The following is a 230,686-nucleotide window of genomic DNA, read 5'->3' on the forward strand; positions in this document are numbered from 1 at the left end:
TGCACGCGTTCGCGGTGAAGGCGACCCCGCTCGTGCCGGTGCTGCGGCTGCTGCGCCGGGAGGGCATCGGCGCGGAGGTCGCGAGCCCGGGCGAGCTGGCCCTCGCCCGCGCGGCCGGGGTCCCGCCGTCCCGTACGGTCCTCGACTCGCCCGCCAAGACCCCGGCAGAGCTGCGGGAGGCGCTCGCCCTGGGCATCGCGGTCAACGCGGACAACCCGCAGGAGCTGTACCGCCTCGACGCCCTCGTGCAGTCGGCCTCGACCCGCTCCCCCATCGGGATCCGGGTGAATCCGCAGGTCGGCGGGGGTTCGATCGGCGCGCTGTCGACGGCGACGGCGACCTCGAAGTTCGGGGTGGCGCTGCGGGACGAGGGGGCCCGCGAGTGGGTCGTACGGGCGTATCTGGACCGGCCGTGGCTGACGCGGCTGCACGCGCACTCCGGTTCGCAGGGGATGCCGCTGGAGCTGATGGCACGGGCGGTCGCGGAGACGTACGGGCTCGCGGAGGAGATCAACGAGCGGGCCGGGCGGCGGCAGATCGACACCCTCGACATCGGCGGCGGACTGCCGGTGAACTTCGGGTCGGACACGCACACGCCCACGTACGAGGAGTACGCGCGGCTGCTCGCGGCGACCGTGCCGGGGCTGTTCGACGGGCGGTACGGGCTGGTCACGGAGTTCGGGCGGTCGCTGCTCGCCAAGCACGGGGTGGTGCTGGCGCGGGTCGAGTACGCGAAGTCGGCCGGCGGACGGGCGATCGCGGTGACGCACGCGGGGGTGCAGGTGGCGGCCCGCACGGTGTACGCGCCGCGGTCCTGGCCGCTGCGGGTGGCCGCGTACGACACGAAGGGGCGGCCCAAGGCGGGGCCCGACGTGGTGCAGGACGTGGCGGGTCCCGCGTGCTTCGCGGGCGACCTGCTGGCGGAGGAGCGGTCGATGCCGCTGCTCGAACAGGGCGACTACGCGGCCGCGTTGGACACGGGGGCGTACTACTTCGCGCACCACTACGCGTACAACTCCCTCGCGCGGCCCGGGATCTACGGCTTCGGTCCCGACAAGGCGGGCGGGGTGCGGTTCGCCGTGGTGCGGACGCCGCAGACGCTGGACGAGATCGTGGCGGAGTCGGGAGGGGCGCACGCGGAGTCGCTGACCGGCACGTTCTGAGGCGCCCACGCCGGGGCGGAGCTCTGATGAACCTCTGAGCCGGTGCCCGAGCGGCATCCCGCGCGCGCCCCAGGGAACACGTCCCCGGACGGATCACCGATCGGGGGAGGTTCTCTTGTCCACCGCAGAATCCACCGCGGGCACACCGGCGCCCGCCGAGGAGCCGGGTCTCAAGCGCGTCCTCGGCCCCAAGCTGCTGATCCTCTTCGTGATCGGCGACATCCTCGGGACCGGCATCTACGCCACCACCGGCAAGGTCGCCGGGAAGGTCGGCGGGGCGCTGTGGCTGCCGTTCGCCATCGGCTTCGTCGTGGCGATCCTGACGGCCGCGTCGTACGTGGAACTCGTCGGCAAGTATCCGAAGGCGGCCGGGGCGGCGCTCTACACACAGAAGGCGTTCAAGGTCCCCTTCCTGACCTTCATCGTCGCGTTCATGGTGATGTGCTCGGGCCTGTCGTCGGCGAGCGCGGCGGCCCGCGCCTTCAGCGGTGACTACCTGTCGGAGCTGACGGGCGACGCGCTGCCGCCGACACTCATCGCGATCTGCTTCATCCTGCTGCTGGCCGCCCTGAACCTGCGGGGCGTGTCGGAGTCCGTGAAGACGAACGTGGTCCTGACGCTGGTGGAGCTGACGGGCCTGGTGATCATCCTCGCGATCGGCGCGTGGGCCGTGCTGAACGGCGACGGGGAGCCGTCCCGGCTGGGCGAGTTCGAGGCGAGCGGCACCGGATATGCCCTGATGACAGGGGTGTTGGGCGCGACGGCGCTGGGCTTCTTCGCGTTCGTCGGGTTCGAGGACTCGGTGAACATGGCCGAGGAGACGAAGGATCCCGTGCGCACCTTCCCGCGGGCGATCTTCATCGGTGTGGCGGTCACGGGCACGATCTACGTCCTGGTGGCGCTGGTCTCGTCGCTGCTGGTCGACTACAAGGTGCTGGAGGGTTCGAGCGGCCCTCTGCTGGAGGTCGTGAAGGCCGGCGGCGTCGACTTCCCGCACAAACTCTTCGCGCTCATCGCCCTGTTCGCCGTCACCAACTCCGCGCTGATCAACATCATGATGGCCTCGCGCCTGTGCTACGGCATGGCCAACGAACGCATCCTGCCGCGCGGGATGGCCCGCGTCCTGCCCACGCGTCGCACACCCGTGGTGGGCATCGCCTTCGTGACGCTGCTCGCGATCGCGCTGGTGTCCACGGGCGAGATCGAGGGCCTGGGCGACACGACGTCGTTCCTGCTCCTGTGCGTGTTCGCGGTGGTCAACATCGCGGTTCTCGTACTGCGCCGCGACCCCGTCGACCACCAGCACTTCCGTACGCCGACCGTGCTTCCGGTGCTCGGCGCGATCACCGCCCTGATCCTCGCCGGTCCGCTGGCCGACCGTCCCGCGGACGTCTACATCCGCGCCGGGGTGCTGCTGGCTGTGGGGGTGGGCCTGTGGGCACTGAACAAGGTGGTGCTGCGTGTAAGGAACGAGGACTGAAAGGGAAAATCCACACACTCTAGCCAGCGGCTGGCATGTTCCTCAGGAAAATGCCAGAACCATCACTCCTCGCGCACACGTTGCGTAGTTTCGGCGTCACTCAGCCGAACCACAACGGGCGGGAGGGAAGCACCGTGCCCGGAATCGACGAGTGCCTGCTGGAGGCCATGAGACTGCCCGGAGCCCGGGGAGCCTCGGTGGTCGACTGGACCAGCGGACTGGCTCTTGGCACGGTCGGGGACTCACCCAACGGAGACCACGAGGCCACCGCGGCCGAGGCGGCGGAACTCGCCCGCCTGGCCGCGGAGCACAAGGCCTTCGCCCCCGAGGAAGGAGCCGACTGGTCCGGCGGACAGCCGCCGGTCGAAGATCTCATCATCTGCAACAAGGACAGCTACCACGTCCTGCGTTTCGTCCGTACGACGTTCGACAGCAGTGTGTTCCTGCATCTGTGGCTGGGTCGTTCGGACGGCAATCTCGCCCTGGCCCGCATACGCCTGGGCGAGATGGCGGAGCGGCTGGTGGTGGGGTGACCACGGTGGAGGCACGCCCCCTGCCCGGCCGCGACAGAGCCGACGACGACAGAGCCGGCGGCGACACGGCGGATCCCGTCAGGACGGACCACGTCCCGGCGGACCGCACCACCCCGGACCGCGGCTCCCCGAACCGCGCGGAACCACGGTCCGGCATCCCGCCCACCCTCAGCCCGATGCTCAGCCGTCTCGCCGAGGAACGCGCCACCGGCGTCCTGACGCGGGAGCGCGGTGTGCTGTATCTGGTCGAGGGCCAGGTGGTGCACGCGGAGAGCCCCGCGACACCCGGGCTCGACGTGCTGCTCACCACCCGCGGCGCGCTGGGCTCGGAGGGCTGGTGGGAGGCGGTCTCGGAGGCGGGGGCCGAGCGGCGGGTCGGACGGTTCCTGGTGGACAGCGGGCGACTGACGGCGGGCGCCCTCGAGCTGTGCCATCTGGGCGCGCTGTACGACGCGGCGTTCTTCACGCTCGGCCCGAGCAGCGGTCCGGCGCGGTTCCGGTACGGGGTCGCGCACTGGATCGGTCCCGTGCGGCCGGTCTCCGTGGACGCGGTGGAGCGGGAGACGCTGCGGCGTCGCGATCTGCTGCACCGCATCTGGCCGGAGCCGGGCACGGACACCGAGCCGCTCGTACGGACCGGCCGTGCCGTCGACTCGATCCTTCCCCCGCGTCAGCGCACGGTCCTCGACCAGGTGGACGGTGAGCGCACGGCGTCGGACATCTCGCTGGTGCTCGGCCGTCCGGGATTCCACACCCTGGTCGACCTCCGGCGGCTCGCGGCCGCCGGAATCGTGACGCCGCGATCGCCGACGATCGCGTCAGGGCCACTCCCGTCCGGTTCCCTCGCGTCCGGACCGGACGAATCCGGGCCCGCCGAATCCGGGCCGGTCCCGTCCGGACCGGACCGAGCCCGGACGCCGGAAGCACCCGCAACCCCCCTGTCCCCCGTCTCCACGGTGGTCGCGCAGGCCGCGGAGGCGGCGCAGGCGTCGGCCGATCCCGACGTCGCCCTGCTGCGCCGTCTCAGAGACGCCTTGGAGGCCTTGTGATCCGCGCGCTCCGACAGCGTGCCGAGAGGAGACAACTGATGGCGGCCGAGGCCGAAGTCCTCGACGAACTACACCGGTTGCGGGCGCGAGTGCCCCAACTGACGGGTGCCCTCGCGGCCAGCGTCGACGGCCTCGTGCTGGCCCAGGACACCCCGGGCGTGGAGCCGGAGGGGCTCGCCGCGCTCACCGCCGCCGCGCTGGGAGTCGCCCTGCGCATGGCGGACGCGACCGGACGGGGCGATTTCCGCGAACTGCTGCTGCACGGCGAGCACGGCTATCTGGCGACCTACGCGGCGGGACCCTCCGCCGTGCTGACGCTGCTGGCCGGTGACCGGGCGAACGTCGGCCGGCTGCACCTCGAAGGGCGCCGCTCCGGCACCCGGATCGGGGAGCTCGTCGAGGCCGCGGTCGAGAGCCGGCCCGCCCCGGCCGCGCGGGCCCCGGCGAAGCCCTCCGCGCCCCGCACCCGAACCGCGCGCGTCGCGCGCACCACCACCACCGAGCCGACCGGCAAGAGCCGTTGAGCACGGATCCACCGGACCGAACTCGCCGGTCCGAACTCACCGAACCGAAAGGACAGTCACGACCATGGCGAACACCGAAACCTCTCTGAAAGAGGCCCTGGCCTCCATCGAGGGCGCGACCGGAGCCGCTCTCGTCGACTACACCAGCGGTATGGCGCTGGGCACGATCGGCGGCAGCAAGGGCTTCGACCTCACGGTCGCGGCGGCCGGCAACACCGACGTCGTACGCGCCAAGATCCGCACCATGGAGCACCTGGGTCTCAAGGGCGAGATCGAGGACATCCTGATCACGCTGTCCGACCAGTACCACCTGATCCGCCTGATGAAGGGCCGCGGCGGCAACGGTCTCTTCCTGTACCTGGTGCTCGACGCCAAGCGTTCCAACCTCGCGATGGCCAGGCACCAGTTGAAGAGGATCGAGGCCGATCTGGAGGTCTGACCCCGCCCCGGGGCTCAGACGAGCACGCCACCCCGACGCCGCGCCCCACCGGGCGCGGCGTCGCCCGCGGCGATCCCCGTGGCGCGATAGCCCTTGACCCGCTTGCCCGCCGGAACGCCGGCCCCGCGCCCGAGCCAGTCGACACGGACCCAGACGAGCGACTCGGCCGCCCGTTCGAGCCGTCCGATCCGGGCCGCCTTGAGGCGAAGGCCCGTTCCGGCCCCGGCGAGCAGCATGCCTCCGGCCGCGGGGACGGCGAACGCCGAGCCCAGTGCTCCCACGAGGGCGAGCAGCAGCCACCACCGGTGCCCGCGCCGCCAGTTCCGTACCGTCACGGCCCGGTCCTGGAGCACATCGTGCTTCCCGGCCCGGGCGGCCCCGCCGACCAGCGCCACGTACCGCTTGTGCCGTACCAGGGCCACCACGGCCGCGGTGATCAGGAAGAGCGCGGCTCCCGCCATCACCCCGATCCGGCGCCCGGTGATGCCGGGCACCAGTACACCCACACCCGCCGAGATCACTCCGAGCCACCACAACGGTGCCGCCCCGGCCCGTACGACGACGGCCACCCGCGCCAGTCCCTGCCCTCCGCGCGTCACGATCCGCTCCTCACCGACTCATCGACGCCTCTTTTGGGCACGCAGGCTAGCGAGCGAAAGTGAGACACGTCTGAGAGCGGACCCAAAAAAGGCGACTCCGTACCCGACGCGGTACCGCTACTCGACGAACAGGCCCCGTGCGGCGGCCCGCGCGTCGAACTCCTCCAGGCGTGCCTGTGCCTGGGGCAGCCCGTCGCACATCGCCTCAAGGAGCACCCGCCCGAGCAGCATCGGCGCGCACGCCGTGTCGAAGGCGAGCCCGGTCCCGACGGCGGCGGGCAGCAGCAGGTCGGACACCTTGGCGACCGGTGCGAACGCCGAGTCCGCCACGGTGACGACGGTCAGCCCGGCCTCCTTCGCGTAGGCCAGCGTGTCCACGACCTCCCGCGGGTGCCGGGGCAGCGCGAAGCACAGCAGGGTCGTGGCCCCGGCCCGTACGGCCGAGTCGATCCGGTCGTGGACCATCGTGCCGCCCTCGTGCAGCAGCCGTACGTCCGGATGGACCTTGGCGGCGAAGTACGCGAAGCCGTAGGCCTGGGAGGCGGCGGCCCGCAGTCCGAGCACGGGCAGCGGCCGTGAGGCGGCGAGCAGCCGTCCGGCCCGCTCCACGGGACGCGGGTCCGCGAGCACGGAGGCGAGATGGCGCAGGTTCTCGATCTCGGCCTCGACGGCCTGCTGGTACTCGTTGTACGAGCCCGTGTCCGCCGCGGGTTCGGCGGGCGTGACCTCGCGCAGGTGCTTGCGGAGCGCCGGATAGCCGTCGAAGCCGAGGGCCACGGCGAAACGGGTGACGGACGGCTGGCTGACCCCGGCCAGCTCCGCGAGCTCCACGCTCGACAGGAACGGCACGTCGGCGGCCCGCCGCACCATGCTGTGGGCGATGCGTCGCTGCGTGGGGGTGAGCCGGTGGCCCTCGAAGAGCGTCTGCAGACGCCCGGCAGGACTGTCCGTCACACCCGCGCTCCCGTCGGCCGCGCCCGACTCGCCGACCGGGCCCGTCTCCATGCTCGTGTCCATGTCACTGTCCATGCCCATATTCACGCTCATGTTCCCGTCCACGCTCATGCCGTGCTCCCCCTCCAGATGTCCGTGAACCGGTCGAGCAGCGCGGCCGCCGCCGTCACGTCGTCCGTGAGCGGCCGGTCGGTCGGGTCCGCGTCGAGCACCGACTCGGCGAGTTCCAGCGCCCGCGCCACCGGCAGCTCCGGGTCGGGCCGCAGCTCGCGCTGGCGCAACGCCCGTACGGCGGCGACGAGTTCGCAGCCCACGACGAGCCGGTACGCATCGCACGCGCGCAGCGTCTGACGGGCTGCGAGCGAGGCGAAGCTGGCCTGCTCCTCGACGCCCCGGGAGAGTACAGCGTGGCCGAGCGAGGCGGGCGCGGAGAAGGCCCGCAGATCACCGAGGGCGGCCCCGGCGGCGTACTCCAGGATCATCACGCCGGAGGAGGCGGGCTCGTGGTCGGCGAGGAAGGGGCGCAGCCGGGTGTAGGCGGGTTCGTTGAGGGTCGAGAGGCGGGAGGTCGAAAGGCGGGCCACCTGGGTGAGGGAGAGCCTGAAGTGGTCGAGGGCGAGGGCGAGTTGGGCCTGGTAGAAGCCGCCGTGGTGGTAGGCGGCCATGTCCTCGGCGCAGATCAGCGGGTTCTCGGCGGCCGCGTTGATCTCGACGGCGAGGACCTCCTCCAGGGCGTCGGCCGCGTCGTGCGCGGGCCCGTGGATCTGCGGCAGACACCGGAATCCGTACGGGTCCTGGATCCGGCCGAGCGGCGGCGTCGGGTGGTCGGCGGCGCCGATCAACTGCCGCATGCGCCGGGCCACTTCACTCGAACCGCGGTGCGGACGCGCGGCGTGCACGGGCGCCGCGTACGCCTCGTACGAGCCGTCCACCGCGACCAGTGACAGTGCGGCGACGACCTGCGTGGCCCCGATGAGCCCGCGCAGTTCGTGCAGCGCGAGGGCCGCCTGTCCGAGGGTGAGGGCGTTGCTGCTGATCAGCGCGAGGGCGTCGTTGTTGTCGAGCGGCTGGGGCTCGGGCGCGCCCACGGTCTCCGGCGTACCGGTGAGCGCACCCGTGGCCGCTCCCGCGATCGCCCCGCCGAGCACGCCGCCGCCCACGCTTCCCGAGGCACCGGCGCCCACGACCGCGCGCACTCCGGTCGACGCGTCCGCGCCCCGCCAGGGGTGCTCCCCGGCCAGCGCCAGCCCGAGCTGCGCGAGGGCCGCGATGTCCCCGGTCCCCACCGAGCCGAACTCGTTCACGACGGGGTACGCCCCGGCCTCCAGCGCCTCGCACAGCGCGGTGACGACGGTGGGCCGCAGACCCGCGCCGCCCGCCAGGAGCTGGTTCGCGCGGACGGCGAGCATCGCCCTGACCTGCCGGGCGGGCAGTTCCTCGCCGATGGCGCCCGCGTGGCTGCGCAGCAGGCGCAGACCGTGCTCGGCGGCCGCCTCGGTCGGCACGTCCTCGTTCCGGTTGGCGCCGACTCCGGTGGAGCGGCCGTACACGCGCCCGGTAGCGGCGATCCGCCGGGCGGCGTCCCAGGATTCCTCGACGCGTTTCATCGCCTCGGTGCCCGGAACCGGCCGTGCGGTCCCGTCGGCGAGCCGTACGACGTCGGCCACTCCGGTGCTGCAACCGTCCAGCACCACGAGGCCGGTGGTCACCGCACCCGGTGTGTCCACATCCCGAGACGACATAGAGCGTGAACTCCCCTCAATCCGGACGTTGGATCTTGCCTGACGGCCATAAGTAACCGGTGATTAACACCGAACCGTTGACAACCTATTCAGATACAGAGAACTCTGCATGACGATATGCAGCCGGGCAAGGGACACCTCATGATCCAGTTCGACGCGGTCCACAAGCGCTTCCCGAACGGCACCACAGCGGTCCACGACCTCTCCCTGGAGATGCCAGAAGGCGGCGTGACCGTCCTCGTGGGATCTTCCGGTTGCGGCAAGACGACCACCCTGCGAATGATCAACCGAATGGTCGACCCGACCTCCGGGACCATCCGGGTCGGCGGCCGTGACGTGCTGGACCAGGACGCCGCCGACCTGCGCCGCTCCATCGGTTACGTCATCCAGCAGTCGGGCCTCTTCCCGCACCGCACGGTCCTCGACAACATCGCGACCGTGCCGCTGCTCCTCGGCCACGGCCGCCGCAAGGCACGGGCCAGGGCCGCCGAGCTCCTGGAGACGGTCGGCCTGACCGCCGAGTCCGGGAAGCGCTACCCGCACCAGCTCTCCGGCGGCCAGCAGCAGCGCGTGGGTGTGGCCCGCGCGCTCGCCGCCGACCCGCCGGTGCTCCTGATGGACGAGCCCTTCGGTGCGGTCGACCCGGTCGTGCGCACCCAGCTCCAGGACGAACTGCTGCGGCTCCAGAAGGAGTTGAGCAAGACGATCGTCTTCGTCACGCACGACATCGACGAGGCGGTACGGCTCGGCGACCAGATCGCGATCTTCCGCACCGGCGGCCATCTCGTCCAGTGCGCGACCCCCTCCGAGCTGCTGGCCCGCCCGGCCGACGACTTCGTCGCGGACTTCCTGGGCGCCGAACGCGGCCTGAAGCTCCTGTCCCTGACGCCCCTCAAGGGCATACCGCAGGCGCCGGCCCCCGAGGGCGGCACCTGGGAGCTGACCCTCGACGAGGCCCGCAGGCCCCTGCACTGGCGCACCAAGGACACCGGGGACACCGAACTCCCCGTACGGCCGCTGCGCGACACCGACTCCCTGCTGGCCGCCCTCAACGAGTCCATCGCCTCCCCGACCGGACTCGTGGCCCGCGTCGACGCCGACGGCGCCCTCACCGGCGTGACCTCGCGCGACGAGATCCACCAGCACGCGGGCCAGGCCCACGCGGAAGCCCGGGTGGCCTCGTGACCGTCGACTGGTCGTGGATAGGCGACCACACCGACGACCTCACCACCCTGACCTTCTCGCACCTCCAGGCGGCCCTGTCCGCGGTCTTCTTCGGCCTGCTGATCTCCCTGCCGCTGGCCGTGGTCGCCCACCGGATCCGCCCCCTGCGCGGCGTGCTGCTGGGCCTCTCGAACGTCCTCTTCACGATTCCGTCGATCGCGGTCTTCGTGCTGCTCCTCCCGGTCTCCGGCCTGACCCGCACCACCACGGTCATCGGCCTGACGATCTACACCCTCGTCGTCCTCCTGCGGAACACGGTCGAAGGCCTCGACTCGGTCCCCGCGAAGACGAAGGAGGCCGCGAAGGCCATGGGCACGCGCCCCCTGCGCGCCCTCCTCACGGTCGAGCTCCCCCTCGCGCTCCCCGTGATCATGGCGGGCGTCCGTATCGCCACGGTCATGTCGATCTCGCTGGTCTCCGTGGCCACGTACATCGGCGACGGCGGCCTCGGCCAGCTCTTCACGGACGGTTTCCAGCGCAACTTCCCGACCCCGGTCATCGTCGGCGTCGTCCTGACGCTCCTGCTGGCCCTGGTCGCGGACGCGCTGCTGGTCGCCGTCCAGTACGTACTCACCCCGTGGACGAGGCGGCGAGCCTGACATGTACGAACTCTTCAAGGACCTCGGCGACTGGCTGGTCAGCGGCGAGCAGTGGACCGGCCCCGACGGCATCGGCCACCGCCTCGCCGAACACCTCCAGTACTCCCTCCTCGCCACCCTCGTGGCCGCCGCGATCGCCCTCCCCCTGGGCCTGCTGATCGGTCACACGGGCAAGGGCGCGTTCCTCGCGATCAACCTCGCGTCCTTCGGTCGCGCGCTGCCCACCGTCGGCCTGGTCGTCCTCGTCTTCCTGGCGAGCGGCCTGTCGATGTGGCCGGTGTACGTGGCGCTGGTCGCCCTCGCGGTCCCGTCGATCGTGACGAACACGTACGCGGGCATGACCGCCGTCGACCCGGACGTGAAGGACGCGGCGCGCGGCCAGGGCATGCGCTGGCACCAGGTCCTCTTCCAGGTCGAACTGCCCCTCGCGCTCCCGCTGATCATGACGGGCCTGCGGCTGGCACTGATCCAGGTGGTGGCCACGGCCACGATCGCGGCGTACGTCTCCTTCGGCGGGCTGGGTCGGTACGTGTTCGACGGACTCGCCCAGCGGGACCTCGTGCAGGTGCTGGGCGGGGCGGTGCTGGTGGCGCTGGTCGCCGTTGTGCTCGACCTGGGCCTGAGCGGGCTGCAGCGGGTGCTGTTCCGTCATCGCCCCGCGTAGACGCTGCCGCTGGCCGCAGTTCTGAATCTGCGGGCCGGCCGTGGCTGGTCGCGCAGTTCCCCGCGCCCCTTACGGGGCGCCCCTGATCTCAGCAACTCCCCTCAGGAGCTTCCTCCCATGAATCGACGTACTCTCCTCGGCGGGCTCTTCGCCGCCGCGTCCGTTCCCGCTCTCGCCGCGTGCAGCAGCGGGATCACCTCGCTCGACGGCGGGGGCAGTGCCGGTGGCGGGGCCGGGTCCAGCAAGGACGGTGTCACCATCGGCACCGCCAACTTCACCGAGAACCAGGTGCTCGGCTTCCTCTACGCGGCCGTCCTGGAGGCCGCCGGTGTGAAGACGAAGGTCCGCCCGAACCTCGGCACCCGCGAGATCCTCATCCCCGCCCTCAAGGGCGGCGACATCGACCTGCTCCCCGAGTACCAGGGCGCCCTCCTGCACTACCTCTCTCCCAAGGCGGAGGCGACGGAGGAGGGCGAGATGCAGAACGCCCTCGCGATGGCCCTGCCCGCCGGGCTCCAGGTGCTGCCGTACGGCATGGCCGAGGACTCGGACGCGTTCGTCGTCACCCAGGAGACGGCCGACAAGTACGGACTGGTCTCCCTCGCCGACCTGAAGAAGGAGAACGGCAAGCTCGTCATCGGCGCCGCGCCCGAGGTGAAGAAACGCGAGGTCGGCTCGGTGGGCCTGAAGGACGTGTACGGGGTGGAGTTCAAGGAGTTCAAGTCCCTCGACTCCTCCGGGCCACTGGTGAAGGGCGCCCTGAAGAAGGGCGACGTGGACGTGGCGAACCTCTTCACCACGGACACCGACATCGTGGCCAACAAGTGGGTCGTCCTCACCGACCCCAAGAACCTCATCCCCGGCCAGCACATCGTCCCCCTCATAGCCGACCGCAAGGCCGACTCGACGGTCCGCAAGGCCCTCGCCGAACTGGGCAACGTGCTCACCACCGCGGATCTGACCGAGCTGAACCGCCAGGTCGACAAGGACAAGAAGGACCCGGAGGACGTGGCGAACGCGTACGCGAAGGAGAAGGGCCTGACCGAGCAGGCCTGACGAAGCAGGGCCCCACCTGGTGGGGAACAGCCCAGCGAGGACAGGGGGGCTAACCCCCGTGCCAACCGGGCTCCGGCTCTCTACCGTTGGATTATGACCGGTATGGAAGCCCGCGACGCCGAACTCAAGAAGGAACTCGACGCCACCTTGCACGCACGCAAGGAACTGGGCGAAGAGTACGAGTCCGCGCTGGTCGACTCGTTCCTGGAAAAGGTCGAGCAGCGCCTGGACGGCGCGGTCGACCGCCGGGTGCGTCGTCAGCTCGCGGAACAGCAGATGGTGGTGGCCCGGGGCTCGCGCTCCCCGCAGGGATCCTCGGATTCCTTCGGCGAGCGATTCGGCTTCGGCATCGTCTCGCTGGTCCTCGCGATCCCCCTGTCCGCGATCGGCGGCGGGGTCGCGGACCTGCCCGGCCTCCTCGTCGCCTGGGCGGGCATCGTGGGGGTCAACGTGGTCCAGGCCGCACGCAACTCACCGAACTTCTTCACCCGCCGCCGCAAGTCCTCCCAGAACAGCGATTGGGAAGAGTGAGCCACCACGCCCCGTAAGGGGCGCGGGGAACTGCGCGACAAGCCCCCACCGGCCCGCAGCACGGCAAACGACCCGCACGCGGAACACCCACACGCAAAAAGGGCCCGGTACCGCAAGGTACCGGGCCCTTCGCGGGCTTGCGCGGGGACCGCCGCACCCCCGTTGCCGGGGGGCGGGACGACGGCGGTCCCCGCGAGGGACGCGGGCCGGGTCAGGGCCAGGCTTACGCGTCCGTGGCGTCCATGGAGGTCCGGGAGCCGCTCCGGAGGTCCTTGGCGCCGTTTCGGTGCCGGCCGGGGCGGGGAGCCGCTCCCGCCCTTGCCGACATCCACCAATGTGCCGGACGCGTGTTAAGCGTGTGCTGCGCGGACGTGACGCGCTCGTACCACTTCCACGAAGTTCCGCCGTGATCGCTCACACCGGAAGTTCCCCTCCGGGGCACGCAGTTCACCGGACGTTCCTACTGGCGTCCACCCTTGGCCAGGAAGGACAACAGGTCCTGCCGGCTGACGACACCGGTGGGCTTGCCCTCGACCAGGACGATCGCCGCGTCGGCGCCACCGAGCACGGTCATCAGGTCGCCGACCGGCTCACCGGAGCCGACCTGGGGCAGCGGCGCCGACATGTGCTTCTCCAGCGGGTCGGAGAGGGAAGCCCGCTGGGTGAACAGCGCGTCGAGCAGTTCCCGTTCGACCACGGACCCCACGACCTCGGCCGCCATCACGTCCGGGTGACCCGCGCCCGGCTTCACGATCGGCATCTGCGAGACGCCGTACTCCCGCAGCACCTCGATGGCCTCGCCGACCGTCTCGTCCGGGTGCATGTGGACGAGGGACGGGATGGCCCCGTGCACCTTGTCGCTCAGGACATCGGCGACGCGGGCGCTGGGCCCCTCGTCCTCCAGGAACCCGTAGTCGGCCATCCACTCGTCGTTGAAGATCTTGCTGAGGTATCCGCGCCCGCTGTCGGGCAGCAGCACGACCACGACGTCGTCGGGGCCCAGCCGCTCGGCGACGCGCAGCGCGGCCACGACGGCCATGCCGCAGGAGCCGCCGACGAGCAGCCCCTCCTCCTTGGCGAGCCGCCGGGTCATCTGGAAGGAGTCCTTGTCGGACACGGCGACGATCTCGTCGGCGACGGTCCGGTCGTACGCGGTCGGCCAGAAGTCCTCGCCGACGCCCTCGACGAGGTACGGGCGCCCGGAGCCGCCGGAGTACACGGACCCCTCGGGGTCGGCGCCGACGACCTGGACCTTCCCGTCGCTGGCGTCCTTGAGGTACCGCCCGGTCCCGGAGATGGTGCCGCCGGTGCCCACGCCCGTCACGAAGTGGGTGATGCGCCCCTCCGTCTGCTCCCACAGCTCGGGGCCGGTGGAGTGATAGTGGGAGAGGGGATTGTCGGGGTTGGAGTACTGGTCGGGCTTCCAGGCTCCCGGGGTCTCCCGCACGAGCCGGTCCGAGACGTTGTAGTACGAGTCGGGGTGCTCGGGGTCAACGGCGGTGGGGCAGACGACGACGTCGGCGCCGTACGCCCGCAGAACGTTGATCTTGTCGGTGCTCACCTTGTCGGGGCACACGAAGATGCACTTGTAGCCCTTCTGCTGAGCCACGATGGCAAGGCCCACACCTGTGTTTCCACTGGTCGGCTCGACGATCGTGCCGCCCGGCTGCAGTGCGCCGCTCTTCTCGGCTGCCTCGATCATGCGCAGGGCGATGCGGTCCTTCACGGAACCGCCGGGGTTGAAGTACTCGACCTTCGCGAGGACGGTCGCCTGAATGCCGGCGGTCACGCTGTTGAGCCTCACCAGCGGGGTGTTGCCGACGAGACTGATCATCGAGTCGTGGAATTGCACCGTTGTCTCCGGAGCTGAAAAAGAAGTGATTGGGGTGGTGTCGTCAGCCTAAGCCCCCTCCTGGGCGTTCACGTCTCGTTGAGATTGGCCGACGGTCTGTACGGGGCAAGCAGTGGGTGTACGGCAAAGAGGAGGTGGCGGCTACGCATGACGAGCTTGTCGAGAGCGAGGGTGGCACGCCGGATCGCCGCGGGCGCAGCGTACGGCGGCGGTGGGATCGGTCTGCTGGGCGCGGCGACGGTCGGAGTGGTACTGGCCGAGGTCCAGCTGGCGAAGCGCCAGGTGGGGAACGGCCACAGCCCCCATCCGCCGAGCGCGGACGGGCTGTACGGGTATGTGTACGCCGGCTCGGAGGAACCGCTGCGCCTGACGATGCTGGGTGACTCCACGGCGGCGGGGCAGGGCGTGCACCGGGCCCGCCAGACACCGGGGGCGCTGCTCGCGTCCGGGCTCGCGGCGGTGGCGGAGCGGCCGGTGCGGCTGCGGAACGTGGCGCTGCCCGGAGCCCAGTCCGACGACCTGGACCGCCAGGTCGCGGTGGTTCTCGGGGAGCCGGACGGGATCCCCGACGTATGCGTGATCATGGTCGGCGCGAACGACGTGACGCATCGGATGCCGGCGACCCGCTCGGTCCGTCACCTCTCGGCGGCGGTACGGCGGCTGCGTACGGCGGGTGCCGAGGTGGTCGTGGGCACGTGCCCCGACCTGGGCACCATCGAGCCGGTCCAGCAGCCGCTGCGGTGGCTGGCACGGCGGGCCTCGCGGCAGCTCGCGGCCGCCCAGACCATCGGGACGGTGGAGCAGGGCGGGCGGACGGTGTCGCTGGGCGACCTGCTGGGCCCGGAGTTCGCGGCGAATCCGCGGGAGCTCTTCGGGCCCGACAACTACCACCCCTCCGCCGAGGGCTACGCGACGGCGGCGATGGCGATGCTGCCCACGCTGTGCGCCGCGCTGGGCCTGTGGCCGGCGGAGGAGGAGCGGCCGGACGTCTCCCGCCGGGAGGGGTTCCTGCCGGTGGCCCGGGCCGCCGCGGAGGCCGCGTCCGAGGCGGGTACGGAGGTCACGGCGGCCATGCCGACCGGGCCGCGTGCCCCCTGGGCCCTCCTCAAGCGCCGCCGCCGCCACCGCGTCCCGGCCACGGACCCGTCCCCGACGACGACGACCCGGGAGCCGTCCGCCTGACTCGGGGGCGCTGCCCCCGAACCCCCGCTCCTCAAACGCCGGAGAGGCTGAAGATTTCGCAGCCCGGGCCGACACCTTCAGCCCGTCCGGCGTTTGAGGACGAGGCCGTTCAGGCCGAAAGGGGGGTCTGGGGGCGCAGCCCCCAGGGACGGGACGGGAAGGGGCGGCGGGGGCGAGGAAAGCAAGCGCTTAGACAAATGCGGCCCGAGTCACACACCCACACCCGTGACCTCGCCCATACGTACGGGTAACTTCCCAACCAGGTCCGCCTACACCCTCGTAGCCAATGGAGCCGTAGATGCCCGAAGCCGTGATCGTCTCGACCGCCCGCTCCCCCATCGGCCGCGCTTTCAAGGGCTCCCTCAAGGACCTGCGCCCCGACGACATCACCGCCACGATCATCCAGGCGGCCCTGGCCAAGGTCCCGGAGCTCGACCCCAGGGACATCGAGGACCTGATGCTCGGCTGCGGCCTCCCCGGCGGCGAGCAGGGCAGCAACCTCGGCCGCATCGTCGCCGTACAGATGGGCATGGACCACCTCCCGGGCACCACCATCACCCGCTACTGTTCCTCCTCGCTCCAGACGACCCGCATGGCCCTGCACGCCATCAAGGCGGGCGAGGGCGACGTCTTCATCTCGGCGGGCGTCGAGATGGTCTCCCGGTTCGTGAAGGGCAACTCCGACAGCCTCCCGGACACGCACAACCCCCTCTTCGCGGACGCGGAGGCCCGCACCGCCGAGGTCGCCGCCAGCGAGGGCGCGAGCTGGCACGACCCGCGCGAGGACGGCATCGTGCCCGACCCGTACATCGCGATGGGCCAGACCGCGGAGAACCTCGCCCGCATCAAGGGCGTCACCCGCCAGGACATGGACGAGTTCGGCGTCCGTTCGCAGAACCTCGCCGAGGAAGCCATCAAGAACGGCTTCTGGGAGCGCGAGATCACCCCGGTCACGACCCCGGACGGCACGGTCGTCTCCAAGGACGACGGCCCCCGCGCCGGCGTCACCCTCGAAGGCGTCCAGGGCCTCAAGCCGGTCTTCCGCCCGGACGGACTCGTCACGGCGGGCAACTGCTGCCCGCTGAACGACGGCGCCGCCGCCGTGGTGATCATGTCCGACACGAAGGCCCGCGAGCTCGGCCTGACCCCTCTCGCCCGGGTCGTCTCGACCGGCGTCACCGGCCTCTCCCCCGAGATCATGGGCCTCGGCCCGGTCGAGGCGTCGAAGCAGGCCCTGGGCCGCGCCGGCCTGACCGTCGACGACATCGACCTGTTCGAGATCAACGAGGCGTTCGCCGCCCAGGTGATCCCCTCCTACCGCGACCTGAACATCCCGCTGGAGAAGCTGAACGTGAACGGCGGCGCGATCGCGGTCGGCCACCCCTTCGGCATGACCGGCGCCCGCATCACCGGCACGCTCATCAACTCCCTCCAGTTCCACGACAAGCAGTTCGGCCTGGAGACGATGTGCGTCGGCGGCGGCCAGGGCATGGCGATGGTCATCGAGCGCCTGAGCTAGTACCGGGAGCCACCACGGCAGCCACCACAGGAGCCGGCGCGGAACCGAAGCCCCGCACCTGTAACCGCAGTTGAACTCAGCGTGACCGAATCGGCCCGGAATCCCGCAACCACCGGGGCTACGGGCCGATTTGTGATCCAATCTCCCCCAGGATGTGACCTATCTCCCTCCGGAGAGGGATTTACGCAGGTCAGAGCCGTTACGCAACCAAACATCAGGGCTAAAGTCCTGTCCCTTTCGTGACGTTACGCACTGACAGCTGGTTAGTCCGCCCTTCAAGCTGATGTAGGAAGTCGGGGGTCGACTTTGAACCGGGAGTACGTCAGTGAGCACCACGTCTCTTGCTCTGCTGCTCGCCACAGCCACCACCACGGCTGTGGGCGTCGCCGTTCTGCGCACCCTGCTGGCGCTGCGCCGACAAGTGGCGGCACTGCACACACAGCTCGCCGAGAGCCGCGCCACCGCCGTCCGCGGTCTGGTTCCGTCCGCGCGCTCGACCACGGACACGGACGAGATACGCGCCGCAGTGGCCGAGGCGCTCGCCGAGGAGCGGGAGCGGGAGCTCGCCGAGGCCCGGGCGTTCTGGGCCGCCCAGGAGGCGCGTGACGCCTCGGACGCGCCCACCCTGCTCGGCCTGCCGGACAGCGATCTGTTCCTGCCGCGCCAGTCGGACTTCGCGGGCCTCGAACACCTGGAGCCGGTGACCGAGCCCGCCGCCGACGCCGACGAGTTCGCCGGGGACTCCCCCGAACTGGCCGCGGCCCGCCGCCGTCACCCCTCGCACCCGGACTTCGTACCGGTCCAGTCACCGGTCGTGAACGACCATGAGCGCACGGTGTCCTGTCTTGAGGAACTGGCCGAGTCCCGCACGGAACTCACCGACATCCGCCCCGGCCCTCTCGGCACCCTCGACGTCTACGTCTTCGCCGACGGCACCACCCTCTGCATGACCCCGGGCCACCGCGAAACCGCCGAACGCCTCGCGGACTCCCTCCGCACCGGCCACCCCCCGGTCCTCCTGGGCGGCTCCGGCGTCTCGGGCGCCTACGCCCTGACCTTCGAATGCGCAGACGAAAACGTCTACGTCCTGGCGGACAGGGTCATAGCTTCCCTGTAAAGCACGCTCCAGCGGTGGCGCCCCTCCAGGGGCGCGGGGAACTGCGCGACAAGCCACATACAGCCGGCAGCCGCCAACGAACACTCAAACCCCCGCCCTCTTCTGCGCCTCCTCAACAACCCGCACCGCTTCCGCGACCCCATCCTCGGAAGTCAGCACAACAGCCAAGTCATTCCCAGCCAGAGTGATCTGATCCGCCGCGGCGAACATCCCCGCGTCCGGCATCTCCAGAGGCTCCCGCGAGGGATCCTCCAACCGCTGGGCACGCAGTGCCAACTCCCTGGCCAGCCCCAGCGCTTCCGCGGCGGCCCCCCGTTGCAACCGACTCTGCGGAGCGGCCCGCAAACGGTCGGCGAAATGTTCCACGGCCCGCGTCAAAGGCGTCGTATCAAGCACGCGCCGACCCTACGCGCCTCATCTGGACTGTTGCCAACAGGCCAACGCTCAGGCACGGTGACTTGAAGGACCGGCTTACATCCCATGCGTCCGGAGGCGCCGATGTCCCAAGTCTTCTCCGAGGAGACCCATCGCAATCTGCTCGCCCGCATCCCCCATTGCACCGGTCGTGAGATCTCCGACTGGCTGCGCACCGTCGACGAAGGCCCCGCCCTCTTCCGCTTCGAGGAGAAGGTCAGCTGGCTCCGCGCCGAGCACGACCTCGCGTACGGCCACGCCAAAGCCATCATTCACGAGTACGACCTGAGGAGGGCCGCGCGCAAACTGCGCTGAGCGGTTTCGCTCTGCTCCTGCACCCGACAAAAAATGGAAGGGCCCGCGAACCGTGGTTCGCGGGCCCTTCCGACTGCGGTCCCGCTAATCGTTGCCGCTGAAGATCGCGACCAGGCGCAGCATCTCCAGGTAGATCCAGACGAGGCTCATGGTGAGGCCGAAGGCGGCCAGCCAGGACTCGTCGCGCGGGGCGCCGTAGGCGATGCCGTCCTCGATCTGCTTGAAGTCGAGCGTCAGGAAGAACGCACCGAGGACGATCGCGAGAATGCCGACGATCGCGCCCAGCGGGCCCATGCTCCGCAGCCCGCCGTCATCGGCGACACCGAAGACGACCAGCAGCAGGTTGACCGCCATGACGAGCACGAAGGCGATGGCGATGGCCATGCCGATGCGCGCGTACCGGGCGGTGACGCGGATCCAGCCCGCCTTGTAGATCAGCAGGGTGGCGCCGGACACCGCCATGGTGCCGAGCACGGCCTGGAAGGGCGCGCCGCTCCACCGGCTGTTGAACATCTCGCTGATCACGCCGAGGAAAACGCCCTCGAAGGCGGCGTACGCCAGGATCAGCGGGGGTGAGGCCTTGCGCTTGAAGGCCTGGACCAGCGCGAAGACCATCGCGATGAGCGCGGAGCCGATGGCCAGGCCGAAGCTGCTCGACGTGACCGGCAGCAGGGCCCATGCGAGCACGGCACCGACGGTGACCGTGCCGAGCGTCATGGCCGTACGCGTGACGACGTCGTCCATCGTCATACGGCCGGCGGCGGGCGGGGCCTGCGGCGGCGCGCCGTGCTGGAGGTCCTGCGGGGCGTAAGGATTCTGCGCGTACGGGTTGCCGCCCTGCGGGGCGTGCGGGGTGCCCGCGTACGGGTTCCCCTGCGTTCCGACAGCGGGGCCCCCGGCCTGCGGCGCGGTGTTGAAGCCCGCGTAGCCGTTGTCGCGGCTGAACCCCCGTCGCGAGAAGACCGGGTTGCTGCTCCTCATTTCACTCCTCCATGGCCACCCTGCGTGGCCTTGGCTCAAGAGTAATGGGTAGGCAAAAGAAAGCCTCTAGTGCCTGGGGAGGATCTTTCCCCTCTTGTGACCGGGAACACCGGGTCGGGACCCGTCATTCCCCGCACCGTTACAACGCCGGTACGCACTGTTCCGGTTCCCTCTTCCGGGGCATCTCACTCCAGCGGGAAGCCGGTGTATCCCTCGGCGAGGTCCTGCTCGGCGGCCCGTGAGGCGGCGATCCGCGCCAGCCGGGCGAGCTGGATCCGGTCCTCGAACGGCGTCGCGTCGGCCGTGCGGTGCAGCAGGGTCGTCATCTCGTACGAGAACCGCTCGGCCTGCCAGACCCGCCGCAGACAGGTCTCGGAGTACGCGTCGAGCCGCTCGGCCGACCCGGTCTCCTTCTCGTACGCCAGAGCCCGCGCGAAGGTGACGACGTCACCGACCGCGAGGTTCAGCCCCTTGGCACCGGTGGGCGGCACGATGTGAGCGGCGTCACCGGCCAGGAAGAGCCGTCCGTACCGCATCGGCTCGTGCACATGGCTGCGCATGGGTGTGACGGACTTCTGCGTGATGGGCCCCCGCTCCAGCCGCCACCCGTCCCCGGTCTCGAACCGCCGCTCCAGCTCGTCCCAGATCTCGTCATCCCCCCAGTCCGCCGCATCCGCGCCCTCGGGCACCTGGAGGTAGAGCCGAGAGACGACGGGCGACCGCATGGACAGCAGGGCGAAGCCACGGTCGTGCCGGGCGTAGACGAGCTCGTCGTGCGAGGGCGGCACATCGGCGAGGATCCCGAGCCACCCGAACGGGTACGTCCGCTCGAAGACCCGGGTGAGCTCGGCGGGAATGGCCTTGCGGGCGACCCCCCAGAACCCGTCGCACCCGACCACGTACGAGCACTCCAACACCTCCTCACGCCCTTCATGCCGAAACCGCACCCGCGGAGCGTCGCTGTCCGCCCCCTCCACGGCGAGGGCCTCGGCCTCGAAGAGCAGCGGCCCGCCCTCCTTGAGCTGAAGCGCGATGAGGTCCTTGCACACCTCGGTCTGGGCGTAGACCATCACGGACCGCCCACCGGTCAGCGCGGGAAAGTCGACGCGGTGCCGCCGCCGGTCGAACCGCAGCTCGATGCCGTCGTGCCGCAGCCCCTCACGGTCCATGCGCTCGCCGGCGCCCGCGGCCCGCAGCACGTCCACGGTGCCCTGCTCCAGGATCCCGGCCCGCTGCCGATGCTCCACATAGGCCCGGTCCCGGCTCTCCAGCACGACGGAGTCGATCCCCGCGTTGTGCAGCAGCCGCGCCAGCAGCAGCCCGGCCGGTCCGGCCCCGATGATCCCCACGGTGGTACGCATCGACTCACTCCGTTCGCCCAGTGAAATTTAATTCACCAAATCACTACACTGAGTTTCCGACGGACAGAACCCACTGTCAACGGTTGCGAGGTGAAGTCTTCAATGAAGGGTGCACCCTTCATTGGGATACGCTGGAAAAAGCGGAAGTGTCGGAGGTGCCCGGAACCGGACTTGAACCGGTACGCCCGCGAGGGGCAGCGAGGTTTAAGCTCGCCGTGTCTGCATTCCACCATCCGGGCAGGCCATGGGCTCCGCGTCGAGTGTTCCGAGCCTATCGGGACAGATCCCCCGAACAGCGGAAGGGCAGCCCGATGTTGTCTTATTTTATTGACGTCTGAGGGTGCATCAGCCCACGGTACGCGCCATCCGCACATGCCAAATGCCCTTCGACCGAAGCTTGACGGCGTATGGGGAATGACGTGATTTCACCGCCCGAACGAGCGGAACCTGACGAACCGTCGCCGATTCCCTCTCAGGGACGGACGTCATCCCCAGGTATGACACGGGCCCGCCGGGTGCGACCCAAGGCTGTCTTCGGAACCAGAACAGCGGGTGACTACACGGCGCCGATCGGCACAGACGATGGAACGGTCGTCCTCACTCGTCGTCGTACCGACAAGGAGCACCCTCCCGTGACCACCATGCCCCTCGCCGACCGTGCCACCACGGTGGCAGCCCGCGCCTCGGAACTGTCCAAGGTCTACGGACAGGGGGAGACCCAGGTGGTCGCCCTGGACCGGGTCTCCGTCGACTTCCGTCAGGCCGAGTTCACCGCGATCATGGGCCCCTCCGGCTCCGGCAAGTCCACGCTGATGCACTGCGTGGCCGGCCTGGACAGCTTCTCCTCCGGATCGGTCCGCATCGGCGACACCGAACTCGGCTCCCTCAAGGACAAGCAGCTCACCAAGTTGCGCCGGGACAAGATCGGTTTCATCTTCCAGGCGTTCAACCTCCTTCCGACCCTCACGGCCCTGGAGAACATCACTCTTCCGATGGACATCGCGGGCCGCAAGCCGGACAAGGCGTGGCTCGACAACGTGATCCGGATGGTGGGCCTGGCCGACCGCCTCTCGCACCGCCCCTCCGAGCTCTCCGGCGGCCAGCAGCAGCGCGTCGCCGTGGCCCGCGCGCTGGCCTCCCGCCCGGACATCATCTTCGGCGACGAGCCGACCGGAAACCTCGACTCCCGCTCGGGCGCCGAAGTCCTCGGCTTCCTGCGCAACTCCGTACGCGAACTGGGCCAGACCGTCGTCATGGTGACCCACGACCCGGTCGCCGCCGCGTACGCCGACCGCGTCATCTTCCTGGCCGACGGCCGCGTGGTCGACGAGGTGCACGCCCCCACGGCGGACGCGGTCCTGGACCGCATGAAGCAGTTCGACGCCAAGGGTCGCACCAGCTAGGCGCGCTCTCCCCTTCTTGCGTTCCGTCCGCGGGCCGTCAGTGGCTGATCGCGCAGTTCCCCGCGCCCCCAAGGGGGCACGACCCGCAGTGGTGACGCGATGGGCCACCGGCCCGCAGCCGCCGGCGCACGGGAGGGGACGGTCCGGGGGTGTCCGCCCGCAGCGGATGGCGTGTCGACCCGGGCGCCCTCTCAAGGCGACCGATTCCACGCCGGACCGAGGACGGATACCCCCGGACCGGCCCCGCCCCCGCACCACCGGCAGGCGCACCACCCACCGGCGCACAGACACCCGGACCCGCACCCCCGACGTGCCCCTGGGCGCCCCACCAAACCTCGTACACCTCGTACACCTGGACTGAGAAGACATGTTCCGAACCGCCCTGCGCAACGTGCTGGCGCACAAGGCCAGGCTGCTGATGACCGTGCTCGCCGTGATGCTGGGCGTGGCGTTCGTCTCCGGCACCCTGGTCTTCACCAACACCATCTCCGACGCGTACCAGAAGAGCTCGGCGAAAGGCTTCGACCAGGTCGACGTCGCCGTCCAGCCGGAATCCACGAAGGCCGAGGGCGACAAGCTCGGCAAGGACCCGGAGCTCACCCAGGCGCTGCTGGACAAGGCCGCCAAGGCCCCCGGCGCCGAGTCGGCCATAGGCGTCGTCACCGGCTTCACCGCGATCGCCGACAAGGACGGCAAGCTGATCGGCGGCGGCTTCCAGTCGCAGGGCGGCAACTACTGGGGAGACAAGGACCCCCGCTACCCGCTCGACAGCGGCAAGGCCCCGACCGGCAGGAACGAGGTCGCGATCGACGCCGAAACGGCCGAGCGCGCCGGCTACAAGGTCGGCGACACCATCCGGATCTCGATCGACGGCCCGGTCCTCACCCCCACCATCACCGCCGTCTTCACCACGGACGACGGCAACGTCGCCGCCGGCGGCAGCCTCGCCCTCTTCGACACCGCCACCGCGCAACAGCTGTTCCACAAGACCGGCACGTACGACGAGATCGACGTGAAGGCCGCCCCGGGCACCAGCCAGACCGCCCTCCGGACGAGCCTCGACAAGGTCCTCCCGAAGGACACCGTCGACACCACGACGGGCCGGCAGCTCGCCGATGACCAGGCCGCCATGATCGAGTCGTCGATGAGCGGCCTCAAGACCGGCCTCCTGGTCTTCGCCGGCATCGCCCTGTTCGTCGGCACGTTCATCATCGCCAACACCTTCACCATGCTGGTCGCCCAGCGCACCAAGGAACTCGCGCTCCTGCGAGCGGTCGGCGCCTCGCGCAAGCAGGTCACACGCTCCGTACTCCTCGAAGCGTTCGTGGTCGGCACGGTCGCGGCCGTCACGGGACTGATCGCCGGCATCGGCATCGGCGCGGGCCTGCGCAGCCTGATGGGCATGCTGGAGGCGACCGTCCCGGCGGGCCCGCTGGTCATCACCCCGGGCACGATCGTCACGGCGTTCGCCGTCGGCATCCTCATCACGATGCTCGCCGCCTGGCTCCCGGGCCGCCGCGCCGCGAAGATCCCCCCGGTCGCGGCGATGAGCAGCGTGCACGCGACGGCGACGACCAAGTCGCTCGTCCTGCGCAACACCCTCGGCGCCCTGTTCTCCGCGGCGGGCATCGCGGTGGTCCTCTTCGCGACGACGATGAGCGGCTCGGACGGTCAGGCCCCGATGGGCCTGGGCGCGGTTGTGCTGATCATCGGCGTCTTCATCCTCACGCCCCTCCTCTCCCGCCCGCTGATCGCCGCCGCGGCCCCGGTCCTGCGCATCTTCGGCGTCTCGGGCAAGCTGGCCCGCCAGAACTCCGTACGCAACCCGCGCCGCACGGCCGCCACCGCCTCCGCGCTGATGATCGGCCTCACGCTCATCACGGGCATGACGGTGATGGCGGGCAGCCTGCAGACGTCGATCGACAAGATGGCCACCGCCGCGCTGAAGGCGGACTACGTGGTCTCGATGGCGAACATGAGCTCCCTCTCCCCCGACGTCGAGAAGAAGCTCGACAAGGTGGAGGGCGTCACCGCCACCAGCCCCCTGCGCAACGCGCCGGCCCGCATCGACGACCGGACCGAGTACCTGACGGGTGTGAAGGGCTCCACGATCGGCGAGCTGACCGACCTGAGGGTCGACAACGGCTCGTTCAAGGTCGGCGGCACGCAGGTCGTCGTGGACGACGAGACGGCCAAGGACCACGGCTGGAAGGCCGGTTCGACGTTCACGGCCTCGTTCGAGGACGACAAGAAGCAGCAGCTGACGATCTCCGGGATCTACGAGGGCAACGAACTCATCCGGGGCATCATGATCGACACCGCGACGCTCGCCCCGCACCAGGCGGACCAGGCGGACCCGGCCGACATGCAGGTCATGGTGAAGACGTCCGGCGGCGCGTCCGACGCGACCAAGGACGGTCTGGAGAAGGCGCTCGGCAGCAACCCGGCCATCAAGGTCCAGGACAAGCAGGACGTCTCCAACGAGATCGCGCAGATGTTCACGCTGATCCTGAACATGCTGTACGGCCTGCTGGCGATGGCGGTCATCGTCGCCGTCCTCGGCGTCATCAACACGCTCGCGATGTCGGTCTTCGAGCGCTCGCAGGAGATCGGCATGCTCCGCGCGATCGGCCTCGACCGCAAGGGCATCAAGCGGATGGTCCGTCTGGAGTCCCTGGTCATCTCGCTCTTCGGCGGCGTGCTCGGCGTGGGGCTGGGCGTGTTCTTCGGCTGGGCGGCCGGTGAGCTCCTGGCCGGCAAGATGCCGACGTACGAACTGGTCCTGCCCTGGGCCCGGATGGCCGTCTTCCTGCTCCTGGCGGCGACGGTCGGCATCCTGGCCGCCCTGTGGCCGGCCCGCCGCGCGGCGCGCCTGAACATGCTGACGGCGATCAAGTCGGAGTAGCGGCAGCCACCGCCAAGCACCAGGTCGGGGCCCGTTCCACAAGGAACGGGCCCCGACTCCGTGCGGCTACAAAACGCAGCCCGACTCCCTTACTCCTACGTCTGCTCCCGATTCCAGGTACGAGCCCGAAGAGGCATCCCAGACGCCCCCGACTCGGGAGTCCGCACCGCCAGCACCTGGTTCACCCCGATCCGGTTCCGCTCGAAGGCAAGGGCGGAGGCGGCCATGTAGAGCCGCCAGACCCGGGCCCGGCCGGGGCTGGTGAGCCGGACCGCGTCCGGCCAGTGCGCCTCCAGGTTGGTGACCCAGCGGCGCAGCGTGAGCCCGTAGTGCTCGCGGATCGACTCGACGTCACGGACCTCGAACCCGGCCGCCTCCAACTGGCCCACGGTCCCGCCGATCGGAGCGAGCTCGCCGTCCGGGAAGACGTACGCGTCGATGAACTCGTCGATCTCGTACCCCGATTCGTCGCGCCACGGCCGACGGCCGATCTGGTGGTTGAGGAGCCGCCCGCCCGGTTTCAGAAGGGCGAACAGATCCCGCGCGTACTCCAGATAGCGGTCGCTGCCGACATGCTCGGCCATGCCGATCGAGGAGATCGCGTCGTACGGACCGTCGGTGACGTCGCGGTAGTCCTGGACGCGGATCTCGATCCGGTCGGTGAGCCCCTCTTCCGCGACGCGCTTACGGGCGTACGCGGCCTGTTCCTGGGACAGGGTGACGCCGACGACGCTCACGCCGTACTCGCGGGCGGCGTGGATGGCCATCGAACCCCAGCCGCAGCCGACGTCGAGCAGGCGCATGCCCGGCTTCAGGCCGAGCTTGCGGGCGACGAGTCCGAGCTTGTCGCGCTGGGCGTCCTCCAGGGTGCCGTCCGGGGAGTCCCAGTAGGCGCACGAGTAGACCATGGACGGTCCGAGGACGATCTCGTAGAAGTCGTTGCCGACGTCGTAGTGGTGGCTGATCGCCCGTCTGTCGGTGCGCTTGGTGTGCAGGTGGGAGCGCCTGCGTACCTCCTCGCGGGGCGGGGCGGGGGGCAGTGGCGGCCCCGCCATCCGCACGAGCCCCCACACGGCGGCCCGCACCTCGGGATCCCGCAGGGCCTCGCGCAGGGTCCGGGCGTCCTCGCCGCGCTCCCACACCAGCCCGGCCATGACGTCCAGGACGGCGTACAGATCGCCGTCCACGGTCAGGTCTCCGGCCACCCAGGCGCGGGCCATGCCCAGTTCGCCAGGCTTCCAGAGCAGTCGGCGCAGGGCCCGGCGGTTCCGTACGACGAGTACGGGGCTCTCGGGCGGGCCCGCCTCCGAGCCGTCCCAGGCGCGAATGCGCACCGGGAGCGGGGCTCCCAGCAACTGCTCCATCAGCGCCTTCAGCCGCAGCGCCGCGTCCTGCATGACGCACACCTCCGTGACGACGGATCCCACAGACTCCAACACCACGTAAACACCAACGGGCCCGATGCGCAGTCCCGCCAAAGCGTTACATCTGAGCAAAATGCATGCAGCCAACACGCACTCTGCGGCCGTGACCGCCCCTACTCAGGGGCTCCGCCCCCGAACCCCCGCTCCTCAAACGCCGGAGAGGCTGACGGTCGGGCGGGCTGCTTGCCTGACATCGAGTGCGGGTCGCGTGTGGCTGATCGCGCAGTTCCCCGCGCCCCTAAAAGCTCCCGGCCCGCCCACCTCTCAGCCCGTCCGGCGTTTGAGGACGAGGCCGTTCAGGCCAATCCCCCAACCCGCCCGTCTCTCAGCCCGTCCGGCGTTTGAGGACGAGCGCGGTGGCGCGATACGGGGGTTCGGGGGCGGAGCCCCTGAGTCAGGGACGGGAATGGGTAGGGGCGGCGGGGGCGAGGAAGAGACGCCGAAGGGGGCCGCCCGCACCACGGATGGCGGGAGGCCCCCTTCGGGGTAAGCAGGTGACCGGAGGTCAGGAGGCCTTGGCCTTCTCCTCGGTCTTGGCGGCGGACGGCGCGGACGCCGGCTCGGCCTTCGCGGCAGCAGCCGCAGGCGCCGGCTTCGCAGCCTCGTAGAACTCCTCACGAGGAGTCTCCATGGCCCCGAGCGACACAACCTCACGCTTCAGGAACATCGCAAGAGTCCAGTCCGCGAAGACCCGGATCTTCCGGTTCCACGTCGGCATGGCCAGCCCGTGGTACCCCCGGTGCATGTACCAGGCAAGACGACCCTTGAGCTTGATCTTCATCTTGCCCATGACGATCATCGCGACGCCCTTGTGCAGACCGAGCCCGGCGACCGCACCCTTGTTGGCGTGGCTGTACTCCTTCTGCGGGAAGCCCCGCATACCGGAGATCACGTTGTCACCGAGGACCCGGGCCTGCCGCAGCGCGTGCTGCGCGTTCGGCGGGCACCAGGCGTTCTCGTTGCCGGCCTTGCGGCCGACGAGGTCCGGCACCTGGGCGTTGTCGCCGGCGGCCCAGATGTAGTCCGTGCCCTGCACCTGGAGCGTGGTCTGCGTGTCCACGTGACCACGGGGACCCAGCGGCAGACCGAAGCGGGAGAGCACCGGGTTGGGCTTGACGCCGGCCGTCCACACGATGGTGTTGGAGTCGACCTCGAGGCCGTTCTTCAGCACCACGTGGCCGTCGACGCAGGAGTCCATGGAGGTGGAGAGGTAGACCTCGACCCCACGTCCTTCGAGGTGCTCCTTGCCGTACTGGCCGAGCTTCGGACCGACCTCGGGAAGGATCTTGTCCGCGGCGTCGACGAGGATGAACCGCATGTCCTCGCGCGACACGTTGTTGTAGTACTTGGCCGCGTCCCGGGCCATGTCCTCGACCTCACCGATGGTCTCGGCACCGGCGAAGCCACCACCGACGAAGACGAAGGTGAGCGCCTTGCGCCGCACGTCCTCATCCGTCGTGGAGTCGGCCTTGTCCAGCTGCTCGAGCACGTGGTTGCGCAGGCCGATGGCCTCCTCGATGCCCTTCATACCGATGCCCTGCTCGGCGAGGCCGGGGATCGGGAAGGTGCGCGAGACCGCGCCCATCGCGATGACGAGGTAGTCGAAAGGCAGCTCGTACGCCTCGCCCACGAGGGGGGCGATCGTGGCGACCTTGCGGTCCTGGTCGATGGTCGTGACCCGGCCGGTCAGAACTTCCGCCTTGGGCAGCACGCGTCGCAGCGGGACGACGACGTGCCGAGGCGAAATGCTGCCGGCGGCGGCTTCGGGGAGGAAGGGCTGGTAGGTCATGTACGACCGGGGGTCGACGACCGTGACGGTCGCCTCGCCATAGCGCATCTTCTTGAGAATGCGCCGAGCTGCGTACAGGCCTACGTACCCACCGCCTACTACGAGGATCCTGGGACGCTCCGTGGTGCTCATGCCATCGAGTATCCACCTGCCCCAGGGGGGTCGCTCGTGCGCCCCTTCACAAGCTTCTTCACACCCTCTGCTACACTGCGCGGCCCACGTGAGCGAGGTCATGGTCCGGCAGGGGAACCAGCGCCTGGTGCGGCCCGTTGTCAATGCCGCGTGAGCTGCCGCTCCGGCCGTTCGACCCCTCCGAACCGGCCCCCTTTTTCATACGATCGCAGCACTCGCGGAACACCCTGTTGATCATGCTCCGGAGCCGCTCGGGGGCCCCGGGGGACCCGTAGGGACGAAAACCTCGCTCAACAGGGCCGATTCTCTTGTGAAGAACTTCACGAAGTTTTCCGACGAGGTGTTCCCAGGGCCGTTTCCAAGACCGTTCAGAGGCCCTCCAGGGCGCTCAAACGTTCTCCGACCTGCTCAGTCGAGGGAGGCTCCAGGCCGGCTCTAGGCAACGGACCACGCGATCCCGTCGAGGATGTCGTGCTCGCTCACGACCACCTCGTCCGCCCCGATCCGCTCCATGATCGAGAGCAGTACGAGGGCGCCGGCGCCGATGACGTCGACCCGGCCCGGGTGCATCGAGGGGATCGCGGCACGCTCGGCGTGGGTGGCGGACAGCAGCCGCTCGGTGATCTCGCGGACCCGGCCGTAGGAGACCCGGGAGTGGTGGATGGCCTCGGAGTCGTACTCCGGGAGGTCCTGGGCGATCGCCGAGATCGTGGTCACCGATCCGGCGAGCCCGACGAGCGTACGGGCCTCGCGCAGCGGCACGGACTCCTCGGCGAGGTCGAGGGCCGCCTCGATGTCGGCGCGGATCGCCTCGACCTGCTCCGAGGTCGGCGGGTCACTGACGACGCCGTCGTGCACGAGGTGCCGTTCCGTCATCCGTACGCAGCCGATGTCGACCGAGCGGGCGGCGCGGACGTGGTCCTCGCCCACCACGAACTCCGTGGAGCCGCCGCCGATGTCCACCACCAGGTAGGGCTTGGCCAGATCGTCGCGACCTGTCAGCTCCTTGGTGGCGCCCGTGAACGAGAACTCCGCCTCCTGGTCGCCTGAGATGACCTCGGGCTCGACGCCCAGGATGTCCAGGACTCCTCGTACGAACTCGTCGCGGTTCTCCGCGTCGCGGGAGGCGGAGGTTGCCACGAAGCGGAGGCGTTCCGCGCCGTGTTCCTTGACGATCGCGGCGTATTCGCGGCAGGCCGCGAAGGTTCGGTCCAGGGCGTCCGGGGCGAGGCGGCCCGTTCGGTCGACGCCCTGGCCCAGCCGGACGATCGTCATCCGTCGGTCCAGGTCCACGAGTTCGCCCGTCCGGGGATCCGCGTCCGCGACGAGCAGGCGGATCGAGTTGGTACCGCAGTCGATGGCGGCGACGCGAGTCATTGGTGGTGGTCTCCTGTTGCGATCGTGGCTCCGGGGGCGCCCGAGCATTCTCTCGCCCCCGCCGCCCCTACCCATTCCCGTCCCCTGGGGCTCCGCCCCAGACCCCGTGGGGTTCGTTTTTGGCTGCGGGCCGTCGTGGGTTGCTCGCGCAGTTCCCCGCGCCCCTAGGTACCTAGGGGCGCGGGGAACTGCGCAGTCTTTTGGGGGTTCGGGGGCGGAGCCCCTGAGTAAGGGACGGGAATGGGTAGGGGCGGCGGGGGCGAAATCACACCTCGGTGGGCACCACGCACGCCCCCTTGCGCCACCACTCCGGCAGCATCGCGAGGGCCTCGTCGCCCAGGGGGTTCACCCCCGGCCCGGCGGCCAGGGAGTGGGCGACCAGGACGTGGAGGCACTTCACCCGGTCCGGCATACCGCCCGCGCTCGGAAAGCCCGCGAGCACCTCGATGGAGTCCCGCCGAGCGATGTAGTCCTCGTGCGCCGCCCGGTACGCGGCCGCCAACTCCGGATCCGTGGCGAGCCGGTCCGTCATCTCCTTCATGACGCCGTTCGCCTCCAGCGTCCCGATGGCGGAGGCCGCCCGGGGACACGTCAGGTAGTACGTCGTCGGGAAGGGAGTCCCGTCGGGAAGACGAGGAGCCGTCTCGACCACGTCCGGCTGCCCGCACGGACAGCGGTGCGCGATCGCGCGCAACCCGCGCGGCGGCCGCCCGAGCTGCTGCTTGAAGGCCTCGACGTCCGCGTCGGTGGGCTCGGTGCGGGGGGTGGGCGGCGGGGGCGTTTCCATGCCTGTGGGTAAGTCTCTCTAGTCAGTTCTCTGAGTGGATCACCGGCGAATCACCGGCTGGATCACCTGTCGGGTGACCGATCGGGTCACCTGTCGGCGGCGTCTGCCTTGTCGACGCCGTCCCAGACGTTGGCGTACCAGGCCCGGTCGGCCGCCGTCTGATCCGTACGCGTCTTCTTCGCCGCGTCGGGGTCGATCACGATGTAGCCGGTCTCGCCCGGCATCACGTAGTGGAGCCGCTCCCGGATGCGCTGCTCGGCGTACGCGTCGTCCTGCCACCGCGCCTTGAGGTCGCGCAGCTGCTCGACCCTCAGGCGGGCCTCCTCCCGCTCGCGCTGGAGGTCGGCGACCTCGGCGCGCTGGGAGACGTACTGCCTTATGGGATAGGCGAGGGCCACCACGAGCGTGCACAGGACGAGGGCGAGGAGTGCCGCCCGGCCGGTCAGCCGTGAGCGGCGGGCCTGCCGCTTGGTCTGCGAGCGGTAGACACGGGCGGCGGTCTGCTCACCGAGCAGCCGCAGCCTGGTCGAGGTGGAGAACCGGTCGCGGTCCTTCACGGCCATCTGTCCCGCCTCCCCGGTACAAACCCGTCGAGTACACCGAGCCCGTCGGGCCCTTCACGTGCGTACGTCCCCGCACACGGTACGGGACCGAGTACGGGGACGTACGTACGACGGGGCTGTCACCCCGGCCGAAGGGCCGTGCTCAGCCCTTGAAGCGCGGGAAGGCCGAACGGCCCGCGTACACCGCCGCGTCGTCGAGGATCTCCTCGATGCGCAGCAGCTGGTTGTACTTGGCGACGCGGTCCGAGCGGGCCGGGGCGCCGGTCTTGATCTGACCGCAGTTCACCGCGACGGCGAGGTCGGCGATCGTGACGTCCTCGGTCTCGCCGGAGCGGTGGGACATCATGCACTTGAAGCCGTTGCGCTGGGCCATCTCGACGGCGTCCAGGGTCTCGGTCAGCGAGCCGATCTGGTTGACCTTGACGAGCAGGGCGTTGGCGGAGCCCTCCTCGATGCCGCGGGCGAGGCGCTCCGGGTTGGTGACGAAGAGGTCGTCGCCGACGATCTGGACCTTGTCGCCCAGCTTCTCGGTGATGACGTTCCAGCCGGCCCAGTCGTCCTCGTACAGCGGGTCCTCGATGGAGACGAGCGGGTAGGCCGCGACGAGCTCCTCGTAGTACTCCGTCATCTCGGCGGCGGAGCGCTCCTTGCCCTCGAAGAGGTACTTGCCGTCCTTGTAGAACTCGGAGGCGGCGACGTCGAGCGCGAGGGCGACCTGCTGGCCGGGGATGTAACCGGCCTCCTTGATCGCGTCGAGGATCAGGTCCAGGGCCTCGCGGTTGGAGCCGAGGTTCGGGGCGAAGCCGCCCTCGTCGCCGAGGCCGGTGGACAGGCCGCGGCTCTTCAGGACCTTCTTGAGGGTGTGGTAGACCTCGGCGCCCCAGCGCACGGCCTCGGAGAAGGACTCCGCGCCGATCGGGGCGATCATGAACTCCTGGATGTCGACGTTGGAGTCGGCGTGCGACCCACCGTTGAGGATGTTCATCATCGGGACCGGCAGCAGGTGCGCGTTCGGTCCGCCCAGGTAGCGGAAGAGGGGGAGGTCGGACGCCTCGGACGCGGCGTGGGCGACGGCGAGGGAGACGCCGAGGATGGCGTTGGCGCCGAGCGAGCCCTTGTTGTCGGTGGCGTCCAGGTCGATCATGGCCTGGTCGATGAGGCGCTGCTCGGTGGCGTCGTAGCCGACGAGCTCCGGGCCGAGCTGCTCGATGACGGCGAGGACGGCCTTCTCGACACCCTTGCCGAGGTAGCGGTTGGGGTCTCCGTCACGGAGCTCAACAGCCTCGAAGGCACCTGTGGAGGCGCCGGACGGAACGGCGGCACGACCCGTGCTGCCGTCGTCGAGGCCGACCTCGACCTCGACCGTGGGGTTGCCTCGGGAGTCCAGGATTTCCCGGGCTACGACGACGTCGATGGACGGCACGAGCATCTCCTTCTGGGATGTGACGCAAGCTGTTCCGGGCCGGAGGCCCGGTTGGGTGCGGACCTGTGGTGGCCCCGCGGCATGAGCCTAACCGGCTGCCGGGGTTCGGCCAGCCCTCGACCGCCTCCTGGACAGAACCGAGAGTAAATTGTTTCCGAACGGAACAAAGCGAGAGGGAAGCGCGGGAACGCCGAAGAGGCGAGCGCGGGAACGAAAAAGCCCCGCCCCGGTGCGTACGGGGGAACACGCACCGGAGCGGGGAGCCCGTGGGGGACGGGGGTGGCCCTCACGAGGCCTCCACTATGGGGGACACGGATGTGAGGGCGCTGTGGTTCAGCCGCGATTCGAATATGGACCGGAGATCCGGCCGAGGCTGAGCGGCCAGGGCCTCGGCCGTCACATGAGATGACATGACGTCCGGACGATCGAAGTGGGGGTCGCGGCCGACGGGTGTCAGCTGAGGTGCAGCTGCTGGCCCGGGAAGATGAAGTCGGCGTCGTCGACGATGTCGTCGTTCAGCTTGTACAGCTTCTCCCAGCCGCCCTTGACGTTCTTCTTCTCGGCGATCTCGCTGAGGGTGTCACCCTTGACGACCTTGTACTCGCCGTCACCCTTCTCGACCTTCTTGCCGGTCGGGGTCTCGACGGTCTTCTTCGCGGTCGAGCGCTCCTGGGAACGCGAGGCGCGCTCCTCGGAGGACTTGGTGCTCTGCTGCGGCTGCGACTGCGAGGTGCCCTGGCCGGAGTTGCCCGAGTTCGAGGGAGCCGGGGCGCCACCGGTCGAGGCGCCGGACAGGCCCACGCCACAGCTCGGCCAGGCACCCTTGCCCTGGCCCGCGAGAACCTTCTCGGCGACGGCTATCTGCTCGGACTTGGAGGCCTGGTTGGCGGTGGAGGCGTACGCCGAGCCGCCGTACGCGGCCCAGGTGGAGGCCGAGAACTGCAGGCCGCCGTAGTAGCCGTTGCCGGTGTTGATCGACCAGTTGCCGCCGGACTCGCACTGGGCGACGGCGTCCCACTCGGAAGCGGTGGCGGCGGAGGCTCCCGTGGCGCCCATCAGCGGGACAGCGACGGCGGCGGTGGTGACGCCGGCCAGCGTGGCGATACGGCTGGCCTTGGACGGGCGGCGGTGCTTGCCCTTGCTCGAAAGCAGCATGAAGTGATCCCCTCACCGACGCCTGCGAGGTGAGCTGTCGGGTTCGGGCCGAGTGAGTTGCCCGGCCGCGCGACACTGCTGTCACGCGGCTTAACCCCAAGCCGTACCTGGCCTCAACGACCGGGTCCGGCACTTACCTTGGGTCCCCCGCTCCTGCCTACGGCGCTTGACGCGACGACTGTTCCCGTACGGCCGCTGGCAGGATTCGGCGTTGCGACCGTCGGGGCTCACCAGTGGCGAGCGGTCACGACCGTAGACACGCGATCCGCCGAATTTCAAAGACGATCAGGGTCTTGAGATCCATGTCTCACTTTCACCAAATCGGACATTCGGCGCGAACTACCGCTGTTTTTCGCCCGATTCGACGCCTTGATGACCACATGGCACACCGCGCGGACCGCTACTTGTCGGCCGTCTGCAGGCCCTCCACGTCGAGGCTCTGACCGGGGATGATGAAGTCCGGGTCGTCGCCGACGGCTTCCTTGTTCTCGGCGTAGAGCGCCCGCCATCCGCCCTCGACACCAAGGGAGTCGGCGATCCCCGAGAGGTTGTCCCCGGAACGCACGGTGTACGAGCCCTCGGCGGCGACGCGCGACTCGCTGTCGCTGCGCGAGGCGTGCCGGCCGGCGGAGTCGTCCGCGCGGGAGTCGGTGGCACCTTCGTCGGCACTGCCGCCGCGGTGACGGCCCGAGCCGGTGTCTTCCGTTCCCGAACCCTCGGCCGAAGCCTCCCCGTTCTGGGACGACTTGTCCGGGTCGTCACTCTTTGCGGTGGCGTCCGTGGACGAGCTGTCGGAATCCTGTGAATCGGCACTGTCGCCGCTGCCGCTGGACGAGTCGGACGAACTGGATGAACCAGACGTGTCGGACTTCGTCCCACTGCTGTCACCCATACCCAAGCCGGACAGCGGGGTGGAGGATTCCTCCGCGACCCCCGTGTCGACGTCGGCCGAGTCGGAGTTCTGCGTCAGACCCGCGACGAGACCGCAGGTCGCCCAGGCACTCGTGCCCTTGGCCGCGAGGATCTTCTCGGCGACGGCTATCTGCTGCGAACGACTGGCCTGGTCGGCGCTCGGCGCGTAGTCGAGGCCGCCGTTGTCCTCCCAGGTCTCCTGGGTCATCTGGAGGCCGCCGTAGTACCCGTTGCCGGAGTTCGCGCTCCAGGAGCCGCCGCTCTCGCACTCCGCGACCGCGTCCCAGGTGGTACCGCTCGCGGCGCTCGCGCCGGTCGCGCCGAGCAGAGGGATCGCGATGGCCGACCCGGTCACGCCCGCCGCGACGAGGAGAGCCGGAGCCTGACGGGGGCGACGGTGACGACCGTTCCCGGAGAGCATGCGGTTGCCTTTCGCGTGACAGCAAGGACTGCGCACAGCGCACAGCCCGACGACTGCGCTTGTGACTACTGCGGCAGGTGGGACCGGCCGCATTGATGGGTGAACGTATAGGCAGTCGAACTCTTGTCACAAGTCGATGCAGCGCAGATAACGTGAAGATCACAAACTTGACGGAGTCTCATGTTCCGTCGACCCGTCTGCTAGTCCGTACGGACCTTCCCCGAAGGGGCGAACTCCACCGGAAGCGTGCGCAATCCCCGCATGATGAGCCCTCCACGCCATCGCAAATCGGCGGAATCTCCCGCGAGTTGCAGATCCGGGAGGCGGGTGAGGAGCGTGGCCAGCGCGGTCTGGCCCTCCAGCCGGGCGAGGGGTGCGCCGAGGCAGTAGTGGATGCCGTGGCCGTAACCGAGGTGCTGGTTGTCACGGCGGGACAAGTCAAGGGTGTCAGGCTCGGCGAACCGGGCGGGGTCGCGGTCGGCGGCGGCGAGCACGACGAGTACGGGATCGCCGGCGGCGATGTCCTGCCCGCCGACGCTCAGCGGTTCGGTGGCGAACCGCCAGGTGGCCAGTTCCACGGGCCCGTCGTAGCGGAGCAGTTCCTCGACACCGGTCGCGAGAAGGTCCGTACGGCCGGCCGCGAGGGAGTCCTGGAGCTGCTTCCGCTGCTCGGGGTGGGTGAGGAGCGCGTACGTGCCGTTGCCGATCAGGTTCACCGTCGTCTCGAACCCGGCGAACAGGAGGATGAAGGCCATCGCGGCGGCCTCGTTCTCGGTGAGGTGCTCGCCGTGGTCGGAGGCCCGGATGAGACCGGAGAGGAGGTCTTCGCCCGGGGCGGGCACCTCTGTCAGCTCCTCGCGCTTGCGGTGGATGAGCTCGGCGAGATAGCCGCGCATCTTCTTCACGGACCGCGCCACGCCCCCGCGCGGCCCTCCCCCGTGCCGGATCATCATCCCGGCCCAGTCCCGGAAGTCGTCCTGGTCCTCGCTCGGTACGCCCAGCAGATCGCAGATGGCGTAGATGGGGAGCGGAAACGCGAACTCGTGAATGAGGTCGGCCTCCCCCTTCTCCACGAACCCGTCGATGAGCCGGTCGGTCAACTCCTGCACCCGGGGAGCGAATTCGGCCACTCGCCGAGGTGTGAACGCCTTGCTGACGAGCCGCCGGAGCCTGGTGTGGTCCGGCGGGTCGATGTTGAGGAGGTGCGTCATCAGCTCGGCCTTGCGCTCGCCGGGGATACCGGTCTTCCCCTTCGCGTGCGCGGGCTCGTCGTGATGGGCGGGATTCTTGCTGAGCCGGCCGTCGGCCAGGGCCTGCTTGGCATCCGCGTACCGGGTGACCAGCCAGGCCTCCACTCCGCTGGGGAGTTTCGTCCGGTGCACGGGGGCGTGCTCCCTGAGCCAGGCGTACGCCGGGTAGGGGTCGGTCGCGAACTCCCAGGTGAAGAGTTCCGGGGCAGGTTCCCCGGCGGGGGGCTTGGCAGGTGTTTCCGTCACACCTCGACCGTATCGGGAGGGGTGGGGGGAGGCGGTTCGGTGGGCGGCGAGGGCCGGGCATGGCCCGACTCGGCCACTCTCCGAATCGGGCTCCGCTCCGCAGCTTGCACTGTTTGTTGCAGAACGTCCCTGAATCACCTGCTCCTTGACCCCATGAGCCGGAAACTCCATACATTCGCGCCCGTGGACCCCGATCTCCTCCGGACCAGTTTCGCGGTCGTCGAAAGGCGAGCCGAATTCGCGGCCAAGTACTTCTACTCGCACCTCTTCTGGCACCACCCCGATGTCCGCGCCCTGTTCCCGCTGGATTTCCCGGAGGACATGGAACGTCAGCGGGACCGTCTGTTCGCCGCGTTGACGCTGGTCGTGGGGCGCCTGGGGGAACCGGGGATGCACGAGTACCTGTGGGAGCTGGGGCGGGACCACCGGAAGTATCTGGCGCGGCCGGAGCACTACGCGGCGGTGGGCACGAGCCTGATCGCCGCGTTCGCCGCCGTGTCGGGAACGGCGTGGAACACCGAGGTGGAGAAGGCCTGGGACGAGGCGTACGCCGTGATCGCGGACGCCATGATGGACGGCGCGTGGGAGGCGGAGAGCCGGGGGGAGCCGCCCTGGTGGGACGCCGAGGTGCTCGACCGCACCAGGCACGGGGACGACCTCGCCGTGCTGAAGCTGCGCCCCCACCGCCCCCTCCCCCATCTGCCCGGCCAGTACGTCAGCGTCAACAGCCCTCGCGTCCCGGGCGTCTGGCGCCCCTACTCCCTCGCCAACGCACCCCGTCCCGACGACACCCTCGACCTGCACGTCAGCCTCGTCGAGGACGGTGTCCTGTCCACCGAGCTCATCCGCCGCACCCGCGCGGGCGACGTCCTGCGGCTCGGCGCGCCCGGTGGCCGGCTGACCCTGCGTACGCCGGTGGAGCGGCCCGTCACCTTCATTGCCGCCGGTACCGGGTGGGCCCCGGTGAAGGCGCTGCTGGAGCAACTGGCGTGGGAGCCGGGCTCGTACGACGAGGCCCGGCTCTTCGTGGTCGCCCGGGACACCGCCTACTTGTACGACCGGGCCGCGCTCGGGGAGTTATGCACGCGGCTGCCGCATCTCGATGTCACCGTAATAACGCCCGCGCCCGGCCGGCCGAAGGCCCAGGCCACCGGCCGGCTGCTGACAGCACTGGGCAATCGGGCCAACTGGGCCCGCCATGACGTCTATCTGGCCGGTCCGCCCAGGCTGGTCGACGAGACCGCCGAGGTCCTCCCCGTACTCGGCGCCGACCCCGAGCGCGTCTTCTGCGACGACCTGCCGCCCACCGACCGGGGACAGGCCCGCCCGCTGGGCCCGGGCGAATGGCTCCTCCACCGCCCCCGCCCGCACTGGCACAACCCGTCGGCGCGCGCCCCGGACTGAGCCCGCCATGAGCGCCCCAAAAGGGCGCGGGGAACTGCGCGACCAGCCACAGTCGGCCCGCACTTCTCAGACAGCACTCAGCGGAGCGTCTCGCGTACTCGTATCGCATCCCGGTAGGCCCGCGCCGCCACCCTGAGCGCCGCCTCCGGGTCCACCCCGTCCGTCTCGGCGCGCACCGCCAGTGCCAGTAGTTCGTAGCCGACGCCCTCGCCCTGGGGCAGCGGCACTTCCAGGCCCGCCGTGCGCGCGCGGGATGCCAGCTTGGCGGCGAGTGCGAGGCCGGGCTGGCCGAGGGGGACGCCCTCGGTCACGGATGTCCGCTGCTTCTCGACGGCCTTGGTGCGCAGCCAGTGCTCCTTTACCTCCTCGGGGGTCGAGGCGGTCTCGTCGCCGAAGACATGCGGGTGGCGGTGGATGAGCTTGGTGACGATGCCGCCCGCCACGTCGTCGATGGAGAAGGGCTCCTCCCCGTCCTCCGGGCGGCCCTCCTCGGCGATCCGGGCGTGGAAGACGACCTGGAGCAGAACGTCGCCGAGTTCCTCGCGCAGTTCGTCGCGGTCGCCCTCCTCGATGGCCTCGACGAGTTCGTACGCCTCCTCGATGCCGTATTTCGCCAGGCCCTTGTGGGTCTGCTGGGACGACCAGGGGCACTCGACGCGGATGCGGTCCATGACCTGGACGAGGTCGAGGAGGCGGGCGCCCGGGAGGTCGTACGACGCGGGGAGCAGTTCGAGGTCGGGCATCTGGACGCGCCCGGAGCCCGCCAGCCGGGCCAGGCCGTCGGTCAGGCGTGGCTCGCCCTCGCCGGTGGCCACGACGACGACCGTGTGCCCGCCTGCGCAGGTGTCGACCAGGTCCTCGGCGGTCGGCGCGGACTCGTCGACCCGGATGCCCGCCTCGCGCAGGTACGGCAACTGGGGGTGTGTGCCGTCCGCGCACAGGACGCGGTCGGCACCGTGCAGCGCCTGCCAGGCGGGCCAGGACAGGAGTCCGGGCGCGACTCGGTGGCTGGTGGTGAGCAGGACGATGCGCCCCGGGCTGGATGCGTTCACACACCGAACGTAACCCACGCCACCGACATCAAGGTCACGTGTCGTGAACAGGGCAGGGTCACGACATGACCGGACCGGTTACGCCGTTTCCTTGCTTCCCGACGAGGTGACCTCGCGCAGCCAGGGCAGCTTGGCGTCGACGCGGCTGCTCTTCTCCACGTCCCAGTCGCCGTAGCGCGGGTTGAGGTCGACGTCCATCTTCTTGGACGCCTCGGACAGTGCCTTCCAGAAGGCGGGCTGGCTGGTGTCCGTGCCGAGTGCGGCGGCGAGCTTCTGGGCCTCGATCTGGACGCGGAGGTTGTCGTCGAGCCGCTCGGGCGCGACCCCGTACTGCTGGAGCCAGGCCACTTCCAGTGCCTTCGCGTCGCCCGCCTGCTTCTCCAGGTCGCCGCGGAAGCTCTGGACCTCCTTGCGGGTGACGGTCACGCCGGCGTCCTGTGCGGCCTGGTGCAGGACGCGGTCGAGGACCATGCCGTGCAGGGTGTCGCGGGTGAGGCCGCCGGACTTGGCGATGGCCTGTTCGTACTGCGCTTCGCCCGTGGTGGCCGCCCGCTGCGCGGACCGTACCTCGTTCACCCGGTTCTCCAGCTGGGAGACGGTGATGCGGTCGCCGCCGACGACGGCCGCGGCACCGGGATGCGCGTCGTTGCCGCAGGCGGAGAGGAGGGGGGCCGCGGTGACGAGCGCGGCGGAGAGGAGGAACGCGGTGCGACGGCGGCGGTGCAAGGAGACCTCCTGTAGGAGCTTGTGCGACGGTGCACAAAGTCTTGCGGTGATCGATGGTAGGCAGGGGACCGGCTCTCGGCCACCCATTCGACCCAACGATTCGCCAGGACTTCGGGCACCGTCCCCGGGCCGTCTCCATCCTCACGCCGCACAGCGGTCTCAGCCGGTGATCGCCACCGGCGCGTCCCAGGCATCGCGGACCCGTCAGGTCCGGGCGCCGCGGAACCGTCGCGCGCGGCCGGCGGGGTCCCGTCGGACGGGTGCGGTCAGCCGCGGACCTGTCCCAGCCATTGCAGGGTCCGGCTGATCTCGGCGACCAGCGGATGGCCGGGGCCCCGCAGCCGTTCGACGTCGTACTGGAGGCGGGCCAGTGTGTCGTGGGCGGCGGCGCGGTCTCCTAGGGCGAGCAGCAGGTGGCCGATACGGCGGCGGACTTCGAAGGACAGCTCGGCGTCCTGGGCGACGTACTGGTTCTCGTAGTACGGGAGCAGCGCGCGGTATTCGGCGAGCGCGGCGGCCGGTTCGCCGAGCTGTTCCAGGCACTGGGCGGCCTCGTAGCGGAAGCGCAGGGACTGCGGGTCGGCCTGGCCGGCCTCGGCGGCGCGTTCGTCGGCGAGGTGGCGCAGTTCGGGCAGGGCGCGGCGGTACTGGCCGTCGTCCATGAGCGTGGCCGCGTACTGCTTGCGCAGGGTGCGGACGACGGGTGAGTGCTCGCCGTGCTGGGCGGCGGCGGCCGGGAGGATGCCGCCGAGGATGTCGACGGCCTGGGTGATGCGGCCCTCGCCGAGGAGGCGCTTGACCTCGTCGACGGCTCCCGCGACATCGGGCTTCTCGGCGGCCGGGGTGGCCTGCGGCTGGGCCGCGGGGGTCCTTGCGCGGTCCGGCCAGGGGGCGTGCGGGCGCAGGAAGGGTCGGGTGGGGTCGAGCGGGCCGCCGGACGGGATCCCGCGCGCGGGAAGCAGGGGCAGCAGTTGCTCGTACGTCTCCTGTGCGGAGTCCGGGCGGTGCTGCGGGTCCTTGGAGAGCAGCCGCAGCACGAGCGCTTCGAGCGCCTCCGGGACCTCGGGGCGCAGTCGGCGGACCGGGAGGGGCGGTTCGTAGAGATGGCGGTGGAGGACGCCGAGGGCGGTGGAGCCCGAGAACGGCACGTCTCCGCTGAGGAGTTCGTGCATCAGCACCCCGAGCGCGTACAGATCCGTGTACGGCCCGACGGCGCCGCCCATCGCCTGCTCGGGGGCCATGTAGGCGGGCGAGCCGATGGGTGAGCCGGTGTGGGTGAGGCGGGTGGTGTCCGTGTCCATGACCGACGCGACGCCGAGGTCGAGGACGGTGACCGTGCCGTCCTGCTTGACCATCACGTTCCGCGGCTTGAGGTCGCGGTGGACGATCGGCACGGCGTGCACCGCGGACAGTACGGCGCACAGCTGGGCGGCGACCGAGACGGCCCACTGCCAGGGGTACGGGTCGTGTTCGGCGAGGTGGTCGGAGAGGTCCGCGCCGTCGACGTACTGCATGACGAGGAACAGCTCCTCGCCCTCGCTGCCCGCGTCATGGACGGTGACCAGGCCGGGGTGGTCGACCTGGGCGGTGACACGGCACTCGCGCACGAAGCGGCGGCGCAGTTCGTCGGCCTCGGCACCCGCGACCTTGTCCGGGCGCAGCAGCTTCACGGCGACGCGCCGGTCGAGGCGTTGGTCGTACGCCGTCCACACCTGGCCCATGCCGCCCTGTCCGATGAGCGTGGACAGTTCGTAGCGGCCGGTGATCACACGTCCCGACGCCACGGTCACCTGCCGTCCTCGTGCTTGCGGAGATAGTCACTCAGCTCGTCGAGCTCGGCGCGCACCTGGTCGATCCGGGCGGGCGCGGGGCGCTGCGGCGGCGGGGTCGGGGTGGGCGTGCCGGGCTGGGGCGTGGCGGGCTGCGGTGTCGGCGCCATCGGGGGCACCGGGGTGTGCGGGCCTGTGGAGGCGGTGTACGGCGACTGCTGCTGCGGGTAGCCGTACACGGGCGACGGGGGCTGCTGGTGCTGCGCGTAGCCCGCCGTCGCGTAGTTGAGCTGGTGGAAGTGGCGGATGTCCGCCGCCAGGTAGTACGAGATCACGACCACGAGCGAGCCGAAGAGCAGGGCGAGGCCTAGCCAGCCGCCGACGGTGTGGACCTCGTCGCCGGGCTCGGTGCCGAGCAGGACGAGGCCGAGGATCTCGGCCGCGAGGGTGGCCACGAACAGGCCCCAGTCGAGGGACTTCCGGGTCACGAGTGCCAGGCGCAGCATCATCGTCCAGCCGAGCAGGCCGAAGCTGCACACCGAGATCACCACGAAGAACACGCGCAGGAAGACCAGCAACCCGGTCGAGGGTGGCGGCTTCACCGGCTGCGCCTGGCCGTGGCCTTGCATGGTTGCTCCTGGAGGCCTGATGAGGACGGACGAAGGTCGGACGGAGGACGAACCTACGAGTTGGAAGTCCGAGCGTATAGGCCGACAAGGACAACTGTTCCCGGGTTGTACCGAACCGTTGTCGTGCTGATCACTCCGTCCGCCCCAAGCGTCTCAGGCGGGCTCGACCGTGCCGTCCGTCAGGCCGTCGTACATGCCCCGCACCAGCTGTTCGCCGAGGCGGCCGGCCAGTCGTAGCGCCTCCTCGAACTCGGCGAGCGCCCGGAACCGTTCGCCGTACGTGCGCTGCTGGTCCAGTGGCAGCCGGGGCACCTGGAGGCGGCGGACGTCGAGGCGGGTCGCGGTGGACGCGTAGCTGCTGGCCTGGCGGTTGTTGGCGGTGCCGCGCAGGAAGCCGGCGAGGAACCACGGGTCGATGGCGACCGGGTCGGGCCGCAGCAGCGCGAGGTTGCGGCCGAGGGCGGCGCCCGCGGTCGCCTCGTCGACCACGCGCGCGATGGCGCCGCCGCCGAGCACGGGGACGACGACGTCCCCGGGTTCGGTGAGGACCGGTTCCTCGTCGCTCTCGGGCAGCGTTCCGGAGGGCGCTGTTCCGGCGAGGACGTCGTGGTCGGTGAGAACGGGCACGCGCGCGTGGCCGCCGTTTCCGCCCGTACGCAGCTGGAGTGCTCCTCCGCGCGCGAGTTCGCCGATCGTGGTGAGCGGCCAGCGGGTGGGCGGGCGCGGGTCGGCGGCGGGCGGGGTGAGTTCGCCGGTGAGCCGGAGGGTCTCGCCGAGACGGTCGCGTACGTCGGCGAGCCGCTCGGTGCCGCCGCCCGCCGCGGGGGGCGGCAGATGGCGGGCCGGGGCCAGGTCCACGTCGTCGTCGAGGAGTTCGATGACCGGCAGCGAACGGCTGAGTCCCGGCTGTTCGGGCGCGGTGCCGGTGCGGTCGAAGGGACGCCAGGCGTCGAGGACCGCGGTGCGCACGGACTGCCAGTCGAGGCCGCCGCGACTGTCGGCCGTGAACACACCGGTGTCGGCGAGCAGCACCTCGGGCTGCGCGGGATGCGCCGTGAGGGCGGGCCTGCGCAGCACCCACAGATGCAGCGGGAGGTTGTACGGGGGCGCCGCGCCCGGCGGCAGGGCGATCACCGCGCGCAGGGCGCCGCGGCGCAGCAGGTCGGCGCGGATACGGCGGCCGGAGCGGCGGGAGGCGGCGGCCGGGGGCATCAGGAGGACGGCGATACCGCCTTCCTTGAGGCGGGCCAACGCGTGCTGGACCCAGGCCAGTTCGGACTCGGTGCGGGCCGGGAAGCCGTACTCCCAGCGGGGGTCGTAGGCGAGCTCGTCGTGGCCCCAGTTGCGCTCGTTGAACGGCGGATGGCACAGGACCGCGTCGGCCCTGAGGGTGCCGTACGTGTCGTCGCGGAGGCTGTCGGCGGCGGCGGTGCGCACGGTCGTCACGGTGGCCTCCGCGTGGAGGGCGAGGCGCAGTGCGGTGAGGGCGGCCAGTTCGGGGGCGCTGTCCTGGCCGTACAGGTGCTGGTCCTCGATGCCCGACGCTCCCTGCGCTGCGGCCACCGCGCGCAGCAGGGCGCCGGTGCCGCACGCCGGGTCGAGGACGGTACGGGCGGTGCCCGCGAGGTCGGTCATCAGGGCGGCGAGGCCGGTCGGTGTGAGCGTGTACTGGCGCGGGTTGGCGTCGAGGTGCCGTCCGAGCAGGAACTCGTACGCCTTCCGGGTGCCCAGCTCGGCCGCGAGGTCGGCGGCGCCGCGCAACAGGGGGGCGGACGGGAGCAGTTGGGCGGCGGTCGGCGTGTCGACGGCCCGTTTGCGGACCAGGCCGAAGCGTGGGGTGAGTACCTGGTCGAGGGGCGCGGGCAGCAGTTCGGCGAGGCGCGCGTCGGAGCCGGCGCTCAGCTCCAGCCAGACCGTGGGGCGGTCGTTGACGAGCAGGAGCGCGCAGCCGACATGGACGAGGGCGGTGACCGGGCCCTCCGGGTGACCGGCGAGCTGCTGCCATACGCGCTCGCGCAGGGGCACCTCGGCGAGCTTGCCCTGGGTGCGCAGCCAGGTCTCGACCTCGGTGAGCGCGAAGGAGGGGCTGGTCTCGGTGCCGCCGACGGGTTTGGGGAAGTCTGCGTGGCGGCGGCGCCAGTTGCTGACGGCGGCCCGGCCGACTCCGGCGAGCCTGGCGATGCCCGCCGCGGTGACCTCTGTCGCGTTGTCCTGCACCCGCACGGCTCCCCTCGTCCTGGTGTGTGGCGTCGAGCATACCGACGCACGTGACAACAACCCATTCACGGCCGTGTACTCACTCATCCTTGTGAACCGTGTTGACTCGGTTCACAAGCTCTGCTGTGATTGACCCATCGGATGAACGGCGGCCGAAAACGGCGGCCGTCACCTCTGGGGGAGGGGACTGTCATGGGCGCCAAGGGCAAGATCGCGCTGGGGGTCGTCGTGAGTGTCGTCGTCATCGGCGCGGTGTCGGCGAACGCGGGGGACGACGGGGACAGCGGTTCCGGCGGCAACGGCAAGGACTCCGCGGCCTCCGCGGAGCGCGAGTCCGGCACGAAGTCGGACACCAAGGCGGACACGGGAACGAAGAAGGACGCCAAGGCGGGCAAGGCCGGGACGAAGGTGGCGTTCCAGGGCGACGGCGACTTCGAGGTCGGCACCGACGTCAAGCCCGGCACCTACCGCACCACGGGCAACGCGGGAGGCCTCTGCTACTGGGAGCGCGCCAAGGACGCCTCGGGCGAGATGGACTCGATCCTCGCCAACGACAACGTCAGCGGCACCAGCTACGTGACGATCCCGGCGGGCGACAAGCTCTTCAAGTCGAGCGGCTGCAAGGACTGGGAGGCCGTCGACGCGAAGGCCACCGGCACACCGGCCGCGCTGGTCAAGGGCGACGGCGGGATGCACAGAGTCGGCGTCGACATCGCTCCCGGCACCTACAAGTCCACCGGCAACACCGACGACCTCTGCTATTGGGAGCGCACCAAGGACGCCTCGCACGCCATGGAGTCGATCCTCGCGAACAACAACGTGTCCGGCACGGCCGTCGTGACCGTCGCCGCGGGCGACGCGTACTTCAAGACCACGGGCTGCAAGGACTGGAAGAAGACCGGCTGACACCGCCGCACACCGCCGTCCCCGCAGAGCGGCCGACACCCGCCGCGTCCGCGCCCGCGCGCCTTCTCTCCACCGCTCCGCGCGCCCTCGCGCCTCGCGCCTTCGCGCCGTCTCCTCTTCCCCTCTCTTCTTTCTCTTCTTCTCTTCACCTCGACACTTCAAGGAACTGTCATGCGTCGCACCGCACTTGCCGCTCTCTGCCTCGCCGCCACGGCCGCCGCCTCGCTCACCGGCTGCCTGCCCGGGGAGGAGAAGGCGGACAGCAAGCCGAAGGGCCCGTTCGCCGGGCAGACCGGCGGCGAGATAGCCGACCAGGCCGTGAAGGCCACCTCGAACGCCTCGTCGCTGCGCATGAAGGGCGACATCAAGGACGACGACGGCAGCCGCGTCGGCCTGGACATGGCCCTCGACAGAAAGGGCGAGTGCGCGGGCACGATGAGCGCGAACGGCCAGGGCAAGGCCGACCTCGTCAAGACCGGCGACACCCTCTACATGAAGTACGACGAGAAGTTCCTGCGCGCCCAGAGCGACGGCGCGTCCAAGGAGGAGACCGACGGAGTCGTGGCCATGCTGGCCGGCAAGTGGACCAAGATGTCCGCGACCGGTTCGGACGCCAAGGACATCGCGAGCTTCTGCGATCTCGACACCGTGCTCGCGGACTTCAAGGACGTCAACTCCGACGCCACCCGCGGGAAGACGACCACGGTCGACGGCACCCCGGCGATCGTCCTGCACGAGAAGGACGGCAAGGACACCTACACGCTCTACGTCGCCACCGAGGGCAAGCCCTACCTGCTGAGGGTCGTCAGCAAGTCCGCCGAGGACCCGGGCACGGTCACCTTCGGCGACTTCGACACCCCGGTCCCGGCCGAGAAGCCCGCGGGCAAGGTCATGGACCTGGACGCGATGGGCGGCTGACGGAAGCCGCCGCCCGGTCCGACCGAATCCGATGGGCGCGCCTTCAGGGGCGCGCCCACGAGGCGTGCCCCCTCTGAAGGCACACGCCTCAAAGCGCGTGCCGCACCCACACGTTGGGCTCGACGTACACCGCGTACCCGCGGCGCGGTTCGCAGTGGACCGGCACCAGTGCGCCGGGCACCTCGACCTGGCCCTCCTCGTCGAAGGGCAGCCCCGTCCACGCCCGCCACTCGTCGAGCGACGCCGCCACGGTCATCGACGCCGGTGCCACCGCCTCGATGCGCGCGCCCGCCCGGACGTGGACCCGCAGCCACGGGTCGTGCGGCAACCCGTCACCGCGCGTCCGGAACGCGTACTCCGCCATCTCCGTACGCGGCTCCAGATGCTTCGCGCTCGGCCGCACCGGGGCGACGACCTCGTCGAAGCCCTGGGCCCGGGCGTTGTCACGCATCGCGGAGAGCATGCGGGCCGACAGGCCGCTGCCCTGGGCGTGCGGGGCGACGACGATCGAGATCGCACTCACCGTGTCCGGGGCGACGCCGTGGCGCCGGTCGGAGAACGCCCACACCAGCACCTCGTCCCAGCCCCGCGCCGGCAACTCGCCCCGGTCCTCGTCCGCGAGGGCGAACGGCACGCTGTAGGCGTGCGCGACCACCTCTCCGCGCTCGTCCTCGGCGAACAGCACGTACTCCGGCAGCTCGGTGGCGATGCGGCCGTAGTGCGCGTTGCCGACGGGGTCGTTGCGCAGGAACTCGGGCCAGGTGTCCGCCATTCCCGTCACCCGGCCGTGCATCTCGGGCCGCTCGGCGAGGCTCGATACCTTCAGCTCCATGCGGGACACGGTAGGCGCCGACTCGGCCGGTGCGGAACGGATTTATCTCCGCGGATCCGGCCCAACCACGCGCGCCGGCCCACTCGGCCGCTCACCCGGCTCGGCCCACTCACCCGGCTCGGCCCACTCAGCCGCTCACCCCAGTCGGCCCACTGCCCCCGCTCGGCCCCTCAGCCCGCGTGGAACCGCTTCGGTGCCTGTGTCGAGGTCCCGCCGGAAGGAAGTTTCTGTCCCGGGCAGCCGGACAGCACCCGCTTCATGGCGTCCCTCTCGGCGCCGGTGACCCACAGCTCGTACTTCTTCTTCACGGCCACCTGTCGGGCCACATACGTGCAGCGGTACGCCTTGTGGGGCGGGAGCCAGGTCGCCGTGTCCCCGTCGCCCTTGCTGCGGTTGCGGCCGGCGTCGACGGCGAGGAGGTTCAGCGGGTCGTTGGCCAGCGCTATCCGCTTGCTCGGGTCCCACTTCTGGGCACCCTTCTGCCAGGCGTCCGACAGTGCGACGAGGTGGTCTATGTCGACCTCGCTGCGGCCCCCTCGTACGAAGGTGACGTCCTTGTCGGTGTACGGGTCGGGGTCGAGCTTCCCTGAACTCACCTCGCAGTCGCCGTCGCTGAACTTCACCTCCTTCAGGTCCCGTTTGAGGATGTCGTCGCGGGTGTCGCAGCCGTTCGTGTCCGTGTCGGCCCAGGGGCTGCCGAACTTGTCCCGGTCGTATCCCGTCATGGGCGCCCGCCCCTTGACGGTCAGTCCGTCGACGGCGGTGAGGGCGGCTCCACCGGCGCCCGTGCCCGCGCTCGCGCCCGCCGCCGAGTCCTCGGGGCCGGCGGAACCCGGTGTCTCCACGGTGCAGCCGGTCGCGGCGAGCAGCAGTACCGCGGCTCCGGCGACCCTGGTCCAGAGCGTCACGGCGCTCCCTCCCCTTGCTTGCCCCGGTCCGCCCCGAGCGGGCGGTCCCTGAGCCTCACCGTACTGGCGGAAAGGGTGGCGCAATAACAGGCAGCGAACGGGCTTCTTCGGACTTCAACGGGCAAGTGGTGTACGACCGGCGTGACAGCGGTGGTGACCGGTGGTCGGAACGTGCGCCGGGCCCCCTCAGCCCTCCGCACACGGCCACAGCGCCGACCCCGCCGCCGAGCCCCACCCACCTTCCCGCCCCACCCACCTTCTCGATCCTCACACCTTCCCGATCCCCAACGTCGTCTCCGAAGGCAGCAGCCCCGACCCGAGGACCGCGACCCAGAACTCCCCCAGCAGATCGGCGAGTCGACCGGTGTCGTCCGGGCCCAGCGCCCGCCAGGGTGCGGCGGCCAGTTCGTCGGTGTGCCGCTCCACCTCCTGGCGGAGGGCACGGCCGGCGTCCGTCGCGGTGCCGTCGGCGGCCAACAGTCCGCGCGCGACCAGCCGTTCACTCGCCGCAGCCCACTCCCCCGCGTTCCACCCCCGGCTCACGAACCGCTCCACGGACGCGGCACCTATCGCCGCGAACGAGACGAGCGACTCGACGGGGTCGAGGCCCGCGACGAGCAGCGCGGCCAGATGTCCGTCACCGCGGTGCTCGCGCAGGATCGTCGCCGCGTGCCACAACTGCTGATGAGGGGCCTCCGGCCAGGACAACTCGGCGTTGGCTGCGGCCAAGGGCCGGCCGGCCGTGTTCACCGACTCGGCCGCGCGGCGGGCGAGCGCGGCGGCTTCCGCAAGCTCGGGACTGTCGACCCGGTCGCCGAATATCGCTCGATACGCCCGATCGATGCCCCGCCCCCTGGCGCCCAGCACCTTCCCGGGTTCGGCCGTCCGCCACGCACGATCCATGTGCTCGGCGACCATGCGAGGGCTGAAGCTGTAGAAGGCGGAGGCCACACGCTCGCTCCCGACGGCGCCCAACGGGGCTGCACGCAACGGAAAGTAGCTCGGCCAGCGGTCCCCGACGTCGAAGCCGAGCGCGGCCGCCTCCTCGAAGACCTCCGGCGCGTAGTAGAGCACGGCATGCAGAGGCTCGATCAGATGCCACATCTGCCGCACCCTGCCGAGCCCGACCCCACCGCCGCCCAGCACCGCCTCGCCCGCGTTCACAGACATGACGTACCCCCTTCGCCCGTTTCGGTCGTCCCCCGACCGTCCGACAACTTGACACTGTCCAGATTGCCCGACCTCACCAAACTTGTCAATGCCTAGATTGGGCGTACGCTGCTGACCATGACGAAGAGCCCCCGCACGCCGTCCACCGGGCGCACCAGCCCCTCCGGACCGGCCGAGCCCTCCGAACCGTCCGGACCCGCCGAGCCGTCAGCCACCAAGCCCGGCGGACGCCACGCCTACCACCACGGCGACCTGCGTCGCGCGATCGTGACGGCCGCGCTCGACGTCATCTCCGCCGAGGGCCCCTCCGCGCTGAGCCTGCGGGACCTGGCCCGCCGCGCCGGCGTCTCGCACGCGGCGCCGGCCCACCACTTCAAGGACCGCACGGGTCTGCTGACGGCGATCGCGGCGGAGGGCTACGGACTGCTGGCGGCCACGCTCGCGGAGGCCGCGGATCTGAAGGACGCGGGCGTGCGCTACGTCCGCTTCGCCCGCGAGCACCCGGCCCACTTTCAGGTGATGTTCACGCCGGAGCTGCTCCGCGGCAACGACCTTGAGTTGACGACGGCCCGCGCCCTCGCGGGCGAGCGCCTGCGCGACGCCGTATCCGAAGTCTCCACCGCGTCCGAAGTCTCCACCGCGTCCGCCGCCTCCGCCGTCCCGCCCGAGGGCCGCGGCGCCGACGCCCGCCTCGCCGGTGTGGCCGCATGGTCCCTGGCCCACGGCTTCGCCACACTCCTGCTCAGCCACAACCTGGACGGACCGGTGGGCGACCAGGACCCGGAGGACGTCTTCCGCACGCTCAGCGGAATGCTCTTCCGGGCCACCTGACCTTCCGGCCGCACCCTTCCGCCGACGTAGTCCGGCGGGTCTCGTCAAGACCCCAGAATCGAAGCCAGGAACTCCCCGGTCCACCCCAGCAACTCCCGCCCGACCAGCGGCTTGCCGCCCACCTTCGCCGTCTTCGGGCGGGGCACCAGCAGCTGATGTGCGGCCGGCTTGATGACGGTCCCCGGATACAGCCGCTTGAGGCGCAGCTCCTGCGACTCCCTCAACTCCGCCGGTGCGAAACGGATGTTGTTGCCCTGGAGGACGATCTCGCCGACACCGCACGCACGCGCGAGCATCCGCAGACCCGCCACCAGCAGCAGGTTCTCCACCGGCTCGGGCAACTTGCCGTAGCGGTCGACAAGTTCCTCGCGTACCGCCTTGACGTCCTCCTCGGAGTTGACCGAGGCGATCGAGCGGTATGCCTGGAGGCGCAGCCGCTCGCCGGGGGCGTAGTCGTGCGGGACGTGCGCGTCGACCGGAAGCTCGATCTTGACCTCCAGCGCCGGCTCCTCCACGACGCCGCCCTCCAGAGAGGCGCGGTAGTCCGCGACCGCCTCGCCGACCATGCGTACGTACAGGTCGAAGCCGACGCCGGCGATGTGGCCCGACTGCTCGCCGCCCAGCAGGTTTCCGGCGCCGCGGATCTCCAGGTCCTTCATCGCCACGTACATGCCCGCGCCCATCTCGGTGTGCTGGGCGATGGTGGCGAGACGCTCGTGGGCGGTCTCCGTGAGGGGCTTCTCCGGCGGGTAGAGGAAGTACGCGTACCCGCGCTCGCGGCCACGGCCCACCCGGCCGCGCAGCTGGTGCAGTTGGGAGAGGCCGAAGTTGTCGCCACGCTCCACGATCAGGGTGTTCGCGTTCGAGATGTCGATGCCCGATTCGACGATCGTCGTGGAGACGAGGACGTCGAACTTCTTCTCCCAGAAGTCGACGACGACCTGTTCCAGGGACTGCTCGGACATCTGGCCGTGGGCGGTCGCGATGCGCGCCTCCGGGATGATCTCGCGCAGTCGCGCCGCCGCCCGGTCGATGGACTCGACGCGGTTGTGGATGTAGAAGACCTGGCCCTCGCGGAGCAGTTCACGGCGGACGGCCGCGCCGATCTGCTTCTCCTCGTACGGGCCGACGAAGGTCAGGACCGGGTGACGCTCCTCCGGGGGTGTCGTGATCGTCGACATCTCCCTGATGCCCGTCACCGCCATCTCCAGGGTGCGCGGGATCGGGGTCGCGGACATCGTCAGTACGTCCACGTTGGCGCGCAGCTTCTTCAGCTGCTCCTTGTGCTCGACGCCGAACCGCTGCTCCTCGTCGACGATGACGAGCCCGAGGTCCTTGAACCTGGTCTCGGAGGAGAAGAGGCGATGCGTGCCGATCACGACGTCGACGGAGCCCTCGCGCAGGCCCTCCAGGGTCGCCTTCGCCTCGGTGTCCGTCTGGAAGCGGCTCAACGCCCTTACGTTCACGGGGAATTGGGAGTAGCGCTCGGAGAACGTGCCGAAGTGCTGCTGCACCAGCAGGGTGGTGGGGACGAGGACGGCGACCTGCTTGCCGTCCTGCACCGCCTTGAAGGCCGCGCGGACCGCGATCTCCGTCTTGCCGTAGCCGACGTCGCCACAGACCAGGCGGTCCATCGGGACCGTCTTCTCCATGTCCTCCTTGACCTCGGCGATGGTGGTGAGCTGGTCGGGCGTCTCGACGTACGGGAACGCGTCCTCCAGCTCGCGCTGCCAGGGCGTGTCGCCGCCGAAGGCGTGCCCGGGGGCGGCCATCCGGGCGGAGTACAGCTTGATGAGGTCGGCGGCGATCTCCTTGACCGCCTTCTTCGCGCGCGCCTTGGTCTTCGTCCAGTCGGCGCCGCCGAGGCGGTGGAGGGTCGGGGCCTCGCCGCCCACGTACTTGGTGATCTGTTCCAACTGGTCGGTGGGGATGTAGAGGCGGTCGCCGGGCTGGCCGCGCTTGGCCGGCGCGTACTCGACCACCAGGTACTCGCGGGTCGCGCCCTGGACCGTCCGCTGCACCATCTCGATGTAGCGGCCGACGCCGTGCTGCTCGTGGACGATGTAGTCGCCGGCTTCGAGCGTGAGCGGGTCGATCGTCTTGCGGCGGCGGGCCGGCATCCGGGCGCCGTCCTTGCCGGCCGCCTTCTGGCCGGAGATGTCGGTCTCCGTGAGCACGGCGAGCTTCAGCGCCGGGTCGACGAATCCGTAGTCGATGGAGCCGCAGGCCACCTGGACGATGGAGGGGGCGAGCGCGGCGAGGTCCGACTCCAGGCGGGCCGCGATGCCCTCGCCGCCGAGCACCTCGGCCGTACGGGCCGCCGGGCCGTGGGCCTCGGTGACGAACACCGTGCGCCAGCCGTCCGCGAGCCAGCCCTTGGTGTCGGCGAGGGCCTTCGCGGTGTCGCCGCGGTATGTCTCGGGCGCGTGCATGCCGAGCTTCAGCGTGTCCGCGTCCCCCGCCGCGCCACCGGCATCCGTGAACGTCTCGTCGGCGGCGAACGGCGACACCGACCACCACATCATGTCCAGCTCGCGGGCCCGGTCCCGTACGTCCGCGATGCCCCACAGGGACGCCGCGTCCACGTCGATCGGGGCCTCGCCGCCGCCCGCGGTGGCCGCCCAGGACGCCTGGAGGAACTCCTGCGAGGTCGCCACCAGGTCCGAGGCGCGTGTACGCACCCGCTCCGGGTCGCAGACGACGGCCATGGAGCCCTTGGGCAGGACGTCGATGAGCAGTTCCATGTCGTCGACGAGGACGGGCGCGAGGGACTCCATGCCCTCGACCGCGATGCCCTCGGCGATCTTGCCCAGCAGTTCGCCCAGCTCGGGGTGGGCCTCGGCCAGCCGGGCCGCTCTCTCCCGTACGTCGTCCGTGAGCAGCAGCTCGCGGCAGGGCGGCGCCCACAGTCCGTGCGCGGCGACCTCCAGGGACCGCTGGTCGGCGACCTTGAAGTAACGGATCTCCTCGACGTCGTCGCCCCAGAACTCCACGCGCAGCGGGTGCTCCTCGGTGGGCGGGAAGACGTCCAGGATCCCGCCGCGTACGGCGAACTCGCCGCGCTTCTCGACCAGCTCGACCCGTGCGTACGCCGCTGCCGCGAGGGCCGCCACGATGTCACCGAGGTCGGCGGTCTGGCCGGTCCGCAGGGCCACGGGCTCCAGGTCGCCCAGGCCCTTGACCTGCGGCTGGAGGACCGATCTGACGGGAGCGACCACGACGGAGACCGGACCGGTCTCCGGGTCGTCGGGGCGCGGGTGCGCGAGCCGGCGGAGGACGGCGAGCCTGCGTCCCACGGTGTCACTGCGCGGGGACAGGCGCTCGTGGGGCAGCGTCTCCCAGGACGGGTACTCCACGACTCCGTCGGCCGGCAGCAGCGACCGCAGTGCCGCCGCCAGGTCCTCGGCCTCGCGGCCCGTGGCCGTCACGGCCAGCACCGTGCGGCCCGCCTCGCGGGCCAGCGCCGCCACGGCGAACGGGCGGGCCGCGGGCGGGCCCACCAGATCGACGTGCATACGGTTGCCGTCGCCGGCGGCCTTCACCGCTTCGGTGAGTGCGGCGTCCTTGACGACGGCGTCGAGCAGACCGTGCAGGCTCATGAAGAGGTTTCCATCCGAGGATCCGAGGGAGCAACGCGAACCGCCCGACACGTCTGACGGGCCGGGGGTGTCCAGGGTACGACGCCGGGGTGCGCCCCGCCCGCGCCTGTGGACACCACGGGATTCTTCGCCCCCGCCGCCCCTACCCATTCCCGTCCCTGACTCAGGGGCTCCGCCCCCGAACCCCCGCATCGCGCCACCGCGCTCGTCCTCAAACGCCGGACGGGCTGAGATGTGGGCGGGGGCTGATGGGGGTGGGTGGGTCGACCGTGGGTGGGTGGGTGATCGGCCTGAACGGCCTCGTCCTCAAACGCCGGACGGGCTGAAGGCAGGGGCGCGGGGAACTGCGCGACCAGCCCCCACCGGACCCGCACCCGACACATCGCGGCAAGCAGCCCACGGCCCCGGAAAGGCCCGGTGCCGGCCAGTCCGAAGACTGGCCGGCACCGGGCTCCCCGCCCACCAAGACCCCCGTCCGTGGTGGGCCGCTCAGCCTGCGGAGCTAGTCCGTGGCGATCGCGTTCAGGACGTTCATCCGGCCCGCCCGGAACGCCGGGACCAGCGCGGCGAACAGGCCCACGAAGGCCGAGCCGATGAAGACGCCGATGATCGTCGGCCACGGGATCTCCAGGACCTTCAGGCCCTCCAGGGCGAGGAGCTTCTGGGCGGTGGCGCCCCAGCCCATGCCCAGGCCGAGGCCCAGCAGCGCTCCGAAGAGGGCGATGACGACCGACTCCAGGCGGATCATGCGGCGGAGCTGGCGGCGGGAGAGGCCGATGGCTCGCATCAGGCCGATCTCACGGGTCCGCTCCACCACCGACAGCGCCAGGGTGTTCACGACACCCAGGACCGCCACGATGATCGCGAGGGCCAGCAGGCCGTAGACCATGTTCAGGAGCTGGCCGATCTGGTCCTTGAGCTCCTGCTTGTAGTCGGTCTGGTCACGGACCTGGTACTGCGGGTACGGGTCCAGGGACTTCTTCAGGGCCGCGTACGCCGTCTTCTCCTGGCCGTCCTTGGCCTTGGCGAACATCATGTCGTTCGGCGGGATCTTGTCGGCCGGGACGTACTTCTCCACCGTGGAGATGTTCGTGTAGCGCGCGCCCTTGTCGATGGCCACGTCGTCGTTCGTGATCGCCGCGACCTTCAGCTCGGCGGTCCGGCCGTCCTTGAAGGCGACGGTCATCGTGTCGCCGACCTTCACACCGTGGTCCTTCGCGTAGCCGGAGCCGACCGACATCGCGTCCTTGCCGTACGCCGCCGACAGGTCACCGGCGGTCGTCTCGCGGCGCAGGTCGCTCGCGTACGTCGGGTCCGCGGCGGTCACGTCGCTGTCCTCGGTCTTGCCGTCGGGCGAGGTCAGCTTGGCCTCGACCTCCTTGTAGCTGGTGACGTGCTCCATGCCCGGCGTCGACTCGATGGCCTTCTGGGCCTGCGGCACGATCCGCTGGTTGCCCTGGACGATGAAGTCCGTGCCGACCGACTTGTCGAGCTCCTCGGTCGCGGAGGCCACCATCGAGGAACCGACCACGGAGAGGCAGGCGACCAGCGCGAGGCCGATCATCAGGGCCGCGCCGGTGGCGCCGGTGCGGCGCGGGTTGCGCAGCGCGTTCCGCTCCGCCAGCCGTCCCACGGGGCCGAAGCCACGCAGCAGGACCGCGCTGAGGGCCCGGACCACGCCGCCCGCGAGGAGCGGGCCGATGATGACGAACCCGATCAGCGAGAGCACCACACCGGCGCCGAGCATCATCGAGCCGTCGCTCGCCTTGTCCGCGCCTGCCGCCGTGAAGAGCGCGGCGCCGCCGGCTCCCGTGAGGAGGAGGCCGATGATCCCCCGGATCCAGCCGGCCTTGCCGTCGGCCGGCGTACCGGCGTCGCGCAGCGCGGCCATCGGGGAGACCTTGCCCGCGCGCCGGGCGGGCAGATAGGCGGCGAGCACCGTGACGACGACACCGAGGATCAGGCCGATGACCGGGGTCGTGGTCTTCACCGTCAGGTCGGCGGTGGAGAGGTTCATGCCGGCCATGGACATGAGCTTCATCAGGCCGATCGCGATACCGACACCCGCGGCGACACCCAGGATCGAGCCGATCACACCGAGGAACAGCGCCTCGATCAGCACGGACCGGTTGACCTGCTTGCGGGAGGAGCCGATCGCCCTCATCAGGCCGATCTCACGGGTGCGCTGGGCGACCAGCATCGAGAAGGTGTTGATGATCAGGAAGATGCCGACCAGGAAGGCGATTCCGGCGAAGCCGAGCATGGCGTACTTGATGACGTTCATGAACTCGCCGACGCCCTCGCGGTTCTCGTCCGAGAACTCCTTCTGCGTCTGGATCTTGTACGCCCCCGTGGCCTTCTCGGCACCGGCGAGCGCCGTGGTGACGTTCTGCTTGAGCTGCGTGTCGGTGACGCCCTGCGCCGCCGAGACGTTGATCTGCGTGAACCGGCCGGTGGAGCCGAGCAGTTCGCGCTGTGCGGTGGCGGTGTCGAAGTAGACGACGGCGGCACCGGGGTTGGTCACCTTGAAGGTGGCTATGCCGACGATCTTCGCCTTGAAGTCACCGGTGACGGCGATGGTGCGCAGCTCGTCACCCATCTTGAGGTCGTGCTTGTCCGCGGTGTCGGCGTCGACCATCACCTCGGTGGGCCCGCGCGGGGCGTGTCCGGAGGTGATCTCCATCGAACGCAGGTCGTTCTTCGTCCAGTTGCCCGCGATCGTCGGGGCGCCGGTGCTGGACCCCATGTTCTTGTTCTTGCTGTTGACGACGGTCACGTTCATCGAACTGACCGCGCCCTCGGCCGACTTGACGCCCTGCGCCTTCTGCGCCCGGGTGACGGTCGCCGCGGGCAGCGACTCCGGCTTGCCGTTCTGCGGGGTGTCGTCGGCCTTGGCCGCCTTGGGGGAGACCGTGACGTCGGCGGAGGTCGTCGCGAAGAGTTTGTCGAAGGTCGTGTTCATCGTGTCGGTGAAGACGAGCGTGCCGCACACGAAGGCCACCGAGAGCAGGACGGCGACGGCCGAGAGGGCCATCCGCCCCTTGTGCGCGAAGAAGTTGCGCATCGAGGTCTTGAAGACGGTCATGACGTGCGCCCCCGGGCGTCGAAGTCCTTCATGCGGTCCAGGACGGCGTCCGCGGTGGGCCGGTACATCTCGTCGACGATCCGGCCGTCGGCGAGATACAGCACACGGTCCGCGTACGAGGCGGCCACCGGGTCGTGCGTGACCATCACGATGGTCTGGCCGAGCTCGTCGACCGAGCGGCGCAGGAAGCCCAGCACCTCGGCGCCGGCGCGGGAGTCGAGGTTTCCGGTCGGCTCGTCACCGAAGATGATCTCGGGCCGGGCGGCCAGCGCCCGGGCCACGGCGACGCGCTGCTGCTGACCGCCGGAGAGCTGGTTGGGCCGGTGCTTGAGCCGGTCCTTGAGCCCGACGGTCTCCACGACCTGGGCCAGCCAGCCCTTGTCCGGCTTGCGGCCGGCGATGTCCATCGGCAGCGTGATGTTCTCCAGCGCGCTCAGCGTCGGCAGCAGGTTGAACGCCTGGAAGATGAAGCCGATGCGGTCCCGGCGGAGCTGTGTGAGCTTCTTGTCCTTGAGGCCGGTGATCTCGGTCTCGTCCAGGTAGATCTGCCCGGAGGAGACGGTGTCGAGTCCGGCGAGGCAGTGCATCAGCGTGGACTTGCCGGAGCCCGAGGGGCCCATGATCGCGGTGAACTGACCGCGTGCGATGTCCACGTCGACCTGGTCGAGGGCGACGACGCGGGTCTCACCGGACCCGTACGCCTTCACGACCTGCCGCGCCCGTGCCGCGACGGCCGTACGTCCTCCAGTGCTGCCGTGCCTGGGAATGGTTACAGCCGATGTCACGGTATGTCTCCTAAGTCGGACGCCCTTGAGGACGACGGGATCTGCGGTTGTCGTGTATGCCGTGCGGTCGTGTCGTGCGAAGTTCGTTCGCACCGCGCGGTGACGGTGTTCGTTCACGCCGTGCGGTTACAGCGATAAGTCTGGTGGCGGCAGGCGGTCCACCGCGCTGGTGCCCAGCGCAGTCTTCTGCTGGGGAAAACCCCACCCCGGCAGGTGCGGTACGCCGCCCCCCAGCGGCATAAAGCCAGGTTAAGGAGCGCTTTCGCCCCTCTCCTCCTCCGGCAGTACGAACCCTCCCCGGGCCGTAGTACGGAGGGCCCCCTAGGGGATCTCCACCCTTCGGTGGACCACCTCTCAGGGGCGCCTCCACCCACCGGCCAAGTCAGCGTCCACCCTCCCGTGGCGTGAGGATCAAGTGGGAGAGTGACTTCCGGCAGATAGATGCAGGGGGAAGGAATCCAGTGGGCCAGGGGGAAGACACCGATATAACCGCCGCGAAGGAGGAGGAGCCCGCCGCCGTGCGGGCCGGGGCCCGCGGCCGCCGAGCCGTCGTCGCCTCCCTCATGCTCTGCATGGGCCTGGCCGCGCTCGACTCCACGATCGTGTCGACGGCCGTCCCGCAGATCGTCGGCGACCTGGGCGGCTTCTCCGTCTTCTCGTGGCTGTTCTCCGGCTATCTGCTCGCCGTGACGGTCACCCTGCCCGTCTACGGCAAGCTCTCCGACACCTTCGGCCGCAAGCCGGTGCTGATCGCCGGCTCGATCCTCTTCCTCCTCGGTTCCCTGCTCTGCGCGCTGGCCTGGAACATGGCAGCGCTGATCGCGTTCCGGATCGTCCAGGGCCTCGGCGGCGGCGCCCTCCAGGGCACGGTCCAGACCCTCGCCGCGGACCTCTACCCGCTCGAACAGCGCCCCAAGATCCAGGCCAGGCTGTCCACGGTCTGGGCCACTTCAGCAGTCGCGGGCCCGGCGCTGGGCGGGGTGCTCGCCGCCTACGCGGACTGGCGCTGGATCTTCCTCATCAACCTGCCGCTCGGCGCGGTCGCCCTCTGGCTGCTGATCCGCCACCTCCACGAGCCCCAGCGCGCACGGAAGACCGCCGAGCGCCCCCGCATCGACTGGGCCGGCGCGCTCACGGTCTTCGCCTGCGGCGGCGTACTCCTGACGGCGCTGGTGCAGGGCGGGGTGGCCTGGCCGTGGCTCTCGCCGCCCTCAATGGCCCTGTTCGGTACGGGACTTGCCCTGATCGCCGCTCTGGTCCTCATCGAACGCCGGGCCGCCGAACCGATCATCCCCGGCTGGGTCTGGCGCCGCCGCACCATCGCCGCCGTGAACCTGGCACTCGGCGCGCTGGGCCTCCTGATGGTCGCCCCGACGGTCTTCCTCCCGACGTACGCGCAGTCGGTGCTCGGCCTCGCCCCGATCACCGCCGGATTCGTGCTCTCCGTATGGACGTTGAGCTGGCCGGTCTCGGCTGCCCTCAGCCAGCACGTCTACCGTCGTATCGGCTTCCGCAACACGGCGATGCTCGGCATCGGCACGGCCACGCTGATCCTGTTCGCGTTCCCCTTCCTCCCGTACCCGGGCGAGGCCTGGCAGCCCACGCTCCTGATGCTCCTGCTCGGCGCGGCGCTCGGTCTCTTCCAGCTCCCGCTGCTCGTCGGCGTCCAGTCGACCGTCGGCTGGTCCGAGCGCGGCACGGCCACCGCGTCCGTACTCTTCTGCCGCCAGACGGGCCAGACGATCGGCGCCGCCCTCTTCGGCGCGGTCGCCAACGGGGTACTGGCCGCCCGGCTCGGCGGCGCGGGCGACCTGGACTCGGTGACGAAGTCCCTGGACTCGGGCACCCCCGACGAGCACGTACGCCGAGCGGTCGCGGAGGCCGTCCACTCCGTCTACTTCGGCGCGGCCTGCGCGGCCGGACTCGCCTTCCTGGTCCTGCTGCTGGTGGCACCGCGCCGCTTCCCGGTGCTCAAGAACCCCGGCGACTGACCCCGAAGGGACATCCCCGACACCACGTCCGGGGTACGCCCCTCCTCACGCAGGACGCCCGGTATCGGCCCGCCCGGGTCTGCTGGACGGATGGGACTCAACAGGCGCACGGCGATGAAGGCCGGCCTCCTGACGACCGCGGCGTCGGCACTGGGGCTGAACTCGGCGCACTCACAAGGGACTTCGGCCCCGCCGCCCATCACCGTCCAGGGCGAGGCGGCGGTCCGGACGAACATCCCGGTCGTACGGGACCGCCGCGCGTCCGGGGGCAGTTACCTCGCCCTGAACACCAAGAAGAGGCCCCCGAAGGAGGGTTGGTACGCGACCTACACGGTCCGGGCCCCCGAGGCGGGTGTGTACGCGCTGACCGCGGTCGCCACGGCCCCGGTCGAGACACCTCACACCGAGGCGACGGCGTCGTACCTCCAACTCGCGCTGAACAACAGCGAGTTCGCGGAGGTCGCTCGCTCCCAGCCGTACTGGTACGAGTCGAAGCCGGCCTGGGGCGGACTCTCGGTCCTCGACCTCGGCGAGCTCGAACTGCGGCGCGGCGAGAACACGTTGACGTTCCGGGTGACGGAACCGACGGTCCTGGAGACCGGGACGGCGTACGCGCTCGCGCTGGACCGCTTCACGCTGCGACGGCGGGAGGGGGTGGAGCTGCGCGAGGTCCACGCGGGCGGCGACGGCACGCTGGGCACATACCGGTTCGGGCAGCCCGCGAGCCTGACCCTCGGCCTCGACGGCCGCCCCGACCGCCCGCACCGCCTGCGCTACACCGTCGTCGACCACTTCGGCGAACGGGTCGCGGAGGGGTACGCGACGATCGCGGCCGGCGAGACGACGGTGAGGGTCCCGCTCCCCCAACTCCCGCCCGGAAACTACCGAGTCGCCGCATCCGGCGCCGACGCCAGTACGCACGCCAGTACCCAGGCCGGTGATGCCGACGCCGTGGTGGGCCACTTCGCGTGTCTGCCCGCGCTCCCCGCCACGTCCGGCGACGCCAACCGCTTCGGGGTCAACGTCTGGGCCACCTCCCTCGTACCCCCCTCCCGCCTGGACGCCTTCGCCGCCGCGATGCGGGACATGGGTGCGGGCTGGATACGGGACGGCCAGGCCTGGCCCGCGGCCGAGCCGACACCGGGCGCGTACGACACGGAACACCACGACCGGGTCACGCGGACGATGCGCCGCCACGGCCTGTCTCCTTTGGAGGTCGTCTCGCCGGCTCCCGAGTGGGCCATGACGGCCGCCTCGCTCCCCCTCCCCGCGGACCTGCGCCACGCGTACCGCTACGCCCGCCGCCTGGCCTCCGGCCACGCCTCCGCCGTCCAGCTCTCCAACGAGCCCGACGTGGACGTCACCAGCAGCACCGGCGACGCCCACGCGGCCTTCGTGAAGGCGGCCGCCCTGGGCGTCGCGGACACCCCCGACCCGCCTCTCGTCGTCCTGCCGGGCATCGCGCAGGCGGGCCACTTCCAGGACCTGCTGCTGGCGAACGACGTCGTGCGGTACGCGGACGTGTGGGCGTTCCACGGCTACCCGGACCCGGCCGAGCAGGACGAACCGGCCTTCCCCGGGGCGGCGGACGAGCAGCGCGAGCTGGCCGAGCGGCTCGGTGCGGATGACGTACCGCGGTGGATGACGGAGTGCGGCGCGTTCTTCGGAGTACGGCCGGGCATCGACCTCACACAGGCACAACAGGCCGTCCAGGCCCGCTACTTGGTCCGCTCGATGGTGGAGGGGCTGGCGGCGGGGAACGTGAGGCAGTTCTGGTTCGCCGGTCCACCGCTCCACGACGACGGTGTGTACTTCGGGCTGCTGAGCCGGGAGTTCCAGCCGCTGCCCGCGTACAGCGCGTGCGCGGCGCTGACGTCGTTGCTGGGCGAGGCCCACTTCGTCGGTCCGGTGAGCGGGTTGCCCGACGGGGCCGTCGGCCTCGAATTCGACTCGGGCCGGGGCGAGTCGGTGAGGGTTCTCTGGTCGTCGAAGCCGGTAGGGATTCCGGTGCCGGGAGAAGCGACCGTGCACGACATCATGGGCAGGCGGACGGCAACGGCCACCGCCGAAGTGACCGTGTCCCGAGACCCCGTGTACGTGGTCACGACGACCGCCAACCCCCCGGGGGCCCACCCCGCCCCGCGCCGCCGAACCCCCCTCTCCCCCGCCGAACACATCGTCCTCAGCCAGCGTTACCCCGCCCGGAACGCCGCCCCCAACAAGGACAACGGCGACGCCGAACCCCCGCTGGGCTACCGCCTCTCCCGCCGCACCCGGATGTCCCTGGACGTCTACAACTTCACCTCCACCTCACGGACAGTGACCGTGAACGCCCGTCCCACCGGGGGCTGGTCGGCACGGGCCGAGGGTCCGACCCGGGTCGAGGTCCCGCCCCAGGGCCGTAGGACGGTCGACTTCACCGTCACGGCGGCCGGTGGGGTGAAGCGCCGGACCGACCACCGCCTCGCGTTCACGGCGACCCTCGACGGCGACGAGGTGCCGCCGTCGGTGTCACTGGTCCAACTCAAATGAACGGGCCGCACCTGGGGCATCGGCACAGCGGGTAGCGCGTCGGCGACTCGATGAGCGGGGCCTCACGCGCGGGCTCGTACGTCACGCGCGGGCCCCAGGTCCGTCCGCCGTCCCGGGAGACCCGGAGGGTGATGTACGGGCCGGGGGCCTTCTCATCCGTCGCTGCCACTGCTGCCGCCTTTCACTGTCAGTGTCGATCAGGACACAGAGTGGCGTCACCGTGAGTACGCTCGACAGATAGCGGAGCGTGACAAGCAAACCTGCACGTACGGGAGTTGCACACATGGCGATCGAGGACAATCCGCAGTCTCGGGTGAAGTACGGCGAGGAGTTGCGACGGCTCCGGGAAGCGGCGGGCCTCACGCAGGAGGAGCTCAGTCAACGGGCCGTGATGTCGCGGACGCACATCGCCCACATCGAGGCGGGGCGGCGCCGACCGGACGTGGATGACGCACGGCGACTGGATCAAGTGCTGGGCACGGGTGGGTTCTTCGTACGGTTCCTGCCGACGCTGGATGGCAGAAAGGTGGCGGAACACTTCGCGGAAGCAGCAGAGTTGGAACTGCAGGCCACCGTCATCAGGCAGTACGCGGGCACGTTGGTGCCGGGGTTTCTGCAGACGGAGGCTTACGCCCGCGAGGTTCTCGGTTCTGGGCACCCGGCCAAGGGGATCGAGGAACGTGACAGGCTCCTTGTCACACGTCTTGAACGAGCCCGCATCCTTGACGACTTCGAGTCACCGCAGGTGTGGATTCTGCTAGGCGAGGCGGTGCTGCGCCAGATGATCGGCGGTCCGGCCGTCATGTGCGAGCAGCTTCGTCACATCGTGGAGCTGGGCGAGAGCCGCCGCATCCGCGTGCATGTGCTCCCCTTCCGGGTCGGAGCCCACGCCGCCCTGGAAGGACCGGTCAAGCTCATGTGGTTCCAGGACCTCCCGCCCGTGGCATACGTGGAAGGCCTGAAGTCGGGCCGGGTCTGGGAACTCCCGTCCGTGGTGCGGCAATGCGAAGAGGTCTACAACCACGCGCTTGGCGATGCGCTGTCGCACCGTAAGTCCCTGGCGTTGATCAGGTCCGTCGCGGAGGATTACGAGCATGAAGCGCAGTGAGCACATGGTCCCGGACGCCTCAGTACTACCCGCGTGGCGAAGGTCCAGCTACAGCGGCGAGAGTGGCGGCGACTGCCTAGAGGTCACCGACTCCACCGCGTACGCAGCCTGGCGCAAGTCCACCTACAGCGGCGGCAGCAGCGACTCCTGCCTGGAAGTGAACGACTCCGCCCTCCCCGCCCGCATCCCCGTCCGCGACAGCAAGAACCCCTGCGGCCCCGCCATCACCTTCTCCGCCCCCGCCTGGACGGCCTTCGTCACCGCCCTCCGGTGAACCACGTGCTGAAGCCTCGCGGGCGGCATACCAACTGGTCATACTGGTTGGGGAGTTGCCCGTAGGGCGACAGTCGACCGGGGGTGTGATGACAGCGAGTACGGGCACCACACGCGGCGGCACCCTCTTCGGCGCGGCCGCCGCACTCGCGGTCGTGGCGGGCGGCGCGGTCGCCGCACTCGCCCCCGTGCACGACACCGTCTGGCCGGACGGGCCGGTGCTGCTCATCGAGTGGGTACTGCTCGCAGCGGTCGCCGTGTGGTGCACCGAACTGGCCGTCGCCCGCGCCGCGCAGACCCGTACGTACACCGATACCGACGGACCCCGCGCGCTACGGCTCGGCGCCACCGGCATCCTGGCGACAGCCCTGACCGCGGAACTGATCCTGATCACCGCCAGATGCGCCGAGGACCAGGCCTACGGGATGGCCTGGGCGTCCGGTGGCGTACTCCTCGCCCTGTTCGCGGGCGCCACGTGGCGCAGCTCCGTCCTCAGCAGCGAAAACGGCTCGGGCTACACCCCGTCCGACACGTTCCTGGTCGGTGCCGCCTTCGTACTGGCCGAGGCGTGCGGCGCCTGGCTGACCGCGCGCTTCGCCGTGGAGGGGCCACTGTGGGCGGCCTGGGCCCTGGGGTGCGCGATGGTGGCGCTGGCCGCGGGCTTCTGGCTGTCCGACTCGCCGTCCTGGGAGGCCGAGTCGACGTACCAGAAGGTGTTCGGGTCCGTCGCGGTCCTGGGCGTGGCGGGTGTCGTGGCACGGTCCGCCGTGCGCGGGGAGACTGTGGCCGCGTGGTGGGTGGGCGGCGTCGTGGTGGGGGTTCCGCTGATCGGCTTCGGGGCGGTGTTCCTCTGGGCCTTCCTCGCGGCGCTGCTGGACGCGGGCGGGCGCGGCAGGGCGGTCTCACTGGAGGCGCAGCTGGCCGGAGTCCTCGTACCCGTGGCCAGTGTGGGGTGGGCGAAGCCAGGCACGGAATTGTGGGGTGGGCAGGGATCCGGCGCCGAGCGGCTCCTGGGCGCGAGCTATCTCGCGGGCACGATCGCGGTCATGCTGGTGGCACAGAGCACCGTGCTCGCCTGGACGGGCACCGCCCCACCACGGCGATGGGTGGTCGGACTGGTTGGGGGCGTACGCAGGTTCGCACCTCCTGATGCCGAGCGGTCGACGTCTCCGAACTACCCCTACGGATCGAACCCCGCGCGCAACCTGCACTACGAGCGAGGGCGGCGGGAGAGAGAGGAGCGCCTGCGCAACCACCTCGCGGACTTCCACGACCCGATGTCCACCGCGTGGCTCCGCCTCACGCATCCCCTGCAGTCCGCGGCCGTGCTGGAAATCCACCATCGCACCGCCGCCGCGACCGGACTCGCCATCGACGAGGTCTGGTCCCGGCTCGCCCTGATAGTCCCCGATCAGGCTGGTTCGCAGGCGCAGCGCCGGGAACGCAATGTGCTCGCCTGGCGGCTCGTCGTCGCGAGTGCCCTGTGCACGGCAGGCGTGTGGCTGGTCATCGCGCTCACCGGCGTCGGAGGCTTCGACCTGGAGGGCGGCTCGCCCGCACTGCTCGTCGCGGGACCCCTGCTCGTGGCGGCGGTGGCTCTGCGACAGGCGCGCAGCGCGGTGATCGACATGTACGCGGCCAAAGCGGAGGCCGTCCGGCTCTACCGATACGACCTGGCGAGGTCCCTGCGCCTCCCCGTTCCGGATGACGACACGGGCATGATCCGTCTGGCCTCCGAGCTGAGCGGCAGCGACGACGACCCGTACCTGAACCCGTACCCGTACCCGGAACACCGTCCGTCACCGCCGGGTGCGGCGGACCCGTCGCGGCTCGCCGCCGACGTGGCCGCCCTGGTCCGCGGCGACATCCGCGCCGACGTACGCCAAGCGGTCCGCGACGAGTACGCCTCCCTGGTCCGGCAGAATCCTGCCCGCGCCGAACTCGCCGCCCCCGACCTCGCCCAGCTCGCGCGGGACATCGCCGAGAGCGCGGCCGAGCCCGTGAGTGCCCATCTCAAGAGCCATCTGACGGATCTGCAGCAGAAGTTCCACCAGGACGTCCGGGCCACGATCCGCTCCTCGCTGGAGGAGTCCGTGTCGGGTGCCCCCCTGACGAACTTCGTCGGCTATCTCGCGATCGAGCTGGACCGGAGCGCACAGGAGGGCGGCGAGCAGTCACCCGTACGGGCCGAGGGCGGGACGATCAAGGCACCCGCGGGCCGCCGCGTGGACCTGGTGGTCTCCGTCGTGCGCGACCCCCGCGCACAGACCCTCGCCTCGGTCGTCGCGAGCCGCCCGGGTACGGACTTCTTCGTCTTCGAGCCGGTACGGGTCGAGGGCGGCCGGGACGCCGAGACCGTGTCGTTCGACGCGATGGCCGACAGCTCGACGCTCACGCCGCTGCCCCAGCGCAAGAATCTGCTCGTCACCGACGAGCGGCAGACGGCCTTCGGGTTCCGGCTGCCGGCGGAGGCGGGCAGCCACGAGGTGTGGGTCCAGCTCTACCAGGCGGCCCACCTCGTCCAGGTCGTCGCCCTGAAGATCGAGGCGGAAGCCGCTCCGCCGGACGAGGCGACGGACGAGGCGCCGAGCGCGAGTGAGGCCACGGACGAGGCGACGGTCGACGAATGAACGAAGCACGGCCGCCGGATGTCTCCGTGCGTGTTCTGGCCACCGGTGAAGCGACCCGGCTGGAGTTCACCGCCCGCCGCCGGGGCGTCCCGCCGGTACGCGCCACCCTCGTCGGCAGCGACGCGCTGCTCAGGGTCCGGCAGGAACTGGACGCGGGACTGACCCGGCTCAAGGACGAACTCACCGCGTTCTCCGTCGAGGACAAGGACCTCAACCGGGTCTTCCAGAGCCTGCACGGCCTCGGCCGCACCCTGCTCTTCATCCTGTTCGGCTCACAGCAGGCCGTCCTGAAGGAACTGCAGAGGTTCTGGAACGAGGCTCTGCCCTTCGGCATGAACCCGGAACTGCCGCCCCCGCTCGTCGAATGCGTCGGCGGCAGGGAAGGCTTCCTGCCCCTGGAGTTCCTGCCGCTGTTCCGGATGTTCCCCGGGCCGACCGTCGAGACGCCGGGCGACTTCGCCACGGCCTGCCACTCACTCGTCGGCTTCTCGTGCGTGGTGCGCCGCGCCATGCTGCCCGCCCCGGTCCACGGCGGGACGACACTGGACACCGGACCCCGGGGTCGCGTCCCCGCCCGCTATCTCTACTACGAGCACCTCGAAGGAGCCGTCGAGGAACTGGCCTGGTTCGCCGAGGCCGGAGTCTCGCACATCGACCTCGAAGGCCCGTACCCCGACGGCGCGGACCACGGGCCGGGCCTCGCCGAGCAGATCTTCGACCCCCGGCTCCTCCTCGACGGCACACAGCGTGAACTGCCGGACCAGGTCCAGCACTTCGCCTGCCACTGCTACACCCGCTCCGACGACACGCTGGCCGCCGAGATCGAACTCAGCGGCGCCGGCAGGCACTCCCGCACCACGCTCGGTGCCCTCGGCGCGGACCTCGTCGCCCTGGGCGCGAGCCAGGAGCTGCGCGCCTTCGATCTGCCGCTGGTGATGATGAACGCGTGCGGCTCGGGCCGGATGCGCGCCCCGGGGGCGCCGTCGTTCCCGTACCTCTTCCTCATGAACGGCAACCGCGGCTTCATCGGCACCGAGACGGAGATCCCGGACGACATCGCCGCCGCGTTCTCCAAAGCGCTGTACGACCGTTTCCTCGTCCGCAGGATCCCGCTGGGCCGCGCACTCCTCGAATCCCGGCGGCACCTCCTGCACACGCTGCGCAATCCGCTCGGCCTCACCTACGCCGCGTACGCCGATCCCGGCCTGCACGTCCGTCCGACCCCCGAGGAGAACCCGCATGTCGCAGCCCCAGCCCTCCCCTGACACCTCGGACACCCCGGACACCCCGGACACCATCAGCGTTCTGGGTCTGGAGGACACCGATCAGGGACGCACCGACCGGCTGGCCTTCCGGCGGCTGGAGGAATGGCGGGCCGCCCGTACGGAGATTCCCGCCGAGGAACTCCAGTCCCGCCTCGGCGACTTCGTGGCCACCATGCGCGGTGTGATCGCCTCCCTGCCCCAGAAGGCGGGCGAGTTCCAGCTGAACGAGGTCACGTTCAGCGCCGAGGTGAGCGCCAAGGGCACGGTGTCGCTGCTCGGCTCCGGCGGCGAACTGGCCGGGCAGGCGGGGATCACCTTCACGTTCACCCGGGCCGAAACTCCGGGCTGAGTCCGGGCCGAGTCCGAGCCAGCCCGGAGGTGAGTCCGAATCACCCCGAGCCGACTCCGAACTACCCCTGTCCGAACCCGAGTTGACGACGGACAAATCAGGAACAGAAGCACTACCCACGTAAACGTGGTTAACGGCGGTAACACCCGAGGTCAGCGAAGTAAGCGCATACCGACCAGACAGTTTGGCGAAACCCTCGCGCAGGCCTGCTACCTGCGAGTAGCGTGCGTCCTCGCTCACCCCCCGCTCCCTGCGGTCCGCACCGGGCCCGAGCCACGCAAGGAGAACCGGGATGTCTTACGACACGTCCCCGTCGTACCCCGTTCCACCGCACCATCCGCCCCACAACTCATCACCGTCCTACTCGACATACCCGTCACAACCGACCTATCCCTGGGCTCCACAACCGCCCGAGCACGAACCCGCCAGACAGCCGAACCGGCATCGCCACACCGCTCTGGGGCACCACAGCGACCTGCGGGTGCTGCGCACCGCGTACCGCTGGCAGCGGCGCGTGGCGACGCTGACCGCACTCGGTTACTTCACGCTGTTCCTCGTCCTGTCCGCGTCGGCGCCGTCGTTCATGACGAGGGAGGTGGCCGAGGGGCTGCCCCTCGGCCTGCTGCTTGGGCTGTTCCAGATGCCCGTCACCTGCGTGGCGATCGCGCTGTACGAGTACACGGCCCGCCGGGGCGTGGACCCGATCGCCGAGCGGATACGGAAGCAGGCGGAACTGGACACCAAGCGGGCGGAGTCCGGCCGATGACGGGTTTCAGCAGTTCCGCCCAGGCGATGTCGCTCGTGGCGTTCACGGTCGTGGCGACCATCACGCTGTTGCTGTGCGTGATGACGGGCCCGGACCGGGACGACCTCGACGAGTTCTACACGGGGTACGGCTCCCTCTCCCCCATGCGCAACGGCCTGGCCATCGCGGGTGACTACATCTCCGCGGCCACCGTGCTCGGCACGGGCGGCGTGATCGCGTTCTTCGGGTACGACGGTGTCGTACTCGCCCTCAGTACCGCCCTCTCCCTCATGCTGCTGATGTTCCTGCTGGCCGAACCCCTGCGGAATGCGGGCCGGTTCACCATGGGCGACGCGCTGGCACGACGGATGCCGGGACGGGCGGTACGGATCACGGCGTGCGCGGCGACGCTGGCCGCGCTGCTCCCGCTGATGCTGGTCCAGCTAGCCGGAACCGGCGATCTGCTGGCGTTCATCCTCGGCTTCTCCAGCGAGGGGCTGAAGACGGGCTGCATCATCGGGCTCGGCGCGCTGATGATCAGCTACGCGGCGATCGGCGGCATGAAGGGCACCGCCCTCATCCAGATCCTGAAGATCGTGATGCTGCTCGGCTCGGGCGCCGTCATCGCCGTACTCATCCTGAACAAGTTCGACTGGAACCTCGGCGGCCTGTTCAACCAGGCGGCGCGGAGCAGCGGGGCCGGATCCTCGTTCCTGAGCTCGGGGCTGCAGTTCGCGGGCGGACCCAATCCCCGCCTGGACATGATCAGTTCGGAGCTGACGGTGGTCCTTGGCGGGGCCTGTCTGCCGCACATCACGATGCGTATGTACACGGCGGGCAGCGCGCGTCAGATACGCCGCTCGATGTCCTGGGCGGTGCCGGCCGTGGCGCTGTTCGTGCTGATCATCACGGTCGTCGGGTTCGGAGCGACGGCGCTGATCGGGCGGGAGGCGATCGCGGCGGAGGACCCGCAGGGCAACACTGCGTATCTGCTGGGCGCGCGAGCCGCGTTCGGGGCGGACGTCTCGACGGCCGAGACCTTGCTGTTCACCACCGTCACTGCGGCGATCTTCCTGACCGTGCTCGCCTCTGTCGCCGGGATGATCCTCGCCTGCGCCAACTCCCTTGCGCATGACGTCTTCGCGCACGGCAAGAAGCAGTTGTCGCCGCGACGGGAGATGACGCTGGCGCGGGCGTCCGCGGCGGCGGTCGGCATCCCGGCGATCCTGCTGGCCACGCTGGTCCAGCACCACAGCCTGCAGCCGCTGGTGACGCTGTCGTTCTGCCTCGGCGCGTCCGCCATCGCGCCGGCGCTCGTCTACAGCCTGTTCTGGCGGCGGTACACGCGGGCCGGGCTGATGTGCACGCTCATCGGCGGCTCGGTGAGCACGCTCGTTCTGATGACCGGTACGAATCTGGTGTCCGGGTCGCCCATATCGGCCTTCCCCGGCCACGACTTCACCTGGTTCCCCTTCACCACGACCGGGATCGTCTCCATTCCGCTGGGCTTCCTCTTCGGCTGGCTCGGCACGGTGGCCTCCGGCCGGGGCGCGGCCGAGGAACAGCGGAAGCAGTACGAGGCTGTGGAGGGGTGGATTCTCGCGGGGGCTGTTCGGAGGGGCGACTGAGGGGGCGGGGCCGAGGGTGGTGTGTCGGCTGCCGGCCGGTGGGGGCTGGCCGCGCAGTTCCCCGCGCCCCTAAAGGGCGCTTTTCAGGGGCGCGGGGAACTGCGCGCCCAGCCACGGCCGACCCGCACCCGACACACAGACCTCAGCCCCGTCCTTCCAGGGGCGCGGGGAACTGCGCGGCCAGCCCCCACCGGGCCGCAGCCGAAAAGAACCCGCTACTCCGCCGTCGCTCGGCCCGTCAGGGCTGTGAGGCTGTTGCGGACGTGGGTCATGTGGGCACTGACGTCGTCCCACTCGTCACCGTGTTCGCGCAGGACACGTTCCGTCTCGCGCGAGATGCGGTCCTCGTGGAGCCGCGCCTCGGCGAGGAGTTCGGCGGCCCGGGCCTCGGCGTCCTCCTGGAGGTGCCGGGTGGACTCGTGCGCCTCGGCGAGGGCCCGCTCGGCCTCGGCCAGCTCCGCCACCGCGCGCGAGGCCCGCTCGTCGTGGCGCGCGTCGAGCGCCGCCTCCCGTTCGGCCGCCTCGCGCGCAACCCGCTCCCAGCGCTCGGCGTGCTCCTTCTCCTGCTCGGCGAGAAGCGCCTCGCTGCGCCGCCTCGTCTCGCGCAGCGCGGCCAGCGCCTCACCGCGGTTCTCCTTCACATCGCGCCGCGCGGCGATCCGCATCTCGTCGGCCTCGGCCTGCGCACCGAGCAGCCGGTGCCGGACCCGCTCCTCGGCCTCACCGCGCACCGCGTCGGCGTACGCGCCCGCGGCCGCGCGCAGTTGACCGCCCGTCGTCTCGGCCTCCTCCACGACCAGCCGGGCCTCCCGCCGCGCGCCCTCGCTCACGGCCGCGGCCTCCTCCTCGCCCAGTTCGAAGAGCCGCCTGGCACGGTCGCCGAGCGTCTCGTACGTCTGGGGAGCCAGCCCCGCGACGACCTCGTGCAGCCGGTCCGCCTCGGTCTCCATCTCCCTGGCCAGTACGGTCAGCCGGGCGGCCCGTTCCCAGGCGGCGTCACGCCCCCGGGAGAGCGCCGCGGCGTACGCGTCGACCTGGTCGGGACGGTAACCGCGCCCCCGTACGGCCTCGAAGCCATGAGGCGACACCGATGCGTTGCTCATCCTCGAATCCCCTCTCCGGCATGCGACGTACGACATGATTTGCCGCACATCTTGGTGGATCAGACGGAAGTGTTCATAACGCGACACTCCGGACAAGGGTCGGACAGAGATGTGACGCAAAAGGGCCGGGCCCGGTCAACCGACCGGGCCCGGCCCCCTCAGGACGTGCGGAGAGCTCAGCGACTCGACGTCACAGCAGGCCGTCCCACATCTGTTCCAGCAGCACCGACCACCAGCTCTCCGGCGAACCGAGCGCCGCCGGGTCGAGCGCGGCCAACTGCGCCTGGAAGTCGACGGTCCAGCGCCCGGCCTGCTCCTGGTTGAGCCCGAAGCGAAGACGCCACATACGGCCCAGCAGAGCGAGGCTGCGCGCGAACTCGGGCAGCCCCGTGTTCACGAACTGCGGCGGTACGGAAGCGCCGCCGGGACCCGCCTCCACGGGCACGGCCACGATGTGCGCCGTCCCGTACTGGACACAGATGGCCTTGCCGAAGTCGCTGCCCATGACGAGGTACGAGCCCGCGTCCGCGGACGGCTGGACGCCCCGCTCCTGCGCCAGTTCGGCGAGCGTCGGCACCGGGCGGCCCGGCTGGGCCTGCGCCCAGAAGAACGGGTTCATGTCGACGGGCAGTCCGGCCACCACCAGCGTGTGCGCCACGATCGGCGGCACACCCTGCCGGGACACGGCCGCCTGGTCGAACCGGAACAGTCCCGGTCCGAACGCCGCCGCCAGCTCCTGCCCGATCGCCTCCGGCGGGATCGGCGGCGCGGGCTGCACCGGCGGCAGCGGCGCCCGGATCGGTCCGGGCCTGGCCGGACCGTCCGCGACCTGGTGCAACTCGCCCTGGTGCGCGAGCAGTTGGGCCATGCCCTGCTGACGGCTCGCGTGGTCCGTGCCGTACGAGGCGATGCTGGTGATCCGTGCCTGCGGCCAGCTCTCCCGGATCATCCGGGCGCAGTACGCACCCGGCAGCTCACAGGACTCCAGCTCCGTGTGGAGCTCCAGCACCTGCTGCGGCGGCACGTTCATCGCGCGCAGCTCGTGCAGGATCTGCCACTCCGGGTGCGGGGTGCCCGGCGCGGAACGCCGGATGAGCTGCTGCTCGCTCCCGTCCTGGGCGCGGTAGCGGAGAACCGCCTGGTAGCCGGGGCCGACGGTCGGCTGCCCCTGCTGGGGGTAGCCGTAGGCCGGCGGCTGCTGGCCCGGCATCGGCTGCCCGGGGAAGGGCTGCTGACCGGGCGGCGGCATGCCGGGGGCGCCCGGCATGCCGGGAGGCGCCTGGGGCGGCGGAGCCATGCCCGGGCCACCGCTCGGAGGACCGGACAGCATGGTTTCGGCATGGTGGACGCCACCGGGGGCACCCGGCCCGCCAGGACCTCCAGGTCCACCCGGAGCGCCGGGAGCACCGGGAGGCTGTGGCGCGCCGGGGCCGCCCACCGACGGACCGGCGAGCATGGTCGCGGCATGGTGGACGCCACCGGCGGGCGTACCGCCGGGGTTGTTGGGCGCACCCGGAGCGCCGGGAGGCTGCGGGGCACCCGGAGTACCGGGCGCGCCAGGAGGCTTGGGCGCGCCGGGCTGGTTCGGGTCGGCGAGCATGGTCGCCGCGTGGTGGACACCGCCCGGAGGCGTACCGCCCGGGGTACCCGGAGCGCCGGGGGCACCCGGGGCTCCAGGAGGCTGCGGGGTCCCGGGCCCGCCCGGCCCGTCGGGGCCGAGCTGCGAGACGAGCTGCGTCGGTACGTACCCACCGGCCGACGCCCCCGGCGCACCGGGACCGGACGCGGGAGCCGCACCACCCGGACGCGCGCCGGGCGTTCCGGGCGCACCCGGAGGCGGCGGCGTACCGGCCGCACCCGAACCACGGGCACCGCGCGGCGGAGCCTGCGCCTTGCTGGTGGCGGCGTCGGCGATGTCACCGGCATTGGCGGGCAACGGCCGCCCGGACGCACCCGAACCGGGAGGCGGCTGCGGCGGATTGGGCCCGGCGGGCGCCTGCGGAGCACCCTGCGGGAAGCCGTACGAGGGACCACCCGGAGCACCCGGAGGCGGCGTCCCGGGCGAACCGGGAGGCGGTGTGCCCGCACCGGCCCCCTGCGGATAGCCGTACGAAGAGGGCGCACCCGGCGGAGGCGTACCAGGCGCACCGGGCGCACCCGGAGACGGCGTCCCGGCACCAGAACCCTGCGGATAGCCGTACGACGAAGGCGCCCCGGGCGGCTGCGTACCTGGTGCACCAGGCCCTCCCGGCGCACCCGGCGGGGGTGTGCCCGGCGCGCCGGGACCCTGCGGATAGCCGTACGAGGACGGCGCCCCGGGCGGCGGGGTGCCCTGCGCACCAGGACCGCCGGGACCACCGGGTCCGCCAGGGCCGGCCGGAGCCCCCTGGCCTCCCGGGCCCTGCGGGAACGAGGGCGCGTTCGGGCCGCCCACCGCGGGGGCGACGGCCGTGCTCGGGAGCTGGCTGCCGCCCGAGATCAGCTTGGTCTTGGCCTCGGGTGGCGCGTCGGGCTCCGACGGCCTGCCACCGGCGCCCACGTCACCGACGTCCCTTATCTGCGGCGCGTACACGGTCGCGGGGAGCGGTACCGAACGGTCGTCGCCCGTCTCGGCGTTGGTGTCGGTCCCGGCCCACGGCGTCGCGTCGGCGGGAACCCCGGAACCGCCCGAGGCCTCCCCGCCGGCGGCGGGCCACGACGTACCGCCACCGGGGGCGGAGGATGCCCGAGGGCCACCCACGGGCCCGGGCAACGTCTCGGGAATCGCCCCTCCGGCCCCGGCCCCTCCATGGGCGGGACCGGCAGGACCGCCGGGCGGAACCGCGTCACTGGCGGCGGCAGCGGCGGCGGGCCGGGACCCGGCCCCGTCCGACGCCCTGTCCGGGGTCCTGTCGGACGGCCGGGGCGACCCGATGCCCGAGGAACCGCCGGAGGACCCGCCGGACGTCCGGTCCCGTCGGTCGGGAATGCCCATCCGGTCCGCCGCCTCCTGGAGCCACTCCGGAGGAGTCAGCAGGAAGGACGTCTGGTTGAGGTCGACGCGCGCGGGAGGCGCGGGCGCCGGATCGGGCGCCGCGTCCGGCAGCCCGTACTCCTCCTCGTACCGGCGGATCACCTCACCCACCGGCAGCGAGGGCCACAGCGTGGCCTCGCCGCTGTCACGGGCGATGACGAGCCGCTGGGCACCGCCGTCGGACCGCGGCCCCTCGGCCCGGTCCTCGGCCCACACCACGAATCCGAGTTCGAACTCCCGGACCCGCACCTCGCGGTGCTGGTAGCCGGGCACATCCCCGTTGATCCACTCTTCGGCGCGCTCCTGCGCCTGCGCGAAGGTCACCATCGGACGCTCACTCCCCCACCGAAGACACCGCGGACACCGACACAGCCCGCGCGAAGCCACCGTCCACCATCAGGTTCGCCACGGTCTCCAGCTCCGGCGGATTGCCCGCGAGCCGGGCCAGGAACTGGTCGAAGTCGTCCCCACAGGGCAGCAGCAGCCGCTGCACACGCTCCGGGGGCGCCCACAGGTCCTGGTCACGGGCGTCGTCGTACGCGCAGAACCACACCGACCCGACCTTCTCGCCCTTGACCTTCACGGCGAGCAGGCCGCCCTGGACGAAGCCGACGCCCAGGTAGTCCTTGGTGAGGTGGTCCCGCAGGCATTTGTTGACGTACACGAGGTCGTTGACGGCGGCCTCGTCGCGCACGGTGAAGAACGGCTGGTCGACCAGCAGGCCCAGCTCGGCGTCGAGCGCGGCCCCCATCGGGGCGCACCCGCCGGCGGCCTTAAGGAACGACCGGTACGCGCCGGGCAGCCGGTAACCGAGGTCCTCCTCGACGCCCAGCACCTGCTGCTCGGTCACCGCGACGACGGCCTTGGGCAGCCCGAAGTGCGCGGGCCTGGTCTCCTGGAGGGGCCGGGTGCCGCGCTTGTTCTGGTCGACGGCGGCGGTGGCCAGTCCACCGTGGTGCCGCAGCAGCGCCTTCACCTCGACCGGCACGAGCTCCAGCCGCCGGGTTCCCGGCACGTGGTGCCAGGTCCAGCCGTGCGGAGTGGCGACGGGCGGGATGGTGTCCCACAGGTCGTGGCCGTCCGCGGCCAGGGCGGCGTTCGCGGACACGTAGTCCGTCAGCCGGAGTTCGTCGACCCCGAAGCCCTCGGGCGGCTCGGCGATCTCCGCGGCGGCACGCGCATAGAACGAGAAGTCGGGATAGCCGCGCTCGTCGACACGTACACCTCTCGGGTGACGCGCCGCCCGGACCGGGTCCGGGAAGTGCACGACCTGCCCGGCGTAGGCCGCGTTCGGCGGCGCGGCTTGCTGCCCGAGCCGACCTGTCGTCATGGCGGTTGCCCCCTGCGGCGTTCTGAAGGATCGCGGATATCGACAGCCTATGCGGTTGAACGACACCGGTCACCGGGCCTCCGGTTCCGTACCGGCCAGCGCGGCTCCGGTTCCGTGACCTGCCGTCATCGCGCCGTGACGGTGCGGCGAAGACCGCGCGTGTCGCGACGCCCCAGCTTCCGCACCAGCCACGGAGTTTGGCACTCTGTCGGAGCACCGGGGGATGCGGTAAGGGGAGGAAACAGGACGATGAACTCAACGCAGACAGGCAGATCTGGTGATCCCAGGGTGGGCTGGAGCAACACCGAGGCGCCGGTCACTCCCACCCTCCTCCACCGCCGTGACGGCATACTTCCGACCATCGCCGCCGCGCTGTCCGTACGGGGCGCGACGCTCACCGGTACGGCGGGCCGGGGCGACCAGCCGCCACCGCTCCATCCGCTGGTCCGGGACTTCCTCGACACGCTGACGAGCGGACAGCGCGACCGTTTCACGGGCCGCTGTGCCGAAGTGATCCTCATCTCCCGGCACATCACGGCGGTGGACGCGGACCGTTCCAAACGGGCCGCGCGAAAACCCATGACCAACGGAGAGGCCCGCAAGTCCCTCAAGCAGGCCAAGCTCACCGCCCGCCGCATCCGCGAGGACGGCGACCCGCTGCACGGCAGTTTCGCGCCGCCCTGCCGCTCCTGCACGGCGCTCAGCGCCCACTTCGGCGTACGCATCGTCGATCCGACGGCACCGGGGGACTGACAAACCCCTCTTCCCCCACACAGGGCGTCACCGGCGCCCCTTGCCGAAGCCGCCGAACCACAACAGCCGCGGCAGCTCAGACGAACGCGAAGGGCCGATGCACACCGACCGCACCTCTCCCTCCCCCACACCGACCTCGACCCGGTTCTCCGCCGTGGTCGACGCCGCGCTGCGCTCCGCGGGGTGGCAGCCGGGCCGCTGGGACATAAAGCAGGCCGAGATCTGGGCCGACGCCCTGCGCAGCCACGAGTCGCCGGCCGGTCACCGTCACTCCGTGTTCCCGGCGGCGGTCGAGGCCTGGGCGGAGTTCGGCGGTCTCCACATCCCCGCCACCGCCACCGGCCGACAGATCGCCCCGACCCCGCTGCACCTGGACCCCCTGCACGGCCTCCACATGGCCCGTACGCTCGTGGACCTGGGCCGGGCCCTGGACAGCGAAGTGGCCCCGCTGGGCGAGGAGTCCGACACCAGAGCCCTGCTCGCCATCGACGCGGAGGGCCGCACCTACACCCTCGACCACACGGGCGACTGGTACCTGGGCGCCACCATCGACCAGGCCCTGACCACCCTCGTCTCAGGCCTGGAACCAGAACGCCTGACGGCCGTCTGAACCGCCCCGGGCTCGCCACGACCCGCTGACCGGACCGGCTCACGCCGTCCCGGTGGCGGTCACGCCTCCGCCGGAATCACCGCCGAGACTCGGAAGCCGCCCGCGTCGGTGGGGCCGGAGACGAAGACTCCTCCGAGGCCCAGGACGCGCTCCTTCATGCCCACCAGGCCGTTCCCCCCGCTGGGCAGCCGGGCGTCGGAGGCGGCGCCGGGCTCGGGGGGCGGGCCGTTCTCCACCTGCATGGCGATCTCGGCGCCGCGATGCGCGACCCGCACCCGGGTCTTCGCCCCCGCCGCATGCTTGTGGACGTTGGTCAGCGCCTCCTGCACCACGCGATAGGCGGTCTGCTCCACCGCCGCCGCATAGCCCCGGGCGTCCCCCTCCACGGACAGGTCGACGACCATTCCCGCGGCGGCGGACTGCCCCACCAGCTCCTGGAGATCGTCGAGGCAGGGTCCGTCCCCCGTCTCCTCGTCCACGGCCCGGGACGCCGCGGCGGCGGCCGCGACCCCCACCGCCGCGAGCGGCACGGTCTGCAGCCGCACGGAGGAACCCCCGTAACCCCCTTCGCCCGTACGCAGAACCCCCAGCATCTCCCGCAGTTCGGTCAGCGCCTGCCGTCCCATGTCGCCCACGAGCGAGGCGTTCTTGACGGCCTTCTCGGGGTCCTTGCGCGCGACGGCCTGCAGCGCCGCCGCGTGCACGACCATCAGACTCACCCGGTGCGCGACGACGTCGTGCATCTCGCGGGCGATCCGGGTCCGCTCCTCGTTGCGCGCCCACTCCGCCCGCTCCTCGGCCCGCTCGGCCAGCAGCTGCAACTCCCGCTCAAGGGAGTCGGCCCGCTCCCGCAGGCTCTCCATCAGCCGCCGCCTGGCCCCCACGTACAACCCGAGCAGAATCGGCGGCGCGGTCATCCCGAGCGAGGTCGTGATGGACACGAACGGCACGAACCAGTCGCCCACCATCTGCAGGTCGCCCCGCACCATCCCCTGGTGCGCGCGCACGTACGTGACGATGAGCATGCCCACCATCGACATACCGGCCAGCGCCCCGATGATCCGCCGGGGCATCTCGGACGCGGCGAGCGTGTAGAGCCCGACGAGCCCCATCAGGAACCCCATCTGGGCCGGTGTGATGGCGATCGACACCAGCACAACGGCGATGGGCCACCGCCTCCGGAACAACAGCACGGACCCGGCGACGGCCCCGAACACCATCCCGGCGGGCACCGGCAGGCCCGCCGCGTCCGCGAACGGATACCCCTCGATCGCACATTCCACGGCGGACACCAGCGCGAGGCTCCCGTCGAGCACCGCACTGCGCCACCTCGCCCACCACCACGGCCCGGTCAGGGTCGCGGTGTGGTCTTCCCCCGTCGTGGTCATGCCTCCAGCCTACGGTCGCCCCCCGCCGCTTTTCCGGTGAGTTTCGCGTACTGGCCTACACCACTCGCCGTAATCGAACAGACACGAAACCGGCCGCAATCCGCCGAAAACCCAGAACCACCCCAAGCCGCCCCCGAGTCGCTCCACACCCGCCCCGCACCACCCGGCACGACCCGGCGGCGTCGAAGTACCGTCGCACCGAAGGCACCCGGTACGGCATAGTGTTGGATGTCGACTCGGCAGTCCGACCGGATCTCCGGTCCCGTCGAGTTCCATCCCCCGTGGTGTAATTGGCAGCACTGTGGCTTTTGGTGCCATCTGTCCGGGTTCGAGTCCTGGCGGGGGAGCCCTACACGAACCGGGCCCCGACCGCACTGTCAGGGCCCGCTCCCATTTCTCCCTCACAACGCCCCGGTATCCTGCGGATGTCCACTCCCCAAAGGCACCCCAGCCATCCGAAGCCGAAGGGCATCCCCGTGAGCGCCAACCGCCCGGCAGCCGTCGTCGTTCTTGCAGCGGGTGAGGGCACCCGTATGAAGTCGGCCACACCCAAGGTCCTGCACGACATCTGTGGCCGTTCTCTCGTCGGCCATGTACTCGCCGCCGCACGCGAGTTGGAGCCCGAGCACCTGGTGGTCGTCGTGGGCCACGCCCGCGAGAAGGTCACCGCGCACCTCACCGACACCGCTCCGGGTGTACGGACCGCCGTGCAGGCCGAGCAGAACGGCACGGGTCACGCCGTGCGGATGGCCCTGGAAGAGCTCGGCGGCGGTATCGACGGAACCGTCGTGGTCGTCTGCGGGGACACGCCCCTGCTCACCGGCGAGACCCTGCGCGACCTCGCCTCCAACCACACCACCGACGGCAACGCGGTCACCGTGCTCACCGCCGAGGTCCCGGACGCCACCGGCTACGGCCGCATCGTGCGCGACGGCGTCTCCGGTGCCGTCACCGCGATCGTCGAGCACAAGGACGCCTCGGAGTCCCAGCGCGCGATCCGTGAGATCAACTCCGGTGTCTTCGCCTTCGACGGACAGCTCCTCGCGGACGCGCTCGGCAAGGTCCGCACCGACAACAGCCAGGGCGAGGAGTACCTCACCGACGTCCTCGGCATCCTCCGCGAGGCCGGACACCGCGTCGGCGCCTCCGTGGCGGGCGACCACCGCGAGATCGCCGGCATCAACAACCGCGTCCAGCTCTCCGAGGCCCGCCGCATCCTCAACGACCGGCTGCTGGAGCGGGCGATGCTCGCCGGCGTCACGGTCGTCGACCCGGCCTCCACCTGGATCGACGTCACCGTCACCTTCGAGCAGGACGCGATCGTGCACCCCGGCACCCAGCTCCAGGGCGCCACGCACCTCGCCGAGGGCGCCGAGGTCGGCCCCAACTCCCGCCTGAAGGACACCAGGGTGGGCGCGGGCGCCCGGATCGACAACACGGTCTCCAACGGCGCCGAGATCGGCCCCCGGGCGAGCGTGGGTCCGTACGCGTATCTCCGCCCCGGCACCCGCCTCGGACTGAAGGCCAAGGTGGGTACGTACGTGGAGACGAAGAACTCCACGATCGGCGAGGGCACGAAGGTCCCGCACCTCTCGTACGTGGGCGACGCGACGATCGGCGACTACACGAACATCGGCGCCGCGAGCGTCTTCGTGAACTACGACGGCGAGGCCAAGCACCACACCACCGTCGGCTCGCACTGCAAGACGGGTTCGGACAACATGTTTGTGGCGCCTGTCACGGTCGGGGACGGTTCCTACACCGCCGCGGGCTCCGTCATCACCAAGGATGTGCCGCCCGGTTCACTGGCCGTGGCCCGGGGCCAGCAGCGGAATATCGAGGGCTGGGTGGCCCGTAAGCGTCCGGGAAGCGCGGCCGCGAAGGCGGCGGAGGCGGCTGCCCGGGAGTCGGCCGACGAAAGCTGACCGGAAAGCGGTGGGTCGGACTCGGCGTACCGTGATAGATGCACACCCGCACACCCAGCTGGGACCGCATCTGAGAACACATCTCAACATCCAGCTGAGACACCTCTGAGGAGACAGTGCTGTGACCGGGATCAAGACGACCGGCGAGAAGAAGATGATGTTCTTCTCCGGCCGCGCCCACCCCGAGCTTGCCGAGGAGGTCGCCCACCAGCTGGGTGTCGGGGTCGTCCCGACGAAGGCCTTCGACTTCGCCAACGGCGAGATCTACGTCCGCTACGAGGAGTCGGCCCGCGGCGCCGACTGCTTCCTCATCCAGAGCCACACCGCTCCGATCAACAAATGGATCATGGAGCAGCTGATCATGATCGATGCTCTGAAGCGGGCCTCCGCCCGGAGCATCACCGTGATCATGCCGTTCTACGGTTACGCCCGGCAGGACAAGAAGCACCGCGGACGTGAACCGATCTCGGCCCGTCTGATCGCCGACATGATGAAGACGGCGGGCGCCGACCGCCTCCTGACGGTCGATCTGCACACCGACCAGATCCAGGGCTTCTTCGACGGCCCGGTGGATCATCTGTTCTCGCTGCCGCTGCTCGCGGACTACGTGGGCCACAAGGTGGACCGCACCAAGCTCACGGTCGTCTCGCCGGACGCCGGCCGTGTGCGCGTGGCCGACCGCTGGTGCGACCGCCTGGGCGCGCCCCTGGCGATCGTGCACAAGCGCCGCGACAAGGACGTCGCGAACCAGGTCACGGTCCACGAGGTCGTCGGTGACGTCGAGGGCCGGGTCTGTGTCCTGGTCGACGACATGATCGACACCGGTGGCACGATCTGCGCCGCCGCGGACGCGCTGTTCGCGCACGGCGCGGAGGACGTCATCGTGACGGCCACGCACGGTGTGCTCTCCGGTCCGGCCGCCGACCGGCTGAAGAACTCCAAGGTCAGCGAGTTCATCTTCACGGACACGCTGCCCACCCCGGGCGAGCTGGAACTCGACAAGATCACCGTGCTGTCGATCGCGCCGACGATCGCCAACGCGGTGCGCGAGGTCTTCGAGGACGGCTCGGTGACCAGCCTGTTCGACGAGTAGACAGGAAGCAGGTCCACCGGTCCCGCCGGGCCGCGTAGATCGATTTCTTGTACGGCCTCCCCGCCCCGTAAGCTGTCACAGTTGCTCGGCGAGGGAGGCCGCACTCTTTGGTGCGGCGGTCCGTTATCGACGCGCTCTTCGTAGCAGGCCGATGTTTTGGCCGGGTGACCAACTTCCCCAGATCTACGAGGAGTGAACATGGCCGACGTCAAGATCGCCGCCGAGACCCGCACCGAGTTCGGCAAGGGCGCCGCCCGCCGCATCCGCCGTGAGAACAAGGTTCCCGCGGTCGTCTACGGCCACGGCGCCGACCCCGTCCACATCACGCTCCCGGGCCACGAGCTCCAGCTCGCCCTGCGTACCCCGAACGTCCTGCTCACCCTGGACATCGAGGGCAAGACCGAGCTGGCGATCCCGAAGGCCGTCCAGCGCGACGCCATCAAGGGCTTCCTGGAGCACGTCGACCTGCTCACCGTGAAGCGCGGCGAGAAGGTCACCGTCGAGGTCTACGTCCACACCGAGGGCGAGCTGGCCCCGGGCGCGTTCCTGCTCGAGCACGTGCTGAGCACGCTGACGGTCGAGGCCGAGGCCACGCACATCCCCGAGTCGGTCACCGTGTCCATCGCGGGCCTGGAGGCCGGTGCCTCCATCCTCGCCAAGGACATCCCGCTCCCCGACGGCACCACGCTGGTCATCGACGAGGACGCCGTCGTGCTCCAGGTCCTGGCCGCCCAGGCGGAGGAGCCCACCGAGGACGCCGCGGGCGACGAGGCCGCCGAGGCCTGATCCCGCACCGGATCACCGTGTGCCGGCCGCCGCTCCCGAGGGGGCGGCGGCCGGCGCGTATCCCTGATCCGGACAGCCCGCCGATCGAGGACCCATGGGAGACACGGACGTGACCACGGAACCAGGCGCCCCCTGGCTGATCGTGGGGCTCGGCAACCCCGGCCCCGAGTACGCCAGGAACCGCCACAACGTGGGCTTCATGGTGGCCGACCTCCTCGCCGAGCGGATCGGCGGGAAGTTCAAGCGGGCCGGCAAGGCGCAGGCCCAGGTGATCGAGGGCCGCATCGGTCCGCCGGGACCGGCGAACCGCCGGGTGATCCTGGCCAAGCCGATGTCGTACATGAACCTGTCGGGCGGACCGGTCACGGCCCTGCGCGACTTCTACAAGGTGCCGACGGCGAACATCGTCGCCGTCCACGACGAACTCGACATCGACTACGGCGTGCTGCGGTTGAAGCTCGGCGGTGGCGACAACGGCCACAACGGTCTGAAGTCGATGACGAAGGCGATGGGCCCGGACTACCACCGCGTGCGCTTCGGCATCGGCCGCCCGCCGGGCCGGATGCAGGTCGCCGACTTCGTCCTGAAGGACTTCTCCGCGACGGAGCGCAAGGAACTGGACTACTTCGTGGACCGTGCCACGGACGCGGTGGAGTGTCTGGTGATCGAGGGCCTGGAGCGGGCTCAGTCGACGTACAACTCGTGAGCGGCCCGGCGGGACCGCCGGAAGGTACGTACAAAAGGTCCGTACAACACGGGACTTGTCCCCCGATGGAGCCCCATCGGAGCCCCACCGGAGTTGACCGAGCGCAGGGCCATGGCCAAGGATCGCCGCCATGCCTGCCCTCGCCTCCCGTCAGAACGCGGTCGTGGCGCTCCGGTTCGGGCAGCTCGCGGCGATGGGTACGGTCGCGGCGCTGATCCTGATCGCGGGCGTCTGGGCCTCCTGGGGCACCGCCCAGCACGTGATGCTCACCAAGGGCCGTGAGCGCGGCACGATGACGGTCACGAGATGCGTCGACGACCGCTGCACCGGTCCCTACCGACCGCTGTCGGACGGTTCCACCGCCCGCGACCGCGTCGTCCTCGACAGCGAGGTCGCGGTGGACAAGGGCCGCACCTACACGGTCGCCGTGAAGCCCGGCAGCGACGAGGTCGTACGCACGGGCACCGGCGGCCTCCTCTACGCCTGGGCCCCGCTCGGCGGCGCACTGCTGCTCGCCTCGATGGTGGTAGCGGGCGGCCTACGCCTGCCCCGCCTCGCCTGGGCCCTGGGCGGCGCGGGATTCACGCTGCTCACGGCGGCGTTCGTAACCCTCTGAAGCCCCGCGCCCCAAGAGGCGCCCCGAAGGGGCGCGGGGAACTGCGCGACCAGCCCCCACGCCCCCGCAGGCGACGCACGACTTCAGCCGGTGTTGCGCAGCCCGGCCGCCACCCCGTTGACCGTGAGGAGCAGGGCCCGCGACAGCAGCGGGTCGGCCTCCTCGCCGGCGGCCGCCGCATCACGCTGCCGCTTCAGCAGAGCGACCTGAAGGTACGAGATCGGGTCAAGATAGGCATCCCGGACGGTGAAGGTCTGCTTCAGCACCGGGTGGGCATCGAGAAGCCCCGGCTCACCGGTGATGCGCAGCACCTCGCGCACGGTCAGCTCGTGCTCGGCCCGGATGGTCTCGAAGACGTGCTTCAGCTCGTCCGGAACGAGTGTGTCGACGTAGTGCCCGGCGATCCGCAGGTCCGTCTTCGCCAGCGTCATCTCGACGTTGGAGAGGAAGTTGCGGAAGAAGTGCCACTGCTCGTGCATCTCCTCCAGCACGCTGTCGAGACCGGCCTCGCGCAGCGCCTTCAGACCGGATCCGACACCGAACCAGCCCGGCACGATCTGCCGCGACTGCGTCCAGCCGAACACCCACGGGATGGCGCGCAGACCGTCGAGCGAGACGCCCGAGCCGGGGCGGCGGGAGGGCCGCGAGCCCAGGTGCAGGTCGGCGAGCTGGTCCACCGGCGTGGAGGCGAGGAAGTACGTCGGAAGGTCCGGGTCCTCGACCAGCCTGCGGTAGGCCGCGTGGGCGGCGTCGCTGACCACGTCCATGGCCGCGTCCCAGCGGGCGAGCGCCTCGTCGGACTGGCGGGGCGAGGTGTGCAGGGCGGAGGCCTGGAGGGTGGCCGCGACCGTCAGTTCCAGGTTCTCGCGTGCCAGCGACGGCACGAGGTACTTGTCGGAGATGACCTCGCCCTGCTCGGTCACCTTGATCTCGCCCTCCAGCGTGCCCCAGGGCTGGGCGAGGATCGCGTCGTGCGAGGGACCGCCGCCACGCCCCACCGTGCCTCCGCGGCCGTGGAAGAGCCGCAGCCGCACGCCGTACCGGTGGGCGACGTCGCGCAGCCGCCGCTGCGCCCGGTGGATCTCCCACTGCGAGGTCGTGATGCCGCCGAACTTCGACGAGTCGGAGTACCCGAGCATGACCTCCTGGACGTCACCGCGCAGCGCCACGAGCCGCCGGTAGGACGGATCGGACAGCATGTCCTCCAGAATCGTGTCCGCGGCCTTGAGCTCGTCCGTCGTCTCCAGCAGCGGCACGATGCCGATCTTCGCCCAGCCGGCGTGCAGATCGATGAGCCCGGCCTCGCGGGCCAGCACCGCCGCGGCGAACACGTCGTCCGCGCCCTGGCACATCGAGATGATGTACGACTCGATCACCTCGGGTCCGAACACCCCGAGGGCCCGCTTCACGGTCTCGAAGACACCGAGGGTCTTCTCCCCGGCCGCGTCCAGCGGTGCCGGGGTGGGCCCGAGCGGCCGCCGGGACCGCAGCTCCTTGGCGAGCAGCTTGTGCCGGTACTCGCGCGGCATGTCCTCGTACCGCCACGACTCCTCGCCGAGCCGGTCGAAGAGCTGCCCGAGCGCCTGGTGGTGGGCGTCCGCGTGTTCCCGTACGTCCATGGTGGCGAGCTGGAGGCCGAAGGCGGCGAGCGTACGGATCGTACGGTTCATGCGGCCGTCGGCGAACAGCGCGCCCCGGTGCTCGCGCAGCGAGGTCTGGACGAGGGTCAGGTCCTGGAGCAGCTCGGCGGTGCCGAGGTAGTCGCGGCCGTCCTCGTGCGGGGTGCCCTTGGCGAGGCGCTGCTTGGTGTTCTCCAGCTTCTGCCGGATGCAGGTGGCCTTGAGCCGGTAGGGCTCCTCGGCGTTGAGGCGCTTGTAGCGGGGGCTGATCTCGGGAAGCAGCTCCAGATCGGACCGCAGGGAGTCCAGGAGCTCCTCGGTGGCGCCCGTGTAGCGGATGGAGTTCGACAGGAAGCCGCGGAGCTCGTCGATCAGCTCCAGCGCGTCGTTGATGCCGTGCTCGTGCTGGAGGATCAGGACGTCCCAGGTGACCTGCGGGGTCACGTTCGGGTTGCCGTCGCGGTCGCCGCCGATCCAGGTGCCGAAGGTGAGGGGGCGGGTCTCGACGGGCAGGGTGACCCCGACGCGCTCCAGCTCCGCCGTCAGGTCCTCAAGGACGTCCCCCACGGCGCCGGCGTGCAGTTCGTCCAGGTAGTAGATGGCGTTGCGGGCCTCGTCGGCGGGCTCGGGACGCACCACGCGCAGCTCGTCCGTCTGCCAGACGAGGTCGATGTTCTCGGCCAGACGGGTGTCGTAGCGGCGCCGGTCAGCCTCGATGACGGGCGTCTCCAGCAGGGCGGCGATCCGGCGCAGCTTGTTGAGGACCGAGCGCCTGGCCGCCTCGGTGGGGTGCGCCGTGAAGACCGGGCGAACGTTCAGGTGCTGCACGGTCGCGCGCAGGTGCTCGGGGTCGGCGTCCTTGAGCCGGTCCGCCGTGCGGGCGAGCAGTCCGCCCTCGGCGGCCCGCCTGGCACGCAGCTCGCGGCCCCGGTGCACCTGCTCGGTGACGTTGGCCAGGTGGAAGTAGGTCGAGAAGGCGCGGACCAGCTTGGCCGCGGTCTCCAGTTCCGTGCCGCGCAGCAGCTCGGCGGCGGCTTCACCGTCCTCGCGGGTGAGGCGGCGGACCTTCTCGACCAGTTCCAGAAGCTCGGGCCCCTCCTGACGTACGAGGGTCTCGCCCAGCAGATCGCCCAGGCGGCGGATGTCGGCGCGCAGCTCACTGCCGGTTGTCGTGGTCTGGTCGTCGGCACTGCTCACAGGTGCGGCTCCTTGCAGTGTTGAAGCTCGTCTGGAGGGGAACCCGTCACCTTGGCGGCGGGCGCGCATCGGCGACGGGGCATCCGGGAATGAAACAGAGCGGACCGCGCTGTCCGACCGACCTTAAGGATAGGTGTCCATACGGACGCGCAGTCTCTCGGGCTCTTGCCGCCGGGCGAGGCACTGCCATACTTACGACGCCGTAGGTTACGGAACCGTAAGCGCGGTTTCCGGCAACTCGGCAGGCGCGATTACCGGCCACTCTCACAACCCTCGACCCCACAGGGGACGCTCCCATGACCACGAGTTCCGATGTGATCGATGACGCCCCCGAGGCGAACAACGACGACACCGCACTCCCCTCCGCCACGCTGGGCGGCGAGAAGAAGCGCTCGATCGAGCAGATCACCCTTCTCCTCTTCATCATCGTCCCGTTTCTCGCGGTCCTGGCGGCAGTACCGCTGGCCTGGGGCTGGGGCGTGAGCTGGCTGGACCTCGGTCTGCTGGTCTTCTTCTACTACCTCGGCTGCCACGGCATCACGATCGGCTTCCACCGCTACTTCACCCATGGCGCCTTCAAAGCAAAACGCCCTCTGCGCATCGCCCTCGCGATCGCGGGCTCGATGGCCGTCGAGGGGCCGCTGGTCCGCTGGGTGGCCGACCACCGCAAGCACCACAAGTTCTCCGACGCCGAGGGCGACCCCCACTCGCCGTGGCGCTTCGGAGAGACGGTGCCGGCGCTGATGAAGGGCCTGTGGTGGGCCCACATCGCCTGGATGTTCGACGAGGAGCAGACACCGCAGGACAAGTACGCGCCGGACCTGATCAAGGACAACGCACTCCGTACGATCTCGCGCCAGTTCCTCCTCTGGGCCGGGCTCTCCCTGGCGCTCCCGGCACTGATCGGCGGCCTGGTGACGATGTCCTGGTGGGGCGCGTTCACGGGCTTCTTCTGGGGCTCGCTCGTCCGGGTGGCACTGCTGCACCACGTCACCTGGTCGATCAACTCGATCTGCCACGCGGTGGGCAAGCGCCCCTTCAAGTCGCGTGACCGCTCGGGCAACGTGTGGTGGCTGGCGGTCCTCTCCTGCGGCGAGTCGTGGCACAACCTCCACCACGCCGATCCCACCTCCGCCCGGCACGGTGTGGAGCGCGGCCAGGTGGATTCCTCGGCCCGTCTCATCCGCTGGTTCGAACTGCTCGGCTGGGCGTACGACGTGCGCTGGCCGTCACGCTCGCGTATCGATTCCCGTCGCAACCCGGACGGGAAGGGCTCCCGACGCAAGGCGGAGACCGTCGACGCGGCATGATTGACGGCGTGGCCGACTCCAGCACACCCAGCAATGAAAAGCCGCGGCGCGCCCGCCGCACCCGGATGACCGGTGCGGAGCGGCGGGCCCAGTTGCTGGAGATCGGCCGCACCCTCTTCGCCGCCAAGGGCTTCGAGGCGACATCGGTGGAGGAGATCGCGGCAAAGGCCGGCGTCTCCAAACCGGTGGTCTACGAGCACTTCGGAGGCAAAGAAGGTCTCTACGCCGTAGTAGTGGACCGAGAAATGCGCCGCCTGCTGGACGGCGTGACAAGCTCACTCACCGCAGGCCACCCACGCGAGCTCTGCGAACAAGCAGCGTTCGCCCTCCTTGACTACATCGAGGAGTACACGGACGGCTTCCGCATCCTGGTCCGCGACTCCCCCATCCCCCAGTCCACAGGCTCCTTCGCGTCCCTGATCTCGGACATCGCGACCCAGGTGGAGGACATCCTGGGCCGCGAGTTCAAACGCCGCGGCTTCGACCCGAAACTCGCCCCGCTGTACGCCCAGGCCCTGGTAGGCATGGTCGCCCTGACCGGCCAGTGGTGGCTGGACGTCCGCCGCCCCAAAAAGGCCGAGGTAGCAGCCCACCTCGTAAACCTCGCCTGGCACGGCCTGGACGGCCTGGAGGCCAAGCCCCGCCTGATAGGGCGCCGAAAGTCATAGCCGGGATTCAGATTCGAGTGCGGCCGAGCGAGGGCTGATCGCGCAGTTCCCCGCGCCCCTGAAAAGCCGATGGCCAGGCAGCCACAACGGCCCCCGAGCCCCTGATGGCACTAAGACGACAGGTCATCCGCGGATGATCCACGGGGCCGCAGCCGCCGTACAACCGGGCGGGGCCGTGCCGGTGTGTCGCAGCCCGCCGCATACGGCTCCCGTAACCGCGCTCACCCCACTACGCGGGGCAGTACGCCCCGCCGCGGCGGGCTGGACACACCGGCACGGCCCCGCCCAACCCACGGCCCGCAGGCGCACGAGCCGAACGAACCGCCCCCGAGCTACCCCTTCCGAGCGACCACGAACAGCCGCCGGAACGGAAGCACCGTCCCGTACGGAGCAGTCGGGTAGGCCCTGCGGAGCAGGTCCCTGTACTCCTCGACAAAGGCGTCCCGCGCCTCAGGGTCGTCCGCCAGGGCAGTGAGAGCGGGCCGCAACCCCGTGCCCTTGGACCAGTCGAGCACCGGATCCTCACCCTGCAGGAGCTGCATGTAGGTCGTCTCCCAGACATCCACAGCGCACCCCAGACGGGCCAGACGGTCCAAGTACAAGAGGGGCGGATGGACGGAGTCCGCGCGCCGCAGAACCCCGTCGAGACGACCCTTCCACCGCGCGGACGCGGCAAGTTCACGCATCAGCGAATGCAGCGGCGCATCGATATTGTTCGGAACCTGAAACGCGAAGGTCCCACCGGAAGCCACCGCGTCGACCCAGCCGGACAGCGCGTCCAGATGCCCCGGCACCCACTGCAGCGCCGCGTTCGAAACGATCAAGTCGTAAGTCTCCGCGGGCACCCAGTCCGTGAGATCCGCATGGGCGAAGTCCAGCCGCCCACCCCCCACCGTGGCCCCCGCATACTCAACCGTCCGGCCCAGCATCTCCGCGGAGTTGTCGTACCCCGTGATCCACGCCCCCGGCCACCGCTCGGCGAGCTGGACGGTGACATTCCCCGGCCCGCAGCCCAGATCCGCGACACGCGCCGGTTCACCGGGCAGCGCCGGCACCCGGGCGAGAAGCTCGGCGAACGGCCGGGCACGATGCTCCGCGTGCCGCAGATACTGGCCCGGATCCCAGGTGGGAGCAGTGGTGGCGGACATGGAGGGCCTCCTCGAAGTCACGATCGACGCCGCACCCGACGTCCCGAAGGAACTCCAGCCTCACACCCCAACTCTCTCGACGTCAAGAGACTTCACATCAAGAGACTTCATGTCGACACAACCACTACACTGATCGCCATGGAGGACGAGGTCGATCGGCTGGTCGCTGCGTGGCGCCGGGAGCGCCCTGACCTCGACGTGGAACCGCTCGAGGTACTCAGCCGCGTGAGCAGACTCGCCAGGCACCTGGACCGCGCACGCCGGATCGCGTTCGCCGAGCACGCCCTGGAGCCCTGGGAGTTCGACGTCCTGACGGCACTGAGGCGCGCAGGCACCCCGTACCAACTCTCCCCCGGCCAGTTGCTCACCCAGACGCTCGTCACCTCGGGCACGATGACGAACCGCATCGACCGGCTGGCGAAGAAGGGCCTGGTGGAGCGCCTCCCCGACCCCAGCGACCGCCGCGGTGTACTCGTACGCCTCACCGAGGACGGCCGCGACCGCGCGGACCAGGCACTGGCCGGACTCCTCGACCAGGAGCGCGCCATCCTGGCGGAACTCAGCAGGGCCCAGCGCGGCGAACTCGCCGGGCTGCTACGCCAGCTGACCGCCCCGTTCGACAACATCCCCGGCTAGGTCGACGGGCCCGACCCCAGCCCGCCGGGCGAGCGCCACGGCGGCGAGGGTCGAGTGCACGCCGAGCTTCCCCAGCACGTTCTGCATATGCGTACGGACGGTGTGCGGCGAGAGGAACAGCCGCTCGGCGACCGCCTTGCGCCCCAGCCCCGCGACCATGCACCGCAGCACTTCCCGCTCCCGCGGAGTCAACGACTCCACCAACCGCTCGCTCTCCGTACGGTGTTTCCGCGCGGCGGTCAGCTCGCGCAGCACGCCGGTGAGCAGCGCCGGCGGCAGATGCGTCTCGTCCCGCAGTACGCCCCGGATGACGGTGAGCAGCCGGGACAGCGAGCAGTCCTTGGCGACCCAGCCCGAGGCACCGGCCTGCAGGGCGAGCGCCGCGCGCCGCGGGTCGTCCTTCTCGGCGAGCACGACCGTACGGACGGTGGGCTGGCCCGAACGGACGCCCGCGACCAGCGAGATGCCGTCGACCAGGCCCTCTTCGTTGTTGTCGTGGACAGGCACGGCCGGGCGGGCGCCCGGCACATTGCCGCCCAGGTCGGCGTCGACGAGGAGCACGTCGAATCTGCGGCCTTCGGCGGCCGCGCGCTCCAGGCAGCGCAGCGCGGCGGGGCCGCTGCCGGCCGCGGAGACATCGACGTCGGGCTCGGCGGCCAGGGCGGCGGCGAGCGACTCGGCGAAGATACGGTGGTCGTCGACGACCAGGACACGGATGCGAACCACTGAAACCCCCACTGCTCGGGGGACGGCCGACGCAGGTACGGCGCCCGGAGATCCCGAACTTCTACGCTCGGAAAACGGGGTGCCGCAGCCGCACGGCCGCCGCCGTGCTGGAACTGCTACCCCCACTCCGGGCGTCGTACCCGACTGTCTCGCCCCCTGATCAGCACCGGCCCCCACCGGTGCTGCTCATCAGAGTACGGCCGGGCAGCAGGAGCGGAAGGTGATTTGCAGAACTGATTGGCCAGCGCGTTTATGGTGAGCCGTATGTTTCGTATTGAGACAGAAGTCGACAAAGAGCGTAGTCAATTCCTGCGTTCACGGCTACGGGACGCGAACATGATTGCGTCTCCCCTGCTGCGTTCTCTGCGCGGAACCCCTGGTGAACGGGAGGTTCCGCTCCAGGTGTGGGCGTTGGATCAGGGTGGTGAGGTCGCGGGAGGGCTGATCGGGCACGTCTGGGCCACGTGGCTCCATGTGCGGTATCTCTGGGTCGACGAGCGTCACCGGGGGGCCGGTCTCGGTTCGCAGCTCCTGTCCCGGGCGGAGCATCTGGCCCACTCGTCCCATGGGTGTGTCAGCGTGCGGCTGGAGACGTGGGACTTCCAGGCGCCCGAGTTCTACAAGAAGCACGGCTACGAAGTGGTGTGCGTGATCCCGGACTATCCCCCGGGGATCACGGAGTACACCCTGACCAAGCGTCTCCCCTGAAAACAGCTCCTCGCCCCCGCCGCCCCTACCCGTCCCATCCTTCTGGGGCTCCGCCCCAGACCCCGTGGGGTGTGGTTTCGGGTGCGGCCCGGCCGTGGCTGATCGCGCAGTTCCCCGCGCCCCTTTAGGGGCGCGGGGAACTGCGCAGCGGGGGTTCGGGGGCGGAAATCCCCAGGTCAGCCCACCCGGCGTGCGCCCTCCGAAGGCACCGCCGGAAACACTCGCGGCGCGGTGAAGCCCGCGGCGGCGAAGGCCTCCTCGACCGCCTTGGTGACCGTGTCCGCGTCCGACGACTCCACCAACACGATCGCCGAACCGCCGAACCCACCCCCCGTCATACGAGCGCCAAGCGCCCCCGCCTCGTTCGCCGCCGAGACCACGAGGTCCAGCTCCGGACAGGAGATCCGCAGATCGTCCCGCAACGAGGCGTGCCCGTCCGTCAGGACGGGCCCGATCGCACGGACGTCCCCGGCGTCGAGCAACGCGATGACCTCGTCGACCCGGTGGTCGTCCGACACCACGTGCCGTACATAGCGCCGCACCCGCTCGTCGGACAGACGGGCGAGGGACGCCTCCAGGTCCTCGAACCGGACGTCCCGCAGGAACGGGACACCGAGCTGCCGAGCCCCCTCCTCGCAGCCCTCCCGCCGCTCCGCGTACTCCCCGTCGCCCAGCGCGTGCTTCACACGGGTGTCGACCACGAGGAGCCGCAGCCCGTGCGCCGGCAGGTCGAAGGGGACCTGGCGGATGGACAGGTCACGGCAGTCGAGGTGAAGGGCGTGGCCCTCCGTGGAGCAGGCGGACGCCGTCTGGTCCATGATTCCGCAGGGCACGCCCACGAAGTCGTTCTCGGCGCGCTGGGAGACCCGGGCCAGCTCCGGACGCGTAAGGCCAAGGCCGAACAGGTCGTTGAGCGCCAGGGCCGTGACGACCTCCAGCGCGGCCGAGGAGGAGAGGCCCGCGCCCGTCGGGACCGTGGAGGCGAGGTGGATGTCCGCGCCGGTGACGGCGTGGCCGGCCTCGCGCAGGACCCAGACGACCCCGGCCGGGTAGGCGGCCCAGCTGGTGTTCGTCAGCGGCGCCAGCTCGTCGACGTGCAGTTCGACGACCGGGCCCTCGATGTCGGCCGAGTGGATGCGCAGTACGCCGTCGTCGCGGCGCGAGACCGCGGCCACCGCCGTGTGCGGCAGCGCGAGGGGCATCACGAAGCCCTCGTTGAAGTCGGTGTACTCACCGATCAGGTTGACCCGGCCGGGTGCCGCCCAGACACCGTCGGGGGCAGCCCCGAAGAGCGCCTCGAAGCCTTCTCGTACCTGCTGTGCCCCCACTAGCTCTCCTTCGACTTCTGCTGCGCCGACGACTGCGACTGCGCGATGTTCTGCGCGAACTCCCACGCGTCCGCGACGATCCCCGCGAGATCCGCACGGGACGGGTTCCAGCCGAGCCGCTCGCGGGCCGTGGCCGCGGAGGCGACGAGGACGGCCGGGTCACCGGCGCGGCGCGGGGCCGCGACCTCGGGGATCGGGTGTCCGGTCACGCGGCGGACGGTCTCGATGACCTCGCGGACCGAGAAGCCGTTGCCGTTGCCGAGGTTGCAGATCAGGTGCTCGCCCGGCTGCGCGGCGGCGACGGCCAGCAGGTGGGCCTCCGCCAGGTCCGCGACGTGGATGTAGTCGCGGATGCAGGTGCCGTCCGGGGTCGGGTAGTCGTCGCCGAAGACGGAGATGGCCTCGCGGCGGCCCTGGGCGACCTGGAGCACCAGCGGGATGAGGTGCGACTCGGGGTCGTGCCGCTCGCCGCTCGCGCCGTACGCGCCCGCCACGTTGAAGTAGCGCAGCGACACCGCCGCCAGTCCGTGGGCGGCCGCCTCGCCGGTGATCATGTGGTCGACGGCGAGCTTGGAGGCGCCGTACGGGTTGGTCGGGGACGTCGGGGCGGACTCGACGATCGGGCTGGTCTCCGGCTCGCCGTACGTCGCCGCCGTGGAGGAGAAGACCAGTTTGCGGACGCCCGCCGAGCGCATGGCCGCCAGCAGGGCCATCGTGCCGCCGACGTTGTTGTCCCAGTACTTCTCGGGCTTCACGACGGACTCGCCGACCTGCGAGAACGCGGCGAAGTGCAGCACGGCGTCGAAGGAGGGGTCCAGCCACTTGGCGGCGTCGCGGATGTCGCCCTCGATCAATTCGGCGCCCGCAGGGACGCCCTCGCGGAAGCCGGTGGAGAGGTTGTCGAGGACGGTCACCTCGTGGCCCGCCTCCAGCAGATGCCGGGCGACCACACTGCCCACATAGCCCGCACCGCCGGTGACCAGGTACTTCCCACTCATGAACTCGCTACCTCTCGCAGTCGCTGGGCCGCGGCCTCCGGCGGCACGTCGTTGATGAACACACTCATGCCGGACTCGGAACCCGCGAGGAACTTCAGCTTGCCGGAAGTGCGGCGGATGGTGAAAAGCTCGAGGTGGAGCGCGAAGTCGTCCCGCACCACACCGTCGAACTCCTCCAGCGTGCCGAACGGCGCCTGGTGCCAGGCCGAGATGTACGGCGTGCGCGGTTCACCCTCACCGAAGATCCGGTCGAAGCGCCTCAACAGTTCCAGATAGACCTTGGGGAACTCTGTGCGTGCCGCCTCGTCGAGCCCCAGCAGGTCCGGCACTCGGCGGCGCGGGTAGAGGTGCACCTCGTACGGCCAGTGCGCGGCGTACGGCACGAAGGCCACCCAGTGCTCGGTCTCCAGCACGATCCGCTCGCCGGCCAGTTCCCACGCCAGCACGGCGTCGAAGAGGTTCTCCCCGCCCGTCCCCTCCTTGTGTGCCGCAAGTGACCGCAGCATCAGGGCCGTTCGAGGCGTCGTGAAGGGGTACGCGTAGATCTGCCCGTGCGGATGTCCGAGCGTCACGCCGATCTCGGCTCCGCGGTTCTCGAAACAGAACACCTGCTCCACGGAGGGGAGATGGGACAGCTCTGCCGTGCGGTCGGTCCACGCCTCCAGGACCAGACCCGCCTGCTCCTCGGTCAGATCCGCGAAGGACGCGTCGTGGTCCGAGGTGAAGCAGACCACCTCGCAGCGACCGGAGTCCCCGGCCAGCGACGGAAAGCGGTTCTCGAAGACCGCCACGTCGTACGAGGAGTCCGGGATCTCGCTCAGCCGGTCGCCCTCGGAGGGGCACAGCGGGCATTCGTCGGCCGGCGGGTGGTAGGTGCGGCCCTGCCGGTGGGAGGCGATGGCCACCTCGTCACCGAGCAGCGGATCGCGACGTACCTCCGATGTGGTGACCGTCCGGTCGAGCGGGCGCCGGTCCACCGCGTCGCGCACCGTGTCGTCGCGCGAGTCGTAGTAGATGAGCTCACGACCGTCGGCCAGCCGGGTCGAGGTCTTCTTCACGCCGGACTCCCCATCCGTACCCGATCAAAGCATTCAACAGAACCAAACACATCAAACCACAAATCCCCACGTCCGTCATCACCACAACCAAACAAAGAACACCAAAGTGAAGTGAGTGCTGAATGCATACCCCCACATATCCAGCCCCCACATCGCCCGTGCACCTGGCGGCGGAGCTGCGGCTCCCCACCAACTGGCTCGACTACACGATCCTGGCGATCTACTTCGTCGTCGTGCTCGGCATCGGATTCGCGGCCCGCCGCTCGGTGAAGACCAGCCTCGACTTCTTCCTGTCCGGGCGTTCGCTGCCCGCCTGGGTGACCGGTCTGGCGTTCATCGCCGCCAACCTGGGCGCGACCGAGATCCTCGGCATGGCCGCCAACAGCGCCCAGTACGGCGTCTACACCGTGCACTGGTACTGGATCGGCGCCATCCCCGCCATGGTCTTCCTGGGCCTGGTGATGATGCCCTTCTACTACGGCTCGAAGGTCAGGTCCGTCCCCGAGTTCCTGCTGCTGCGCTTCGACAAGGGCGCGCATCTGCTCAGCTCGATCCTGTTCGCGTTCGCCGCGATCCTCATCGCCGGGGTGAACCTCTACGCGCTCGCGATCGTCGTCGAGGCGCTGCTCGGCTGGCCGCAGTGGGTGTCGATCGTGGTCGCGGGCTTCTTCGTGCTCGGCTACATCACCCTCGGCGGTCTGTCGTCCGCGATCTACAACGAGGTGCTGCAGTTCTTCGTGATCCTCGCCGCGCTGATCCCGCTCTCGGTGCTCGGGCTGAAGAAGGTCGGCGGCTGGGACGGCCTGACCGACTCCCTGACCGCGTCCCACGGCGCCGACTTCACCACCGCGTGGGGCGGCACCGGCATCGGCAGCGACAACCCGCTCGGCGCCAACTGGCTCACCATCGTCCTGGGCCTCGGCTTCGTGCTGTCCTTCGGCTACTGGACGACCAACTTCGCCGAGGTGCAGCGCGCCCTGTCCGCGAAGAACCTCTCCGCGGCCCAGCGCACCCCGCTCATCGCCGCGTTCCCGAAGATCTTCATCGTCTTCCTGGTGATGATCCCGGGTCTTGTCGCGGCCGTGCTCGTACCGAAGATCGGGACCTCCGGGTCCGACCTCCAGTACAACGACGCGATCCCGTACCTGATGGAGGACCTGCTGCCCAACGGCGTCCTCGGCATCGCGGTGACCGGTCTGCTGGCGGCCTTCATGGCGGGCATGGCGGCCAACATCTCGTCCTTCAACACCGTCTTCACCACGGACATCTGGCAGAAGTACGTGAAGCGCGACGAGGAGGACACGTACTACGTGCGCTTCGGCCGTCTCATCACGGCCGTCGGCGTGCTGGCGTCCATCGGGACGGCGTTCCTCGCCTCCTCCTTCTCGAACATCATGAGTTACCTCCAGACGCTGTTCTCCTTCTTCAACGTGCCGATGTTCGTCGTCTTCATCATCGGCATGTTCTGGAAGCGCGCGTCCATGAAGTCCGGCTTCTGGGGCCTGCTGGCGGGCACCACGGCCGCGATGATCAACTACTTCGTCCTCTACAAGCAGGACATCATCGGCATCCCCTCCGACCAGGGCGCCAACTTCGTCTCCGCGATCGCCGGGTTCGTGGCCGGCGCGGTGGTCATGTTCGCCGTCTCCCTCTTCACCGCGCCGAAGCCCGCGGAGGAACTCCAGGGGCTGGTGTACGGGACGACCTCGCCCGGCATGGAGGAGCCGCCGGCCAAGGGCGACGACGCCTGGTACCGCAAGCCGGCCCTGCTCGGCTGGGGCGCGATCATCCTGGCCGCCGCCTGCTACATCCCCTTCTCCTTCTGACGACCGGAGGCCTGATCACCCATGCCCGAGCACTCTGGCTATTCCGACCGCGACCTCCAGCGCGAAGTCACCGAACTGCAGGGCAAGTCCGCCACGGCGGCCCGCCTGTTCGACATCCGCCGCATCATCGGCGGTCTGTTCGTCGTCTACGGGATCATCGTCACGATCGCCGGCATCACCGAGTCCGACGCCGACATCGCCAAGGCCCAGGACGTCAACATCAACCTATGGACGGGCCTGGGCATGCTGGCCCTCGGCCTGTTCTTCCTGGCCTGGCTGTGGCTGCGCCCGGTGGCTCCGCCCACACCGGACCAGGACACCACCGAGCGACCCGCCGAGTAACCGCCGGGCACGGCGAGTTCGGGTACGGGGCCGGAGCCGCACAGAGCGACTCCGGCCCCCACACCTGCGCCAGGACGCGGCCTGGACCGGGACTAGACCTCGGACCCCGCGTCCGACGCCGGGTGCGGGATCGGCCCCGCACGGTCCAGCAGCCCTGTACGGGCGGCGAGCGCCGCCGCCTCCAGCCGTGAGCCGACGCCCAGCTTCATCAGTACGCGCTGCACATGGGTCCGCGCGGTGCTCGGCGCTATGCCCATGCCGGCCGCGATGAGCCGGGTGTCCTCGCCGTCGGCCACCCTCACCAGCACCTCGACCTCTCGCGGCGTCAGCATCTGGAGAAGCCGCTGGCCCTCGTCGTCGGGCTGCGCGGCCGGGTTGAGCAGTTCGCTGAAGGCGCCCTGCAGCAGCTGCGGCGCCACGGCCGCCTCCCCTGCCCGGGCCTTCATGATGGCCCGCTCGACACCCTCTATGCGCTCGTCGTGCCGTACGTAGCCGGACGCCCCGGCGGCGAACGCCGCGGCGATTCCGCGCGGGTTCGGCACCGGTCCGAGGACCAGCACCGCGACCTGCGGCCGCTCCCGTTTGATCCTCACCACCGGGTCGAATATGCCCGGTTCGGCGGGCGTCGCCGTGCCGATCAGGCACACCTCGGGCGCCCTTGTGATCACCAGCTCCGCCGCTCCCGCGGCAGGCGCGGCCGCGGCCAGCACGCGGTGCCCGCGCAGCTTCAAGGCCGAGGCCAACGCCTCGGCGAGCAGTCGGTGGTCGTCGACCACCATGAGCCGCACTCCCATCGAGCCCAACCCCCCAGTCCCCCCAGGATCCCCACTGGTACCCCATGGATAGGAGCCCCCCGGCTCTCCATCCCCCGGAAGCTACACGCTTGTTCGACGTTGCGCTTCCCCTACTGGAGAGAAGTGCCCCGGATTTCCGAAATTCCTCGCATTCGCGAGCGATGGGCCGTACGAGAACGACCCCGCCCCTGAGCAGGGACGGAGTCGTGATCGACAGGCGAACGCTTGATCGGCGTACGACCTGCCCGGGGCCTCTCGAAGACCCCGGGCGGCCGTGGGACGCCTACTTGGCGCCGAAGCCGATCGCCGCGTACTCCTTGTCGTCCGCGGAGTACGGCGCGCTGATCAGCTCCTGGGCCATGAAGAGCCGGCCGCTCGTGTACCGCATCTCCGAGCTGCTCGGGACGATGCTGCTGATCGCGCTGCGGACCTGGGCCTCGGCCGGGGTCTCCAGGAGCTTGGTCTCCTTGAAGGTCTTGCCGTCGAGGGAGACGACCTGGGAACCCTTGTCGTACGGGCCGCTCTTGAACGCCAGGACGTTGCCGCCGTCCATCCGGATCGGCAGGATCTCGTAGCCGTCGCCGGCGTCGGCCCGGTCGCTCGTGGGCTTGCCCGTGGCCAGCGAGAAGGACACGATCTCGTTGACCCGGGAGTACTGCTCGGCGCCCTCGTGCTGCTTGGTCGGCACGTACAGCCTGTCGTTGCCGACCGCGATGGACCGGCAGTTGTGGATCTTGTTCACACCGCAGTCGTGCTCGTACTTGCCGTCCTCCAGTGTGATCTTGGTGCGCAGCTTGCCGCTGTCGTCCAGCGAGAAGACGTCCGTGGCGCCGGACGCGGTGATCTCGCCGGAGTCCACGCCGAAGACGACCGGCTTGGTGGAGATGACCTTGGCGTTGTCGATGCCCGCGGGGAGCTTGTAGCTCCACTTGACGGTGCCCGCCTTGGGGTCGAGCAGCTGGACCTCGTACTTCTCGTTGCCGTAGTCGCCGCACTTGCGGACCGCGACGAGCTGCTCGCCGCCCGCGTAGCCGACGTCCTCGCAGGTGCCGACCTTCGGCTGCCAGAGGATCTTGCCGTTGCTGATGTCGAAGGCGGCGCCGCCGTTGAGGCCGGAGCCGGCCGCGACCGTGGTGCCGGTGATGCTGACTTCCTTGAACGCGGCCTTCTCACCGCCGTTGGGGGCCACGGACTTCGTCCAGAGCGCCTTGCCGGTGTTCAGGTCGAACGCGGTGACCTCGGTGCACTCCGGGTACGGGTTCGCCTTGGTGCGCTTGGCGTCCTCGGCGACCACCACGGCGACGCCGTCCTTGGTGACCTCGGGGGAACCGGCGCAGGTCAGACCCGTCAGCGGCAGCGTCCAGGACTCCTTGCCGGAGTCCGGGTCGTAGCCGATGACCTCGCTGACGCCCGCCTTGGCGTACACCTTGTCCGTCAGCCAGGAGCCGGCGACGCTCCAGACGTCCTTCTTGGGCACCTCCGCCGCGGGCAGCTGGAAGAGGACCTTGGCGCTGGTGCTGGAGGGCACCTTCTCGGTGCCGCCGCCTCCGCCGACGTCGTCGCCGCCGTTGTTGTCGTCCTTGCCCTCGGTGCCGCCGGGGCCCGCGGAGGTGTCCTTCTCGTCGCTCTTGCCTGACGAGTTCGCGTACCAGACACCGCCGCCGACGATCAGCGCGATCGCCACGACGGCCGAGACGATGATCGCGACCTGCGGGTTGACCTTCCGCCCGCCCTGCGGAGCCTGCGGCTGCATCGGCATGGTGCCCGGCTGCTGGTAGCCGTACTGGGGCTGCTGGCCCGGGTAGCCGTAACCGGGCTGCTGACCGGGGTAGCCGTAGCCCGGCTGGGCCGGCGGGGTCTGCGGGCCGCCCTGGGGCGCGCCGGGCGCCTGCGGGTAGCCGTACGGCTGCTGCGGCGGGGCCGACGGGGGCCCGGCCGGGGGCGGGGTCTGGGGTGCCTGACCCGGTGCCTGCGGGTAGCCGTAGCCCGGCTGCGGCTGCGGCTGCTGCGGAGGCCCGGCGGGCGGAGTGGCCGGCGGCGGAGTGGGCGCACCGAAGCCACCCGGAGGCGGGTCCTGCGGGGCGCCGAAACCGCCTCCCTGGGGCGGCTGGTTGGGCGGCGGGGGCGGCGGCTGACTCATGACGTGTGTACCTCGGATACGAAGGGGACGAAGGTCTGGTGGCCGTGGAAGGGCCGGACGGGACGAGCGGGCGGTGCCTGGAGGAGAGCCGGCCGGATCACTTGCCGAACGCCAGCATCAGCTTCTCCTTGGACTCGTCGTTGCCCGTCAGGCGAGTGGTGGAGAGGTAGAAGCGCCCGTCCACGTAGTCGACGGCCTTCGAGAAGAAGCCGTCCTCGATGTCCGCGGTGCCCTGCGGGTTCTGCAGAAGCTTCTGAGGCGTGTGCGAACCGCCGCCGGTCGGGATGGAGACGACCCGCCCGCCCGAGTCGTACGAGGGCTGCACGTACGCGATCAGGTTCGTGCCGTCCAGCTTCATCGGCATCATCGCCTCGTCCGCCGGGGACTTGACCCGCCACTTCTCCTTGCCGGTCTCCAGGCTGACGGCGACGACCTCGTTGGCGCCGCTCTTCGCCTCGGTCGGCAGGTAGAGGGTGTTCGCGTCGGCCGCCACACCCCCGCAGCCCTGGAGGTCGCGCGAGAGGATCGCCCAGCCGCACTCGGGCGCGAACGACTCGTCGACGTCGACCTCCGAGCGGACCGTGCCGTCGTTCTTCAGCGTGGTGACGTTCCACTGCTTCTTGTCGGCGTTGGTGAGGTAGATGACGACGGGGTCGACGGAGTACGTCCGCTCGACGCGCCAGCCCTTGGGGAACTTCCTGGTCCACTGGGCCTTGCCGGTGGCCGGGTCGAGTTCCTGCACCTCGTCGTGCTCGTTGTCGCCGCCGGCCCCGCAGGACGAGACGGCGAGCAGCTTGGCGCCGCCGGTGAACGCCGACGGGAAGCAGGAGGCGCCGTACTTCTTCTTGTCGTAGAGCTTGTCGCCGCTGGTCACGTCGTAGGCGACGCCGGACATGGAGCGGCCGACCATCAGCGTGTCGCCGACGATGTTCAGGCTGAGGCTGAGGGCGCTGTCGAAGAGGTCGCCCTCCGGGATCTCCTTCGTCCAGCCCTTCTTGCCGGTGGCCAGGTCGAGTTCCACGACCTGGTTGCACTCGGCGGTGTCCTTGGTGCCTTCCTTGTACGCCACGAAGACCTTGTCCGCGGACGTCTTCTGCGGGGACACCGCGCAGATCTTCTCCGGGAAGGAGACCGCGGGCCAGGCGACCTTGCCGTCGTCGACGTTGTAGGCGAAGACCTGCTTGTACGCGGCCTTCACGGCGACCTTGTCGGTGACCCACATGCCGGGGGCGTCGGCGCCGGAACCGGGGGCGTCGGGCGCCTCCTTGTACCAGAGCACCTTCGACTCGCCCGCCTGGCGGCCCTCGTTGAGGTCCTCGGTGCCCTCGTTGCCGTCGCCGTTGCCGTCACCGGGGTTGACCGGGGCGTCCGAGTTGGAGGCCTTGCCGTCCTGGGACTTGTCGGCGACGGGCTTCTTCTTGGAGTCGTCACCGCTGCCGGAGACGGCCCACACGGTGCCGCCGATGACGAGCGCCGCGGCCAGCGCCGCCCCGATGATCATCGCGGGCTTCCCCTTGAAGGGGCTGCGCGAGCCCCCGCCCGGCGGCGTCCCGGGCGCACCCGGGAACTGCGGCTGCTGCGGGTAGCCGTATCCGGGCTGCCCGTACGGACCGGGCTGCTGCGGATTCCCGTACGGACCGGGCTGGGTGTACGGACCCGGCTGCTGGCCGTACGGACCCGGCTGGGCGTAGGGGCCGGGCTGCTGCGGGTAGCCGTAACCGGGCTGCGGCGGGGTCCCCGGAGCGCCCTGCGGAGGCGGCGGCGGAGTCCCCGGCGGCTGGGCGGGCGGCGGAGGCGTGGCTGCGTGCGGATCCTGCGGCGGGCCGAAGCCTCCCTGCGGTGGCTGGCCCTGCGGCGGCTGGTCCTGCGGCGCTCCGAACCCGCCCTGCGGCGGCTGGTTGGGCGGCTGAGTCATCAGCGCGTTCCCCCTCTTCACTGATTTTTAGCCATGCCCTGCAGTACGCACCGCAGTAGGCGATGCACTCACAGTGGTTGTCAGACTGCCCAAGAGTGTTCTCGGACGGCTCTTTCTATCACCATGACGCGCTCGAACAAGGGGCCGGTTCCTCCCCTGTTCCCAAGGGAGGACCGGCCCGTGATGCCCTCGTTATGCTCCTTCACGCAGCCTTCACGCGTCGTCTGCGAGCTCCAGCCAACGCATTTCCAACTCCTCGCGCTCGGTGGCCAGTTCGCGCAGGTCGGCGTCCATTTTCGCCACCTTCTCGAAGTCCGTGGCATTGTCGGCGATTTGGGTGTGCAGCCGGCTCTCCTTGTCGGAGATCTTGTCCAGCTGCCGCTCGATCTTCTGGAGTTCCTTCTTCGCCGCGCGGGCGTCCGCGGCGGACACACCGGACTTCTCGGCCGATTGGACGGGCGCGGGGGCGGCGGCCGCGGCGGCCTCCTCCATCTTGTGGCGCCGCTCCAGGTACTCGTCGATCCCGCGCGGCAGCATCCGCAGGGTCGCGTCGCCGAGGAGCGCGAACACCCGGTCCGTCGTGCGCTCGATGAAGAACCGGTCGTGGGAGATCACGATCATCGAGCCGGGCCAGCCGTCGAGGACGTCCTCCAGCTGGGTGAGGGTCTCGATGTCGAGATCGTTCGTCGGCTCGTCGAGGAAGAGGACGTTCGGCTCGTCCATCAGCAGCCGCAGCAGCTGGAGCCGCCGGCGCTCACCACCGCTCAGATCACCGACCGGCGTCCACTGCTTCTCCTTGTTGAAGCCGAACGTCTCGCAGAGCTGGCCGGCGGTCATCTCGCGGCCCTTGCCGAGGTCGACACGGTCGCGCACGGCCTGGACGGCCTGCAGCACCCGCAGCGTCGGGTCGAGCTCGGCGACCTCCTGGGAGAGGTAGGCGAGCTTGACGGTTTTGCCGACCGCGACCCGCCCGGCGGCGGGCTGTGTCTCGCCCTCGGAGAGGGCGGCGTCCCTCATGGCCCGCAGCAGGGAGGTCTTGCCCGCGCCGTTCACACCGACGAGACCGATCCGGTCCCCCGGTCCGAGCTGCCAGGTCAGATGCTTGAGGAGCACCTTGGGCCCGGCCTGGACGGTGACGTCCTTCAGGTCGAAGACGGTCTTGCCGAGCCGGGTCGAGGCGAACTTCATCAGCTCGCTGCTGTCCCGCGGCGGCGGCACATCGGCGATCAGCTCGTTGGCGGCCTCGACACGGAAGCGCGGCTTGGACGTACGGGCGGGCGCCCCGCGCCGCAGCCAGGCCAGCTCCTTGCGGACGAGGTTCTGCCGCTTGGCCTCCTCGGTGGCGGCGATGCGCTCCCGCTCGGCCCGGGCGAAGACGTAGTCGGTGTAGCCGCCCTCGTACTCGTACACATCGCCCTTCTGCACGTCCCACATGCTGGTGCAGACCTGGTCGAGGAACCACCGGTCGTGGGTGACGCAGACGAGCGCGGACCGGCGCCGGCTCAGATGCTGGGCGAGCCAGGCGATGCCCTCCACGTCCAGGTGGTTGGTGGGCTCGTCGAGGATGATCAGGTCCTGCTCCTCGATGAGCAGCTTGGCCAGCGCGATCCGCCGCCGCTCACCGCCGGAGAGCGGTCCGATCACGGTGTCCAGCCCCTGCGGGAAGCCCGGCAGGTCGAGACCGCCGAACAGCCCGGTGAGTACGTCCCTGATCTTGGCGTTGCCCGCCCACTCGTGGTCGGCCATGTCCCGGATGACCTCGTGGCGGACGGTGGCCTCGGGGTCGAGGGAGTCGTGCTGGGTGAGGACACCGAGGTGCAGGCCGCCCGAGTGCGTGACCCGGCCGGTGTCGGCCTCCTCCAGCTTGGCGAGCATCCGGATCAGCGTGGTCTTGCCGTCACCGTTGCGGCCGACCACCCCGATCCGGTCGCCCTCGGACACGCCGAGGGAGACTCCGTCGAGCAGCGCACGGGTTCCGTACACCTTGCTGACTGCCTCGACATTGACCAGATTGACGGCCATCGCACTCCTGACAAGGGGGATCGATCGACCTTCCAGGGTAGTCGCCCGAACGGTTGATCCTTCCGCCCGTCCAGTGGGCGGCGCCCCGTAAGGGGCGCGGGGAACTGCGCGACAGGCCACATCGCACCCGCGGACGACACCCAACCGGCCGCGCGCAGCGTCTACTGCCTCCGCTGGGGCGGTATCAGCGCCGAAGCCGGGGCCAGAGAACGACCCCCCACCCCCGACTCGGCCAGAGCCCGATCATGCACGGGCATGTCATCCCGAACCAGGTTCTCCGGAATGAGCACGGCCGCCGTGACACCCCCGCTCCCGGAGGACCGCAGCTCCACACTCACCCCCTGCCGCTCGGCCAGCCGGTTCACCACGATCAGCCCGATCTGCTTGGCGTCCAGCAGATCGACCTTCTCGGAGCGGATCTTCCGGTTGGCCTCGGCCAGCGCGTCCTCCTTCATACCGAAGCCGCTGTCCTCGACCTCGATGAGCAGCCCGCCCCGCACCCGCGCGGCCCGCAGCTGCACCTGCGTGCTGGGCGGTGAGAAGGCGGAGGCGTTCTCGACGAGCTCGGCGAGCAGATGGATGACGTCGGCGACCGACCCGCCCGCGACGGAGACACGGGGCGTGGCCCAGATCCGTACGCGGGAGGCGTTCTCGATCTCCGCGACGGCGGCGCGCAGCACCTCCGACAGCGGGATCGGATCGCGCCAGCCACGCCCGGGCGCGATGCCGGACAGGATGAGCAGGCTCTCGGAGTGCCGCCGCATCCGGGTGGCGAGGTAGTCGATCCGGTACAGGTCCTGGAGCTCGGTCTGATCGCGCTGCCGCTGTTCCATCCCGTCCAGCAGATCGAGCTGCCGGTGCAGCAGGACCTGGCTGCGGCGCGCGATGCTGACGTACACGCCGGAGATCCCGCTGAGGAGTTCGGCGCGTTCGGAGGCGGCCTTGAGGGCGGCCCGCTGGACGGCGGTGAGGGCGGTGCCGACCTGGGCGAGTTCGCCGCCGGCGAGTCGGCGCATGGGTGCCTCGGCGTCGATGTCGACGCCCTGCCCGGCGTGCAGCCGCCGCATGGCCTGCGGCAGCCGGCGGCCGGCCACTTCGAGGGCGGAGTTGCGCAGGTCGAGGAGTTCGACGATGAGTCCGCGCCCGACGAGCACGGAGACGAGCAGCGAGAGCAGCACCCCGACGAGGCCCAGGACGACGGCGACGCCGGAGGCGCCGAGCGTGTCCCAGCCGAAGGCGTCGACCTGCGAGACGGCGGCCGTTCCGGCGCCCTTCTCGGCCCGGGCCAGCCCGTCCAGGACGGTCCTCGCGGAGCCGTCCCACCGCGTGAGGAAGCCCGCGGACACGGCCGAGGCGCCGGGCCCGGCGCTGCGCACCCGGTTCTCGATGGCCTGGAGGTTCTCGTAACTCCCGCTCTGCAGAACGGTGTTGTACGCGGTCCGGTGTCCGGGCCGGAGATCGGCGACGGCTGGTGCGAGCAGTTGGCGCTGGGTGGCGACGGCGCCGACGAACAGCGCGTACTGGTCCTTGGTGAGCGTTCCGGCTGCCCGGCCGGCGGCGAGGATCGCCTGTTCCTGGGCCAGTGCCTCGCGGGCACGGGCGAGTTCGAGGACGACCCGGGCCTCGGAGGCGCCGCTCGTTCGCCCCTCGCCGGTGAGCGCGCCGGAGACGGCGAAGGCGTGCTCGATCGTCGTGGAGTACGCCGTGTGGATGTCCGTGACCTTCGCGCTGTCGCCGGACGCCTCGGCGCGCAGCGCGGCGAGGCCCTCCGCGTCGGTCTCCAGGCGGTCGATGCGACCGGGCAGCGCGGAGTCGAGCAGTCCGGCGTCGGCGCTGCTGGCGTTGGCGCCGTCGAGGAGCTTCTTGGCGGCGGCGTCCGAGGTCCGCCCGGCGGCGCGCAGTTCGGCGGGGTCGCCCTTGCCCGGGGTGGCGGCGTACCGCAGGGCGGCGGTCCGCTCGGCCTGTACGGCGGTGACGAACCCGTCGACGGGGACGAGGAGTTCGGCGTTGACCTCCTTGGCCCGCTCGGTGGCGCCGATGCTGGAGGCGGTGGTCACCGCGGCGAAGCCCCACAGGGCCATCAGCGACACGATGGGCAGCATGAGCAGGGAGACGATCTTGGCTCTGACCGACCGGGGTCGCAGCCGGTCGGGCGTGCGTCGGACACGCATGGGGGCACCTCGTTCAGGGAGGGGAACGTACGGCGGCCGGCTCAGGCGGTGGAGAGCTCGACCTGGCGCAGGAGTTCGGCGGCCACGGCGGACTCGGCGCGCTTGCCGGTCGGGGAGAGCGCCACATACGCGGCGGCCAGGAAGAGGAATGAGCCGAGGACGACGGCGAGGGGGAAGATGAACTCCGTGGCGGTGGCACCCGCCAGGGCCGCGCTGCTCGGCGTGAGGGAGATGCTCACGGCGTACATCGCGGTGTAGTGCATGCTGCTGACCGCGAGGCCCATCACGAGGGCGGACGCGGTGGCGACGACGGGCCCGCGTACGACGAGGCTGAGCGTGAGCGCGGCGGTCGCGGCGACGACTGCGATCGCGACGGAGGCGATGACCAGGGCCGGGTCGTAGCGGACCGAACCGTGCAGGTTGAGGGCCGCCATGCCGATGTAGTGCATGGCCGCGACGCCGAGACCGGTGCCGAGCCCGCCGAGCAGCACGGCGCGTACCCGGGACCGGCCGTAGCCGGCGGTGAACACGCCCGCGCCGACGACCAGTACGGCGACGACCAGGCTGAGCACGGTCAGCGGGACGTCGAAGCGGATCGGCGTGCCGTCGACACCGAAGCCGAGCATCGCGACGAAGTGCATGGTCCAGATTCCGGAGCCGATGGCGGCCGAGGCCAGCAGCAGCCAGTTCCGCTTGGAGGAACCGTCCGCCTCAAGTGCCCTGACCGTGCACCGCAGTCCGAGTGCCGCGCCGACGCAGGCCATCGCATAGGACAGGACGGGAGTGACCCATCCGGCGCTGAAGTGGTCCATGTGACCCATGGGGAAACCCCTCTCGCCCGCCGCACGGCCTGACCGTACGCACGGAAGTACCGCCGGTAACAAGACACCGGAGGCGGCCGATAATGCCAGCCCGAGATGAGCGGCGGACCCGGACGAAAGGGGCCCAGCCGGGAGATAGACGTGAATTGAACTACGGTGACCTGCATAACACTTGACCTGCATTTATATGCAAGCGACCGGGCCGGGCGGAATCCGCCGACTACCTCCACACGGCCCACACAGGCCCGCCTGGAACCGGTAACTCCTTTTGTGTAAGCGGTTTCCGAGGGCACCTTTCAAGCCAGGTTGAACCTCAGCCACCCAGGGGCGCGGGGAACTGCGCGACAAGCCCCCACGCACCCGCAGCCGACGCACGACCTCAGAGCACAACAGCCCCCGGCACGGGCCCCGCGGCAACGCGCGCGGCGCGACAGGTCCCGGAAACAACAAGCGCATCCGCAACCTTCACCGCCGCCTCGGCATCCCGCACGAGAAACGCGGTCGTCGGCCCGGAGCCCGACACCAGCGCGGCCAGCGCCCCCGCGTCCGTGCCCGCCGCCAGCGTCCGGGCCAGCGAGGGCCGGAGGGACAACGCGGCGGCCTGCAGGTCATTGGAGAGGACGGCGGCCAGCGCCGTGGCGTCCCCCTTGGCCAACGCCTCCAGCAGCCCGCCGGAGGCAACCGGCTCGGGCACCTCCACCCCTTCGTTGAGGCGGTCGAACTCCCCGTACACGGCCGGCGTCGACAACCCGCCGTCGGCGACGGCGAACACCCAGTGGAAGGTCCCCCCGACCTCCAGAACCCGCAGCTTCTCCCCCCGCCCGGTCCCGAGCGCCGCACCGCCGACCAGGCTGAACGGCACGTCGCTGCCCAACTCGGCGCAGATGTCGAGGAGTTCCTCGCGCGTGGCCCCCGTACCCCAGAGGGCGTCGCACGCGAGCAGCGCGCCCGCGCCGTCGGCGGAGCCGCCCGCCATGCCCCCGGCGACGGGAATGTCCTTGTCGATGTGGATGTGCACATGGGCCTCGCGCCCGGTCCTCGCGGCGAGCTTCTCCACCGCGCGGGCCGCCAGGTTCGTACGGTCCAGGGGGACTTGGGCGGCGTCGGGCCCTTCGCAGGTCACCCGGAGGGTGTCCGCCGGGGTCACGGTGACCTCGTCGTAGAGGCCGACCGCGAGGAAGACGTTGGCCAGGTCGTGGAACCCGTCGGGGCGGGCACCGCCCACCGCGAGCTGCACATTGACCTTGGCGGGGACCCGTACCGTCACGCTCACTGCTTGCTCTCCGCGATCCGTGCGAACTCTTCCACCGTCAGGGACTCACCGCGTGCCTGGGGCGAGACGCCCGCCGCGACGAGGGCGGCCTCGGCCGCGGGGGCCGAACCCGCCCAGCCGGCGAGCGCGGCCCGCAGGGTCTTGCGGCGCTGGGCGAAGGCCGCGTCCACGACGGCGAAGACCTCGCGCTTGGACGCGGTCGTCCTCACCGGCTCCTCGCGCCGCACGAGCGAGACGAGCCCGCTGTCGACGTTGGGGGCGGGCCAGAAGACGTTGCGGCCGATGGAACCGGCCCGCCTGACGTCGGCGTACCAGTTCGCCTTCACGGACGGCACGCCGTAGACCTTCGAGCCGGGCGGGGCGGCGAGGCGGTCGGCGACCTCCGCCTGCACCATCACGAGCGTGCGCTCGATGGTGGGGAAGGTGTCGAGCATGTGCAGGAGTACCGGGACGGCGACGTTGTAGGGGAGGTTCGCGACGAGGGCTGTGGGGGCGGGGCCGGGGAGTTCGGTCACCTGCATGGCGTCGGAGTGGACGAGTGCGAAGCGGTCCGCGCGGTCCGGCATGCGGGCGGTGATCGTCGCGGGGAGTGCGCTCGCGAGGACGTCGTCGATCTCGACGGCGATCACGCGGTCGGCGGCCTCCAGCAGGGCGAGGGTCAGGGAGCCGAGTCCTGGGCCGACCTCGACGACCACGTCCTCGGGGCGGACGTCGGCGGTCCTCACGATGCGGCGCACGGTGTTGGCGTCGATGACGAAGTTCTGGCCGCGCTGCTTGGTGGGTCGTACGCCGAGGGCTTCCGCGAGTTCGCGGACGTCGGCGGGACCCAGGAGGGCGTCGGAGGTGGGGCTGCTCACGCCCCAAGGGTACGGGTGGGATGGGGCGGGGCCATTTCTCGCCCCCGCCGCCCCTACCCATTCCCGTCCCTTTCTGGGGCTCCGCCCCAGACCCCGTGGGGTGTGTTGTCGGGTGCGGGTGGGTGGGGGCTTGTCGCGCAGTTCCCCGCGCCCCTAGGTACCTAGGGGCGCGGGGAACTGCGCAGTCTTTTGGTCTTTGGGGGTTCGGGGGCGTAGCCCCTGAGTCAGGGACGGGAATGGGTAGGGGCGGCGGGGGCGAAGAAAGGGCCTCAGCCCTGCAGCCGTCCCCCGCAATGCGGCCAAGGGCTCGCCCCCCGCCGGACGTACAGCTTCTTCGCGCGGAAGGTCTGTTCCGCGGCTGGGGCGTCCTGGGGGCGCCCGGAGCCGCCGAGGCTGCGCCAGGTCTGGGTGTCGAACTGGTAGAGCCCCCCGTACGTCCCGGAGGAGTCGACCGCACCGGGCCGCCCACCCGACTCACAGTGCGCCAACCCCTGCCAGTTCAGCCCGTCCGCCCCCTGCACGGACGTGGGAAGCGGCCTCGTCCCCACCTTCACCACCTGCTCCCGCGGCTGGTCCACCACCTCGACCCCCAGCCGCCGAGGCCGCTGCTTCACCCCGTTGACCGTACGAAGGGCGTACGTGACGCGCCGCAGCCCCGGCCGCCCGGCCCGCTCGACGACCTCGGTCCCCCGGAACAGCCCGGGATCCTCCGTGCGCCGCACCTCGAAGGGGATCGGCTCCTCGCGGACCTCCTGCGTGGCGGTGATCCGCATGACCGTCACGGTCTGACCGTCCCGCGGAAAGCTCCCGGGCGGCACGGACGTGGTGTCCTCGCCGCGCAGCGTGATCCCGGCGTCCGCCACGACCTCGCGGACGGTCGCCGCGTTCGTCCGGACCGTCCGCGCCCGTCCGTCCGCCATGACCGTCACGGTCCGCTCGGTACGGACGTCGAGCGCGATCCCCTCCCGCCCGATCCGCCGGGAGCGCGGAACGGACACGTACGCGCCCTCCGCACGCACCCCGAGCTCCCGCAACGCGCCGTCCACGGTGTGGGCCGTGGTCCACACCCTGCTCCGCTGTCCGTCGAGGGTGAGGCGCAGGGGCCGCCCGTACCGTACGGCCACCTCGTCCCCGCTGGTCAGCGCGGCACCGGGGCCGGGCGCCACGATGTCGTGGGCGCCGATCTCGACACCCTCGTCGGCGAGGAGTTCGGTCACGTCGTCGGCGAAGGTGTGCAGCGTGCGCGGCTTCCCGTCGACGTTCAGCTCGATCGCCTTGTCGTCGGCGACGAACGCGGTGGTGCCGCCCGCGAGGAACGCCACGACCAGCGCCTGCGGCAGCAGTCGGCGCATGTCGGGCCGCTCGGCGCTCCGGCGCCGCCGGGCGGCCCGCCTGGCCTCGGCTCGGCCACCGGGCAGCGGCATCTCCAGCGTGGGCGGAACCTGCCGGGGAAGCGTCGGAGCCTCCGGCCCGCGCCACCCGTCGGGGGCGTACTCGCCGCCGCCCCCGCTCCGGTCACCACTCCCGCTCACGCCTCCGCCCACGTCCTCGTACGCGGGCCGGTACGTGTCCGGGTCCATGTCCGGGACCGCGTCCATGTCCGGGTGTCCGGGACCGTACGGCTCAGGGATCTCGTACGTCGGGCCATACGTCTCGTACTGCGAATTGCTCACTACGACACGCTCCAGGGATCCGATCCGGATCGGGCCAGAGGAACCTAGCGGAGCACTCGTCACTCTCCAAAGCAGCACGACTACGCTGTGTCGCGGGACGTCCCCCGGTCGGACCCCCGCGAGCGGGCCGGTCGTTACGGCTCAGAAATCGAACGCGCGGGCAGTGTTCGCCGAGATCGCCGTCGCCAGCGCGTCCTCGTCGAGACCCCGCACGGCGGCCATGGCGCGGACCGTGACCGGAATGAGATACGGGGCGTTGGGCCGTCCGCGGTACGGCGCGGGGGTCAGGAAAGGCGCGTCCGTCTCGACGAGGACCAGTTCGAGCGGGGCGACGGCGAGGGCGTCGCGCAGCGGCTGGGCGTTCTTGAAGGTCATGTTCCCGGCGAACGACATGTAGTAGCCGGCGCGGGCGCAGATCTCCGCCATGGCGGCGTCGCCCGAGTAGCAGTGGAAGACGGTCCGCTCGGGGGCGCCCTCCTCCTTCAGGACCCGCAGTACGTCGGCGTGGGCGTCGCGGTCGTGGATGACCAGCGCCTTGCCGTGCCGCTTGGCGATCTCGATGTGGGCGCGGAAGGACCTCTCCTGGGCGGCCTTGCCCTCGGGGCCCGTGCGGAAGTAGTCGAGGCCGGTCTCGCCGACGCCCTTGACCTGGGGCAGGGCGGCGAGCCGGTCGATCTCGGCGAGCGCCTCGTCCAGCGCGCCTTCGCCGCCGGGCTGCCGCGCACCTTGCCGGGACCAGCCGTCGGGGTCTCCGTGCACGATCCGGGGGGCCTCGTTCGGGTGCAGCGCGACGGTCGCGTGGACGGCCTCGTGGTCAAGGGCGGTCCGGGCGGCCCAGCGCGAGCCCTTCAGGTCGCAGCCCACCTGGACGACCGTGGTCACACCGACCGACGCGGCCTTGGCGAGGGCCTCCTCGACCGTGCCGGACTGCATGTCGAGGTGGGTGTGCGAGTCGGCGACCGGCACCCGGAGCGGGGCCGGCGGGGGCGGGGCTTCGGCGTTGGAAGGCATGCCCCGATCCTACGAAGCCCGATCCTGCGAAGGGGGCGGGAGGTCTTGGGAAGAGGGATGCCGGGCCCCACGTCGCGGGAGGCGGGGGGAGGCGCCGCTGCACGCGGAGCCCGGCATCAGTGGGCGGAGCGGAGGATCAGCTCGCCTTGCGGTGGTGGAACGGGTGCAGCAGATCGGAGAGGTGCCAGTGGTGACGCTCCTCGGCCGCCGCCGACTCCGTGCTCCCAGGCGCCTGTGCCGCCGTCCCCGCCGTCTCGGCGTCCGGGGCCTTCCGCTGCCGTACGGGCGTCGGCCGGCGCAGCGAGTTCTGTGCCGAGGAGACCTGTCCCGCGCGCATGATGCGGACGACATGGCCGTCGCAGTTCTGACAGCTGGGCCGGCTCAGCGGCGACGGCACGACCCGGCCGTCGGCCACGTACATGACGAATTCGGTGCCCTCGGCGTCGAGGTGGTGCTCGATCTCGTACGACTGCTCCCAGCCGTGCCCGCAGCGCATGCAGGCGAAGGAGTACGACTCGTGGACTATGTCGGTCGCCGTGGTGCGGTGGCCAGGATCTCCAGTGATCTGCCCGGTCTGACCTGCGATCTCACTCATGCCAGCTCCTCTTGTCCGCTGGACGAGGACGGGTGCGTCCTTCAACCAGTGGACGCTTCCGCAGGCCGATGCGCACCAGACCTGTCGAGTGTTGGAGCCGTCTTGGCCTTTCCTTGTCGGAGCGCCCTCAGAACACGGTCCGAGCTTTGCTTTTCGCGATCGTCCTTTGCCCGCTCATGGGGTCGGGCGCGGCCGCCCAAACAGGGATTCGGGTGCTCAGGGATTCGGGTGCGCCGCGTTCTTCGAGGCGACGACCGCGTCGAAGACCTCGCGCTTGGGCAGCCCCGCGTCCGCGGCGACGGCGGCGATCGCCTCCTTGCGCCGCTCCCCCGCCTCCTCCCGCACCCGCACCCTGCGCACCAGTTCCTCGGGGTCGAGCGACTCGGTGATCTCCGGGGCGCCCTCCACGACGACGGTGATCTCGCCGCGCACCCCTTCGGCGGCCCAGGAGGCGAGTTCGCCCAGCGGCCCGCGCTTGACCTCCTCGTACGTCTTGGTCAGTTCGCGGCAGACGGCGGCCCGGCGCTCCGCGCCGAACACCTCGGCCATCGCGGCGAGTGTGTCGTCGAGGCGGTGCGGCGCCTCGAAGTAGACGAGCGTGCGCCGCTCGACCTCGTTCTCCCGCAGCCGCGACAGCCGCTCGCCGGCCTTCCTCGGCAGGAATCCCTCGAAGCAGAAGCGGTCGACGGGCAGCCCGGACAGCGCGAGCGCGGTGAGCACCGCGGAGGGTCCGGGGACGGCCGTGACCTTGATGTCCTTCTCCACCGCGGCGGCGACCAGCCGGTACCCGGGGTCGGACACGGACGGCATCCCGGCGTCCGTGACGAGCAGCACGCGCGCCCCGCCCATCAGCGCCTCGACCAGCTCGGGCGTACGCGCGGTCTCGTTCCCCTCGAAGTACGAGACGACCCGCCCGGACGGCTGTACGTCCAGCGCCTGCGTCAGCCGCCGCAGCCGCCGGGTGTCCTCGGCGGCGATGACATCGGCCCCCGCCAACTCGGCCGTCAGCCGGGGCGGTGCGTCCGCGATGTCCCCGATGGGCGTGCCTGCGAGTACAAGGGTTCCTGTCACGGTTCCATCCTCGCAGGGGCGGCCCACGGGACTCACACAGACCTGTTCCCTACGATGGCGCGGTGACCAGTACCGCGTCCTCCACGGACACCCGGCAGGGACAGGGCGTCGAAGACCAGCGGCCGTCGTGGCAACTACGGCTGCGCCGGTTCGGCTACACGGCCCCGCCCAGAAGCGATGTCCGCGAACGCCTGGTGCCCGCGTACACCGAGCCCAGCCCCCGGCTGTGGGCCGCGATCGGGCTCCGCAGGGAGGCCACGGAACGCCTCGTCCGCTGGTCGGCGTGGGGCGGCCCGCTGCTCGTCACGCTGATCGCGGGCGTGATGCGGTTCTGGAACCTGGGCAGCCCGAAGGCGGTGATATTCGACGAGACGTACTACGCCAAGGACGCCTGGGCGCTCATCCACCGCGGGTACGAGGTCAACTGGGCGAAGAACGCCAACGAGCTGATCCTGCAGAACGGCGGGAACGTCAAGATCCCGACGGAGGCCGCCTATGTGGTCCATCCGCCCGTCGGGAAGTACGTCATCGGGCTCGGCGAGTGGATGTTCGGGTTCACGCCGTTCGGCTGGCGGTTCATGACGGCGCTGCTCGGCACGCTGTCCGTGCTGATGCTGTGCCGGATCGGCCGCCGCGTCTTCCGCTCGACGTTCCTGGGCTGTCTGGCGGGCGCCCTGATGGCCGTCGACGGCCTGCACTTCGTGATGAGCCGCACCGCGCTGCTCGACCAGGTGCTGATGTTCTTCGTCCTCGCGGCCTTCGGCTGCCTGCTCATCGACCGCGACAAGGTCCGTGAACGCCTCGCCGCCGCGCTCCCACCGGACGCCGACGGCCTCGTACGCCCGGACGCGCGCGTCGCCGAGGAGACGCTCCTGGGCCGCCGCCCCTGGCGCCTGGCGGCCGGTCTGCTGCTCGGCCTCGCCATCGGCACGAAGTGGAACGGCCTCTACTTCCTCGTCGCGTTCGGTCTGCTGACGGTCCTGTGGGACGTCGGCTCCCGTCGGGTCGCGGGCGCCCGCCGCCCCCATCTGGCGGTCCTCAAGCACGATGTGGGCTGGGCGTTCCTGTCCACGGTCCCGGTGGCGATCGCCACGTACATCGTGTCGTGGACCGGCTGGTTCCTGTCCGGCACGGACGGCAAGGGCGGCTACTACCGCGACTGGGCCTCGGCCGACGGCCGCACCAGCGACTGGTCCTGGCTGTTCCCCGACTGGTGGCGCAGCCTGTGGCACTACGAGACGCAGGTGTACGACTTCCACGTCGGCCTGCACTCGCCGCACACCTACCAGTCGAACCCGTGGAGCTGGATCGTCACCGGGCGCCCGGTCTCGTACTTCTACGAGTCGCCGCTGCCCGGCAAGGACGGCTGCCCGACGGACGCGGGCGAGAAGTGCGCCCGCGAGGTCCTCGCCCTCGGCACGCCCATGCTCTGGTGGGCGGCCGCCTTCGCGGTCCTCTACGTCCTGTGGCGCTGGCTCTTCCGCCGCGACTGGCGCGCGGGCGCGATCGCCTGCGGGGTCGTGGCCGGCTATCTCCCCTGGTTCCTCTACCAGGAACGCACGATCTTCTTCTTCTACGCCGTCGTCTTCCTCCCCTTCCTGTGTCTGGCGGTGGCAATGATGATCGGCGCCATCCTCGGCCCACCCGGCTCCACCGAACGCCGCCGCGTCATCGGCGCCGCCACAGCGGGAGTCCTGGTCCTCCTCATCGCCTGGAACTTCATCTACTTCTGGCCGATCTACACCGGAGAGGCCATCCCGATCGACAGCTGGCGGTCACGGATGTGGCTGGACACCTGGGTCTGAGGGCCCGGAGCAAGCCGGCACGACAGTGCTCCTGACCCGCGACGGCGGGGCAGGAGCACTGTGTCGATCCGGGTCCGGAAGCCTGCGGCTAGCTCAGGCCGAACGCCTCCATCACATTGCCGATCGATTCGATCACCGGTGCACCCGTCGCCCCCAGCAGGGCCGCGATTCCGCCGATGGCGCCGAGGGCCTGGCGGAAGCGTCCGCGGTCCACGGGGCCGTCGGTGTCGAGGATGCTCAGGGAGTCGTCGATCACCGCTCGGTCCGGCTCGGGGACGTGCGCCCGGATGGCCAGTACCGCGTCGATCATCTGCTCGTGGGCCGCTCGCTGGTCCACCGGCCCCTGGCTCTTGACCATTCCGATGTTGAAGTTGCCGAACTGCATGACGCTGTCGCCGGTCACCCGATCACCTGTCCCGTGTTGTGGTCGCCGAACTGGTAGATGCTGTCGCCGTTGATGTTGTAGGTCGGCATTTCGTAGCGGAACTGGATTTCCGGGTTTTCCATCGCTTCCATGAGCTGGTGGAAAATCTTGTCCATCAGTCCCTTGTCGTCACTTGTCAGTGCCGTCTGCGGGGACCCCGACGTCGTGATCTGCAGTACATACAGCGTCGGGGCGTTCAGTACCTTCTGGAGCCGCTGATAGCCGCGGGCGATCAGCCCGGCACCGACGATCAGCAGCAGGAACCCGATGAAGGTGGACGCCGACATCAGTCCGAGCCCGGCGAACACCAGGAACAGCTGGAGCACCAGCTTTTTCACGAACTCGGCCTTGGCCTTGGCGTAGTCGGGCACGATTTCCCGCATCGACGTCCTGGCGATGTTGCGCAGCGGATAGGTGTCCGAAGCAACCCACAGGGCGCCTCTGCTCACTTGGACTTCTGTAATCCCTCGCGAATACCCCACTCGTCCCCCTCGTTTTTCGGTGCGAAGCACGACACTCAAACACACGGAGGGAATCGGCGAACCGCAAAAAGAATGGTGATCCGATATTGAGAACGCGGTGAGCGAAGTCGATCTCTTTCTGACTGGTTTCCCGTCGGCGTCGATCGTTCCGATGAGGTGCGCGAGCAGACCCGAAGGGTCACATATGTGAACCGCACCGGAGTCCTCGTCTCTGTTCGGACAACTTCTGGAGACTGCCGCCCCAGCCGCCACTCCTCCCGCATACAGTGCCAGCATGGACACCTTTCTGAACGCGTTCAGAAAGGTTCACGGGGTACGGGGAGGGAACGCGCGATGCGCAACGGGGCCAAGGCCGCCATTGTGGGCGGGGTGTTCGCTGTGATGGTGGGGGGCGCCGGGTACGGCGCGTACAACATAGTCAGCGCGGTCAGCGGCGACAGCGGCTCGGCCGGGACCAAGGCGGAGAAGAAGACCGGGCCGCCGTCGGGGGACGAGGTCGAGGAGACCAGCAGGAAGTTCTTCGCGGCCTGGGAGAAGGGCGAGGCCGCCGCGGCCGCGGCGGAGACGAACAACTCGCAGGCGGCCGGGCCCCTGCTGGTCGCCTACGGCGGCCAGGCGCACATCACCAAGGTGAAGATCACGCCCGGTACGCCGGCGGGCACGACCGTTCCCTACTCGGTGTCGGCCACGGTGTCGTACGAGGGGAAGAGCAAGCCCCTCGCGTACAAGAGCGAACTGACCGTCGTGCGCGGGAAGACCACGGGCAAGGCGCTGGTCGACTGGCGGCCGTCCGTCGTGCACCCGCAGCTGAAGACCGGCGACACTCTGGTCACGGGCGAGGCCGCGAGCCCGCCCATCGAGGCCGTGGACCGGGGCGGTGTTGTCCTGACCAAGGAGAAGTACCCGTCTCTCGGCCCCGTCCTGGACACGCTGCGCGACAGGTACGGCGACAAGGCGGGCGGCACGCCCGGTGTCGAACTCGCGATCCGGCACGAGAGCGAGAGCGCGGGAGACACCTCGCTGGTGACCCTCGCCAAGGGCGAGGCGGGCAAGCTGCGCACGACGCTCAGCGCGAACGTGCAGGCGGCGGCGGAGAAGGCGGTCACGCGCTTCGCGGAGTCGTCGGTGGTCGCCGTGCAGCCGAGCACCGGGCAGGTGCTGGCGGTCGCGAACCACCGCGGGGACGCGTTCAACGCGGCGTTCCAGGGCGAGCTCGCACCCGGCTCCACGATGAAGATCATCACCGCGGCGACCCTCATCGACAACGGCGTGGCCTCGATGAACGGCCCGGCGCCCTGTCCGCCGACCGCGACCTGGCAGAGCCAGACGTTCAAGAACCTCAAGGGCATGGAGCCCAACGAGGGTGCCTCGCTCGCCAACAGCTTCATGCGCTCGTGCAACACGGCCTTCGTGAAGCTCATCGACGGCACGGAGGCGAACCCGCTCACGGACGAGTCGCTGACGACCGAGGCCCAGGAGCGGTTCGGTCTGGGCAAGGACTGGAAGACGGGCATCGTCTCCTTCGACGGCAGCGTCCCCGCGTCAAGCGGCCCGAACCGCGCGGCCAACGCGATCGGCCAGGGCGAGGTCCAGATGAACCCGCTGAACATGGCGTCGGTCACGGCGACCGCGATCACCGGCACGTTCCGGCAGCCCTATCTCGTGTCGCCGAAGCTCGACAACCGCCAACTGGCCACCGCACGCGGCCTGTCGAGCGACACCGCCGCCCAGCTGAAGCAGATGATGCGGCTCACCGCGACCGGCGGCACCGCCCAGGAGGCCATGCGCGGGCTCGGCGGGGACATCGGCGCCAAGACCGGCTCCTCCGAGGTCGACGGCCAGAAGACCTCCGACAGCTGGTTCACCGGCTTCCGCAACGACGTCGCGGCCGCCGCCATGACGGAGGAGGGCGGCCACGGCGGCGACGCGGCAGGCCCGATCGTGGCCCAGGTCCTGCGGGCGGGGGGCTGAGCACGAGGGGGCACCGCTTCAGAGGGGGGCACCGCTTCACAGGTGTTCGAACTCACCCTCACAGGGCGGGACTCTAGGGTGGTGACTCTCGTTCTTGTAGGGGACCGTGAGGTAACCGGGGAAGCAGCGAAGGAACGGAAGCCGTGGGGAACAGAAGGCGCGCGCCTGAGCGTGGCAGGACGAAACCCGCCGTCATCGGCGGGATGATCGCCGTTGTCGTGGGCGGCGCGGGGTTCGGTGTCTACGCCCTGTACGGGGGCGGGGCCGCGGCCGACGACTCGAACTCGGCCTCCGACGCGAAGCCCGTGAAGAAGGGCCCGCTGTCGGCGACCGAGGTGAGGTCGACGGCCACGGCGTTCCTCACGGCCTGGCAGAGCGGCGATGTCACGACCGCCGCGGCCGCCACGAACGACACGGCGGCGGCCCGCACCCTGCTCACCGGCTACGGCAAGGAGGCGTACATCAAGGATGTGACGCTCACCGCCAAGAAGCGCTCCGGCGACGCCGTCCCGTTCTCCGTCAAGGGCACGGTCGCCTACAAGGGCGGCCTGACCAAGCCTCTCGCGTACGAGTCCGAGCTCACCGTCGTCCGTCGCGCCAAGGACGGGAAACCGCTGGTCGACTGGCACTCGGCGGTCGTGCACCCGGACCTGAAGGACGGCGACAAGCTGGTCACCGGTGAGGCCGGGACGCCGCCGGTGAAGGCGCTCGACCGGGACGGCGGCGAGCTGACCACCGCGAAGTACCCCTCGCTGGGCACGGTCCTCGACGGTCTGCGGGAGAAGTTCGGCAAGACGGCGGGCGGCAAGGCGGGCATCGAGCTGCGGGTGATCCGCGCCGAGGCCAAGTCGAAGGACGCCGAGGGCTCCGCCAAGACCGCTTCCGACGAGAACCCCGACAAGCCGCTCCTGGAGCTGAGCAAGGGCACCCCGGGCACGGTCCGTACGACGCTCAGCCCGGGCCTCCAGGCGAGCGCCGAGCAGCAGGTGGCCAAGAAGGCCAAGTCCTCGGCCGTCGTCATCCGGCCGTCCACCGGTGAGATCCTGGCCGTCGCGAACGCCGGACACGGCTTCAACACCGCCTTCCAGGGCTCGCTGGCCCCGGGCTCGACGATGAAGATCATCACGGCGTCGCTGCTCATCGACAAGGGGCTCGCCTCGGCGAACAAGCAGCACCCCTGCCCCAAGTACTCGACGTACGGCGGCTGGAAGTTCCAGAACGACGACAAGTTCGAGATCAAGGGCGGCACGTTCAAGGCGAGCTTCGCGCGGTCCTGCAACACGGCCTTCATCAGCCAGGCCAAGAAGCTGAGCGACGACGACCTGACCAAGCAGGCCCAGCAGGTGTTCGGGCTCGGCATGGACAACTGGGCGATCGGCGTGCCGAGCTTCGACGGCTCGGTGCCGGTCCAGTCGCAGGCCCAGATGGCGGCCTCGCTGCTCGGCCAGGGCGGGGTCCGGATGAACCCGCTGAACATGGCGTCGGTCGTCGCCACCGCCAAGACGGGCACCTTCCACCAGCCCTACCTGGTGGCCCCGACGGTCGACAAGCGCACGCTCGCGAAGGCGTCCCGGTCGCTGTCGGCAGGCACGCAGGCCCAGCTCAAGGAGCTACTCCAGTACACGGCGGCGGCCGGCACGGCGGCCGAGGCCATGGCCGGTCTCGGCCCGGACTTCGGCGCCAAGACCGGCTCCGCGGAGGTCGACGGCCAGAAGAAGCCCAACGGCTGGTTCACCGCCTGGAAGGGCGACCTGGCGGCCGCGGGCGTGGTCCAGCAGGGCGGCCACGGCGGCGAAACAGCGGGCCCGATCGTGGCGGCACTACTGAAGGCAGGCAGCTAGAGCATGGGGCGGGGGCCGCGGCCCCCGCCCCATGGGGGCGCGGGGAACTGCGCGACCAGCCACAACGAACCCGCAGCCGAATCCGCACCCCCAACGGCAACCCCTGTCAGCTGCTGACGGGGGTGGCCGTATACGTACGCCGCAGGAAGCGGATCAGCGTCTTCGAGTCGAACTGCACGACGTCCACTCCCTTCGGCGAGTGGAACTCCATGACGGCCTGGACCCGCCCGCACGGCCAGATGCGTACGTCACCGGCGGCGGCCGGAGCCCGTAGGCCCTGTTCCAGCAGGTCGCGGGCGAAGACCCACTCGTGATGGCCGGGCAGCATGATGTGCACCCGTCGGGGGTCGGCTTCTGGGTCGTATCGAAGGGCCACCGGAACGGCGGGCGGATCCTGCGCCGCGTCCGTCACGATGTGGGCGCGCGCGTACTGCTCGACGGCGGACATCGATCGCTCCCTCTGTGAGCTGCTCCGTGTTTGAGCTGCTTCCTCTCCAATGTCGCATATTTTCCGAAATGCGCTCCCGGATTATTCGAGGTCACCTCGCTCTTGCAAGCTGTTCGCATTAAGCCACTATCATCGAACGGTTATAGCCAGCCGGCCTGCCCCCGGAAGCGGAGCCCTCATGCACGTCCCCGACGGTTTCATCAACGCCCCCGTGTCCGTGGCCACCGGAGTGGTCGCCGCGGCGGCCGTCGCAGTGAGCCTGCGCGGTGCCCGGCGCGAACTGGACGAGCGCACCGCCCCGCTCGCGGGTCTCGTCGCCGCCTTCATCTTCGCCGTGCAGATGCTCAACTTCCCGGTCGCGGCCGGGACCAGCGGACATCTGCTCGGAGGCGCGCTGGCCGCGATACTCGTGGGCCCCTTCACCGGGGTCCTCTGTGTCTCGGTCGTGCTCCTCATGCAGGGCATCCTCTTCGCCGACGGCGGGCTCACCGCGCTCGGTGTGAACATCACCGTCATGGCGGTGGTCACGACGGTCGTGGCGTACACCGTCTTCCGCGGCCTTGTAAAACTCCTTCCCAAGAAGCGCCGGTCCATTACCGTCTCGGCGTTCGTCGCCGCCGTGCTCTCCGTGCCGGCCGCCGCCGCGGCCTTCACTCTGGTCTACGCGATCGGCGGCACCACGGACGTCCCGATCGGGCAGGTCCTCACCGCCATGGTCGGCGTCCACGTCCTGATCGGCATCGGTGAGGCCGCGATCACCGCGCTCACGGTCGGCGCCGTCATCGCCGTACGACCGGACCTCGTGTACGGGGCCCGCGGTCTGACCGCGCCGCTGAAGCTGCGGGTCGGCGGGGAGCTGGTGGACACGCCCGCCGCCGAGCCCGTCCCGGTCGCCGCGCGGTCCCACCGTCCGGTGTGGCTGGCGGGCCTGGCCGCCTCCCTCGTCCTCGCGGGCTTCGTCAGCTTCTACGCCTCCGCGAACCCCGACGGCCTGGAGAAGGTCGCCGCCGACAAGGGCATCGACGCCAAGGTCGAGGACCACGCCGCCGCCGACTCCCCGCTCGCCGACTACGGCGTCGAGGGCCTCACGAACTCCCGGATCTCCGGCGGCCTCGCGGGCGTGATCGGCGTGGGTGTCACGGTCGTCGCGGGCACCGGCGTCTTCTGGGCCGTACGCAAGCGTCGTACATCCGAGACCTCGCCCTCGCAGATCGGGGAATCCGTCTGACATGGGCGCAGGACACGCGCACCGGCTCTACCGGCACGGGCATTCGCCCGTGCACGCCCTGCCGCCGCACACCAAGCTCGCCGCCGTCTTCGCCTTCGTGCTGGTCGTCGTGTCGACCCCGCGCGAGGCGATGTGGGCCTTCGGGCTGTACGCGCTGCTGCTGGCAACCGTGGCGTACGCGGCCCGCGTCCCGGCCGGTTTCCTGCTGAAGCGGCTGCTGATCGAGGTGCCGTTCGTGGCCTTCGCGGTGCTGATGCCGTTCGTGGCGCAGGGCGAGCGGGTGGACGTACTCGGCCTGTCGTTGAGCGTGAACGGGCTGTGGGGCGCCTGGAACGTGCTGGCCAAGGGCACGCTCGGCGTCGCCGCGTCCGTCCTGCTCGCCTCGACGACCGAACTGCGCGAACTGCTGCTGGGGCTCCAGCGGTTGAAGCTCCCGCCGCTCCTCGTACAGATCGCGTCCTTCATGATCCGTTACGGGGACGTCATCGCGGACGAGATGCGGCGGATGAGGATCGCGCGGGAGTCGCGCGGTTTCGAGGCCCGCGGTGTCCGGTCCTGGGGCGTTCTCGCCAAGTCCGCGGGCGCGCTCTTCATCCGCTCGTACGAACGCGGGGAGCGGGTGCATCTCGCCATGATCAGCCGGGGGTACGCCGGTTCGATGCCGGTCATCGACGAGGTGACCGCGTCCCGGGCGCAGTGGTCGTACGCGCTCGCCCTGCCGTCCGCCGCCCTCGTCGTGTGTCTGTTGGGATGGACCCTGTGACCGCACCCTCTCTCGAAGTCTCCGGGCTCGCCTTCGCGTACCCCGACGGCCATCAGGCCCTGTTCGGCGTCGACTTCACCGTCGGCCGCGGTGAGCGCGTGGCGCTGCTCGGGCCGAACGGCGCCGGCAAGACGACCCTCGTACTGCACCTCAACGGCATCCTGACCGGCGGCGCCGGGAGCGTGACGGTGGCCGGGCTGCCCGTCGGCCGCAAACACATGGCGGAGATCCGGCGGAAGGTCGGCATCGTCTTCCAGGACCCGGACGACCAGCTGTTCATGCCGAGCGTGCGCGAGGACGTGGCCTTCGGGCCCGCGGCCGCCGGGCTCAAGGGTCCCGAGCTGGAGGCGCGGGTGCGCACCGCCCTTGAGCGGGTCGGGATGGAGGCCTTCGCCGACCGTCCGCCGCACCACCTCTCCTTCGGGCAGCGGCGCCGGGTGGCGGTCGCGACCGTGCTTGCGATGGAGCCGGAGATCCTGGTCCTCGACGAGCCGTCGTCCAACCTCGACCCCGCCTCGCGGCGTGAACTCGCCGACATCCTGCGGTCGTTGGACGTGACCGTGCTCATGGTCACGCACGATCTGCCGTACGCCCTCGAACTGTGCCCGCGTGCCCTGATCCTCAGCGACGGTGTGATCGCGGCGGACGGCAGGACCGGCGAGCTTCTGTCGGACGACGAGCTGATGCGGGAGCACCGTCTGGAGTTGCCGTTCGGCTTCGACCCGCGCTCCGTGACAATGGGCGCGTGACGAACGAAGAGGTTCCGACGGCGGGTTCGCCCGACGGGGGTCCGGTGGCGGATTCGCCGGACGAGGGCGCGCCGGACGGTTCGCTGCTGCTCGACGACCAGTTGTGCTTCGCGCTGTACGCGGCCCAGCGTGCTGTGACCGGCGCGTACCGTCCGCTTCTCGAAGCACTCGGGCTCACCTATCCGCAGTACCTGGTCATGCTCGTCCTCTGGGAGCGCGGTGAGCTCACCGTCAAGGAGCTGGCCGGGACCCTGCGGCTCGACTACGGGACCATGTCGCCGCTGCTCAAACGGCTGGAGTCGGCCGGTCTCGTCCGCCGGGAGCGTTCCGCGCTGGACGAGCGGTCGGTGCTGGTCGCGGTCACCGGGCGGGGCGAGGGGCTGCGGGAGCGAGCGGAGTGCGTGCCGTCGGCGCTGCTGGCCGGGACGCGGCTGACGGCGGACGAGGTGGCGCGGCTGCGCGAGGATCTCCGGCGGCTGACCTCGATGTTACCGGCGGTTCCTACCCCCAAGTAATAAGTGGCCGGAATCGGTGGATACATTGTGTGCGATGTGTTTGTGCACTCTGTTTCTGCACTCTGATTCCGCGTTCTCGCGTGCCTGGGGGTGAGGCGATCCATGACCGACGCCGCTGTTGAGCTCGACAGCCGTCCCACGAAGATCATGTACGTGGCCGAGGCCACCGCACACGGGGGCCGCGAAGGGTATGTGACCAGCCAGGACGGCCAGCTGGAGCTGAAGGTCGCGATGCCTCCGGCCCTTGGCGGCGACGGTGACGGCACCAATCCTGAACAGCTGTTCGCGGCCGGCTTCAGCTCCTGCTTCCACAACGCGCTGGTCCTGGTCGGCCGCCGCGAGGGCCTCGACCTGACCGGTTCGACGGTCGCGGCGAAGGTCGGGATCGGCCCCAACAAGCAGCGCGGGTACGGACTCGCGGTCGCCCTGAGCGTCTCGCTGCCGATCCTCGACCAGGAGGTCGCGTCGAAGCTCGTGGACGCCGCCCACCAGGTCTGCCCGTACTCGAACGCGACCCGCGGCAACATCGAGGTCACGATCCTGCTCGGCTAGGAATCGCGGACCGTGGGTGGGTGTTGCACCCACTGTTCGCGGAGCAGACCGTTATCGGAGCGGGCTGGACAGGACTGGACTGGACGGAGCACGGGCGTGGACGTGAACGGCACTGTGGCCGAGGGCTTCGAGCCGGTCGGGGAAGCGTTCGTACGGAACTTCGAGGTGCTCGGGGAGCGGGGTGCGGCAGTCGCCGTGTACCGGGACGGGCGCCGGGTCGTGGACCTGTGGGCCGGCACGAAGGACGTCGACGGTACGAAGGGTGCCGACGGTACGAAGGATGCCGACGGCGGGGCGGGCTCGGCGCCCTGGGAACGTGGCACCGCCCAGATCGTGCGCTCGGCCACCAAGGGGGTCGCCGCGGCGGCGCTGCTTCTGCTGCACCAGCGGGGGCTGCTGGACCTGGACGCTCCGGTGGGCGAGTACTGGCCCGAGTTCAAGGCGGCGGGCAAGGAGCGGGTGCTGGTGCGGCACGTGCTGTCGCACCGGGCCGGACTGCCCGTCCTGGACCGGCCGTTGACGCCCGAGGAGGCGCTGGACCCGCTGCGCGGTGCCGAGGCGGTCGCGCGCCAGGGTCTCGTGTGGGAGCCCGGCACCGATCACGGCTATCACGCGCTGACGTACGGCTGGCTGATCGGTGAGCTGGTGCGGCGCGTCACGGGCCGTGGCGTCGGTGACTGGATCGCCGAGGAGATCGCCGGGCCGGTGGGCGCCGATCTGTGGGTCGGGCTGCCCGCCGCGGAGGCGGGCCGGGTGGGTGTGGTCGGCCGCGTGGAGGCGCCGGGGAACGCCGGGGGGCTGCGGTCGCGTCCGAAGCGGTCGGTCGCCGAGGCCTATGACGATCCGGGCTCCCTCACGCGTCGGGCCTTCGCCGCGATCACTCCGTTTCCCGACCAGAACGATCCCGCGTACCGGGCGGCGGCGCTGCCCGCGACGAACGGGATCGCCACGGCGGAGGGGCTGGCCCGCTTCTACGCCTCGCTGATCGGTGAAGTGGGCAGCGGGCCGCGCCTGTTCACTGACGGGACTCTGGCGGCGGCCCGCGCGGAGGAGTCCGCGGGGGCGGACCGGGTCCTGGTGATCAACACCCGCTTCGGCCTCGGCTACATGCTCCACGGCTCGGCCTCCCCCTTCCTGGACGCCGGTTCCTTCGGCCACCCGGGCCGCGGCGGCTCCCTCGGCTTCGCCGACCCCGAATCGGGCATCGCCTTCGGCTACGTCACGAACGGCTTCAGCAAGACGGTGACGGCGGATCCCCGGGCCCAGGCGCTGGTACGGGCGCTTCGCGCGGCGTTGTAATCGGGGGTGCGTTTGGCGGTTCTGCGCTGGCTGGGTGCGGGTGCGCTGTGGCTGCTCGCGCAGTTCCCCGCGCCCCTGGGTGAGTGGGGGCCGGCGTTGTCGATTCGCTACCGGCCGCATCGGGCTGATCGCGCAGTTCCCCGCGCCCCTGGGTGAGTGGGGGGCTGATGTTGTGGATCCGCTGCCGGCCGTATCGGGCTTGGCGCGCAGTTCCCCGCGCCCCTAAAAGACTCGGGGCGCAGCCCCGTCTCCAGGGGCGCGGGGAACTGCGCGAGCAACCCCCACGGACCCGCGGTAAGCCCACAACGCCAGCCCCCACACACCCAGGGGCGCGGGGAACGGCGCGATCAGCCCCCACCGGCCAGCGGCCAGCGGCCAGCGGCCAACCCACAACGCCAGACACCCGCCCCCCTCAGGGGCGCGGGGAACTGCGCGATCAGCCCCCACCGGGCTGCGGTGAACCGAGAACGCCAGCCCCCACCCCGCCCCGTCAGGGGCGCGGGGAACTGCGCGGCACGCCCCCACCGGGCCGCGGTGAACCCGCAACATCAGCCCCCGTACACCCAGGTGCGCGGCCAACCGCAACGCACCCGTTCAGGCCGCGTGGAGCATCAAGCCGATGCCCACCACCAGGAGGCCCGCCGCGGCGATGCGTGGTGCGCCGAATCGTTCCTTGAAGAAGACCGCTCCGATGGCGGCGCCGACGATGATGGACGATTCCCGGAGCGCCGCGATCGGCGCGAGTTCCGCCTTGGTCTGGGCCCAGAGGACCAGGCCGTAGGCGGCGACGGAGAGGGCGGCGCCCAGTAGGCCGACGGCGGCGAACGGGCGTAGGACGCCGAGCAGTTCGCCGCGCCAGCGGTACAGCGCGTACGCCGGGACCGCCACGCCCTCCACCGCCATCAGCCAGGCGATGTAGGAGAGGGAGGAACCGGCGGCACGCACGCCCAGGCCGTCGACGACGGTGTACGCGGCGATGGACAGACCGGTCGCCAACGCCGCACCGATCGCGGCCCAGTTGGGCCGACGCCCCCGCAGGCCCCACAGCGCGACACCGGTCAGCCCGGCGCAGGACACCGCGATGCCGGCAGCCGCCCACCCGTCCGGCACCTCGTGTGCGAAGACGGCGGCCAGCGCGGTCACGACCAGCGGAGCGGTGCCGCGCGCGATCGGATACGCCTGCCCGAAGTCACCGAGCCGGAAGGACTTCATCAGCAGCACGTAGTACACGACGTGGATGACCGCCGAGGCGATCAGATACGGCCACGCCCCCGCCGCCGGGAACGGCACGAACGGCACCATCGCGAGCCCGATCAGCATCCCGCCGCCCGCGATCAGCGTGAACCCGACGAGCTTGTCGGTGATCCGGTGGGCGATGGCGTTCCAGCTCGCGTGCGTGACCGCGGCGAGCAGGACGGCGGCGGTGACCAGCGGGGTCACGCGGTCTGCTCGCGGACGTCCACCAGCGTGCCGCCCGCGTGGGCGATCAGGGTCTTGGGGTCCATGGGGAACACGGTGTGCGGGGTGCCCGCGGCGGCCCACACCGTTTCGTGGTCCAGCAGCGAGCGGTCCGCCAGGACACGCGTCCGGGTGCGGTGCCCGAAGGGCGGTACGCCACCGATCGCGTACCCCGTGGTCTCCCTGACCAGCTCCGCCCTGGCCCGGGTGACCTTCTCGGCGCCCAGCTCCCGGCGGACGAGCTCGACGTCGACCCGGGACGCGCCGTCCATCAGCACCAGGACCGGCACACCGTCCGCCGCGAAGATCAGCGACTTGCAGATCTCGCTCAGCTCGCACCCGATCGCCTCGGCGGCCTCGACGGCCGTACGGGCGCCGTCCGGGAAACGGCGGATCCGCGGGTGCAGATCGTCGAGACCCAGCTCGCTCAGGGCTTCGGCGAAACGGGGGTGTGCTCCGGACTCTTCAGCTGCGCTCGTCGTCATGCACGGCACGCTAGCGGTGGGTGTACGGGACACGCGAACGAGTTCCACGGCGGCGCACACCCCCGCCTCCGCGCGCCCCCGCAAGCCCCGCGCTCACGTCACCCGTCCCGCCCTGCCACCGTGCCGTCGGGCGCCACGACGGCGACGATGGAACCGCCGTGTGCGAGGAGCACCGTGCGTGAAGGAGAGGCCTCCCCCATGTCCCGCTATGTGTTCGACAACAGCGCCGACCAGGCCCAGGGCCGCTTCTTCGCGCTGGAGTCCTGCTACGACCCGTTCTCCCGTCGCCAGGTGGAACTGACCGGGCTCACCCGGGGCTGGCGGTGCCTGGAGGTCGGCGGCGGGGGCGGCTCGCTGGGCGACTGGCTCGGTGAACAGGTCGGCCCGGACGGCGAGGTCACCGTCACGGACCTCGACCTGCGGTGGGCCGAGTCCCGCCCCCGCCCACCGCACGTACGTCTCCTGCGCCACGACATCGTCAAGGACCCGTTGCCCGCCGACGGCTACGACCTCGTGCACGCCCGGCTGGTGCTCCAGCATCTGCCGGAGCGGCTGGACGTCCTGGCGCGGCTCGCGGGGGCGCTGCGGCCCGGCGGATGGCTGGTGCTGGAGGAGTTCGACATCAGCTGGACCCCCGTGCTGGCCGCCCCCGGCGAGGAGGCGGCCGCCCTCTTCGAACGCGTCCACACCGCCCTGCGGACCCAGTTGGAAAAGGTGGGCCTCGACCCCGTGTGGGGCCGCCGTGTGCCCGGCGCGATGCTGGGTGCCGGTCTCGCGGACGTCACGGCGACGACGTACGCGGAGTCGTGGGCGGGCGGCGGTACGGGCATCGGCCTGCACCGGGTCAACGCGCAGCAGATGGCCGACCGGCTCCGTGCGGAGGGCCTCACGGACGCCGAACTGGACCGCTTCCAGGCCCTGACCGCGGACCCGTCCTTCGTGGTCAACTCCCTGCCACTGGTCAGCACACGGGGCCGCCGCCCCTAGGCCCTGTCCGACAGACAGGCTCCGGCTCAGTCGCTGAACGTCACGTCCTTCGTCTCGACCACCCCGGCCTTGCGTGCCGGTGCCGACTGTTCCTGCCAGTACAGGTTCGTGTGCGCGATGACCTGCTCCGGCGGCGGGGCACCCCACTGGCTCAGGTCCTCCGTCGTGTGGGCGTCGCCGACGAGTGTCACGTCGTAGCCCCGGACGAACGCTCCGTGGATCGTGGACCGTATGCACGCGTCGGTCTGGGCGCCGGTGACCACCAGGTGTCCGACGCCGGCCCCGGCCAGGACCTCCTCCAGGTCGGTGCCCTCGAAGGAGTCGCCGTACGTCTTGTGCACCAGCGGTTCCGATTCCCGGCGGGGCAGCTCGGGAACGTACTCCCAGTCCTCGCTGCCCTTCTCCAGGCCCTCGTCGGAGTGCTGGACCCAGACGACCGGGGCGCCCTGGGCGCGTGCCGTGTCGACGAGGGCGGCGATGTTCGCGACAACCGTGTCGCGCTGGTGGGCTCCGGCCACGACGCCCTTCTGGACGTCGATCACCATCAGGGCCGTACGGGGTCGTTCGGAGAAAGTCGTCATGCCCTCACGCTAGACCGCGCCACTGACAACCGCCCCGGCCCGGTGTACCGCGTACGCCCACGGCACACATGGAGCCGGTGAGGGCCGCCCGTCCCCACGGAGCCCTCACCGGCTGGTTCTTCACGGGAGCCGGCACATCATCTGTGCGTCGGCCGCACTTCGGACGCGTACCGGCTCCCGTGCGTGGGAGGCGTACCGCCTCCCGGTTCTCAGACGCGCACCAGTTCCCGGTCCTCGTCGGAGCCGGAGCCCGAGTCCTTCGTCCGGTCGTCGTTGGCCCGCAGGCCCTCGCCCTCGACGTCGACGTTCGGCAGGGCGCGGTCCAGCCACTTCGGCAGCCACCAGGCCTTCTTGCCGAGCAGCGCGAGGACCGCCGGGACGATCGCCATACGGACGACGAAGGCGTCGAAGAAGACGGCGATCGCGAGACCGAATCCGATCATCTTGATCATGGACTCGCCGGAGCTGATGAAGCCTCCGAAGACGGCCATCATGATGATCGCGGCGGCGACGACGACCCGGGCGCTGTGCCGGAAACCGGTCACCACGGCCTGGCTCGGCGTCTCGCCGTGGACGTACGCCTCCCGCATCCGGGTCACGAGGAACACCTCGTAGTCCATCGCGAGACCGAAGACCACGCCCACCATGAAGATCGGCATCATCGACATGATCGGACCGGTCTCCTCGACACCGATCAGGCCGGAGAGCCAGCCCCACTGGAAGACCGCGACCACTGCGCCGAGCGCGGCGAGCACGCTGAGGAGGAAGCCGAGGGCCGCCTTCAGCGGGACCAGGATGGAGCGGAAGACCACGATCAGGAGCAGGAAGGCGAGACCGACCACCAGTGCCAGGTACGGGACCAGCGCGTCGTTCAGCTTCTGCGAGAAGTCGATGTTCATCGCGGTGGTACCGGTGACCAGTACCTCCGCGTCCGTGTCGGCCTTGATGTCGGAACTGGTGTCACGGATGGCGTGCACCAGGTCCTCGGTCTGTGTCGAGGACGGCTTGGAGTTCGGGATCACGGTGATCGTCGCGGTGTCGCCGGCCTTGTTGGGCGCCGGCGGGGTGACCGTCACGACGTCCTTGAGGCCCTTGATGCCGTCGGCCACGTCGCCGAAGGCAGCCGTCGGGTCGTCGCTGTTCTTGGCGTCGACCACGATCATCAGCGGGCCGTTGAAGCCCGGGCCGAAGCCCTCGGACAGCGTGTCGTACGCCCGGCGCTGGGTCGTGGACGTCGGCTGCGAGCCGTCGTCGGGCAGGCCCAGTTCCAACTGGGTGGCGGGGAGGGCGATCGCGCCCAGACCGACCACGCCGAGCACCAGCACGGCGACCGGACGGCGGATGACGAAGCTCGCCCAGCGGGTGCCCATGTTGGGCTTGGCCTGCTTCTCGGACGTGGTCTGCTTCCCGGACTTGGCGGCGTCGGACGCCTTGCGCTTCTCGCCGGCCGGCCTGATCTTCCTGCCCGCGTATCCGAGCATCGCCGGGATCATGGTGAGCGCGATGAGGACGGCGATGACGACCGTGCCCGCCGCCGCGAGACCCATCTTGGTCAGCATCGGGACGTTGACGACCGCGAGGCCCGCGAGGGCGATCACGACGGTGAGCCCCGCGAAGACCACGGCCGAGCCGGCGGTGCCGGTGGCGCGGCCCGCGGCCTCCTCACGGTCTCGGCCCTCGGCCAGTTCGTTCCGGTAGCGGGAGACGATGAACAGCGCGTAGTCGATACCGACCGCGAGGCCGATCATCAGGGCGAGCGTGGAGGTGGTGTCGCCGAGGTCGAGCGCCTTGGCGAGTGCGGTGATGGTGGAGACGCCGATGCCCACGCCGATGATCGCCGTCAGCAGTGGCAGTCCGGCCGCGACCAGCGAGCCCAGGGTGATGACGAGGACGACCGCGGCGATGGCGATGCCGATGATCTCGCCGACCGCTCCGGGCTCGGCGCCGGCCTCCAGCGCGTCACCTCCGACGTCGACGGTCAGCCCGGCGGCCCGGGCGTCGTCACCGGCGGCCTCCAGGGACTCCCTGGTCGAGTCCGCGAGCTCCATGCCGGGGACCTCGTACTTCACCGACGTGTAGGCGACGGATCCGTCCTTGCTCACGGCGTTCGTCGTGAACGGGTCGGTGACGGAGACGACTTCGGTGCCGCCGCCCAGTTCCTTGACGGTCTTCGCGACGACGGCCTTGTTGTCGGCGTCCGTCATCTTCTGGCCGTCGGGCGCCTTGAAGACGATGCGTCCGGTGGCTCCGTCGGCGCTGGCGCCGGGGAACCGCTGTTCCAGCAGGTCGAAGGCCTTCTGCGCCTCGGTGCCGGGGATCGAGAAGGAGGTGGTTCCGGCGGCGGGTGCGCTCGCCGCTCCGACGCCCGCGAGCGTCAGCAGCGCCACCCATATCAGTGCGACGAAATGCCGTCGCCGGAAGGCGAGTCGGCCGAGGTTGTAGAGGAACGTGGCCACGAGGGCGTACTCCCGGTCAGGTCGGTGATGGCAGGGCGTGAGTCATCGGCCCGACGACGTGAGCGGTCGCGTCAGGTGCAACTGGGGTCGTGCGTAAGGGGATTGAGCCTCGGGGCGGGAGGCTCGGGGAATCGAGGGACGGGATCAGGCGCTGAGGGCGGGGATCACCACAGCGTCGATGTACGAGGCGACGAAGGCCTGGGTGGGTGGCTCTTCGTCGATCAGCGTCCGCGCCACGAAGGCGCCGATGATCATATGCAGCACATAGTCGATCGCGGGGTTGTCCGCACGGACCTCACCGCGGTCGACGGCACGCTGCACCACGCGCCGCATCTCCGCCATCTCAGGCTCGATCAGCCATTCGCGCAGAGCGGTCAGCAGCTCGGGGTTGGTGTGTGCCGCCGTGCCGAGGACTCGCATCAGCGCGGAGTCCTGTTCCATCTGGCAGTCGTCCTGGCGATGTGTCATCGCCTGGAAGTCCCCTCGCAGGGACCCGGTGTCGATCGCGGAGGGGTCGACCGGCTTGTGGTGCCGGATCGCCCTCGCGACCAGTTCGGCCTTGCCGCCCCACTGGCGGTAGAGCGTGGCCTTGCTGGACCGGGTGCGGGTGGCGACCGCGTCCATGGTCAGGGAGTCGTAACCGACCTCCCGGAGCAGGTCGAGCACGGCCTCGTACAGCTCGGCCTCGCGCTCGGGCGTGATCCGGCTGCGACGCGTCGTTGCTGTCTCAGCCATGCCACTCACCATTCCCGCTCGAACGAAACTGTCTCGTACTCCTATGAAGGTACCCCATCCCCAAGCGAAACGAAACCGTTTCGTACGTGTGCTGCGTCACGGATTCTCACCGGTCTCTCACTCACCTCTGGCCGACCCTTCACCGGCGTCCCCGCTCGCGCCCCACCGGCGTCCCCGCCAATGCCCTCAACCGACGCCCTCGTCCGGGCTGCGGCACGCCCGTTCCGCCGGACCACGAGTTGCCGGGCCCCGCACACCGGAAAAGCATTGGGTGGGTGAGCGACGAGTACGAGAACGCGACCGGAGACGGGCCCCCGGCAGGAGAGGCCGCGGACCGCGGGGCGGCCGGGGACGGCCACGGCTCCGCCGCCTACCTGCGCTTCCCGCACCTCAACGGCGACCGCCTGTGCTTCGCGGCCGAGGACGACCTCTGGGTGGCCCCCCTCGATGCCCCCGGCCGGGCCTGGCGGCTGACCGTCGACCGCACGAAGGTGAGCCACCCGCGCTTCTCGCCCGACGGCCGCCACCTCGCGTACACGACCTGGCGCAACCTCGTGCCGGAGATCCATCTGGCGCCGGTGGACGGCGGTCCGGCCCGGCGGCTCACCTACTGGGGGAACGCCGACACCCAGGTCTGCGGCTGGTCCCCCGACGGCGACATCCTCGCCGTCGCCTCGCACGGCGAGCCCTTCTCCTACTTCACCTGGGCCTACAGCGTGCCGGTGGACGGCTGCCCCGGCGGCAAGCTCCCGTGGGGCCCGGTCTCCCGCATCGCGGTCGAGGACTTCGCGGGCGAGCGCCTGACCCTGCTGCTCACCGGCACGCCCCCGCACGAGCCCGCCGCCTGGAAGCGGTATCGCGGCGGTGCCACCGGCCGGCTCTGGCTGCACGGGCGGCGCATCCTCGCCGATCTCGACGGACACCTGGACTCGCCGATGTTCGTCGGCGGCCGCGTCGCCTTCCTCTCCGACCACGAGGGCATCGGCAACCTCTACTCCTGTCTGCACGACGGCTCCGACCTGCGCCGCCACACCGACCACGACACCTTCTACGCCCGGCACGCGTCCAGCGACGGCACCCGGGTCGTCTACCAGTGCGCGGGCGACCTGTGGATCGTCGACGACCTGTCCCCCGAATCGCTCCCCCGCCGCCTGGACGTACGCCTCGGCGGGCCGCGCGCCGGACGCCGTACGTACCAGGTGCCGGCCGCGCAGCACGTCGACGGGATCTCCGTGGACGAGACGGGCCGGGCCGGCGCGGTCGTCGTACGCGGCAGCCTGTACTGGCTCACGCACCGCGACGGCCCGGCGCGCACGATCGCGGACACCCCGGGCGTCCGGGTCCGGCTGCCCGAGATGCTCGGCTCGGGCGGGCAGGTCGCGTACGTGACGGACGCGGAGGGCGAGGACGCCGTCGAGATCGCCTATCTGCCGCGCGCCAGCGGCGAGCGTCGGCCGCGCCGGCTGGCTTCCGGCGAACTGGGCCGCGTCCTGGAACTCGTCTCGGACCCGAAGGGCGAGCGCCTGGCGATCGCGTCGAACGACGGGCGACTGCTGCTGCTCGACGCGACGGAGGAGTCCGGCGGAGGAGACGTCACCGAGCTCATCCGGTCCATCAACGGGCCGGTGCGCGATCTGGCCTTCTCCCCGGACGGGGCCTGGCTGACGTGGTCGCACCCGGGCATCGGCCGCACCCTGCGCCAGATCAAGATGGCCCGGATCGAGGGGCCCGGCGCGCGCACGATCGTCGACGTCACCAACGGCCGCTTCGAGGACGAGAACCCGGTCTTCACCCGGGACGGCCGCTTCCTGGCCTTCCTCTCCTGGCGCGGCTTCGACCCGGTGTACGACGTCCACACCGGCGACCTCTCCTTCCCGCTGGGCTGCCGCCCGTACCTCGTCCCGCTGTCCTCGGCGACGCCGTCCCCCTTCGCGCTGACCCCGGAGGGCCGCCCGGCGGCGGGCGGCCTGGACCCGGTGGAGGACGAAGCCGGCGACGGCACGGTGACCGTGGAGATCGAGGGCCTGGAGAGCCGGGTGACCCCCTTCCCGGTCACGGCGTCCAAGTACTCGGCGCTGTACCCGGTCGCGGGCGGCGGCCTGGTCTGGCTGCGCTGGCCGATCTCGGGGGCGCTCGGCGAGACGTTCGCGAACCCGGACGACACGAGCGGGCGTCCGACCCTGGAGTACTTCAACATCACCAAGGCGAAGAAGTCCGAACTCGTCGAGCACCTCGACTGGTTCGCGCTGAGCGGCGACGGCAGCAGACTGGTCGTGGTCGACGAGGGCGACCTGCGCGCGGTCCCCTCCACGGAGTCGGGCGACGGCGACACGACCGTCTGGATCGACCTCCGCCGCATCCTCCACGAGGTGGACCCGGCCGCGGAGTGGCGCCAGGCGTACGCCGAGGCGGGCCGTCTCATCCGCGCCTACTTCTGGGCCCCCGACATGTGCGGCATCGACTGGGACGGAATCCTGGAGCAGTACCGTCCGCTCGTCGAACGGGTCGCCTCCCCCGACGAGTTCGCCGACCTGCTCCGCGAGGTGCTCGGTGAACTGGGCACCTCGCACGCGTACGTCACCGCAGCCCGCCGCAACGAGGGCCCGCCCCACTATCAGCGGGCGCAGGGCCTCCTCGGCGCCAACTTCGTGCGGCGCGACGAGGGTTGGCTGGTCCGGCGCATCCTGCCCGGTGACTCGTCCGACTCCAAGGCCCGTTCCCCGCTGGCCGGTACGGGCATCCGCGAGGGCGCGGTCCTCACCCATGTGGACGGCCGCCCCGTGCACCCCGTCTCGGGCCCCTTCCCCCTCCTCGCGGGCGCGGGCGGCACGACGGTCGAGCTGACGTTCACCCCGGCGGAGGGTGAGGGCCGCTCGCGCCGGGTCGCGGTGGTCCCCCTGGTCGACGAACGTCCGCTCCGCTACCAGGACTGGGTCGCCAAACGCCGTGAGGTCGTACGGGAGTTGAGCGGCGGCCGCTGCGGCTATCTGCACATCCCGGACATGGGCGGCTCGGGCTGGGCCCAGTTCAACCGCGATCTGCGCATGGAGGTGTCGCGGCCCGCGCTCATCGTCGACGTACGCGGCAACGCGGGCGGCCACATCAGCGAGCTGGTCGTGGAGAAACTCACCCGCACGATCCTGGGCTGGGACCTGACCCGCAACGCCCAGCCGGTGTCGTACGCGTCCAACGCCCCGCGGGGCCCGGTGGTGGCCCTGGCCGACGAGATGACCTCGTCCGACGGCGACATGATCACGGCTGCCTTCAAACTCCTGAAGCTGGGACCGGTGGTGGGCCAGCGCACCTGGGGCGGCGTCGTCGGCATGACCGGCCGCCACCGCCTGGGCGACGGCACGGTCATCACGGTCCCCATGAACGCCGCCTGGTTCGACGCGTACGGCTGGTCCATCGAGAACCAGGGCGTCACCCCCGACCTCGAAATCCTCCGCACCCCCCTGGACTGGGCGGAAGGCCGCCACGCCCAACTGGACGACGCGGTCCAACTGGCCCTGGACCTCCTGTCCCTGCACCCCGCATCCACCCCACCCACCAACGAACCAACCCCCAACAGAGCCCGCCCGAAACTCCCACCGAGGGCTTCTTCATAGGGGGACGTGAGGGGGTTCCGCTTTTCGCTTCAGGTTGCCCGCCACGGGGGATCGGGCGAGCCCTTCGCTTTGAGGGGCGCGGGGAACTGCGCGACCAGCCCACACACACCCGCACCCGACGAACAACCCGGCGCACACAAAAACGCGGGGTGCCCTCCCAAAGAAGGACACCCCACGCTCAGACCACTCGATCAGATGTCCTGATCGAACCGCTCCCGCGCATCGCGCGAAGCCCGCTGCACCTCGTCAGGCGTCTGCCGCCCCGGCTCCTGCCGCTCGCGCTGACCCCGCTCACGCGGCTCGCGCGGCTCACGCGGCTGCTGCCCGCGCTCACGCTCTTCGTCCCGGCCCTGGCCGGCACGCTGACGCGCCTGCTCGTCGAGCTGGTCGGCCTTGTCCTGGAACTGGTCCTTCATGCCCATGAGATTCACTCCCGTAGTGGGTGGGGGATTGGGGGCTCAACCAGATTCACACGGACCGACAAAGTGCGCATTTCGATCAGTAACGGTCAGTTACCCACAGTGTTCCGTGCCTGCTCATCGGCCTCTCCCCCGGCCCCGACGAGCCCCTTGGACACCTGCCCGACCCGCGGAGCGAACCGCCGCATCTCCCGCTGCCCCACCGACCCGATGATCCCCGGCAGATACCCGCGTACGCCCTGCATCCCCCGCAGCCACCACTGCCCGTACACATGGCTGGACCGCCGCTCGATGCCTGCCACGATCCGGTCGACGGCCGGCCCGAGCGGATACGTCTTGTTCGCGGGCCAGGGCAACCGCTGCCTCAACTCCCGCATGACGTCGTCCTGATCGGCCCCGCGCACCATGTCGGTGTCGGTCCACGACAGATACCCGACCCCCACACGTACGCCCTTGTACCCGACCTCGGCCCGCAGGCTGTGCGCGTACGCCTCGACGCCCGACTTGGAGGCGCAGTACGCGGTCATCATCGGCGCGGGTGTGATCGCGGCGAGCGAGGCGATCTGCAGCAGATACCCGCGGCTCTCCATCAGCACGGGCAGGAACGCCCGCGCGGTCATCGCCGACCCGATGAGGTTGACCTCGATGACCCGCCGCCACGCCTGGGGGTCGGAGTCGACGAACGGCCCTCCGTTGGCGACCCCGGCGTTGGCGACGACGATGTCGACCTTCCCGAAGCGCTCCTTCACCTCCGCGGCGACCCGTGTCATCGCCTCGTGGTCGGTGACGTCGGCGTACCAGTGCCCGCTCTCGCCGTGCAGCCGCTCGGCGACCTGCTTCAGTACGTCCGGCTCAAGACCGACGAGCGCGACCGTGGCACCGCGGGCGGAGAGCTTGCGGGCGAGGAGTTCCCCGACGCCCCGCGCGGCCCCCGTGACCACGGCGACCTGCCCTTCCAGGCTGACCCTGCTCATGCGCCCTCCTTCTGCTGGATCCGTACGTACGTGGAGACGAGTTCCCGTATCCGGGTGATGACCAGCTCGGGCGCCTCGACCGGGGTCATGTGCCCGAGCCCGGGCAGTTCGGTGGAACCGACACAGTGCGGCAGCGCGGCGACGAGTGCGCGCGCGTGCACGACGGGCGTCATCCGGTCGGCCGTGCCGACGACCACCGCGGCCGGCACGCTCAACTCCCTTACCCGATGGTCGAGATCGAGGGTGTCGAGCACGTGCGACCAGGCGTACCGCACCTTGCGCGGGCAGGCGTGCACGATCCGCGCGCACGCCTCGACCATGCCGGGCGCCGAACCGGGCCCCATCGTCGCGTACTTGAGGATCCGCCGGGCGAGCGGTGTGACGGGCCCGAGCGGAGCCCGCGAGCCGAGCACCTTCCTGGTCAGCCAGGTCCGCGACCGCCCGGCCCGCATCGGCACCACCAGCGATTCGGCGACCAGCCGCGAACTGCCCGTACTGCACAGCAGCACGGCACTCGCGTGCTCCCGGAACCGGTCCCGCCCGGCCGCGGCCATCAGCGTCATCCCGCCCATCGAGTGCCCGGCCAGAACGGCCTTCTCCCCGGGCGCGAGCGTGGCGGCGAGCACGGCCTCCAGATCGTCGGCGAGCGCGTCCGCGCTGCACACGGGGTTCACCGGACTGCGGCCGTGCCCCCGCTGGTCGTACGCGATCACGCGATGGTCGGCGGCGAGGTCCCTGATCTGTGCCGCCCAGAAGGCGGTCGAGCACGACCACCCGTGCGAGAGGACCACCGCGGGCGCGTCCTCGGGCCCGTGCACCTCGACGTGCAGCCGGGCCCCGTCGGCGGAGACGGCGGTCAGCTCGCACACGGGAACGGGCGGCGCGTACGGACCGGACCTCACATGCGTCAGCCTGCTCACGCGCCCGCCTCCACCCTCTTCTTCGTACGACGCTTCGGTGCCGCCTCCGGCTCGGGCGGCGGCCGCAGCAGGTCGTACTCCGCCAGATCCACGCGCCGGGTCGCACCGCGGAACTCCGTGGTCGTACCGGGCCAGATGGTCGTGTTGACGCCGTTGTCGTCGAGGTACCAGCTGGTGCAGCCGCCGGTGTTCCAGACCGTACGCTTCATGCGCTCCTGGACGCGGTGGTTCCAGGCGTCGACCGCGCCGGGCCGTGCGTCGAGGGCGGCCCGCCCGCCGAGCACATCCAACTGCCGCAGGTAGTCCGCCATGTAGTTGAGCTGGGACTCGATCATCAGGATCATGCTGGAGTTCCCGAGGCCGGTGTTCGGCCCGATGATCGTCATCCAGTTGGGGAACCCGGCCGCCGTCGCACCCCGCAGGGACTTCATGCCGGAGCCCCATGCCTCGGCAAGCGTTTTGCCCTCCGCCCCGACGACCCGATCGGCGATCGGCATGTCGGTGACGTGGAAGCCCGTGCCGAAGACGATCGCGTCGACCTCGGCCTCGGTGCCGTCGGCGGCCACGACGGTCGACCCGCGGACCTCGCCGAGCCCGCTCGCGACCACGTCCACATTGGGCTGCGCGAGGGCCGGGTAGTACGTGCTGGACAGCAGGATGCGCTTGCAGCCGATGCGGTACGAGGGGGTCAACTTGGCCCTGAGCTCGGGGTCCTTGATGGCCCGGGCCATGTTCCGCTTGGCCAACTGCTCCACCAGTCCGAGCTCGTTGGGCCGTTTGGTGAACGCCTGGACCTGCAACTCCCGCAGGCCCCACAGGAGTCCGCGCCGGGCCTGCGAGGTGAAGGGCAGCTGACGGTGCAGCCAGCGCTCGGCGCCGGTGATGGGCCGGTCGACGCGGGGCATCACCCAGGGCGGGGTGCGCTGGAAGAGGGTGAGCTTCGCGACGTCCGGCTGGATGCTCGGCACGATCTGGATGGCCGAGGCCCCCGTACCGACCATCGCGACCCGCTTGCCGCGCAGGTCGTAGTCGTGGTCCCAGCGGGCCGAGTGGAAGACCTTGCCGGGAAAGGTGTCGATGCCGGGAACATCCGGGGTCTTGGGGTCGGAGAGCGGCCCGGTCGCGGACACGACGACGTCGGCGGTGAGGGTCCCGCTGCTGGTCTCGACGACCCAGCGCAGCCGCTCCGCGTCCCAGGTCATCATCTTCACCTCCGAGTTGAAGCGAAGGTGCGACCGGAGCCGGAAGACGTCGGTGACGTGCTCCAGATAGGCGCGGATGTGCTCCTGCCCGGAGAAGGTGCGCGGCCAGTCGGGGTTGGGCGCGAACGAGAAGGAGTAGAGGTGGGACGGCACGTCACAGGCGCAGCCCGGATAGCTGTTGTCCCGCCAGGTCCCGCCCACGCTGTCGGCCCGCTCCAGGACGACGAAGTCCGTGACGCCCTCGCGGCGCAACCGCACAGCGGCTCCGAGCCCGCCGAAGCCGGAACCGATCACCGCCACCCGTACATGCTCGTGCTCGGTCATCCCGACGCCTCCATTGCCGCGTACGACGCTACCGACTCCGCCAGTGAACACTGGCGCAATGGGAGCGTAGAGCAGCTCCTTACCGATGGGTAGGGGTCGGGGGGAAGGAAAGTTACCGACGGTACGACATAGGCTTCCGGGCGTGGCGGACAAGCGGGAGTACCGAATGGAGGAGCTGGCCAGGGAGGCCGGCATCACCGTGCGCACGCTGCGCTTCTACCGCGAGCGCAAGCTGATCCCGCCACCGCGCCGCGAGGGCCGGATCGCCTGGTACGACGAGGACCACCTGGCCCGCCTGCGCACGATCGCCGCCCTCCTGGACCGCGGCCACACCCTCAACGGCATCGCCGAACTCGCCGAGGCCTTCGACCACGGCCGGGACGTCGGTGAACTCCTGGGCCTCGGCGCCCCCACCGAGGAGACCCCGGTCCGCCTCTCGCCGGAGGAACTGGCGGACGTGTTCGCGGGCCAGGCCACCCCGGAGAACCTCGCCGCGGCCCTCGACCTCGGCTACCTCGCCACCGACGGCACGGACCTGGTCCACATCAGCCGCCGCCTGCTGGACACATCGGCGGCACTCGTCCGCGAGGGCATCCCCCTCGCGGACGTCCTCGCCGCGGCCCACCGGGTCCGCGAACACGCCGACGCCCTCGCCGAGTTGTTCACCACCCTCGTCCTCACCACCGGAACGGCCGACCGCACCCCGGAGGACCTGCAACGCCTGCGCCCGCTGGCGAAGAGCGTGGTGGAGGCGGAGCTGTCGATGGCGCTGGACCGGCGCCTACGGGGTCAGAGGTCGTAGACCACGGTCACCGGCGCGTGGTCGGACCACCGCTCGTCGTGCGTGGCCGCCCGCTCCACGAACCCCTTGACGGCCTTGGTCGCGAGGCCCGGCGTGGCGACCTGGTAGTCGATCCTCCAGCCGGTGTCGTTGTCGAAGGCCCGGCCCCGGTAGGACCACCACGAGTACGGCCCCTCCGCGTCCGGGTGGAGGGCGCGGACGACGTCCACGTACCCGCCGTCCGTCCCGTCGAGGACGCGGCCGAGCCAGGCGCGCTCCTCGGGCAGGAAGCCGGAGTTCTTCTGGTTGCCGCGCCAGTTCTTGAGGTCGGCCTGCTGGTGGGCGATGTTCCAGTCGCCGCAGACGACGACCTCGCGTCCGTCGGCGGCGGCGCGCCGGCGCAGGTTCTTCAGGTGGACCAGGAACTCGTCCATGAACCGGATCTTCTCGTCCTGCCGCTCGGTGCCGACCTCGCCGGAGGGCAGGTACAGGCTGGCGACGGTGACGCCGGGCAGGTCGGCCTCGACGTACCGGCCACTGCCGTCGAACTCGGCGGACCCGAAGCCGACCTGGACGCGGTCGGGCTCGCGGCGCGTGTAGAGGGAGACGCCGGCCCGGCCCTTCGCGGCGGCGGGCGCGTGCACGACATGCCACCCCTCGGGCTGCCGCACACCCTCCGGGAGCTGCTGGGCCTCGGCCCGCACCTCCTGGAGGCACAGCACATCGGCGGACGTCTCCGCCAGCCACTCCACGAAGCCCTTCTTGGCGGCGGCCCGGAGCCCGTTCACATTCACAGAGGTCACAGTCAGCACCCGGGCACGATACCGGCACACTGGTACGTGCACAGCGCCCGCCCGAGCCCTACGCATGAAGGGCGGACGCACCGCATGCCCGCCCTTCCCACTCACCGCATAGAAGTACAATGGTCAGCATGAATATACGCCGGGTCTCCTTCGACCACCCTGACGCCGTCAAGCTCAACGACCAGGTGCAGGCCGAGTACGCCGTGCGCTACGGGGACGAGGGTGACGTCACCCCGCTCGACCCGTCGATGTTCGAGCCGCCGGTCGGCCTGTACCTGATGGCGTACGACGCCCAGGAGCGCCCGGTGGCCACGGGCGCCTGGCGCACCCAGGACGAGAACGACGAGGGCTACTCGGACGGCGACGCCGAGCTGAAGCGCATGTACGTGATCGACGAGGCCCGGGGCAACGGGCTCGCCCGCCGCATCCTGGCGGCCCTGGAGGACGACGCCCGCGCGGCCGGCCGCGTCCGCATGGTCCTGGAGACCGGCAACAAGCAGCCCGAGGCCATCGCCCTCTACGCCTCCAGCGGCTACGAGCCGTGCGTCAAGTTCGGCCACTACCGCTTCCACGAGGACAGCCGCTGCTTCGCGAAGCTTCTGTGAGGACTCCGGCCCGGCGTGCGCAGGGCCACTAGCCTGTCGTGATCATTCACAGCACTTCACGACAGGGGACCCATGACTTCGCGCCGCCGCACGCCCGGACTTCTGCGAGCCGCAGTGCCCGTCACCGCCCTCGCACTCGCCCTCACCGCGTGCTCCGACGGCGGAACCGAGGCGTCCGGCGCGGACGACAAGGGCGGCTCCTCCGCCACGGCGGGCGTCATCTCCCTCAAGTCGGCGCAGGCCGTCCTGCTCAACTACGCGAAGGTCAACAACGCGGCCAACGCGGCGCAGGCCCCGGACAGGACGGCCGAGGTGGAGGGCGGCGCCCTGCTCCAGCAGAGCCAGGCGACGTTCACCCAGTTCAAGGCGCTGCCGAAGGAGGAGCAGGCGAGCTTCAAGACGCCGTTCCACTACCCGGTCGAGGGTGCCCGCTTCTACATCCCCCGCAAGGGTTCGCCGCAGGTCTTCATGGTCGACACCCGGGTCACCGGCGAGGACATCGAGAAGGACCGCCGCCGTCTCCTGGTCTTCGAGCACGTGAAGGACTACGAGAAGAGCAAGAACAAGGGCACCGAGTGGAAGGCGGTGTCGGTCGGCGAGGCCGACGGCAGGCTGCCGGCCGTCGCCCGTGACGACGACGGCTTCGTCACGGTCCTCAAGGCCTCGGACACCGTCGGCAAGGTCAAGCTGGACGACCTGCGCGACCTGTCCAAGGACTTCTACGTCACGGGCGGCAAGAAGGCGGACGCGAGCTTCGTGAACACCGCGTCCGTGAAGGCCTGGAAGAAGTCGTACACGAACCGCGCCGCCTTCGACGACGGCTGCGTCGACGGCGAGTACGAGCCCGGCTTCACGGCGGCCGAGACGGCATACGGCCTGAAGACCGCCGACGGCGGCGCGCTCGCCCTCTACGACTTCGGCATCGACTACCGGAACTGGCCGAAGGCCGAGGGCCCCCGCTGTGCCACCCAGCTGAACATCGACGACCTGCCCACGGTCACGGACATCTACCTGGACGGCAGGACCAGCACGAGCGGCCTCACCCGCACGAACTCCCTGATCACCATGGCCGTCGTCCCGGCGTCGGGCACGGACATCCGCGTCACGGGCCACCACCTGCAGCTGGTCAACGCGAAGTAGCGAACCGGGCCGAGCGGCGAACGCGTCGGAGCCCCAGTCGGTGATACCGACTGGGGCTCCGATCTGTGCGTGGACCTGTGGGGATTTGAACCCCAGACCCCCTCGATGCGAACGAGGTGCGCTACCAGACTGCGCCACAGGCCCTTGCAACGAGTGAAACTCTAGCATCCCGGTCAGGGTGCTTGGAAATCCGTTCCCGGGCCCTCACCCGCTGGTCAGGAGCGGGCCCATGGCGGGGCTCCTGAGACATCGTCACTCGTTGGCCGCGCGCGGCCTGTCGCCGTCCTCGTACTGGTCGAAGAGGGGCGTGCGGCCACGTTCACGGGCGCGCCGGGCCGAGGCCGCGCGCCGGGCGTCCGCGGCGCTGCCCGACGCGTCGTCCGCGTCATCGGCGCCAGACTCGCCGAACTCCTCCCCCGCCTCGGCCGTCGAACTGTCGGCGTTCGGTTCGACCGTGCTGGACCTGGCCGAGCTCCAGGCGTCGGGTCCGCCCAGGTCGACGTCGGACGTGGCGCGCGGGGCGACCGGCGCGGTCACGTACGTCGGCAGCGGGACCGGGACGGGGTCCCAGCTGTCGCCGCCGGAGGGGCCGCTGCGGCGCTCACGCTGCTGGTCGACCCACTCGGCGTGGTCGGTCTGCTCGACGAGGGCACGACGGTCGGCGGCGAGCGCGGACAGACCGGGATCGGTGTCGGCCTCGGGTCCGTCCTCCGGCTCGTCCGCGGCACCCGGGTCGGCGGGCGGCCGCCGCCTGGGCTGCCGCTCCCGCAGCCGCTGCGCCGCGACCTCGGCCCGCCTGCGGTCCATCACGTAGGTGAAGCGCCGACGCTCCTGGGAGCGCAGATAGGCGATGTAGACGCTCAGCATCACCGCGGGCACGCCGGGCGCCCACAGGAACGCGAGCCCGCCGACCGCCGCGACGACCGCGCCGAGCGTGAAGGCCATGAAGAGCATCATCGTCGTACGCCGCCGGCGCGCGAGCACCTTCGAGCGCCGGGCGCGCGCCGCGGCCTCCGCGGCCGCGGCCCGCCTCGCGGGGGACGACGCGGAGCCGGCGGAGCCGGACGACGCGGACGCTCCGTTCGACGACGGCTTGCCGCCCTGCCGGGGCACCGGTCGCCCGTCCGCCGCACGGCCGGATTTCGCCGCGGGATGGGCGGCGCCGGCCGGGGAGCCGGGCTTCGGCACCGCCGCGGACACCTGTCTCGACGCCTGCCGCGCCGCCTGTGCCGATGCGTGTTTCGAGGCCTGCTTGGGCGCCTGCTTCGATGCGGGCTGCACCTGCGCCTGCCCCTCGGACCGCGCTTCGTCCCGCACGTCCCGACCGTCACGCACGTCTCGTGCATCCCGTGCGTCGTCGACGTCGGCCCGTGCCTCGCGACGCGTCGGAGGCATGGCGAAGGCCCGGACGTCCACCGAGTCGGTGACGCCGTCCGGGTCGGCGTGGTGCTCCCCCTCTTCGGCGGAGCGCGCCCGCAGGTCCTTGGCGTACCGGCGCTCCATGCCCGCCCGGCCGGACAGAAGCCGGATGGCGGTGCTGAAGCGTTCCGTCGGACGGGCCTCATTCAGCTCGTCCTGCCTACGGAGCCACATAGGCACCAAGTAGGCGGCCCAGGCCCCGACAATGACTGCGTAGATGAGGCCGCTGCTGCTCACGCCTCACACGGTAGAGGGGTTTGCGTGAGGCCATCTGCCAATTGAGCCGGTGTGTCGCACGATCTGGCTGATATTTCGAGCTTTTTTTGTGACCGATGCGATCAGCAGGCCGCCGGGAGCGCGAAATTAATGCCCGAGGATGGTCGATCGCCGATCATTTTCGAACACTCATTTCATTTACGCGGTGTTCCGGGGCGTGTCCCGCGGTGAGTTTTCGGACGTGTTCCGCGAGCGTGTCCGGCGCCAGCGGGCCAGCAGTCCCTCGGGCACCTCTTCGGCCGTGAGCGCGAAGACGAGGTGGTCACGCCAGGCGCCGTCGATGTGGAGATAGCGCGGCCGAAGGCCTTCGTCACGGAATCCGAGTTTCTCCACGACCCGTCGGCTCGGCCCGTTCTCGGGCCGAATGCAGACCTCGATGCGGTGCAGACCAACGGTTCGGAAGCAGTGGTCGGACGCGAGCGCCACGGCCGTGGGCATCACTCCGCGACCGGCGACCGCCTCGTCCACCCAGTAGCCGATATGGCCCGAGCACATCGAGCCCCAGGTGATTCCGGCGACCGTCAACTGCCCGACGAGCCGCCCCTGGTACTCGATGACGAACGGCAGCATCCGCCCCGAGTTCGCCTCGGCGCGCAGATGCCGGACCATCTGGCGATAGGTCGGCCGGTGGGCGATCGGCCCGCTCGGCGTGGGCGGCGGAATGGTCGCCTCCCAGGGGCGCAGCCAGTCCCGGTTGCGGCGGTTCACATCGCGCCAGGCCCGCTGGTCGCGCAGCTTTATGGGCCGGAGGACCACATCGCCGTCCACCAGCTCGACCGGCCAGGATGGGCTGTTCAGCTCACACCCCCACTGCCGCCGGGTCTGGGGTGGTCGCCGCCGCGGATCTGCTCGACGGCGTGGATCAGGAGGGGTTCGAGGACGGCGAGACCGTCCCGCACCCCGCCCGTGGAACCCGGAAGGTTCACGATCAGCGTCCTCTCCGCGACCCCGGCGAGCCCCCGGGAGAGCGCCGCCGTCGGCACCTTCTCTCTTCCGAACGCCCTGATGGCCTCGGGAATGCCCGGCACCTCGTACGTGATCAGCTTCCGCGTGGCCTCGGGGGTGCGGTCGGTGGGTGAGATGCCCGTGCCGCCGGTGGTCACGATGACGTCGTACCCGGCCGTGACGCCCACCCGCAGGGCGTTCTCGACGGGGTCCCCGTCGGGGACCACCCAGGGCCCGTCGACCGCGAAGCCGAACTTCAGGAGCCCCTCCGCGATCAGGGGCCCGCCCCTGTCCTCGTAGACACCCGCCGCCGCCCGGTTGGAGGCCGTCACGACGAGCGCGCTGTACGGGGCGGTCAGGGCGCCGCCGATCGGCGGCTCGGCAGGTGCCGCCGGGGTCGCCGTCATGCCCGGCTCCAGTCGCCCGACTTGCCGCCCGTCTTCTCCTCCACGCGCACGTCCGTGATGACCGCCCCCTTGTCGACCGCCTTGACCATGTCGATCACGGTGAGAGCCGCGACGGTGACCGCGGTGAGGGCCTCCATCTCGACGCCCGTGCGGTCGGTGGTCTTCACGGTGGCCAGGATCTCGACGGCGTCGTCCGCGACCGACAGATCAAGCTTGACACCCGACACCGACAAAGGGTGACAGAGCGGGATCAGATCGGGGGTGCGCTTGGCGCCCATGATGCCCGCGATGCGCGCGGTGGCGAGGGCGTCGCCCTTGGGGACCCCCTCGCCGCGCAGCAACTCGATCACGCGGGGCGAGACGAGGACGCGACCGCTCGCGCGGGCCGTGCGGGCGGTCACGTCCTTCTCGGACACATCCACCATGCGGGCTGCGCCCGCCTCGTCGATGTGGGTCAGTCGGTCCTGCGTACTCATGATGGCTGGGGCGCTCCCGGTCGGGCCTGTTGTGCGCGACACGGTACCCCCAAGTCGGGGCCTTCAGCCGAGGAGGACCACGTCGACCTCGGTGCCGGGCTCCACGGACTCGTCGGACTCGGGGACGACGATCAGCGCGTTCGCGTGCGCGAGGGCCGCGATCAGGTGGGATCCGGCACCGCCGACGGGGGTGACCTCCCCGTCCGCGTACCGTCCGCGCAGGAATTGACGGCGTCCGGCGGGCGAGGTCAGCGCCTTGTCCGTACGCAGGGTCGCCCTGGTCATGGACCGGTGGACGTCCTCGACGCCCATCAGCGTGCGGATCGCGGGGCGCACGAACAGCTCGAAGGACACGTACGACGACACGGGGTTGCCCGGGAGCGCGAGCAGCGGGGTGTGGTCGGGGCCGATGGAGCCGAAGCCCTGGGGCTTTCCGGGCTGCATGGCGAGCTTGCGGAACTCGATGCCGCTGCCCTCCTCGTCCTCGTCGCCGACGGAGGACAGGGCCTCCTTGACGACGTCGTACGCGCCGACGCTGACGCCGCCCGTGGTGACCACGAGGTCGGCGCGGATGAGCTGGTCCTCGATGGTGGCGCGGAGTGTCTCGGCGTCGTCGGCGACCGCGCCCACGCGGTAGGCGATCGCGCCGGCGTCACGGGCGGCGGCGCACAGCGCGAAGCTGTTGGAGTCGTAGATCTGGCCGGTGCCCAACTGCTCGTCGGGCTGGACCAGTTCGCTGCCGGTGGACATGACGACCACACGCGGGCGCGGGCGCACCCGGACGGTTCCCCGGCCGATCGCGGCGAGCAGGCCGATCTGCGGCGGGCCGAGGACCGTGCCCGCGGAGAGGGCGCGGTCGCCGGCCTTCACATCGCTGCCCTTGGCGCGCACGTGCGCGCGTGCCGGTGCCGAGCGGTGGACGTGGACCTGGCCGGAGGCGCCCTCGGGGGACGCGCTGCGGGCACGCATCCCGGAGACGGGGCCCTCGCCCAGGCCGCCGTCGGTCCACTCCACGGGGACGACGGCCTCGGCGCCGGGCGGCAGCGGGGCGCCCGTCATGATGCGGGCGGCCTGGCCGGGTCCCACGTGGAGCAGCTCGGACTCGCCCGCCGCGACGTCACCGACGACCGTGAGCACGGCCGGGTACTCCTCGCTCGCGCCCGCGACATCGGCGACCCGGACCGCGTACCCGTCCATCGAGCTGTTGTCGAACGGCGGCAGGGAGACCGGCACCGTGACGTCCTCGACCAGGACGCAGCCCTGGGCGTCGAGGAGCTGCAGCTCGATGGCTTCGAGGGGGCGGACGGTCGCGAGGATGTCCTCCAGGTGCTCGGACACCGACCAGAGGTGGTCCTGGCCGGTGACGCGGGTAGCGGCGCTGCTCAAATTGCTACATCTCCTCGGTGACGTAACTACGAAGCCAGGTCCGGAAGTCCGGGCCCAGGTCTTCACGTTCGCACGCGAGTCTGACAATGGCACGCAGGTAGTCGCCGCGGTCGCCGGTGTCATAGCGGCGGCCCTTGAAGATCACGCCGTGCACCGGGCCGCCGACCTTCTCGTCGGCGGCGAGCTGCTGGAGGGCGTCGGTGAGCTGGATCTCGCCGCCGCGGCCCGGCTCGGTCTTTCGCAGTATGTCGAAGACGTGGGGGTCGAGGACGTAGCGGCCGATGATCGCGTAGTTGCTCGGGGCATCCGCGGCGGCCGGCTTCTCGACGAGGTCGTGGACCTTGACGACGTCACTGTCGTCGGTGAGGTCGACGGCCGCGCAGCCGTAGAGGTGGATCTGCTCGGGCGCGACCTCCATGAGGGCGATCACGCTGCCGCCGTACTGCTCGTGGACGTCGACCATGCGCTTGAGCAGCGGGTCGCGCGGGTCGATCAGGTCGTCGCCGAGGAGCACCGCGAAGGGCTCGTGGCCGACGTGCGGGGCGGCGCAGAGCACGGCGTGGCCGAGGCCCTTGGGGTCGCCCTGGCGAACGTAGTGCATGGTGGCGAGGTCGCTGGACTCCTGCACCTTGGCGAGCCGGTCGGCGTCGCCCTTCTTCTGAAGGGCCGATTCCAGCTCGTAGTTGCGGTCGAAGTGGTCCTCGAGGGGGCGCTTGTTGCGGCCCGTGATCATGAGGACGTCATCGAGGCCCGCGGACGCGGCCTCCTCGACCACGTACTGGATCGCCGGCTTGTCGACGACCGGCAGCATCTCCTTGGGAGTGGCTTTGGTGGCCGGCAGGAACCGGGTGCCGAGGCCTGCTGCGGGGATGACAGCCTTGCTGATCCTGGGGTGTGCCTGAGTCATGCCCGACACCATATCCGGTGCCTTTGTATGGAATCTGTGGCTCCGGTTAATTCGCTCTCATATGAGCGCATTATGAAGGGTACGGAACAAGCCTATGAGCCACCTGGGACCCGAACCCGAGTCTGGCAAGCGAGTGTTGCGGCGAGAGTTCCTCACGGTGAGAAGCCGGTATACGGCCGATGACGTGCGGGAAACCGGGGCCGCACTCGCCACCCGCGCCCTGGAGCTGCCCGAACTGGCGCACGCGCGCACCGTGGCAGCTTACGTGTCCGTGGGGAGCGAACCGGGCACCCGTGCGCTCCTCGACGCACTCCACGCGCGCGGCGTGCGCGTCCTGCTCCCGGCGCTCCTCACGGACAACGACCTGGACTGGGGCGCGTACGCCGGAGAGGGCTCGCTGGTCTCCGTACAACACCGGGGAAAGATGGCCCTCCTGGAGCCCGCGGGCGAGCGCCTGGGCCCGGACGCCGTGCTCGCGGCCGACGCCGTGCTGCTGCCCGGCCTGGCCGTGGACGCGCGCGGGATGCGGCTCGGCCGCGGCGGCGGATCGTACGACCGGGTCCTGGCGCGACTCGACCGCGCGGGCGCTGATCCGGCCCTCGTGGTGCTGCTGTACGACTCCGAAGTGGTCGACCGCGTCCCCGAGGAGCCGCACGACCGGCCCGTGCACGCGGTGGTGACCCCTTCGGGAGTGCACCGCTTCCGCCGGCCCTCTCCGTAGAGGCCCCTTCGCGTCCGTAGGGGCCCGTTGTGCGAAACGGCCCTCCACGCGCGTGCGTGGAGGGCCGTTCTCAGATGGCGCTCAGGGCTTCAGGACCAGCGTGTCCGACGTTTTCGCGTCGACCGCCCGCTCCTTGAAGGCCCAGGGCAGCAGCTCGCCCTTGACCCATTTGCCGGTCTGGTCGATGTAGTGGGCGCTGTAGGCGTGCCCGGAGGCACCGGTGAGGTTGATCCACTTCGACTTGTCGAAGTCCTCCAGGTTCACCACCATGCGCATCGACGGCACCCAGACCACGGAGTAGCCGCCCGCGGCGTTCCAGCCGGTGGCGTTCACCGCCGCCTCGCCGCCGCCCATGTTGTACGGGCCACGGTTGAGCATGTACTGGAGGAAGCCGGGGCCCTCGATGCCCAGGGTCTGGTTCTTGAGGTAGAGCCGGTGCAGCCGGCCCCAGTTCCAGCTGTCGATGTCCTTGCCGAGCTTGGCGGTGAGCTCCCAGCGGGCGTCCGTGAGGGCCCGCTTGAAGAGCTCGTCGCGGGTGTCGACGGCCTTGTCGGTGCGCGTCTTCGGCGCCGACCACCAGGCGTTGTCCTCGTCGTCGAGAATCTTGCGCACCACCTCGAACCAGCGGTCGCCGCCGTCCGGCTGCGCGCTGTCGGCGTCGCGCTGCCCGCACTCGCGCACCCGCCGGTCCTCGTCGGCCGGTCCGGTGGAGTCGATCGGCTCGACGTTCAGGCACTGGCCCTCGACCCGCAGCTCCTTGGGCAGCTTGTTGCCGAAGGCGAGCTTGAGGATGTTGCGCCAGGTCGCGTTGAAGTACGCCGCCGCGGCCGAGTCGGCGTCCTGGGTGTAGTTCCAGCCCTCCAGGAGCTTCTGCGCCTCGCGGACGTCCTTGTCCGCCACGTCGATCTTGAGCAGCTTGGGCACCAGGAGCTTGGCGATCTCACTGCTGTTGTCGAGCTGCATCTGGCGCATGTCGTCGGTCGAGATCTTGCCGCCGCCCTTGATCTTCGACTCGATGAGATCGGCGATCCGCTGGCTGCGCGTTCCGTAGCCCCAGTCCGTGGTGAGCGTGTAGGGGTACTTGTCCTTGTCGACGACGGCCTGGTTGGCGGTCACGATGTAGCCGCGGTCCGGGTTGTACTCGTAGGGCAGCTCGGCCTGCTTGATGTAACCGGTCCAGCGGTACTTGGAGTCCCAGCCGGGCGAGGGGAGCGAGCCGTCGCCCTCACCGCGGATCGGGATCCTGCCGGGCAGCTGGTAGCCGATGTTGTCGTCGGTGTCCGCGTAGATCAGGTTCTGCGAGGGCACGTCGAACAGGGCGGCCGCCTTGCGGAACTCCGTCCAGTCGGTGGCCTTGTTCATCGCGAACACGGCGTCCATCGAGTTGCCCGGGTCCAGGGCGGTCCAGCGCAGGGAGATGCCGTAGCCGTCACCGCGGTCGGGTGCCGCGCTGTCGACGGTGGCCTTCTTGCCGACCTTCACGAGTTCGTCGTTGCGGTCGGACAGCAGCGGTCCGTTGTTGGTCTCCCGCACGACGATGGTCTTGGAGTCACCGCCCGCGACGTTGATCTTCTCCTCGCGGGTGGTGAAGGCCTTCACCTTGTCGTCGTACTCGTAGCCCTTCCCGGTGAGCTTCTCCAGGTAGAGGTCGGTGACGTCGGCACCGGAGTTGGTCATGCCCCAGGCGATGGACTGGTTGTGGCCGATGACCACGCCCGGCATGCCCGCGAAGGTGTACCCGGAGACGTCGTACTGGCACTTCTCGGAGACGCTCCTGCAGTGCAGGCCCATCTGGTACCAGACGGACGGCAGCGAGGGCGACAGGTGCGGGTCGTTGGCGAGCAGCGGCTTGCCGGTGATGGTGTGGGTGCCCTTGACGACCCACGAGTTCGAACCGATGCCGTTGCCGTTCACGCCGACGGCCTCAGGGACGTCGTCGAGCACCTTGTAGAGGCCCGACAGCTGGCCCTGCAGCCCGGAGGGGGCCTCCGCGTTGTTAGCGAGCCCGGTTCCCGCCGAGGACTGCGTACCGCCGGTACCCGTGCCGGTGTCGCCGCCCTGCCGGTACTCCCCGGTGGCGCTGTCGTACTGACCCTCCTGCACGATCGGCTTGTTCCGGTCGTACGGGTACTGCGGGTACAGGTCGGCGATCTGCTGGGGACCCAGGCGGCTGGTCATCAGGGAGCGGTCGATCTCCTCCTGCATGTTGCCGCGCAGGTCCCAGGCCATCGCCTTGAGCCAGGCCACCGAGTCGACCGGGGTCCACTCCTTTGGCTTGTAGTCGTTGGCGAAGCCGAGGGCCGCGTACTCCAGCGAGATGTCCTCGCCGTCCTTGCCCTTCAGGTACGCGTTGACCCCCTTGGCGTATGCCTGCAGGTACTTCTTCGTCTCCGCGGAGAGCTTGGTCTCGTACTCCTTCTTCGCCACCCGGTCCCAGCCGAGCGTGCGCAGGAACTCGTCCTCGTCGACCTGGCTCTCGCCGAACATCTCGGAGAGCCTGCCGGCCGTCATATGACGGCGTACGTCCATCTCGTAGAACCGGTCCTGCGCCTGGACGTAGCCCTGCGCCATGAACAGGTCCGCGTCGGTCGAGGCGTAGATCTGCGGGATCCCGTAGCCGTCGCGCTTGACGTCCACGGGGCCCGACAGGCCGTCGAGCGTGATGGAACCCTTGGTCTGGGGGAAGGAGGCACGGACGGTGCTGATGCTCCAGAACGACCCGTAGGCGATGCCGCCGACAATGGCCAGAACCAGGACGATCAGGATCAGACGGGCTCTGCGCCCCTTCTTCCTGCCGGACTTGCCGGGCTTTTGACCGGAAGATGCGGTGGTGTTGGGGGGCATCGCTGTCCTTGCTGTCCTCACGCGAGCGGCAGGCGGGCTTGTCCATTTGACTGAGCGCTGGAGCAACCATAGGCGCAGGGCCAACTCGGGCTTGACGCGGAGTCGGGAACCCGGGCGGACGGGAGTTCGATCTTGCCTTGCCGAGTGTCAAGAAAGCGTCAAGAGTTAGGTAAGGTAACGAAGTAGTTGAACCATCGAGCCGGCTGAACCGGCCACGGTTGTACCGAACCAGGTGATCCAACCGATCGAAGCGGTCCAACTGGTCAAAGTGATCCACTCGGAACGGCGAGAAGGGAAACAGCCGCTGACTGTCCACCACCTCAACCAGCTCCTGCTCGTTTGCTCGCTCGTTCTGCTCGTCGCGGTGGCAGCGGTTCGGATCTCGTCGCGCAGCGGGCTCCCCAGCCTGCTCGTGTACCTGGGCATCGGCGTCGCCATGGGCCAGGACGGCATCGGCGACATCCACTTCGACAACGCCGAACTGACCCAGGTCATCGGGTACGCGGCCCTGGTCGTGATCCTGGCCGAGGGCGGCCTCGGCACGAAGTGGAAGGAGATCAAACCGGGGCTGCCGGCTGCCTCCTCACTGGCGCTGGTCGGCGTCTCGGTGAGCGTCGGCATCACCGCGACAGCGGCCCACTACTTGATCGGGCTGGAGTGGCGGCAGGCGTTCATCATCGGCGCGGTGGTGTCCTCGACGGACGCGGCGGCGGTCTTCTCCGTGCTGCGGAAAGTGCCCCTCCCCGCGCGCGTGACGGGCATTCTGGAGGCCGAGTCGGGCTTCAACGACGCCCCGGTGGTCATCCTCGTCGTCTCGTTCTCGATGGCAGGACCGGTGGAGCACTGGTACCACCTGCTCGGCGAGATAGCGCTGGAGCTGTCCATCGGAGCGGCCATCGGTCTCGCGGTGGGCTTCCTGGGGGCGTACGGGCTGCGGCATGTGGCGCTGCCCGCCTCCGGCCTCTACCCGATCGCGGTGATGGCGATCGCGGTCACGGCGTACGCGGCCGGGGCGCTGGCCCACGGCAGCGGCTTCCTCGCGGTCTATCTGGCGTCGATGGTGCTGGGCAACGCGAAGCTGCCGCACTGGCCCGCCACACGCGGCTTCGCCGACGGGCTCGGCTGGATCGCCCAGATCGGCATGTTCGTACTGCTCGGGCTGCTGGTCACACCGCACGAGATGGGCGACGACATCTGGCCCGCGCTCGTCATCGGGCTGGTGCTGACCATGGTGGCGCGGCCGCTGAGCGTCGTGGTGGCGCTGGCGCCCTTCCGCATGCGCTGGCAGGAGCAGGCCCTGATGTCGTGGGCCGGGCTGCGCGGCGCGGTGCCCATCATCCTGGCGACGATCCCGATGGTGAGCGGCGTCGAGGAAAGCCGTCGCATCTTCAACATCGTCTTCGTACTTGTCGTCGTCTACACCCTCGTCCAGGGGCCCACGCTCCCCTGGGTGGCGCGGAAACTGGGCGTGTCCAAGGCCCCCTCGGAGACCGCCGACCTGGGGATCGAATCGGCACCCCTGGAGCGGCTGCGCGGACATCTGCTGTCCGTCGCGATCCCGGAGGGGTCGAAGATGCACGGCGTCGAGATCAACGAGCTGCGGCTGCCCGCGGGTGCCGCCGTCACGCTGGTCGTCCGCGGTGGAGAATCGTTCGTTCCGCTTCCCACGACCGTGCTGCGGCGCGGCGACGAGCTGCTCGTGGTGGCCACCGATCCCGTCCGGGACGCGGCCGAACAGCGGCTGCGCGCGGTCGGGCAGGGGGGCAAGCTGGCGGGGTGGCTGGGGACGGGTGGGAACGGGAGCGAGGACTGAGCCTCGGCTCCTTGGCTCTCCGACTGCTCGGCTCCTTGCGCTTTGGGTGCCTGGCTTTCGGGCTCCTCGGCTCGGTGAGTATTCACAGGCGTCGGCCAGAAGAGTGCTGGGTTTCACAGGGGTGGAGTCGCTTGGGCCTGTATCATCAAGGCGCATCTTGATCTAACCAACTCTGCCTGACGCAGAGCTGGCGCGACCGTATGGCGGCCGCGGTGCCCTCTCCGGCGGGCGGCCCGGCATCTACCGCAGTTCCGCGCAAGAGGACAGCTCTCGGCGCCTCCAGCCCCGCAGAAAGGGCGCGCTACCAGGCGGCAGAAAGGCACGGGCCGTGGCATCCACGGTCACCCCGGAGTCCCCCGGGACTCCTGTCTCCTCCCGCCCGGGATACGGACAACTGCTGCGTACGCGCGGCGCGTGGACGTTCCTGCTTCCCGGCTTCGCCGCGCGGCAGCCGTTCGCGATGCTGACCATCTCCATCGTGCTGCTCGTCCAGCACACCACCGGCTCGTACGGGGCCGCCGGCGCCGTCGCCGCCGTGACCGGTGTCTCCCTGGCACTGTTCGCGCCCTTCACCGGCCGCCTCGCCGACCGTCACGGCCAGCGGGCCGTCCTGCTGCCCGGCGTCCTCGTCCACACGCTGGCGGGACTCTCCCTGACCGCGCTGGCACTCTCGGACGCGCCTCTGTGGGCACTCTTCGTGGCCGCCGTGCCGACGGGTGCCTCGGTGCCGCAGATCGGGCCCATGGTGCGGGCCCGCTGGGGCGTCAAGCTCCAGGACTCGCCGCTGATGACGACCGCGGCGGCCTTCGAGTCCGTCACCGACGAGCTCACCTTCGTGTTCGGGCCGCTGCTCGCCACCGCGCTGTGCACCGCCATTGATCCGGCCGCCGGCCTGCTCACGGAGGCCGCGCTGACCCTGGTCGGCGGTCTGCTGTTCGCCGCCCAGCGCGGCACCCAGCCGGCCGTGGGCCTCAAGGGGCACGCGCGCGTGAAGCACGCCTCCGCGCTGTCCGTCCCCGGCGTGCGTGTGCTGATCGTGGCCTTCCTCGGCATCGGCGCCGTGTTCGGCGGCATGCAGGTCTCGCTCGCCGCGTTCAGCGAGTCCATCGGCGAGCCCGGTCTGAACGGTGTCCTGTACGGGACCTTCGCCGCGGGCAACATGCTCTCCGGCGTCGTCTGCGGCGCGATCGCCTGGAAGGTCGCCCCGCGCCGCCGCCTCGTCGTCGCGTACGCCGCCCTGGGGCTGACCGCCTCCGGACTGTGGGCCGCCCAGTCGGTGACCGTCCTCGCGGGCATCGGCCTCCTCGTCGGTGTGTGCATCGCTCCCGCCCTGATCACCGGCTACACCCTGGTCGACGGACTCGTGCCGGCGGGCGCCCGGACCGAGGCCTTCACCTGGCTCACCGGAGCGGTCGCGCTCGGGCAGGCGGCCGCCGTGACGATCGCCGGACAGATGGAGGACCGCCTGTGGGACGGTGCCGGATTCCTCGTCCCGATGGGCGGCACGCTGCTGGCCCTGGCGACCCTCGTGACCCTGCGTTCACGGCTCTCGCCCCGGGTCGTGAGCCGGACCGTCGCACGTGGCGTGGGTCACCGAGAGCCGGTGGCAGTGGACTGATCCCGAGGAATACGTCACTATGGACCGTCGTTAGCACTCACTGAGTGAGAGTGCCAGGAGGAAGACAAGTGCCGACCTACCAGTACCAGTGCACCGAGTGCGGCGAGGGCCTCGAGGCGGTGCAGAAGTTCACCGATGACGCCCTCACCGTGTGCCCGAGCTGTGACGGACGCCTGAAGAAGGTGTTCTCCGCGGTCGGCATCGTCTTCAAGGGCTCCGGCTTCTACCGCAACGACAGCCGCGGTTCGTCGTCGAGCAGCAGCCCGGCGCCGGCCACGAAGACGTCGACCGGATCGTCCGACTCGAAGACGTCGTCCTCGTCGGACTCCTCGTCCTCTTCGGGCTCCAAGTCGTCCTCGGACTCGAAGTCGTCGTCCACGAGCTCGTCCTCCGGCAGCAGCAACGCCGCGTAACGCTCTCGCGCACAACGGTTCTTCGCCCACGAACCCTGTCGTCGTACGACGACAGGGTCTTCGGCGTTTCCGGGCCCCGGCTAGGGTGCCGTTCATGGTGAACACGGAGAACGTCGAGATCGGCGTCATCGGCGGGTCGGGCTTCTACTCCTTCCTCGACGACGTGACCGAGATACAGGTGGACACGCCGTATGGAGCGCCCAGCGACTCTCTGTTCCTCGGTGAGATCGCCGGGCGGCGGGTCGCCTTCCTTCCCCGCCACGGGCGCGGCCATCATCTGCCGCCGCACCGCATCAACTACCGCGCCAATCTGTGGGCGCTGCGGTCCGTCGGGGCGCGTCAGGTGCTCGGGCCGTGCGCGGTGGGCGGGCTGCGGCCCGAGTACGGGCCGGGGACGCTGCTCGTGCCGGACCAGTTCGTGGACCGTACGCAGTCCCGGGCGCAGTCCTACTTCGACGGGCTGCCGTTGCCCGGGGGCGACGTGCCGAACGTCGTGCACGTGTCCCTTGCCGACCCCTACTGCCCCACCGGGCGCACGGTCGCGCTGGACGCGGCGCGGGGGCGCGACTGGGAGCCTGTGGACGGCGGGACGCTGGTGGTCATTGAGGGGCCGCGGTTCTCGACCCGTGCGGAGTCGCTCTGGTATCGGGCGCAGGGGTGGTCCGTGGTGGGGATGACCGGGCATCCGGAGGCTGCGCTCGCTCGTGAACTGGAGCTTTGCTATACGTCGTTGACGCTGGTCACCGACCTCGACGCGGGGGCCGAGAGCGGGGAGGGCGTCTCGCACGACGAGGTGTTCAAGGTGTTCGCGGCGAATGTGGATCGGCTGCGGAGTGTTTTGTTCGATGCGGTGGCGGGGCTGCCTGCGAACGCTTCGCGGGATTGCCTGTGCACGACTGCGTTGGGTGGGATGGATACGGGGGTTGCGTTGCCGTAGGTGGGTGGTGTGGCTCGCTGTCGCGTTGTCTCGGAGCGCGGGCCGTGCCGGTACGTCGAGCCGCTGCCGGTGCGGCTCGCTGTCGCGTTGCCTTGGAGCGCGGGCCGTGCCGGTACGTCGAGCCCGCCGCTGCCGGGTGTACTGCTGCGGTTCTTAGGGTTCTGTCTTTTGGAGGAGCCGTACGCGGCGGGCTTTCGACGTACCGGCACGGCCCGCTCCCGTGCGTCCTTGGCTGCGGGTGCGGCATGGTCCGCTCCCCTGCTTTTTCGGGTGCGGGTGCGTTGTTCGCGGGGCGGAACTGTTCCTTCGGGTGAGGGAGTTGTCCACAACCTGGTGGTCGTCCACTGGGCTCGGTGGGATTCCGGAGGAGGGCGCAGGCTGGGGTCGCAAGCCGATCTTTCGACCACAGGTGGTGGTACCCGTGTCGCAGCTCTCCTCCTTTCCGCGTCCGTTGGGCACGGATGTGCCCGGCACGTGCGAGGTGCCGCATTTCGCTCCTGTGCGGGTGCGTGGTGGGCGGTATCAGGCGCGGCGGCTCGTTCGGCATCGGAGGCGGGCCCTGGCGGTCGGTCTCGCGGTGTCCGCGGTGGCGCTCGTCGCCGCGGGGCCCGGGGAGAGGGATACGGAGGCGCGCGGGGGCGGGTCGCCCCGGGGGCGTCCGGTGGCGGATGCGGGACGGGAGCGACGGGCCGTCGAGATGGTTTCGGCGCCGGTGCGGATCGCCGATGGTGCGACCGTGCGGTTGCTCGGGCCCGGTGACCGGGTCGACGTCGTCGCGGCCGAGCAGGGTGCGGTGGGGCCGGGGGACGCTCATGTGGTTGCGCGTGGTGCGCGGGTGACGAAGGTGCCCGAGTCGCCGGACAGTGTCTCCGAGGGTGGGGCGCTCGTCGTCCTGTCCGTGCCTCGGCGGACGGCTGCGTTGCTGGCCGGGGCCGGCGCGACCTCACGGTTGGCGGTGACCCTGTGCTGACCATGGCAAGGATGGCTGCCGTCAGGCTGTCAAGTCCCTCGTTGGAGTTACAGAATTGGACAGCGCTGCCGCGCCCTGACGTAGGTTGCGGAGCTGTTGATTCCACAGTTTTTGCGGCTGAAGAGGGGCTCCCTGGTGAGCGAGCAGAAGAAGGATCCGAGCGTCTGGGACGGCTTCAAGGCCTTCCTGATGCGCGGGAATGTCGTCGATCTGGCTGTCGCGGTGGTCATCGGCGCCGCCTTCACCAACATCGTCAACTCCGTGGTGAAGGGCGTGATCAATCCACTGGTCGGCGCCTTCGGCACCAAGGACCTCAACCAGTACAGCTCGTGTCTGAAGGACCCGTGCCGGTTCGACGAGGCGACGGGGACCGCGACGAGCGGTATCCCCATCATGTGGGGCACGGTCCTCAGCGCGACGCTGACCTTTCTGATCACCGCGGCCGTCGTCTACTTCCTGATGGTCCTGCCGATGTCCAAGTACCTCGCCAAGCAGGCGGCCCGCCAGAAGGCGAAGGAGAGTACGCAGGAAGTGATCGAGGTGAGCGAGCTGGAGGTTCTGAAGGAGATCCGCGACGCCCTGGTGGCCCAGCGCGGCTCGGGGCACAACGAGCAGTAGCCGCGGTAGTCCGGGGTCAGATGTGGTGGGGCGGCTTTTCGTCCAGGAAGCGGGCCAGGTCCGCCGCGCTGTCGCCGGTGGGCCGCTCGCCCCAACCACGGTCCGTGTCGTCGTCGGACGGCCGGCTCAGGGGGTCGTCGAAGACCAGCGCGGCCTTGGGGTCACGTGGTTCGGCGTCGGGGCGAGGGGGCGGGGCGGGGGTAGAGCTCATACGTCCAGGGTACGGGTCCGGCTCCGGGCTCGGTCCGGACTCTGGGGGCGGCCTGGCCTCTGGGTGCGGGCACGGTTCCGACTCCGGGGGCGGGCACGGTTCTGGGCCCGGTCCGGACTCTGGGGGCGGGTCTCGGCGTGCTTCTGGATTTTCGGGGCGTTTCTGCTGTGCTTGGTCGCATGACGCCCGATGCCTCTTCCGAATCTGCTCCGCGCCGCTCCCGAACCGTCCCCTCCCCTCGGCCGCTGCGCAGGATGACCGCGCGCGGGCGGAACGAGGCACACCGGGTCGCGTCGCCGCTGGAGCTGTTCTTCGATCTGTGTTTCGTCGTGGCCATCGCCCAGGCGGGAGTGCAGCTGGTGCACTCCGTCGCGGAGGCGCACGCGGCCGAGGGCATCCTGAACTACGCGATGGTGTTCTTCGCCATCTGGTGGGCGTGGATGAACTTCACCTGGTTCGCGTCGGCGTACGACAACGACGACGCGCTGTACCGGGTCGTCACCCTGATCCAGATCGCCGGTGTGCTGGTGCTGGCCGCCGGGGTGTCCAAGGCGTTCGAGGACCACGACTTCCTGTTGGTCCTGCTGGGCTATGTGATCATGCGGATGGCGCTGACCGTGCAGTGGCTGCGCGCGGCCCGGAACGCGGACGGTGCCGAGCGGCGGATGGCGTTGCGGTACGCGGGCGGGGTCGTGGTGTGCCAGATCGGCTGGGTGGGGCTGGTGCTCCTGCCGGAGTCCGCCCGGCCGTGGCTGTTCCTGGTGATGGCGATCGCCGAGATGTGCGTCCCGCTGTTGGCGGAGAGGGAGTTCAACACGGTCTGGCATCCGCACCACATCTCCGAGCGGTACGGGCTCTTCACGATCATCGTCCTCGGCGAGACCATCGCCGCGGCCACGATCGCGGTGAAGGTGGGGGTGGACGAGAACGACGCCTTGGGCGAGCTCCTCCCGATCGCCTCGGGCGGGCTGCTGATCATCTTCGCCGCGTGGTGGATCTACTTCGTCGTACCGATCCACGGCCATCTCAGCTCCAGCAGGAAGGCGTTCCTGTGGGGGTACGGCCACTATGTGATCTTCGCGTCGGCGGCGGCGATCGGTGCCGGGCTGGAGGTCGCGGTGGAGCAGGCGGTCGGCAAGGCGCACATCTCCACGCCGGCGGCGTCGGCCGCGGTGACGCTTCCGACAGCGTTGTTCCTCCTGACCGTGTGGGCGCTGCACGCCCGCCACTACAAGGTGGGTACGGCGCAGCAACTGGTGCTGCCGGTCACGGCGTTGGCGGTGGCCCTGTGCACGTTCCTGGGTGACTGGGCGGTGCTCGCGGCTGGTGTGGTGACCGCGCTCGCGGTGGCCGTGGGGGTGACACTGACCGCCCGGATGGCCGCGCGGGAGGAGCGCGAGGAGGCCGTGGCGGGCGCGTCGGCCACGTAGGTCGGGTCGACACTGGGCGTATGACAGTTGACGCTCTGACGGATGTGGCCGGGTTGCGCGTGGGGCATGCCACGAGGATCGGTGACGGGTGGCTCACCGGTACGACGGTTGTCCTCGCACCGGAAGGTGGCGCGGTCGCGGCGGTGGACGTGCGCGGTGGCGGGCCGGGTACCAAGGAGACCGACGCGCTCGATCCGCGCAATGTGGTGCGGAAGATCGAGGCGCTCGTACTGACCGGTGGCAGCGCGTACGGGCTGGACTCGGCGACGGGTGTGATGGCCTGGCTGGAGGAGCGAGGGCGCGGGGTGCGGGTCGGGCCCGATCCGCGGCAGGTGGTGCCCGTGGTGCCGGCGGCCTGTGTGTTCGACCTCGGCCGGGGCGGCGACTTCCGGGCCAGGCCGGACGCGGCGGTCGGCCGCGAGGCGGTGGAGGCCGCGGCGGCGAGCGAGGCGGGCGCGCCTGTTCAGGAGGGGTCCGTGGGCGCCGGGACGGGGGCGGCCGTCGGAATGATGAAGGGAGGGGTCGGCACCGCGAGTGCCGTGCTCGAATCGGGTGTCACGGTGGCGGCGCTGGTCGTGGCCAACGCGGCGGGGTCGGTGGTGGAGCCGGAGACGGGGGCGTTGTACGGGGAGTTGGTCCAGGGGCTGTTGAGCTGTCCGGCCGCGGAGGTTCACGAGGCTGCGCGGGCGCGGCTCGCCGAGGCCGCCGCGAAGAACAGCCTTCCCCCGCTGAACACCACCCTCGCGGTGGTCGCCACCGACGCCGACCTGTCGAAGGCACAGGCCCAGAAGCTGGCGGGCACGGCCCACGACGGCATCGCACGCGCCGTCCGGCCGGTACACCTCCTCCACGACGGCGACACGGTCTTCGCACTCGCCACGGGAGCGCATCCCCTGGCAGAAGAAAACCCGCTCGCCCTGAACGAGGTCCTCGCCGCCGGCGCGGACCTGGTGACCCGCGCAATCGTCCGAGCGGTACGCACCGCCGAGTCGGTGGAGGGCCCGGGAGGACTGTGGCCGTCGTACGGGGAGCTGTACGGGCAGCGGTAGCGGGAGGGGATGCAATGGGCGGAGGCGGGAGGGGGTGTTCCCCATGTCCTTGGTCGACCGCCGACGTCCAGACCGAGGAAGGCGTCGATGTCGTCGAAGTCGATCACGTGCAGGCCGTGCATCTCGCTTCCGTTCGGCTCCAGTCGGCACGACACAGCGCTGAACTGCCACATCCACGTTGCAGAGAGCTCTTCCGGCTCGAGTGAAGGCGGTGCTCTAGCGCCGAATCCGCGGTCCGTCGATGCCTCCCGAGCCCAGTGACACCACCCCACCGATCTTCAACAACAGGAGGGGAAGTCATCCCGGAACCGACGGCCGGAGGCCTCATTGCGGGGCCTCGAAAACGGTAACGGGAGGGGAGAGGTGAGGCCGCCGGTCTGGAATGACCCGACTGGGCCGGCCGTCATGGCCAACCCAGCCCGGCCAACCCCACCCACTCACCCACTCCCCCGAAGGCTTCTACGGCCCCGGCGCGACCGCCTTTCTGAGGGTGTGTAGGCACAGGGTCAGGGCTTCGTGTTTGGTGCCGGTGGTGCGGCCTCGTTGCCAGGCCACGTAGAGCAGGGACCAGAGGGTCTGGACGATCCAGTCGACGTCCAGGGTGGGGTCGAAGGCGCCTTCGGTGTGGCCGCGTTCGATGAGGTGGGCGAGGGCGCGGTCGGCGTCGGTGTCCTCCTCCCAGCCCTCCCAGTTCCAGGTGGCGACCAGGGACTCGTCGAAGACGAGGGTGAGGGCGTCGCCGAGTTCGAAGAGTTCCTGGCACAGCCGTTCCAGGGCTGCGAGGGCCGGGCCGTCGTCCAGGCGGCTGCGGTCGGTCGCGGCGGCGACCTTTTCGAGGACGTCGGCGCCCAGGGCCTTCAGGAGGTCGGTGCGCTCCGCGAAGTAGCGGTGGACCGTGGTGCGGCCGACGCCCGCCGCGGCGGCCACGTCGCCGAGGGAGGCCCCGGAGTTCTTGGCCAGTACGGCGGCGGCGGCGTCGAGGATGGCGCGCCTCGTGCGACCTCGCGCGCCGCTCCGGTCGCTTACTGCGGTGTCCATGGGCACACACTGTAGCGCCGTTCCATAATAAAACAGAGTTGACACTTTTGGAACATCGATGTTCCACTCGTGAGCATGGTTGCTCCGGAGAGTCTGCGGGTTCTTGCTTCGTTCGCCCGGCCGCACCGGCGGGCGCTGACGGTCGGGCTGGTGCTCGCGCTGGCCGCGTCGGCGCTGGGTCTGGCCACGCCGATGGTGACCAAGTGGGTGCTGGACGCGCTCAACGACGGGAGTTCGCTGCGTGGTCCGGTGGTCGCGCTGCTCGTACTGCTGGTGATCGGCGCGGTGCTGTACCGCGTGCAGTGGGTGCTGCTCGGCACACTCGGCGAGAAGGTGGTGCTGGACGCCCGGGAGTCGATGGTGCGGCGGTACTTCCGGGCGACGATCCCCGCGGTGACCGCGCGGCCGCCGGGCGAGCTGGTCTCACGGGCGGTCTCGGACACGGTGCTGCTGCGCGAGGCGGCCTCGTCGAGTGTGATCGGGCTGATCAACGGCGTGGTGATGCTGGTCGGCACGCTGGTGCTGATGGGCTTCCTGGACCTGGTCCTGCTCGGCACCACGGTGGCGGCCGTGCTGGTGGTGATCGTCCTGTTCGCGGTGCTGATGCCCGGCATCGCGAAGGCGCAGGAGCGGGCGCAGGAGCACGTGGGCCGGGTCGGCGGCACCCTGGAGGGCACGCTGCGGGCGATCCGTACGGTCAAGGCGAGCGGTGCCGAGGACCGGCAGGCGGAGCGGATCGCGGCGGACGCGCGGGCCTCGGCGGAGTACGGCATCCGCGCGGTGCGGCTGGAGGCCACCGTGTGGACCATCGCCTGGACCGGGATCCAGCTCGCGGTGATCCTCATCCTCGGCGTCGGCGCCTGGCGGGTCGGGGAAGGGCAGTTGGAGGTGTCCAGCCTGATCGCCTTCCTGCTCTACGCCTTCGGGCTGATGGAGCCGATCACGGAGCTGTCGCAGAACCTCACGGCGCTGCAGTCCGGCATCGCCGCGGCGGAACGGATCCGGGCGGTGGACGAGTTGGACGCGGAGACGGACGGACCGCCCGCCGTGACGGACGGGCCGCCCGTGACGGACACGCGGGCGACGGACGTGCGGGCGGAGCCGTCGGGCCGGCGGCGGAGGAGCGGTCCCGTGCCGAGTACGAGCGGTCCCGTGCCGGACACGAGCAGCACAGCGTTGGACACAAACGGTCCCGTGCCGGACACACGCGGCCCGGTGCCGGACACGAACGGCGTGGCGCTGGACACGAGCAGCAGGGTGTTGGACACGAACGGCCCGGTCCTGGAGCTGAAGGGCGTCACGGCCTCGTACGGTCCCGGTCGGGAGCCTGCCGTGCGCGGGGTCGACCTGGCGGTGCCGGCCCGCGGGCACACCGCGATCGTCGGGCCCTCAGGGGCGGGCAAGACCACGGTCTTCTCCCTGCTGTTGCGCTTCCTGGAGCCGCAGGAGGGTGCGCTGCTGCTGGACGGTGTCCCCTACCACCGGCACAGCCACGCGGCGATCCGTTCCAGGCTGGCGTATGTGGAGCAGGACACCCCGGTCGTCCCCGGCACCATCCGCGACAACCTGCTCATCTCCCGGCCGGACGCGGACGAGGAGGAACTGCGTCAGGTGCTCGCGGACGTGCGGCTGACGGAGAAGGTGGAGTCGCTGGACGAGGGGCTGGACGCGGAGTTGTCGACCGCGGCCGTCTCAGGCGGGGAGCGACAGCGCATCGCTCTCGCGCGGGCGCTGCTGCGGGAGCCGGACGTGCTGCTGCTCGACGAGGCGACGGCACAGCTCGACGCGCTCACGGAGTCGGCGGTCCACCACTGTGTCCGGCGGCGGGCGCGGGAGCACGCGGTGGTGACGATCGCGCACCGGCTGTCGACGGTGATCGACGCGGACACGATCGTGGTGATGGACGCGGGCGGTGTCCGCGCCCGGGGCACCCATGACGAACTGCTCGCCACGGACTCCCTCTACCGCGATCTGGTCGAGGCGCTGCGCATCGCGGACAAGGCCCCCGCCGCATAAGGCGATTGTCCCGAATCTGTCACGCGATGGTGTTGATGGCGGGCTGTGGGAACCCGGGCGGGCGATGTTCCCCTCCTTCTCCATGGATCCGATCTTTCTCCACGGAACGGAGCGGATCACCCCTAACCGCGAGAACTGGAGCAGCCCGTGACAACGCCGGACACAACAGCGAGGCGCGCGCTGGTGGCCTGTGCCGCCCTGATGGTCGGCGCCCTGACCCTCACCGCGTGCGGCGGCGACGCCAAGGCCGACAACAAGTCCGAGGACAAGAACGGCGACACCAAGACCTCGGCGGCGAAGATCCTCATCTCCGCCAAGGACGGCTCGACGGCGGCGTCGATCAACTCGACCGGGGTGAAGGTCAGCGACGGCAGGCTGACCGAGGTGGCGATGAAGGAGTCGGCCACGGGGGCGGCCGTACCGGGGTCGATCGCGGCGAACGGGAAGAGCTGGAAGCCGAAGGAACAGCTGGAGCGCGGGACCAAGTACCAGATATCGGCCACCGCGAAGGACGGCGACGGAAAGCCGGCGGCGGCCAACTCCATCTTCACGACGGTGTCCACGGACAACAGCTTCATCGGTACGTACACACCGGACGGCGGCACGAAGGTCGGCGTCGGGATGCCGGTGTCGTTCACCTTCGACAAGGCGATCGGCGACGGGAAGTTCAGGAAGGACGTCCAGTCGCACATCACCGTCACGTCCAGCAGTGGACAGAAGGTGGTCGGGCACTGGTTCGGCGCGCAGCGGCTGGACTTCCGGCCCCAGGCGTACTGGAAGGCCGGTTCCGAGGTCACGATGAAGATCGACCTGGACGGCGTCGAGGGCGCGAACGGCGTCTACGGCGTGCAGGACAAGACGGTCACCTTCACGGTCGGGCGCTCCCAAGTGTCCACGGTCGACGTCAGCACCCAGACCATGACGGTCGTACGGGACGGCAGGACCGTGAAGACGATCCCGATCTCGGCGGGCAGCCCGGACAACAGCACGTACAACGGGCAGATGGTGATCTCGGAGAAGTTCCGGCAGACGCGGATGAACGGGTCGACGGTCGGCTACGGCGGCGAGTACGACATCGCGGACGTGCCGAACGCGATGCGGCTGACGACCTCGGGGACCTTCATCCACGGCAACTACTGGTACAACAAGGGCAATCCGCCCTTCGGCAAGCAGGGCACCAGCCACGGCTGCGTGGGGATGGCGGACGTACAGGGCGCGAACGGCGACACGGCCGCCAAGTGGTTCTTCGACAACTCGCTCGTCGGGGACGTCGTGACGGTCAAGAACTCCCCCGACAAGACGGTCGCACCGGACAACGGGCTCAACGGCTGGAACATGGCATGGAGTGCCTGGACCGCAGGAAGTGCCGTCTGACCAAGGGGTTTTGAGGTTTCGGCGGGCCGTGTGGGAACTCCTCACACGGCCCCGGCGTTTTCCGTGCGTACGTTTTCTCGGTTCCCGGACATGATGTCCGCCCGAGGGGCTACGGTATGCACCCACAAGGTGACATGCAGCAACGCCGGGAGAAGCCTTGAGCGTTCCGTACGAGACGACAGCGTACGAGTCAGCCGAGTCGCCCGAGTCTCCGGAGGAGCATCTCGCGCGGCTCCTCGGCCGTGCCCTGAACTCCTTCGAGCTGCCGGACGAGACGATACGGCGGCTGGACCGGGCCCTGGCCCACGACAGTTCGCTGCACTCCGCGCACCACAGCGCGGGGCTGCACCGCGAGACGTACCGGCACACCTGGCTGCTGGCCGATGGGAGCGCGCTCACGCTCTGGGAGCTCGTCCACAACACCGCACCGGGCCGCGACACGCAGCACGAGGTGTACGAGGACGAGGAGGAGCTGCGCACCGCGACGGGGCGCCTGCCGCTGCCGGCGGACGCGCCGGACTTCGAACTGCCGGTGCTGGTGCGGGTGTCGCACGTCCCCGAGCCGCTGCACGCGTACGTTCCCGACGACTCCGCGGATCATGGGCGGCGGCTGCTGCGGCGCGCGGAGAACTCCGACCGGCCCGGCGAGGACATGGCCGATCTGCTGCGGACGGCGTTCGCGCACCAGATCACCCAGGCCTTCGGGCGGCCGTGCCGGGCGGGTGAGCGTGGGTTGTGCTTCGCGCTCTACGAGCACGCGTTTCTGCTCCACGACGGGCGGGAGCTGTCGCTGTGGGAGGTCGAGCACACGGCTACGCCCGATGGGCGGCACATGTGTGAGGTGTATCCGTCGGAGGAGGACGCGCGGTCGGCGATGGAGCGGCGCGCGGCTGCCTCCGGCGGTTAGCGGGGATTCGGCCGGTTCGTAGTCTGCGGGTTCGTTGTGGCTGGTCGCGCAGTTCCCCGCGCCCCTGAAGGCACACGACGGTGGGCCGGGACTTCACGAGTCCCGGCCCACCGTCGTTCTCGCTCCTCAGCGGAGCGTTCAGGCTGCTATCGGTTCCTTCTTCTGTGTGGCCGTCGGGGTTTCCGGGGTCTTGTCCGTTTCGCCCTCCGGGGTCGTCCTGCGCATGCCCTTCAGGACGATGACCAGGCCTGCCGTGACCGCTGTGCCGATCGCGATGGCGAGCAGGTAGAGGAAGGGCTTGCCGATCAGGAAGGTGACCCAGATGCCGCCGTGCGGGGCGCGCAGGGTCGAGCCGAACGTCATGGTCAGGGCGCCGGTGACCGCGCCGCCCGCCATCGAGGCGGGGATGACCCGCAGTGGGTCGGCCGCCGCGAACGGGATCGCGCCCTCGGAGATGAAGGAGGCGCCCAGTACCCAGGCCGCCTTGCCGTTCTCCCGCTCCGCCGTGGTGAACAGCTTCTTGCGGATCGTGGTCGCCAGGGCCATGCCCAGCGGCGGGACCATGCCGGCCGCCATGACCGTGGCCATGATCTTCATCGCGGACCCGCTCGGGTCCTGGACCGCGATACCGCCCGTGGCGAAGGCGTACGCGACCTTGTTGACCGGGCCGCCGAGGTCGAAGCACATCATCAGGCCGAGCAGCACACCGAGCAGGACGGCGTTGGTGCCGGAGAGGCCGGAGAGCCAGTCCGTCATGGCCTTCTGTGCCTCGGCGATGGGCTTGCCGATCACGATGAACATCAGGAAGCCGACGATGATCGAGGAGATCAGCGGGATCACGACCACCGGCATGATGCCGCGCAGCACCGGTGGGATCTTGATCCGCTGGATGGCGAGGACGACCCCACCGGCCAGCAGACCCGCGGCCAGACCGCCGAGGAAGCCCGCGGCGATGTTGGCCGAGATCATTCCGCCGACGAAGCCGGGCACAAGACCTGGCCGGTCCGCCATGCCGTACGCGATGTAGCCGGCGAGTACGGGGATCAGGAAGCCGAAGGCGACGCCACCGATCTGGAAGAGCAGCGCGGCCCAGCTGTCGACCTGTCCCCAGTTGAAGACCTCGGTGACCGGCTTGGCCTCGTTGATCTGGTAGCCGCCGATCGCGAACCCGAGCGCGATCAGCAGACCGCCCGCGGCCACGAACGGGACCATGTAACTCACGCCGGACATCAGCCACTTGCGGAGCTTCGTGCCGTAGCCCTCACCGGGCTCGCCGGCCCGCTCCACGGGCGTACCGCCGCGGGGCCCGGCGGCCGCCGTGACCTCGCCGCGCTCTGCCTTGCCGCGCACCTGGGAGATCAGCTCGGCCGCCTTGCTGATGCCGGCCTTCACGCCGACGTCCACGGTGGGCTTCCCGGCGAACCGGTCCTTCTCCCGTACGGGCATGTCGTGCGCGAAGATCACGCCGTCCGCCGCGGCGATGACGGCCGGGTCGAGCCGGGTGAAACCGGCCGAGCCCTGCGTCTCGACGACGATCTCGACGTCACCGGCGTCCCGGCCCGCGTTCTCCAGCGACTCGGCCGCCATGTAGGTGTGCGCGATACCGGTGGGGCAGGAGGTGACGGCGACGATACGGAACGGTCGCCCGCCCTTTCCGTCGGCGGCACCCTTGTCGTCCGTACCGGCGGGTGCGGGGGCCGGGGCAGACCCGGGGGCGGTGCCGGATGCCGCCTCGGAGGCATCCGTGTCACCGGAGCCCTCGGAGGAGCCCTCGGCACCCGACTCGGCGGCCGTGGTCGCAGCCGCGGGCGCTGTCTCGGGCTCCTCGCCGCTGATCAGGGCGGCAGCCCCCGCCGCGTCGTCCACCGACCGCAGCGCCGAGGTGAAGTCGGCGTTCATCAGCTGGCGGGCCAGTGACGACAGGATCGTGAGGTGGGCGTCGTCCGCTCCGGCCGGGGCGGCGATCAGGAAGATCAGGTCGGCCGGTCCGTCCGGCGCGCCGAAGTCGATCCCGTCCGTGCTGCGCCCGAAGGCCAGCGTCGGCTCGGTGACGTGCTCGCTGCGGCAGTGCGGGATGCCGATGCCGCCGTCGAGGCCGGTCGGCATCTGGGCCTCGCGGGCGGCCACGTCGGCAAGGAAGCCGTCCAGGTCGGTCACCCGGCCCAGGGACACCATGCGCTCGGCGAGGGCGCGGGCCGCCGCTTCCTTCGTATCGGCGGACAGGTCGAGATCGACCAGGTCCGCGGTGATCATCTCGCTCATCGCGGGCTCCTTCGCACGCGTATCGCCCGGGGAGATCTGTGGGCGAGGGTGGGGACGGGGGTGCCGCGGTCGGGAACCGCGACGGTTACGGGGACTACGGGGTGTGCTGAGACGGGGCCGGGGCCGGGGAGGTCCCGCCTCCGTGCGGCGGCTGCGGCGGGTAAGGGGAGTCCCCGCCGCATCAGGGCCGGTTCAGGGGTTGCGCGCAAGCCCGTGCGCGGAAGTGGAGGGCCCGTACGCGGGAGTCGGCGGCCGGTCATGACACCGGCTCCGTCAGTACGCGGTCCACGGGGATCTCGGAGGTGACGGTCACCGCGGACGGGTCGAGGTCCGCCGGGCTCGGCATCACGCTGCCCGGAAGCTGGACGGCGGCCGCGCCATGGGCCACCGCGGAGGCGAGCGCGCCGGGACCGCTGCCGCCGGCGATGAGGAAACCGGCGAGCGAGGAGTCGCCCGCGCCCACATTGCTGCGTACGACGTCGACGCGCGCGCCCGCGAACCACGCGCCGTCCTCGCTGACGAGCAGTTGCCCGTCGGCGCCGAGGGAGGCGAGCACGGCTCGGGCGCCCAGCTCGCGCAGTTCCTCGGCGGCCTTGACCGCGTCGCCGACCGTGGCGAGGGGGCGGCCGACGGCCTCGGCGAGTTCCTCGGCGTTGGGCTTGACGACGTCGGGCCGTTCGCGGAGGGCCGCGAGGAGCGCCGGTCCCGAGGTGTCGAGCGCGATACGGACGCCCGCCCGGTGGGCGCGGGCGACGATCTCGGCGTACCAGGAGGGGGCCAGGCCCCGCGGCAGGCTGCCGCAGCAGGCGATCCAGTCGGCGTCGCCGGACTGCTCGCGCACGGTCTCCAGGAGCAACTCCTCCTCGGCGGAGGTGAGTTCGGGTCCGGGTGCGTTGATCTTCGTCAGTACGCCGTCGGCCTCGGCGAGCGCGATGTTCGAGCGGGTCGCCCCGGCGACCGGGACCGGCGCGACCTCGATGCCCTGTGCGTCGAGGAGGTCGGCGACGAGCGCGCCGGGCGCTCCGCCGAGCGGCAGCACGGCGACGGTGCGCCGGCCGGCCGCGGCGACGGCCCGCGAGACGTTGACGCCCTTGCCGCCCGGGTCCATGCGCTCGCCGGTGGCCCGTATGACCTCGCCGCGGTCGAGCGAGGGGACCTCGTACGTACGGTCCAGCGACGGGTTCGGGGTGACGGTGAGGATCATGCGCGCACTACTTCCGTGCCGCCGCGCTCGATGGCGGTCGCGTCTTCGGGGCTCAGCCCGCTGTCGGTGATCAACAGGTCCACTTCACCGAGGTCGCCGAAGCGCGCGAAGTGTTCCTGGCCGTGCTTGGCCGAGTCGGCGAGCAGCACCACGCGGCGCGCGGCGGAGAGCGCGGCGCGCTTCACGGCCGCCTCGGCGAGGTCCGGGGTGGTCAGTCCGTGCTCGATGGAGAAGCCGTTCGCCGCGAGGAAGACGACGTCCGCGCGGATCTCCCCGTACGCCCGCAGCGCCCAGGCGTCGACCGCCGCGCGCGTACGGTGCCGGACGCGGCCCCCGATGAGATGGAGCTGCATGCCGGGGTGGTCGGCGAGGCGGGCCGCGATGGGGAGGCTGTGCGTCACGACGGTGAGCGTCGCCTCCAGGGGGAGGGCCCCGGCGAGGCGGGCGATGGTCGTGCCCGCGTCGAGGATCATCGTGCCCTTGTCCGGCAGTTCGGCCACGGCCGCCTTGGCGATGCGGTCCTTCTCGTCGGCCGCGGTGGTCTCGCGCTCGGCGAGGTCGGGCTCGAAGTCGAGCCGCCCGGCCGGGATGGCGCCTCCGTGGACCCGGCGCAGCAGACCCGCCCGGTCGAGGGCCTTCAGGTCCCGCCGGATCGTCTCCGCCGTGACCTGGAACTCCTCGGCCAGCGACACGACATCCACACGGCCGCCGTCACGTGCGAGTCGGAGGATCTCCTGCTGTCGCTCCGGTGCGTACATGTCCGTTCGCCTCCGCTCTGTGCCCGAACCTGTGGTTTCAGCGTGAGGCTACGCCCAGATTTCCGCAAAGTAAACAGGTTCGGGCATGGATGTGGGCATGAACGGACATCGGACCGGGCATGGGCGGGCATACGGCGAGGCCCGGCCCCCTGAGGGGCCGGGCCTCGCGATGCCGGATCCGGTCGACCGCTGCCGTGAACGGTGTCGTCGGATGCCTTCGTCAGCCGACGAGTTCGGGCGCCTTGTCGAGCGGCGTGATCCCCGGGGTCTCGGCGGTCTCCGCTCCCTCCACGTGCTGGGCGGGGCGCTTCGGAAGGGCGAACATCAGCAGGAAGATGGCCGTCATCACCACGGCGACCCAGATCAGCGCGTTCTGGAAGGCGTCGACGAAGGCGGGACCCACCTCGGGTCCGGGCAGATGGTCGGACATCGTGCCGAAGAAGACGACGGAGACCAGGCCGAGGCCGAGGGCGTTGCCCATCTGCTGGACCGTGTTGATCAGGCCTGATGCCGAACCGGAGTGCTCACGCGGCACCTCGGAGAGGATCGCGTCCGTCAGCGGGGCCACGATCAGGCCCATGCCGACCCCCATGACGACCAGCGGAAGCGCCATCTGCCAGGAGGCGATGGACATGCCGTACCGCTCGGCCTCCCAGATGTAGATCACGACGCCGGCCGCCATGGTCAGCGCGCCCGCCTGGAGCACCTTCCGCCCGAACCTCGGCACCAGCTTCTGCACCGACATGCCCGCCGCCACCGAGACCGCGATCGAGAAGGGAACACCGGTCAGACCGGCCCGCAGCGCGCTCCAGCCGAGGCCCACCTGCATGTAGAGCGTCCAGACCAGGAAGAAGATGCCGAGGCCGACCCCGAAGACCGTCTGCACGGCGATGCCCGCGGCGAAGCTCTTCACCTTGAAGAGGGAGAGCTCGACGAGCGGGGACCCGTCCCGCGCCGCCTTCCTCTTCTCGTACGCCACCAGCGCCGCGAAGACGACGAGGGCGCCGGCCATCACGACGTACCCCCACACCGGCCAGCCCAGCTCGCGGCCGCGGGTCAGCGGGTAGAGGAGCATCAGCAGACCGAGGGTGACGAGGACGACGCCGACGAGGTCGAGCTTGAGGGCGTGCGGGGCCTTGGACTCGGTGATGAACTTCCGGCCCAGGATCAGGCCCGCGATGCCGACCGGCAGGTTGATGAGGAAGATCGGCCGCCACTCCAGGCCGAACAGGTTCCACTCGGTGAGCAGCGCGCCCAGGATCGGGCCCGACACCGCGCCGAGACCCACGATCGCGCCGAACATCCCGAAGACCTTGCCCCGCTCGTGCGCCGGGAACGTGGCGTGCACGATCGACAGGACCTGCGGCACCATCAGCGCGGCCATGGCCCCCTGGAGGATGCGGGAGGCGACGAGCATGTCCGGGTTCACCGCGAAGCCGCAGAGCGCGGACGCGAGTGTGAAGCCGCCGATGCCGACGAGGAACACCCGCTTGCGGCCGTGGATGTCACCGAGCCTGCCGCCGGTGATCAGGCCGGCCGCGAAGGCCAGCGCGTAGCCGGCCGTTATCCACTGGATGTGGCTGAAGGACGCGCCCTCGTCCCGCTGGATCGAGGGGATCGCGACGTTGACGATCGTGACGTCGACCAGGTCCATGAAGGCCGCGGTCATCACGATGGCCAGCGCGAACCAGCGCCGGCGGTCGGCCTCCGGCCGGGGGGACGGGAGAGTGCTGCTGGAAGAGGTCATGCATTGAAGGTAGGGGGGATGTAGGTCAGGTCATGTCCTAGTGGTGGGGCATCCTCGGAGGAGTTGAAGAAGGCTGCGGTGCGTTTGGGGGTGCGGGTGCGTTGTGGCTGGTCGCGCAGTTCCTCGCGCCCCCGAAGACTGCGCAGTTCCCCGCGCCCCCAAAAAGATGGCGCCGTTCCTCGCGCCCCCAAGAGAGTGCGCCGTTCCTCGCGCCCCAAGAAAAGACTGCGCGGTTCCCCGCGCGCCTGACCAGTTCTACGAGAGGGAGACCCAATGAGTACCGACACCCCCGCCCGGCTCCTTCAGTTGTTGTCTCTTCTCCAGACTCCTCGGGAGTGGCCCGGCGGGGAGCTTTCCGAACGGCTGGGTGTCTCGCGGCGGACCGTGCGTCGGGATGTGGACCGGCTGCGGGAGCTCGGCTATCCGGTGCAGGCGACGATGGGCGCGGACGGCGGGTACCGGCTGGTCGCCGGGAAGGCCATGCCGCCGCTGGTCCTCGACGACGAGGAGGCGGTGGCGATCGCGGTCGGGCTGCGGGCCGGTGCGGGGCACGCCGTGGAGGGCGTGGACGAGGCGTCCGTACGGGCGCTGGCCAAGCTCGAACAGGTCCTGCCGAGCCGCCTGAGGCATCGCGTCTCCACCCTGCAGGCCGCCACCACTCCCCTGACCAGCGGCGACGGTGCGAGCATCGCGCCCGAGACGCTGACCGTGATGGCCTCGACCATCGCGGGGCGGGAGTTGCTGCGGTTCGCCTACCGGGCGAAGGACGGGGCGGAGAGCCGGCGCCGGACCGAGCCGTACCGGCTCGTGTCGACCGGCCGCCGCTGGTACCTCGTCGCGTACGACCTCGACCGCGCGGACTGGCGTACGTTCCGGGTCGACCGGGTGGCCGACCCGTTCGCGACCGGGGCCCGTTTCACGCCGCGCGAGCTGCCGACGGGGAGCGCGGCCGAGTATCTGCGCCAGTCGATGCACGGGCGGCAGGAGACGTACGAGTTCGCGGTGACGTTCGCCGCCCCCGCGGAGTACATCGCGGCGCGGCTGCCGGGGTGGCTCGGGGTGCCCGAGCCGGTCGACGAGCGGAGCTGCCGGCTGCGGGGGTCCTCCGGGGATGCCGTGGAGTGGCTGGCGGTGCGGCTCGCGATGGTGAACTGCGAGTTCACTGTGCATGAGCCGGTTGAACTCGTGGAGTATGTACGGCAGTTGGGGGGCCGCCTGAGCCGGGCGACGGCGTCGGGCTGAACGGCGCGGGGCGTGACCGAGAGGTGGCGGGTTCGTGACGAGAGGTGCGGGTCCGCTGTGGCTGGTCGCGCAGTTCCCCGCGCCCCTAAAAGACTGCGCAGTTCCCCGCGCCCCTTAGGTAGATCGGCCCTGAGGTATCTCGCGCTCCTGAGGTATCTCGCGCCCCTGAGGTCTTTCAGCCCCTCCGGCGTTTGAGGAGCGGGGGTTCGGGGGCGGAGCCCCTGAGTAAGGGACGGGAATGGGTAGGGGCGGCGGGGGCGAAAAAAGCCCGCCGGTCCGGCAGCCGTGAGGGCAGGGTTTGCCCTCGTGGCACAATGTGCCACCCGGGTCACCCCGGGGTTCAGGTCCGGGGTGGCCCGGGCAGCCATGCCCAGGCACCCACCACACACCCGCACCCCAAAGCCCGCACCCACACCCCAAAGATGGAGCCGAGCCCCGGCGCCAGGGGGGGGAGGCGCCGGAGCTCGGCTCTGGGAGAGTCCCGGCGCCGGGGGGGTGTGCGTCGGGACTCGGCTCTGTGGGCCCTGGAGTCTTGTGCCCCGGGGCCGATGTGTTGAAGCGGCGGTAAACGGACTTCTGTACGACTGCGTTCGAGACCTGCCCCGACCGCCCGACGAGGCACGGTCACCCCCGGTCCGTCCGAGGTACCTGGTCGGGTAGGGGCCGCCTGCCCCGGCGGAGCGAGACCAATCCTCCCGACGGCGGTGAGTTTCACCGCCCGGTGCTGCTCGGTACCGCCCGCCCGGGACGGTCCCGCTGCCGTCGCGGGAGGCGTCCCGCCCGCTTCCGGCAGACAGTACACACCCGCCCCCGCGAAACCGGTCACAACCGCCCGGCGCGCGATACGCGCCCCCGGCCGGAAGCCACCCGTCGCGGGCCGGGCCGCCGGCGGCCGGAGCACCCGGCCGCCAGGAGCGGCCTACGCGGCGGCGTCGAAGCCCGTGTCGCGGGCCAGCTTCTTCAGTTCCAGCAGCGCGTGCTTCTCGATCTGGCGGATGCGCTCGCGCGTGAGGCCGTGCTCCTTGCCGACCTCGGTGAGCGTGCGCTCCCGGCCGTCCTCGATGCCGTACCGCATCTTGATGATCGAGGCCGTGCGCTGGTCGAGACGGCCGATGAGGTCGTCCAGCTCCTCGCTGCGCAGCAGCGTGAGCACGGACTGCTCGGGCGAGACGGCCGAGGTGTCCTCCAGCAGGTCACCGAACTGGGTGTCGCCGTCGTCGTCCACCGACATGTTCAGCGAGACCGGGTCACGGGCCCAGTCCAGCACGTCGACCACGCGCTCCGGCTTCGTGTCCAGCTCCGCGGCGATCTCCGAGGGCTCCGGCTCACGGCCGTGCTCGCGGTTGAACTCGCGCTGCACACGGCGGATCCGACCCAGCTCCTCGACCAGGTGGACGGGGAGGCGGATGGTGCGGGACTGGTCGGCGATGGAACGGGTGATGGCCTGACGGATCCACCAGGTCGCGTACGTCGAGAACTTGAAGCCCTTGCGGTAGTCGAACTTCTCGACGGCTCGGACCAGGCCCGCGTTCCCCTCCTGGATGAGGTCCAGGAGCGGCAGGCCGCTGCGCGGGTAGCGGCGGGCGACCGCCACGACCAGGCGGAGGTTCGACCGGATGAAGATGTCCTTGGCCCGCTCGGCGTCGGCGACCAGCGCTTCGAGCTCCTCGCGGGAGGCCTTCACCTTTGTGTCGGAGACCTCGCCGTCGAGGATCTGCTGGGCGTACACGCCCGCCTCGATGGTCTGGGAGAGGTCCACTTCCTTGGCGGCGTCGAGCAGCGGTGTGCGCGCGATCTCGTCGAGATACATGCCGACCAGGTCGCGGTCGGCGATCTCGCCGCCTACGACGCGAACACTGCGTGCCGCGTCGGTCCCGCCTGAGGCGGACTTACGACGGGCGACGGCACGGGTTGCCATGCGTGCTCCCTTGCGATGGTGGGCTTGCGGGTCCTAGTGGGTCTGGTGGTGGCTCGGACACCCTCCCGGGTGCCCTGCATCCGATGGAAACAACGACTGGAATCCGGACAGAATTCCCAACCTGTCACTCGATTTTTCTGATCTTGCAGTACCCTGTGCGGCCACCGAGGGAGGGCAGATGTCGTCGGAACGTACAGAGGTGCAGGTCAGGCCAGGAGTCGAGAGCGACCTCGACGCCCTCACGGACATCTACAACCACTACGTGCGTGAGACGCCGATCACGTTCGACACAGCGACCTTCACTCCGGTAGAGCGCCGCCTTTGGCTGCTCTCTCACCCTGAAGACGGCCCGCATCGGCTGATGGTTGCCACGGCCGGGGACTCACAGGAGATTCTGGGCTACGCCACATCCAGCGCTTTCCGGCCGAAGCCCGCGTACGAGACGTCCGTGGAGGTGACGGTCTACCTCGCCCCGAACGCCGGCGGCCGGGGTGTCGGCACGCTGCTCTACAAGGCCCTGTTCGCCGCCCTCGCGGACGAGGACCTGCACCGGGCCTACGCGGGGATCGCCCAGCCCAACGAGGCGTCCGTGCGGCTGCACGAGCGGTTCGGGTTCCGGCACGTCGGTACGTACCGGGAGGTGGGCCGGAAGTTCGGGCGGTACTGGGATGTGGCCTGGTACGAGAAGGAGCTCTGAGGGCTCCGCACCGCGGCCGGGGCCCGTCGCCGGGGCCCCGGGCGGCCGAAGTCCCGGGTGACCGAGGTCCCGGCAGTCTCAGCCGAACTGCACCGACCTCTTCGCCAGGCCCAGCCAGAAGCCGTCGATCACCGAGCGCTGGGCTTCCAGCTCGCCTGCGGCGTCCGCCGCGCCCATCGTCACGAACAGCGGGGCGAAGTGCTCGGTGCGCGGGTGGGCCAGCTGTCCCGCCGGGGACTTGTGGAGGAAGTCGAGCAGGCCGTCGACGTCACCCGAGTCCAGGGCCCGGTGGCCCCACTCGTCGAACTCCGCGGACCAGCCGGGGATCCCGCCCTGCCGCAGGGCCGCCAGGTTGTGGGTGAAGAAGCCGGAGCCGACGATGAGGACGCCCTCGTCACGCAGGGGCGCCAGCTTGCGGCCGATGTCCATGAGGCGGACCGGGTCGAGCGTGGGCATCGAGACCTGGAGGACCGGGATGTCGGCCGCCGGGAACATCTCCACCAGCGGGACGTACGCGCCGTGGTCCAGGCCGCGGTCCGGGATGCCCTGGACGGGCATACCGGGGGCGCGCAGCAACTTGCGGACGGACTCGGCGAGTTCGGGTGCTCCGGGGGCCTCGTACCGCACCTTGTAGTAGTGCTCGGGGAAGCCCCAGAAATCATAGACGAGGGGGATGGTCTCGGTGGCCCCGAGGGCGAGCGGGGCCTCCTCCCAGTGCGCGGAGATCATGAGGATCGCCCTGGGGCGGGGCAGGTCCGCGGACCAGGCGGCGAGCTGGCCGGGCCAGACCGGGTCGTCGGCCAGCGGCGGGGCGCCGTGGGAGAGGTAGAGGGCGGGCATGCGCTCCACGACGGCACGTTCCTCGGTGGCGGCGGACATGGCGGCGGCTCCCTTGGGCACTCGTTCGACCGGCTCGACCGGCTGCGGTCGGGCGCGCTTGCTTGAAGTCTCAACTTCTACGATGCGAGGTTACTCCCCATTTGTTTAACATTCAAGGAGGGGTCTCGTACAGTAGATGCATGAACACGGCATCCGCTGACGAGCCGCGCTGGCTCAGTGACGAGGAACAGCGCACGTGGCGTGCGTACATTCATGCCACCACCCTTCTTGACGACCATCTCGACCGCCAGCTGCAGCGTGATGCGGGCATGCCTCACATCTATTACGGCCTGCTCGTCGGTCTCGCCGAGGCCCCGCGTCGGCGGCTGCGGATGACCGAACTGGCGATGAAGGCGAAGATCACCAGGTCCCGGCTCTCGCACGCGATCGCGCGGCTTGAGAAGAACGGGTGGGTGCGGCGGGAGGACTGTCCTTCGGACAAGCGGGGACAGTTCGCGGTGCTGACGGACGAGGGGTACGAGGTTCTGATGCGGAGTGCGCCGGGGCATGTGGCCGCGGTTCGTCAGGCGTTCTTCGACCGGCTGACCGTCGATCAGCAGAAGGCTCTCGGTGAGGCCATGCTGCTCATCGCGGAGGGGCTGCAGCCGGAGGGGACCGGGGCGGACCTGCCCTGGCTGCGGTAGGGATTCGCCGTTCTTGCTCGGGTGCGGGTGCGGGTGCGCTGTGGCCGGTCGCGCAGTTCCCCGCGCCCCTTGACGGGCGCTCACGCGGCGGAGCCACAAATCGAAACAGCCCCGCGCCGCTGAGAGCCGCTCACGCGGCCCCGCCCAGGACATGGATCTGCCCCGGCTCCACCGCTCTCGGAGCCGGGGCAGATCCCGGTTCGTACGTATGAAGGCGTCCCCACCCCTGCATACGTACGAGGTCAGTGGGTGACCTCGTGCGGGCCGGTCGCGCTAGTGGGCGATGACCGGGACCTTCAGGTCGTCCTCCGTGCCTTCGAGGGAACCCGCGGCCGCCGTGGCGTCGGGGCTTCCGGCGTTGATGAAGGTGAAGGCGATTCCCGCGGCGACGACAAGGATGCCGACGGCGAACCAGATCGCGTTGGTGTAGCCGTGCACCTGGGCCTGCAGCTGGACGAGCTGCTGCTGGGGCTGGGTGGTGGCACCGGCGATGTGGTCCTTGACGTACGCCGTGGTGGCCGAAGCGGCGATCGTGTTCAGCAGAGCCGTACCGATCGCGCCGCCCACCTGCTGCGAGGTGTTGACCATCGCGGAGGCGACACCGGAGTCACGCGGCTCGACGCCCAGTGTGGCCAGGGACATGGCCGGCATGAACGCCGTACCCATACCGAGGCCGAGCAGCAGCATGGCCGGCAGGAGCAGGGCCGCGTACGAGGAGCCGATCTCCATCTGGGTCAGCAGCAGCATGCCGGCCGCGGCGACCAGGAAGCCCGGGCCCATCAGCAGACGCGCCGGGAGGCGGTTCATCAGCCGGGCGCCGATCTGCGTGGAGCCCGCGATCATGCCCGCGATCATCGGCAGGAAGGCGAAACCGGTCTTGACCGGCGAGTAGCCCTTCACGATCTGCAGGTAGTAGGTCAGGAAGAGGAACAGGCCGAACATCGCGATGATCGCGAGGCCGAGCGAGAGGTAGACACCGCCACGGTTGCGCTCGGTGATGACGCGCAGGGGCAGCAGCGGGGCCTTGACCTTGGACTCGACGAGGACGAAGGCCGCGAGGAGCACGGCCGACGCGACGAACAGGCCGATCGTCATGGAGTCGCCCCAGCCCTCGGACTCGGCGCGGGTGAAGCCGTAGACGAGCGAGACCAGACCGACGGTCGACAGGACGACACCCGGGATGTCGAGCGGCGAGCGGTTGCGGCCGGCCGGCTCACGGATGACGAAGTACGCACCGGCAGCGGCGACGACCGCGAACGGGATGTTCACGAAGAACGTCCAGCGCCAGTCCAGGTACTCGGTGAGGAAGCCGCCGAGGATCAGGCCGACGGCGCCACCGCCACCGGCGATCGCACCGTAGATGCCGAACGCCTTGGCGCGCTCCTTGGAGTCGGTGAACATCACCGCGAGCAGCGAGAGCGCGGCGGGCGCGAGCAGTGCGCCGAAGGCACCCTGCAGGGCACGGGAGCCGAGCAGCATCGCCTCGTTGGTCGCGGCACCGCCGAGGGCGGAGGCGCCGGCGAAGCCGATGAGGCCGGTGACGAAGGTGCGCTTGCGGCCCCAGATGTCGGCGATCCGGCCGCCGAAGAGGAGGAGTCCGCCGAAGGCGAGGGCGTAGGCCGTGATGACCCACTGCCGGTTGCCGTCGGAGATGCCGAGGTCCTGCTGGGCCGAGGGCAGCGCGATGTTCACGATGGTCGCGTCGAGCACGACCATGAGCTGGGCGAGCGCGATGAAGGTCAGCGCTTTCCAGCGGTTGGGATCGGGGGCCTGCGCCTTGTCGGCGGCGACCTGGACTGTTTCAGACATGGAGGTACCCACTTCGGGACTTCGGATCGAAAAAGGCAGTAAGGGAGCGCGGCACGTCGTCGGTGACGGCCGGAAGGTTCGGTGCGTAAGTGGGGTTACGCGAGCACTGGTCGGGTCATCGCTGGTACGGACCGCCGCGAGAGGCGGAACTCATCGGTCAGGATTTGCGCAGGTCCTCCATCGTCGCGGTGGTACCCGGCAGTTCGGATGGGGCCGGGGCCCGCAGACCGTCGAGGAACAGCTGCAGGTGGCGGTGGACGAACCGGTCGAAGCACAGGGCCGCGGTGCCGGCCGGGGGCCTGCTGAGCTGGGCCACGGCGATCATGATGTCGCCGACGCCCACGTCGGGTCGGAGCTGTCCGGCTTCGCGGGCGCGTGCCATCAGCCGCTCGGTCAGTTCCTCGATCCGCTCACGCGCCGCTTCCATGTCCGGGTGGTGCTGGTCGAAGGTGCTGGACATCATCGGGCAGAGGGCCGAGAGCCGTTCGTCGGCACAGGCGTGCACGAAGCGCGACAGCGCCTCGAACGCGTCACCCGTCTCGGCGAGCGCGATCTCGGCCGCCTCCGACGTACGGTCCATGACCGAGCAGACGACCTCCCGCACCAGTGCGTCCCGGTCCGGGAAGTTGCGGTACACCGTGGCGTTGCCGACGCCGGCCCGGCGAGCGATCTCGTCGAGCGGCACATCGGGGCCGAACTCCACGAACATCACGCGGGCGGCGGTGACGATCCGCTCCCGGTTGCGCAGGGCGTCGGCGCGCGGCCGGGTCACCTTGTGCTGTACGTGGACTGCGGTCTCCACGGCGTACTCCTTGAGCCGGTGGGTGCGATCCGGGGATCGACTCCCCGTTTCGCTCGGACACATGGCTAAACGGGGAAACGATCCCCAGTTATTTCCCAACCTCGAAGAGATTTGATGTGACCCGCGTCACACCTCCAGAAGGCTCCCACGGGCAAGAAACCCACGATCGGGCTCCTCCAGCGCGCGCCCTCGCATCCGGCGGCACAGGGTGATCGAACAGGGTGCAGCCACACCGGCCGGCTGCCTGGAGCGAAAGGCCCCTGCATGCAGCCGACCAGCCGTCGGATATCCCCGCGCCGCCGCGCCGCAGCCTTCGCCTCGGTCACCGTCCTCACCCTGGCGGTCAGCACCTCGGCCGGGACCGGACATCTGACGACCGGTTCCACCACCGCTGCGGGACCCGTCGCGCCGGCGCGCTCCTCCCCTCTCGGTCCCTGCATGATCAGCGGCTCGATGGGCGTGCAGATGTCCGAGGGCATCCCCACCCCGGCCGGCTACTCACGGTCCACCGGCACCGTCCGCGCCCTGAACCTGATGGTCGACTTCTCCGACGCGCCCGGCCAGGGCAGCGCGCTCGACCGCTTCGGCGAGTTCTTCCCGCAGACCACCGACTGGTTCCGCACCAGCTCGTACGGCCGCCTCGACTACCGCCCCGAGACCCCGATAGGCGGCTGGCTGCGGATGCCCAAGTCCTTCGAGGAGTACGGGATAGAACGCGGGGCCCCCTTCGACCCCGGCTACCGCGAGCTGGTCCAGGACCTCGTGGCCGCGGCCGATCCGAAGGTGGACTTCCGGGAGTACGACCTGCTGAACGTCCTGATGACCCCGAACGCCGGCCCCTCCGCCCTCGACACGGTCCTGTCGGTGACCTTCGCGGGCAACACCGAGGCACCGGTCGCGGACGGGGTGCCCGTGGCGAACGCGTCCTTCGTCTACAGCCGCCAGGACGACGGCTCCGGCTCGTACGACGAGACCGGCTATCGCGTACTCCCCCACGAGAACGGCCATGTCTTCGGGCTGCCCGACCTCTACACCCAGGACGGGGGCGGCGCGGTCGGGCACTGGGACATCATGAGCGAGGACTGGGGGGCCGACAACGACCTGCTGGGCTGGCACAAGTGGAAGCTCGGCTGGCTCGACGACTCCCAGGTCGGCTGCGCGTCCGCGGCCGGCACCACCCAACACGTCCTGACCCCGCTGACCGAGCCCGGCACCGGCGGCAAACTGGTCTTCGTCCCGGTCGACTCGAAGACGGGGTACGCGGTGGAGCTGCGCACCCAGGCCGGCAACGACGAGGCGGTCTGCAAGCGGGGCGTGCTCATCTACAAGGTCGACGCGACCGTCGACACCGGCCGGGGCCCGATCACGGTGATCGACTCCACCAAGGACAGCGGCGGCTGCACACGCAGCCCGAACGTCCACGCCGAACTCTCCGACGCGACCTTCTCCCCCGGCCAGTACTTCAAGGACCTCAGAACCGGCATCCGCATCACGGTCGCGGGCATGGACTCCAAGGGCAACCACCAGGTGTACGTGACCCGGGACCGCCAGGCGGCGTCGTAGGCCTGGGGCGCCCCTTCAGGGGCGCGGGGAACTGCGCGACCGGCCCCCACCGGCCCGCACCTTCGATGCGGCCCTTCCCGCGGAGCGACCCTCATTCATTACCGTGGTCCGCACACCGTAATGGGGAGCCCATGCCACCGACCCACCTCACTCCGACCCACCTCACCCCCGCCGAGCCCGACGCAGTCGTGCCCGTCGAGGCGGTCGCCCCGCTGATGCGGGGCATCACCGTGCTGCAACGGCTCACCGAGGCAGGCGGCACGTCGAGTCTCAGCGCCCTGGAGAAGGCCACCGGCCTCGCCAGATCCACGGTGGACCGCATCGCGGCAACGCTGGCCCGCATGGGATACGTACGTCTCGACGGCCGGGACGCCGTGCTCACGCCGCGGCTGATGGAGCTGGGCAACGCCTATCTGGGCGCGCTGCGGCTCCCCCGGCTGCTGGACGGGCGGGCCGACTCGCTCGCCGACGAGCTGGACGAGTCGGTGTCGCTGGCGGTCGGCGACCGGGACGGCATCCGCTTCATCCACCAGGCGACCCGGCGGCGCGCGATGTCGCTGAGCTTCCGCATCGGCGATCTGCTCCCGGCCGAACGGACCGCGCCGGGCCCGCTGTTCGCCACGGAGTGGACCGAAGAGGACTGGACGCGCTGGCGCGAACGGCGGGCCGCCGATCCCGAGGACCACGGTTTTCCCGACGTGCCGCCGCGTGAACACCCCACCGGGGACGAGGAGTTCGAGGAGCGGACGCGTGAGGCGGCCGCCCGCGGCTGGGCGCTCGACGACCAGTTGATCGAGCCGGGCCTGGTCGCGGTCTCCGTTCCCGTACGGGATCGCGGTGGGCGTATCGCCTGCGTGGTGAGCGTGGTGAGCCACACCAGCCGGCACACCGCCGACTCCCTGCGGGACACCCTGCTGCCCCGGCTGCGGGCGACCGTACGCGCGATGGAACGGGATCTGCGGGACGCCCCCGCCCAGCAACCCGCAGTACCCGCCACGCCCGCCGGGCTCGCCACCTGGACCGGAGCCTCGAAGCATGAACTGGGCCGGGAGTTCATCGAGTCGCTGGCCCGCGGGCTGACCGTGATCACGGCGTTCGGCGAGGGCCGGGCCGAGCTGACGCTCACCGAGGTCGCGCAGGCCACCGGGCTCGCGCGGGCGACGGCCCGGCGTGCGCTGATCACGCTGGAGCACCTGGGCCAGGTGACCGCCCACGGGCGGACGTTCACGCTGACGCCGCGCGTCCTGGCCCTCGGCTTCCCGCCCCTCTCCCGTACGACGCTTCCGCAGATCGCCGCCCCGCATCTCGCCGAACTCGCCGACCGGCTGCACGACTCGGCGTCCCTGGCGGTCCTCGCGGGCGACGAGATCCAGTACACGGCCCGCGTCGCCACCAGCCGCATCATGAGCGTCAACATCACCGTCGGCACGCGCTTTCCCGCCTACGCGACCTCTCTGGGCCGGGTGATGCTCGCCGGCCTCGGCGCGGGCGAGCGGGGCCCGTTTCCGACCGGCCTGCACGCGCTGACCCCGCACACGGTCACGGACCCGGGTGCTCTCACGGCCGTCCTCGACCGCGTCCGGGAGGCCGGATACGCGCTGGTGGACGGGGAGTTGGAGGAAGGGCTGCGGTCGATCGCGGTTCCGGTGCGGGATCGTACGGGGCAGGTCGTGGCGGCCGTGAACGTGGCCATGCACAGTTCTCGGCGGACGGTTGAGCAGTGCGTGGGTGAGGTGTTGCCGGAGTTGGCCGCGGCGGCCGGGCGGATCGAGGGGGATCTTCGGGTGGCGGGGCGGTTCGCTCGGGTGTCGGTCGCCTAGCCTGCGGGACGCCCGGGGCCTGCGGGAGCAGGACTCGGGGCGGGTGGGCATCTGCGGGTCGTGCGGGCCGGTCGGGGGTGTCCTTGCCGCCCCGGACCTACGCCTCAGGTACCGGTGACACCTGGTCCGCGGGCCCGATCCCCTTGGGACACACGGCAGTTAGCGTCGGCGGCATGCGAATCGGGATTCTCGGCACGGGCAATGTGGCCCGTGCGCTGGCAGCCGGCTGGTCCACCGCGGGGCACGACGTCGTGCTCGGCTCACGCAGCCCGGAGGAACGTACGGATGTGACGGGGGCGGGCTTCACCGTCGTGGGGCTCGACGCGGCGGTCGCGGACGCGGAGGTGGTGGTCAACGCGACTCCGGGAACGGTGTCCGTGGAGCTGCTGGGTTCGGTCGGGGCGGCGGCTCTCGCCGGGAAGACGCTCGTCGACGTGGGGGTCGGCCTGTCCGACGACTTCACCGAGCTCTCGCATCCCAACAGCAGCCTGGGAGAGCTGATCCAGAAGGCGTTCCCGGAGACACCCGTGGTCAAGACGCTGTGCACGATGGACGCGTCGGTGATGGTGCGGCCGGGCGCGCTGGAGGGCCGGAGCACCGTCTTCCTGTCCGGTGACAGCGCGGCGGCCAAGCAGCTCACCGCCCGGCTGCTCACCGACCTCGGCTGGTCCGCGGCCTCACAGCTGGACCTCGGCGGCATCGGCACCGCACGCGGTCAGGAGCACTTCGCCCTGCTCTTCATCGGGATCGCGGAAGGCCTGGGCAGCCACACCTTCAACATCGACGTCGTCACGCTCCCGAGCGGGCCGTGACGCGGAACGGCGGGGGCACGCCGTCGACCCCCGCCGTTCCCTCCCGCCGCCCAGAGGCAACCAGCCCCTTGAGCGCCGCCTCCGTGGCGAGCCGCGGCAGCAGCAGCGCCCAGAAGCGGGTCAGCATGGACTGCGACAGCCACTGCGCGTTCCGGCTGCCCAGGGCCCCGAAGCCCACGGTGGCCGCGACCACGGCATGGGCCGCGTCCTGCGGTGACACATCACGGGCCAGCGCGCCCTCGCGGGCCGCCTCGGCCAGTACGCCCTCCACCCAGGTCTGCCACCGCCGCCGCAGATCCGCCCCGGCCGCCACGGGCACCGGGCTCTCGCTCAGGTCGAACCCGGCCCGCAGGATCACGTCGTGCCGCAGACCCCGGAGCAGCGCGTGCGTGGTGTCGACCAGCACCTGCAAGGACCCGCCGGAACCGGTGGCCCCAGTGGTCCCGGCGGCCTCGCTCCTCGCCCGGCCCTCGACCGTGATCCGCCGGAGCCGCTGCGCCGCCGCCTCCCACACCGCCACGGCCAGTGCCGCCTTGCTGGCGAAGTGGAAGTGCAGCGCGCCGTTGCTGACCCCGGCCCGGGCACTGATCGTGGACAGGGACACGACGTCGAAGCCGTCCTTGCAGAAGAGCTCGGCCGCCGACTCGATCAACGCGTTGCGCGTACGTACCGCGCGTTCCTGCTGGGCCATCAGAGCGCTCCGTTGCTGCGGGGGGCGTGCCAGAGAGGCGCCCTCACGATAACAAACCGCACGAGCGGTTTCTATTGTCGTGTCATTGCGATTGTGATTGCCTCTGCTGCTGCTCCTGCCCCCGCTCCTGCTGGGTCCGGAGCACGGGCAGCGATCCGTGGCCGTTGACGATGAAGGACTCCACCGGCTCGATGCCGTCCACCGGTACCGCCGGGGACAGTCCGGGGAAGCGGTCGAACAGCCCCGCCAGCGCCACGCTCGCCTCGATCCGGGCGAGCGGCGCCCCCAGGCACCGGTGCACTCCGAACCCGAAGGCCAGGTCCTCGCGGCGGCCCGGGCGCAGCAGGTCGAAGACGGCGACGTCGTCCCCGTACGCCTCCGGATCTCCTGACGCGGCGGCGAAGGAGACCAGGATCGGGTCGCCCTTGCGGATCAGCACACCGCCGGATCCGCCGTCGGGCTTCCCAACGGACTCGGCGTCGGCCGGTGCGGGGTCCCCCAGTGCGATGTCGTCCACCGCGAACCGCATCGGGGAGTACGCCGCCGGGCTGTGCACGCGCAGTGTCTCGTCCACCACGTCCATCCAGGTGGCCCGGCCGGCGCGGACGTGCGTGAGTTGCTCCGGGTCTGTGAGCAGGGCCCCGACGGCGTTGGTGATGAGCGTGCAGGTCGTCTCCTGACCCGCGGCGATCATGAGGTAGAGGGTGCCGAGGAGTTCATCCTCGGTGAGCCCGCCGTCCTCGTCCTGGTCGCGGGCCTCTATCAGCGCGGACGTCAGATCGCCGCCGGGTTCGGCCCGTTTCTCGGCGACCAGCCCGGCGAGCATCCCGAAGACCTCGATCTGCGCGGCGGCCATCCGCTCGGCGGACACGGCCGTGCCGAACACCAACTCCAGCGCGGCGCACAGGGGTTCACGGGCCTCCTCCGCCACCCCGAACAGTTCGCAGATGACCCGCATCGGCAGCAGCCGGGCGAAGTCGGCCCGCAGATCGATCCGTTCACCGGCCGGCACGGCGGCCAGGTCGTCCAGCAGCCCGGCCGTGAGCTCCTCGATCCGCGGTCGCAGGGCCTCGCTCCGGCGGGTGGTGAACGCGCCCGCGACCAGCCGCCGCAGCCGGGAGTGGTGCTCCCCGTAGGCGAACAGCATGTTCTCGTTGGCGACCCACGGATACAGCGGCCACTCGGGGCCTATCCGCCCCTCGACGAAGGCGGGCCAGTGCTGCCGGGCGTCCTTCGACACCCTTGGATCCAGCAGGAGTTGCTTGACGTACTTCTGCCGTACGGCCGCCCAGGCGACCACACCGCCGGGCAGTTCCACCTCGGCCACCGGCCCTCGTGAGCGCAGCTTCTCGGCCTCCGAGGCGAGATCGCGCCCGGTCACGTCCAGCGCGTACGGGCAAGCAGGCATGTCCATCCGTGCACTCCGTTCGGTCGGTCGTCGACGCGCCCCCGACGCGAGGGCGCTTACTGAGCGGCGGTCGCGACCTCCTCGGGCGCCCCAGCCCCAGCCCCAGCCCCAGCTCCGGCACCGGCACCGGCACCGGCACCGACCTGCGGACCGGTCGCGATGTCCGCCTCCGGGCCGCCCTCGGGGCCGCCCTCGATGCCGTCCTCCAGATCGCCCTCCGCCTCGGTCTCGGCCGCGTCCGCCTCGCGCAGTTCCATGGCCTCGCGGTGGATCCGAGCCGCCCGCTCCGGGGTGAAGTCCAGCCGGACGAGCACGCCCGGCACCGCGATCGACGGCATCAGATGCCGGTAGAGGTCGGCCACCCGCTCCGCGAGATCCGCACGGCCGGTCATGATCCGCGACAGCACCTGTACGCCGGTGAAGGCGCCGACGAACAGCTTCGCGAGCGAGTCCACATCGGCGTGCGGCAGGACCTCGCCCTTCGCCTTGGCCTCCTGGAAGAGGGCCCTGGTGTGGTCCTGCCAGGCCCGCATCGGCACCCGCCGGTTCAGGTGGTCCTTGGGCGACCCCTGGTCGACGGTCAGCCGCACGCTGCCCTGGACGATCGGATCCCCCGTGTCCCGCTTGAGCAGATACGCGAGCAGCAGCGCCTCGTCCAGCGACTGCTGGAGCTTCAGCTCCTGTTCGGGCACGCGCGGCAGGGACTCGACCTGCGCGGCGAGGACCGCCTGGGCGAGCTCCTCCTTGGACGTGAAGTGGAAGTAGAGGGCGCCTTTGGTCATGCCCGACTTCTTGAGGACGTCCGAGATGGTCGCCGCCTCGTATCCGACCTCGTCGAACACCTCGGCGGCCGCGACGAGAATCGCCCGTCGCGTCCGAATGGCCCGCTCTTGCCGCGCCACGAACAACCTCCGTACCATCCCGCTCATCGGGAAAAGAGACCATGAGGTCTGTACCGGGCAGCTGCGACCTCGCGGCCCAGAATAAAACCAGCTGAACGGTTTCTCAAGGATTCACCCACATCGAACTCGTGACCCCCGCGTGAGCTGCACCGAAGCCTCTGCCGCGCCGTGAGCGCCCCCCGAGGGCTCCCCCAGTAAGCGCCTTCACCCCCTGAGCACCCTTGAAAACAAAACCGGTTGGTACGTATCTTCGATGAGCAGTGGTTCGTACCTGACCGGTTCCCACACCCAGGGGAGTTCGATGGCCGTGCCCGCACACACCAGGACCCACCCCGTCGCCGACGAGCTGGCCCAGCTGCTCTTCGAGGGCGCCGATCGCGAACGCGTGCACGGGGTCTGGCGTCGGCTCGTCTCCGGCAAGGAGTTCGCGTACCGCCCGGGGCTGCTGCCCGAGGAGCGGACGGCCCTCTCGTACGAGCGGCTGCGGCTCCTCAACGACGCGGCCGGTGATCCGGTGGAGCTGGCGGCCGATCCGTACCGCCTCGCCGGGCTGCACGAGTGGACGGGACCGGTGGACGGCGGACTGACCACGCTCGCGAGCATCCACTACAACCTGTTCCTCGGGAGCGTCCTCGACCACGACGGCGGCCGGGGCAGGGACCTGTCCGCGTTCACCTCGCTCCGGAGTACAGGAACGTTTCTCTGCACGGAGCTGGAGCATGGGAACGATGTCGCGTCGATGGAGACGGTCGCGGTGTTCGACCGCGCGACGGGCGGCTTCCACCTCACCACCCCCACGCCGGGCGCGCGGAAGTTCATGCCCAACACCAGCCTGACCGGCGGCCCCAAGACGGCGGTGGTCGCCGCACGCCTCGTCGTCGACGGCGAGGACCAGGGCACCTTCCTCTTCCTGACCCCGCTCAGCGACGAGAACGGCCACCTCCCGGGAGTACGGGTCCGGCCGCTCCCCCAGCGCACCGGCACCCCGGTCGACCACTGCCTCACCTCGTTCGACCGGGTGTGGCTGCCGCGCGAGGCGCTCCTGGAGGCCGAGCACGGGCGGCTCGGCGCCGACGGGTCACTGGCCAGCACCCTCGGCAACAGGCGCAAGCGGCTGCTGCGCTCCATCAACCGCGTCACCATGGGCAAGCTGTGCATGAGCGCCGGCACGCTCGGCATGTCGCGGGCCGCGCTGACCATCGCGGTGCGGTACGCCCACAGCCGCTTCCTGGCCGGACCGAAGGCGGGCGAGCGCATTCCGCTGGCCGCCCACCGCAGCCACCACGGCCGGCTGCTGCACGCACTGGCGACGGCGTACGCGATGACGTTCCTGCACCGCTCGCTGGTGAGCCGTTTCGCCGTGCACGCGGAGGAGGACCGGGCCGAGGTGGAGCGCGAGGTGGCCGTGGCCAAGGGCTGGATCACCTGGCAGGCCCGCGCGATCACCACCGAGTGCCGCGAACGCTGCGGCGCCCAGGGGCTGTTCCCCGCCAACGGACTGGCCGACCTCCCCCTCAACATCGAGGGCGGCATCACCGCCGAGGGCGACAACCTGGTGATCTGGGTGAAGGCCGCCTCCGAGATGGTCTTCGGCCACCAGGGCGTACGGGCCGGCCAGTCCGGCGACCCCGAGGGCCGGGAGCTCACCGAACTGCCCTTCCTGCGCGGCCTGTTGGCCGAGGCCGAGCGCATCTGGCAGGACCGGGCCCGCACGGCCCTGCGCGAGGGCCCCTCGGGCGACCCGGTCGGCCGCTGGAACGCGACCTCGGACGCCGCCCTGGAGATGGTCTCCGCCCACGCCCGCCTCCAGGCCGCCGACGCGTTCCTCGCCGCGGCCGCCCGGGCGCAGGACCCCCGGGCCGCCTTTCTGATGCGGAGCCTGTGCCGGCTGTTCCTGCTGAAGCAACTCGGCGAGCACACGGGGGATCTGCTCGCCGAGGGGCGGCTGACGCCTGATCACGTACGGGCCCTGCCGAAGGCCGTCGACACGGTTGTCGGGGAGCTCGCTCCCCATCTCATGACCCTGGTGGACGCGTTCGATCTGCCTGCGGCGGTGCTTTCGGGCATTCCGATAGCGAGTGGGGGGTCGGTGGGCGGGGACGAGGCCGACGCCGAATGGGAGGGGGAGGAAGCCGCGGCGGTGGGGGTGGAGGTGGCGGTTGCGGGGGTGTACTGAGGGGCGGTGCGTGGAGGCGGGGCGGCGGGGTGCGGAACAGTGTTCGCAGCACCTTCAGTGCGTACGCTGGATGCGTACGGTGTTCGCACATGTAGCCGCCGAGCGACCACCGAGCAGGAGCGATGTCTGCCACGCCCGCAGAGAAGCAGCCCATTCAGTCCGTGTGGACCCGGCCGCGGGGCAAGCGGGAGCAGCCCGCCCTGAGCCGGGACCAGATCGTCGCCCAGGCCGTGCAGCTGCTCGACGCGGAGGGCATCGACGCGCTGAGCATGCGCAAGCTGGGCACCCGGCTCGGCGCCGGCGCCACCTCTCTCTAAAGACGCCGGGGCACAGCCGCGCTGTCAGCGGCACGGGCAGGTGCGCGATCAGCCACAACGGTTTGGGGGCGCGGGGGACTGCGTGATCGGCCACAGTGGGCCCGCAGACGTACGACGCGCCGCCCTTGGTCCTACCGGACCAGACAAGGTCGCTTGGGGTCGAACTGCCAGTCGGGGATGAGGTATTGCATTCCGGTGGCGTCGTCCCGCGCGCCGAGGGCCTTCTCGTTGTAGAGGTCGTGCGCGGCGAGGAGGCGGTCCATGTCCAGGTCGAGGCCAAGCCCGGGGGCATCGGGGACGGAGATCTCACCGTCGGAGATGCGGGGCGGCGCGACCGTGAGCCGCTCCAGGCCCTCCTGCCAGATCCAGTGGGTGTCGAGGGCGTTGTACTCGCCGGGGGCCGCCGCACCGCAGTGGGTGACCATGGCGAGCGAGATGTCGAAGTGGTTGTTGGAGTGGCAGCCCCAGGTCAGACCCATGGCGTTGCACAGCTGGGCCACCCGCACAGACCCCTGCATGGTCCAGAAGTGCGGGTCGGCCAGCGGGATGGAGACCGACTGGAGGGCGAGGGCGTGGGTCATCTGGCGCCAGTCCGTGGCGATCATGTTCGTCGCGGTCGGTAGGCCGGTGGCCCGGCGGAACTCGGCCAGGATCTCGCGGCCCGAGTAGCCGCCCTCCGCCCCGCAGGGGTCCTCGGCGTAGGCGAGGGTGCCCAGCAGCGGCGTACACAGCTCGATCGCCTCGCGCAGCGACCACGCGCCGTTCGGGTCGAGGGTGATCCGGGCCTCGGGGAAGCGGTCCTTGAGCGCGCGCACCGCCTCAACCTCCTCCGTGCCCGCCAGGACCCCGCCCTTGAGCTTGAAGTCCCGGAAGCCGTAGAGGTCGTGGGCGGTCTCGGCCTGGCGGACGATCGCCTCCGGCGTCAGGGCCTCCTCGTGTCTGACGCGGTACCAGTCGACGTCCGAGTCGGGCTCGCGGACGTACTCCAGATCGGTGCGGTCGGGGTCGCCGACGTAGAAGAGGTAGCCCAGCACCCGTACGGAGTCCCGCTGTTGGCCGTCGCCGAGGAGGGCCGCGACCGGGACGTCGAGGTGTTGGCCCAGGAGGTCGAGCAGCGCCGACTCGACGGCCGTGACCGCGTGGACGGTGGTGCGCAGGTCGAAGGTCTGGGCGCCGCGCCCGCCCGAGTCGCGGTCTGCGAAGCGGGCGCCGATCTCGCGCAGGACCCGCTTGTAGTCGCCCACCTTCGCGCCGACCACCAGGGACTCGGCGTCGCGGAGGGTCTGGGTGATCTTCTCGCCGCCGGGCACCTCCCCCAGTCCCGTACGGCCCTCGGAGTCCTTGAGGACGACGACGTTGCGGGTGAAGTACGGGCCGTGGGCGCCGGAGAGGTTCAGCTCCATGCAGTCGCGGCCGGCGACGGGATAGACGGCGAAGCGGGTGACGGTCGGCTGGCTCATACGAGTCGAAGTCCCTTGTGTGTGGAGGCGGTCGGGGCCGGTGGTCGAAGGCTTCAGAGGCTGAGGACGTCCAGGGCCCACTCCAGCGCCAGGACGCCGCCCAGGCCGATGATCGCGAGCACCGTCGTATAGGTCGTACGGACCTTGATCGCCTCGATCACCGAGAGGTTGAAGTACTCCTTGAACAGCCAGAATCCCGGGTCGTTGACGTGGGAGAAGGCGATCGACCCGCACGACACGGCGAGCACCATGATCTCGGGGTGGACGCCGCTGCCCGCGAGGAGCGGGAGGACCACCCCGGAGGCCGTGACGACGGCGACCGTCGCCGAGCCGAGGGCCACCCGGAGGATGACCGCGATGAGCCACGCCAGGATGATCGGCGAGATGGACCAGCCGTCGGTGGCGTCCTTGATGTAGTCGGAGATGCCGCCCTCGACGAGGACGTTCTTGAAGGCGCCGCCCGCTCCGATGACCAGCAGGATCATCGCCATCGCCTTGGCGGCGGAGGTGCACGAGGCGCTGACCTCCTCCATGCTGCGGCCGATCCGCGGTCCGAACGCCCAGATGGCCAGCAGCAGCGTCAGCATGAGCGCGATCGGCGCCGAGCCGATGAACGCGACGAAGTTCAGGAACGGGCTCTCGCCGGACGTGGCCATGTCGGTCACGGCGGCGCCCGCGATCAGCACCACGGGGAAGAGCGCCACGAACAGCGACCAGCCCATGCCGGGCATCTCCTCGTCGGCGAACTCCCGCTCGCTGACCAGGCCCTTGGGGATGGACGGGTTCATCCTCTTGATGAACGGCAGCCGCGGCCAGGCGAGTGCGATGAGCGCGCCGGCCGGTACGGCGATGAAGAGGCCGTAGAAGAGAGTGTGGCCGACGGACGCGTGGAAGGTCGCGGCCACGGCGGTGGGGCCCGGGTGCGGCGGCAGGAAGCTGTGCATCGTGGACAGCGCGATCGACATCGGCAGGCCGACCCAGAGCAGGTTCGCGCCGGTGACCCTGACCAGGGTGAACGCGATCGGCACGATGATGATGAACGCGACCTCGTAGAACATGGTCACGCCGATGAGCATGGACGTGACCACCATGGCGACCTGGACCCAGCGGGGGCCGAAGGCGTCGAGGAGCTTGCCCGCGATGCGTTGGGCGGCGCCGGAGTCGCCCATGACCCGGCCGACCATCGCGCCGAGGCCGATGGTGAGCATCGTGTCGCCGATCTGGTCGCCGATGCCGGTGGAGAGGACGTCCGGGATGTCGGCCACGGGTATTCCGCGGACCAGGGCCACGCCTATCGCCACGAGGAGGAGTGCGGCGAAGCCGTTGAGTTTCAGGCGGGTCATGAGGAGCAGCAGGATCAGGACGCTGATCCCCACTACGAGGAGAGGCATGGCAGTTCCCCTTTGAACTGTTGGCTCTTGTACGGGGTGGCTCCGCCGGTTCGGTGCCGGGTGCGGGTGGGTGGGGGCTTGTCGCGCAGTTCCCCGCGCCCCCAAAAACGGGGCCGGTCAGCGTTGGCGTTGTGCGCCGACCAGGGCCAAGCCCGTGTCGAGGATCTTTTCCAGGGCCGCCAGGTCTGTTGGGCCGGGGTCCGTCAGGGGGGCTCGGACCGGGCCCACCGGGAGGTTGCGCAGGCGGGCGGCTGCCTTGATCAGCGAGACGGCGTAGCCGGGGACTTGGTCGCGGAGTTCTACGAGGGGGACGTAGAAGTCGCGCAGGAGCTTGGTCGTTGTCGTGTGGTCGTCGGTGCGCAGGGCCGTGAAGAAGGCGTTCGCGATCTCGGGCGCGAAGGCGTGGACGGCCGACGAGTAGGCGGGGACGCCGACGGTGGCGTACGCGCGGGCCTGGATCTCGGCGGTGGAGGCGCCGTTGAAGAAGAGGAAGCCGTCGGGGGCGGCGAGAGTGAGGCGCTGGAGCCGGTCCAGATCGCTGTGCCCGTCCTTGAGGCCGATGACGGTCGGGATCCCGGCGATCCGGCGCAGCCCCTCGGCGGTGAAGGCGACCTGCCCCCGCTGGTACGCGATCAGCGGGAGCGTGGTGCCGGAGGCGATCCGGCGAAGCTGCTCGACGAGTCCGTCCTGCGGGGCCGCGACCAGATAGTGCGGGAGTACGAGAAGGGCGTCGGCGCCCGCTTCCTCGGCGATCCGGGCGAACCGGCGGGCCTGCGCCCAGCCGTAGCCGATGCCCGCCACCACCGGCAGCCGGCCGGCGGCGACCTCGACCGTGACCCGCACGACCTCGCGGTACTCGTCCTCGTCCAGCGAGAAGAACTCACCGGTGCCGCAGGCGGGGAAGACCGCGCCCGGGGCCTGAGCCGCCGCCAACTGGCCGGTCAGATACGTCCGGTACGAGTCGAGGTCGAGGCCGCCGTCGCTGTGGAAGCTCGTGAGGGGGAAGGACAGCACCCCGCCCGCCATGCCCTCACGCAGCCGCTGGACAGTGCCTTCGGCCTCCGCGCTGATCCCTGTCATGAACTCTGTCTCCATATGCAGATGCCGTCTACGTATGAAGATGGAGGCTAAGTTGGTGAACGCGCGGGGTCAATGGGTGCGGCACCGCGGATTTACGATGAGCCCCATGCCGGAGAGCGAAGAGGTGCGGGGTGAAGAGGCCCGGGGCGGAGGGGCGCAGAGCGGAGGGGTGCTCAGCGGAGAGACTCCCGCGCGGGTCCGTACCGGGGTCTCGGGTGTCCGTGAGGTGAAGTCCGCGGCCCGTACCGTCGCGCTGCTCGAACTGCTCGCCGCGCGCGGCGACCGGCCCGCCCGTCTGGACGAACTCGCCGAGGAGCTGGGCGTACCGCGCAGCAGCATGTACCAGCTGCTGCAGACCCTCGTCGACCGTGGCTGGGTGCGCTCCGACACCACCGGCTCCCTGTACGGCATCGGGATCAGCGCGCTGCACACCGGCACGAGCTACCTCGACAGCGATCCGCACGTCCGCACGGTCCGCCCCTTTCTCGACGAGGCCTCGGACGCGCTCGGCGAGACGATCCACCTGGCCCGGCTGGACGGCCCGAACGTCGTCTACCTCGCGACCCGCGAGTCCCACGAGTACCTGCGGACCATCAGCCGGGTCGGCCGCCGGATCCCGGCCCACGCGGGCGCCCTCGGCAAGGCGCTGCTCGCCGAGCGCCCCGACGACGAACTACCGCTCCCCGAGGGGCCGTTGGCCGCCCTCACGGAGAACACCCACACCGACCGCGCGACCCTGCTCACCGACCTGGCCGAGGTGCGCGAGCGCGGTCACTCCGTCGACCGCGAGGAGACGGTGACCGGCATCGCGGGCTTCGGCTTCGCCCTGCGGTACGACTCACCGGCCATGGACGCCATCAGCTGCTCGGTGCCGGTGGCCCGGCTCGACGCGGCGCACGAGGCCGGGGTCGTCGCGGTCATGCGGGAGATCCGGACGAAGATCGAGAGTGCTCTGTCGCCCGCGTCAGGTGCTCCCGACTGGCGTTGACCCGCCGTTGTCCTGCTGTCCCGGGTCTCCTGGATCTCCCGGTTCCCCCGGGTCCTGTTGCCTCACGTTCTCTTGCTTCACGTTCTCTTGCTTCACGTCCTTCTGGCTCAGCGGCAGTTCGGCCACCACTTCGAAGCCGCCCTCGGGGCGGTGGCGGGCGAGGAGGCTGCCGCCGACGGACTGGGCCCGTTCGCGCATGCCGAGGAGGCCGAAGCCGCCGGTCCCGGTCCCGGTGTCACTGTCGCCGGAGGGCCGGGGAGGAGTCGCGCCGCCTCCGTCGTCGGTGACCGTGATGGTCAGCCGGTCGTCGGAGTGGGCGAGCCGGACCCGTGCCTCGCGCGCCGCCGCGTGTTTGGTGACGTTGGTGAGGGCTTCCTGCACGATCCTGAACGCCGTGTGATCCGCTCCCGGTGACAGCCGGTGCGGCGCGCCCTCGGTGGTGACGGTGACCGCGAGTCCGGCGGACCGGAACGACTCGGTCAGGGCGGCCAGCCGGGCGAGTCCGACGGCGGGCACCGCGTGCGGCGCTTCCGGGTCGTCGTCCGTCTGTCTCAACAGGCCGACGGTCGCCTTGAGTTCACGCAGCGCCGAGGACGTGGAGACAGCGAAGTCGGCGAGGATCCCGTGGGCCCGGTCGGGGTCGGTGCGCATGAGGTGGGTGATGGCACCGGCCTGGGCGTTGGCCAGCGCCAGATGCTGGGCCGTGACGTCGTGCAGCTCGCGGGCGATGCGCATCCGCTCCTCCGCGACCCGGCGCCGCGCCTCCTCGTCACGGGTGCGCTCGGCGTGTTCGGCACGGGCCCGCACGGCGTCCACGTACGCCCGTCGCAGTCGGACCCAGCTGCCGAGTGCGGTCGGCAGCAGGACCCAGGCGGCGGGGCCGACCGTCTTGAGGTCCAGCGGGCGGTCGGCGGGGCCCGCGATCAGTTCGGTGGTCATCAGCAGGGCCGCGACCCCGATGGCACAGCACCTGCGGACGCCGTCGCGGTCGGTGCGCAGCGCGAACGAGTAGAGCGCCGCCATGAGCGGCCCCAGCGACAGGACCGTCTGCAACTGGCCGAGACCGGCCGCCGTCACGGCACAGGCGGTGGTCACGGCCACGGTGACGTACGGATGGGTGCGGTGCAGCGGCAGGGCCGCGCAGGAGACACCCGAGAGCAGCAGCACGGCCCACCACGGGAGCGGGGGTGCGGCGCCCGTGGAGACGTACAGCGCGCCGGGCACGGAGACGGCGAACAGAAGCAGGGCGATCGAGGTGTCGAGGACGCGGGGGCTGTTGCTCACGAGTCCGCGTACGGGTCTGCGTACGAGGCTGTGTACGAGTCCGCGTACGGGTCGCTGCCGGCTGGTGGTCATCGGCGGATTCCTGTCGGGTGCTGGGCTCTGTACCGGATGCGTACGGGGGTGCCCGTACGAGGTTGCGTACGGGCCGAGGGCCGCCCCTGGGTGGCGGGCGGCCCTCGGTGGGTGACGGTCAGACGGTTGTGAACTCCGGCCTTGTCTCGTCTTCTTCGGTACGGGCCTCGGTGTGGCCCTCGTCCTTTTGGGCCTGCGGTGTCGCGGTCCGGTGGCTGAGGGCCTCGCCCTCCACGTCCACGCGGGGCAGGATCCGGTCCAGCCAACGGGGCATCCACCAGGCGGCCTTGCCGAGGAGGGCGAGGACGGCCGGGACGAGGGCCATGCGGACCACGAAGGCGTCGAAGAGGACGGCGATGGCGAGCCCGAAGCCGATCATCTTGATCATGGATTCGCCGGCGCCGATGAACCCGGAGAACACCGCCATCATGATCAGCGCGGCGGCCACCACGACCCGGGCGCTGTACCGGAAACCGGTCCGGATCGCCTGGCTCGGGCTGTCCCCGTGGACGTACGCCTCACGCATCCGGGCGACCAGGAACACCTCGTAGTCCATGGCCAGTCCGAAGACGATGCCCACCAGGAAGATCGGCATCATGCTCATGATCGGGCCGGTCGTCTCGACCCCGATGAGCTCGGCGCCCCAGCCCCACTGGAAGACCGCGACGACGGAACCGAGGGCCGCGAGCACGGAGAGGAGGAAGCCGACGGCCGCCTTGACCGGGACGAGTACGGACCGGAAGACGACCATCAGCAGCAGGACGGCCAGGCCCACGACCAGGATCAGGTACGGGATCAGCGCGTCCTGGGTCTTCTGGGCGACGTCGATGTTCAGTGCGGTGGTGCCGGTGACCTCGAACTCCGCGCCGGTGGAGGCCTCGGTCGCGGGACGGTCGGACCTGATGCTCTTGACCAGGTCCACGGTCTGCTCGCTGGTGGGTGCCGTGGACGGGATCGCGGAGAACACGGCGGTGTCCCCGGCCGAGTTGAACCGGGCCGGTGAGACGGACACGATCCCGTCGGTGGCGCCGATCCTCTCCTCGATCGTACGGACGGCGGTCTTCGGGTTCTCGGCGTTCCTTGCGTCCACGACGACCGTGAGGGGCCCGTTGAAGCCGGGGCCGAAACCTTGGGCGAGGTCGTCGTAGGCGCGGCGTTCGGTGGTGGAGGTGGGCTTGGCCTCGGCTCCCGGCATGCCCAGTTGGAGGTCCATGACGGGTATCGCGAGGGCCCCGAGTCCGACGACGGAGGCGATCAGGACGGGGACGGGGCGGCGCAGGACGAAGCGGGCCCAGCGGCTGCCGCCGTTGTTCTCGCCGCCCTCCTTGATACGTCCGCTCCTGCGGGCTTTGCGCGAGAGAACGGCGTTGGGCCAGAACCCGAGCACGGCCGGGACCAGCGTCAGCGCGATCAGCACACCGACGACGACCGCGCCGGCCGCGGCGAGCCCCATCTTGGTGAGCATCGGGATGCCGACCACCGAGAGTCCGGCCAGCGCGATGACGACGGTGAGCCCGGCGAAGACGACGGCGGATCCGGCGGTGCCGGTGGCGAGCCCTGCCGCCTCCTTCGGGGCGTGGCCCTTGGCGCGCTCCTCGCGGTAGCGGGAGACGATGAATACGGCGTAGTCGATGCCGCAGGCCAGGCCCAGCATGGTGGCGAGGGTGCCGGTCGTGGACGACAGACCGAACGCACTGGCCAGCGCCATGATCGACGCCATGCTGACGCCGACGCCGAGGACCGCGGTGAGCAGCGGAAGACCGGCGGCGGCGAGCGACCCGAAGGTGATCAGCAGTACGAAGGCGGCGATGGCGATACCGATCGCCTCAGCCGAGCCGCCGGCCGAGGGCTGGGTCTCCAGGGCGGTTCCGCCGACCTCGACCGTGAGGCCCGTGTCCCGGGCCTGCTCGACCGCGCTCTCCAGCCGGTGCTTGGCGGCGTCGGTCAGGTCGTCCGCGTCGGCCTTGTAGGTGACGGTGGCGTACGCGGTCGTCGCGTCCTTGCTGACCGCCTTCGCCTGGAAGGGGTTGACGGCGCTCGCGACCTGCGGTCCGTCGGCGGCGCGCTCGACCAGGGTGTCGACGGCCTTGCGGTGGTCGGCGGCGGTGATCTTCTGCCCGTCGGGCGCGACGAACACGATACGGGCGGTCGCGCCGTCGGCATCGGTCCCGGGGAAGCGCTGCTCCATCAGGTCGAACGCCTTCTGGGACTCGATGCCCGGCATGCTGTTCGTCGCGTCGGGGACGGCGGGCGCCTTGGCGGCACCGAACCCGACGGCGGCGAGCACCGCCACCCACAGCAAGGTGACGTACCAGCGCCTTCGGAAGGCCAGCCGGCCGAGTCGGTAGAGGAAAGTAGCCACGGGGGGTCTCCAGGGGTCGCGTACGTCGGGAGGTGTGGGGCGAGGCATGGCTGTGCTTCGGGCGATGGGCCAGGTAGTGCGTCAGGCAGTGGGTCGTTGAGGCAGTGGGCCGGGGTTGCCCCGTGGCCCGGCTCCCTCCGGGGGACCGTCGGCCCTCCGGGGGAGCCGTCGACTTCCGAGATCAACGATCCCGGCGGTGGCCCGGCGCCACGAGAGAGCGCGCTCCCGAACCGTGGTGTAGCGGGCTACACCATCAGGACGGGGCCCCGCTCTCCCGCGCTGGGCACCCCGCGGCTCCTAGCCTGAACGGCATGAGGAAGACGACGCGGCAGGCGGCCGGGGCAACGGTCCAGCTGGCCGGGGCCGCGGTCCTGACCTTCGGCACGATGCTCTTCCTCACGGTCCTGCTGATCACGGCCACGGCCACCCTCGCGGTGGTGGGCGCGGGGCTGCTCCCCGAGACGGTGACGCTGGTGCGCCGGATCGCCGGGGCCAAGCGCCGCCAGGTGACGCGGTGGACGGGCGAGCGGATCCCGGAGGCCTACCTCCCCCTGGACGACGGCCCGCTCCGCGCCCGTCTGCGTACCGCGGTCCACGACCCCGGCACGCTCATGGACCTGCGCTGGATGTTCGCCGAGTACGGCTACGGCAGCGTGCTGCCGATCCTGGTGCTCCCGCTGTGGCCGGCGGCGCTGCTGGTGGACGGAGTGCGCTGCGGACTCCTGAACCGCGAACCGCTCGTCCTCCCCCTGATCATCCGACTCGCGGACCTGGAAGCGAGCTGGTCCACCGCCCTGCTCAGGCCCTCCCCCAGGGCACGTCTCAGCGAGCGGGTCGAGGAACTGACCGCGACGAGGGCGGGAGTGGTCGCCGCCCACGAGGCCGAACTGCGCCGCATCGAACAGGACTTGCAGGACGGCACCCAGGCCCGTCTGGTCTCCCTCTCCATGCGCCTGGGCCTCGCGAAACGCGCGTACGAACGCGACCCCGCGGCGGCCCGCAAGCTCCTGGACGACGCCCAGGACCAGGCGGAGGAGGCGCTGACGGAACTCCGCCACGTCGTCCGCGGGATCCACCCGCCGATCCTCACCGACCGCGGGCTGGCGGGCGCCGTACGGGCCCTCGCCGCGAGCAGCGGCCTCGACGTCACCGTCGACACGGGTGACCTGGAGAGCAGCCCCAGGGCCCCGGCGGGCGTCGAGGCAGCCGCCTACTTCACCGTGGCCGAAGCCCTGGCCAACGCCGCGAAACACAGCGGTTCCAACCGCGCCTCGGTCCGACTCGCCCGCGTGGCAACGGGGTTGACCGTGACCGTCTCCGACGAGGGCCACGGCGGCGCCGACGAGACAACCGGCTCGGGCCTCCTCGGAATGCGCCGCCGCATCGCCGCCCTCGACGGCACCGTACGCCTGACAAGCCCCACGGGAGGCCCGACGGTGATCGAGGCGGGTCTGCCGTGCGGGTGGTGAGCGGGGTGCACGGGATCCGGGGCGGCGACGCTCACCGCCCGGTGTGCACGAAGGCCGCCCAGGACGCGACGGCCGACCGGTCGTGGCCGCGGAGCTGGGCGCGCATCCTGCCGGGCATGGCCTCAGGCGGTTTCCGGCGGCCGACCATGCACAACTGTGCCGTGCGCAGGGCGTCCGCCGGTGCCAGGCCCTCCTCCTTGAGGAAGTGGTGGAACATGAACATCAGCACCGAGGTCGCCTCGTCCGGCACGCTCCAGGTCGCGCTCACCACCGACCGGACCCGGCCGGCCAGCAGCGTGGTGCTCAGGCTGAACGCCTCGTCGTAACCCCGCCCGGACCGGCCGCTGCTGCACGCGGCCAGGACGGCGAGCGCGATGCCGCGGTCCGGGTCGGCGCCCAGGGTCCGGACCAGCAACTCGGCCGCGAGGTGTTCACCACGGTCGAGCAGCAGATAGGAACTGTCCCTCGCCGAAGTGCTCTGCTGGACGATTCCGTGGCAGGCCAGATGCATCATGGTGCCGCCGTCGGGATCCGCGAGCCAGCGCAGCACCTCGTCGCGGGTGCCCGCTCCTTCCGGGCTCGGCTCTCCGTCGGGCAGCCTGCCGACGTATCGCGCGTCCGGATAGAAGCAGTCCTTGATCGCCAGCGCTTCGAGGCGAGCGGCGGGCAGGTCCGCCGCCTTCCCGGCGGGATCGGGGTCGCCGATCACCAGCCCCTGCTCGGTGAGGGGCACCGGGTCGCGCCAGGCCGACTCGCACAGCAGCCGGGCGGACGGCGTGTAGGAGAAGACGACGCGCTCCATCGCGTACCGCCATGTCCCGTCCGCCGACCGGGTGCGCGCCGCGTGCCACGGCACCCGGGCCAGTTCCCGTACGGGAATCAGCACCAGCCGCGCCGGGCGGTCCGCGGGCAGGTTCAGGTGGCGCTCGACGAGCGGCCCGATCGCGGCCTCCCACGCCCACTCGCAGATCTCCTCGAGCGCCTGCGGGGCCTTGCCCTGTGCGGTCACCAGGGCGCTGTCCCGGGTGCGCGCGTCCCTGTCCGTCATGCCCTGGGCCGCGTCGGAGACGAAGGCCTCGAACGCCGCCATCCCGGTGTCGTTCAGCTTCGGCAGCAGGAGCCGGCTCGGGGGTGCGTCGGCCGGGATCACCACCGCGGCGCCGTTGAGCTCGTCGCCCGGCACCAGGTAGACCAGCGCGTCCGCGCCGAGCGCGCGCAGGGCCGCCCTCGTCTCGTGGGGCTCCGGCGGGTCGAGCAGCCGTGTCGTGCCCGCGGCCGGACTGGCCGTCGGCGAGCCGTCGGCCGTCAGCTCGACGCCCGCCAGCGCGCCGATGACCCGGCGCCGCAGCTCGCCCGGCACGTCGTCCGGCGTGTGGCTCCGCTGCGCCTGGGCCCATTCCCGGGCCAGTGCCGGATTGCCCCCGGCGGTGAGCCGTGCCTCGATGCCACGGGTCTCGGTCGTGGCGTAGAGGATCAGTCCGCGGCCCGCGTCCAGGGCGGTGGCGGCGCCTTCCGGGTCATGGTCCATCAGACACAGTCGCGCCGTGTCCAGGGCGTCGCCGGCCGCGTCGCGTGCGGTGGCCTGCATCTCGTCGGGCGTCGACTGGAGCAGCACGCTCCACGCGTGGCCGCGCAGTCCGCTCAGGGCCGTCGACCGGCCCAGCTCGTTGCGGCCGGCGAGCCGGTAGGCGTGGGCCAGCGGCATGGCGGTCATGGTCCACAGCGCATGGGTGCTGGACTCGGCCCGCCGCCAGGCCTGTTCGAGCAGTTCCGTGCCGGTCCTGAGGTCGCGCCTGCCACCCGACATCTCGACCCGGCGCAGATGCGCGACCCCGGCGAACATCAGGTAGTACGTCCGTCGCGGGTCGTGTTCGGTGGCGACGGACAGAGCCTGGGTGAGGTGTTGAACGGCGCTGTCCACCGACTCCGGTGTGTCCGTGGCGAGTTCGGCGGTGCCGAGCTGGGACAGCCGAAGGGCACGTTCGTTGTCCGGGATTCCTTGCTGGTCGGCCATCTCCTCGAACATGCGCAGGTGATCGCCACTGGCCGGATTCACGTACTGCCCGCGACGGGGGTTCCCGCCGCCTGCCGTACTGCCGGTCTGAAGCATCTCCAGAAACGGGACGAGCTGGTTCCACGCCTCGTCCACCGCCGCCCGCAGCGGATCGCCCACGGGCAGCCGGAGCGAGGCCTCGCGGAGTTCCTCCAGCTTCTCCATGGCGCCCTCGGGGTCGCCACGCATGGCCTTGGCGTTCGCCTCCTGCAGCAGTGCCATCACCGTGCCGCGGTCGAGCAGCGGCGACTGTGGGCCCAGGCCGTCGGCGAACGCGCGGACGTCCTTGGCCAGTCGTTGGGCTCCGGCCACATTGGCGTCGTCCTGGGTGACCAGGTGCTGCAGTCCCATCCGCGCCGTGTCGACCAGGGTGGCGTGGGGCTGGGTGTCGCCGACGATCCGCGCGTACCGCTCCAGTTCCTGCAGCGCGGCGCGCGGGCTGAACCCCGGCCGGTTCTCCTGCCAGGCCACCAGCAGGTCCGCCGCCCGCAGCGCGGCGGATGTCGTGGGCCAGTCCGGCAGCGGGGACGGGTCCGTGTCGGCGATGTCCGCGAGAGTCATCGCGCGGGGCATCCGTACGGATCCCATGAGCCCTCCCGACCTGAGGAGAGCGGTCGCCAGCACGGACGCCAGTTTGGCCCGGCCGGGCAGATCCGCCGGCAGGGTGCCGAAGTCCGCGAGGGCGCTGTCGATGTCCGCGGGGTCCCTGCCGATCTCCTCATAGCGGCTGGCCCGCATCCAGCAGCGCGCGAAGAGCCATGGCGCGCGGTCGTCCGCGCCGACCGACTCGATGGCCCGAGTGGTGCGTGCGATGACCGTGGCCAGCGCGTCCACCGACGCCGTGTCACTCATGTCGGCTCCTTTGCCGATAGAGACCAGAACACATGAACGAAACCGAAGGGAGAAAGGAGGAAGGAGAAAGAGAAAGCGGAAGGGGAAGGGGGCAACGAGGGCGAGTGCGGGAAACCGGTCAGCCTTCGCCCGCGGAGCGCATCGCACGGACCCACGCGACTGCGGTGAAGTTCTTGGCCGCGATCTCGATCTCCACCTTCTCGAAGCCGACGGCCGACAGTCCCTCGTAGCCGGTGTCGACGAGATCCTGGTAGAGCGTGTCCGAGAAGGCGGCCACAAGGTCGGTGCCGGGGGATTCGGCGAGGACGCGGCGTACGGGGTCGGAGTCGAGTACGCGGAAGAGGGCGACCACGGCGGAGCCCGCGTATCCGCTGTCCGCCTCGTGCACGATGCCCTGGTGCAGGCTGGCCCGCATGCGGACGCTGCCCAGGTCGCCCGGCGAACTCTCTTGCCCGGCAACGGAGTTCGCCTCCGTGGCCCGTTCGTTGGCCGCCGCCAGGCCTGCCGTCAGTCCGTCCAGGAGCCCGGGTACGACTCTGGTCTCGTCGACGTCGGGTTCGAGGACGAGCAGATAGCCGTCGCCCTGGGCCTGCCTGCCGCAGCGCTCCCAGACCACGCCGACCCGCTCGCACGCCGCGCGCAGCGTGCGAAGCAGAACGCGCTGCAACCGGACCATGTCGGCGTTGTCGCGGGCGCTGTACTTCTCGATGTCGACCGCGAGGCACAGCCGCCGAAGCCCCGGAGGCAGCCTCTCGTCGTCCGGCTCCGGCCCATCGGACTCCCGCATCCGGTCCTCGTACGTGGCCAGCGCCCAGGCTCCGGGGAACGCCCCTTGGTGCATGAGCGGGGTGACCGCCGGCCATGCCTCCGCCGCCCTGACGCGGAACGGCGTGTCGTAGGGGGTCTGTGCCGCCCTGCGCCGAAGGGCGCCGCCGAGCACCGGCTGCACGGTCGTCGTGCTCAGGCTGACCCGGCCGGACACGTCTGCCGAGGACGCCGGCATCCGCACCACAGCCTGGGCCCACCGTCCGTCGGGGCGGAGCGCGCCGCCGCGCCCCGGGGCCCTGAAGGTCCAGCGGAGCCGTTGGCGTCCGAGTCCGAACACGGAGATCTCCGTCCCGTCGGCGGCAACGGTGCCGGGAGCGGGGTCGAGGCTCAGCGCGTGCATGCCGTCGGCCAGGTGGACGGTGAGGGTGACCTGTTCGTATCGGCGTCCGTCCGGCAGTTCCTCCAGGTCGAACGGGAAGCAGACGAGGAACTCGCGGTCCGGGTCCGCCGTCGCGGGCCGGCGGGCCTGGTTCCGGAGGGCGTAGGCGAGCGGGCGGCCGAGGGAGACGCCGCCGATCCGGTCGTGGACGGGCTGTCCTCCGCCCTTGGGAACCACTCCGTCGAGGGCGAGGAGGTCCGGCGTGCCGAGCACGTCGCCGTGCGCCGCCCCACCGTCACCGCGGCCGTCGTCCGCACCCGTGTGTGCCGTGTCGTTGTCCCGCATCCGTCCGGTTCCCCCTCGTTTCCGTGCCGTGCGCGTCCGGTACCGGCTCCGGTCAGCCGTCGGGCTCCGTCAGCCGGGCGGCCGTGCGCAGCCCGGCGAGAGACAGGACGGTCGTCCGCCCGTAGCCGACCTGTATGACTCCCCGCGCGGCCAGTTCTCCGAGCACGTGGTGCACCCGGCGCTCCCTGGCGCCGACGAGTCCGGCGAGTTCCGCCTGGGTGAGTCGTGGCCCGATCAGCACGCCGCCGTGCCGCGGCTCTCCGTAGTCCTCCACCAGGTCGACGAGGACCCGGGCGACGCGGGTCGCCACCGGACAGCCGCTGAAGTCGCCCCGGCGCCGCACCGACCACCGGTTCTTGCGCACCAGCATCCGGCTGACGGCCAGCGCCGCGGCCGGATGCCCGTCCAGGCAGTCCAGGAACTCCCGCTGTCCGATGCGCCGGGCGGTCACGGCGCCTGCGGCGGTGACGGTGGCCGACCTGGGCCGGTTGTCGAAAGCCGCGAACTCCCCGACCAGATCCCCGCCGAGCCGGATCGCCAGCAGCGCGGTGTCCCCGTCCTCGGCGGTCGCGGTGACCTTGGTGACGCCGTTGAGGAGGAGCAGTACGAACGTCTCCCGCAGGCCTTCGATCAGGAGGTGTTCGCCCGCTTCGTACGGACGTGGTGTCCCCAGGGAGAGCAGGGTCTTCGTGACGTCCGGGGAGCCGGCCAGATCGGCCAGGAACGTGCCGTGCGGCCACCGGTCGACAGCCCCCGGGCCTTCCGTGCACTTCTCCGACATCACGGCACCTCCCCACGCAACCAGGCCTTCTCCGGCATTGGCGGCGTACGGCATCGTATCCGTCGAGTGGCCAACACCCCTTTCCTTTCGCGCAAGTTGGGGCACGGCGACGGCCGCCCGGCGGGCCGGGACGGAGCCGCCGGAGTCTCCGCCCACATTCCGCACTGCTGCGGGGAGGGTGCCGCCGCGTTTGCTGCACTCTGGCTGCTCGGGGGACAGCACGGGGGCCCGGCCCGTCACAGACAGCCGGGTCCCCGTAGCTCGCACCACGGCGTGCACCGGCCCGGGACGACGACTCCAGGTCCCCCGCATCGCGCCGTCGGCGGCCGACGGGATCATGTGCCGGCCTCCCGCCGACGGGATCATGCGCCGGCCTCCCGGGGCCGGGGCAGCGCGTCGGCGTGCACGGTCCACACGCGGTAGTGGAACTCCTCGCCGACGTCCAGCCGCTGGTCCCGCACTCCGTCCCAGACCTCCTGGAGCAGTGCGCCCAGGGCGGTGTCGGTCGTCCGCGCGGACCGGTCGCGGGCCTCGCGCGAGGCGAGGCCACTGAGGTCCATCCGACGGTCGCCCACGATCAGGTGCACCGTCTCGGGGCGGGGCCCCGACTCGGGTACGTCCGAAGGCCAGTACAGCCGCACGGGGGCGGTCGCGCGCTCGGTGTGGGGCTCCACCCGGTAGCCGCTGGGCTGGTCGTTGGTCACCAGTGCCGTGCGACCGCTCAGTCCGACGCCGATCACCCAGAAGTACAGAGGCGTGCCGGAGCGGTTGTGCACAGCGGCCCGGTAGACGTCACCGTCGTAAAAGCGCTCACCCATGGGCCTGAGCGCGCGCCAGTCGCCGTTCCCCGTGGGGCGCCGGGCCTCGAACAGGACGTCCAGCCCGGCGTCGAGGCGGCTCGGGTCCCGGGGGTCGCGCAACCACCGGACGCGTTCGCCCCTGGCCAGCTCTTCCAGGAGCGCAGTCAGCCCGGAGGCATCGGAGTACGCCGGATCGGTCGGCCTGCGCACGGGCTGCCCCGCGCGGTCCAGTACCTCGGGCCTGCCGTCGCGGACCCGTACGACGGCGAAGGCCTTGCCGCTCGCCTCGCGTGTCTCCACCAGGCGTGGAGAGCGGGCGAGTTCCTTGCGCAGAGCGTCGGCGAACGGGCCTGCGGCGTCGATCAGCACCTGCCCCCGGTCGCGCACCCGCACGGCGAGCGCGTACGAGCCGACCGGCACCACCGCGCTCGACAACTCGTCCGACAGCGGCCGGGGAACCGCTGCGAGCGTCACGCGCAGCACCGCGTCACCCGCGTCCATCTCCTCCACGGTCGCCGGTACGGACGTCTCCCGGCCCTCGCTCCGCGGAGTGTCGTCGGGAAACACCATCCTGACCTCGTCCTCGGGACCGAGCCCGAACAGGGCCCCGCCCGGGACGCGGAACCGGCCCTCCCGCCGCAGCAGGGGAAGCCGTTCCGGCTGGGCGGGCTCCTCCAGGGAGAACGGCAGTCGCCCCGAGGGGCCGCCCGCGTCGGGCGACTGGAGCACCTGCTGCTCCTTGATCCGGTCGCGGGCCCGGGCCACCAGCACCGACCAGGGGACACGGCGGCCCGCGGTGGCGTCGAGCAGATCGGCGAGGGCCGCGGTGAACACCCCCTGCCGGCCCGCCCCGGGACGGAGTTCGGCCTCGTACGCCGAGCCGTGCTGCTCGCACGCCGTCAGCCGTACGACGTTCGGCACCAGCGAGTCGTCGCGGCCGGCCAGGAGTGCCGCGCGGGCGAGCGCCGCGTCCGGGGGGACGCGTGGCAGCCGTACGGACTTCAGCGCCCACGAGCCCGATTCGTACGCCGCCTCCCGTACCGCTCCGCCCGAGTGACAGGCGTCGAGGACGCAGGTGACGTTGGGGGTGACCGCGGTGAGCGCGCGCACGGCAGCGGTGAGTTCCTCCGCGAGGTAGCCGCGGAAGTCGGTGGCGGTGCTCTCGCCCATGTCGACGGGCACCAGGTACTGCAGTCCGTCCGACAGCCCGCCGTGCCCCGAGTAGTAGACGACCGCCCCGTCACCCGGGCGGAGGTCACCCCGCAGCCGGTCCAGGGCCTCCCTGATGTCCTCGTAGCGGGCCCGCTCCCCCGTACGGACGTCCAGGTGGGTGAAGCCGCGGTCCTCAAGGACGCGGCACATCAGCTCGACATCGGCGTGCACACCGGTCAGACCGTAGGTCTGGGCACCGATCACCAGGGCTCTCAAGGTCATCTCACACCCCCACATGGATGAACGGCGCCCAGTGATACGGGTGCCGGTCGGCCGCGGCCGGTCGCCGCGCCGTTTCGCTGTCGCGGGACGGGCCGGAGTGCTCGTCGGCGGCCCATGAGCGGGCCCGGGGACGCGGGCCGGGGTCGATCCCGGCCCGGCGGGCGAGCAGGCGGAACTCCTCGTGCCGTTCCGTGCCGGACAGGGCGCGCACCTCGCGTTGTGCCAGGGCCAGCGCGGCGCCGACGCGAGCGGCCGGGTCGTGGACGAGGTGCCGGTACATCCTGGTGATCACCAGGCAGCCGACACTGTCGTGCACCGGCCACAGCGACACCACCGCGTGCCGGGCACCGGTGATCAGGGCGGCCCGGGTCAGCCCCAGGACGTCGCCGCCCGCGGTGGCCCTGCCCCGGCCGGTGTCGCAGGCGGAGAGCACGAGAAGTTGCGGACCGCGGGCGACGGACAGGAGGTCGGCGAGGCCGAGGGAGTCGTCGCCCGCCAGCGGCAACCGGCTGCGGTTCGGGGCGAGTTCGTCGACGAGGCCGTGAGCGGCGAGATGCAGCACGTCATGGCCGGGCGCTGCCTCCAACACTCCGGCGCGGGTCGCCCCGGCACCGGTGAGCAGCCGGCTGCGGGGCAGCAGCCGGGCGATCTCCGCGGTCTCGACGGCGGTACCCGGGAGCTCCGGCAGTCCGCGGCGCGGATCGCTCGCGGGGGCGCCCACCAGGAGGGCCCCGAGTTCGGTCCACGGCCGGTCCGGCTGCTGCGCGAGTCGCCGCGTGAGCCCGGCCGCGGCGGGCAGGTACGACACCTCGTGGGCAGCACCGAGGACGTCACCGTTCCAGGGCAGCGCGTGGAACGGCAGCAGGGCGAGCGTCGCGGGCGGCACCACGATCACCCGCCGGCACTGCTGGAGCGACGCCGCGAAGGGCCGCAGCAGCCACTCGGCGAGCCGGCGCCCGTCGGCTTCCGCGGGACCGCTGCCCACCGCCGCGGCGCACCAGTCGCGGAAGCGGCGGGCGGTCGCCACCACGTGGTGGGCGAGCTTCCCGTGGTCGGGCGGACTCGTCACGTGCTCGACCAGCAGCCTGTCGCGGGTCATGGCCCAGCCGACCAGCGAGTCGTCGAAGAGGTGGTGGGCGAGCAGCACGGTGTCCAGGGGCAGCGCCTCGGCCACGGCCGCCGCGTCGGGCAGCACGTCGGCGCCGACGGCGGTGAGCGCGGCCGGAACCCGCCGCCGCACCACCGTCTCGGCGGCACCCAGCGCCTGATCCACCGCCTCGATGCGCATACGCCGCTCGGTCGCCTTCGGCTGCGCGTCCTCGGACAGCCGCTCTCCGGTGGCGGCCGCCCGGTCGCCGCGCGAACCGACCGCCTCACGGCGGATGGCGCCCACGTGCTCCTCGAACTCCGCGGCCCAGCGGACCTCGGCCGCCAACCAGTTCCTGACGGCCGTACGGTCCTCCCGGTCCGTTCCCGCGGCGTCGAGGGCGCGGACGGCGCCGAGGAACCCCGCCCGGCCCCGCTCGGCCTGCGTGAAGGCGGCGGCCTCCGCGTCCCTGCCACCGGGCAGCAGCGAGGCGATGACGGCTGCGTGGTGGAGCCCGGCCGGCACCGGGTCGTCGGCGAAGGAGGCACGCAGCGTGTCCCTGGCCAGCCTGAGACGGTGTTCCTCGTACGCGGCGAGACCGCGCGACGCGTGGTCGGCGGCGTCGCCGTAGGCGCCCTCGGCCAGTGCCAGGTCGGCCTGCAGGGCGGCGAGTTCCCACGAGTGGTCCTCGTCGGGGCCGACGACGCCGACGAGCGGCACATGCCCGCGCGCACGCTCGGGCCGGCCCAGCCGTGTCCAGAGGGCGGCCGCCTGAACGGCCGAGAGCCGTGGCTCGATCGCTCCGGCCTCGGCGCGGGCCTCCTTCCACCGGCCCAGATCGGCGAGGGCGGAACAGCGCACGACACCGCGGAAGATCTCGTGCGGAATCTGCCCGGCCTTGACGAGCGCCTCGCCGGCGAGGCGGTCCGCCTCCTCCTCCAGCCCCGCCGAACGGGACCGACGGGACCGGAACAGTGCCTCCTGGGCCGGGCAGGCCGCCAGATCGGAACGGAGGCCGTCGAGGACCTCCGTCAACGGCCCGGCCGCCACGAGGAGTCCACCGATGCCGAGTGCGCGTTCGATGCGTGAGCGCGCGGCGGCCATCAGATCGGGATCCCGCGAGGCGGAGGCCTGGTCGTGGAATATCTGGGCGCTCTGGATGGCACCGAGGCAGTGCGCGAGCTCGGGCGGCTCGCGCAGGTCGGTGCGGCGCCGGATCCGTTCGATGTGGTCCCGCTGCTCCAGGTCGGCGACGACGACGGCTGCCAGCCGGTGCCGCGCCGCCACATAGGTGCCCGCCGTCGGCGGGGCCTTCGTGTCCCCGGAGTTGTCGTCCCGGTCGGGGGTCAACAGCCGGGCCAGCGACGCGGCACGGTCGCTGCGCACGACGTACCCCTGCGCGCTCCAGGACTCCGCCCGGTCCTGGACGAGCCGGGCCAGTCCGCGCAGCCAGGACGTGCTGCCGACTGTTCTGGCCCAGGCGACGACGGTCGCTGCGGTGTCGGCCTCGGTGCTGGATTCGGTGTCGGACTCGGTCCCGGATTCGGTGCTGGATTCGGTGTCGGTCGCGGATTCGGTGCTGGACTCGGTCCCGGATTCGGTGTCGGTCGCGGATTCGGTGCTGGACTCCGTCCCGGATTCGCTGTCGGTCGCGGATTCGGTGTCGGGCTCGGTATCGGCTGCGATCAGGTCCAGAACCTGATGGATCCGGAGCAGCGCCGCGCAGGCCCCGTCACCGGCCGCCACTGCCGCTGCGAGCGCCGCCGACACGGTCGCGCGGCATGGCTCCGCCTCGCCGCGGAGTCGGTGGATGTGCGCGAGACGCAGCAGCGCCGCGGCTCGTCCGCGCTGCGAGCCCGCCACGCGGTAGGCGGCTTCCGCAAGTTCGTACCGTTCGGCGGCCCGGGTCAACTGCGGAGGGGTCGGCGGGACGTGTGGCAGGCCGAGGGCGCATTGTTCCGCCGTACCAGGAGGGCCAAGTTCCCAGTCGCCCCTGAGGAGTTCGGCCAGACCGGTCGGGGCGGGGCGCCCGGAGGCGTGCCGGAGTGCCGCGTGCAGCAGCGGGACGGCCGCCTGCCGATCGCCTGCCCGGACACGCAGATCCGCGGCGAGCAGGAGATGACAGGCCACGGCCTCTTCGTGGCCGGCCTCGGCAATCGGCTCGTACAGGCCGTCGTACCACCTCAGCGGTTCGTCGATGCCCTCCGAGACGTCCCATTCCGCGCCCTCGGTCCGCGCTCCGTAGCGGGATGCGCGCTCACGCGCGGCCTGGGCGGTCATCGCGTGTCCCAGTGTCATGCGCGCGGAGAGGAGAACGGGAATGAACCGGCCGGCGAGGTGCGCGCACAGCCGCAGCCGCTCGTCGGCGACGAAGACAGGCCCCCCGGACCCCGGGGTTCCGGTTCCGGTTTCGGCCCGTAACGGTACGAGGCACGCTCCGGGCTGCCAGTTGGCGTCCATGGCGAGCCCGGCTGCCCGCATCGCACGGGTGAGTGCCTGGGACGGTGACGGTGACGGTGGCGGGTGGTCGTGGGAGGCCGAGGAGCCGACGACGCCGCCGCCGACGACGGCAGCGGGTGACAGCCCGTCCAGGAACGCCAGGGCCCTCTTCGGTTCCCCGGCGGCGAGCGCGGCCGCCGCCGCGAGCCAGGTGTCGAAGGGCTCTCGGTGGTCGCTGTCGGATGGGCCCGGCGAGCCGGCCACGCGGCCGTTGCCCCCGTGCTCGGTCCACGTCTCGGCGGGATCGACACCTCGCTGCTCGGTGAGCAGCAGCGCGGCCAGCCGAGCGACACGGAATCCGTCCCCCATACTCCCTTCGACCCCGCCCTTCATGATCTTGGCCACGCTTTCCCCTCCCCCATTTCCCCTCCCCATTTCCCCGCCGCCGCATCCCCGGACCCCGACGGTAACGGCGATCAACAGGAATGCACCATGCCTGTTTCACCAACGTCAAGAACAGTAAATTTCCGATCCACCATCCGATCGATTACGAACAATTCTTAGCAAGCGGGCAGAGAAACAAGGTAGATGGAGAAGCCGCAGGCCAAACCAGCTGTGCGACGCGGACCGGTGCGGTGCGGTGCGGCGGTGCTGTACGGCGGTGCGGTGCGGCGGTGCGGAGGCTTCACGGCCGAGCCTGCCCAACCAGACCTTTCCGACCGTCACGGAATTTCGCCCTGCAATGGGTATCACGGGCTGCCCGAACCAATTCCGCACCAGAACTGGTTTTCCACGTGCGGCGATGATTCCAGTGTTGGCGGCGTGCGCGGCGTCGGCACCACCGGAACGGCCGTCCACGCACAGCTCGAAGCCTCCCTGCGGAACGGACGCCTCATCCACTACGGCATCAAGGCGCAGCAACAGCTGACGTTCGGCCTCGGCTCAGCTTCAGCTTCGGCTTCATGCAGAACTCGACTCGACCAGTCGGGCACTGCACGAGGCGTGAGGAGGAAGGAGCCTCCCTCCTCAGACCCACGGCCTGCCACCCTCGTCCAGCCTCCAGACACCAGCGCCCGCCTGAGTCCAGATCCGGTACCCTGTGGACCGAGCGCTCTCGGCGGGCGCTGCGGCGTGTCACGCGGTCCACCGCGCGCCTCGTCCCCGCAGCGACATGGTCCAGAACGCTCAGGGCTTGACCGCGAGACCAGGCACGATCTGTTCACCAGTTCCGTACAAGGTTTCGCACAAGCCCCGCCTTCGTAGCTCAGGGGATAGAGCACCGCTCTCCTAAAGCGGGTGTCGCAGGTTCGAATCCTGCCGGGGGCACACGACTAAGGGCCAGTTCAGAGGCTTGATCCTCTGCAACTGGCCCTTTGCTGTGATCACGGCCGCGCCACACCCGCGCCACAAGTGTCGGCTAGGCCGTGTCTCTCTGATCAGGTCAGGCCCGGGGCGCCCGGCATCGCAGGCTGATCCGAAGGACACCGTCCCAGGCGGACCGAATGCGCGGGCAAGGGCGCCGAGCCAGCCGTTGACAGCCGTTGACAGCCGTTGACAGCCGAGTTTCGTAGGCAAACCGTTGTCGGCGCGTCGTTGCCCGGTGGGCCCGTCACCCGCATCCTGACGGCTGAGCACGATCACGATGAAGAGAATGAGGGTTTCCCGCACATGCAGCAGATCCCTGACCTCGGAAAGAACTCGCTCGGCAAGCCGGATCCGTGGGCCAGGGTCCGAGGGCTCGCCTGGTGGCAGTTGGTCCTCTCGATCGTGCCGATCCTCTTGCTGTCGGGCGGCGGGGCGATAGGCGGGGCCATCGGTACGGCGGGCCTCTTCGCGAACCTCTCCCTCGCCCGTAAGCCGTTCGGGACGCCGGTCAAGCTCCTGGCGATGCTGGGCGTGGTACTCGCCTCTTATCTGGGGTACCTCGTCGTGGGTCTCGCCTACAACCTGCTCAAGGGCTGACCCCCTCCGGCCGGGATTCCTGATCTCGGCGGCCTGGGCGATGGGCCCGGGGCGTCCGGCCCTGATCCGCCGGACCGCCCGCGTCCGACTTGTGGCACAGCCCCAGGGCGTGGCCCAGTTCGTGTGCCGCGGTCTGCCGACGTTTCCGCTATCGGCGAGGCCGTCACGGCGGCCGCCCACCCGGCTTCGACCGCGAGGCTTACAAGCAACGGAACACCGTCGAACGCTGCATCAACGGCCTCAAGCAGTGGCAGGGCCTGGCCACACGAACCGACAAACTCGCCATCGCCCATCAGGCCGCGCTCCACCGCGCCAGCATCCTCATCTGGACCCGACACTGAGAGGCCACATTTTCTCGTCTGCGGTCGGCCAGGCCGAAGGCTCGTGCCGTAGAAGGGGCTGTCGCCGATCAACGATCCCAGCCGTCCTCGCCGCCTGGACCAACCATGAGAGAGGCGACACCGTGGCCGGTCAGATGCCAGGACTCGAACTGAGGGTCCGGACCAACCCAGAGCCCTGCGCCATCCTGAAAGTCGATGACCAACACACCCCGGTCGCGCACGTCGACCGCAGCGACCGACTGCCCGTAGAGCGCTAGAACAGGTGCGAGACGCACGCCTGTGCCAGGATCCAGCTCGTGCCACTCGCCAGCGGCGTCCCGGAACAGAAACGGCGCCTCCAGTACCAACTCGGCGTCCAGCCGGTACCCCTGATCCGGATCCAGGGCACACAAGTTGAGCCTCACCTGCTGATCAAACGCTGTGCGCTCTACCCGAGAGCCAATCAAGGCCACAGGAACCTTCACGCCGTCCCCCCACATCCCGTAACAAGCCGACAGCCCGACGGCCAGAATAGGGCTGTGGATCAGAGGGCGCCCGTGCCACTACCGTGCCAGAACGGGCGGGGACTCACGGGGAACGGGGGTCCGCAGGGGGAGTTCGGCCGGGACTCTGCCCACGGTACGAATCTGCAGGTCACTCACGGGATCGCCCAACCTCGCTCACCCCGTACGCTGACCGCATGACGAGGTTGATCGTCGCAGCAGGAGGAGGGGGCGACGCAGTCGCCGCCGCCATGCTCCACACCGCCCTCTACGGCGACGAGGAGCAGACGGTGATCCTCACGTACGCGTGGGACCGCCTCCTCATCGACCCGGTACCGGGCCCGCGGGGGCTGGACAACTTCACCGGCCTCGAACAGCTCACCCCGGCAGTCTGGACAGTGCCGGCGGACGCCCGCCCGATCGCACCCGCGGGCTCCACGCTCCCCCGGCTTGCGGCAGAGCTCCCGCACACCTTCGCCCTGATCGACCCTCACCACGGCGCCGAGGGCATCACACGCCAACTCGAAGAGCTCATCGCCCACTTGTCACCGGAGACGATCGACCTGCTCGACGTGGGCGGCGACATCCTCGCCCGGGGCGACGAGCCGACCCTGAAGAGCCCGCTCGCGGACGCCCTCACGCTTGCCGCGTGCTGCCAGGTGAACGCAGCCATCCGGCTACTGGTCGCAGGCCCCGGACTCGACGGCGAACTACCCCTCGACGACCTACGCGACATGCTCGGCCCCCTCGTCCACACCTTCACGGCCAAGGACGTCGAGGCAATCGGCTCCGTTCTGGAATGGCACCCGTCCGAGGCCGCCGGAATGCTCGCCGCCACCGCCCGAGGCGTACGCGGCACCTGCGAGGTCCAGGACGCCGGCCTACCCGTCACGCTCACGGACGAAGGCCCCACCGTCCACGAGGTCGACCTGGACGACGCCGTCACCCGCAACCAACTGGCCCGCGCCATCATGGAGACCGAAACGCTCGACGAGGTCGAAGCGCACAGCCGGGAAGTCTGCGGCTACTCGGAAATCGACTACGAACGCAACAAGGCCGCACAGCTCAAAGACCAGCAGCACACGGACCTGGTCCCACAGACCGTGCTGGCCCAACTCGACCAGTTCGAGGGCGAAGCCCGGCGCCACGGAGTCACCCACACAACATTCCGCCACCTCACCGAAGCCCTGAACCTCAACGGCTCCCAGCGCGAGGACCTACGCCAACTCCTCATCGGCAGCCGCCCCCAACAGTACGAAGCGCCCCTGTGGCGGTTGACGTGAGAGACGAGGACACCCCTTCGTCCAGCCTTGAGCCACCCGACCCGAACCGGGTCCTCACTCGAACCAACTGGGCCGCGTTGCGTCACGCATACGGGCCGGCGACGGACGCGCCCGAGATGCTGGGCGCGCTACTGAACGCTGATCAGAGCGTGAGAACCAGGGCGCTCGACAACGTGCACGGAATCCTGCATCACCAGAACACGATCTACGAGGCGACAGTGCCTGCGGCCCGGTACGTGGCAGCGGTCCTGTCCGACCCGAGGACATTGCTGCCGGTGGACAAAGCTCGCGGATCCTTCCCTGGCTGCATGCGTGCCGAACTGCTCACGTGGATTGCGTCGGTCGCCGACGGCGTGAGGGATGCCATTGCCTTCGACGACTATCCACCGGCCGTTGCAATGCGTGGGATGCGACCGCTGCTCTTCTCGGCCGCTTCAACATACGTTGATGACATCGATCGCCACGTCAGTGAAGCAGCGCTCGCCGCATGTATCCCGCTCCTGGATGATGCCCGGTTGGTGCACCACCGAGCGGCGCTGGTGCCCTCCGTTCGCGAGGTCCTTGGAACAAGCGAACTCTGGCAGCACCGAGAACGGGCCATCGACGCCCTCGACGATTGGGGCGAGGACTCCTCAGGACTGGAAGGCCAACGGAACCCCTTCCTGTTCTGCGACACCGACCTGTCGCCAGATGACTTCTCGTGGCATCCAGGGTCAAGAGAAGGGCAGCACGAAGAACCGCCTTTCTGACATGAGCGACGTGGGACGCGGCCGAGGCGAAGGGTGCGGGCTGGTTTGTTGGCTCCAGCCCTGGTACATCACTTTGTCATGAGCATGAATGCGATTGAACTGCACAGCATAAATCGTTGGGAGGCGTCCTTCCTGCGCGAGGAGGTGGACGGCTACTTCACTCACGGCATCGAGTGCACGCCGGGCGCGACGGTACTCGACGTGGGCGCCAACATCGGTGTGTTCTCGGCCGCCGTCTATGAGCGGCTGGACGGAGACGTGCGGATCTACGCCTTCGAGCCGATGCCGCCACTCCACGCGACACTGGAACGCAATGCTCGTGAGTTCTTCAACGGGCGTCTGACCGCGCTCCCTTACGGCCTGGCGTCCCGTGACGACGAGCTCGATTTCAGCTACATTCCGGCCGCCACGATCTTCTCGTCCTCCTCGCGGGATCAGGGGAACATCGAGGACGAGCGGCGCCGGGTCACCGCCAGCGTTGTCGAAATGATCCGCCAGGGCGGCCTGGGACCGGTCCTGCGCCGCGTACCCGCCCCCGTCCTCACTCCTCTCATCAGCCGCAAGCTGCGGGTGCTGCGGCGGCTCGAGACGCACCGGGTGAAGGTCAGGCCCCTGTCATCGGTGCTCGACGAGCAGGGCATCGACCACATCGACCTGCTGAAGGTCGATGTGGAAGGCGCCGAACTCGAGGTACTCAGAGGCATCGAGGAACGGCATTGGCCGCTGGTCCGCCAGGCCGTCGTCGAGGTGGAGGGCTGGCAGCAGAACCGCGACACAGTCCGCGAGGTCCTCCTCACACACGGCTTCAAAGTCAGCACCGAGCAGGACTCGGTGCAGCGGGCCGGCGACATCGGAATGGTGTTCGCGGTCAGGCCCTGACCACGCGCAGCACCCGGCACTCAAGGCGGTAGGGGATCGTGGAATCGATCCGCTACCGGGCGATCCAGTAGTGCCGGCTCACAGCATGATGTGCGTCCCCGACTGGCGCATGTCCTGCTCCGCACCACGGATGACGTGATCACGGTGACCATCCACGAGTTCCCCGACATCGCCGTCAGCCCTGACTATCCGGACGCCGGCGGCACCGATTTGGCAGTCGGGCTATCCACGTCCGGCGTTCGCTCACACTGTGTGGATTGCCTCCGGCACTGTGCTCAGGAGACATGGTGAGGCTCGCTATCGCGCCGAGTGGGCGATGCATCCGTGCCCCTTCGGATTGGTCCAGGGCCTCTGCAGGCTGCACATCCGGGACGACGTCTGCGACCTGTCCCACGACCTGCCACGCCCGTAGGCAGCACGCGCGGCCGTCTCAGTTTCCGTCCCATTCAGCCCCGTTCACGGCCGTTCAGACGGGACCAGGACCAGGGTGGTCCTCACACAACCGCCGATGAACCCAGGCGAACGTCCCCGTACGCACCCCAACTTCCCACCCCCACAGTTGGAAAGCGTGTTGGTAGGCAGGTCAGGTTTCCTCGTCGCTCGGATACGTCCATGGCCTGATCTCCCACTTGTCGTTCGGGGCCGTTTGTGTGAGCGGGAGGGTGTCGCCGTCGTGGTGGGCCGGAGGCTCGGCCGACCCGGGTTGGGACGACGGGCCATAGACACCTGACACCCACACGTGTTCCCGCGTGCTCAGGAGGACCACGCCGCGAGGAGTTCCGCCGGGCCGTACGCGGCGTCGAGCCCCGCGCAGTCGGTGCCGCTGCGCGAGAGCGCGATCACAGGCACGGGAGCAGGCGTGAGCGCGGCGCGGTGTCGGTGCAGCGCCGCGAGATCGTGCCGGTCGAACGGGGAGTTCTCCAGCCATTTCACCGAGCCGACGAACAGCAGTTCCTTGGCGACCGGCGCGCGGTCCGCTCCTACGACGTCGATCTCCACATCGTTGGTGCGGGTCCAGTAGCCGCCGATGGCGGGGGCGGCGGGGAGGTTCGCGTCGGGCAGCAGCCGTGCCAGCGCCTCGCGCACCAGAGGTTCAACGGCCCTGCCACGCCAGCTGGTCCAGTTTTCGCGGATGCGTCGCAGCGTCAGGTCGCCCCGGCCCCGCTCGATCTCCTCCATCGCCGGGCCCAGGAGCTTCAGCCAGAAGCGGAGGTAGGGGTCCGCGACCCGGTAGCGACGGTCCTTCGAAGGTCGCGTGGACACGGGAAGCTCCGCCGCGATCACCCGTTTGTCCATGAGGATCGCCAGCGACCGCTGCAGCGGGGTCGCCCCGATCCCGCCGGCGGCGCGGGCGATGTTGGAGAACGTCCGCTCACCGCTGCCGATCGCCGAGAGGACGGTGCGGGCCTGGACCTGCTGGGGGAACTCCGCGGCGAGCGAGCGCTCCGCCGACACCAGCAAGGCCGAGACCGGATCGCTGAGTGCCGCTTGCAGGAACTCCCACATCCCGGCGCCGTGCGTCCACTCTGCGCAGATCAGCGGCAGTCCACCGGTGATCAAGGCCGCATCAAAGGCCGAGGCGGGATCGAGGTCCAGCATCTCGCCCACCTCCGCCGGGTTGAGCGGACCCAGCACCATCTCCCGTCCGCGCTGGTGGAACGGGCGTCCATAGTCGTTCAGCGCCTCCATCATCGACAGGTCGGAGCCGATGAGAACCAGCAGAACCGGTTTCGTCTCCAGCACTCGGTCCCACGCCCGCTGAAGCATGCCCTCGAAGGCGCCCTCCGCGTCCATCAAATAGGGCACCTCATCCATGACCACCAGGCTCGCCCGGTCGTGCGGCAGTGCCGCCGCCAGTACATCGAAGGCGGCGTCCCAACTCGCCGGGCGGGCAGCGGACAGCAGATTCGACAGCGGAAGGCTGGATGACTGCGCATCCTGGCCGAGGCGCTCCAGATCCGCCCCCGACGACGCCCCCGTGGCGGCGTAGAAGAGGAACGGCGCACCGGACCTCTCGGCGAATCGCTCCACCAACCGCGACTTACCCACCCGGCGGCGCCCCCGAAGCATCACGCACCGCCCGGGTCGCTCCCCACCGAGCCCGGCCGTCACCTTGCCCAACTCGCGATCCAGCGTCTCGAGCTCGTGCCGCCTGCCCACGAAATCTGCCATGCCGTCACCTTTCAGCTCCAAGCAACACCCCAGAGGCTAACATCAATGTTAGTGACATTATTGTTAGTTTCGGAGGGATGGGAGACGCCGCTCCTCGGCCCACCCGGACGCCACCCCCTCGGCCCACCCATGGGAGAAGGTCAGTCTTCCGCACCCAGCGCGGTCCGCCATTAAGCGCCCCACGGTCACCAGATGCGTAAGCGGAAATCGTCGAGCAGGAACGCGCCGATCAATCGCTTTTCCGCTGCGCGTCCCAATCCCAGGAGTCGCGCCAGTTCCCTCCGCACCCCACCTTGCGGACGAATCGGATTCGCCAAAAATCGGTTGGCCCCGGCTAATAGGTTTGATATAACCTCATCAACAAGGAACAGCTGTAAGGGGACAGCGGATGAGCGCGAGCACCAGCCTCAAGCACGAAATAGCCAATCGGCTCATCGAAAGCGACCTCATGTTCTCTCGCCGCTTCCTGGAGGGCGGGCTGACAGATCAGGGAAACACGGTCATCCCCACCTTTTGCATGAACAATTACCTATCGCTCTTCATCTACGAGTCACATAGAACCCTAAAGGTCATCGACCCGCAGCGGGCAGCGCTCTTGGCTTACAACCACGAGGCGGTCATCGAGAAGGCACGGCACAGCGTCAAGATGTTCGATGGCTCAAAGGCCGGACACGTAGGCGTTCTCGGTGAGTTTTCCGGCATCATCGATGCCGGCCGGGAGAAGTACCTCAACAACACCTGGTTTCCACCGGCTCGGGTGCTGGAGACCGACCTCGGCGAGTGGCGCTACCGCGGCCGGCTGGTGAGCACAACCCAGGTGGCCAGCTTCTTCATGGGTATCCCCACCATGGCTGTGTCCGACATCCCTGCCATCGGTCAGGTCCTCTTGGCCGTAGCGGAGACCCAAGCGCGCTACATCGACCAGGTGACCCGCTCGCTCCCATGGCATGGGTCGTCATTCATGGCCGCCATGAGCTTCAGCGAGCTCAAGAGCCGGGACCGACGATCCGAGCGGTACTTCAAACACCTCTTCGATGCGGCCTTGTCCGATGAGCTGGCGGCATCGCTGTCGGCCTTTCAGTGCTCGCTCAACTTCCTCGACGTGATGGTCGCGGCCGACCAGAACGCCGCCTCAGCCGAGACCATATTCAAGCTGAGGTTCATCACGCTCTACCACGTGCTTTCAAGCCTTACGGAACTGAAGGCCGAGTACGGCAGCAAACTCGACAATGCGTCTCTCAGCTTCCTGGACACCATCCTCACCCACCGGGCGAGCGCCGTCATCATGCACACGGACGGACGAGGTTTCCGTAACACGCTCGTTCACTACACACCCGAGAAGCGGGTCGTGGCGCAGTTGTCCTTGAGCGCGTCTTACTACGGCCTGGTTGAGGCGTACTACCCCGCCTACGACTTCCCCACTCTCAGCCAGGAGGTCAGTGACCATACGACACGAGTGGCGACGCTTCTCAATGAATGGGCGAAAGGCTAAGTAAATGGCTCACCCCGGCTCCGCTCCGCGCGACACTCCTGCCCCCGGCGGAGATCCCGTCCACCTCCGCCCCAGACAGAGCCGAGCAGTCGCGGCCCAGGGCGTCAAGGTCGTTCGTACAGTGGTGGATTGAGGTACGGGAGAACGTGATCCCTCAGAGGTAAGGTGCCACGATGTTGACGCAGGCCTTCTCAAGGGTCCGGGAGATCATGCGGTGACTCGAAAGGTCAACCTGGTGGATCTGCCAGTGGCTTTCGCGCGGCCTCTCCGGTTGTTCACGTACATCATCGGACACAGTCAGCTGTTGCTCAGAGGACAGCAGGACAGCGAACAAGGCCACTCGACAACGCTGGAAGTGCTCTTCAAGGACGTCAGTGCCCTGTCGGTCCGGGACCACTACCCCTCTCTGACCATCCGCGCGGCATCCAGCGAGGAAGAAGAGGAACTGCGCGGAGCGGTATCCGGCCCCTGGTACGACGCGCGGGCCTTCGTCCTGGGCGAGCGGTTGCTGGGCGGCTTCGTAGTCGCCGGCACCGTGTCCTGGGGCGAGTCCTCCGCTCCGGAGACGTACGGCAGCTTCCTCGTCCCTGAATACGACCTGCCGCGATTCAATCCGGACCAACCGCTCCCGACCGAGCCCCAGACGATTCACACCCCCTACCCTCAACGCCGATAAGGGCGTGCCCGCTGTGTGCGGGGCTGACACCGACAAGCACGGACGTCCGGCGCTTCAGTCGGAGGGTCGGTGAGGCCCGGGCTTCTCGTCGTTCAATGCGTTGCTGATCTCCAGGAGATGGGCCTTGGGTATGGCGAAGGCGTTGTGGGGGTTTCGGTAGGAATGGCCGCCGTCGTTGATCCGGATGCCGTCTTCCAGCCTCCAGTGCGCACGCGCCCATTGCCCCTGCTTCTCGAGAAGCGTCCTCGCCACTTCGGCGGGCTCCTCGATCACAGTGAGAGCGGCGAGAGCGGCTGTCAGAACAGTGGGCGCGTCGTCGGGGAGTTGCGCATCCCCGAGGGTCGGGAACAGCAGCAGGAGGCGGGCGTCCGAATCGTCAACGCCCTCTGTTGCCGGCTGTCGAGCCGCGGACAGCAGTTCCGGCCATGCCGTACCGGGCCCCATGAAGTGGCCGTCGTCCACGGCGAGGATTTCCGCTGCGGGCCAAGTCGGGTGGTGGATGAGGTAGTCCACCCCTCGGTCGCCCTCGAAGTTCCGGTAGACGACGTGGATGGTGTGACCGGAACGCAGGGGCAGGCCGAACACCGGCCACTCACGCACGGCGGTGAGCCTGCGGTTGAGCTCAATGGCCGCGTCCCAGTCGGCACCGAACGCTGCTCGTTGCGCGTCCTCTCCACGCAGGCAGGAACCGAGGTGCACGGGCCAGAACAACGGATCGTCCAGATAGGCCCCGCCCTCGACCAGAGGGCCATGTTCGTATCCGGGGATCTTCAGCACGCGAGGATGGTCACACGAGGCACTGACAGCGCCTCCGGGTGCGGGAGCAGCCCTGCCTCGTCTCGGATTCCGCCTACGCCCGTCACCTCATGGCAGGGATCCCCGGCGCGACCGGCCGCCAACGGATCGCCCGACCGACCAAGCAACGAAGCAACCAAGCAACCGACCAACCGGCTGACCGGCTGACCGGCTGACCGGCTGACCGTTCATCCACCCCCTCCACCCCTCGACCCCGGCACCCCTCCACCCCGGGCACCCCGCACCCCCCACCCACCATCCGGCCCCCACCCGTCAAACCAGCTCCACCTGCGGTTCCCGTTCCACTGGCCGCACCGACGTCGGCCCCCGCTCCCACAGTGCGACCGTCCTTGCGTATCCGTAGATCACGGACGTCATCGTCAGCACGAGGAGTGGTCCGTACAGCCATGGATGGCCGGCCATCTCCAGTGGCAGATAGCGGTACGACACGAGGAGCGCGGCGAAGACCGTCGTGCCGTAGGCGACCAGTCGGAGCCCCGGGCGGTCCCAGCCGTGGTCGAACGAGCGCAGGGCCGCCTCGATCGTGAGCGTGAACACCACGCCCGCGATGAGATCCACGCCGTAGTGGTAGCCGAATCCCAGTGTTGCGCCGAGTGTGGCGACCAGCCAGAACGTGCCCGCGAATCGCAGAGCCCGCGGCGCCTTCCGGGAGTGGATGAAGATCGCGGTGGCCCACGCCGTGTGCAGGCTGGGCATGCAGTTCCGTGGGGTGATCGCGTCGAACGGCATGGGGTGCGGGGTGCTGATCGGCGGCAACGTCTGCGGCCACAGGTTGGCCACCGCCCACTGCCCGCTGGGCGGCGCTTCCGGCCACAGGCCGACCGACGACCAGTGCTCGACACCGGTGCCGTAGGCGAAGACCGGTCCGACCACCGGGAAGATCAGGTAGGTGGCGGGCCCGAGGAGGCCGATCACCAGAAACGTACGCACCAGGTGGTGGCGCGGGAAGCGGCGCTCGGCCGCCACGTGGCGCAGTTGGTACAGCGCGACGACGACCGCGGCCACCGCGAGCTGGCCGTAGACGATGTTGAGAAGGTTCGAGCCGATCGGGCCGGTGGCCGCGACGAGCCGGCCCACCAGCCACGACGGGTTGCCCAGCGCGTGATCGGCGGTTGCCACGTACTGGTCGAGCACCCCGGGGCGGGTCTTGGAGGTGATGAGCAGCCAGATGTCGCCGGTCTTGCGGCCGGCCACCAGGAGCAGGCCCAGCCCGACGCCCTTCAGCAGCAGGACGCGTTCCCGGCCGGTGCGGCGGGTCAGGGCGACGACCCCGCAGCCCAGGATCACCCACAGCGCGCCGTTGCCGAAGGGGTGGCCGTCGGTCACCCTGGCGTCCGCCGCCCAGCGGACCGCCGCGAAGGCGATGTCGATGCCGATCGCGGCGCCGACCGCGATGAACCGTTGCCGCCAGGTGAGAACCACCATCGTCAACGCCATACCGGCGTACAGCAGGAAGCCGGATTTGGGGGCGAAGATCACCTCTCGCGCCTGATTGGTGATCGGCCCCGGCTGGCCGTAGTGACGTGCGGCGATTTCCAGTGCCACGAGGAATCCGAGGCCCACGACACCTGCCGCCGCCCAGAGTCCCGCCCGTGGCCCACGCCGCCCGGAGAGCGTGATTCTGCTTCTTGATCGCGCAGAATCACGCCAAGGTATGTATCTCAATTTTCAGCCGATTTAATAGATTTTGGTCAACGGGCAGGGTGAGTTCCGTCCGCCGCCTTCCCGTCCTGGCTGCGTTCTCCCTCATGGAGAACAGCCCGCCCGACGAGGGAAGACGGAAAGATCGCGGTCCGGGTTCCGCGGAACCCGGACCGCGCCGACGGCCGTGTGTCCTTACATCTGTCGGAGGCGGTGCGCGCCGAGGGCCAGGACGACCAGGGCCGCGTCCTCCGGGCGCCTGGGGTCGCGGCCGGTGAGTTCGGCGAAGCGGTTGAGGCGCTGTTGGATCGTGTTGCGGTGGCAGTACAGCGCGGCGGCCGTGTCGGTGATGGAGCCGCTGCCCGACAGGTGGACCTGGACGGTCTCCAGCAGCCGGTCCGCCTCCGCCGGGGGAACTCCCGTGTGCAGCCCGCCCAGCACGTCGGCCGCCAGACCGCGGCCGAGGTCGCCGGCCCGGTGGACACGGTGGGATTGCGGCCGCCGCTGTCCAGGAGCCGGCTGAACCACAGCCGCCGCTCGTCCTCCGTCCGCCGCCCCATCTCCAGCACGGTGCGCTGGTAGGCGGTCATGATGCCGGTGACATGGTGCTCGACCGCCTCCCACACGTAGTAGGCGGAGGTGACCAGCCGCGCCCGGCCCTCGTCCCCCGCGCGCCGCGCCAGCGCGGCCCGGACGACCCGGAAGTCCACACGGGCGGCCTGCATCAGCGCGTCCAGCGGAACGCCCTGCCGGGCGCGCTGTTCGCCGACCCGCCCGGAGACACCGGCGACATGCTCCGGCACCGGCAACCGCGCGACGGTACGCAGCAGGAGTTCGAACGCCTGCCAGGCGCTGTCGCGGAACTCCTGCTGCGACACCATGTCCGAGTAGGAGGCCCGGACCGGCCCCACGTACTCGGCCCACTCGTCGACCAGGCTGTCGATCTCCTCCAGACACTGGCGCGCCAGAGCGACGACGTGCGGGTCCGGCGGAGGCAGGGCCGAGTGCGGCGCATTCGAGGTCGGAGGCGGGGTACACATGGGCTCCATCGTCCCTCGTCCTCAACCGGCAGAACCCGGGGGTCAGCCCGTCCGACCTGCCCGTCCCGCCTCTCCCCGTACGCGTACGACCTTCCGGTTGACGAACTCGGCCATTCCGTACGCGCCCAACTCCCGCCCCACGCCGAACAGTTCGACCCCGCCGAAGGGGAGGTCCTCCTGGGTGCCGGAGGGGCCGTTGATCGAGATCATGCCGACGTCGAGCGCGTCGGCGACCGCCTTCGCGGCGGCGATGTCCCGGCCGAACACGACGCTGCCGGAGGCCGCCTGCTGACCGAGGCGGTCCACCGGCTGATGTCGGGCGCTCTGGACCGAGCCCGGACCGATCACGGACTCACCACGTCGTGGCGAGCCACGCGGCCGCGCCGGCGAGCGCGATGAGGGTGACGTTGAGGCCGGTCTCCTGCACCTCTCCGCGGGACAGGTGCAGGGCGGTCGCCAGGATCTGGAGTACGAGGAAGCCGAGTGCGGCGAGTATCGCGAGGACGGGGGCCGTCCCGGTGAGCGGCGGCAGTACGAGGCCGGCGGCGCCGAGGATCTCGACGGTCCCGATGGCCCGGACGGCCCCCATCGGAACCGTGTCCACCCAGCCCATCATGGGCGCCAGTCGCTCCTTGCTCTGCGCGACCTTCTTGCCACCCGCGTACAGGTAGAAGGCGGCGAGGAGTCCGGCGACGATCCAGTAGGCGATCTCCATGTTCTGCGTCCTCCGTCATGGTTACCTCTTGTAAGTAGGCACATGGTCGGTGACTATCGAGACCCTTACAAAAGGCACACCGGTGTGCGTTGCGAACAGGGGACGCCGATGTCGAAGTACCGCAGGACCTGTCTCATCCGCGGCGACGGCGGCCGGGCGATCCGGGGCATCCTGGACCGCGTCGGCGACAAGTGGACGCTGCTGGTGGTGGCCACCCTCGACGGCGAGCGCATGCGCTTCACCGAGCTGCAGCAGCGCATCCCGGGCATCTCGCAGCGCATGCTGACCCGCACGGTCCGGCACCTGGAGCGCGACGGCCTGGTGTCCCGCACGGCGTACGCCGAGGTCCCGCCCCGCGTCGAGTACGAACTCACCCCGATGGGCCGGACCTTGATCGAGCCCGCCGTGGCACTGGCCGAATGGGCCGTCGACAACAACCCCGACATCGAGCGGAACCAGACGGCGTACGACACGGAGCGTCCCTGAGACCCCGGCCGCGGTGGGCCGGAGTCACTCGGGCTGCTGACAGGCGCTCACCGGCCGTTCACTGGCCCAGCGGCGCCGGTGGTGTGGCGTCCGGGACGGCGGCGGTCGGAGCGGGCGGGTGGGCTGTCCTCGTCCGTTCTCTCGTGAGGGCGGCGGTGAGAGTGCGGGCCTGGAGGGGATCGGCCGGCAGGACGTGGGAGGCGAACCAGCGGGCGGACGACGGGTCGGGGGACGGTTCGACGAACTCCGCGCCCGCGTAGTCGTCGAGCGGGGGATCGTAGATGTAGCCCGCGACCACTCCGTGATTCACCAGGCGCTGCACCAGGGCGTCACGGTTGTGGACCAGGAGCGGGACCCGGAAGAGGGGCAGCGGGCCGCCCCGTGCCGCGCGGTCGCGGAGCGCCGGTGAGGCCCAGGCCGTGCCGGAGAGGACGCTGACGCCTGCCCGGCGCCGGGTGAGATTCTCGTCGAGCAGCGCCATGCGGAGTTTCAACTGGCCGCGCACCAGGGTTCCGTGGCGGGTCCGGAAGTCGTGGAGGTCGACGCGTATCCATGGTTCGTACGCGGTCAGGCTCGGCGCCCGCAGTGCACTGGCGGAGAGCCGGGGCGCGTGCAGGGCCATCCGGAAGTCGTCGCGTTCCAGGAGGCCGAGGCGTTGCATCGTGCGCCAGGCCGGGCGCACCAGGTGGAGGCCGCGGACGGCCGAACGCGCCAGTGGGCGCAGGGCGGTTGCCAGGTCGCCGGCCAGGCGGCCCGGGACCAGGAGGTCGTCGCGCAGCAGCTCCAGCTCCCGGCGGGTGCGCGCGTCCTCCACGACCAGGAAGCCGCCCGCCATCGCCGCCACGTGCTTGGAGAGGCTGAAGGCCGCCGCCGTTCCGAACGTCCCGATCGGCCGCCCGTCCAGGTGCGTGCCGATCGCGTGCGCGGCGTCCTCGATCAGGGGGATCCCCAACTCCTCGCAGCGCAGGCGCAGTTCCACGACCCGGTCCGGCATGCCGTACAGGTTCGTGGTGAGGACGGCGTCCACTCCGCGCCAGGTGGACTCCGGTACGGCGGCCGGGTCGATGTTGCCGTCCCAGACGGACACGGGGGCCATGACCGGGCGCAGTCCGGCCGCGAGGACGACGAAGAGGATCACGTCGTCGTTCACCGGCGACATCAGCACCCGACCGCCCGGGCGGCACCAGCGTCGTAGTGCCAGGTACAGGGCCAGGCGTGCCGAGGGTGTGTAGACGCACTCCCGTCCGAGCCGGCGTGCCATAGTCGCGGCGAGCCGCGATCCGTACGGCATCGTCACCTCTTCCGCTGCGGGGCCGCATTGCCCCGCGCGCTCGCATTCCGCTGTGGTTTCGAGGTGCCTTGCGCGTTCGCGGTGCCCCGCAGGTCCGCGTTCCGTCGTGGGGCCGGGCCGGAGTCCATGCGGCCCGACGTGCGCAGCGTGCCGACCGTCTTGAGCAGCCGGTCGGCCGGTTCCCTCAGCCGCGGATGGGCCAGGACCGTGTTCCGGAGCCCGCGCACGGGCCTGCGCCACAGCCGGTGTGCCGTGGCCACCGGGTGGGGGCGGGCCGCGAAGCCCTCGCCGACGCGCAGTTCGCGGGTCTTGAGCCAGTCCTTCCACTCCTTGTCGCCGCGCCCCAGGTCCATGAGCCGCACACCGTCCCGCCCGGCGGCCTCGGCCATGCGGAGGTGCATGATCAGGCCGGGCGAGTAGTACTGGAGGTCGGGGTCGTACGCGGTGAACCACGGCGCGAACACCGTGCGCGATCTGGGCCCGAAGTGCGCGGCCACCGGCCGGTCCCCCGCGTACACCACGGACAGCACACCGGTGAAGTGCTCCTCGCGGACCTGGAACAGCTGGTCCACGAGCTCCACGATCCACGGTCGCGCGAACCTGTCCATCCGTCCCGTCCTGCGGTACTGGGCGGACTTCCACCGCATGAGCGTGCGCAGCGCCCCCGGATCGCGCTCGTCGAAGACGAACCGCATCTCGCCCAGGTCGCGCGCCAGCCGGCGTTCCTTCTTCAGCGTCGTCTTGGCCAGCCCCGGGTACGCGCCGCGCAGCCACTCCGCGTAGCCGGCGTCGTCGCCGTCCTTCAGGTCGATGGCCGGTGAGGCGAACGTCCCCGTGACATAGGGCCCGAAGGGCTTCTGCTCCTCGACGAGGTGGTCGAACTCGAAGACGGAAAGACCGCAGGCCCGCAGCAGTTCCCGGGTGTCCCAGGTGACGCCGGGCCGGTGCACGAGGGCCTGGGCGTCGGAGAGACCGAGTCCGATGGCCCGGCCCACCCCTAAGGCGTTGCGCTCGTACGGGAGGAAGCCGACGGCCTCTTCGCCCTCGTGCAGGACCGCCACCCGCGCCCCGCCGCGGTGCCGGCCGATCCCCGCCGCGAACTCCGGTGCCAGGAAGGGGTTCGCGTAGTCCGGTGACTCGTCCATCGCGCGGTGCCAGGCCCGGCGCAGCGGGCCGCTCAGTTCCTCGGGTCTGTGGATCGTGATGGTGCTCATGGACCGCACGGGCGCCCCCCATTCCCCCATGACGCGCTCTCCGCGTCCTGCCCCCGCCTCGAACTGTTCGGCGGGGCTCAAACGTCGCGAAACAGTACGCACGCTGTCAAGGGTGGTGTGGGTAATGGAATCGTACAGATCGGACTGCCCCGGTCCGCCTCCGGGACGAGCCGTCGCCGGCCGCCGGCCGCCTCAGGTGAACGGGTGCCCTGATTGCCCTACAGTGTGAGGATCTTGTGACATCACGGTCCGGTCCGCATCCGGTTCCACACATCCAACGGGGGCACATCATGGCGCTGTTCGGAAACGCGCACACCATCGATCCGGCGAAGGCGCAGCACGACTACGCGCGACTGCTCGGGCAGGACGAGCAGGTGTACGCGGCGTACCTGCTGATACGCGACACCATCCTCTTCACCGACCGCCGTCTCATCCTGGTCGACAAGCAGGGCATCACCGGCAAGAAGACGGAGTACCACTCCGTCCCCTACCGCAGCATCACCCACTTCTCGGTGGAGACCGCGGGCCACTTCGACCTCGACGCCGAGCTGAAGATCTGGATCTCCGGCACCCCGGCGCCGATCGAGAAGACCTTCACCAAGGGCGTGGACATCTACGAGGTCCAGGCGATCCTCACGCAGTTCGTGGCGCGCTAGCCGCAAGAGGCACGGGGCGCAGCCCCGGCACCAGGCTCACCGTCACGGCGATCGACACCAGCGCCATCACCGTCATCGCCGTGCCCGGTGACGTCAGTTGGGCCGTCGCGCCCGCCAGGGCCGCCCCCACCCCCTGCATCGTCAGCATCCCGGACGAGTGCAACCCCAGTGCGTGGCCTGACAGTTCGGGCGGGGTCACGGCCATCAGGCGTTCCTGCTGCAGGAGGCTCGCCGCGAAGCCGGCCGAGGCGAGGGTGGCGAGGGCCGCCGCCAGGACGGGCCCCGGGCGCAGGAAGAACAGCACGTACGGGGCCGCCAGCAGCAGAAGCAGTGGAACCCCCAACTTCGGGCGCAGCCGGGACGGCACGAAGCGGGCCGCCGTGACATCCCCCGCCAGCATGCCCAGGGCCGCACAGGCGAAGAGCAGGCCCGCGTGGCCGGGGGCGTACGAGACATAGAGGGACTCGCAGCCGACGATCAGGCCGTTGGGGATCCAGAGGGCCAGGAACAGGTGGCGGCGGGGGCCGGAGGCGAGCAGGGTCGCGTTCGTGCGCCGGGTCTCGCGCACCGACGGGCGGCCCGTGGCTCTCGGCGGGCGGGGGGTCAGGGCGAGGCGGGACACCGCGGCGGCCGTCGCGTACAGGGCCGCCGCCGTGAGCAGCGTGCCGCGCGGGGACAGGAACGCGATGAGGACGCCTCCCGTCGCGAACCCCACGACCTGCGTGATCCCGTTCGCCATGTTGAAGACCGAGCGGCCGAGGATGTAGCCGTCCTCGCGCAGGATCTCGTTCAGCAGCCCCCAGCGGACCCCGCCGCCCAGGGACGCCACCAGGCCCAGTACGAGGATCAGGGCGAAGATCCCCCACAGGGGCAGCGGGGCCGCCAGTGCCGCCGTACCCGCCGCGAACGCCAGCGCGGTGCCCGTCAGCGTGGCCCGGGGCGGCAGTCGGTCGGCCGCCGACAGAAGCGTGGTCGCGCCCAGCACCTGGGCCAGTGACGGGCCGAACATGCTCAGGGCCGAAAGCAGCGGCGAGTCCGTGGCCCGGTAGACCAGCGTGCCGAGCGCGAGCCCGCTCATCGTCTGGGCTGCCACCTGCGC

187 protein-coding genes, 4 tRNA genes, 3 pseudogenes and 1 riboswitch (2 of these 195 cut by a window edge) are annotated in these 230,686 nt (G+C 70.4%); of the genes and pseudogenes, 90 read left to right on the plus strand and 104 right to left on the minus strand.

All coding sequences use genetic code 11. The features are described from left to right. The 6 genes from JEQ17_RS19135 to JEQ17_RS19160 form a co-directional block, all read left to right on the plus strand. Positions 1–1,163, plus strand: the 3' portion of a protein-coding gene (locus JEQ17_RS19135) for a type III PLP-dependent enzyme domain-containing protein (protein WP_200396369.1). Its footprint begins 238 nt before the window's first position; only the last 1,163 of its 1,401 coding nucleotides appear in the window; its start codon lies off the left edge, out of view; its stop codon occupies positions 1,161–1,163. Between the two features lie 115 nt (positions 1,164–1,278). Next, complete coding sequence (locus JEQ17_RS19140) at positions 1,279–2,643, plus strand: APC family permease (protein ID WP_200396370.1); 1,365 nt, start codon at positions 1,279–1,281, stop codon at positions 2,641–2,643. Positions 2,644–2,777: 134 nt separating this feature from the next. Then, complete coding sequence (locus JEQ17_RS19145) at positions 2,778–3,176, plus strand: hypothetical protein (RefSeq protein ID WP_055617535.1); 399 nt, start codon at positions 2,778–2,780, stop codon at positions 3,174–3,176. Between the two features lie 176 nt (positions 3,177–3,352). After that, on the plus strand, positions 3,353–4,225 hold the full coding sequence (locus JEQ17_RS19150; protein ID WP_234048743.1) for a transcriptional regulator: 873 nt from the start codon (positions 3,353–3,355) through the stop codon (positions 4,223–4,225). 38 nt (positions 4,226–4,263) lie between these two features. After that, positions 4,264–4,749 (plus strand): roadblock/LC7 domain-containing protein, encoded by a 486-nt coding sequence (locus tag JEQ17_RS19155; protein ID WP_200396371.1) that lies wholly within the window; start codon positions 4,264–4,266, stop codon positions 4,747–4,749. A gap of 64 nt (positions 4,750–4,813) precedes the next feature. Beyond that, positions 4,814–5,188 (plus strand): roadblock/LC7 domain-containing protein, encoded by a 375-nt coding sequence (locus tag JEQ17_RS19160; RefSeq protein ID WP_055617533.1) that lies wholly within the window; start codon positions 4,814–4,816, stop codon positions 5,186–5,188. Between the two features lie 14 nt (positions 5,189–5,202). Here JEQ17_RS19160 and JEQ17_RS19165 read toward each other — a convergent pair whose 3' ends face one another. The 3 genes from JEQ17_RS19165 to JEQ17_RS19175 form a co-directional block, all read right to left on the minus strand. Further along, positions 5,203–5,787: a hypothetical protein gene (locus JEQ17_RS19165; protein ID WP_200396372.1), complete on the minus strand. Its 585-nt coding sequence runs from the start codon at positions 5,785–5,787 to the stop codon at positions 5,203–5,205. Between the two features lie 117 nt (positions 5,788–5,904). Continuing rightward, positions 5,905–6,792, minus strand: coding sequence for a MurR/RpiR family transcriptional regulator (locus JEQ17_RS19170; protein WP_200401588.1), 888 nt, complete (start codon positions 6,790–6,792; stop codon positions 5,905–5,907). A gap of 56 nt (positions 6,793–6,848) precedes the next feature. Continuing rightward, complete coding sequence (locus JEQ17_RS19175; RefSeq protein WP_200396373.1) at positions 6,849–8,483, minus strand: aromatic amino acid ammonia-lyase; 1,635 nt, start codon at positions 8,481–8,483, stop codon at positions 6,849–6,851. Between the two features lie 141 nt (positions 8,484–8,624). On the opposite strand from JEQ17_RS19175, the gene JEQ17_RS19180 reads away from it, so the two are divergent. From JEQ17_RS19180 to JEQ17_RS19200, 5 genes are all read left to right on the plus strand, one after another. Next, on the plus strand, positions 8,625–9,668 hold the full coding sequence (locus tag JEQ17_RS19180) for an ABC transporter ATP-binding protein (protein WP_200396374.1): 1,044 nt from the start codon (positions 8,625–8,627) through the stop codon (positions 9,666–9,668). Next, the gene (locus tag JEQ17_RS19185) at positions 9,665–10,306 is read left to right on the plus strand and encodes an ABC transporter permease (RefSeq protein ID WP_200396375.1); all 642 of its coding nucleotides are present in this window, start codon (positions 9,665–9,667) and stop codon (positions 10,304–10,306) included. The genes JEQ17_RS19180 and JEQ17_RS19185 overlap by 4 nt, the downstream gene beginning before the upstream one ends. A 1-nt stretch (position 10,307) precedes the next feature. Further along, positions 10,308–10,970, plus strand: coding sequence for an ABC transporter permease (locus JEQ17_RS19190; RefSeq protein ID WP_200396376.1), 663 nt, complete (start codon positions 10,308–10,310; stop codon positions 10,968–10,970). A 117-nt stretch (positions 10,971–11,087) separates the two neighbouring features. Next, the gene (locus JEQ17_RS19195) at positions 11,088–12,026 is read left to right on the plus strand and encodes an ABC transporter substrate-binding protein (RefSeq protein ID WP_200396377.1); all 939 of its coding nucleotides are present in this window, start codon (positions 11,088–11,090) and stop codon (positions 12,024–12,026) included. Between the two features lie 102 nt (positions 12,027–12,128). Beyond that, on the plus strand, positions 12,129–12,557 hold the full coding sequence (locus tag JEQ17_RS19200) for a hypothetical protein (RefSeq protein WP_200401589.1): 429 nt from the start codon (positions 12,129–12,131) through the stop codon (positions 12,555–12,557). Positions 12,558–13,017: 460 nt separating this feature from the next. On the opposite strand, the gene JEQ17_RS19205 is transcribed toward JEQ17_RS19200, so the two are convergent. Next, a complete protein-coding gene (locus JEQ17_RS19205; protein WP_143639057.1) occupies positions 13,018–14,409 on the minus strand; it encodes a cystathionine beta-synthase in 1,392 nt (463 codons plus the stop codon). Between the two features lie 147 nt (positions 14,410–14,556). Between JEQ17_RS19205 and JEQ17_RS19210 the strand changes: the two genes are divergently transcribed. The 3 genes from JEQ17_RS19210 (at position 14,557) to JEQ17_RS19220 (ending at position 18,227) form a co-directional block, all read left to right on the plus strand. Continuing rightward, complete coding sequence (locus tag JEQ17_RS19210; protein ID WP_200396378.1) at positions 14,557–15,591, plus strand: SGNH/GDSL hydrolase family protein; 1,035 nt, start codon at positions 14,557–14,559, stop codon at positions 15,589–15,591. 298 nt (positions 15,592–15,889) lie between these two features. Further along, entirely contained in the window at positions 15,890–17,110 is a 1,221-nt protein-coding gene (locus tag JEQ17_RS19215) for an acetyl-CoA C-acetyltransferase (protein WP_055612660.1), read from the plus strand. Between the two features lie 325 nt (positions 17,111–17,435). Then, positions 17,436–18,227, plus strand: coding sequence for a hypothetical protein (locus JEQ17_RS19220; RefSeq protein WP_200396379.1), 792 nt, complete (start codon positions 17,436–17,438; stop codon positions 18,225–18,227). An 84-nt stretch (positions 18,228–18,311) separates the two neighbouring features. On the opposite strand, the gene JEQ17_RS19225 is transcribed toward JEQ17_RS19220, so the two are convergent. Beyond that, positions 18,312–18,623, minus strand: coding sequence for a hypothetical protein (locus JEQ17_RS19225; RefSeq protein ID WP_200396380.1), 312 nt, complete (start codon positions 18,621–18,623; stop codon positions 18,312–18,314). Between the two features lie 102 nt (positions 18,624–18,725). On the opposite strand from JEQ17_RS19225, the gene JEQ17_RS19230 reads away from it, so the two are divergent. Further along, entirely contained in the window at positions 18,726–18,956 is a 231-nt protein-coding gene (locus tag JEQ17_RS19230) for a DUF4287 domain-containing protein (protein ID WP_200396381.1), read from the plus strand. An 84-nt stretch (positions 18,957–19,040) separates the two neighbouring features. Here the strand turns inward: JEQ17_RS19230 and JEQ17_RS19235 are convergent, their stop codons facing one another. The 3 genes from JEQ17_RS19235 to JEQ17_RS19245 form a co-directional block, all read right to left on the minus strand. Then, on the minus strand, positions 19,041–19,937 hold the full coding sequence (locus tag JEQ17_RS19235; protein ID WP_200396382.1) for a Bax inhibitor-1/YccA family protein: 897 nt from the start codon (positions 19,935–19,937) through the stop codon (positions 19,041–19,043). Positions 19,938–20,122: 185 nt separating this feature from the next. Further along, entirely contained in the window at positions 20,123–21,298 is a 1,176-nt protein-coding gene (locus JEQ17_RS19240; RefSeq protein WP_200396383.1) for a 4-hydroxybenzoate 3-monooxygenase, read from the minus strand. A 156-nt stretch (positions 21,299–21,454) separates the two neighbouring features. After that, a tRNA-Leu gene (locus JEQ17_RS19245) sits at positions 21,455–21,537 on the minus strand. 393 nt (positions 21,538–21,930) lie between these two features. On the opposite strand from JEQ17_RS19245, the gene JEQ17_RS19250 reads away from it, so the two are divergent. Next, entirely contained in the window at positions 21,931–22,701 is a 771-nt protein-coding gene (locus tag JEQ17_RS19250) for an ABC transporter ATP-binding protein (RefSeq protein ID WP_200396384.1), read from the plus strand. Positions 22,702–23,068: 367 nt separating this feature from the next. Then, positions 23,069–25,606: an ABC transporter permease gene (locus JEQ17_RS19255; protein ID WP_200396385.1), complete on the plus strand. Its 2,538-nt coding sequence runs from the start codon at positions 23,069–23,071 to the stop codon at positions 25,604–25,606. A 95-nt stretch (positions 25,607–25,701) separates the two neighbouring features. Here JEQ17_RS19255 and JEQ17_RS19260 read toward each other — a convergent pair whose 3' ends face one another. The 9 genes from JEQ17_RS19260 to JEQ17_RS19300 form a co-directional block, all read right to left on the minus strand. Further along, complete coding sequence (locus JEQ17_RS19260) at positions 25,702–27,003, minus strand: SAM-dependent methyltransferase (RefSeq protein ID WP_200396386.1); 1,302 nt, start codon at positions 27,001–27,003, stop codon at positions 25,702–25,704. Positions 27,004–27,535: 532 nt separating this feature from the next. After that, complete coding sequence (locus JEQ17_RS19265; protein WP_200396387.1) at positions 27,536–28,951, minus strand: NAD(P)/FAD-dependent oxidoreductase; 1,416 nt, start codon at positions 28,949–28,951, stop codon at positions 27,536–27,538. Between the two features lie 435 nt (positions 28,952–29,386). Then, positions 29,387–30,328, minus strand: a complete 942-nt coding sequence (locus JEQ17_RS19270; RefSeq protein WP_200396388.1) for a Ppx/GppA phosphatase family protein — start codon at positions 30,326–30,328, stop codon at positions 29,387–29,389. 265 nt (positions 30,329–30,593) lie between these two features. Beyond that, a complete protein-coding gene (locus tag JEQ17_RS19275; protein WP_200396389.1) occupies positions 30,594–31,115 on the minus strand; it encodes a DUF501 domain-containing protein in 522 nt (173 codons plus the stop codon). Between the two features lie 86 nt (positions 31,116–31,201). Beyond that, complete coding sequence (locus JEQ17_RS19280; RefSeq protein WP_200396390.1) at positions 31,202–31,678, minus strand: FtsB family cell division protein; 477 nt, start codon at positions 31,676–31,678, stop codon at positions 31,202–31,204. Between the two features lie 142 nt (positions 31,679–31,820). After that, on the minus strand, positions 31,821–33,101 hold the full coding sequence (gene eno, locus JEQ17_RS19285) for a phosphopyruvate hydratase (protein ID WP_186001238.1): 1,281 nt from the start codon (positions 33,099–33,101) through the stop codon (positions 31,821–31,823). 453 nt (positions 33,102–33,554) lie between these two features. Beyond that, the gene (locus JEQ17_RS19290; RefSeq protein ID WP_200396391.1) at positions 33,555–34,256 is read right to left on the minus strand and encodes a transglycosylase family protein; all 702 of its coding nucleotides are present in this window, start codon (positions 34,254–34,256) and stop codon (positions 33,555–33,557) included. 4 nt (positions 34,257–34,260) lie between these two features. Then, positions 34,261–34,431, minus strand: a riboswitch (cyclic di-AMP (ydaO/yuaA leader). 225 nt (positions 34,432–34,656) lie between these two features. Further along, entirely contained in the window at positions 34,657–35,589 is a 933-nt protein-coding gene (locus JEQ17_RS19295; protein ID WP_200396392.1) for a LysM peptidoglycan-binding domain-containing protein, read from the minus strand. A 200-nt stretch (positions 35,590–35,789) separates the two neighbouring features. After that, positions 35,790–37,085 carry a cytochrome P450 family protein gene (locus JEQ17_RS19300; protein WP_200396393.1) on the minus strand — a complete coding sequence of 432 codons (1,296 nt, stop codon included), beginning with the start codon at positions 37,083–37,085 and terminating at the stop codon, positions 35,790–35,792. A gap of 183 nt (positions 37,086–37,268) precedes the next feature. Between JEQ17_RS19300 and JEQ17_RS19305 the strand changes: the two genes are divergently transcribed. Further along, complete coding sequence (locus JEQ17_RS19305) at positions 37,269–38,489, plus strand: globin domain-containing protein (RefSeq protein ID WP_200396394.1); 1,221 nt, start codon at positions 37,269–37,271, stop codon at positions 38,487–38,489. 77 nt (positions 38,490–38,566) lie between these two features. Here JEQ17_RS19305 and JEQ17_RS19310 read toward each other — a convergent pair whose 3' ends face one another. The 5 genes from JEQ17_RS19310 to JEQ17_RS19330 all read right to left on the minus strand — a co-directional run bounded on the left by JEQ17_RS19310 (position 38,567) and on the right by JEQ17_RS19330 (position 44,882). Then, the gene (locus JEQ17_RS19310) at positions 38,567–39,559 is read right to left on the minus strand and encodes a nucleoside triphosphate pyrophosphohydrolase (protein WP_407700064.1); all 993 of its coding nucleotides are present in this window, start codon (positions 39,557–39,559) and stop codon (positions 38,567–38,569) included. Positions 39,560–39,619: 60 nt separating this feature from the next. After that, positions 39,620–40,267: a SurA N-terminal domain-containing protein gene (locus JEQ17_RS19315; RefSeq protein ID WP_200396396.1), complete on the minus strand. Its 648-nt coding sequence runs from the start codon at positions 40,265–40,267 to the stop codon at positions 39,620–39,622. A gap of 266 nt (positions 40,268–40,533) precedes the next feature. Then, positions 40,534–42,015, minus strand: a complete 1,482-nt coding sequence (locus JEQ17_RS19320) for a serine/threonine-protein kinase (protein ID WP_260695320.1) — start codon at positions 42,013–42,015, stop codon at positions 40,534–40,536. Between the two features lie 38 nt (positions 42,016–42,053). Continuing rightward, positions 42,054–42,665 carry a hypothetical protein gene (locus JEQ17_RS19325; protein ID WP_200396397.1) on the minus strand — a complete coding sequence of 204 codons (612 nt, stop codon included), beginning with the start codon at positions 42,663–42,665 and terminating at the stop codon, positions 42,054–42,056. 153 nt (positions 42,666–42,818) lie between these two features. Next, on the minus strand, positions 42,819–44,882 hold the full coding sequence (locus JEQ17_RS19330; RefSeq protein WP_200396398.1) for an N-6 DNA methylase: 2,064 nt from the start codon (positions 44,880–44,882) through the stop codon (positions 42,819–42,821). A gap of 192 nt (positions 44,883–45,074) precedes the next feature. Here JEQ17_RS19330 and JEQ17_RS19335 point away from each other — a divergent pair, with 192 nt between their 5' ends. Further along, positions 45,075–45,788 carry a hypothetical protein gene (locus tag JEQ17_RS19335; protein ID WP_200396399.1) on the plus strand — a complete coding sequence of 238 codons (714 nt, stop codon included), beginning with the start codon at positions 45,075–45,077 and terminating at the stop codon, positions 45,786–45,788. Between the two features lie 171 nt (positions 45,789–45,959). Then, entirely contained in the window at positions 45,960–46,706 is a 747-nt protein-coding gene (locus JEQ17_RS19340) for a hypothetical protein (RefSeq protein WP_200396400.1), read from the plus strand. 88 nt (positions 46,707–46,794) lie between these two features. On the opposite strand, the gene JEQ17_RS19345 is transcribed toward JEQ17_RS19340, so the two are convergent. The 3 genes from JEQ17_RS19345 to JEQ17_RS19355 all read right to left on the minus strand — a co-directional run bounded on the left by JEQ17_RS19345 (position 46,795) and on the right by JEQ17_RS19355 (position 49,616). Further along, on the minus strand, positions 46,795–47,538 hold the full coding sequence (locus tag JEQ17_RS19345) for a GNAT family N-acetyltransferase (RefSeq protein WP_200396401.1): 744 nt from the start codon (positions 47,536–47,538) through the stop codon (positions 46,795–46,797). Positions 47,539–47,708: 170 nt separating this feature from the next. Then, positions 47,709–48,446 (minus strand): HNH endonuclease family protein, encoded by a 738-nt coding sequence (locus JEQ17_RS19350; protein WP_200396402.1) that lies wholly within the window; start codon positions 48,444–48,446, stop codon positions 47,709–47,711. A gap of 267 nt (positions 48,447–48,713) precedes the next feature. Continuing rightward, complete coding sequence (locus JEQ17_RS19355) at positions 48,714–49,616, minus strand: SCO6745 family protein (RefSeq protein WP_200396403.1); 903 nt, start codon at positions 49,614–49,616, stop codon at positions 48,714–48,716. Positions 49,617–49,733: 117 nt separating this feature from the next. Here JEQ17_RS19355 and JEQ17_RS19360 point away from each other — a divergent pair, with 117 nt between their 5' ends. Beyond that, a complete protein-coding gene (locus JEQ17_RS19360) occupies positions 49,734–50,447 on the plus strand; it encodes a TetR/AcrR family transcriptional regulator (protein ID WP_200396404.1) in 714 nt (237 codons plus the stop codon). A gap of 44 nt (positions 50,448–50,491) precedes the next feature. Here the strand turns inward: JEQ17_RS19360 and mfd are convergent, their stop codons facing one another. The 3 genes from mfd to JEQ17_RS19375 form a co-directional block, all read right to left on the minus strand. Then, positions 50,492–54,046, minus strand: a complete 3,555-nt coding sequence (gene mfd, locus JEQ17_RS19365) for a transcription-repair coupling factor (protein WP_200396405.1) — start codon at positions 54,044–54,046, stop codon at positions 50,492–50,494. Positions 54,047–54,548: 502 nt separating this feature from the next. Next, positions 54,549–57,131, minus strand: coding sequence for an ABC transporter permease (locus JEQ17_RS19370; protein ID WP_200396406.1), 2,583 nt, complete (start codon positions 57,129–57,131; stop codon positions 54,549–54,551). After that, positions 57,128–57,916, minus strand: a complete 789-nt coding sequence (locus JEQ17_RS19375) for an ABC transporter ATP-binding protein (protein ID WP_055613522.1) — start codon at positions 57,914–57,916, stop codon at positions 57,128–57,130. The genes JEQ17_RS19370 and JEQ17_RS19375 overlap by 4 nt, the downstream gene beginning before the upstream one ends. Positions 57,917–58,401: 485 nt before the next feature. On the opposite strand from JEQ17_RS19375, the gene JEQ17_RS19380 reads away from it, so the two are divergent. The 9 genes from JEQ17_RS19380 to JEQ17_RS19420 all read left to right on the plus strand — a co-directional run bounded on the left by JEQ17_RS19380 (position 58,402) and on the right by JEQ17_RS19420 (position 70,437). Next, positions 58,402–59,907 (plus strand): MFS transporter, encoded by a 1,506-nt coding sequence (locus tag JEQ17_RS19380; protein WP_407700156.1) that lies wholly within the window; start codon positions 58,402–58,404, stop codon positions 59,905–59,907. A gap of 90 nt (positions 59,908–59,997) precedes the next feature. Beyond that, complete coding sequence (locus JEQ17_RS19385; RefSeq protein WP_200396407.1) at positions 59,998–62,439, plus strand: hypothetical protein; 2,442 nt, start codon at positions 59,998–60,000, stop codon at positions 62,437–62,439. Positions 62,440–62,722: 283 nt separating this feature from the next. Then, positions 62,723–63,547, plus strand: a complete 825-nt coding sequence (locus tag JEQ17_RS19390) for a helix-turn-helix domain-containing protein (RefSeq protein WP_200396408.1) — start codon at positions 62,723–62,725, stop codon at positions 63,545–63,547. Continuing rightward, positions 63,534–63,821: a DUF397 domain-containing protein gene (locus JEQ17_RS19395; RefSeq protein WP_234048270.1), complete on the plus strand. Its 288-nt coding sequence runs from the start codon at positions 63,534–63,536 to the stop codon at positions 63,819–63,821. The genes JEQ17_RS19390 and JEQ17_RS19395 overlap by 14 nt, the downstream gene beginning before the upstream one ends. Before the next feature lie 88 nt (positions 63,822–63,909). After that, positions 63,910–66,450 (plus strand): hypothetical protein, encoded by a 2,541-nt coding sequence (locus JEQ17_RS19400; protein ID WP_200396409.1) that lies wholly within the window; start codon positions 63,910–63,912, stop codon positions 66,448–66,450. Then, a complete protein-coding gene (locus JEQ17_RS19405) occupies positions 66,447–67,715 on the plus strand; it encodes a CHAT domain-containing protein (protein ID WP_200396410.1) in 1,269 nt (422 codons plus the stop codon). The genes JEQ17_RS19400 and JEQ17_RS19405 overlap by 4 nt, the downstream gene beginning before the upstream one ends. Continuing rightward, the gene (locus JEQ17_RS19410) at positions 67,690–68,064 is read left to right on the plus strand and encodes a Pepco domain-containing protein (RefSeq protein ID WP_200396411.1); all 375 of its coding nucleotides are present in this window, start codon (positions 67,690–67,692) and stop codon (positions 68,062–68,064) included. The genes JEQ17_RS19405 and JEQ17_RS19410 overlap by 26 nt, the downstream gene beginning before the upstream one ends. 292 nt (positions 68,065–68,356) lie before the next feature. After that, a complete protein-coding gene (locus JEQ17_RS19415; protein WP_200396412.1) occupies positions 68,357–68,830 on the plus strand; it encodes a DUF485 domain-containing protein in 474 nt (157 codons plus the stop codon). Further along, complete coding sequence (locus JEQ17_RS19420) at positions 68,827–70,437, plus strand: sodium/solute symporter (RefSeq protein ID WP_200396413.1); 1,611 nt, start codon at positions 68,827–68,829, stop codon at positions 70,435–70,437. The genes JEQ17_RS19415 and JEQ17_RS19420 overlap by 4 nt, the downstream gene beginning before the upstream one ends. A 215-nt stretch (positions 70,438–70,652) precedes the next feature. Here the strand turns inward: JEQ17_RS19420 and JEQ17_RS19425 are convergent, their stop codons facing one another. From JEQ17_RS19425 to JEQ17_RS19435, 3 genes are all read right to left on the minus strand, one after another. Continuing rightward, positions 70,653–71,540, minus strand: coding sequence for a cellulose-binding protein (locus JEQ17_RS19425; RefSeq protein WP_200396414.1), 888 nt, complete (start codon positions 71,538–71,540; stop codon positions 70,653–70,655). A gap of 190 nt (positions 71,541–71,730) precedes the next feature. Further along, a complete protein-coding gene (locus JEQ17_RS19430) occupies positions 71,731–74,880 on the minus strand; it encodes an SUKH-4 family immunity protein (protein WP_200396415.1) in 3,150 nt (1,049 codons plus the stop codon). 7 nt (positions 74,881–74,887) lie between these two features. Continuing rightward, positions 74,888–75,883 carry an SMI1/KNR4 family protein gene (locus JEQ17_RS19435; RefSeq protein ID WP_200396416.1) on the minus strand — a complete coding sequence of 332 codons (996 nt, stop codon included), beginning with the start codon at positions 75,881–75,883 and terminating at the stop codon, positions 74,888–74,890. Positions 75,884–76,132: 249 nt separating this feature from the next. Here JEQ17_RS19435 and JEQ17_RS19440 point away from each other — a divergent pair, with 249 nt between their 5' ends. Both JEQ17_RS19440 and JEQ17_RS19445 read left to right on the plus strand, forming a co-directional pair. Then, on the plus strand, positions 76,133–76,636 hold the full coding sequence (locus JEQ17_RS19440) for a YwqJ-related putative deaminase (protein WP_200396417.1): 504 nt from the start codon (positions 76,133–76,135) through the stop codon (positions 76,634–76,636). A 97-nt stretch (positions 76,637–76,733) separates the two neighbouring features. Further along, positions 76,734–77,246, plus strand: coding sequence for an SUKH-3 domain-containing protein (locus tag JEQ17_RS19445; protein ID WP_200396418.1), 513 nt, complete (start codon positions 76,734–76,736; stop codon positions 77,244–77,246). A gap of 59 nt (positions 77,247–77,305) precedes the next feature. Here the strand turns inward: JEQ17_RS19445 and JEQ17_RS19450 are convergent, their stop codons facing one another. Then, complete coding sequence (locus JEQ17_RS19450; protein ID WP_200396419.1) at positions 77,306–78,634, minus strand: sensor histidine kinase; 1,329 nt, start codon at positions 78,632–78,634, stop codon at positions 77,306–77,308. 275 nt (positions 78,635–78,909) lie between these two features. Here JEQ17_RS19450 and JEQ17_RS19455 point away from each other — a divergent pair. The 6 genes from JEQ17_RS19455 to JEQ17_RS19480 all read left to right on the plus strand — a co-directional run bounded on the left by JEQ17_RS19455 (position 78,910) and on the right by JEQ17_RS19480 (position 83,760). Continuing rightward, positions 78,910–78,981, plus strand: a tRNA-Gln gene (locus JEQ17_RS19455). Positions 78,982–79,110: 129 nt separating this feature from the next. Further along, positions 79,111–80,559, plus strand: a complete 1,449-nt coding sequence (glmU, locus tag JEQ17_RS19460; RefSeq protein ID WP_200396420.1) for a bifunctional UDP-N-acetylglucosamine diphosphorylase/glucosamine-1-phosphate N-acetyltransferase GlmU — start codon at positions 79,111–79,113, stop codon at positions 80,557–80,559. Positions 80,560–80,680: 121 nt separating this feature from the next. After that, positions 80,681–81,652, plus strand: coding sequence for a ribose-phosphate diphosphokinase (locus tag JEQ17_RS19465; RefSeq protein ID WP_200396421.1), 972 nt, complete (start codon positions 80,681–80,683; stop codon positions 81,650–81,652). 198 nt (positions 81,653–81,850) lie between these two features. Further along, positions 81,851–82,438 carry a 50S ribosomal protein L25/general stress protein Ctc gene (locus tag JEQ17_RS19470; protein ID WP_200396422.1) on the plus strand — a complete coding sequence of 196 codons (588 nt, stop codon included), beginning with the start codon at positions 81,851–81,853 and terminating at the stop codon, positions 82,436–82,438. Between the two features lie 94 nt (positions 82,439–82,532). Next, positions 82,533–83,144 carry an aminoacyl-tRNA hydrolase gene (gene pth, locus JEQ17_RS19475; RefSeq protein ID WP_200396423.1) on the plus strand — a complete coding sequence of 204 codons (612 nt, stop codon included), beginning with the start codon at positions 82,533–82,535 and terminating at the stop codon, positions 83,142–83,144. Between the two features lie 130 nt (positions 83,145–83,274). Then, a complete protein-coding gene (locus tag JEQ17_RS19480) occupies positions 83,275–83,760 on the plus strand; it encodes a hypothetical protein (RefSeq protein ID WP_200396424.1) in 486 nt (161 codons plus the stop codon). Between the two features lie 83 nt (positions 83,761–83,843). Here the strand turns inward: JEQ17_RS19480 and ppc are convergent, their stop codons facing one another. Continuing rightward, positions 83,844–86,576: a phosphoenolpyruvate carboxylase gene (gene ppc, locus JEQ17_RS19485; RefSeq protein WP_200396425.1), complete on the minus strand. Its 2,733-nt coding sequence runs from the start codon at positions 86,574–86,576 to the stop codon at positions 83,844–83,846. A gap of 296 nt (positions 86,577–86,872) precedes the next feature. On the opposite strand from ppc, the gene JEQ17_RS19490 reads away from it, so the two are divergent. Further along, complete coding sequence (locus tag JEQ17_RS19490; RefSeq protein WP_200396426.1) at positions 86,873–87,886, plus strand: acyl-CoA desaturase; 1,014 nt, start codon at positions 86,873–86,875, stop codon at positions 87,884–87,886. After that, on the plus strand, positions 87,883–88,554 hold the full coding sequence (locus JEQ17_RS19495) for a TetR/AcrR family transcriptional regulator (protein ID WP_200396427.1): 672 nt from the start codon (positions 87,883–87,885) through the stop codon (positions 88,552–88,554). The genes JEQ17_RS19490 and JEQ17_RS19495 overlap by 4 nt, the downstream gene beginning before the upstream one ends. Before the next feature lie 332 nt (positions 88,555–88,886). On the opposite strand, the gene JEQ17_RS19500 is transcribed toward JEQ17_RS19495, so the two are convergent. Beyond that, entirely contained in the window at positions 88,887–89,702 is an 816-nt protein-coding gene (locus JEQ17_RS19500) for a trans-aconitate 2-methyltransferase (RefSeq protein ID WP_200396428.1), read from the minus strand. A gap of 138 nt (positions 89,703–89,840) precedes the next feature. Here JEQ17_RS19500 and JEQ17_RS19505 point away from each other — a divergent pair, with 138 nt between their 5' ends. Next, entirely contained in the window at positions 89,841–90,338 is a 498-nt protein-coding gene (locus tag JEQ17_RS19505; protein WP_055617964.1) for a MarR family winged helix-turn-helix transcriptional regulator, read from the plus strand. On the opposite strand, the gene JEQ17_RS19510 is transcribed toward JEQ17_RS19505, so the two are convergent. Then, a complete protein-coding gene (locus JEQ17_RS19510; RefSeq protein ID WP_055617965.1) occupies positions 90,297–91,064 on the minus strand; it encodes a LuxR C-terminal-related transcriptional regulator in 768 nt (255 codons plus the stop codon). The two genes, JEQ17_RS19505 and JEQ17_RS19510, sit on opposite strands and share 42 nt — an antisense overlap. Positions 91,065–91,316: 252 nt before the next feature. Between JEQ17_RS19510 and JEQ17_RS19515 the strand changes: the two genes are divergently transcribed. Continuing rightward, entirely contained in the window at positions 91,317–91,772 is a 456-nt protein-coding gene (locus JEQ17_RS19515) for a GNAT family N-acetyltransferase (protein ID WP_200401592.1), read from the plus strand. Between the two features lie 176 nt (positions 91,773–91,948). Here the strand turns inward: JEQ17_RS19515 and galK are convergent, their stop codons facing one another. From galK to galT, 3 genes are read right to left on the minus strand one after another with little or no spacing between them, the layout of a single operon-like run. Continuing rightward, a complete protein-coding gene (galK, locus tag JEQ17_RS19520; RefSeq protein ID WP_200396429.1) occupies positions 91,949–93,100 on the minus strand; it encodes a galactokinase in 1,152 nt (383 codons plus the stop codon). Then, positions 93,100–94,098 (minus strand): UDP-glucose 4-epimerase GalE, encoded by a 999-nt coding sequence (galE, locus tag JEQ17_RS19525; protein ID WP_200396430.1) that lies wholly within the window; start codon positions 94,096–94,098, stop codon positions 93,100–93,102. Before galE ends, galK begins: the two co-directional genes overlap by 1 nt. Further along, complete coding sequence (galT, locus tag JEQ17_RS19530) at positions 94,095–95,156, minus strand: galactose-1-phosphate uridylyltransferase (RefSeq protein WP_200396431.1); 1,062 nt, start codon at positions 95,154–95,156, stop codon at positions 94,095–94,097. Before galT ends, galE begins: the two co-directional genes overlap by 4 nt. Before the next feature lie 122 nt (positions 95,157–95,278). On the opposite strand from galT, the gene JEQ17_RS19535 reads away from it, so the two are divergent. Together JEQ17_RS19535 and JEQ17_RS19540 are read left to right on the plus strand one after the other, a co-directional pair. Beyond that, on the plus strand, positions 95,279–96,982 hold the full coding sequence (locus JEQ17_RS19535; RefSeq protein ID WP_200396432.1) for a sodium:solute symporter family protein: 1,704 nt from the start codon (positions 95,279–95,281) through the stop codon (positions 96,980–96,982). A 21-nt stretch (positions 96,983–97,003) separates the two neighbouring features. Continuing rightward, positions 97,004–97,324, plus strand: a complete 321-nt coding sequence (locus JEQ17_RS19540; protein ID WP_200396433.1) for a hypothetical protein — start codon at positions 97,004–97,006, stop codon at positions 97,322–97,324. A gap of 92 nt (positions 97,325–97,416) precedes the next feature. Here JEQ17_RS19540 and JEQ17_RS19545 read toward each other — a convergent pair whose 3' ends face one another. From JEQ17_RS19545 to rsmI, 12 genes are all read right to left on the minus strand, one after another. After that, positions 97,417–98,118, minus strand: a complete 702-nt coding sequence (locus tag JEQ17_RS19545) for a helix-turn-helix transcriptional regulator (RefSeq protein WP_200396434.1) — start codon at positions 98,116–98,118, stop codon at positions 97,417–97,419. A 283-nt stretch (positions 98,119–98,401) separates the two neighbouring features. Further along, entirely contained in the window at positions 98,402–100,258 is a 1,857-nt protein-coding gene (locus JEQ17_RS19550; protein ID WP_200396435.1) for an outer membrane protein assembly factor BamB family protein, read from the minus strand. Between the two features lie 97 nt (positions 100,259–100,355). After that, complete coding sequence (locus JEQ17_RS19555; RefSeq protein ID WP_200396436.1) at positions 100,356–102,173, minus strand: outer membrane protein assembly factor BamB family protein; 1,818 nt, start codon at positions 102,171–102,173, stop codon at positions 100,356–100,358. Positions 102,174–102,386: 213 nt separating this feature from the next. Then, complete coding sequence (locus tag JEQ17_RS19560; protein ID WP_200396437.1) at positions 102,387–104,195, minus strand: ABC-F family ATP-binding cassette domain-containing protein; 1,809 nt, start codon at positions 104,193–104,195, stop codon at positions 102,387–102,389. Between the two features lie 161 nt (positions 104,196–104,356). After that, positions 104,357–106,366 carry a sensor histidine kinase gene (locus JEQ17_RS19565; protein WP_200396438.1) on the minus strand — a complete coding sequence of 670 codons (2,010 nt, stop codon included), beginning with the start codon at positions 106,364–106,366 and terminating at the stop codon, positions 104,357–104,359. Positions 106,367–106,407: 41 nt separating this feature from the next. After that, positions 106,408–107,187: an MHYT domain-containing protein gene (locus JEQ17_RS19570; protein ID WP_200396439.1), complete on the minus strand. Its 780-nt coding sequence runs from the start codon at positions 107,185–107,187 to the stop codon at positions 106,408–106,410. A 379-nt stretch (positions 107,188–107,566) separates the two neighbouring features. Then, positions 107,567–108,460: a 4-(cytidine 5'-diphospho)-2-C-methyl-D-erythritol kinase gene (locus JEQ17_RS19575; protein ID WP_200396440.1), complete on the minus strand. Its 894-nt coding sequence runs from the start codon at positions 108,458–108,460 to the stop codon at positions 107,567–107,569. Further along, complete coding sequence (rsmA, locus tag JEQ17_RS19580) at positions 108,457–109,317, minus strand: 16S rRNA (adenine(1518)-N(6)/adenine(1519)-N(6))-dimethyltransferase RsmA (protein ID WP_200396441.1); 861 nt, start codon at positions 109,315–109,317, stop codon at positions 108,457–108,459. The genes JEQ17_RS19575 and rsmA overlap by 4 nt, the downstream gene beginning before the upstream one ends. Before the next feature lie 269 nt (positions 109,318–109,586). Continuing rightward, on the minus strand, positions 109,587–110,990 hold the full coding sequence (locus JEQ17_RS19585; RefSeq protein WP_200396442.1) for a resuscitation-promoting factor: 1,404 nt from the start codon (positions 110,988–110,990) through the stop codon (positions 109,587–109,589). 141 nt (positions 110,991–111,131) lie between these two features. Continuing rightward, positions 111,132–112,001 carry a TatD family hydrolase gene (locus JEQ17_RS19590; protein ID WP_200396443.1) on the minus strand — a complete coding sequence of 290 codons (870 nt, stop codon included), beginning with the start codon at positions 111,999–112,001 and terminating at the stop codon, positions 111,132–111,134. A 136-nt stretch (positions 112,002–112,137) separates the two neighbouring features. Continuing rightward, entirely contained in the window at positions 112,138–112,596 is a 459-nt protein-coding gene (locus tag JEQ17_RS19595; RefSeq protein WP_200396444.1) for a hypothetical protein, read from the minus strand. A 216-nt stretch (positions 112,597–112,812) separates the two neighbouring features. Continuing rightward, entirely contained in the window at positions 112,813–113,667 is an 855-nt protein-coding gene (gene rsmI / locus JEQ17_RS19600; protein WP_200396445.1) for a 16S rRNA (cytidine(1402)-2'-O)-methyltransferase, read from the minus strand. A 62-nt stretch (positions 113,668–113,729) separates the two neighbouring features. Between rsmI and JEQ17_RS19605 the strand changes: the two genes are divergently transcribed. Next, on the plus strand, positions 113,730–115,472 hold the full coding sequence (locus JEQ17_RS19605; protein ID WP_200396446.1) for a dolichyl-phosphate-mannose--protein mannosyltransferase: 1,743 nt from the start codon (positions 113,730–113,732) through the stop codon (positions 115,470–115,472). An 88-nt stretch (positions 115,473–115,560) separates the two neighbouring features. Here the strand turns inward: JEQ17_RS19605 and JEQ17_RS19610 are convergent, their stop codons facing one another. After that, entirely contained in the window at positions 115,561–115,875 is a 315-nt protein-coding gene (locus JEQ17_RS19610; protein ID WP_200396447.1) for a hypothetical protein, read from the minus strand. Next, the gene (locus tag JEQ17_RS19615) at positions 115,872–116,345 is read right to left on the minus strand and encodes a DUF6232 family protein (RefSeq protein WP_200396448.1); all 474 of its coding nucleotides are present in this window, start codon (positions 116,343–116,345) and stop codon (positions 115,872–115,874) included. Before JEQ17_RS19615 ends, JEQ17_RS19610 begins: the two co-directional genes overlap by 4 nt. 366 nt (positions 116,346–116,711) lie before the next feature. Here JEQ17_RS19615 and JEQ17_RS19620 point away from each other — a divergent pair, with 366 nt between their 5' ends. Both JEQ17_RS19620 and JEQ17_RS19625 read left to right on the plus strand, forming a co-directional pair. Beyond that, positions 116,712–118,349: a penicillin-binding transpeptidase domain-containing protein gene (locus tag JEQ17_RS19620; RefSeq protein WP_200396449.1), complete on the plus strand. Its 1,638-nt coding sequence runs from the start codon at positions 116,712–116,714 to the stop codon at positions 118,347–118,349. A 143-nt stretch (positions 118,350–118,492) separates the two neighbouring features. After that, positions 118,493–120,190 (plus strand): penicillin-binding transpeptidase domain-containing protein, encoded by a 1,698-nt coding sequence (locus JEQ17_RS19625; RefSeq protein WP_200396450.1) that lies wholly within the window; start codon positions 118,493–118,495, stop codon positions 120,188–120,190. Positions 120,191–120,296: 106 nt separating this feature from the next. Here JEQ17_RS19625 and JEQ17_RS19630 read toward each other — a convergent pair whose 3' ends face one another. Further along, on the minus strand, positions 120,297–120,638 hold the full coding sequence (locus tag JEQ17_RS19630) for an SsgA family sporulation/cell division regulator (protein ID WP_200396451.1): 342 nt from the start codon (positions 120,636–120,638) through the stop codon (positions 120,297–120,299). Between the two features lie 178 nt (positions 120,639–120,816). Here JEQ17_RS19630 and JEQ17_RS19635 point away from each other — a divergent pair, with 178 nt between their 5' ends. The 6 genes from JEQ17_RS19635 (at position 120,817) to JEQ17_RS19660 (ending at position 125,744) form a co-directional block, all read left to right on the plus strand. Next, a complete protein-coding gene (locus JEQ17_RS19635) occupies positions 120,817–121,866 on the plus strand; it encodes an energy-coupling factor ABC transporter permease (protein WP_200396452.1) in 1,050 nt (349 codons plus the stop codon). A 1-nt stretch (position 121,867) separates the two neighbouring features. Then, positions 121,868–122,629, plus strand: a complete 762-nt coding sequence (gene cbiQ, locus JEQ17_RS19640) for a cobalt ECF transporter T component CbiQ (RefSeq protein ID WP_200396453.1) — start codon at positions 121,868–121,870, stop codon at positions 122,627–122,629. Continuing rightward, positions 122,617–123,378 (plus strand): energy-coupling factor ABC transporter ATP-binding protein, encoded by a 762-nt coding sequence (locus JEQ17_RS19645; protein WP_200396454.1) that lies wholly within the window; start codon positions 122,617–122,619, stop codon positions 123,376–123,378. Before cbiQ ends, JEQ17_RS19645 begins: the two co-directional genes overlap by 13 nt. Positions 123,379–123,422: 44 nt before the next feature. Next, complete coding sequence (locus JEQ17_RS19650) at positions 123,423–123,893, plus strand: MarR family winged helix-turn-helix transcriptional regulator (RefSeq protein ID WP_200401593.1); 471 nt, start codon at positions 123,423–123,425, stop codon at positions 123,891–123,893. Between the two features lie 102 nt (positions 123,894–123,995). Further along, positions 123,996–124,445 carry an organic hydroperoxide resistance protein gene (locus JEQ17_RS19655; RefSeq protein ID WP_200396455.1) on the plus strand — a complete coding sequence of 150 codons (450 nt, stop codon included), beginning with the start codon at positions 123,996–123,998 and terminating at the stop codon, positions 124,443–124,445. 96 nt (positions 124,446–124,541) lie between these two features. Beyond that, a complete protein-coding gene (locus tag JEQ17_RS19660) occupies positions 124,542–125,744 on the plus strand; it encodes a serine hydrolase domain-containing protein (RefSeq protein ID WP_200396456.1) in 1,203 nt (400 codons plus the stop codon). A gap of 594 nt (positions 125,745–126,338) precedes the next feature. Here JEQ17_RS19660 and JEQ17_RS19665 read toward each other — a convergent pair. Next, a complete protein-coding gene (locus tag JEQ17_RS19665; protein ID WP_200396457.1) occupies positions 126,339–127,184 on the minus strand; it encodes a DMT family transporter in 846 nt (281 codons plus the stop codon). Next, entirely contained in the window at positions 127,181–127,687 is a 507-nt protein-coding gene (locus JEQ17_RS19670; RefSeq protein WP_200396458.1) for a YbaK/EbsC family protein, read from the minus strand. Before JEQ17_RS19670 ends, JEQ17_RS19665 begins: the two co-directional genes overlap by 4 nt. Positions 127,688–127,885: 198 nt before the next feature. Here JEQ17_RS19670 and JEQ17_RS19675 point away from each other — a divergent pair, with 198 nt between their 5' ends. Then, positions 127,886–128,674, plus strand: coding sequence for a class I SAM-dependent methyltransferase (locus JEQ17_RS19675; RefSeq protein ID WP_200396459.1), 789 nt, complete (start codon positions 127,886–127,888; stop codon positions 128,672–128,674). 26 nt (positions 128,675–128,700) lie between these two features. On the opposite strand, the gene JEQ17_RS19680 is transcribed toward JEQ17_RS19675, so the two are convergent. The 3 genes from JEQ17_RS19680 to JEQ17_RS19690 all read right to left on the minus strand — a co-directional run bounded on the left by JEQ17_RS19680 (position 128,701) and on the right by JEQ17_RS19690 (position 132,446). After that, complete coding sequence (locus tag JEQ17_RS19680) at positions 128,701–129,255, minus strand: cysteine hydrolase family protein (RefSeq protein WP_200396460.1); 555 nt, start codon at positions 129,253–129,255, stop codon at positions 128,701–128,703. Between the two features lie 209 nt (positions 129,256–129,464). Beyond that, positions 129,465–131,711: an MMPL family transporter gene (locus tag JEQ17_RS19685; RefSeq protein ID WP_200396461.1), complete on the minus strand. Its 2,247-nt coding sequence runs from the start codon at positions 131,709–131,711 to the stop codon at positions 129,465–129,467. 144 nt (positions 131,712–131,855) lie between these two features. Next, positions 131,856–132,446: a TetR/AcrR family transcriptional regulator gene (locus tag JEQ17_RS19690; RefSeq protein ID WP_200396462.1), complete on the minus strand. Its 591-nt coding sequence runs from the start codon at positions 132,444–132,446 to the stop codon at positions 131,856–131,858. Positions 132,447–132,820: 374 nt separating this feature from the next. On the opposite strand from JEQ17_RS19690, the gene JEQ17_RS19695 reads away from it, so the two are divergent. Further along, the gene (locus JEQ17_RS19695) at positions 132,821–136,054 is read left to right on the plus strand and encodes a S41 family peptidase (protein WP_200401594.1); all 3,234 of its coding nucleotides are present in this window, start codon (positions 132,821–132,823) and stop codon (positions 136,052–136,054) included. A 191-nt stretch (positions 136,055–136,245) separates the two neighbouring features. On the opposite strand, the gene JEQ17_RS19700 is transcribed toward JEQ17_RS19695, so the two are convergent. The 4 genes from JEQ17_RS19700 to JEQ17_RS19715 all read right to left on the minus strand — a co-directional run bounded on the left by JEQ17_RS19700 (position 136,246) and on the right by JEQ17_RS19715 (position 139,893). Continuing rightward, positions 136,246–136,476: a hypothetical protein gene (locus JEQ17_RS19700; RefSeq protein ID WP_200396463.1), complete on the minus strand. Its 231-nt coding sequence runs from the start codon at positions 136,474–136,476 to the stop codon at positions 136,246–136,248. Positions 136,477–136,562: 86 nt separating this feature from the next. Continuing rightward, complete coding sequence (locus tag JEQ17_RS19705) at positions 136,563–137,447, minus strand: SDR family oxidoreductase (protein ID WP_200396464.1); 885 nt, start codon at positions 137,445–137,447, stop codon at positions 136,563–136,565. Continuing rightward, entirely contained in the window at positions 137,444–138,367 is a 924-nt protein-coding gene (locus JEQ17_RS19710; RefSeq protein WP_200396465.1) for an alpha/beta fold hydrolase, read from the minus strand. The genes JEQ17_RS19705 and JEQ17_RS19710 overlap by 4 nt, the downstream gene beginning before the upstream one ends. Beyond that, positions 138,364–139,893 (minus strand): flavin-containing monooxygenase, encoded by a 1,530-nt coding sequence (locus JEQ17_RS19715; protein WP_200396466.1) that lies wholly within the window; start codon positions 139,891–139,893, stop codon positions 138,364–138,366. Before JEQ17_RS19715 ends, JEQ17_RS19710 begins: the two co-directional genes overlap by 4 nt. Before the next feature lie 166 nt (positions 139,894–140,059). Between JEQ17_RS19715 and JEQ17_RS19720 the strand changes: the two genes are divergently transcribed. Next, positions 140,060–140,695, plus strand: a complete 636-nt coding sequence (locus tag JEQ17_RS19720) for a MerR family transcriptional regulator (protein WP_200401595.1) — start codon at positions 140,060–140,062, stop codon at positions 140,693–140,695. Here the strand turns inward: JEQ17_RS19720 and JEQ17_RS19725 are convergent. Then, the gene (locus JEQ17_RS19725) at positions 140,683–141,486 is read right to left on the minus strand and encodes an exodeoxyribonuclease III (RefSeq protein ID WP_200396467.1); all 804 of its coding nucleotides are present in this window, start codon (positions 141,484–141,486) and stop codon (positions 140,683–140,685) included. The genes JEQ17_RS19720 and JEQ17_RS19725 overlap by 13 nt on opposite strands. A 119-nt stretch (positions 141,487–141,605) precedes the next feature. Here JEQ17_RS19725 and JEQ17_RS19730 point away from each other — a divergent pair, with 119 nt between their 5' ends. Then, complete coding sequence (locus JEQ17_RS19730) at positions 141,606–142,082, plus strand: GNAT family N-acetyltransferase (protein ID WP_200396468.1); 477 nt, start codon at positions 141,606–141,608, stop codon at positions 142,080–142,082. A gap of 72 nt (positions 142,083–142,154) precedes the next feature. Beyond that, positions 142,155–143,222 carry a hypothetical protein gene (locus JEQ17_RS19735; RefSeq protein ID WP_200396469.1) on the plus strand — a complete coding sequence of 356 codons (1,068 nt, stop codon included), beginning with the start codon at positions 142,155–142,157 and terminating at the stop codon, positions 143,220–143,222. A 70-nt stretch (positions 143,223–143,292) separates the two neighbouring features. On the opposite strand, the gene JEQ17_RS19740 is transcribed toward JEQ17_RS19735, so the two are convergent. From JEQ17_RS19740 to galU, 7 genes are all read right to left on the minus strand, one after another. Beyond that, a tRNA-Ala gene (locus tag JEQ17_RS19740) sits at positions 143,293–143,366 on the minus strand. Between the two features lie 108 nt (positions 143,367–143,474). Then, a complete protein-coding gene (gene sepX, locus JEQ17_RS19745; RefSeq protein WP_200396470.1) occupies positions 143,475–144,878 on the minus strand; it encodes a divisome protein SepX/GlpR in 1,404 nt (467 codons plus the stop codon). A 177-nt stretch (positions 144,879–145,055) separates the two neighbouring features. Continuing rightward, positions 145,056–145,685 (minus strand): GNAT family N-acetyltransferase, encoded by a 630-nt coding sequence (locus JEQ17_RS19750; protein ID WP_234048271.1) that lies wholly within the window; start codon positions 145,683–145,685, stop codon positions 145,056–145,058. 26 nt (positions 145,686–145,711) lie between these two features. After that, positions 145,712–146,269, minus strand: coding sequence for a MogA/MoaB family molybdenum cofactor biosynthesis protein (locus JEQ17_RS19755; protein WP_200396471.1), 558 nt, complete (start codon positions 146,267–146,269; stop codon positions 145,712–145,714). Continuing rightward, positions 146,266–146,745, minus strand: a complete 480-nt coding sequence (gene moaC, locus JEQ17_RS19760; protein ID WP_143638866.1) for a cyclic pyranopterin monophosphate synthase MoaC — start codon at positions 146,743–146,745, stop codon at positions 146,266–146,268. Before moaC ends, JEQ17_RS19755 begins: the two co-directional genes overlap by 4 nt. A gap of 63 nt (positions 146,746–146,808) precedes the next feature. After that, the gene (gene glp / locus JEQ17_RS19765; protein WP_200396472.1) at positions 146,809–148,131 is read right to left on the minus strand and encodes a molybdotransferase-like divisome protein Glp; all 1,323 of its coding nucleotides are present in this window, start codon (positions 148,129–148,131) and stop codon (positions 146,809–146,811) included. A gap of 4 nt (positions 148,132–148,135) precedes the next feature. Continuing rightward, positions 148,136–149,038 carry a UTP--glucose-1-phosphate uridylyltransferase GalU gene (galU, locus tag JEQ17_RS19770; protein WP_200396473.1) on the minus strand — a complete coding sequence of 301 codons (903 nt, stop codon included), beginning with the start codon at positions 149,036–149,038 and terminating at the stop codon, positions 148,136–148,138. Between the two features lie 94 nt (positions 149,039–149,132). On the opposite strand from galU, the gene JEQ17_RS19775 reads away from it, so the two are divergent. Further along, complete coding sequence (locus JEQ17_RS19775) at positions 149,133–149,759, plus strand: 5-formyltetrahydrofolate cyclo-ligase (protein ID WP_200396474.1); 627 nt, start codon at positions 149,133–149,135, stop codon at positions 149,757–149,759. An 81-nt stretch (positions 149,760–149,840) separates the two neighbouring features. Here the strand turns inward: JEQ17_RS19775 and JEQ17_RS19780 are convergent, their stop codons facing one another. Continuing rightward, positions 149,841–152,603 (minus strand): penicillin acylase family protein, encoded by a 2,763-nt coding sequence (locus tag JEQ17_RS19780; protein WP_200396475.1) that lies wholly within the window; start codon positions 152,601–152,603, stop codon positions 149,841–149,843. 268 nt (positions 152,604–152,871) lie between these two features. Here JEQ17_RS19780 and JEQ17_RS19785 point away from each other — a divergent pair, with 268 nt between their 5' ends. From JEQ17_RS19785 to mscL, 6 genes are all read left to right on the plus strand, one after another. Continuing rightward, entirely contained in the window at positions 152,872–154,416 is a 1,545-nt protein-coding gene (locus tag JEQ17_RS19785) for a potassium/proton antiporter (RefSeq protein WP_200401597.1), read from the plus strand. A gap of 328 nt (positions 154,417–154,744) precedes the next feature. Continuing rightward, a complete protein-coding gene (locus JEQ17_RS19790; RefSeq protein ID WP_200396476.1) occupies positions 154,745–156,034 on the plus strand; it encodes an MFS transporter in 1,290 nt (429 codons plus the stop codon). Positions 156,035–156,102: 68 nt separating this feature from the next. After that, on the plus strand, positions 156,103–156,447 hold the full coding sequence (locus JEQ17_RS19795) for an FmdB family zinc ribbon protein (RefSeq protein ID WP_143638854.1): 345 nt from the start codon (positions 156,103–156,105) through the stop codon (positions 156,445–156,447). A gap of 94 nt (positions 156,448–156,541) precedes the next feature. Continuing rightward, positions 156,542–157,384: an S-methyl-5'-thioadenosine phosphorylase gene (locus tag JEQ17_RS19800; protein ID WP_200396477.1), complete on the plus strand. Its 843-nt coding sequence runs from the start codon at positions 156,542–156,544 to the stop codon at positions 157,382–157,384. Positions 157,385–157,793: 409 nt separating this feature from the next. Beyond that, the gene (locus JEQ17_RS19805; protein WP_383394147.1) at positions 157,794–158,354 is read left to right on the plus strand and encodes a hypothetical protein; all 561 of its coding nucleotides are present in this window, start codon (positions 157,794–157,796) and stop codon (positions 158,352–158,354) included. 132 nt (positions 158,355–158,486) lie between these two features. Beyond that, complete coding sequence (gene mscL, locus JEQ17_RS19810; protein WP_200401598.1) at positions 158,487–158,972, plus strand: large conductance mechanosensitive channel protein MscL; 486 nt, start codon at positions 158,487–158,489, stop codon at positions 158,970–158,972. A gap of 16 nt (positions 158,973–158,988) precedes the next feature. Here the strand turns inward: mscL and JEQ17_RS19815 are convergent, their stop codons facing one another. Continuing rightward, the gene (locus tag JEQ17_RS19815) at positions 158,989–159,183 is read right to left on the minus strand and encodes a hypothetical protein (protein ID WP_200396479.1); all 195 of its coding nucleotides are present in this window, start codon (positions 159,181–159,183) and stop codon (positions 158,989–158,991) included. A 179-nt stretch (positions 159,184–159,362) separates the two neighbouring features. Between JEQ17_RS19815 and JEQ17_RS19820 the strand changes: the two genes are divergently transcribed. Together JEQ17_RS19820 and JEQ17_RS19825 are read left to right on the plus strand one after the other, a co-directional pair. After that, entirely contained in the window at positions 159,363–160,613 is a 1,251-nt protein-coding gene (locus tag JEQ17_RS19820) for a low temperature requirement protein A (RefSeq protein ID WP_200396480.1), read from the plus strand. A 20-nt stretch (positions 160,614–160,633) separates the two neighbouring features. Then, positions 160,634–161,662, plus strand: coding sequence for a P1 family peptidase (locus JEQ17_RS19825; protein WP_200396481.1), 1,029 nt, complete (start codon positions 160,634–160,636; stop codon positions 161,660–161,662). Between the two features lie 459 nt (positions 161,663–162,121). On the opposite strand, the gene JEQ17_RS19830 is transcribed toward JEQ17_RS19825, so the two are convergent. After that, on the minus strand, positions 162,122–162,700 hold the full coding sequence (locus JEQ17_RS19830) for a TetR/AcrR family transcriptional regulator (RefSeq protein ID WP_234048273.1): 579 nt from the start codon (positions 162,698–162,700) through the stop codon (positions 162,122–162,124). 75 nt (positions 162,701–162,775) lie between these two features. On the opposite strand from JEQ17_RS19830, the gene JEQ17_RS50070 reads away from it, so the two are divergent. The 3 genes from JEQ17_RS50070 to JEQ17_RS19850 all read left to right on the plus strand — a co-directional run bounded on the left by JEQ17_RS50070 (position 162,776) and on the right by JEQ17_RS19850 (position 166,997). Further along, positions 162,776–164,716, plus strand: a complete 1,941-nt coding sequence (locus JEQ17_RS50070; RefSeq protein ID WP_234048274.1) for an ABC transporter ATP-binding protein — start codon at positions 162,776–162,778, stop codon at positions 164,714–164,716. A 147-nt stretch (positions 164,717–164,863) separates the two neighbouring features. Beyond that, the gene (locus tag JEQ17_RS19845) at positions 164,864–166,090 is read left to right on the plus strand and encodes a L,D-transpeptidase (RefSeq protein WP_200396483.1); all 1,227 of its coding nucleotides are present in this window, start codon (positions 164,864–164,866) and stop codon (positions 166,088–166,090) included. A 157-nt stretch (positions 166,091–166,247) separates the two neighbouring features. Beyond that, positions 166,248–166,997 (plus strand): DUF6227 family protein, encoded by a 750-nt coding sequence (locus JEQ17_RS19850; protein ID WP_200396484.1) that lies wholly within the window; start codon positions 166,248–166,250, stop codon positions 166,995–166,997. 138 nt (positions 166,998–167,135) lie between these two features. Here the strand turns inward: JEQ17_RS19850 and JEQ17_RS19855 are convergent, their stop codons facing one another. The 4 genes from JEQ17_RS19855 to JEQ17_RS19870 all read right to left on the minus strand — a co-directional run bounded on the left by JEQ17_RS19855 (position 167,136) and on the right by JEQ17_RS19870 (position 172,968). Then, positions 167,136–169,259, minus strand: coding sequence for a PTS fructose transporter subunit IIABC (locus JEQ17_RS19855; protein ID WP_200396485.1), 2,124 nt, complete (start codon positions 169,257–169,259; stop codon positions 167,136–167,138). Between the two features lie 256 nt (positions 169,260–169,515). Then, a complete protein-coding gene (pfkB, locus tag JEQ17_RS19860) occupies positions 169,516–170,463 on the minus strand; it encodes a 1-phosphofructokinase (protein WP_200396486.1) in 948 nt (315 codons plus the stop codon). Continuing rightward, a complete protein-coding gene (locus JEQ17_RS19865) occupies positions 170,460–171,221 on the minus strand; it encodes a DeoR/GlpR family DNA-binding transcription regulator (protein ID WP_200396487.1) in 762 nt (253 codons plus the stop codon). Before JEQ17_RS19865 ends, pfkB begins: the two co-directional genes overlap by 4 nt. Before the next feature lie 220 nt (positions 171,222–171,441). Continuing rightward, positions 171,442–172,968 (minus strand): MFS transporter, encoded by a 1,527-nt coding sequence (locus JEQ17_RS19870; protein WP_200396488.1) that lies wholly within the window; start codon positions 172,966–172,968, stop codon positions 171,442–171,444. A 273-nt stretch (positions 172,969–173,241) separates the two neighbouring features. Between JEQ17_RS19870 and JEQ17_RS19875 the strand changes: the two genes are divergently transcribed. After that, positions 173,242–174,210 (plus strand): helix-turn-helix transcriptional regulator, encoded by a 969-nt coding sequence (locus tag JEQ17_RS19875; protein WP_200396489.1) that lies wholly within the window; start codon positions 173,242–173,244, stop codon positions 174,208–174,210. A 919-nt stretch (positions 174,211–175,129) separates the two neighbouring features. Here the strand turns inward: JEQ17_RS19875 and JEQ17_RS19880 are convergent. Beyond that, a complete protein-coding gene (locus tag JEQ17_RS19880) occupies positions 175,130–176,128 on the minus strand; it encodes a sigma-70 family RNA polymerase sigma factor (protein WP_200396490.1) in 999 nt (332 codons plus the stop codon). 178 nt (positions 176,129–176,306) lie between these two features. On the opposite strand from JEQ17_RS19880, the gene JEQ17_RS19885 reads away from it, so the two are divergent. Next, on the plus strand, positions 176,307–176,825 hold the full coding sequence (locus JEQ17_RS19885; protein WP_200396491.1) for a GNAT family N-acetyltransferase: 519 nt from the start codon (positions 176,307–176,309) through the stop codon (positions 176,823–176,825). Between the two features lie 78 nt (positions 176,826–176,903). Here JEQ17_RS19885 and JEQ17_RS19890 read toward each other — a convergent pair whose 3' ends face one another. Next, positions 176,904–177,704, minus strand: a complete 801-nt coding sequence (locus JEQ17_RS19890) for a dioxygenase family protein (RefSeq protein WP_200396492.1) — start codon at positions 177,702–177,704, stop codon at positions 176,904–176,906. A 140-nt stretch (positions 177,705–177,844) separates the two neighbouring features. Here JEQ17_RS19890 and JEQ17_RS19895 point away from each other — a divergent pair, with 140 nt between their 5' ends. Next, on the plus strand, positions 177,845–178,348 hold the full coding sequence (locus JEQ17_RS19895; RefSeq protein WP_200396493.1) for a MarR family winged helix-turn-helix transcriptional regulator: 504 nt from the start codon (positions 177,845–177,847) through the stop codon (positions 178,346–178,348). 273 nt (positions 178,349–178,621) lie between these two features. On the opposite strand, the gene JEQ17_RS19900 is transcribed toward JEQ17_RS19895, so the two are convergent. Beyond that, the gene (locus JEQ17_RS19900) at positions 178,622–180,157 is read right to left on the minus strand and encodes an MFS transporter (protein WP_200396495.1); all 1,536 of its coding nucleotides are present in this window, start codon (positions 180,155–180,157) and stop codon (positions 178,622–178,624) included. A 157-nt stretch (positions 180,158–180,314) separates the two neighbouring features. Continuing rightward, positions 180,315–180,959 (minus strand): TetR/AcrR family transcriptional regulator, encoded by a 645-nt coding sequence (locus JEQ17_RS19905; protein WP_200396496.1) that lies wholly within the window; start codon positions 180,957–180,959, stop codon positions 180,315–180,317. Positions 180,960–181,223: 264 nt separating this feature from the next. Here JEQ17_RS19905 and JEQ17_RS19910 point away from each other — a divergent pair, with 264 nt between their 5' ends. The 3 genes from JEQ17_RS19910 to JEQ17_RS19920 all read left to right on the plus strand — a co-directional run bounded on the left by JEQ17_RS19910 (position 181,224) and on the right by JEQ17_RS19920 (position 185,154). Further along, on the plus strand, positions 181,224–182,522 hold the full coding sequence (locus JEQ17_RS19910) for a M6 family metalloprotease domain-containing protein (RefSeq protein ID WP_200396498.1): 1,299 nt from the start codon (positions 181,224–181,226) through the stop codon (positions 182,520–182,522). Between the two features lie 131 nt (positions 182,523–182,653). Continuing rightward, the gene (locus JEQ17_RS19915; protein ID WP_234048275.1) at positions 182,654–184,342 is read left to right on the plus strand and encodes an IclR family transcriptional regulator domain-containing protein; all 1,689 of its coding nucleotides are present in this window, start codon (positions 182,654–182,656) and stop codon (positions 184,340–184,342) included. 143 nt (positions 184,343–184,485) lie between these two features. Beyond that, entirely contained in the window at positions 184,486–185,154 is a 669-nt protein-coding gene (locus JEQ17_RS19920) for an NADPH-dependent F420 reductase (RefSeq protein WP_267924839.1), read from the plus strand. Here the strand turns inward: JEQ17_RS19920 and JEQ17_RS19925 are convergent. The 3 genes and pseudogenes from JEQ17_RS19925 to JEQ17_RS19935 form a co-directional block, all read right to left on the minus strand. Continuing rightward, complete coding sequence (locus JEQ17_RS19925; protein ID WP_200396500.1) at positions 185,132–185,845, minus strand: ScbR family autoregulator-binding transcription factor; 714 nt, start codon at positions 185,843–185,845, stop codon at positions 185,132–185,134. The two genes, JEQ17_RS19920 and JEQ17_RS19925, sit on opposite strands and share 23 nt — an antisense overlap. Before the next feature lie 82 nt (positions 185,846–185,927). Further along, on the minus strand, positions 185,928–187,259 hold the full coding sequence (locus JEQ17_RS19930; RefSeq protein WP_200396501.1) for a cytochrome P450 family protein: 1,332 nt from the start codon (positions 187,257–187,259) through the stop codon (positions 185,928–185,930). A 227-nt stretch (positions 187,260–187,486) separates the two neighbouring features. Beyond that, positions 187,487–188,155 (minus strand): annotated as a pseudogene (locus JEQ17_RS19935) (ScbR family autoregulator-binding transcription factor); the annotation flags it as partial. Positions 188,156–188,408: 253 nt separating this feature from the next. Between JEQ17_RS19935 and JEQ17_RS19940 the strand changes: the two are divergent. Both JEQ17_RS19940 and JEQ17_RS19945 read left to right on the plus strand, forming a co-directional pair. Then, positions 188,409–190,331 (plus strand): acyl-CoA dehydrogenase family protein, encoded by a 1,923-nt coding sequence (locus tag JEQ17_RS19940; RefSeq protein WP_234048276.1) that lies wholly within the window; start codon positions 188,409–188,411, stop codon positions 190,329–190,331. A 122-nt stretch (positions 190,332–190,453) separates the two neighbouring features. Next, a pseudogene (locus JEQ17_RS19945) lies at positions 190,454–190,645 on the plus strand (TetR/AcrR family transcriptional regulator); the annotation flags it as partial. Between the two features lie 134 nt (positions 190,646–190,779). Here the strand turns inward: JEQ17_RS19945 and JEQ17_RS19950 are convergent. The 3 genes from JEQ17_RS19950 to JEQ17_RS19960 all read right to left on the minus strand — a co-directional run bounded on the left by JEQ17_RS19950 (position 190,780) and on the right by JEQ17_RS19960 (position 194,579). Next, the gene (locus JEQ17_RS19950; RefSeq protein ID WP_200396503.1) at positions 190,780–192,108 is read right to left on the minus strand and encodes an enolase C-terminal domain-like protein; all 1,329 of its coding nucleotides are present in this window, start codon (positions 192,106–192,108) and stop codon (positions 190,780–190,782) included. 53 nt (positions 192,109–192,161) lie between these two features. Then, positions 192,162–193,499: a gluconate:H+ symporter gene (locus JEQ17_RS19955; RefSeq protein WP_200396504.1), complete on the minus strand. Its 1,338-nt coding sequence runs from the start codon at positions 193,497–193,499 to the stop codon at positions 192,162–192,164. A gap of 117 nt (positions 193,500–193,616) precedes the next feature. Then, the gene (locus JEQ17_RS19960) at positions 193,617–194,579 is read right to left on the minus strand and encodes a 5-dehydro-4-deoxyglucarate dehydratase (protein WP_200396505.1); all 963 of its coding nucleotides are present in this window, start codon (positions 194,577–194,579) and stop codon (positions 193,617–193,619) included. Between the two features lie 226 nt (positions 194,580–194,805). Here JEQ17_RS19960 and JEQ17_RS19965 point away from each other — a divergent pair, with 226 nt between their 5' ends. After that, the gene (locus JEQ17_RS19965) at positions 194,806–195,567 is read left to right on the plus strand and encodes an IclR family transcriptional regulator (RefSeq protein ID WP_234048747.1); all 762 of its coding nucleotides are present in this window, start codon (positions 194,806–194,808) and stop codon (positions 195,565–195,567) included. Here the strand turns inward: JEQ17_RS19965 and JEQ17_RS19970 are convergent. Both JEQ17_RS19970 and JEQ17_RS19975 read right to left on the minus strand, forming a co-directional pair. Next, positions 195,544–196,923 carry a sensor histidine kinase gene (locus tag JEQ17_RS19970; protein ID WP_200396507.1) on the minus strand — a complete coding sequence of 460 codons (1,380 nt, stop codon included), beginning with the start codon at positions 196,921–196,923 and terminating at the stop codon, positions 195,544–195,546. The genes JEQ17_RS19965 and JEQ17_RS19970 overlap by 24 nt on opposite strands. 118 nt (positions 196,924–197,041) lie before the next feature. After that, positions 197,042–199,285, minus strand: a complete 2,244-nt coding sequence (locus JEQ17_RS19975; protein WP_200396508.1) for an MMPL family transporter — start codon at positions 199,283–199,285, stop codon at positions 197,042–197,044. Between the two features lie 311 nt (positions 199,286–199,596). Between JEQ17_RS19975 and JEQ17_RS19980 the strand changes: the two genes are divergently transcribed. Then, positions 199,597–200,754 carry a sensor histidine kinase gene (locus JEQ17_RS19980; protein WP_200396509.1) on the plus strand — a complete coding sequence of 386 codons (1,158 nt, stop codon included), beginning with the start codon at positions 199,597–199,599 and terminating at the stop codon, positions 200,752–200,754. Positions 200,755–200,785: 31 nt separating this feature from the next. Here the strand turns inward: JEQ17_RS19980 and JEQ17_RS19985 are convergent, their stop codons facing one another. The 5 genes from JEQ17_RS19985 to JEQ17_RS50500 form a co-directional block, all read right to left on the minus strand. Beyond that, entirely contained in the window at positions 200,786–203,659 is a 2,874-nt protein-coding gene (locus JEQ17_RS19985) for a CHAT domain-containing protein (RefSeq protein WP_200396510.1), read from the minus strand. A 118-nt stretch (positions 203,660–203,777) separates the two neighbouring features. After that, complete coding sequence (locus JEQ17_RS19990; protein WP_200396511.1) at positions 203,778–205,151, minus strand: hypothetical protein; 1,374 nt, start codon at positions 205,149–205,151, stop codon at positions 203,778–203,780. Positions 205,152–205,203: 52 nt separating this feature from the next. After that, entirely contained in the window at positions 205,204–205,932 is a 729-nt protein-coding gene (locus JEQ17_RS19995; RefSeq protein ID WP_200396512.1) for a Crp/Fnr family transcriptional regulator, read from the minus strand. A gap of 362 nt (positions 205,933–206,294) precedes the next feature. After that, complete coding sequence (locus JEQ17_RS20000; protein ID WP_200396513.1) at positions 206,295–208,166, minus strand: caspase family protein; 1,872 nt, start codon at positions 208,164–208,166, stop codon at positions 206,295–206,297. A 1-nt stretch (position 208,167) separates the two neighbouring features. Beyond that, positions 208,168–212,097: a CHAT domain-containing protein gene (locus JEQ17_RS50500; RefSeq protein ID WP_200396514.1), complete on the minus strand. Its 3,930-nt coding sequence runs from the start codon at positions 212,095–212,097 to the stop codon at positions 208,168–208,170. A gap of 848 nt (positions 212,098–212,945) precedes the next feature. Between JEQ17_RS50500 and JEQ17_RS20010 the strand changes: the two genes are divergently transcribed. The 3 genes and pseudogenes from JEQ17_RS20010 to JEQ17_RS20020 all read left to right on the plus strand — a co-directional run. Continuing rightward, positions 212,946–213,018: transfer RNA gene (locus JEQ17_RS20010), tRNA-Arg, on the plus strand. Between the two features lie 342 nt (positions 213,019–213,360). Further along, the gene (locus JEQ17_RS20015; protein ID WP_200396515.1) at positions 213,361–213,654 is read left to right on the plus strand and encodes a hypothetical protein; all 294 of its coding nucleotides are present in this window, start codon (positions 213,361–213,363) and stop codon (positions 213,652–213,654) included. 146 nt (positions 213,655–213,800) lie between these two features. Continuing rightward, a pseudogene (locus JEQ17_RS20020) lies at positions 213,801–213,995 on the plus strand (IS5/IS1182 family transposase); the annotation flags it as partial. A 68-nt stretch (positions 213,996–214,063) separates the two neighbouring features. Here JEQ17_RS20020 and JEQ17_RS20025 read toward each other — a convergent pair. Next, positions 214,064–214,459, minus strand: a complete 396-nt coding sequence (locus JEQ17_RS20025; protein ID WP_234048277.1) for a DUF6188 family protein — start codon at positions 214,457–214,459, stop codon at positions 214,064–214,066. Between the two features lie 215 nt (positions 214,460–214,674). On the opposite strand from JEQ17_RS20025, the gene JEQ17_RS20030 reads away from it, so the two are divergent. From JEQ17_RS20030 to JEQ17_RS20040, 3 genes are read left to right on the plus strand one after another with little or no spacing between them, the layout of a single operon-like run. Then, complete coding sequence (locus JEQ17_RS20030; RefSeq protein WP_200396517.1) at positions 214,675–215,760, plus strand: DUF1152 domain-containing protein; 1,086 nt, start codon at positions 214,675–214,677, stop codon at positions 215,758–215,760. Next, the gene (locus tag JEQ17_RS20035; RefSeq protein WP_200396518.1) at positions 215,757–216,509 is read left to right on the plus strand and encodes a hypothetical protein; all 753 of its coding nucleotides are present in this window, start codon (positions 215,757–215,759) and stop codon (positions 216,507–216,509) included. Before JEQ17_RS20030 ends, JEQ17_RS20035 begins: the two co-directional genes overlap by 4 nt. Positions 216,510–216,557: 48 nt before the next feature. Further along, positions 216,558–217,388: an FkbM family methyltransferase gene (locus JEQ17_RS20040; RefSeq protein ID WP_200396519.1), complete on the plus strand. Its 831-nt coding sequence runs from the start codon at positions 216,558–216,560 to the stop codon at positions 217,386–217,388. Between the two features lie 753 nt (positions 217,389–218,141). On the opposite strand, the gene JEQ17_RS20045 is transcribed toward JEQ17_RS20040, so the two are convergent. Next, entirely contained in the window at positions 218,142–219,560 is a 1,419-nt protein-coding gene (locus JEQ17_RS20045) for an ATP-binding protein (protein WP_200396520.1), read from the minus strand. Between the two features lie 388 nt (positions 219,561–219,948). Between JEQ17_RS20045 and JEQ17_RS20050 the strand changes: the two genes are divergently transcribed. Then, on the plus strand, positions 219,949–221,052 hold the full coding sequence (locus JEQ17_RS20050; RefSeq protein WP_200396521.1) for a hypothetical protein: 1,104 nt from the start codon (positions 219,949–219,951) through the stop codon (positions 221,050–221,052). A 304-nt stretch (positions 221,053–221,356) separates the two neighbouring features. Continuing rightward, positions 221,357–221,728 carry a hypothetical protein gene (locus JEQ17_RS20055; RefSeq protein WP_200396522.1) on the plus strand — a complete coding sequence of 124 codons (372 nt, stop codon included), beginning with the start codon at positions 221,357–221,359 and terminating at the stop codon, positions 221,726–221,728. Between the two features lie 54 nt (positions 221,729–221,782). Here JEQ17_RS20055 and JEQ17_RS20060 read toward each other — a convergent pair whose 3' ends face one another. From JEQ17_RS20060 to JEQ17_RS20080, 5 genes are all read right to left on the minus strand, one after another. Continuing rightward, entirely contained in the window at positions 221,783–222,505 is a 723-nt protein-coding gene (locus JEQ17_RS20060) for a hypothetical protein (RefSeq protein WP_200396523.1), read from the minus strand. A gap of 291 nt (positions 222,506–222,796) precedes the next feature. Continuing rightward, positions 222,797–224,164: a phosphatase PAP2 family protein gene (locus tag JEQ17_RS20065; RefSeq protein ID WP_200401601.1), complete on the minus strand. Its 1,368-nt coding sequence runs from the start codon at positions 224,162–224,164 to the stop codon at positions 222,797–222,799. 216 nt (positions 224,165–224,380) lie between these two features. Further along, positions 224,381–224,713, minus strand: a complete 333-nt coding sequence (locus JEQ17_RS20070) for a PucR family transcriptional regulator (protein WP_234048278.1) — start codon at positions 224,711–224,713, stop codon at positions 224,381–224,383. A gap of 554 nt (positions 224,714–225,267) precedes the next feature. Continuing rightward, complete coding sequence (locus JEQ17_RS20075; protein WP_234048279.1) at positions 225,268–225,573, minus strand: aldehyde dehydrogenase family protein; 306 nt, start codon at positions 225,571–225,573, stop codon at positions 225,268–225,270. Between the two features lie 4 nt (positions 225,574–225,577). Next, positions 225,578–225,940, minus strand: a complete 363-nt coding sequence (locus JEQ17_RS20080; protein WP_200396525.1) for a DoxX family protein — start codon at positions 225,938–225,940, stop codon at positions 225,578–225,580. Between the two features lie 108 nt (positions 225,941–226,048). On the opposite strand from JEQ17_RS20080, the gene JEQ17_RS20085 reads away from it, so the two are divergent. Then, positions 226,049–226,426 (plus strand): winged helix-turn-helix transcriptional regulator, encoded by a 378-nt coding sequence (locus tag JEQ17_RS20085; RefSeq protein WP_200396526.1) that lies wholly within the window; start codon positions 226,049–226,051, stop codon positions 226,424–226,426. Positions 226,427–226,484: 58 nt separating this feature from the next. On the opposite strand, the gene JEQ17_RS20090 is transcribed toward JEQ17_RS20085, so the two are convergent. Together JEQ17_RS20090 and JEQ17_RS20095 are read right to left on the minus strand one after the other, a co-directional pair. Continuing rightward, positions 226,485–227,717: a DegT/DnrJ/EryC1/StrS family aminotransferase gene (locus JEQ17_RS20090; RefSeq protein ID WP_200396527.1), complete on the minus strand. Its 1,233-nt coding sequence runs from the start codon at positions 227,715–227,717 to the stop codon at positions 226,485–226,487. 2 nt (positions 227,718–227,719) lie between these two features. Beyond that, positions 227,720–228,931 (minus strand): GNAT family N-acetyltransferase, encoded by a 1,212-nt coding sequence (locus JEQ17_RS20095; protein WP_407700065.1) that lies wholly within the window; start codon positions 228,929–228,931, stop codon positions 227,720–227,722. Positions 228,932–229,221: 290 nt separating this feature from the next. On the opposite strand from JEQ17_RS20095, the gene JEQ17_RS20100 reads away from it, so the two are divergent. Continuing rightward, a complete protein-coding gene (locus tag JEQ17_RS20100; RefSeq protein WP_055615870.1) occupies positions 229,222–229,587 on the plus strand; it encodes a PH domain-containing protein in 366 nt (121 codons plus the stop codon). Here the strand turns inward: JEQ17_RS20100 and JEQ17_RS20105 are convergent. Then, a protein-coding gene (locus JEQ17_RS20105; RefSeq protein WP_200401603.1) for an MFS transporter crosses the window boundary here: on the minus strand, positions 229,565–230,686 show its 3' portion. Its footprint extends 63 nt past the window's final position; the window shows 1,122 of its 1,185 coding nt (coding positions 64–1,185); its start codon lies beyond the right edge, outside the window — the gene reads right to left on this strand; its stop codon occupies positions 229,565–229,567. The two genes, JEQ17_RS20100 and JEQ17_RS20105, sit on opposite strands and share 23 nt — an antisense overlap.

The sequence above is a fragment of the Streptomyces liliifuscus genome, assembly GCF_016598615.1.
In the GTDB taxonomy this organism is placed as follows: Bacteria; Actinomycetota; Actinomycetes; order Streptomycetales; family Streptomycetaceae; genus Streptomyces; species Streptomyces liliifuscus.

What these genes read in the sequence shown, in the direction of transcription:
- JEQ17_RS19150 (WP_234048743.1), top strand. Translation starts at nt 3,353, where the DNA reads ATGCTCAGCCGTCTCGCCGAGGAACGCGCCACCGGCGTCCTGACGCGG.
- JEQ17_RS19155 (WP_200396371.1), top strand. Translation starts at nt 4,264, where the DNA reads ATGGCGGCCGAGGCCGAAGTCCTCGACGAACTACACCGGTTGCGGGCG.
- JEQ17_RS19160 (WP_055617533.1), top strand. Translation starts at nt 4,814, where the DNA reads ATGGCGAACACCGAAACCTCTCTGAAAGAGGCCCTGGCCTCCATCGAG.
- JEQ17_RS19170 (WP_200401588.1), bottom strand. Translation starts at nt 6,792, where the DNA reads ATGGAGACGGGCCCGGTCGGCGAGTCGGGCGCGGCCGACGGGAGCGCG.
- JEQ17_RS19175 (WP_200396373.1), bottom strand. Translation starts at nt 8,483, where the DNA reads ATGTCGTCTCGGGATGTGGACACACCGGGTGCGGTGACCACCGGCCTC.
- JEQ17_RS19180 (WP_200396374.1), top strand. Translation starts at nt 8,625, where the DNA reads ATGATCCAGTTCGACGCGGTCCACAAGCGCTTCCCGAACGGCACCACA.
- JEQ17_RS19190 (WP_200396376.1), top strand. Translation starts at nt 10,308, where the DNA reads ATGTACGAACTCTTCAAGGACCTCGGCGACTGGCTGGTCAGCGGCGAG.
- JEQ17_RS19195 (WP_200396377.1), top strand. Translation starts at nt 11,088, where the DNA reads ATGAATCGACGTACTCTCCTCGGCGGGCTCTTCGCCGCCGCGTCCGTT.
- JEQ17_RS19200 (WP_200401589.1), top strand. Translation starts at nt 12,129, where the DNA reads ATGGAAGCCCGCGACGCCGAACTCAAGAAGGAACTCGACGCCACCTTG.
- JEQ17_RS19210 (WP_200396378.1), top strand. Translation starts at nt 14,557, where the DNA reads ATGACGAGCTTGTCGAGAGCGAGGGTGGCACGCCGGATCGCCGCGGGC.
- JEQ17_RS19215 (WP_055612660.1), top strand. Translation starts at nt 15,890, where the DNA reads ATGCCCGAAGCCGTGATCGTCTCGACCGCCCGCTCCCCCATCGGCCGC.
- JEQ17_RS19230 (WP_200396381.1), top strand. Translation starts at nt 18,726, where the DNA reads ATGTCCCAAGTCTTCTCCGAGGAGACCCATCGCAATCTGCTCGCCCGC.
- JEQ17_RS19235 (WP_200396382.1), bottom strand. Translation starts at nt 19,937, where the DNA reads ATGAGGAGCAGCAACCCGGTCTTCTCGCGACGGGGGTTCAGCCGCGAC.
- JEQ17_RS19240 (WP_200396383.1), bottom strand. Translation starts at nt 21,298, where the DNA reads ATGCGTACCACCGTGGGGATCATCGGGGCCGGACCGGCCGGGCTGCTG.
- JEQ17_RS19255 (WP_200396385.1), top strand. Translation starts at nt 23,069, where the DNA reads ATGTTCCGAACCGCCCTGCGCAACGTGCTGGCGCACAAGGCCAGGCTG.
- JEQ17_RS19260 (WP_200396386.1), bottom strand. Translation starts at nt 27,003, where the DNA reads ATGCAGGACGCGGCGCTGCGGCTGAAGGCGCTGATGGAGCAGTTGCTG.
- JEQ17_RS19265 (WP_200396387.1), bottom strand. Translation starts at nt 28,951, where the DNA reads ATGAGCACCACGGAGCGTCCCAGGATCCTCGTAGTAGGCGGTGGGTAC.
- JEQ17_RS19270 (WP_200396388.1), bottom strand. Translation starts at nt 30,328, where the DNA reads ATGACTCGCGTCGCCGCCATCGACTGCGGTACCAACTCGATCCGCCTG.
- JEQ17_RS19275 (WP_200396389.1), bottom strand. Translation starts at nt 31,115, where the DNA reads ATGGAAACGCCCCCGCCGCCCACCCCCCGCACCGAGCCCACCGACGCG.
- JEQ17_RS19280 (WP_200396390.1), bottom strand. Translation starts at nt 31,678, where the DNA reads ATGGCCGTGAAGGACCGCGACCGGTTCTCCACCTCGACCAGGCTGCGG.
- JEQ17_RS19290 (WP_200396391.1), bottom strand. Translation starts at nt 34,256, where the DNA reads ATGCTGCTTTCGAGCAAGGGCAAGCACCGCCGCCCGTCCAAGGCCAGC.
- JEQ17_RS19295 (WP_200396392.1), bottom strand. Translation starts at nt 35,589, where the DNA reads ATGCTCTCCGGGAACGGTCGTCACCGTCGCCCCCGTCAGGCTCCGGCT.
- JEQ17_RS19325 (WP_200396397.1), bottom strand. Translation starts at nt 42,665, where the DNA reads ATGCAAGGCCACGGCCAGGCGCAGCCGGTGAAGCCGCCACCCTCGACC.
- JEQ17_RS19335 (WP_200396399.1), top strand. Translation starts at nt 45,075, where the DNA reads ATGGGCGCCAAGGGCAAGATCGCGCTGGGGGTCGTCGTGAGTGTCGTC.
- JEQ17_RS19340 (WP_200396400.1), top strand. Translation starts at nt 45,960, where the DNA reads ATGCGTCGCACCGCACTTGCCGCTCTCTGCCTCGCCGCCACGGCCGCC.
- JEQ17_RS19345 (WP_200396401.1), bottom strand. Translation starts at nt 47,538, where the DNA reads ATGGAGCTGAAGGTATCGAGCCTCGCCGAGCGGCCCGAGATGCACGGC.
- JEQ17_RS19355 (WP_200396403.1), bottom strand. Translation starts at nt 49,616, where the DNA reads ATGTCTGTGAACGCGGGCGAGGCGGTGCTGGGCGGCGGTGGGGTCGGG.
- JEQ17_RS19360 (WP_200396404.1), top strand. Translation starts at nt 49,734, where the DNA reads ATGACGAAGAGCCCCCGCACGCCGTCCACCGGGCGCACCAGCCCCTCC.
- mfd (WP_200396405.1), bottom strand. Translation starts at nt 54,046, where the DNA reads ATGAGCCTGCACGGTCTGCTCGACGCCGTCGTCAAGGACGCCGCACTC.
- JEQ17_RS19370 (WP_200396406.1), bottom strand. Translation starts at nt 57,131, where the DNA reads ATGACCGTCTTCAAGACCTCGATGCGCAACTTCTTCGCGCACAAGGGG.
- JEQ17_RS19385 (WP_200396407.1), top strand. Translation starts at nt 59,998, where the DNA reads ATGGGACTCAACAGGCGCACGGCGATGAAGGCCGGCCTCCTGACGACC.
- JEQ17_RS19390 (WP_200396408.1), top strand. Translation starts at nt 62,723, where the DNA reads ATGGCGATCGAGGACAATCCGCAGTCTCGGGTGAAGTACGGCGAGGAG.
- JEQ17_RS19395 (WP_234048270.1), top strand. Translation starts at nt 63,534, where the DNA reads ATGAAGCGCAGTGAGCACATGGTCCCGGACGCCTCAGTACTACCCGCG.
- JEQ17_RS19400 (WP_200396409.1), top strand. Translation starts at nt 63,910, where the DNA reads ATGACAGCGAGTACGGGCACCACACGCGGCGGCACCCTCTTCGGCGCG.
- JEQ17_RS19405 (WP_200396410.1), top strand. Translation starts at nt 66,447, where the DNA reads ATGAACGAAGCACGGCCGCCGGATGTCTCCGTGCGTGTTCTGGCCACC.
- JEQ17_RS19410 (WP_200396411.1), top strand. Translation starts at nt 67,690, where the DNA reads ATGTCGCAGCCCCAGCCCTCCCCTGACACCTCGGACACCCCGGACACC.
- JEQ17_RS19415 (WP_200396412.1), top strand. Translation starts at nt 68,357, where the DNA reads ATGTCTTACGACACGTCCCCGTCGTACCCCGTTCCACCGCACCATCCG.
- JEQ17_RS19420 (WP_200396413.1), top strand. Translation starts at nt 68,827, where the DNA reads ATGACGGGTTTCAGCAGTTCCGCCCAGGCGATGTCGCTCGTGGCGTTC.
- JEQ17_RS19425 (WP_200396414.1), bottom strand. Translation starts at nt 71,540, where the DNA reads ATGAGCAACGCATCGGTGTCGCCTCATGGCTTCGAGGCCGTACGGGGG.
- JEQ17_RS19430 (WP_200396415.1), bottom strand. Translation starts at nt 74,880, where the DNA reads ATGGTGACCTTCGCGCAGGCGCAGGAGCGCGCCGAAGAGTGGATCAAC.
- JEQ17_RS19435 (WP_200396416.1), bottom strand. Translation starts at nt 75,883, where the DNA reads ATGACGACAGGTCGGCTCGGGCAGCAAGCCGCGCCGCCGAACGCGGCC.
- JEQ17_RS19440 (WP_200396417.1), top strand. Translation starts at nt 76,133, where the DNA reads ATGAACTCAACGCAGACAGGCAGATCTGGTGATCCCAGGGTGGGCTGG.
- JEQ17_RS19445 (WP_200396418.1), top strand. Translation starts at nt 76,734, where the DNA reads ATGCACACCGACCGCACCTCTCCCTCCCCCACACCGACCTCGACCCGG.
- JEQ17_RS19450 (WP_200396419.1), bottom strand. Translation starts at nt 78,634, where the DNA reads ATGACCACGACGGGGGAAGACCACACCGCGACCCTGACCGGGCCGTGG.
- JEQ17_RS19470 (WP_200396422.1), top strand. Translation starts at nt 81,851, where the DNA reads ATGGCCGACGTCAAGATCGCCGCCGAGACCCGCACCGAGTTCGGCAAG.
- pth (WP_200396423.1), top strand. Translation starts at nt 82,533, where the DNA reads ATGGGAGACACGGACGTGACCACGGAACCAGGCGCCCCCTGGCTGATC.
- JEQ17_RS19480 (WP_200396424.1), top strand. Translation starts at nt 83,275, where the DNA reads ATGCCTGCCCTCGCCTCCCGTCAGAACGCGGTCGTGGCGCTCCGGTTC.
- JEQ17_RS19490 (WP_200396426.1), top strand. Translation starts at nt 86,873, where the DNA reads ATGACCACGAGTTCCGATGTGATCGATGACGCCCCCGAGGCGAACAAC.
- JEQ17_RS19495 (WP_200396427.1), top strand. Translation starts at nt 87,883, where the DNA reads ATGATTGACGGCGTGGCCGACTCCAGCACACCCAGCAATGAAAAGCCG.
- JEQ17_RS19500 (WP_200396428.1), bottom strand. Translation starts at nt 89,702, where the DNA reads ATGTCCGCCACCACTGCTCCCACCTGGGATCCGGGCCAGTATCTGCGG.
- JEQ17_RS19505 (WP_055617964.1), top strand. Translation starts at nt 89,841, where the DNA reads ATGGAGGACGAGGTCGATCGGCTGGTCGCTGCGTGGCGCCGGGAGCGC.
- JEQ17_RS19515 (WP_200401592.1), top strand. Translation starts at nt 91,317, where the DNA reads ATGGTGAGCCGTATGTTTCGTATTGAGACAGAAGTCGACAAAGAGCGT.
- galE (WP_200396430.1), bottom strand. Translation starts at nt 94,098, where the DNA reads ATGAGTGGGAAGTACCTGGTCACCGGCGGTGCGGGCTATGTGGGCAGT.
- JEQ17_RS19535 (WP_200396432.1), top strand. Translation starts at nt 95,279, where the DNA reads ATGCATACCCCCACATATCCAGCCCCCACATCGCCCGTGCACCTGGCG.
- JEQ17_RS19540 (WP_200396433.1), top strand. Translation starts at nt 97,004, where the DNA reads ATGCCCGAGCACTCTGGCTATTCCGACCGCGACCTCCAGCGCGAAGTC.
- JEQ17_RS19545 (WP_200396434.1), bottom strand. Translation starts at nt 98,118, where the DNA reads ATGGGAGTGCGGCTCATGGTGGTCGACGACCACCGACTGCTCGCCGAG.
- JEQ17_RS19550 (WP_200396435.1), bottom strand. Translation starts at nt 100,258, where the DNA reads ATGAGTCAGCCGCCGCCCCCGCCGCCCAACCAGCCGCCCCAGGGAGGC.
- JEQ17_RS19555 (WP_200396436.1), bottom strand. Translation starts at nt 102,173, where the DNA reads ATGACTCAGCCGCCCAACCAGCCGCCGCAGGGCGGGTTCGGAGCGCCG.
- JEQ17_RS19560 (WP_200396437.1), bottom strand. Translation starts at nt 104,195, where the DNA reads ATGGCCGTCAATCTGGTCAATGTCGAGGCAGTCAGCAAGGTGTACGGA.
- JEQ17_RS19565 (WP_200396438.1), bottom strand. Translation starts at nt 106,366, where the DNA reads ATGCGTGTCCGACGCACGCCCGACCGGCTGCGACCCCGGTCGGTCAGA.
- JEQ17_RS19570 (WP_200396439.1), bottom strand. Translation starts at nt 107,187, where the DNA reads ATGGGTCACATGGACCACTTCAGCGCCGGATGGGTCACTCCCGTCCTG.
- JEQ17_RS19590 (WP_200396443.1), bottom strand. Translation starts at nt 112,001, where the DNA reads ATGCCTTCCAACGCCGAAGCCCCGCCCCCGCCGGCCCCGCTCCGGGTG.
- JEQ17_RS19595 (WP_200396444.1), bottom strand. Translation starts at nt 112,596, where the DNA reads ATGAGTGAGATCGCAGGTCAGACCGGGCAGATCACTGGAGATCCTGGC.
- JEQ17_RS19620 (WP_200396449.1), top strand. Translation starts at nt 116,712, where the DNA reads ATGCGCAACGGGGCCAAGGCCGCCATTGTGGGCGGGGTGTTCGCTGTG.
- JEQ17_RS19630 (WP_200396451.1), bottom strand. Translation starts at nt 120,638, where the DNA reads ATGTCCGCCGTCGAGCAGTACGCGCGCGCCCACATCGTGACGGACGCG.
- JEQ17_RS19635 (WP_200396452.1), top strand. Translation starts at nt 120,817, where the DNA reads ATGCACGTCCCCGACGGTTTCATCAACGCCCCCGTGTCCGTGGCCACC.
- cbiQ (WP_200396453.1), top strand. Translation starts at nt 121,868, where the DNA reads ATGGGCGCAGGACACGCGCACCGGCTCTACCGGCACGGGCATTCGCCC.
- JEQ17_RS19645 (WP_200396454.1), top strand. Translation starts at nt 122,617, where the DNA reads ATGGACCCTGTGACCGCACCCTCTCTCGAAGTCTCCGGGCTCGCCTTC.
- JEQ17_RS19655 (WP_200396455.1), top strand. Translation starts at nt 123,996, where the DNA reads ATGACCGACGCCGCTGTTGAGCTCGACAGCCGTCCCACGAAGATCATG.
- JEQ17_RS19670 (WP_200396458.1), bottom strand. Translation starts at nt 127,687, where the DNA reads ATGACGACGAGCGCAGCTGAAGAGTCCGGAGCACACCCCCGTTTCGCC.
- JEQ17_RS19675 (WP_200396459.1), top strand. Translation starts at nt 127,886, where the DNA reads ATGTCCCGCTATGTGTTCGACAACAGCGCCGACCAGGCCCAGGGCCGC.
- JEQ17_RS19680 (WP_200396460.1), bottom strand. Translation starts at nt 129,255, where the DNA reads ATGACGACTTTCTCCGAACGACCCCGTACGGCCCTGATGGTGATCGAC.
- JEQ17_RS19690 (WP_200396462.1), bottom strand. Translation starts at nt 132,446, where the DNA reads ATGGCTGAGACAGCAACGACGCGTCGCAGCCGGATCACGCCCGAGCGC.
- JEQ17_RS19700 (WP_200396463.1), bottom strand. Translation starts at nt 136,476, where the DNA reads ATGGGCATGAAGGACCAGTTCCAGGACAAGGCCGACCAGCTCGACGAG.
- JEQ17_RS19705 (WP_200396464.1), bottom strand. Translation starts at nt 137,447, where the DNA reads ATGAGCAGGGTCAGCCTGGAAGGGCAGGTCGCCGTGGTCACGGGGGCC.
- JEQ17_RS19715 (WP_200396466.1), bottom strand. Translation starts at nt 139,893, where the DNA reads ATGACCGAGCACGAGCATGTACGGGTGGCGGTGATCGGTTCCGGCTTC.
- JEQ17_RS19720 (WP_200401595.1), top strand. Translation starts at nt 140,060, where the DNA reads ATGGAGGAGCTGGCCAGGGAGGCCGGCATCACCGTGCGCACGCTGCGC.
- JEQ17_RS19730 (WP_200396468.1), top strand. Translation starts at nt 141,606, where the DNA reads ATGAATATACGCCGGGTCTCCTTCGACCACCCTGACGCCGTCAAGCTC.
- JEQ17_RS19735 (WP_200396469.1), top strand. Translation starts at nt 142,155, where the DNA reads ATGACTTCGCGCCGCCGCACGCCCGGACTTCTGCGAGCCGCAGTGCCC.
- JEQ17_RS19755 (WP_200396471.1), bottom strand. Translation starts at nt 146,269, where the DNA reads ATGACGGCGACCCCGGCGGCACCTGCCGAGCCGCCGATCGGCGGCGCC.
- moaC (WP_143638866.1), bottom strand. Translation starts at nt 146,745, where the DNA reads ATGAGTACGCAGGACCGACTGACCCACATCGACGAGGCGGGCGCAGCC.
- galU (WP_200396473.1), bottom strand. Translation starts at nt 149,038, where the DNA reads ATGACTCAGGCACACCCCAGGATCAGCAAGGCTGTCATCCCCGCAGCA.
- JEQ17_RS19775 (WP_200396474.1), top strand. Translation starts at nt 149,133, where the DNA reads ATGAGCCACCTGGGACCCGAACCCGAGTCTGGCAAGCGAGTGTTGCGG.
- JEQ17_RS19780 (WP_200396475.1), bottom strand. Translation starts at nt 152,603, where the DNA reads ATGCCCCCCAACACCACCGCATCTTCCGGTCAAAAGCCCGGCAAGTCC.
- JEQ17_RS19800 (WP_200396477.1), top strand. Translation starts at nt 156,542, where the DNA reads ATGGTGAACACGGAGAACGTCGAGATCGGCGTCATCGGCGGGTCGGGC.
- JEQ17_RS19815 (WP_200396479.1), bottom strand. Translation starts at nt 159,183, where the DNA reads ATGAGCTCTACCCCCGCCCCGCCCCCTCGCCCCGACGCCGAACCACGT.
- JEQ17_RS19820 (WP_200396480.1), top strand. Translation starts at nt 159,363, where the DNA reads ATGACGCCCGATGCCTCTTCCGAATCTGCTCCGCGCCGCTCCCGAACC.
- JEQ17_RS19825 (WP_200396481.1), top strand. Translation starts at nt 160,634, where the DNA reads ATGACAGTTGACGCTCTGACGGATGTGGCCGGGTTGCGCGTGGGGCAT.
- JEQ17_RS19830 (WP_234048273.1), bottom strand. Translation starts at nt 162,700, where the DNA reads ATGGACACCGCAGTAAGCGACCGGAGCGGCGCGCGAGGTCGCACGAGG.
- JEQ17_RS50070 (WP_234048274.1), top strand. Translation starts at nt 162,776, where the DNA reads ATGGTTGCTCCGGAGAGTCTGCGGGTTCTTGCTTCGTTCGCCCGGCCG.
- JEQ17_RS19855 (WP_200396485.1), bottom strand. Translation starts at nt 169,259, where the DNA reads ATGAGCGAGATGATCACCGCGGACCTGGTCGATCTCGACCTGTCCGCC.
- pfkB (WP_200396486.1), bottom strand. Translation starts at nt 170,463, where the DNA reads ATGATCCTCACCGTCACCCCGAACCCGTCGCTGGACCGTACGTACGAG.
- JEQ17_RS19865 (WP_200396487.1), bottom strand. Translation starts at nt 171,221, where the DNA reads ATGTACGCACCGGAGCGACAGCAGGAGATCCTCCGACTCGCACGTGAC.
- JEQ17_RS19870 (WP_200396488.1), bottom strand. Translation starts at nt 172,968, where the DNA reads ATGACCTCTTCCAGCAGCACTCTCCCGTCCCCCCGGCCGGAGGCCGAC.
- JEQ17_RS19875 (WP_200396489.1), top strand. Translation starts at nt 173,242, where the DNA reads ATGAGTACCGACACCCCCGCCCGGCTCCTTCAGTTGTTGTCTCTTCTC.
- JEQ17_RS19880 (WP_200396490.1), bottom strand. Translation starts at nt 176,128, where the DNA reads ATGGCAACCCGTGCCGTCGCCCGTCGTAAGTCCGCCTCAGGCGGGACC.
- JEQ17_RS19885 (WP_200396491.1), top strand. Translation starts at nt 176,307, where the DNA reads ATGTCGTCGGAACGTACAGAGGTGCAGGTCAGGCCAGGAGTCGAGAGC.
- JEQ17_RS19890 (WP_200396492.1), bottom strand. Translation starts at nt 177,704, where the DNA reads ATGTCCGCCGCCACCGAGGAACGTGCCGTCGTGGAGCGCATGCCCGCC.
- JEQ17_RS19895 (WP_200396493.1), top strand. Translation starts at nt 177,845, where the DNA reads ATGAACACGGCATCCGCTGACGAGCCGCGCTGGCTCAGTGACGAGGAA.
- JEQ17_RS19900 (WP_200396495.1), bottom strand. Translation starts at nt 180,157, where the DNA reads ATGTCTGAAACAGTCCAGGTCGCCGCCGACAAGGCGCAGGCCCCCGAT.
- JEQ17_RS19910 (WP_200396498.1), top strand. Translation starts at nt 181,224, where the DNA reads ATGCAGCCGACCAGCCGTCGGATATCCCCGCGCCGCCGCGCCGCAGCC.
- JEQ17_RS19915 (WP_234048275.1), top strand. Translation starts at nt 182,654, where the DNA reads ATGCCACCGACCCACCTCACTCCGACCCACCTCACCCCCGCCGAGCCC.
- JEQ17_RS19925 (WP_200396500.1), bottom strand. Translation starts at nt 185,845, where the DNA reads ATGGCCCAGCAGGAACGCGCGGTACGTACGCGCAACGCGTTGATCGAG.
- JEQ17_RS19930 (WP_200396501.1), bottom strand. Translation starts at nt 187,259, where the DNA reads ATGGACATGCCTGCTTGCCCGTACGCGCTGGACGTGACCGGGCGCGAT.
- JEQ17_RS19940 (WP_234048276.1), top strand. Translation starts at nt 188,409, where the DNA reads ATGAGCAGTGGTTCGTACCTGACCGGTTCCCACACCCAGGGGAGTTCG.
- JEQ17_RS19950 (WP_200396503.1), bottom strand. Translation starts at nt 192,108, where the DNA reads ATGAGCCAGCCGACCGTCACCCGCTTCGCCGTCTATCCCGTCGCCGGC.
- JEQ17_RS19955 (WP_200396504.1), bottom strand. Translation starts at nt 193,499, where the DNA reads ATGCCTCTCCTCGTAGTGGGGATCAGCGTCCTGATCCTGCTGCTCCTC.
- JEQ17_RS19960 (WP_200396505.1), bottom strand. Translation starts at nt 194,579, where the DNA reads ATGACAGGGATCAGCGCGGAGGCCGAAGGCACTGTCCAGCGGCTGCGT.
- JEQ17_RS19970 (WP_200396507.1), bottom strand. Translation starts at nt 196,923, where the DNA reads ATGACCACCAGCCGGCAGCGACCCGTACGCGGACTCGTACACAGCCTC.
- JEQ17_RS19980 (WP_200396509.1), top strand. Translation starts at nt 199,597, where the DNA reads ATGAGGAAGACGACGCGGCAGGCGGCCGGGGCAACGGTCCAGCTGGCC.
- JEQ17_RS19985 (WP_200396510.1), bottom strand. Translation starts at nt 203,659, where the DNA reads ATGAGTGACACGGCGTCGGTGGACGCGCTGGCCACGGTCATCGCACGC.
- JEQ17_RS19990 (WP_200396511.1), bottom strand. Translation starts at nt 205,151, where the DNA reads ATGCGGGACAACGACACGGCACACACGGGTGCGGACGACGGCCGCGGT.
- JEQ17_RS19995 (WP_200396512.1), bottom strand. Translation starts at nt 205,932, where the DNA reads ATGTCGGAGAAGTGCACGGAAGGCCCGGGGGCTGTCGACCGGTGGCCG.
- JEQ17_RS20000 (WP_200396513.1), bottom strand. Translation starts at nt 208,166, where the DNA reads ATGACCTTGAGAGCCCTGGTGATCGGTGCCCAGACCTACGGTCTGACC.
- JEQ17_RS20015 (WP_200396515.1), top strand. Translation starts at nt 213,361, where the DNA reads ATGCAGCAGATCCCTGACCTCGGAAAGAACTCGCTCGGCAAGCCGGAT.
- JEQ17_RS20030 (WP_200396517.1), top strand. Translation starts at nt 214,675, where the DNA reads ATGACGAGGTTGATCGTCGCAGCAGGAGGAGGGGGCGACGCAGTCGCC.
- JEQ17_RS20045 (WP_200396520.1), bottom strand. Translation starts at nt 219,560, where the DNA reads ATGGCAGATTTCGTGGGCAGGCGGCACGAGCTCGAGACGCTGGATCGC.
- JEQ17_RS20050 (WP_200396521.1), top strand. Translation starts at nt 219,949, where the DNA reads ATGAGCGCGAGCACCAGCCTCAAGCACGAAATAGCCAATCGGCTCATC.
- JEQ17_RS20080 (WP_200396525.1), bottom strand. Translation starts at nt 225,940, where the DNA reads ATGGAGATCGCCTACTGGATCGTCGCCGGACTCCTCGCCGCCTTCTAC.
- JEQ17_RS20085 (WP_200396526.1), top strand. Translation starts at nt 226,049, where the DNA reads ATGTCGAAGTACCGCAGGACCTGTCTCATCCGCGGCGACGGCGGCCGG.
- JEQ17_RS20090 (WP_200396527.1), bottom strand. Translation starts at nt 227,717, where the DNA reads ATGCCGTACGGATCGCGGCTCGCCGCGACTATGGCACGCCGGCTCGGA.
- JEQ17_RS20095 (WP_407700065.1), bottom strand. Translation starts at nt 228,931, where the DNA reads ATGAGCACCATCACGATCCACAGACCCGAGGAACTGAGCGGCCCGCTG.
- JEQ17_RS20100 (WP_055615870.1), top strand. Translation starts at nt 229,222, where the DNA reads ATGGCGCTGTTCGGAAACGCGCACACCATCGATCCGGCGAAGGCGCAG.